This is a genomic window from Mesorhizobium sp. WSM1386, assembly GCF_055901595.1.
This window is the reverse complement of sequence record NZ_CM148373.1, coordinates 2,381,269-2,605,831: the sequence shown is the minus strand read 5'-3', so window position 1 is coordinate 2,605,831 and position 224,563 is coordinate 2,381,269. Positions and strand designations below refer to the sequence as shown.

The following is a 224,563-nucleotide window of genomic DNA, read 5'->3' as shown; positions in this document are numbered from 1 at the left end:
CGAAGCCGATGTCGCGCTGAGCCAGCTTGCCGCGGAGCCAGTGCTGAGCAGGATCGATTGGGAAACGAGCGAGGAGCTGTCGCGCTGCCTGTCGGCAAATGGGCTGACGCCGCGATCCGCGCATGAGGTCGAGACCGACCACGATCTCCTGGCGCTGCTCGAAGCCAATGCCGGAGTTGGTTTCGTCTCGGTGACAGCGCCACGCTCGCCAAACGTCCGTAGGCTCAAGCTCCGCGACTTGGACATTTCGCGAGTCGTTGCCGTCTATGCAGTCGCCGGCCGCCAGCGTTCGCCGGTGGCGACGACGTTGCTAAACCTGTTGCGATCGACCGACTGGTCGACCTTTGGCGTCAGCGAGCCCGCCTGAGCGCCCCAATCAAGTCGTCGATATCCATCCGACGGCGGTAGTCCGGATCCACGAAGCGATCCGTGATCACCCCGTTTTTGCCGACGACGAAGGTCGCAGGGATCGGCAGGAACCAACTGGAGTTGCCTTGAAACTTTGGGATGTCATAGGCAACACCCATCAACTGCTCCATCTCGCCCCCGATCCAGATCGCAAGGTTGAGCGAAAGGGCGTAGCCATTGTCCATGTCTGTCAGGAATGGAAATTGGGCGCCTACGGCGGTCTTCATCGCCTTCGCGAACTTGCGCCGCTCGGGCATGATCGCGACGACCTGACCGCCCAGCGTCGCAATCTCCTGCTGAGCTTCGACGATGCCGATCGCATTCAACCGGCAATATGGACACCAGTGCCCGCGCTGAAAGGTGACCACGGCAGGCCCCTGGAGGAGGATGTCGCTCAGGCCGATCAGTCTGCCCTCGTCGTCAGGCAGCAGGAATCCCGGCATGATGTCGCCTGGGGCCGGCGCCATGGCTCCGGCCTCCTGCTGCTCCAGGCGCTCCACGAGGCGGTCAACCGCATCGGCGAAATCCGCGTTCAGGCGGCGCACTGCGGTCGCAATCACGGCGAGCCGCTCGTTCAGCGGTGCGTCGAGCTCGATGGCAGCCTGGACGGACTGTTCGAATGTCATTGCCTCGTAGTCGATGGCCATTTCTGCGCTTTCATGGGTTGCAGGCAGCCTATCATCAGAGCCCGCCGGCCATGGCCATGCTTTTCTCGCATGGTTTTGATGCCCCGCGTGCATCAAAACAGGAGAGGTTCGTATCCTGTTCGCAGCCTCCCCTCAATTCGTTACATTATTCCTGGTATCCGAGGCGAAGGCCGGCACGCCTCAACTATCGCCACCGACAATCCGGCAACGCGCATGGCCACTGTCACACCCCATCCGGGAGTGCCGCGCCAAGGATCAAGACGTGTTACTTTCCAGATTCAATGCAGTTTGACTCGGGGTTTTGTGCGCCGCGCAAAGATACCGGCGATCGTATCCAGCGTGGTCTTCAAAGACCCATGCACAGCCTTGAGGTGCATCTTGTAAAGTGTGTGATACATCAGCCGGGCAAGCAGGCCTTCGATCTTGAGACCGCCGATGAGACTGCCGAACGAGCCGTAGTCGGCCAGTGAAACAAGAGCGCCGTAGTCGCGGTAACGGAAAGCCGGCGCGGCCCGTCCCACAAGACGCGCTGCTACCACCTTGACGAGGTAATCAGCCTGCTGGTGGGCAGTCTGGGCGCGCGGTGGCAATGGGTTGTCATCGCCGGGCAGAACACAGCTTGCGCAGTCGCCGATCGCAAACACATTTTCGTCGCCTCGGGCCCGCAATGTCTCATCGACCACCAGGCGATTGATGTGGTCCGTCTCGAGACCATCGAGCTTCTTCAGGAAATCCGGCGCCTTGATCCCTGCGGACCAGACGATCAGCTCCGCCGGCACGAATAGCTTCTCGCCAAGCCTGACGCCGTTCTCCGTCACCTCCGTCACCTTGATCCCGCAGCGTATCTGGACACCGAGGTCGCGCAGCAGATGCGCCGAGGCACGTGCCAGATGCTCGGGCAAGGCCGGCAGGATGCGCGGCCCCGCCTCAACGATGGTGATGCGGATCAGCCTTTCGAAATCAATGTTGTCGAGATTGTGCGACGCGATCTCCCGCATCGACTTGTGCAGTTCGGCAGCCAACTCGACGCCGGTGGCCCCGGCACCAACGATGACGCAATGAAGCTGGTCTGGGGACAGCTGCTCATATTGCGCATTGGCGCGCAGGCATGCGTCTATCATGCGCCTATTGAATCGGGCGGCCTGATCGGCGGTATCGAGCGCGATGGCATGGCGTGCCGCTCCAGGCGTCCCGAAATCGTTGCTGACGCTGCCAACAGCCAGCACCAGCGTGTCGTAGCCCAACACACGCGGCGGGATGATCTGCCTGCCATCTTCGTCGAAGCTTGGCGCGACAAAGACCTGGCGCCTGGAGCGATCAATGCCGACGACTTCGCCGATGCGATATCGATAATGGTGGCGGCTGGCATGGGCAATGTATTCCACCGCATCGTTCGACGCACTCAAGGCACCGGACGCCACCTCGTGCAGAAGCGGTTTCCAGATGTGCGTGCGGTTGCGGTCGACAAGCGTGACGGAAAGCCGTCGCTTGCCGAACTTGCGGCCGAGACGCGTCGCGAGTTCCAGTCCGCCCGCGCCGCCGCCAACGATGACCACTCGATGCAGTGACGTGTCCGCATGCGATGGGGTTTCCGGTATCGTGCGGAAAAGCGCGGCGTTGTTGGCGAGCACGGCTTCTGGAACCAGCCGCATCCCCGGGGTGATGATCTGCATCGGTATTCTCCGCCTGTTTCTTCGGCCTCGCCGCGCTCGAACAATTCACTCTTGCGATTCGTGGATGACGATGCCCTGCAGCATGTCGATGTCGCATTCCCAGGGTTTCTCCGTGAGGACGCGCTGCCCATGCTCGTATCCCGCCTGCCAGCGCGTGCGGATGCCGGCGCGGGTGAAGTCGATGTCCTTGGTGTGGTCCTCGCCGTCGAGGCGTGGTGAAAGCAACCGCACAAGGTGCATGACAGACGGGCAACCATAGGACGCGAGTTCCTTGAACATCGGATCCTCGCGCCGCTCGTCCGGGACGAGCTTTCCCATTTCACGCACGACGTGGCGCAGACGATGCAATTGCTCCTGCCGGGCCACGTGGCTTTTGCCGCGGCTTGCGAATTGAAGGTCCTTTTGCCGCCCCATCACCTGCCAGATCGATTTCGGCTCGGTAGCGCGAGGCTGCCACATGTTGACGGCAAAGATCAGCGAGTCGCGCCGCGGACGCGCGTCGAGCACGACCTCGATGGGCGTGTTCGAATAGATGCCGCCATCCCAGTAAGGCTCGCCGTCGATACAGACCGCCGGAAACGCCGGCGGCAAGGCGCCCGACGCCATGATGTGAGCCGCCGACAGGGTCATCTCTCGCGTGTCGAAGTATTTGAGTTCACTGGTGTTGACGTTGACAGCGCCGACCGTCAGGCGGGTATGGCGCCGGTTGAGATAGTCGAAGTCGACCAGGTCATTCAGCGTCCTCTTGAGTGGATCGGTCGTGTAATAGGAGGCATTCTCGACACCCACTTCGCGGTTCACGCCGAACATGGCGCTGGGGTTCGGTTCGAAGAATCCCGGTATGCCGCGCATCACTGTGCCCATATTGGCAAAAATATTGCTTGGAGCCATCATCCGGAAAAACTCGTCGAGCGGACTGATACGGCTGACGCTTTCCCAGAACTCCTGAAGCCTCGCCAGCCGAACCGTTGGCTCGTTACCGGCAATCAACGCCGCGTTGATGGCGCCGATCGAGGTGCCTATGACCCAATCCGGCTCGATCCCGCCTTCGACGAGCGCCTGGTAGACACCGGCCTGATAGGCACCGAGGGCGCCGCCGCCTTGTAGCACCAACACCGTTTGCCGCTGAACGGCAGCATCGGCCACATGGGCGATCTCCGGCAACGGTTCAGCAGTCGGAGGATTTCGGGGGATCTTGTTCATGGTCTTTGCTCCTCGTTGCCGGTTCAGTGTGCGGTCCAGCCGCCTTCAATCGGGATGATGGCTCCGGTGATCGAGGCTGCGTCGTCCGAAGCCAGAAACAGGCAGAGTGCCGCTACCTGGGCGACGGTCACGAATTGTTTGGTTGGTTGGGCCGCCAGGAGGACGTCCTTGATCACCTGCTCCTCGGTAATTCCGCGTGCCTTGGCGGTGTCCGGTATCTGCTTTTCAACCAGCGGGGTCAGCACATAACCTGGACATACCGCGTTGACGGTGATGCCCTGTTCGGCGACTTCCAGCGCGACCGTCTTGGTCAGCCCGGCGACCCCATGCTTGGCGGCGACATAGGCGGATTTGTAGGGCGAGGCGACAAGGGCGTGGGCGGATGCAACGTTGATGATGCGACCCCATTTGCGCTCCTTCATCGCCTGCAGCGCTCGCCGGATCGTGTAGAACGACGACATCAGATCGATCGCCACGACCGCCTCGAATTTCTCGATCGGGAATTCGTCGATCGGTGCGACATGCTGAATGCCGGCATTGTTGACGAGGATGTCGACCGCGCCGAACTCGGCGATCGCCTTGTCCATCATCTCAGTGATCGCGCCACCCTTGCTCATGTCCGCATTGTCGTAACGAACGGTCACCCCGTGGTCAGCGGCAAGCTTTGCCCGCAGCAGTTCAATCTCACCGGTATCGCCGAAACCATTGAGCACAATGTTGCAGCCTTTGGCCGCGAAGGCCTCGGCGATGCCTTTGCCGATGCCGCTGGTCGAGCCGGTGATGAGTGCTGTCTTTCCTCTGAGCATCGTCGTTTCCTTCGGTTGGAGCCGCAGTCGGGATGGCCGGCAACGGCTGCGAGCAACGGGCTTGCGCGCCCAGGTCTCGAGTTCTGGCCCAAGTATGGCGAGCCGCCCGAAGCAGCGGAAATGCCGTTGAGACATGGATTCGATAGCTGAGGGTCAGATCATCAGCTCGGCGCGGGCGACGCCGTGGACCCAACCGCCTTGGCTTGTTTGACGTTGGGGCAGCTAGTAAGGTCTCACTGCAACACGGGCAGTGCCGTATACCAGGCCGCCGGGGGAGCGTGCAGTGGAGATCAGCCAAGTCAGATACTTCTTGGCCGTCGCCAAGGAATTGAACTTCACCAGGGCGGCCGAGCAGTGCAACGTCACGCAGCCGGCGCTTTCACGCGCCATCAAGCTGCTCGAGGACGAATTTGGCGGTGCGCTTTTTCATCGTGAGCGACGCTTCACCCATCTCACGGAACTCGGCCGCATGGTCGAAACCTATCTTGAGGGTGTTTTTGAGAACTCCCGGCAGGCCAAGCAGATAGCCGAGCAGTATGTGCATCTGAAGAAGACGCCACTCAGGGTCGGTATCATGAGCACGATTGCTCCCGACGAGATCATCGAGCTCATCTCGTCCATCCGCGGCCATCACCCGGGTGTGGAGCTTCATCTTTGCGACGCCGACGCGCCGAGTTTACGGCGGCGGCTGCTCGAGGGCGATCTCGAGGCTGCCATTTACGCATTGCCGTCGAACATTCCCGACGAGGAAGTGCACTCCTTGCCACTTTTTCGCGAGCAGATGGTGATGGCGGTCCATCTGACCCATCGCCTCGCCAACCAGCGCAGAGTGCAAGTGAAAGACATGAGCAATGAAAGTTACATCCACCGCAACAACTGTGAATTTGCCGGCTATGCCGACGCCGTTCTCTCCGAGCAGGGCGTCACCGTAAGCCCCGTTTACTGGAGCGATCGCGACGATTGGACACTCGCGATGATCGCCGCCGGCCTTGGTTTCGGTTTCATGCCCGAGCATACCGCCAAGCACGCGGGAGTGGTGGCCCTGCCGATCACCGACCCCGAATTCTGGCGCGAGGTCAATCTTGTCACTGTGCGCGGCCGCCGGCACTCGCCAGCGGTTGGCGCACTGGTGCGCGAGGCTACGCAGAAAAGGTGGTTCGGCGAGCGGGCGAAGGCATTGTCCGCCGCCGAGTAGCCCAGTCGCGGCGAGCATCCGGCCTAGCATATCCGAGCCACGGATCTCCGGTGCATCGTTCGCGTTCAGTCTTTTCTGATCGTCGAGGTGACGGACTGGATGACTTCGGTCGCCATCTTGAACTGCGCCTCGCGGTCGGTAATTCCATGCCGCTTGGCGATCCAGTCGAAATCGCTGTAGGCCGCATAAACCGCGCCATCCGCGGTCTGATAGACCAGAACACGCACCGGCCAATCGAGCCCGGCTTCCGGATTTGATGTGATGAAGGTCGTCCCAAGCGCCGGATTGCCAAACATTACCAGCCGAGACGGCCTGACATCGTTGCCGGCATTCTTGCCAAGTCTTGCCTGGTCGATGACGCCAAAGAACTTGATGCCCTTCTTGAGAACATCCCTCTTGATGCGCGCGACCGTCTCGCCGACGGAATAGTCGCTCTTCACAGTCACAACACCGTCCGAAGGTGCGGCTGGGAGAACGATCGCCATCATCATGGCGCCGCCGGCAATAATGGTTTTCAGGTAGTTGGTCATCTCAGTCTCCTTTGTTGGATAGTCAAGATTCTCGGTCGTTAGGTCTCATTCCTTTGGAGTTTGAAGCACGCGCGCCACTGCGATCGCGCCGGCGAGGACCGCGGCAAGCACGGCCACGCAAATGGTCCAGCCAATCCGGTCGTAGATCTGTCCGATGACGAAGCTGCCGGCGAGCCCGCCCGCATAGTAGGAGGCGAGGTAAATGCCACTTGCGGCGGCGCGGTCGTGCGAGGCGGTGCGGCTGACGTGTCCTGTCGCTATTGCCTGCGCCAGGAAGGTGCCGATTGCGACCAGCGCCATCCCGGCAAGAACGATCGGAAGGCTGGTCGTGAGCAGCAAAAGCAAACCCAGGATCGCCAGCACGAGCGTCGAACCGATGCCGACCCTTGGACCGAGGCCCGCGGCGACACGCCCGGCCAGGGGAGTGGTCAGCATGGAAGGCAGGAAGACGAAATAGACCAGTCCGAGCGCCATCGGCGACAGCGATAGTGGCGCGGCGACGAGCTGGAAATTCACGTAGGTGAAAGTGCCGATAAATACGAAGAGGATCAGGAAGCCTATGGCGAAGCAGCCGCGCAGCTCGGTGTTTTTCAGCGGACCCTTCCAAGCCGCACGGGCGGGCCCGCCCATCGTGTCGGCACGCATCATCGCGGACGTCTTCTGCAGCGTGAACCAGACGAGAGCCGCGCCAATCAGGTTGAGGGCGGCGAATGTCAGAAAGTTGGTGGAAATGCCGAATCTATCGGCGACGGCGGCCGACATCAGCCGTCCGAAGAAGTTGCTGGCGACATTGCCGGTCACATAGGCCGCAAGCGCACTTGTCGTCTGCCGCGCGGAAAAATGCTCGGCCAGGTAGGCCATCGTCAGTGTGAACGCGGTCGACATACACAAGCCCTGGGCAACACGCAGCAGGGCGAAGAGCAAGATACTGTCGGTCTGCGACAAAAGCGTCGTCGGGATCGCCAGCACCGCAAGGCTGATCCAGATGCCGTTGCGGCGATCGAGGTGCCTGCCGAAAAGCGCCACCGCGATCCCGGCCACAGCCATGCCGAACGTGCTGGCGTTAACGGCAAAGCCCATGGTCGCGCGGCTGACGCCGAATTTTATCACCAGCGAAGGCAGGATGGCCTGGGTGGCGAACAGATCGACGAGCGTGAGAAACGCGATCAGGGCAATCAGCCCGAAGCGCCAGCTGTCAGCGGCAACCATGCGCAGCCGCGTCGGTTCAGTCTGTTCACTGGTCGTCATGACAAGGCTCCGTGGCCACACGTCCCCAGGAGATCACCCGAGGACGCGCTTTCAGTTGCTGATGCTGGAATCTGTTCGCCGCGCCGAGCGGCTCACATCATGTGGTCTTCGTGCATTGCCGGCGGCAGGACGTCGGCTGAATAGAGCACCGCGGGCACCTTGCCGTTGTTCTTCCACCAGTGAGCGAGCTGGCCGAACTCGGCGGTCACGTCGCCGGCCGGATGCTCGATGCCGACCTTGCAGGTGCTGCGATATTCGGTGATCGAGCCTTCGACGACGATAATGTTGGCTGGGCGGACATTGTGCTCATGCCACGGCACGACGCCGCCCGGCTGCACGACGAGCTTGCGCAGGCGCAGCATGTTGCCTTTCCAGGCCTCGCCCTTGCTGCTCAGATCGATCGCGGAGAGAACGGTGTCGACGACGCCGACCGGCTTGCTTGGATGTTCCTGGATGTCGGTCGTAGCGGCCTGGCCGGCAGGGCAGTCGCCGGCGAAGGCCGGAGCAGCGGAAAAGGCAGCAGTTGCGGAAAGCAGCCCGACCGCAAACGCGAGGTTGAGTTTCTTGGTAGCCATCTTGTATTTCTCCTTTGTCGGTGCCCAAACGCGGGAGGCGGGGCATGACAGGGAGAATGATCGGAGCCGCGAAGAAAGAGAAATGCTGACTGGCTTTCAATTCGATACCTGAAAACTATCGTGAGCCATCATGGCTGCATGCAGACGCATGGCATCACATGCACGCCGTGCCAGAATTTCTTGGAGTTTGCTTCAGGCTGCGGTCTTGTGGATTGCCTGGGCTATGGCACTTTCCGGCCAGCCATGCGCCTTGACGCTGTTGACGAAGGCCGATGCCGCCGGCGAGAATCTGCGTCCCGCGACGACGACCAGGGACACTTCCCGCCAGACTTCCGGATCGATGACGGGCCGGACCTGCAAGCCCGGGATCACTGCGCTGAACTCCGGGATGAAGCAGATCCCAAGTCCCCCTGAAACCATATTCTGGATCCAGTCCTCGCGCTCGCTGGCGTAGGAGATCCTGAGCTTCACGCCGCGGTCGGTGCACAGTCCGGCGAGGTGATCACGATACTCGCAGTTGAGCCGCCTGAGATAGTTTTCACCGTCGAGTTCGGAGATGGCGACATTGTCGTTGCGAGCCAGCCGATGGCCGTTTGGAAAGGCCAGAACAAAGCGTTCGCGATAAAGTGGCGTGACATCGAATCGGTCCGGAAAGCTGTCGCTCGATGCCATGATAGCGACGTCGATCTCGCCAGACTCAAGCAGCTGAGAGAGCGATGCTGGCACGCCCTCGACCAGCTGCAGCTGGATGCCCTGCTGGCGTCGGTTGAAGTCGGTCAGCAGGCCGGTGAAGCGGCGCGGACCAATGGTGCACATGACGCCAACCTTGAGGTTGGCGTTTTCCAGGCACAAGAATCTCGACGCCTCCTGCCGCACTCCGGTCAGTTCGTCGAGGATCTGTTGGAACCGAGGGCGCAGCAGCACGCCAAGATCGGTGAGGTGCGTGAGGTTTCGCTCGCGGCGAAACAGCAGGCCGCCGACCTCGTCTTCGAGCTGTTGGATCGCGCGAGACAGCGCCGGCTGGGTGACATTGCACTTTTCGCCGGCGCGCGTGAAATTTCGCGTCTCGCACACGGCAAGGAAGTAGCGGATGTGATGAATGTCCATGCCGATTTGTCCCCGTTGCGTAGTCCTTTTTGCTCAACCGAACCTTGCCGCAAACGACATCAACGTTCCAATGCGCCGCTGCTATAGAGTTCATAGCATATCGTCATGGGCTGGCGCGGTTTGGCGCCCTGAAAGGCTTTGGCGGGACATAGGGGACGGCGGCGAGCAACTTGCTCGCCGTCGCGCTCTGGAAAGCCAGGGTGACGTTCAGCTGTTGCCGCCGAGCTGATGAACTTTCACGCAGAATTCGGCATGGGGCTTGCTCATCGCTGCGTCGTTGCATTCTTTCTTCATGGCATCCCGCTTGTCCTTCGACATAGCGCCCCAAGCTGCTTTGAAGTCGGCATCCGATTTCATCGTCTTCATGCCGGCGTCAGTGAAGAAAGGCTGCATGTTGGACGGCTCGTCGAGCACGCCGGCGAAAGCAACGCCGCTCAGGGCGGAAAGCGCGAAGGCGCCGAGGCAGATAGATTTTACATTCATAGTATGATCTTTCTCTGAAGTTTAGCAATCATCCCATCGACGACTGCGGCAATATTCGTCAGCAATTCAAAACTATGTGGTTCCTCCTTGCCAATACGAATTTTGGTGCAATCACTCAGTATTTCGCCAATGCCGTCCGCGTATGAAGTTTATACCGGCTCTGCATCCTGCGGATGCTCGGCGGCGGCCGCTATTTGGCATCATCCAAGGCGAGCACGTTGACGCAAAATTGCGCATGGGGCTTGCCCATCGCGGGATCTTTGCAGGCCTTGGTCATCGTGACCCGGTCATGCTTCGGCATGGCGAGCCAGGCCTTCTTGAAGCCTGCCATCGGCTTCATCGTTTTCATCGAGGCGTCTGTATAGAACGTCGGCAACGCAGCCAGATCGCTGAAGGGATCCGCAGCCGCGGCCCCGGCAAGCAGGCCGAGGGCAATCGCCCCCAGGCAGGCAGTTCGTATTGTCATGGCACGCTCCTTTCTATGTGCTGAAGGCTCGCCGGCGACCTGCGTGTTGCAGGTTCAAAGCAAAATCCTGGGATTTGCCTGCCTTGCAAAACCTTGCGACGCACGAGGCGATGCAGCCAATGCAATCTGCCTATGGAGTTCATGCCACCTTGGCATTTCGCCGACAGGAGAAGATGCGGCAGTCTTTCCATCAAACGCCCAGCTTGGCGCTTTTGGGATGGAGACTGAGACAATGCATATCCAGACCGGAATCGAAACCAACCAACTCATCGCTGCAGGACCTGCAGTGGCAGAGATGCAAGTGGTGGACATTGTTCTGACAAGCGATGCACACGGCGCATTTGTCTGGGGTGTCCTCGACCGCTTGTTGGACGAGCCTGCCCTTTCCTTCGGCAACATCACGGCGTCCGGTTTCGGCGCAACGGAGGCAGCGGTGCTCGCCTATGGCCTGGCCCTGGGCGGTCGGCGTGGCGCCCGGACGGCACTCACGAACTTCTGGCGACGCGTCAGTCATGCGTCGATGTTCAATGCAGCCAATCCGCTAAGATCGATCCTGGAACAGTCAATCGACATTGCGGAGATCTGCAAGACAGGCTGCCCGGTGAGCCTCAGCATTCAGGCTTCGAATTCCCGCACAGACGCCTTGAAGACCTTCCCCAGCGATCAATTGTCGATCGAGGCGATCCTGGCGGCGGCCACGATCCCCTTCCTCTTCCCGGCCGTGGAGATCGACGGCGATACCTATTGGGGCCACGGCGACGCTTCGACTTTGCCGTTGGTGCAGCCGTTTGAGACCGGCCATCGGCTGATCGTCACTGGTAAGGAACCATTGTCCATGACGCCCTGTGCGGATCGCCGTCTCGCCGGCAGTCCTTGCTCGATGATGTGCACGCCAATTCACTTCATCTTCGATGGCCAGCACCGGGCCGCCTCGGCGCTGTTCACGAGACCGTGGACCGACTGGGGTGAACTGACCGACATGCGCGACAGAGGACGGCAGCGAGCAGAGGATTGGCTTCTCGCCGATCATCTCTTTCAAGACGAACGCCCGACCGCCAACAGCAAAAATCGATACGTCTAGGCGCCTCCCTCCCGCCTAGTCGCGCCTGCTTCGATCCGCTCCCGAATGCGGGCGCCAAGCCCTCCGGTTCCCCGCCGGAGGGCTTTTGCTTGGCAGGGGCTTCAACATAGTGACCGCGTATCAAATCCATGCCGAGACAGCATTTCAGCTCGGCCGCCGGATCAGGGACACTGCTTGCAGACAGGCCGCAAGGTCGGTCTTTCCCTCGAAACGCAACCAGGAGACACGTCTGTGATCAACGCCAAAACCCTCATCGGATCGGCCCTAGCGGCCGCCACTTCGCTGGCCGCAACGGCCGCTTATAGCGGCCCGGCTGCCAAGCCCGCCTTCGCCTTCGAAAAGTGCTACGGCGTCGTCAAGGCTGGCCAGAACGACTGCCAGACCGCGACGCATTCCTGCGCCGGCACCTCCACCGCAGACAACCAGCCGGATTCGTGGCTCTACGTGCCCGCCGGCAGCTGCGCGAAGATCGCTGGCGGCAGCGACAAGCCTAAGGCCTGACCGATCAGACTTCGAGCCAACCCCCTTGGAAGGAGCAGACCGATGTCCCGTGCATTTCAGCGCCTCTCGATCCCCGCATCAGCGGGCATCGGTCTTCGCTCACCTCACGTCAGCGAGATGCTGACCCGCAGACCCTCCGCTGGCTGGCTCGAAGTGCATGCCGAGAACTACATGGGACATGGCGCCGGCGTCGAGGCGTTGGATCGGCTGCGCCAAATCTATCCGCTATCGGTTCATGGCGTTGGCCTCTCGCTGGGCAGCGCGCGAGGAGTGGACCGCGATCATCTGGAAAGGCTGCGCAAGGTCTGCGAGCGCTTCCAGCCCGATCTCGTCTCGGAACATCTCGCCTGGAGCGTGGCCGACGGCGCCTACCTGAACGACCTGTTGCCGCTGCGCTATGACGAAGAGGCGCTGGCGATCGTGGCGCGCAATGTCGAGACCGTCCAGGGCGCGCTGGGGCGGCAGGTGCTGATCGAAAATCTGTCTGCCTATGTCGCCTTTGTGGATTCGTCTATGAACGAGGCCGAATTCCTGGCCGAGCTCGTCGCGCGGACCGGCTGTGGCCTGCTGCTGGATGTCAACAACGTCCAGGTTTCGGCGCACAACCTCCAATATGATGCAAAAGCCTTCATCGATACGCTGCCAGTAGAGGCTATCGGTGAGATCCATCTTGCCGGACATGCGATCAATCACGTCGGGACCGACACCGTGCTCATCGACGATCATGGCTCGCGCGTGCCACCGGTTGTCTGGACGCTCTACCAGCATACCATAAGTCGGCTTGGACCGCGCCCTACCCTGATCGAATGGGACACCGATGTTCCTGTTCTCGATGTGCTGCTCGGCGAAGCGATGTGGGCCGACATGCTTTCCGCTTCGATCATGTTCAACCGCAAGCAGGCCGCGAGACAAACGGCGGCCGCAAAACCCCGGCCACAGTCCACCCTCGTTTCCTTCGAAGCCGAGGCAAGGACAGGCATGCCCGTGCTTGCGGCATTTGCCGCCGCCAAGGCCGGACAGGTCATGCCGTCAGCGTTGCCGCAAATAATACAGGGAGGATACCATGCTGCCGCTTGAAGACTTGCAGACCACCATGGCGCGCTCGGTGCTCTCCATCGAGCCGTTGGTCGCCGCAAAAATTTTGACCGCCGGCAAGGCCGATCCTTTGGCGCGCCTGCGTATCTACCAAAACAACACCCGCAGTTCGCTCACTTCGGTGCTGATGGCGGTGTTTCCCGTCACGGTTCGCCTTGTCGATGAACGGTTTTTCCGTTTCGTAGCCAGCGAGTTCATTCGACGGCATCCGCCGGTGGAGTCGCGGCTGGCGCGTTATGGCGCCGGCTTCCCGCGCTTCCTGAAGACGATCGACACACTTTCCGACATGCCGATCGTGGCCGAAACGGCTCGGCTCGAATGGACCATCGCAGAAGCGCTCGACGCCGTTTGCCTGCCGTCGCGAACCCTGTCTGAATATGACAGCACCAATCTGGGACCCTCACCCGATATCCTGTTGCAGCCCTCCCTGCGGCTGATCGTTTCGTACTGGTCGATCCTGTCCGTTTGGACGGCGCACCAGCAAGAGGCGATGATCGACCAGCAGAGTGCCTGGATAAGGCGCCCTCAACGCGTGGCGTTGTGGCGAGCCGGAGATAGCGTCCGGCTGGTCCTTCTCGATCGGGCGAACTTTGCGTTCCGGCATTCGCTGAAGCACGGCCTAGGCCTCGAACACGCCACAAGCCGTGCCCTCGCCCTCGATCCCTCATTCGATCTCGTGTCCGCGCTCGTGCGTCTGTTCGGCGACGGGCTCGTCACGGATGTTCGGATCCCGACGCATCCCCTCTCAAACTGATGGAGACAGTCATGACCGCGATACCCGAATATTCCTCGCCCAATTCTGGCGGCCTTGTCGGCCTCTACAGGCGCGTTATCAAACTACCCGACCGCATTCCGTTTTCGCTGATCCAGCTCGCCGCCCGCCTCGCGATATCGCATGTCTTCTGGCAGTCCGCGCAAACGAAGCTGGCCTCCTGGCCGGTGACGCTGCAGCTGTTTGCCAACGAATACAATCTGCCATTCATCGATCCGTCGATTGCAGCGCCTCTGGCAACGGCTGCCGAAATCACGGGATCGGTGCTGCTCTTCCTGGGGCTGTTCTCCCGCCTTGGCGCACTGATGCTGCTCGGTGTCGTATCGGTAATCCAGATTTTCGTTTTCCCGGAGAACTGGGCCGAGCATCTGTTGTGGGCCTCGCTGCTCCTGCTCGTGCTGACCCGTGGCGCCGGCGTCTTTTCGCTCGACTACGTTGCGGAGCGGTCCTTTTCAGCATCCAGAAAATGAACATCTCGACCAGCTAGGGAAGCGCGGTGCGCATCTTCATCTTTCATGCCCACCCGAACCCAACAGCTTTAACGGCGCACTAACCCGCGCAGCGCAAGGCACGCCGCACACAAAAGGGCATGCCGCCCGTAAGGACCGGCCAAGCAAGAGAGTCTTCGCAATCCAGTGGAGGTAGGCATGACTGCCTACAACGTCGTTCGGTTCCGCACCAAGCCGGGCAAGGAACAGGCATTCATCGATGCACACAAGAAGGCGACCCTCGACGCCACGGGCCTCCAAAAGGCCGCTCTGATCAAGACCGGCGATCGGACCTTCTGCGTCGTCGGTGAATGGAACGACTTGGACAGCCTCGCGGCGGCACGGCCGCAGATGATCGGCCTTTTGGGCACAATGTGAGACATGCTGGAGGATCTCGGCGGCGACCTCGGCATTACCGATCCGGTCTCCGGAACGGTCATCGCCGACATCAGGACCTGAAGGGGCCCAACCGGGGGCTTGGTGCGCACCCGTCTATCAAAATCAACGAGCGACGCACGAACTACTGGAGTCCGCTGAGCCTTCGACGTATAGGCTGTCGTGAGGCAAGGTTGAGGATCCGACGTGACGGTAGTCGACGATCGTCTTCTCGAAAGCAAGATGACCAAGGTGGAGCAGGCGCGAGCCTGGAGCCCACGCGTCATCTCGAAATTCGAGACGCTGATCAAGAGCGCCGACGACCACTCACTCTATCGCGTTAATCCGCGGTCCTTTGCTCGCGACCGCGCAATCGCCGAGCCTGAAGCAATCGACCTCTTCCTTCATGCCACCCGCTGTGGGTTGTTCGACATGAGCTGGGATGTGCTGTGTCCCCAGTCCGGGATGGTGCTCGATAGTTTCGGCGCCCTGCGCACGCTGAAGACCCACTACGTCTGTGGCCTGTGCGACGTCTCGGGCGACACCGACCTCGACGACTTCATCGAGGTCACCTTCTCGGTATCGCCGAAATTGCGGCGCCTGCCTTACCACGATCCCGAGACGCTCCCTGTCGAGGATTTTCACTGGAAGCTACATTTCGGACATGACGGGCGGCTACCGGGCCAAGACGTTCGCTTTCTTGACGTTCTGCGCGGCTTCGTTCGGGGCATGACGTTTCTGCCACCCGGCACCACCACAGTTCTCCGCGGCGACCTGGGACCGGGCGCCCTTTCTGGCGTCAACGTCCAGACGCAGGCCGCGTTCGCTGTGCCAATATCAGGCGATCCGGTGTTCGCACCGACACTTCTGAAAATCGATTACGACGGCAAACGCTTCTTGCCGGCTTTGCCCACTGTGCAACCTGGCCCGATTGTCATCGAGGTAGTGAATAGAGGGACAGTGCGAGGTTCGTTGCTTGTTATCAACTGGCCGCCCGAGCTTGTCGCGCTGACCAACAAGCCAGCGCTCGATTTCGAACCCTATGTTTCCGGTGGAGCGCTGCTTGCGCGGCAAACGTTCCGCCAGCTGTTCCGGTCCGAACGTGTCGACGAGAAGGAGGGGCTCGGCATCCGGCAGATCACCTTCCTGTTCACGGACCTAAGTGGTTCGACCGCCATGTATGAGCGCCTAGGTGACCTCAACGCCTACGCTTTGGTCCGCGAGCATTTCGCTCTGGTCAACGTGGCGGTTCAGCAACATTCCGGAGCGGTGGTCAAGACGATTGGCGACGCGGTGATGGCTGTATTCTCGCGGCCGTCGGATGCGATTTCGGCTGCACTTCACATCTTTGAAGAAATCGATCGCTTCAACAGTGACCATGACGGGCCGGGGATCATTCTCAAGATCGGAGCCCACTGTGGACCGTCGATCGCCGTGACACTCAACGACAACCTCGATTATTTCGGCCAGACCGTGAATGTCGCCGCACGCGTGCAGTCCTTGGCGGAAGCCGGACAGGTCTGCATTTCAGAGGCGCTCTATTCCGCGCCCGGGGTTCGCGAAATGCTTGCCGGCCATCGTGTCGTGGCTTTTGACGCGCCCCTTCGGGGTGTGCAGGGTGACGCAACTGTCTATCGCATTACACGTGGATAGACGCGTGTGGATAGACACGATTGCGTGCCAACGCCATTTCGCACCGCGTAGGAACGGGAACTCAGGGCCTCAGTCACGGTCTTGAGCAGTTCAAAGGGATAGGCTGGTGCTGCGAGAGAGGATTGAACTCTCGACCTCTCCCTTACCAAGGGAGTGCTCTACCACTGAGCTACCGCAGCCGCTGATGGCGGGCTTCTGCCATATCGAACCGGCAAGCGCAAGGCCAAGTGCAACGCTTCTGTTAAAGCCTTTGCCGGATAGCTTTTAATGACATGGCGGCGCCACAATGTTGGCTATCCCTGAATGGGTGTCGGCCGACAGGCAGGCGGGACGGGACGATGAACGACAAGACAAATCAAGCCAAAAAGGGCGGCACGGACCGAAAGGACCGGCTCGCCGAGCAATTGCGGGCCAATCTGCAGAAGCGCAAGGCGCAGTCGCGCTCACGCCGCACTGGCGACGCCGACAAGCGGCGCGCCGGGGAAGCCGACCAGCGGCCGGAGGGGCTCGGCGGAGCCAAGGAAATACAAAAAGATTAACTCAAATCGGCCACTGTTGGACCGGAGTGGGCGAAATCCTATTTCTTGAACCACGCCGGCCAATGGTCTAGACGGGCCGATACTCAAACGATTGAACCGGCCTTTTCTGGCCGAGAGGGACGTTTTCCATGGATCGCATCAGAATTGTCGGCGGCAACAAGCTTGCCGGAAGCATTCCGATTTCGGGCGCGAAAAACGCGGCCCTGCCGCTGATGATCGCCTCGCTGTTGACCGACGACACGCTGACGCTGGAAAACGTGCCGCATCTGGCCGACGTCGAGCAGTTGATCCGGATCCTCGGCAATCACGGCGTCGACTATTCGGTCAATGGCCGCCGCGAGAAGCAGAATGAAGGCTATTCGCGCACCATCAACTTCTCCGCCCGCAACATCGTCGACACGACGGCGCCCTACGAACTGGTGTCCAAGATGCGGGCCTCGTTCTGGGTGATCGGCCCGTTGCTGGCCCGCATGGGCGAGGCGAAAGTGTCGCTGCCGGGCGGCTGCGCCATCGGCACGCGCCCGGTCGACCTGTTCCTCGAAGGCCTGCAGGCGCTGGGCGCCGACATCGATGTCGACACCGGCTATGTGCTTGCCAAGACCCGGAACGGCCGCCTTGTCGGCAACCGTTACGTGTTCCCGAAAGTCTCGGTCGGCGCCACCCATGTGCTGATGATGGCGGCGTCGCTGGCCAAGGGCGAGACGTTGCTGGAGAACGCCGCCTGCGAGCCCGAGATCGTCAACCTCGCCGAATGCCTCAATGCCATGGGCGCCAGGATCTCCGGCGCCGGCACGCCAACCATCACCATTGACGGCGTCGAAGCGCTTTCGGGCGCCCGCGTGCGCGTCATCCCCGACCGCATCGAGACCGGCACCTATGCCATGGCTGTCGCCATGACCGGCGGCGACGTGGTGCTCGAAGGCGCGCGTCCCGAATTGCTGCAGACCGCGCTGGACGTGATCGCCCAGACGGGCGCCGAGATCACGCAGACCAATTCCGGCATCCGCGTGAAGCGCAACGGCGCCGGCATTTCGCCTGTCGACGTGACGACGGCGCCCTTCCCGGCCTTCCCGACCGATCTGCAGGCGCAGTTCATGGGCCTGATGACGATGGCCAAGGGCAAGTCGCGCATCACCGAGACGATCTTCGAGAACCGTTTCATGCATGTGCAGGAATTGGCTCGGCTTGGTGCCCACATCACGCTTTCGGGCCAGACGGCGATCGTCGACGGTGTGGCGAAGCTGAAAGGCGCGCCGGTTATGGCCACCGATCTTCGCGCTTCCGTCTCGCTGGTCATTGCCGGCCTGGCCGCCGAAGGCGAGACCACGGTCAACCGCGTCTACCATCTCGACCGCGGCTTCGAGCGGCTGGAAGAGAAGCTCTCCAACTGCGGCGCGGTGATCGAGCGGATTTCGGCGTAAGGCAACTGCCTTCCAGCGCTGGCGATTGGCGAAAGCCGAAGCCACATCCAATCTCCCCCTTTGCGGGGGAGATCAGCGGTTCCGCCGATGGCGCCGCCAGTTCATTGCTTGGGCCGGATTCCGTGCTGCGGTTGCACCGACCGGAAAGACCGCCTAACAGAGGGCTTAAACCAACTTTCAGGTGCACTTTCAGCATGGCAGCCCTCAAACTCATCGCGCTCGACGATCAGGATCTGAGCATTGTCTCGGCCCATGTCCAGGACGCCGTGATGAAGGTTTCGGACCTCGAATTCCTGCCTTCGGCCAAGCGTTTCGTGCTGACCATGAACCGCTTTGTCTGGGAGGCGAAGTCGGGCCTGTTTCGCCAGCACAATGAGCGGCGGCAGGCCGTACTGCATTTCGACAGGGTGCTCGGCGCCAAGACCAACGGCATAGCCCGCGACAAGCCGGCCGAGATCCTGTCCCTGCTGGCGATCAGCTTCATCGAGATCAGCAAGCCGGGCGGCATCGTCGAGCTGATCTTTTCCGGTGGCGGCACCATCATGCTCGATGTCGAGTGCATCGAGGCCCGCCTTGCCGATGTCGGCGGCGCGTGGGAAGCCACGTCGCGCCCCGTCCACAAGGCTTGAATATCCGATGGCCATCACGCTTCGTCAGTCCGATGCCGATTTCGAGCAGCGTTTCGCCGCTTTCCTGTTGACCAAGCGGGAAGTCTCCGAGGACGTCGACGCCGCCGTGCGGCAGATCATCGCGTGCGTGCGTGCCGACGGCGATGCGGCGCTGATCGACTACACACAAAGGTTCGACCGTGCCGATTTGACCAGCCTCGGCATTGCGGTGTCGAAGGAAGACATTGCGGCCGCCTACGAAACGGCCGACCCGAAGGCGGTCGAAGCGCTTGAATTCGCGCGCGACCGTATCCGATCCCACCATGAGCGGCAGCGGCCCAAGGATGATCGCTACACGGATGCCGCCGGGGTCGAACTCGGCTGGCGCTGGACGGCGATCGAGGCGGTCGGGCTCTACGTGCCGGGCGGCACCGCAAGCTACCCAAGCTCGGTGCTGATGAACGCCGTGCCCGCCCGGGTGGCCGGCGTCGAGCGCATCGTCATGGTCGTGCCGGCGCCGGGCGGCATCATCAATCCGCTGGTGCTGGTGGCGGCCGACATCTCAGGCGTGTCCGAGATCTACCGCGTCGGAGGCGCGCAGGCGATAGCGGCACTTGCCTATGGCACCGAGACCATAAAGCCGGTCGCAAAGATCGTCGGGCCCGGCAATGCCTATGTCGCGGCGGCCAAGCGCCAGGTGTTCGGCACGGTCGGCATCGACATGATCGCCGGCCCCTCGGAAGTGCTCGTCGTGGCCGACGGCAGCAACGATCCGGACTGGATCGCCGCCGACCTGCTCGCCCAGGCCGAGCACGACGCGTCGGCGCAATCGATCCTGATCACCGACGAGCCGGCTTTCGGCAAGGCGGTCGAACAGGCGGTCGAGCGCCAGTTGCAGAGCCTGCCGCGAACCGAGACGGCGTCGGCGAGCTGGCGCGATTTCGGCGCGGTGATCCTGGTGCCAACGATCGACGCGGCATTGCCGCTGGTCGACCGCATCGCCGCCGAGCATGTCGAACTGGCAATAGATGACGCCGAGGGCTTCCTGTCGCGGATGCGCAATGCCGGCGCGGTTTTTCTCGGCCGTCATACGCCGGAAGCCATTGGCGACTATGTCGGCGGCTCCAACCATGTGCTGCCGACGGCGCGCTCGGCGCGCTTCTCGTCGGGCCTGTCGGTCCTCGACTTCGTCAAGCGCACCTCGATCCTCAAGCTCGGACCGGAACAGTTGCGCCTGCTGGCGCCCGCGGCGGTCGCGCTGGCAAAGGCGGAAGGGCTCGACGCGCATGGCCGCTCCGTCACCATCCGGCTGAATATGTAGGCCGATATGACGGGCTCCGATCAAACCCGCGCAAAACTGATCGATGTCGAACTCGATGAATCGATCGGCCGTTCGACGCCCGATGTCGAGCATGAGCGGGCGGTGGCGATCTTCGACCTGATCGAGGAGAACAGTTTTCAGCCCGTCAATGACAGCGGCGCCGGTCCCTACCGGCTGAAACTGTCGCTGGCCGAGCAGCGCCTGGTGTTCGCCGTGGCGCGCGAGGACGGCAGCGCGGTCGTCACCCACATCCTGTCGCTGACGCCTCTGCGGCGCATCGTCAAGGATTACTACATGATCTGCGAAAGCTACTACGACGCCATCCGCTCCTCGACGCCGAGTCATATCGAGGCGATCGACATGGGCCGCCGGGGTTTGCACAATGAAGGCTCGCAGACGCTGATGGACCGGCTTTCGGGCAAGATCGACATCGATTTCGATACGGCGCGCCGGCTGTTCACGCTGGTCTGCGTGCTGCACTGGCGGGGCTAATCCTGGCTATCCTGCCCCGCTCGATCCTGTTCCTGTGCGGCATGAATGCCGTGCGCTCGCCGATGGCAGAGCAGCTGGCACGCCGGATGCTGCCCGCCACCACCTTCGTGGCTTCGGCCGGTGTGCGCGCCGGCGAGCGGGACCCATTCGTCGATGCCGTGCTGGCCGAGGACGGTCTCACGCTGGGCGAGCGCCATCCACGGACGCTGGACGAGCTCGAGGATGACTATTTCGACCTCATCGTGACGCTGGCGCCGGAGGCGCACCATGCCGCGCTGGAGCTCACCCGCTCGCTTGCCGTCGAGGTCGAATACTGGCCGACACCGGACCCGACGGGTGCCGGCGGCACGCGCGAGCAGATCATGGCCAGCTATCGCGACGTGCGCGAGCGGCTGAAAGCCCGGATCGGCGGCAGGTTCATCGCTCCAGACCATCCGGATTAAGCGTGTTCACAAGCGAACGATTATCATATAGGTTCCGCCGAAATTCCAGCCGGGGCGCTGGAATTGCCATCCAAGCAAAGGTATCGAATGCCGAAGGAAGAAGTCCTCGAGTTTCCGGGTGTCGTGACGGAATTGTTGCCCAACGCGATGTTCCGGGTGAAACTCGAAAACGAACACGAGATCATCGCCCATACGGCCGGCCGCATGCGCAAGAACCGCATCCGCGTGCTGACCGGCGACAAGGTTCTGGTCGAGATGACGCCATACGACCTGACCAAGGGCCGCATCACCTACCGCTTCAAGTAAGATCAGGGCTCGGCCGGAACGCGATGAGCATTTTGCAGAAGCTGGTGCTTGCCTCGGGTTCGCCGCGCCGTATCGAACTCCTGCAGCAGGCCGGCATCGAGCCGGACCGCATCCTGCCAGCCGATATCGACGAGACGCCGCTGCGTGCCGAGCATCCGCGTTCGCTGGCCAAGCGGCTGTCGAAGGAAAAGGCCGAGAAGGCGTTCGCGTCGCTGAAGACCGAGACGGACCATGCGCCAAGCTTCGTGCTGGCTGCCGACACGGTGGTCGCGGTCGGGCGGCGCATCCTGCCCAAGGCCGAGACGCTCGATGATGCCGCCAACTGCCTCGGCCTGCTGTCGGGCCGTTCGCACCGGGTCTATTCAGGCATCTGCCTGATCACGCCGGGCGGCAAGTTGCGCCAGCGGCTGGTCGAGACGCGGGTTCGCTTCAAGCGGCTGCCGCGCGAGGAAATCGACGCCTATGTCGCGTCCGGCGAGTGGCGTGGCAAGGCAGGCGGCTACGCCGTCCAGGGTCTCGCCGGCGCCTTCGTCGTGAAGTTGGTCGGCTCGTACACCAACATCGTCGGCTTGCCGCTCTACGAGACGGTGGCGCTGCTGTCGGGCGAGGGCTTCAAGATCCATCAAAACTGGTTGTCCCCACGGCTATGAGCCCCGACGACAAAGTGACCCCGCTGCGCCCCAAGCGCCCCTGCCCCGAATGTGGCAAGCCCTCGGCGCGCGAGACCTACCCATTCTGCTCGACGCGCTGCAAGGACATCGACCTCAACCGCTGGCTGAAGGGCGCCTATGTCATCAAGGCCCGTGACGACGAGGAAGAGCCGGACGCCGACGAGCCGAAATAAAGCGGCCATCGGCGACATGCTCTGATCAGGCCGCTTCCGTCTTGCGCTTCACGCGCGCCCAGGCCGGCAGCCAGTCGCCGTGAGCGGCCAGGAGATCATCGACCAATGACCAGATCTGGTCGAGATCGAGTTCGGCCGATGTGTGCGGGTCCATCATCGCTGCATGATAAATATGCTCGCGGTTCTCGCTCATCAGCGCCCGCACCGTCAGTTCCTGGACGTTGATGTTTGTGCGGATCAGTGCCGTCAGTTGCGGCGGCAGGTCGCCGATGTAGGTCGGCTGGATGCCGGAGGCATCGACAAGGCACGGTACTTCGGCGGCGCAATCGCGGGGCAGCGAGGTGATGCAGCCATTGTTGCGGACATTGCCGTAGATCACCGAGGGTTCGCCGGTCCAGACCGAATTCATGATCGAGGAGGCGTATTCCCGGGACGGCTCCACCTCGATACGGTCGGCCGAGCGATAGGCCTGCGCCTGGTCCTTCCAGTGCTCGATCTGTTCGATGCAGCGCTTGGGGTATTCATCGAGCGGAATGCCGTATTTCTCGATCAAATCGGGGCGACCGTCCTTTATGAAATAGGGCGTGTATTCAGCGAAATGCTCCGAACTCTCGGTGACGAAGAAACCCAGCCTGGTCAGCATCTCGTAGCGCACCTTGTTGGGACAGCGCGGGTTCCAGCCGGGCTTGGGCGCGCGGCCCTCGCGATAGGCGCGAACGAGATCGGGATAGAGGTTGCGATAGGAGCCGTCCGCCTGCCGATGCTCGAACTTCAGGTAGAAGGCCATGTGGTTGATGCCGGCCGAGCGATAGCGGATTTCCTCGTAGGGAAGGTCGAGATCGTGTGCCAATTCCATCGCCGTGCCCTGCACCGAATGGCAGAGGCCGACCTGTTTGATATCAGGGTATTTCTCCGATATTGCCCAGGTGTTGATCGCCATCGGGTTGACGTATTGCAGCATGATCGCTTCGGGGCAGACGGCGAGCATGTCCTCGCAGATCTTCCACAGATGCGGAACGGTCCGCAGGCCGCGCATGATGCCGCCGACGCCGAGCGTGTCGGCGATCGTCTGGCGCAGGCCGTATTTCTTCGGCACTTCGAAGTCGGTGACGGTGCAGGGCTCGTAGCCGCCGATCTGAAAGGCGACGACGACGAAGTCGGCGCCGGCGAGTGCCTTGCGCTGGTCGGAGTAGGTCTCGGCCTTCGCCTTGACGCCGAGCGTCGCGATCAGCTTGTTGACGACGACGGCGCTCTCCTCCAGCCGCTGCGGATTGATGTCCATCAGAGCGATCGTCGCGCCCGACAGCGACGGGCGCTGCAGCACGTCGCCGACGATGTTCTTCATGAACACCGTCGAGCCGGCGCCGATGAATGTGATCCTGGGATTTTCTGCCACGCTAACCTCCGGCTATGTTCAGGCCACGTCGAAAGCGGCCCTGACGAGCCGTTCGGTGTAGGCGGTCTTGGGATTGGAGAGGACCTCGTCGACAGGTCCCTGCTCGACGATCTTGCCGTGCTGCATGACGATGACGCGGTGGCAGAGCGCCCGCACCACCTTCAGGTCGTGCGAAATGAAGAGGTAGCTCAGGCCGCGCTCGTCCTGCAGCTTGCGCAAGAGGTCGATGATCTGGGCCTGGACGGAGAGGTCGAGCGCCGAGGTCGGCTCGTCGAGCAAAATGAATTCGGGTTCGAGCGCAATGGCACGGGCAATGGCGATACGCTGGCGCTGGCCGCCGGAAAATTCGTGGGGAAAGCGCGACAGGATATCGCCGGGCATGCCGGCGCTGACCAGCGCCTCGCGCACCCGCTCGACCCGCTCGCGCCGCGTCGCGCCGATGCTGTTGACGATCAGCCCTTCCTCGATGATCTGGCCGATCGTCATGCGCGGATTGAGCGAGGAAAAGGGATCCTGGAAGACGATCTGCATGCGCGAACGCAGCGGCCGCATTTCGTTGCGGGACAGGCCCTGGATCGGCTGGCCGTCGAAACGGATTTCGCCGCGCTTGGCGTCGATCAATCTCAGCAAGGCCTGGCCGAAGGTGGTCTTGCCGGAACCGGATTCGCCGACCAGCCCCAACGTCTCGTGGCGGCAAAGTTTGAGGCCGAGGTCGTCGACGGCGACCAGTTCGCGCCAGTCCGGTTTCAGGAAGGTGCCGTGGCGCAGCATGAAGCAGACGCGCACGCCATTCGCCTCGAGGATGGTGCCACTGCCCTCCGGCAGCGGTTGCGGCCGTCCGCGCGGCTCGGAAGCCAGCAGCCGCCTGGTGTAGGGATGCTGCGGATCGGCGAACAGCCGTTCCGTGACGTTGTGCTCGCACATTTCGCCATGCTGCATGACATAGACGTAGTCGGAAAATTTGCGCACCACCGTGAGGTCATGGGTGATCAGGATCACCGCCATGCGCAGCTCTTTCTGCAAATTGCGGATCAGGTTGAGGATCTGCGCCTGGACCGTGACGTCGAGCGCCGTCGTCGGCTCGTCGGCGACCAGCACGTCTGGATTGTTGGCGAGCGCCATGGCGATCATCACACGCTGCCGCTGCCCGCCGGAGAGCTGGTGCGGGTATTGCTTGAGCCGCGCTTCCGGCTCGGGGATCTGCACATGCCGCAGCAGCTCGAGCGCCCGCGCCCAGGCTTGCCTGCGGCCCACCTTGCGGTGCACCCTGATCGCCTCGACGATCTGGCTGCCGACCGTGTAGATGGGATTGAGCGAACTCATCGGCTCCTGGAAGATCATCGAGATGCGGTTGCCGCGCAGCTTGCGCCGGTCTCGCTCGGCGAATTTCAGGATGTTCTGGCCCTCGTAACAGACGCTCGATCTTGGCGACACGGTGGCGCGCCGCGACAGCAGCCCCATGACGGTACGCGCCGTCACCGACTTGCCGGAGCCGGATTCGCCGACGATGGCGATCGTCTCGCCGCGATAGAGCTGGAACGAGACGTCCTTGACCGCCTCGACGACACCGTGCTCGACCTTGAAGGCGACCTCGATGTTGCGGGCGTCGATGATGGGCTCGCCCTGGCGCCCGTCATGGTCGTGGCGGACGGCAGGTGCGAAGGTTTCGGCGAGCGCGACGGTCATTCCTGCCACCTCAATAGGGGTCGACGGCGTCGCGGAGGCCATCGCCCAGCGCGTTGAAGGCAAAGACGGTGACGAGTACGAAACCGACCGGCGACAGGATCCAGGGATAGGTGCCTATGACGGAATAGGTCGCGGTGTCCTGCAGCATCAACCCCCACGAGATCAGCGGCGGCTTGACCGCGAAGCCGAGGAACCCGAGGAAGGATTCCAAGAGCACCACCGTCGGGATCGCCAGCGTCACGGCAACGATCACGTGGCTCATCACATTGGGGAAGATGTGCTGCATGATGATGCGCCGGTCGGTGGCGCCAACCGCCATGGCGGCGCGCACATATTCGATCCGCGCCAGCGCCAGCGTCTTGCCGCGCACCTCGCGCGACATCTGCGCCCAACCCAAGGCCGACATGACGATGATGACGAAGGCGAGGAAGACATTGGTGGGCGCGGTGACCGGGATCAACGTCGTCAGCGCCAGATAGAGCGGCAATTGCGGAAAGGCGAGCACCAGTTCGACGAAGCGCTGCATCCAGACATCGAACCGGCCGCCGAAATAGCCGGAGACCATGCCGACCGTGGTGCCGATAACGGTGATGATGAAGACCACCGTCAGCGCGATCATCAGCGAGACGCGCGAGCCGTGGATGGCGCGCGACAGGACATCGCGGCCAAACTTGTCGGTGCCGAGGAAATGCACCGGCAGGCCGTCCATCGAGGCGAAGAAATGCCGGTTGGCCGGAATGAGCCCGAAGAGCCTGTAGGGCGCGCCCTCGACGAAGAAGCCGAGCAGCCTCGGGTGGTCGTAGTCGGGGCCGACGATGGGCTGGAAGGTGACCGGATCGAGATCCGCCGAATCGGCAAGTGCATAGACCCTCGGCCGCATGACGAGATTGCCGTCCCTGTCGTGGAAGGAAGGCACTTGCGGCGGCGCGAAGCCGACATCGGTCGCCTTCGGATCCATCGGCGCCACGAACTCGGCGAACACCGCCATCACCAGCAGCAGCACGACGAGCCAGAGCCCGGCCATGCCGGTCCAGGAGCGCTTCAGCCGGCGCCAGACAAGCGCGATGTAGCTCTCGTTGCCGCGCGCCGGTATTGCTATGATGGGCGCTTCGGCCGGCAGCGGTGGGGGTGACGGATCGCGCGCCAGCATCTAGCCCTCCCCGAACTGGCGCACGCGCGGATCGAGCAGGACGAGCAGCATGTCAGCGATGATGTTGCCGACGATCAGCGTCGCCGACAGCACCATCATGAAGGTCGCGGTGACGTAGACGTCGCCGACCGCCATCGAGCCGACGATCGCCGGGCCGACGGTCGGCAGCGCGAAGATGATCGCCGTCTCGATCTCGCCGGTGAGCATGTAGGGCAGCACCACGCCCTGATACATGACGAGCGGATGCAGTGCGTTGGGCACGGCATGGCGCATGACGACGGCGCTGCCGGTCAGGCCCTTGGCTCTCGCCGTCTCGACATATTGGGCGTTGAGCGTATCCAGCAGATTGCCGCGCATGACGCGCATGTTGTAGGCGAGGCCACCGAAGGTGGCGATCGCGACCACGGGCCAGACATGCTTGACGAGGTCGGCGAACTTGCCCCACGACCATGGCGCGCCGCCATATTGCGGCGAGAAGAACGAGCCTATCTCCGACACGTTGAACTGGAAGACCAGCAGATAGACGATGATCAGCGCCATCAGGAAGCGCGGCACCGTCATGCCGAGGAAGGAGATGGCCGACAGCGTCGAGTCGATCCAGGTGTATTGCCGGGTCGCCGCCCATATGCCGAAGGTGATGCCCAGCACCGAAGCGAGGAGATGGCAGACCAGCGCCAGGATGAGAGTGCGCGGCAGCCGCTCGCCGACGACGTCGGCAACCGGCTTGTTGTAGTAGAGGCTGTAGCCGAAATCGCCGCGGGTGACGATGCCGCCGATCCAGTTGAGATACTGGACGGGCAACGGCTTATCGAGGCCATGTTCGATACGATATGCGTGGGCCTGAGCGTCGGCTTGGGCGAAGGAGGCGCCACCCTGGTTGATCAGCTGCGAGCGGATGTAGTCGGCATAATCGCCCGGCGGCGCCTGGATGATGGCAAAGGTGACGAGACTCAAGATGGCGAGGACCGGTATCGCCGACGCTATGCGCATTGCCAAGAATCGCAGCATGGACGGTCCGCTTCCTCATCTTGCCGGACGCGCCGCTTGGGGCGTTCGGAGGTTGGTTTTTCCCGGCCGCGCCATCAGCGCGGCCGGGTCTCTCTCAGTCAGGGGAGGTAAACCTACATCGGGCCCTTGTCGCCGGGCTTGCCGGGGAGCTCCTCAGGGAAGAGTTCATATTTCGCCTGCTTGTCGGCGGTGACGAAGACACGTTCACGGACGATCGAATCCTCGGCCCAGTTGAACATGAAGATCGGTGTACCCTGCGGGATATTGGAGAAGCGCTTGTTGACGATCAGCGCCCCGGGATACTCCGTCAGGCCGATATTGTAGACGTGTTCCGTCGATATCTTCTGGAACTCCTTCATCAGGCTGGCGCGCTCGTCATTGTCCGACGAGGAGACGAACTTGTTGACGATGTCGACGAGGTCCTTTTCGAAAGGCATCAGGTCGACCTGGCCGCTTTCCGGCGCGCGGTGATCCCAGCTGGTCTTGGGACCGACCGGCGCGAGCTGTTCGGTGTTCTGCACGACCGAGGTCAGTTCCTGGTCGTTACGCCGGATCAGCCAGTCGAAGCGGCCGGAATATTGCGAGGCGTCGCGCTGGGTGCCGTTGAGGCCGTTCAGCACAACCCGAAGCCCGAGCTTCTCCATCTGGGCGACGATGCCTTCGGCGAGGCTCTTGTCAGTGCCGTAATCGTTGTTGACCAGCATCACGATCTCGACGTTCTTGCCGCCGGCGGTGCCGGCCGGGAAGTTCACGAAACCGTCGCCATCCGTGTCCTTGAGGCCGGCCTTGGCGAGTTCGGCCTTGGCGCCCTCGAGGTCGAAGGGATAATAGACGGTCGACTTGCGGTCATAGAAGCTGGTGCCAGACGAGAAGCCGCCGGGATAGATGGCGGTGAACGGCCCTTTGACCAGGGAGTCGCCAAGCGCCTTGCGGTCGAGCGCCATGGTGACGGCCTTGCGGAAATCCTCGTTGCGGTTCAGCTCGCGGATGGCCTGACCGCGCTCGTCCGGGTTGCCCCAGCCATTGGCGGAAAAGTTCAGGCGCAGATTGTAGCCGATGAGGCGCGGGCCGAAGGCCAGACGTGCCGGCGCGTTCGCTTCCGCAGCGCGCTTCAGCGAGGCGACGAAGTTTTCCGGCTGCTCGAGGTTTGAAAAGTCGCCAGAGCCAGCCACCGCCTGGACATCGCGGTCGGCCCAGGTCGACAGCTTGTACTGCAGTTCGTTGAGATAGGGCAGCTGGTTGCCCTTTTCGTCGACCTTCCAATAGTAGGGGTTGCGGCGCATGACGATGATGTCGTCCGGCCGGTATTCGACCGGCACCCAGGCGCCCATCACCGGCATGTTCATATATTCCGGTGGGAAGGCGTTCTTGAACTGGTCGTAGGTGTTCTTCGAATATTTGGGATGCTGCGGCTTCAATATGTGCGCGGGACCGGGGCAGAAAGTGCCGTAGGCCATGGCGTAGAGGTACTGTTTCGGGAAGGCGTCCTTGAAGGTCCACTCGACGGTATGATCGTCGATCTTTTTCAGCGTCGTGCCGACGCCGAAGGTTTCCTGTGTCGCACCATTCAACGGAGAGACGTTCGGGTCGATGACCTCGTCGTCCCAGTAGAACATGACGTCGTCGGCGTTGAAGGCAACGCCATCGGACCATTTGGCGCCCTCGACCAGATGCATGGTCAGCTTATGGCCGTCCTTCGACCACTCCCAGCTTTTGGCCAGGTTCGGCAGCGGCTCGGTGTCCTTGGCCTCGACCTGGAACAGCGGCGCGGTGCGCGTCAGGCATTCGGAGAGGCCGATGTCGATGCCGCCCCAGCCTTGCGTCTGGCCGGCGCCATAGTTCCAGCCTTCCGGCCGCCCGCCGATCACATGGCGCATCGTATCGCCATAGACGCCGACGCCATCGGGCATGTTGGCCGTCTTGAAGACCAGCGGCTCCTTCGGCAGCCTGTCCTTCACCGGCGGCAGCTTGCCGGGCTTGACGTATTTTTCCGTCACCCAGTCCGGCTCGTGATATTCCGGCAGCGCCTTGAACTCCAAGATGGAGTCGCGCGCCACATACTTGATCTTGCCTTCGGCCGGAAACGTCGCCGGCGTCGGCGGGACCGTCGGTTCGGAAGCGAAGGCGTTGAGCGCCGGAACGGAGACGCTCAGCGCCAGTCCGGCGACAATGCCAATGCTGCGTAGGTTCCTCATTATCTCCTCCCTCGTGTTCAGACTTTTTCTGCTGCTGGTCTTCTGCATTGGCGGCTGACTGCGGCGGACCTGCCTCCCGTGGATCCGCGGCCGCTCCCGGGTTCAGCCGGTCTGCTTCAGCGCGGCCTTTTCGGCGCGCAACTCGTCGATCGAGCGCACGTTGCGCCGCGCAGCACCGGCCCATTCGCGGGTCTTGACCACGGATTTCGACAACCGCTCCTTGGCGGCCGGAACTGCATGCGCGTATTGCGGCAACCAGGCGGCCTGGGCGACGACCATTTCGTCGACCATCTGCCAGACCTCCTCCGGGGTCGACACCGCGCCAACCAGCGGATCATGCAGCACGGCGAGCTTCAGGAGATCGATATCGCCCGATATCGCGGCATGGACCGACATGCGCTGGACGTTGATCGAAGACATGCAGGTCGCCGCGCAGGCCTCCGGCAGCGTGATGCCGGCGGCCATGTTGATGCCGAAACGGTCGACGAAGCCGGGCGACTCGATGATGGCGTCCTGCGGCAAATTGGTGATCACGCCGTTGTTCTTGACGTTGAAATGGCCGCGATAGACGCGGTTGGTCTCCAGCGCCTCCAATATGTGGCTGGCATGCTCGTTGGAGCGCTTGGCCACGTCGATCGGCTTCGACGCCGCTTCAAGGAACTGCGGATACTCCGTCTCGAACCAGTTGCGGGTCTCGGTCGAGTAGCGCAGGTAGCCGCCGGTCTCGCCATGGATCCAGTCCGACATGTCGATCCAGCGCATGATCTCGTCCGGGCGCTTCCGATACCAGGGCAGGTATTCGGACAGATGGCCGTTGCTTTCGGTCGAATAGACGCCAAAGCGCTTCAGCACGTCGATGCGCAGCTTCTCCTGCTGCGAGTAGACCGGATGCGCCTCGAAGGCGGCAACCAGTTCATCCTTGCCGATCTTGCGGCCATTCAGGCGCAGATCGATGAACCAGGTCTGATGGTTGATGCCGGAGCAGACATAGTCGAGCTCCCGAGGCGACTTCGCACCCAGCACCTCGCCGATCTGCTCGGCACCGTGTTGGACGCCGTGGCAGAGCCCGACCGTGTCGACCTTGCCGTATTCGATCGCCGCCCAGGTGTTCATGGCCATCGGGTTGGCGTAGTTGAGGAACTTGGCGTTGGTGTCGGCGACCTCGCGGATGTCCTTGCAGAAGTCGAGGATCACCGGAATGTTGCGTTGGCCGTAGAGAATGCCGCCGGCGCAGATCGTGTCGCCGACACACTGGTCGATGCCGTATTTCAAGGGAATGCGGATGTCGTCGGCATAGGCTTCCAGGCCGCCGACCCGAACGCAGCTGATGATATAGCGCGCGCCTTCGAGCGCCTTGCGGCGGTCGGTGGTTGCCGTCACCCTGGTCGGCAATCCGTTCGCCTCGACGATCCTGTCGAGGATCGCCTTGATCATCTGCAGATTGTGCTCGCTGAGATCGGTCAACGCGAATTCGATGTCCTTGAATTCGGGCACACAGAGGATGTCGGTGAACAGTTTCTTGGTGAATCCGACGCTGCCGGCGCCGATAATAGCGATTTTGAAACTCATCACCTTCACCTCGATCCAATCGAATGCTAGGCAAGGAGCAACAAGGGAGGATATAGCCACACGCCAAGGCGTGCCTGCCATTCAGGCCGGAATCCGGCTTTTCTCCTCCCGCCCGCTCCTCGACCGCGGGTCTTTCGCGTTCTTCGAGGCGGGATTATGCGCTTATTCGCGAGCGCGACCAGAGAAGGATTATGCTTTCAGGGGTAATTTTGTGCTGCAGGATTTGATCGCCAACGGACAGTCGATGCGCACGATCTCGCTGCCGCGCGGCCGCCAGCGCCTGCATGCCATGCCGACAAGCACGGGCTATGAAGTGCGCGAAGACGAAATCTACGATTGGGATGGGCGCAAACGCGGCCAGACGCCATTCACCGTGCTCCAGCACACGATCAGCGGAACCGGCCGGCTGCGCTACGAGAACCGCAACTATCGCCTGCAGCGGAACGACACATTGCTGGTGCTGGTGCCGCACAACCACCGCTACTGGCTGGCCAGGGACGAGCGCTGGGAATATTTCTGGATCTCGATGAACGGCGAGGAGGCGCTGCGCATCCACAAGTCGATCCTCAACGTTTCCGGTCCGGTGTTCCGGCTGCAGCCGGCGACGATAGATCATCTTGCCGATTGCAGTTTGCGGCTCGTCAAGGGCGCCGCTTCACCGGGCGCTGCTTCGGCGATCGCCTACGAGGCTGCGATGGCGCTCTATGACGATGTCTTCGGCTCACACGCCTTTGCCGAGAAACAGAGCGCCATGCAGCCGGTCATCGATCACATCAACGCCAACCTCGACAAATCGCTGCCAGTGGCGGAGCTGGTCCAGATCAGCGGCCTCAGCCGGGCCCATTTCTCGCGCTGCTTTGCCGAGAGCGAAGGCCTGCCGCCAGCCGAATTCGTGCTGCAGCAACGCCTGCAGCGCGCGGCGAAGCTTTTGACCAAGGCCGACTTCCTGCCGGTGAAGGAAGTCGCCATCCTGTGCGGCATCGAGGACGCGAACTATTTTTCAAAGGTGTTCCGCCGGCTCTACGGAACCACGCCAAGCCAATTCCGCACCACCGGCATGTATGCCAGCTTGCGGACGCCGCCCCGGGGCCGCATCAGGGTGTCCGATGACGAGACCTGACGCCGCTTTGTCCTTGTTCCATGCGTGTCAGGCGGCGTGCAGCCTGCCACTGTCCAACCATTCGAGATCGGCCGGCGAAAGCTTGATGTCGAGAGCGCGCAGGCTGTCGTCCAGCTCGCCAAGAGTGCGCGGCCCGATCAACGGAATGGACGGGAAAGGCTGGTTGAGCACATAGGCCAGCGCGATGTGAATCGGGCTCTTGCCCAGTCGTGCGGCGAGTTCGATCGCCCGGTCGCGGCGACCAAAATTCCGCTCCGAATACCAGACCCGCACCAGTTCCTCATTGTCGCGCAGGTCGCGCCCGGCGCGGTCGGTGAAGAAGCCGCGGCCCTGGCTCGACCAGGCGAAATTCGGCATCTGCCGCGCTGTCAGCCAGGCCTTCCAGTCATCGGTGGAGGAAGTGATGCATCCCGCCCAGATCGGCTCCAGCATTTCGGCCAGCGAGAAGTTGTTGGACAGCGCGCCGGGCTTCTGTTTGCCGGTACGCTGCGCATAGGCGATGGCCTCGTCCATGCGCTGCATCGTCCAGTTCGAGCCGCCGAACGGACCGCGGATGCGGCCGGCCTTGACCTCGCGGTCCATCGCATCGACGAACTCGCCGACCGGCACATCAGGGTTGTCGCGGTGCATGAAATAGATGTCGACATGATCCGTCTGCAGCCGATCGAGCGACTGGGCGAGCTGCTTGCCGATCACGTCGGGATAGCAGAGCGGCGAATGCGCGCCCTTGGCGATGATCACCGACTGCTCGCGCACGCCACGGTTCTTCAACCATTGGCCGAGCAGCGTCTCGGTGTAGCCGCCGCCATAGACATAGCCGGTGTCGAACAGATTGCCGCCGACTTCGAAGAAAGCGTCGAGCAGGATCGAGCCCGAGGAGAAGGTGCGGAAATCCTCGAAGCCGAGCGCCACTATTGACGCTGGTTTCGCCAAGCCCGGAATGGCGCGCTTGGCGATCGCGGTGCCGCCGGGGCGCAAGGGCCGGCCGGCAATGGTGCTGGTGCGCAGCGGGGCTTTTTCGATCTCATACTCCAGCCCGACGGCGGCGCGCCATCTGTCGAGCACGCGCAAGGTGCCGAGACTGTCGGCCCAGCCCATCCCCGGCCAGGCGAATTCCTGCCGCCCGGCGCGGATCGCCTCGCCAGCGCCGTCGACCTCGAAGGAATAGACATGGCGTTTTTCGTTGACGCTGATCGTCTCTCGCGACCCGTCGGCGCCGATCACGTCGACGTGGCCGAGGCCAACATCGCGGTTGCCGCCGGCGAACCAGAAGTCCGGCACTTCGATGCGGCCCTTGGTACCGAGGATGCGCAGGACATTGTCTTGGTTGAGCGAGATGCTGCAGGAGACCTCGGCGACGATGCCATCAGGGAAATGCAGCAGCGCCGAAGCCCACTCATCGACGCCGGACTGGCCGAGATGGGCGGTGCCCACCACCTTGTCGGGCTCGATGAACGGTTTTCCAGCCGCCGCCCCGGCAATCAGCCGGACCATCGAGACGGGATAGCCGCCGACGTCCAAGATGCCGCCGCCGGCGAGCTCATTGGCATAAAGCCGGTGCTGCGGCATGAAGCCCGGCATGGCGAAGCCGAAGCTCGACTTGATCATCCTGATCTCGCCGATGACGCCGGACTTGATCAATTCCACCAGCTTCAGCGTCTGCGGATGCAGCCGGTACATGAAGGCTTCGCCGAGAAAAGTGCCAGCCTTGCGCGCGGCGTGGATCATGGCGTCGGCCTCGAAGGCGGTCAGCGCCAACGGCTTTTCGCACAGCACATGCTTGCCCGCTTCCGCCGCCCGGATCGCCCATTGCGCATGGCCGGGATGCGGTACCGCGATGTAGACGGCATCGACCTGCGGATCGTCGAGCAAGGCCTCATAGCCGTCGAGGATGCGGGCACCGGGGAAACTCTCCGCAAGGCCCGGCTTGGCGGGATTGCGCGCGCCGATGGCGACCAGTTTTCCGGTGTGCGAAGCGGCCACGCCGCCGGCAAAAGCCTGGGCGATGCCGCCCGGACCGAGAATGCCCCAGCGAATGGGCGTGGTTGCAGTCATTGTCATTCTCCTTGAAGGCTGGAGGGGCGGCCAGTCAGCGCAGCCGCAGCCCCTTTTCGTCGAACAGGTAGGATTTGCGGATGGAAACGGTGACTTCGGACGTGTCGGGAACCTTGGCCGCGTCGCGCTGGATCACCACATCTTCGCCGTGCGCAGTGCGGGCATAAAGAAAGCTCGTGCCGCCAAGGTGTTCGATCACGTCGATGGCGACGACGAGATCGGTGTCGCCTTCTCCGGCGACGCCGAAATTTTCGGGCCGCACGCCGACAATGACCTTCGTCCCGGCCTCCGGCGCGGTGCCGGTCAGCGGCTGGGTGATGCGGGTTTTCTCCTGGCCCGCCAGCTCGACCACGACACCGCGCGCATCGCGCCCGACGATGCGGCCCTTGATGAAGTTCATCTTCGGCGAGCCGACAAACCCCGCCACGAACAAATTGTCGGGATCGTCGTAGAGTTCGAGCGGCCTGCCGATCTGCTCGATATGGCCGGCGCGCAGCACGACGATCCGGTCAGCCAGCGTCATCGCCTCGGTCTGGTCGTGCGTGACATAGACCATGGTGGCGCCGAGTTCCTTGTGCAGGCGCGATATCTCGACCCGCATCTGCACGCGCAGTTCGGCGTCAAGATTGGAGAGCGGCTCGTCGAACAGGAACACCTGCGGCTCGCGCACGATGGCGCGGCCGATGGCGACGCGCTGGCGCTGGCCGCCGGAGAGCTTTTTCGGGCGCCGGTCCATCAGTTCGCTGATGCGCAGGATCTCGGCCGCCCGCTTCACCCGCCGCTCCGTGTCGGCCTTCGGATTGCCGGTCATGCGCAATCCGAACGAGAGGTTCTGCTCGACGCTCATATGCGGATAGAGCGCATAGGACTGGAAGACCATGGCGATGCCGCGGTCGGCCGGCTCGACGTCGTTGACCACCTTGCCGCCGATGGCGATCTCGCCATCACTGATGTCCTCAAGCCCGGCGATCATCCTGAGCAGCGTGGACTTGCCGCAGCCGGAGGGGCCGACGAAGACGACGAACTCGCCGTGCTTGATGTCGATGTTGGCGCCGTGGACGACCTCGAAGGTGCCGAAGCGCTTGACGACATTGTTGAGCGTAACGGTTGCCATGCTGGCCCTTACTTGATCGCGCCAGCGGCGATGCCGGCGATGAAATGGCGCTGCAGCAGCACGAAGACGACAAGCATCGGCACGGTCAGCATTACAGCGCCGGCCATGATGCCGCCCCACGATACCTTGGTGAGGCCGATCAGCGTGCCGAGCGCCACGGGTGCGGTCATCGAGCCCGGCTGGCTGTTGATCAAAAGCGGCCAGAGATAATTATTCCAGGACGCGAGAAACAGGATGATGGCAAGTGCGGCCAACATCGGCCGCGCCAGCGGCAGCGCGACGAACAGGAAGATGCGCCACTCCTTCACACCTTCGACGCGCGCGGCGTCAAAAAGGTCGTCCGGCATCATCGAGAAGCTCTGCCGCATGAACAAGACGCCCAGCGAATTGAACAGCGGCGGCACGATCAGCGCCACCCAGGTGTTGGCGAGTTGGAAGTCGCGCGCCACCATGATGAATTGCGGGATCAGCACCACCGCGTAGGGCAGCGTGATGGTGCCGAGGATGATGGCGACGACCACGCCCTTGCCGAAGAACTGGTAGCGCGCCAGTGCCCAGCCGGCCATCGAGGTCAAGAGCACCGACAGGAAGGTGTAGGTCACCGCCACCGAGACGGAGATGCCGATGGCGCCGACGAAGTTGGTGTCGCGTTGCAGATTGTTGAAATTGTCGACGAAATTGCCGTGCGGCAGCAACTCGATGCCCGGGCTGAATATGCCGTTGTCGGGCATGGTCGAGAACACCACCATCATCCACAACGGAAACAGCCAGATCAGCGCCAGCGGCGTCAGGAAGAGATGCAGCAAGAGGCTGCGTCTCAGGCGGGCCGAGGAGAGCGAGCTCATTGCTTTTCCCTCGTCAGCCACAGTTGCACCAGCGTGATGGCGATCGCCAGCCCCGCCATTGTATAGGCGACGGCCGAGGCGTAGCCGAAATTGAGCGAGCGGAAGCCCTGGCGGTAGAGCAGCAGGCCGAGCGTCTCGGTGCCGCCGCCCGGTCCGCCGCGCTCGGTGATCAGGAACGGCTCGGTGAACAACTGCATGGTGCCGATGATCGACAGCACCGTGCAGAACACGATGACCGGCTTCAACAGCGGCAAGGTTATGTGGAAGAATTGCTTGAGCTTGCTGACGCGATCAAGCGTCGCCGCCTCGTAGACATCCTCGGGAATGGACTGCATGCCGGCCAAAAGGATGATGGCGTTGTAGCCGGCCCAACGCCAGGTGACCGCGATCATGATCAAAGCCATCGCCGGCGTGACGTTGGAGAACCAGTCGATCTTGGGCAGCCCGACGCTGTTCAGGAGCTTGTTGGCGATGCCGAAATCGAGGCTGAACATCAGCCGGAAAACCGCCGAATAGGCGACCTCGCCGACCACGACCGGAGCGAAGAAAGCGAAGCGATAAAGCCCCCTCGCCTTCAACAGCGGCGAATTCAAAAGCACAGCCATCACCATGGCCAGCGTGATCATCACCGGCACCTGGATGACGAGGATGAGCAGCGTGTTCTTCAGCGCGTTGAAGAAGGCCGGATCGCCGATCAGCCGGCCCCAGTTGAAGCCGGGGGCAAAGCGCCAGGGCACCGTGCGCGTCGCCTGGAACGAGATCATGAACGAGGAGATGATCGGCCACAGCCAGAAGACGGAGAAGATCAGGAGATAGGGAGCGAGGAAACGATAGGCCGTGGCGTTACGGTTGCGCATCATCGTCCTCCTTCTACCCGATTGTTGTTTTAGGCCATCGTCTGGGTCTTCCCTTCTCCCCTTGTGGGAGAAGGTGTCGTCGAAGGCGACGGATGAGGGGTGTTCCAGGAAACGCCAACGTCTCACTCCGCTGGGGCACCCCTCATCCGTCTCGGCGCTATCGCGCCGATCCACCTTCTCCCACAAGGGGAGAAGGGAAAGCGGCGCTCACTCCTTGACCGGCAGTCCGGTCGCCGCGGCGATCTGGCTGGCGGCATCGTCGAGCGCTGCCTTGGCGTCGGCATAGCCGCCGGCGAGATACTTGGTCTGCACCGCGCGCATGATGATTTCGGCGTCGCTCTGGAACTGCGTGCCACGGCTGGGGACTACCTTAGGCAACGTGCCGAGGATATCCTTCCACACAGCCTGGCCACCCCAATAGGGCAGGCCTTCCGAGACGTAGGGATCATTCAGCGCCGACACCAGCGATGGGACGAGACCGAATTCCTTCAGCATCGTGATCTGGCCCTCATTGGTTCCGAGCGTGTATTTAAGGTATTCGTAAGCCGCCTCCTTGTTCTTCGACACCGAGGTGATGGCCAGCGAAGAGCCGCCGAGATTTGCGGCGCGCGGGCCGTCGGAGGTCAGGCTCGGCATCAGATAGACGCCCCATTTACCGTTTTCGCCCGCCGATTCGGTACGGATGGTGCCTTCATACCAGCCGCCATAGACCTGGGTGGCGACCGTGCCGGCGGTGTTGTTGGTGATCTTGGTGCCCCAGTCGGCCGAGGACATGATGCCGGCATCCTTCATGTCCTTGATCTTGGCCAGCGTATCGACACATTTCGGCTGGTTGACCGTGATCGACTGGCCGTCCTCGGCGAAATAGGAGCAGCCTTGCTCGTTGGAGATCATACGGAAGAATTCGGTGTCGCCGTTGAAATCGGCATTGGTCATCGAGACGCCCGGATTGGCGGCCTGGATCTTCTTGCCGGCGGCGATGAAATCGTCCCAGGTCTTGATCGACGCCGGATCGACACCGGCCTTTTCGTAGAAGTCCCTGCGATAGAAGGCGGCGACCGGGCCGGAATCCCACGGCATCGCATAGGCCTTGTCGCCGACTTCCAGCTCCGTGCGCTTGAAATCGGGGAATTTCTTCTGGTCTTCGGCGCTGTAGCCCAGCGTGTGCAGGTCGACGAAGCAGTCGGGGAACTGGCTCCAGTAATTCTCGGCCTCGCCGTTCTCTATGGTGACGATGTCGGGCAGGCCGACACCGCCTGCGGCACAGCCGGCGATCGACTTGTCATAGGTCGGCTGGTTGCCGAGATCCTGGACCGTGACCTTGATGTCAGGATGCAGCTTGTTGAAGCCGGCGACCGTCGCCTTCAGTGACGAAGCGGCGACGTTCCAACTCCAGATGGTGATTTCGCCTGATTGCGCCATGGCCGGGGCTGAGCCCAGGGCAAGCGCAAGCGCGGCGCAGGACAGTGTGATGCGCATTGAAATCCTCCCATTTCATTTGCTCTCTCTGCGAGCCTGGCTAGACTATGCAGCGCGGAAGGCTTGTCCCGGACAAAGGGAATAAGGAATTGGCGGAAAGTAAGATGCCGGAACGGCCGTTTTACCAGCCTGGCGCCAGCAGCGTGGAAGGCCTGCCGCTGCTGTTGCAGATGTTTCACACCACTCCCCTGGTGATGCTCAAGCCGCACTGGCATGCCCAGGTCGAGGTGAATTTCATCGTGCGTGGCAGCGTGCACTACCGCATGAACGAGCACGAAATCTCGCTTTCGGCCGGTGAGATGTGCCTGTTCTGGGGCGGCCTGCCGCACCAGATGGACGATTTGAGCGACGACGCCGTCTATGCCGGCGCGCATCTGCCGCTGGTGCATTTCTTCCGGTTGCACCTGCCGGCGGACATTCGCCATCGGCTGATGACGGGCGCCACGCTGGTGACCGGCGCCACCGATCAATCCGACAACGACAACTTCGCCCGCTGGAACCGCTATGCCCGCTCGGGCGACCCGGCTAAGGCCGAGCACGCCGTCAACGAACTTCTGCTGCGGCTGGAGCGGGTGCGGTTCGAGCCTTACCGGCTGGTGCCCGAAACCGCAGCCGGGCACGAGACGGGCAGTCCCTTCGACCAGCAATCGTCGCGCAATGTCGGGCGCATGTGCGATTTCATCGCCGAAAACTTCCTCTACGACATCGATTGCGTGAACATTGCCGGGGCGGCCGACATCCATCCCAAATACGCCATGAGCCTGTTCAAGAAATCGACCGGCATGACGTTGAACGAATATGTCAACCTTCTGCGGTTGAGCTACGCACAGGCGCTGTTGATGCATCAGGACGCCAATGTGCTCCGCGTTGCCATGGATTCGGGCTTCGGTTCGCTCAGCGCCTTCAACAAATCGTTCCGCAAGCTGGCCGGCATGACGCCCTCCGATTTTCGCAAGGGCCTAGCCAGCGCCAGATAGCCCGCAGGCCGGTTGGGGCCTCGCAAGGGATGCGAGCACATTTCGGCATCTCACCCATCGCCGCATCTCACCGCATCTCGCCGCATCTCAATTGTCGGCTAAAAGGCAGGTCGGGCTGCCGGCAAAGGGCAATCGCGGGCTCGGGCAAGGATGCCGAGGCCCGAAACAGTACAGGCCGCGCGCCATTCCGGGGATGAAAGCAGCATGGAAAGGGACCCACCACACTGCACGTCTTTTCCTGTCTGAAATCGCAACCTAGGCGCTGGACAGGCCGAATTCCCGTGCTATAACCCACGCGCTTTCAAAGGGCGCCTCACGGCGCCTTCGTGAAATCCGGTCAACGCAATTTCGGTTGCCGGAACAGGCCCAGATAGCTCAGTTGGTAGAGCAGCGGACTGAAAATCCGCGTGTCGGTGGTTCGAATCCGCCTCTGGGCACCATCCCCCCTTCTCGCGACAGTCTCTTTCGCCGAAGCATCTACGCTTTTGTCTCCGCAACTATCTGAAATCCTTGGTGGTTTTCACACCCAAGGCGCGGTTGGTCGTGTTTTGAGGGATTTCGGCGTAGCTGGTCCAACGAGGCGGAGGGCTGGTATTTTCGATGGTATTGGAGATCCTGATGGTATCGATGCAGCCAAAATGGAGCTCCCGAAAATGGCGCTTTCCGATGTAAAATGCCGAAATGCCCGCCCCGCTTCCAAGCTCGTGAAATTGTCTGACGGTGGCGGGCTGCAGCTTTGGGTTCAGCCTACCGGATCTCGCCTATGGCGCCTCGCCTATCGTTTTGGCGGCAAGCAGAAGCTTCTGGCGTTGGGCAGCTATCCCCTCATCTCTCTCGCTGAGGCACGCGAGGCGCGCGATACCGCCAAACGTCTCCTCCTACGTGGCATCGACCCGGCACAGGACCGCAAGTCTCAAAAGGGCTCGGCAGAGGACACCTTTCGCTCAATCGCAGAGGACTACGTCGACAAGCTGAAGAAGGAGGGTCGTGCCGACCGGACCATCACTAAAGTCAAATGGTTGCTAGACTTTGCCCATCCAACGTTTGGGGACAAAAGCGTTCGGGAGATTGATCCGGCCACAATTCTTGCCGCTCTCCGCAGCGTGGAGGTTCGCGGTCGATATGAGTCGGCCAGGCGATTGCGCTCCACCATCGGCAGCGTGTTTCGATATGCAATCGCAACCGCACGCGCCGATGTAGATCCGACGATCGCCCTGAGGGGCGCACTTGTCGGTCCGACGGTCACGCCGCGTGCCGCCGTTACCGAGCCTAGGGCCTTGGGAGGCTTGCTGAGGGCGATCAATGCATTTGACGGACAGCCTACAAGCCGAGCCGCCCTTAAGCTGATGGCTCTGCTGTTTCCCCGCCCCGGCGAGCTGCGCGCGGCCGGATGGGACGAGTTCGATTTCGAGAGATCCGTGTGGAGCATCCCTGAAGGACGCATGAAGATGCGACGGCCGCACCGCGTACCTCTTTCCAGGCAGGCCGTCAGCGTCCTGACCTCACTTAGAGAAATCTCTGGTGGTGGATCGCTTTTGTTTCCTAGTGTTCGATCCGGTTCGCGTCCGATTTCCGACAACACGCTCAACGCCGCCCTGCGCCGTATGGGCTACGGCAAGGAAGAAGCTACCGCGCACGGTTTTCGGGCAACGGCATCAACTCTGCTAAACGAATGCGGAAAGTGGCATCCGGACGCCATAGAGCGGCAGCTGGCCCATGTTGAGAACAACGACGTTCGTCGCGCCTACGCCCGGGCAGAGCACTGGGAAGAGCGCGTCAAGATGATGCAATGGTGGGCCGATTATCTTGATGAACTCGAGAGCAAAAACGCGCGGTTGAAAATTACCGGCGGTTGAAGACCGTTAAAACTGGGCCACCTATGGTCTGGCGAACCCAGTGACTGCGAGAGGGTGATCCATCCCGCTTTCGGGACATATCACCACTGCCTTCCAAGTGAAGCAGTATTCTGACCGAACTCGGCCCATGGATGGCGGGAAGTGAAGGTGATCTTTGCGCCTCATTGCGGCCCTTAAGGTCAGTATTGCCCCGACCTGGAAGCGGACGCAGCCGGGCGATCGCTATGGGACTGCGGTTGCTGACGGAGGCCTCTCAGTCGGCCTCCTTCGCGCGGACTATGCAGCGGTAACCCCAATGGCAGGAACTCGAGGGAACTGAGTTGCGGCTGGCTGAGATTGCATCGCTTGTTGGGTACCAGTCAGAACTTTCTGTCAAGCGTGGCTCATCAGGTGTCGTTGCAGCGACTTGAATTTACTGCCGTCTTCAAGGCAGGTAACACTTCTATTCTTGGCTTTCGCCGTGTCATGCGAGCGAGCTATAAACGAGCGGGACCTATGGACGACATACTCATGGAACTAACCGCGGACATCGTCAGTGAACATGTCAGCCGCAATCCAGTGCCGGCGGTGGGCGGGGTGTGAGTATGAGGTCGGGCCAGGAAAAGAAGTACGCTATTCTGACGCGGATACTCGACGAGTATGTCCGGGAAGGTCAGGGGTTTCGGCAGCGTCGGTCATACTTCGACACGAGTACCGAAGAACGGCAGAACCAAGCGAGGGCTAGGGCATTTATTCATCTTTATTTAGCCGCCACTTACGGTGTTTTGGATTTCGAGCAACGCGAGAAAACAATAACCGATGGCAGCAATGACGGCGGTATCGACGGCTACTTCATAGACACGGAACACAAGGTCCTCGACGTGATCCAGTCCAAGTTCAGGGTGGGGTCAACAAATTTCGAATCGAAGAACATCACGCCTGAGGAAGTCATGGCAGTAGATCTGGACAGAATCCTTGCGGGGAATCTCAAGGATGCCCATGGCCAAAAATATAACGGGCACATTCATGCTTTCGTCGAGAAGTTGCAGAAGATTCCAGACATCGCCCGCTACAAAACCGAGGTTACAATTCTTGCGAATGTAAAGGCCGAGCAATACCCCTTGGTCGAGCGTCTGTTTCATGGAGACCAGACCAATATCGTGAACTTCGAACGCTGCTATGGAGAATTGGTGTTGCCGACAATCAGGGGCGAACAGCACTACACGTCCAGCCTGCGCCTTCAAATCGACCTCAGCAACAAGTCACGCAGCTCCCGACTTAGTGCGGAGATCAACACGGCACATGGGCCGAGCCAGGTGACGGTCGTTCTTGTGCCCACGCTCGAGATCGCGCAGATCATGTCCCGATTCAAGAATTCGATCCTTCGCTACAATCCCCGCTCCTATCTGGAATTCAAGGAACAACGCACTAACGAAGGCATCCGTGGGAGCATCGTCAACATCGATACGGGCGAGTTCGCGATTCTCAACAATGGCATCACGATCGTTTCCGATGAAACTTTTTTCAGCGAACGAGTGGGGTCGAAAAATACGGCTCAGGTCGAAATCGTAAATCCTCAGATCATCAATGGCGGGCAAACCGCATTTACTCTCGCGCGTATCTACGACGAGAGCAATGATATCGACAGGCAACGCCTGTTCTTTGGGAAAGAGGTTGTGCTTCGAGTGATAACGCTTCCTCAAATAGGCGAGGAGGCAAAAAAAGAATTGATCCTGAGCATATCCTCGGCGACCAACTCGCAGACTGCGGTCTCATCGATCGACCGCACGGCCAGCAATGACCAAAACCGTGAAATCGCCGAGATGGTGTTCAAGAAGACTGGGCTTCTCTATGAGCCGAAGCGCGGCGAATATGCTGACGCGCTGCGATATAAATTTGTAGCTCGAGACGATATAATTGAGCGGGCCTTATTTACGCGCGTCATGAATATCGCCTGTGGCCGCTACGCCTTGGGGGTGGAGCGCAAGATGATGAGAAACACCGGAGGCATCTTGCCAAAGCTTGCGGACGACAGCGTGATCAGCATCTTCGAAGAGCTTTATGAAATCTACAGCGAGATATCAGGAGTGCGCCCACCGCATGCTGCGGCAGACACGATCGTCAACGATCTTATCTTCGTTGTTTTCGTACGGCAGTTGAGGCTCAGGAGGCAGCGCGACGGCGTCACCGATTGGCTTCCGCGCGTCATCGAAGAAGCGCGCGGGCTTTATAGAGATTTCGAAAATTGGGCCAAGGATAACATACCGGGTTTTCACAAATCGCGTTTGGACAAGAAAAGCGGCAAACAAAGAGAAAACTTCGAGACTTCGAAGTGGAAAAAGAGCTCACGCTTTCCTACGGATATCAAAAACTACATCAACTCGCTCGAACTCGTTCACGAAGCGATAGGCTTGGCAACCGGCACTGCGGGTGAAAACGGCCCCGGCTCTGCGGTTGGCGAAACATAACGAATGACAAGTTTCGGGCAACGACCGTAGCACTGCGAACGGCGATAAACGGATCGGCTGCAGAATGCCGGCTTTCGTTCGCCGTTTCCAAAAAGCAGACCTTCCGCTACCGTGAAGAGTTTCGGGCGCCGCCAGGCGTACGAAAGTCCCCGAGGAAGGAACCCGCGGGGCACAGTCGATGGCTATGGGGATTTCGATCTGCGGCCGATGTCGGCGATGGCGTGACCGCTGCTGGGAGGCGTCGGGATGGATGCGGGGAGGCCGCTTCGTTGTGCCTCCGCGCGGTTTAGCCGATCCGGCACGAGGCTCGTTGCGACGCTGTCGGCGGCGATATTGACGATGGACACGCGTGGGTCCGTTGCCGGAGGCGGGGCGCCTGCGGGTGAAGGTTCGACCATGCCATGCCGGGTCATGGAGTTGTCTTCCGGTTCGTCGCGGTTGCATCGGGCGGACCGCGTGGCTGCCTCCAGCGCTCGAACGTCTCGATGATGATCATGCGCCCGCCGCAGCAAGGGCATGGCGGGCGGAAGTCTTCCGGTACGTCGGGATCACCGGGGCTGGGCAGCTCGGTGACATCCAGGAGTTCGCGGGCGAGCGCAAGGCTGGCCTTGCGGGCGGAGCCGGCGAGCAGGCCGTAGTGCCGGATGCGATGGAAGCCGCGCGGCAGGACATGGAGCAGGAAGCGGCGGATGAACTCGTCAGCCGCCAGCGTCATGACCTGCTGCCGATCAACGCCGTCGCGGCGATAGTCCTTGTAACGGAAGGTGACGCCGTCCTGGTCGAACGCGATCAGGCGGCGGTTCGAGATCGCCACCCGGTGGGTGTAGCGCGACAGATAGGCGAGCACCGCCTCCGGTCCGGCGAACGGCGCCTTGGCATAGACCACCCATCGCTTCCCCCGAACGGGAGCAAGGTGGCGCAGGAAGGCGCGTCGCTCGGTGAGGTGCGCCATGGTCCCGAAGAACCCGAGCTGCCCGGCGTCGTGCAGCGCGAGCAGCCGCGTGAGGAAGAGCCGTTGGAACAGCTTGCCAAGCACGCGCACCGGAAGCAGGAAGGCCGGCCGCGAGAAGACCCATCGGCCTCCGCCCAGTGCCATGCCACCGCCCGGCACGATCATGTGTACGTGCGGATGGTGGGTCATCGCCGATCCCCAGGTGTGGAGCACGGCGGTGATGCCGATGCGCGCGCCGAGGTGTCTTGGGTCGGCGGCGATCGTCAGCATCGTCTCCGATGCCGCCTTGAACAAAAGGTCGTAGACGAGCGCCTTGTTGTGGAAGGCGATGTCGCCGACCTCGGCAGGCAGAGTAAACACGACATGGAAGTATCCGACTGGCAGCAGGTCGGCCTCGCGCTCGGTAAGCCATGTCCGCGCCGCCGCGCCCTGGCACTTCGGGCAGTGCCGGTTGCGGCAGGAGTTGTAGGCGATCCGCCATTGGCCGCAGTCCTCGCAAGCCTCGACGTGACCGCCAAGGGCTGCGGTGCGGCAATACTCGATCGCCGACATGACCTTGAGCTGGATGAGGCTCAGGTGACCTGCATGGGCGGCCCGATAGGCGGGTCCGGCAGCACGGAAGATGTCGGCGACCTCGATCGAGGCGCGCACGGCTCAGATGTCGGGCGAGCCCTCTCCTGGCTTGAACAGCCCGAGCTTGTCGAGCGGGCTCGTCACGGCACGCACCGTCCGGGTCGCCACCTTCGCGTAGAGTGCGGTGTTGTTGAGCTTGGCGTGCCCGAGCAGGACCTGGATGATGCGGATGTCGGTGCCGTCCTCCAGCAGATGGGTGGCGAAGCTGTGACGCAGCGTGTGCGGCCCCACCCGCTTGGCGATGTCGGCGGCCTGGGCCGCCTCGACGACGATGCGATAGAGCTGCCTCGTGCTGATCGGCTTCATCGCGTGCTGTCCGGGGAACAGCCAGCCGTCGCGATGCATCACGCCCTGCTGCCGACCGACCTTCCACCACTGGCGCAGCAGGGTAAGCAGATCCTCGGAGAGCATGGCATTGCGATAGCGCCCGCCCTTGCCACGCTCAACACGCAGCAGCATGCGCTCGCTGTCGACGTCGGTGACCTTCAGCATCGACACCTCGGCGACGCGCAGGCCCGCACCATAGGCGACAGAGAGCGCGGCCTGGTGCTTGAGACACGTGGTGGCATTGAGCAGCCTGGCGACCTCGTCGCGACTGAGCACCACGGGCAGGTGGCGCGGATGCGACAGCCGGACGAGCCGGCGCGCCAGGTCTGGGCGGTCGAGCGTGTGGGTGAAGAAGAAGCGCAGCGCCGACACGATGCTGTTCATGGTCGGAACGGGAACACCGTCCTCCTGTTGCTCGATCTGGAACCGGCGCAGGTCGTCGGCGGTAGCTGTGTCTGGTGAACGCCCAAGGAATGTCGCCAGGCGTCCGATGTCGCGGAGATAGTTGCGCTGCGTCTCGCGTGAGAAACGCCGCATGTTCATGTCGTCGATCAGCCGCTGGCGCAGCGGGCTGATAGGGGCAGCGAGAGCGGGATAGGGCATTGGTCAGGCTCCTTGTTGAAGAAGCCCGTCATGCTCTGCCGCTGCCGCGCGACGCTCAATGCAGGCGCGATGCCCGGCCTGTGCCCTCTACCTCACCCCAGGCGCCTTCCCGCGCAGCGGGTTCGTTCTTCGGCCCCGAAGTTGCCGACCGTAATGCGCCTCATCCCAGACACGCGCGCAACCTTTACCTTCACCCGAAAGCCGACGTTCCGGGTCGCTTCGCCTCAGCCATGTCAGGCGATGCTGATGCTGGCGGGCGGCGAACGCTTGCGCAATATTCGTGTCGCGGCCTTGTTATATTCTGGCGTGTTCCAGACCACGCCTCTGTCCGAGGGCGCCGTCAACAAAACCGTGGAGCAGGGCAGACCAGCGGCATCGAATTTGCGCGCGATGAACTCACTCTCGCCACGATCATGGCTCGACATGATCAGCTGATAGCCGTTTAATTCGACCATATTGCGCATCACGTCGACAAAGGCGGCGGTGTGGATAATATCATTATGCTGTAGCGGATCGTCGAGCAGCAGGGCACGCCAGCGGGACCAAGGATAGGCGGTACTCGCCGCGCACAGGATGCTGAAACCATTCGCGGCAAGCTGGCCTTCACTCAGTATGAGCTGAGGCGGCAAGTCCTTCTTCGTCTCGATCGCATTGTCGACCTTCTCGCGGTAGCGCAGCGCCATGCCGAAACTGGTCGCATCGACCCTCGTGTCGGCCTTGAACTGAACGCTTTCACCGGGCGTGCTCAGCATCGCCTCATTAAAATCGTCGATCACCGTATTGAGCGGGTCTAGCACGCGCGCCGAAAAATCGTCGGCCTGCTTTTGAAGGTCTTCCGAGTAGCGCTTTACCGCACTGCGTGCCGTAGTGGTGAGTTTAAGCGCCGCCCGCGCTGCCTCGAGCTTGGTCTTGAGCGCAGCCAGATAGGCCACCGGATCCCGAACACCATCGTCGCCTCCGGTCTCCCGCATCGAAGCGACGATCTCGTCGATCTCGCTCTGGAGAAGCGCATCTTCATTTTCGCGGGCAAGGACGAGTTGGCGTTCGGCCAATGACCGCAAACCCGCCAGCACGGCGTCGATGGCAGCGAGCCCGCGGTCATATTCAGTCTGGCTCGGAATGTCATTGAGACCAGCGCCGGTCCAGCGCTGCTGCATCTGCCGCGCTGCCAGTTCCGAGGTTGTGCGGACTGTCTCGGCTGCGGCAAGGTCGCGCTGTGCTAGGTCAAGCGCGGCCTGCTCGCGCTGGGCGTCCGCAGACGCGCTGGTCGCCGCCTCGCTCAGCTGTGCCAGACGAGCCCGTGCGCCTTCGCCGCGCTCGCTCTCAGCCGTCAATCTCGCCTCAATGTCGCCGATCGTTGCGTTCGACAAATTGCGTGCGGCGATGCGATCGGCGCAGGCCTTATCCTCTGCTTGATACTTTGCCAGCCGGGCACCAAGCTGATTGTCTCGCGCAATCAGTTCGTCGAGATCGGCTGCAACGTTCAGTCGCTGTTCGGTTGCCGCTGCCGCGTTCGCCGACAGCGGTTCCAGCGCTGCCTCCGCCGCCGCAAGTGCTGCATCTGCATCGCGTGCCCGGCTTGCCGCAAGCGCGGCAACGTCGCTATCGGGGGTGGTAGCAAGGGTTTGCGCAATGCTGGCGCGTGCATTTGTCACGGCTTGAGCGGCTGCCCTCGCGACGCGTTCGAGCCCGTCGACCGCAGCCACTAACCCGCGAAGGCGACGGATTTCATCGCTGAGCGCGGGTCGGGTGCTCAGCAACGCCTCCAGCGCGTCATCGGCTTGCGCGAGACGATGGTTGCTACCTGATGCGGCAGCATCGGCCAGGGCCTTGAGTGCGCCCGGTTCGAACGGCGTCTGGCACACCGGGCAGTCGGTATCTTCCTCATGGATATGGCTGGCAAGCTGTGACAAGGCCGCGCTGATTGCTGACGCATGTCGATCGGCCTCGGCGCGTTCGCGTTCGGCATCGGCGATCTTGCTGTCGAGATCGGAAAGTAGCGCTTCGAGCGGCGCCAATTCGGTCGCTGCGCGCGCGGCGGCTTCGCGTCCCTGCGCCAGTGCGGCGTGGGCGGCCCCGGACTCGCCTTCGAGATCGAGACAATCCGCCATCGACTCGTTGAGCGCGCGCGCGGATGCGGCAAGGCTTCGCAGCCGCGCGACCATGGCGCTGGACTCGCCATGCTGGCTGATCGCCGCGTCGGCTTCCGCGATCGTCGTGCGATTCGCCGCGATCGCCTCGATCAGCGCCTTCCGATCCTGCTGCTCGGTCGAGATCGATACGGCTAGCTGGTCACGGTGGGCGAGGTCGATACGCGCGGCGTTAAGTACAGCGACATTCTGGTCGATTGCGGCGATCGCGGCGTTCTGAGCGGTCACCGCGTCGATGGTCGAGCTTACCAGCGGAGAGGCCCGATCTAATCGCGCCTGCGCATCGCTCACCACACTGCGCAGCCGCATGAGACTCGGGTGATCTAGCCGACCTTCGGCCTGACTGACCAAGAACTGCACCGGCAGCGCCGAAAGCCCCCCCAGCTTTGCCTTGCGTTCGCCGGTGGTACGCAGCGCCTCGCCGATCAGATCGCCAAGCGCCGCGAGACGCTGCCCGACGCCTTCACTGGTGACCACAAGCGGCTGGCCCGCTGCGAGCTGCTGAAGTTCATTCTCGAGCTGGTCGATCCGCGCAGCGACTTCGTCAGCCGTCAGCACTCCGGTGGCACGGGCAGCCGCGCGAAGCCGCTCAAGGCGCGTCATCCATCCTTGCCAGTCCGCGATCTGTCGATCGAGCGTGGCGACGACGCCTTGTTCGGCGTCGAGCCTGCGCGTGAATGCAGCGATGGTCGGTCGCCCGCGCAGTCCAGCGCGAATACGCTCGAGGCGATCGATGCCGCTCGGCCCCTTGAGCGCCTGCCACTGATCCTGCGGGTCGCGGCTGGTGAACCGCTGCTGCGCTGCCTGACCAAGGAAATGAGTGAGGGCGAGATAAGTCCCAAGATCGTTAATCGTGCGGCGGTCGGGCCGTGCAAGTTGCGCGACGATGTTCGCCATCGTCGTACCGCCGGTGGCGCTGCGCTTGACGGCGTTGCCATCCGAGAAGGTCAGCGCGACGCAATGCGAATCCGGCTCAGCGCCTCGGCGCGTGAGATAATCCTTCTCGACCAGTCTTCTGCGGCCGTTGCTGATATATGGTTCGAATCGCCGAATCTTACTGGTCAGTCCCCACTCTATCGCATCGAAGAAGCTGCTTTTTCCCAAGCCGTTGGTGCCGGTGAGCAGAACAAGACCGGGCGCCGCCGGAATGTCGATAGCAAAGTCGCCGAAGGTCCGGAAATCATGGATCGCGATGCGGGAGAGGAAAATATCGCTCATGCCTGACCCCTCCGCCCCCAGGACTTGACCAACGCCGCAACAATATCATCCGGCGTCTTCTTCTCGTCCAGCGCGATATGCTCCCATTCGTCCGCCGTCGTCCGCGGTAGACCCGGCGCCGTCGCACCGGTTCCGCTCAGCTCATCGAGCGCCACGTCCTCAAACTGGCCTTCAGCATGAACCCATGGTCGGGCGAGGAAAGTGCGTTTGAGAAAGTCGGCAAAACTCTCGTCGTCTTTCAACGGATCTTCGGGTCTCAGCCACGCCAGCTTCCGAGCGACACGGTCATCGCGCTCGACCATCAACGCCAGCGCGCGCCAAGCTTCCTGCCGCTCGCTCGCACGTGGTCCCAACAGCATCAGCTGGAGATCCAGCGTTTCGTTGGTCCCAAGGAACGAGCGCGCGACGACGCATTGGTTGCGGTAGCGCCTCAGCGTCTCGATCACCGCTTCCATGGCCGCGACGTCGGGGAGGATTCCCAGCACGATGTTGAAGCGATCGATCCGGATCGCATGGCTCTCCGCCGGCAGATCGGTCGGACTGAGCGTCGTCGACTTGGTCGATCCGCCGTTGAAGGTTGCGCTCGCCAGTTCGGGCCGATCCTCAACCTCGAGCTTGAGTGCAAGCGCCGCCTTGCGCAGCCTGTCAGAGAAATCGGCAAGCCTAGGTGACAGAGTTGCACTATCAATCATGCTGCGCCTTTCATGATAGTCTTTTCGAGCGCCTCAAAGTGCCGCGCCTCCACCGTTGCTAGCAAAACACGTAGCTCGGCAAGGCCCGCTGCCGCCGCGTCGATGAAATCGCGACTGATTGACATGATCACCGGACCAGAGCCATCCGTATTGCTGAGCCCCGGCTGGTCAGTGTCAATCTGCGCGAACGGCCGCTCCGCGATTCGGCTGACCTCAATGGCATTTTTGACGACGAGAATGACGAATTGGGTTTGCCACATGAACGATGCGGCACACAGTGACATCTCGTCCCCGTTGATCATATCGGCCGCGCAGCCATGACCGGCCCATTCGCTGTCACCGTCGCGCAGACGAACCAGATTGCCCGGCCTCGCGCCTTTCGGGGATGTAGCCTCCCAAGCTGCAGCGATGGCTAGCGCGACTGCGGTGCCGCGCAAGATCATTGGCCATTTGCTAGGTCCCACGAGGATCTGAGCCGCATCGAGATGATCTTCCTCGTCGACTGCACAGATCATCAGGCGTAGGAAATGGTTTAACAGCGCCGGGTCGTCGGTGAACGACGCATGCCATACCGCCCAGGTCGCGGCCATGGCCGCCCGAAGATCCTGCGCGATCTTCACGTTGATTGGCCGGCCGGGATCGGCATTGCTGGCGAAGAACGGCTGGAGATGCGCGTCCAAACGTTCGAGCAGCCAGCTATCGAGCGACCGGTGAATTCGACGCGCAAGAATATCGGGCGGCAGCGGAACCGGATTCTGGGCTGCGCCGCCGGGATCGCCAGCGACGATCGCCGGCATCGCCATGCCTTCGGCATGCGGCGATTCGAGGCTGAGCTCGCGGACAAGCTGACTCCACAGGCCAGGCGCGGCGTGGAGCCGGCAATTGCTACTGTGGCATGCAACCCGCAGCACAGCACCCGCGACGGTGCCAAGCGCCTCGGGACCATCCGGCAGAATGATCTCAAAAGGCTTTTGCTCGCTCCAAGATCGTATAAGCTGGTCCGGCGGGATCGCGCCGGACCAGCGAATATTGGCGGCTTCGCGTAATAGCTGTACCGATATGGGAAGTTGGTTGGCCGCCAGTCGCTGCAGCCGCGGCGCGAGAACATTCGCGCTACGCGCCGCCTCTCGGTACAGAGCGCGCGCCGGTCCTGACAATTTCGGGACAAATGTCGCCTCGCCGTGTCGAGCGAGCCATTCCTTATGCGTCACATCGAAGCTGGCCAAGTGCGGCGCAAAGGGTGCCCGCACCACATCCCGCTGGGGACCGCGCCGAACGATCACCGCATCCGCCGCTACCGTCTCCCCGGCGCAATCGAGCCAGAAGGGGGCGACGACCGGTGCTGGATCTGGCGCGTCAATCCGGGCGACGACACCGCAACGCAGATGCCGGAAGGAGCGCTGGGCGTCGCCCGCGCAAGCTTTGATAGTCAGATAGGCGGCGAGCCTGTTTAGCGTTGCTGTGGAGACGTCGAACAGCTCTGCATGTTGGGTCTGAAACGTCAGCTGCACGCCGGGGCGGAGTTGCTGCGCGACCGCCGCGATAAGGCCGATGTCGGTGAGGGGCTGTAGAAGCTCGGCGTCATAGGCCGCCATGAAATCGTAGCGGGCGCCCTTGGCATCCTCGGCGCGGGCGCGCATATCAATCGCGGCAAGGGCCGGCTTCAACGCCGTGATGCCGGGATGTTCGGAGATCAGCCGGATCATGCCGGCATGATCGAAATCGCGGGCTCCGGCGGCCACGAAATCGATCAGTCCGCCATCGCCCGCACCGCTGACGAAGAACCGCGGGGTCGGTCGACCTGCGAACTCGGCAACTGGAACCCCGGCATCGGTCCAATAGCTTGCGCTCTGTATCGCCGGAACCGGTTCGCCCGGCTCAAGCCCGAACCCGACGGCGAGAAACACCATGTGGAATTGTTCCCGCAGCTCTGTGCCTGGCGGTGGAGCATTGAGATTAGTGATGTCGAGCTGGTAACCGTCCGCCGTCCGTGTCAGCGCGGTAACCTGATGGCGCAGTCGTCGCTCTAACCGTGGCGCGAGCCTGACAACGATGTCTTCGAATCCGAGCAGGACATCGTCGCGAACGACGCGGCACGTCCCGGATTCCCAGTCAAGGATCGGCAAATCTGCGATGGGATCGGTAGTGTAGTGCGCCGGCCAATCGTAGATATGCGGGTCGAGCCGCCGACGATCCGTCGTCGACTGAAGGGGTAAGAGCGCAGCAGCAGATTCGAACAAGACGACCTGCGACCCGGTGACCAGCGCAGCAGCTGCGGCTGCAGTGACGCCGGCCGCCCCGCCGCCGACGATCGCGATCCTCGGATTGGCATGGAGATAGCCGAGTTCCTTGAGCGCGTGGATCAGCGACAGTGCCCTGACCTGCTGGGAATAGAAGGTGATGCGCCGGTCGAAACTACCGATGACAAACAGGTTCGGCCGATCGTGAACAGCCGCTCCATCAACGATGTCCTGGGCAAGCAAAGCATCAGCCAACGACACATACCCCCGCGGTAGCTGGCGTCTGCCGCACTGGCACCATAGCTGTGGCGTGTGCTCCCGCACGCATGTTCGACAATCCGCTCCCCCTTCGGCCGCGTCGCCGGGCGATAGCCGACGCATTGCTTATGGGCAAGAATAGAAGATGCAGCAAGCTTCTTAAAAGGTCTTGCGAAGGCACTTTAAGCCGGTTGCCGGTTCGCTGCTCAACTCATTCGATCGCCCTTCCGCGCAGCATCTCGATCTAGGCCGACCGGGCGTCGATCAGCGACAGCTCATAATGTCGACGTTGCCATTTTTATGAGCGTCTGAAGTTAGACGGAGCGGGAACGGTTCGGGGATGAGCGTCTTTGGGACATTTGCTATCCCGGAAGTTAAACTAGCGTAGTCTTTTGTGCTTGGCAGCCAGTTAGCTGCCAGTCCGCATCCGGCCCCCGAGCGGTAGTGCCGGAATGCCGTTTCTCGTTTGGCCAATCAAGGCCGAGGAGAACTCACATGGGTCATTCTCATTTCGATGATGCTAGCCGTGAGCGCGCCGCTTGGAACGCTGGAAAAAAGGCGGCACCAAGCGTCCGCTCACACAGAAACAGATCTGGGCCGTTCGATTCTTCCTGGATCGGGAAAGGCGCATTCGGGACCGTGCCCTGTTCGATCTGGCAATCGACAGCAAGCTTCGCGGCTGCGACTTGGTCAAAACAAGGATTCGTGATCTGGTTGCGGGGCCAGAAGTTAGGACCCGCGCGATCGTCGTTCAGCAAAAGACGGGGCGGCCGGTCCAGTTCGAGATCACCAGCGACGTGAGAGCCAGCCTTCTGGCCTGGCTTGAAAGGCGTGGCGGCACGGTCGACGACTATGCATTCCCGAGCCGGATCAATCACGCCCACCACATGAGCACGAGGCAGTACGCCCGCTGGTCGACGAATGGGTGACTGCGATTGGTCTGCGTCCGGAGGACTATGGCACTCATTCGCTTCGTCGCACGAAGGCATCGATGATCTACAAGGCGACAGGGAATCTCCGGGCCATCCAATCCTGCTTGGCCATTCCAAGATCGAGAACACCGTTCGATACCTTGGTGTCGATGTTGAAGACGCGCTGCTCTTAGCAGAGCGAACGGAAATCTGACATCTGGGCGGTCACCCGATGCACCACGGATGACCGCTTCAGCCTCCGGGATACATTGCCATACTGGCTATCCTTGGGTGGGAAGCTGACCGGCAGGTTTCGGGTCACTACGCCGGGAAAGCTGCCCTTCCTTTGGTCGACGGGATTCAGCGGCAGCGCGCCCCACGAAGATACTCGTAGGCGAGCGCCTCGGCTGCCGTGGCAGTGCGGCAAGCGCGGTGCGCACGGATTTCGGCGACGAGCGCCTGGATTTCAGCGGAGCCCCACACGAGGCGAGCGCAGGACATCTTGCGTGTTGGAGAAGAAATTAGATGAAGGAATGCAAGACCGTCTCAAGCCACGGGCCGATTGTTCCGAGCGCGTGAACCAGTGGCTCATAAAGCCCGGTAACAAGAACAGTCACACCGCCGACTGCAGCTATCCCTAGACCGGTCCCGAAGGATTTTGCCATCGCATCCACCGCCATATCAGCCTTCCGGCCAACGTATTTTGCGATGCGAACCAGGATTCCGCTTGCTTTCGAAACAGCGACGATGTCCGGCTCGTCTTTCTTGAGTTCAACGAGCACAGTTTCGGCGGCTTCTCGGGTCTCGTCCAACTCCTCCTGCGTAAAGCGTTCGTCCGGCGGCGGGTTGTTGTCACCTATGCCACCTCGAACCCTTTCCCGTGGGGGAAGGCGCGCTGCGAATTCGACAAACGCCGATCGCATGTTGGAGCGAGCCTCACGCTCCTCTGACGTGCCGAACTGGGGGACCTCGCCGGCTTCCACCGCTCTGATCGACCGCCGAAGATCAATATCCAATTTATCGAGCGGTGAAAGGGGCTCGTAGTCCGAGCCCTCATCTCGTCGATCGGGGTGCGCCGAGGTTGGCGCCCAGTCGTAAATGCCGTCCGCTTGAATTTCCTCGACGGCAAGTTCGATAGCCTCATCAGATGCGAAGCCGCCGAACTCGGTGGCTAGCTCATCATCGGCGTTATACGGCCCACCGTGAACGTATAGATAGCCACCCTCACGGCCGTTGTATGGGGTCTCGTGCGCCGGATCCTCGTGATAGCCCAAGAACCAAAACGTCAGGTACGGCACCTGCCTGTCGGCTGTCAGGTTGGCGAGTTCGGCAGCGGTGATCCCAAAGTCATCGTCTTCGGCATAATATCGTTGACTGCTGCCAGGTGGGCCGTCCGTTTCTGGTGGAGGTGTGAGTTCGAAAGGCTCTTCCGCATCCTCTGGATCCAGGATCACAGCTATGTCGAAATCTTCGAGAAGCTCATGGCCGCCGAAGTTGTGTGTGACGTGGTTCGTTACGCCGACCGGATATTCGGACAATTCCCATCGAAGGTCGCCGAGATCAGGGTGAGCGATTTCGGCCGTGTAGATCGTCTCCGGCCCCATTTGACGATCGCCGTCACCGCCGGTTGCCTCCCACTCAAGTTCGTCACGCTCAATTTCGAATTCTTCACCCGTATCCCGATGGCGAATACGAGCAACACCCGTGGTCTCGACGTGCATCAGCGACCACCTTCGGGTCGAGCAAGTGTCTCGATGTCGATGCCAGCGTCTTCCAGACGCCGCCTGGCAGCCGCAGTGACTTCCGGTTCGAATTCGCTCTGATGGCGCAGGACGATCGCTTCGCCGGTCAACTCCGGCATGCCCCATTCGAGCAGTTGCTCGAACCCGGCCGTTGGTTTCCGGTCCGTCGCGAAATCGGCGAGCGTCTGATGAATACCGACCCGAGCGACTTTATCCCGCGTACGATGCATCGGCGACTTCTTACCCCGATCGAGGCGTCGGTGCTCTTCGAACGCGGTCACCATTGACCAGAAATCGTGCTCTAGCGTGCCAGGAGTCTCGGAGGGCACTATCTCGATTAGGCGTCGGAAGGCGGCGTCGGCAACCTCATCGACACCGTTCTTCTGTGCGTTTTCCCGGAACTGCCGAAGGCGATCGGCGTCATCGGTGGCGGCGATGGCAGAGAGTATCTTCGTATGGTTTGGCACAACTGGCTCCGGCAACCCGACGTTGCGATCTGCAGGAGCCTACCGTGTTAGTGATCTAGTTCAAGCGCAGACATGACCGTCCATGCACTCAAACCCGACAGACCACGATTTCCGCTGTATGGCCTGCTGCCAATCAGGCAATTGCTTGGGAACAGCAACAATAGGGTCGGCAGCTGCCAATGACCGAGTCGAAACCAAAGAACGGCTCGGTTGGGGGTGGGAAGGGGACTGGCAGCTTTAATGGGCCAGAAGAGGTAAGCGGACATTCCCTCGATCAAGTCGCTCCCCCGATCAAGTCACTCTGCAACTTTGCGATGAATTTGATTCATTCGAAATCAGATCCGCAGGACACGGTGCTCGACACTTCGGCTAGAATGCAGGTCGCGATTGGCGTTGGCCTTCCAGAACTCAAACAAGTTCAAGTCGGCATTCAGGGGCTCAATATGAGCAATGCCCCGAATGCCGGCCTCACGCATCGGGTCTACTAAACCATCCTGACCTGACGCATCGCCCTCGACCACGTAGCCGAACCGCTTCAAGCTTTCGTTCGCCACGAAAATTGCACCTTCCACGATATTTCCCGCAACACCCGGCTGCACCGCGACCCGCACGATTTCCTGACCGACTACCTCATAGTAGGACGGCTCCGCCCGAGTCAGGGGATGATGAAGAACGTGAGCCGGAGCCACAATTCCGAGCGGTACCATAAAATGCAGCGACGAACCGCGCGCATCCAACCGACCCTCATATACAGGTAGTGTGACCGCGACCTCTCTCGGCCGATCTGATGTTGTCTGATAGTGGATCACAGAAGTCGAGCTCATCGCCACGCGCCGCAGGTCATCCTCACTCTCGATGGAAGGCAGCGTTGTAAAGTAGAGGTGCGATACATTCGCCAAATCGGCGGTACCTGCTAGATTGCGGGCGCTAGACCAGAGTTCGCCGCTTGAGGCGATTTTGGCGGCGTTCACCGCAGTCGTGTGATGATACAAACCCATGGCGAAATCCCCGTTGCCGAGTGATCGACAGTTGCCGGCAATTTGATCAGACAGCCGCGATGCGAGCGGCGCACGATAAGTGCAGCGATAGAGCTGTGCGCCGTCATCGTATGAGTGCACGAGACCGTCCGACCGAAAATGGACGATCACCCGCGTCGCCATGGTGGCACGGGGCCCTGCGACGTCCAGGTCCATGGTCAACTCATGGTGACGTGGACTGAACGGAATGCCGATCGAGGGAACGTCGAACACCAGTTTCGGCGGGCCGAAGAAGCTAGGCAAGAAAAAGCGCTTCTCGTTGAAACCAATCAGTACATCTGGAAGCAGATAGGATCGGCCGCGGGCATGGCACAGCCTAACTTTGATCAGGCCGTGGTGCAGGCCACTCCACGAAGAACCTGGAGCGGGAGAAGTCCTAACAGGCCGCCCTAGTAGCCGCGTCATCGTCTAAACGTCCAATTATTGGGTTAATATCTAGCCGTGGCGCGAGCTCAATAATTCTGCCAGAAGAGACGGACGGCGGTTCGGAAGCTTTCGTAATTTGCGGTGGACCAGCAAACGTCCTGATGGTCCCGCACCAGCCAATGGCGCTCGTTGGCGCACGTAAGTTCGTCGCGGTTGGCGTTCTGGATGTAGCCGAGACAGTTGGTGACCGACATCAGGTGGCTGTAGCCATAGAGATTATTCGGGACGTTGTAGAGCAGGCCCTCGATGAAATACGAAGGCGCGATGCCGGCCTCCAGATAGCGTTCCTCGATCATTCGGTTGCGCATGTTCTTGAACATCCGCACCGTGCGTTTGACCCATGAGCCCGTCGCCTGGTTCTTGGCCGACAGGTTATCCCTGTGCTGCTCGGGGTAATTGATGATCCGCCGACCGTTCGCGGTTTCGAAGACGATGCCCTTATGAAATTGCGGCACGAATCCCGAGTAGGACGCGTAGTGCCGGTGCTCGGCGGCAACGAGCACGTCGGCGTCCCGGCGACTGCCGTTTCCAGGGATGAAGATGGCCCTTGTTCCCAACGGTCACGCCCGGATAGTGCCGGCTAAGCCATGCCGCTACGTCCCGCTTGAACTCGGAAAGCTCGTAGGTGGCCGGGATGCGATCGCGCTCATACGCCGCCTGCTCAGCCGGCTGCAGGTCATCGGTGTTGCGGTAGTAGGTCGAGGTGAGGCGAATGACGATATCGACGTCGCTGTCCGCATAGATGTTGGTGTCGTTTGCGTAGGAACCCTGGAGAAAGTCATCGAACCCCCTGACGTGATACGCGGACTGCGGGTCATTGAGGACGCGTCGAATTGCCTCGTGTGTGGCTTTGGACTGCGTCACCGATCCCTGCTGAGCCCACGTCTGGAGCTGCTGGTCTGAAACTGGCATGACGTCTCCGCTACTGCAGAAGGGATCGGATGGCGGCTTCCTGCTTGCCGTAGGACTCACGGCCGCGCCGGTGGATTAGGTTGAGCTTGCTGAGATTGTGCTCGAACATATCGGTGGCCATCGTCGGCTCGGTGAAGCCGTCGCTGACGCGGATGGTCGCGATACCGGGGAAAAGTATCGCCCGGAGCTGCGCCATCGAATGGGTATTCACGTTGAACGCCTTGTGAGCGACAGGCGTGGAGGGGCAAAGGGCCAGCAGCGACGACACGCTCAGCAAAGGGACTTTTGGAGCCGGGTAATCGCCAACGCCGACATTGAGCACACGAAGCTCCGCGGCCGCCACCTTGAAACCGTGAACGGCATCCGCCAGTGCGTAAAGGGTGGGGTTGTTCGCGCAATAGCCCCCGTCCAACGCTTCGACTTTGTCGCCATCCGGAAGCGTACCTGTTTCCGATGGAAGTAGGGATATGCCGAGCAGGACGCCTGTACGGCCTCACCGAGTGTCGCGCCGAAGCCCGGCACGAACGATTCCGCCCGTCCCATGGCCTGCCGCGGGTCGCTCTTGAAGATAAGTGGCGTTTCCTCGATCCACTTTGTCGCAACGATGCCGGTTGGCGTCTTGAGGGCATCAAATCCGGTCTGGCCGAATATCTCGTCAGACAGCTCGGCGAGCTTTGCAGATTTTTGTGATGGCCAGGACAGTTTCATGATGTCCGGGACGTACTTCCGGTAAAGGCCATGGATATCGGCAACATCCATGCCCAGCGCGAGCATGGTCCCGATGATCGAACCCGTACTGGTCCCGTAGATGAGGTTAAAGGTCTCGCTCAGCGGGCGGCGGAGCATGGCCTCCACTTCATGCAGCACTCCCAGCGTGTAGAAGCCTTTCGCTCCTCCACCGTCCAAGCTCAATATCCGGAATTTTCCGTCGCCCAGCTTTGACACGCCACTTCCCCCTCATGAAGGTAGCAGAAAATGCCCCAGAAGGCGCGTTATCGAGCGCACCTTTCCGTTTTCCCTCAGGAATCTGCTAGTTCGCATGGTGACGCGCCGACTAAGTCCGCAGACCGTTGGGTCGAATGGCTGCTTATTTACCACCTTGTCTTCCAAGCCGACCCTCTACTTCCGGCCCCGGTTCTGCCATTTGTAGGAACCGGACGAACGGCAAGTTTCGGGTGGCCACGGCAGCGCGCCGAAATGACCGACATGGGGTCGCTTGCTGAACGACAGTTATCCTCCGAGCACACCCAGAACCGGACTGTCCGGATACGGCCCCGAAATGGACATAGGGCAGATAAATATGCAGCGGCGGTTATCAGAGGGGATTGCCCCCCAGCGTCGTCAGGGCGAAACGCCTAAGCTCGAAGGCGGTCCTATGGCTCGTGCTGAAGGTTGCTTCGAAGCTTCATGCTAAGGCCGCAATCTGATCTGAAGTTCATCGAACTCGCTGGCATCGAAGCCATTGCCGACCAGCCGGACAAGGTGGGCCAGGAGATCGTCCTGTCTTGGCTGCCCAAACGCCAGCCGGTAGACCGTCAGGCTTCGTTTCAGCCATTGGAGCCGCTTCTCCTCTCGGCTCAATGGTATCAGCGGCACGCGCCGCTCCACCTTAGTCGAGCCCTCAAAAATCCAATATGGAATGAGCCCGTCGCGGCTTTTGGTAGCGCGTCGTGCTGCGGCGAACATGGCGGCCCAGGGGTCTGCAGGTGGCTTTCGGCCTTGTCGCACTGCGTCAGCGTGTGCCTCGGCGACGTTCAGGCGAATGGCGTGGCCCTTGAAACGGTGGACCCGCCCTTCGCGCTGCTCCAGATCGACCGGGTTGCCTGGCAAGTTCCAGTGATAGACCCGGTGGCAATACGGATGGAAGTCCAAACCCTCCTGGCCGATCGAGGTCGTGGCAAGGACGAATGGCCTGAAGGGCGAGTTAAAGGCTTCGCGGACCGTTGACAGCCGAACGGCACCACCGTCCTCATCCTTGAGCTCGGCCAGGCGCATCGCAAACCGACCGCGCATCTTGATTGGCTTTCTGAAGACAATGCGCCCGTTCTCGGCCCTGACGTCGTCGACCTCGATCTGAGATGGGCGAATGGACAGCGCCCTGACCATGGCCTCTGCCACGCCTTTGGCGCGCTCGGTCGGTGACTTGGCGACCAACCCTTCGCCTTCGACGAGGTAATGGGCGTATTCGTCGAGAACGGATTGGAGATTGTGTGCTGCGGAATGGGCGAGAACGCTGCGCCAATAATGCTCATCGCTCTCCTGGCGTAGCAGCGCCACGGTCTCGTGCTGGTTGAACAGGGTCCTGAAACCCCAGGCCACGTGGGCCGCGGCCTCCAGAAGCTCTGGGGCATCCCAGGCAAGTTCGGGCGCAATGCGTCGAATGGCGCGGACCGCGCATACCGCGGGGCTTCCCAGCGCAACATCCACGAGCAATTCCAATGCAGTTTCGCTGCCGTCTTCTCCGATGCCTTTTGCGGAGATCAGCTCGGCGACGTGGTCTCGGAAACCTGCTTCATTGCCGGTCGAGGCGAAGGCTCCGCTCCGCAGCCATTCCGATGCCCTATTGCCAGCCGCGACGTCCAGCAACGCTGCCGTCGACCATTCCCAGTCTCGCGCGCTCAAGGTTTCGCCATCCTTGGCCTTGGGAAGCCCAGCAAGACGTTCGGCGAGCTTGTGGCGCAATGCGGTCCGCATCTCCTCGAGGGAGGGCCGTTTGGCAGCGGCCGCAAAAACAGCAAATGGGTCGCCCAGTTCGGCCAGCAGAGGGGAGGGATAGATGAGGTTGAGCGTGCGCAGCGTGGCCGGCCGATTGTTGGCATCCAGCCGAAACTGCAAAGGCCGGCGTTTCGCTGCGTCGGAATAGGCCAGCTTTGTTTCCGCAGCGCCCATACGTCGTTCGGCTTCGTAGGAGATGAGGGCTGCGAGCGCGTCCGGGACCATCTGCCAAGCGGAGAAGACCAACGCCTTGGTCAGCGGCGGCGCCTTGGCCGCTTCCCCATAGTAGGGGAGCGACGGGGTGATCCAGAGGTGCTGATCAAGCTTGGCGTCGAACAGGTCCGACATCAGTGCTCTCAGCCGGGCATTACCCGGCTCCACTGGCTGGTACTTCTCGATGTCGTCCATCCGCAGTGCCAACGCTTCCGCCTCGGCGACTGCTGCGACAAGAGCGGGGTTGGGCTTCGCCACCGCGTCCTTAAGCAACTTCTTAAGCTTGTAGTCGCGCATGAAGTTCAGCAGGTAGGGCGCGGACTTCCAGTATTCGATGATCACCGGCGCCCCAGCGCTTCGCGCGACCTGAGCCGCCACCATCGCTTGACGAAGATCCTCCGCGGCTACCTTCGCTTCCATCTGTGGCTCGCTCAGCATCGAGTCCCTCTCGATGGTGCTGTCGACCCTTTCGGTGCGGCTCATCACCTTCTTGAGGCGAGCTTCGATGCCCTTACGAGCCTTCTTCGCTTGCTTGGTCGCCGCCGGCAACTGCTGGAGGAAGCGTCGAAACTGGCGCATCTCCAGGTCGAGTTCATCAGCGACCGCGGAGGCGCGATCACGACCGTGCAGGAAGCCGATCGTCTTAAGGAAGTCCTTGTAATGGTCGCCGTCATCGGGCGAGTCCTCGGACAGCGTCAGCATCTTGTATGGGGTGGCCGAGAGCAGCAGGGTGCGGGCACCCGTTTCCTGATCGCCATACTCGAAGAGGGCGCGCGCCAGCTCGGCGGCATCGTCCTCGCCCGATAGCAGCTCGCGGAAACGTTGAAATTCGTCGAGGATGATCAAGTCTGGTTGTAACGCCACTACGCAAGCGTGCGAGAGCGTCTTTCTCAGTTTGGCGACCAGGGACGTGCGCGCCCAATTGGATGGCTTCGGGTATTTCTTCCGGTACGCGCCGAAGAGCTCGCACACCTCGCCCAATTCGGCCATGAGCACTTTGTTCTTCGAGACGGCGGACTGGAAGCGATGGACGATCGTCTTGTCGATGCCGTCCAGGGTCATCTGGCTGACCTGCCAGTTCCAATTCTTTCGGCTAGCGCCCACCTGCAAAGCGTTCTTTAGCGAGGCCAGTGGCGCCAACGGTTCGAGTAATCGCAGCAGCAGCGCGCGCTCTTCCATCACGCCGTTCGACGAATGCAGGTTGAAGGTCGTGCCGGGCGTGAGGCTGATGAAGTTAACGCCGTTCGCGTTGATTGTGTTCTTCTCGCGCATCCGCAGCGGCATCAACGTGATGCGCGTGGGCAGGGCCATCGCTTCCTTGCCCATCACGTTCAGCCGGTTGAGGTTCTGTGCCGCAATCGACTGATTGGAGCAGATGTAGACGATGTCGATGCGCTTCGCTTTGGGCCAGAGCATCTCGATGGTCTTGGCGACGATACCGCGGGCGACCATCGTCTTGCCAAGGCCGACCTCGTCGGCAACGAGGAATTGGCGCACTTGGTCGGACCCGTGCAAACGGTCGAAGACGTAGTCAACCGTTCTGCGTTGGAAGTGCTTGAGCTGTGCCAGCGACAACGACGCATCGAAAGGCTCACCGCGCATCTTGAGTCTCCAAGACCGTGCGGAACACCCGCCAGAGTTCCTTGAAGTGCGGTGGGAGGCGGTCGTCAGTGCCGTCCTTGGCGCTGGCTTCCATCCGGGTCACGAGCCGATCGACGGCGCTGAGGCGCCCGTCACCAGCGCAAAGGGCACGCATGAGATCTTCAAGGATTGGCTCGTCATCTGCGCCGGATTCCCAATCCCCCTTGGCGTTGCCGTTCGTCTTGTTGGGCGGCGGCAGTGGATGTTCGATGAAGGACGCCAGAAGGAGCCGAAGATAAGCCATGAACTTTTGTCGGCTGTCGACGACCCAATTGAGGATGGCAAGATCGCGCTCCTCCGGCATGCCCTCGACGTCGAGACCCGTGCTGAAGATCTCGCTGCGACCCGTTGCGAGATCAGTGATCTCCATCGCGATGAAGCGGGTGAGGTCAACCAGCGGGACCGAACCGAGATCGATGGGAGAGTCGGTTCGGATGCCGTCAAGCACGTCCTTGGCGTGACCTTCTCCAAGAGTGATCGGCCACGCGCGAATCCGACCGAGCTCTTTAAGCTGCAAACCGTCACTCGGGATCAGCCACAGCCGCCAACGCTTGGTATCGTCCTGCAGCGCTTCGCAGCGAAGCGACAGTACTCCGCGTGCCAGAGTTCTTCGTGCATCGAGAAGGCGCTGCTCGGCAGCGACCTCTTGGGCTGCAGTCGCATCGACCTCGTCCGGCTCGAATGCCCTCAACATCCTACCGAAGCCCTGGTCGCCCAGGATGTCGTCGATGGAGCCGAGCTTGGACTTCTGACCATGGAGACTCGCGAAAACCTCCACGTTCCGAGTCGACTGTCCCCGCTTGTTGAGAAGCGCGGTACGGGTGGCGTTGCCCGACCCCAGAGTGAGCGTCGTGCGACGGCCTTCTTCCTGAACGAAGATTTTGGCATGAAGGCCCTGCTGCTCATTGGGCAGAGGCTCCTCGCCATCGTCGCCTTCTGCCATTTCGTCGAGCACCAGGACCTGCTCGAATTTGCCCAACGTCGCCGCAGGGATGCAGGCGAGCTGGTCGGGCCTGCTGATCAGTTTCTTGGCTGCGCGCGGTGCCAAGGCAGCCAGATGCTCCAGGGCCTCTTCGTCAACGAACGGGGACATCACGGCGATGCTCCTGCTCTTGGCTGGCTTCCAGCCCCCAGCTCCAATGCCATTGACGTGGAAATCTAAGGCGTCGCAGCCCGGGGGCATGTCCCATTCGACGTATCTGAGTTCGTCGGCCATCGCCAAGGTCATGCGTCGCGGCGCGTCGTCCATCGATCCGACGGCCATGCTTGGCAATTGTTTGAGCAGATCGTGCAGTGGCCTGTTGCCAGCGGAGGGCCTCGATAGGACCGTCCCATCGAGCGACAGCGCAGCGTCCCAGGATCTATCGCGCGTCAGGTTGCGCGACAGGATCAGCAAGCGCATTTTGATTAGGTCGTCGTGGTCGAGCGGCTTGAAGCGCAGTGCCCACAACTTGGGATGGAAGCTGCCATCGCCCGGCGACTTCACTTCGACGACCGTCTTCTCAAGGAGTGAGGTGAGGCGTGATCCCTCGCCCCTGTCGGCATGGATCTGCCCGGCATCGGCGTAGACGACAAGCCTTTTAGCGGTGCGTTCAACGGCTTCAAGCAGTGCGACGTGGTCGCTCAGGACATCGTCTCGGTTCTTAGACACCAAGAAGGCGATGCTGACCGAGATCGCCAAGGCCGTCTCGAAATCCATCGAAAAGGTGGTGGCCACCCCGCAATCGAACTCGTAGCCCGGGGGAGCCTTCAGGCTATCGCCGTAGAGAAGGCGCGTTTCCGGATCCAACGTCGATCTAGCCACGGGCAAGGTCCTGCAGATGACGGCTCGCTTGCGACCAGCGGAACTGGAGGCGGTAGGCGCCGGACGCCCCCTTCCAGCGGCTCAGTGCTGCTCGGTTGGTGAAGCGCGACAGTCCCTTCTTGAGGCGCCGCTCTCGCTCCTTCACCAATGCCAGGCCCTTGGCCTTGTTTCGCGTGAGGCCGCCGCTCATCTTGAGCAGGTCGGTCCAATCGGTCACGAACCGTCGCGCCGGTTCGAGAACCCGATGCGCGGGGTGGCGGATCTCGTCCCAGAAGTCTTCCAGCGACCAGTGCTTCAACCGGGCAAGATCAAGGTCCTGCTGCCACTTCGCGACGCCCGACTTGTAGTCCTCGACCCAATCCTCCTTGCCGCGGAGCTGGCTGAGCTGGAGATTGTAGTGAAGGGCAGCACCGTACATGGCCTCCGAGAAGATCGAGGCGTGCTCGACGAGCCGGCGCATGCGGGCCGGGAATTCAGAGACGTGCGGATGTGCCCAGATGTAGCCGGCCCGAGCATTGCCGCCCTTCCGAGCGAGGAATGTCAGCAAGCTGTCGGGATTGCTGGCGTTGAGGCGGTCCACGATGAATTCGGCTTCCTCATCGCTCAGTGCAAAGCTCGTGTTTTCGAAGAAGCCTTTCGGCGCCGCGGGAAGCTGCGGATGCCACAGCGCTAGCCTGGAACGGTTCGCATCATAGTCGTCCTCGTCGTGGTCCCTGCTGGACTCTTTCGGCCAGGAAGGCAGCGAGGCGGCATAGGAGTCGATGGATCCCGGGAACAACCGGATGCCCCAATTCTCCAATCCAGCCCAATAAACGCTGGCCGGCAGCCTCTTCAATTCGCGGCCGGCATTCACCCCGATGACGCCGTTGCTCTCCTTGCCTGCGACCAGGGCGTTACGAAGCTTGAGCTGATCGGACCGCATCTGATCCAGCACCTCGATGGAGCTGCGATGGCGAGGAAGCCGGGAGAAGATCCAAGGCACGAACAGCATGTAACGGAGGCGAGTTTGAACGGTGCTGGTGCCGGGGAAGAGGTGATCGGCAATTGAATCCCGGATCGCGCCCAGCCCCAGTTCGTCCCTTGCCTCCTGCTCGGTGAAGAGCTGCATCAGGGCGTTCGCCCGGTCGCGCTCCTTCTCGTCGAAATCAATCCATCCGATTGAAGACAAGAGTATCCCCACATGTGGGGTGCTCACGAAAAACTAAATGTATGAAGCGCTTGGTGCGCCCCCTTCACCAGCCAGAGCAACGTGCACGAATAATTAGATTCGAGCAACTAGGGGGTAGAGGTTATTCGCCAGGGTTTTGGCTGCTTTGACGCCCATGCAAGAATGCGTCGGGTTATGACTGGTAATCGATAGAAAAGGGCCTCGCATGGATAAGCTGCGTGGATCGCCGTGAGCTCCAAGCAGCGGGGATGATGGCGCAGGATTGGCTCTAATGAAGAGGGGGGCGCAGCAAGAGTTAGGGGTCAGCGTCGATGCTTCCCAACCGGACCCTTCGCTTCACGGAAGCGGGCAACTTAACGCCAATCGCTTACCAAGCGGACAGTCCGGATACGGCCCCGAACGCGACGTCTGAGTAGTGGCTCACCGATCGCCAGCTCAGCGAAGCCGCCCGCAGACTGGCTCCACGGATTGCTACCCTGCCGGAATGGCCCCATTCACACGTTGCTGCCAGTTCACGCCGCACGGACTAGTCAGGCCGCTTTCGCTTAACGAGACTCTTCTTATTTTAGCCAACACGATCTCCTCGCTACGAAATGGTAACTAGGATGTGGCTTTGTGCTTCGATACCACCATCCCCGGAATATCAGGACCGAGACAGCGTCCATGAAGGGTGACGCAATCTCGTATGCCCCGCGAGGGCTATCTCGTGAGGAAGCAGCGCGTTACATCGGTGTCGGATCGACGCTTTTTGACGAGATGGTCGCCGATGGGCGCATGCCAAAGCCCAAGCGCATCAACAGCCGCGCTATCTGGGATCGTGTAGCCCTGGATATCGCTTTTACCTCGTTACCGGACAAAGATAGCGGCCTTCAAGAGCTGTTGCAACGAAGCAAACGGGACCTAAAATAAAGATAGCAACTACGCTGGTTGCGTATGCGCTGCAGGCGTAGTATGATGATGGCCGGCACGGAAGGGATGACGTGAACGAGAATGAGAAACTTGCGCAAGAAGTCAAAGCCTGGCGGGCCAAGGGCGGGGTCACTGCCGAAGCCGCGGCCAAGGCGCTGGGAGTACCGAAGCGCACCTTTGAAGGCATAGAGCAAGGCAGAGGGTTCCCCTACCCGGTGCTCCTGCGCGCTGCCATCGAAAGCAAAACCCTTTCGCTACAAGCGATGCTGGAGAACTCCCCGCGAGCTGATCACCGGCGGAAGAAGTCTGGAAGGAACGTTGATGGCTAGGCCGTTCAAGGATGCGCGCTACCCTGGGGTCTCTTCGCGTCTCAAGAATGGCAAGCTAGCTTATCGCTACCGCGCAAAAGGCATGCCTGAAATCCACCTTCCCGGTAAGCCAGGAGATCCCGAGTTCGAGGTGGCTTACGAGAAGGCCACGCAGGGCCAACATAAGAATGCAGTTATTATCGATTTGCCCGGTCGGGCACTGCCAAAAACGTTTGGCCATGCCGCGCGTCGACTTGAGACCACGATGGAGTGGCTGGATTTTGATGAAGCAACGCAGCGGAAGAATGCGCGGCTGATCGAGCGCTTTCTCAGCCTGAAGGTCGATCCTGCCTATCCGCTGACGTGGCGCGAAACGCCAGTCGAACACCTCGACGCGGATCGGCTTCGCGCCATAATTGAAGGCATCTTCAGAACAAACCGTACGGTCGCCAAACACATGTTGGTGGCCATAAAGAAGCTTGTATGGGTCGCGACCGACATTGAAAAATGGATAAAGCCGCAGGACGATCCCTCGTTGTCCATCCGCGTGCGAGTGCCCAAGTCGACCAAGAACCCGGCCTGGCCGATCGCGATGCGCGAAAGGTTCGAGGAGCGACACCCCATCGGGACAGCCGCACGCACCTGCTATGCACTCGGCTTCTGGCTTGGAAATCGTCGCGGCGATATCGCTGCTCTTGCGTGGGATGACCTTCTAACTGAAGAGATCGAGCTGTTCGACGGCTCGCTGGTGCTAATCGAGGCCTTTGATTTCCGACAGAAGAAGAACCGCAACCGCCACGGCGGGCGCGAGATGTTCATCCCAGTCGTAGACAAGCTAGCAGCGGCCTTGGAGCCGCTTGATCGATCGCAAGGCGGCACCGTCTTGAAAAACGCGTATAGCAGGTCATTTTCGGAAAAAAGCCTGACGGGCATGATGCAGCACTGGACGCGGCAGGCGGGAATTCCTAGCGGCTACACGCTCCATGGCCTGCGCCGTACCTTCGGCACTTACCTCGCTGAATGCAATATCCAAGCGCGGGCCATCATGGAGGCTATGGGCCATTCCTCCATGGCGGTAACGGATGACTACGTGCGCGAGGCTAACAAGAAGCGGATGGCAGTTGATATTGCCCGTGCCATCAACGACCGCGAGGCCAAACGCGACGCCATCAAGCGGCGGGCAAACCTCCGCATCGTCAGATAATCAAATCGAGTCGGAACAAACGGGGACCGCGGCCTTTGCTTTGGGCCCATTATGGGCCCAAAACGTTTTGGGCCGAGGCCACTTTTCGTCAATGAAAACAATGGTCATGGTGGGCCCGGAGGGACTCGAACCCCCAACCAAGCGGTTATGAGCCGCCGGCTCTAACCATTGAGCTACAGGCCCCACGCGCGCTGGATTAATGTTTTTCGCATCGCGGCACAAGGCTTTCCCGACAGGCTTCCGCAGATCGCCCAAATCAACCCATAATCGCGCTCTACGCGACGCTTGCGACCTGATCGCAGACCAAGGAGATTTTCATGACCAGACATTTTTTGCCCCTCGCGCTCGCCGCTGCAGTCGCTTTCCCGGCGACGGCTGGAGCCACCGATTTGCCGACGCCGCCCCGTATCATCGTGTCGGGTGAAGGCGAAGCAACCATTGCTCCCGACCTGGCCCTTTTGACGCTGAGCGTCATGCGCGAGGCCAAGACCGCGCGCGCGGCACTCGACGCCAACAACGACGCCATGGCCGCCGTGATCGCCGCGATGAAGGCGGCCGGCGTCAAGGACCGCGATCTGCAGACCGCGGGCATCCAGATCAATCCGCGCTACAACTACACCAACAAGCCGGACGGCAGCCAGGAGGCCGAACTCGTCGCCTACCAGGTGACGAACACGCTGTCGGTGCGCGTGCGCGACGTCGACAAGACCGGCGAGATCCTCGACAAGGCGGTGTCGCTCGGCGTCAACCAGGGCGGCGGCATCGCCTTCACCAACGACAATCCGGCGGCCACCGTCACCGAAGCACGCAAGAAGGCGGTCGCCGACGCCATGGCCAAGGCCAAGACGCTCGCCGAGGCGGCCGGCGTCAGCCTCGGCCGGGTGCTCGAGATCACGGATCAGAACATCAGGCCGGCGCCAATGCCGATCAATGCCAAAGCCTTCGATGCCGCGGCCGGCGCGGCTCCGGTACAGGCTGGCGAAAACGCCTACAACGTCCAGGTCACCGTTACGTTCGAACTGAAGTAGCCGGTTCCGGTGATTCCATTGGCCGAGCCCACGCCGGCCGTGGGATTATCCGCCGGCGCATGAAAAACCCCGCGGGATCGCTCCCGCGGGGTTTTCTTCGAGCCGCACCCGTCCGATGGGGAAAGGGGCTCCGCTAGTCCCGGCTGATCCTCACGGAGGATCATGCCGCTACGACCAGACCTCCCGCTCAGCGGTTGATGATCGGGCATCCGCGCTCGTTGGCGAACACGATGACGACGCGGTCCCCATACTGGCGTCCCATGACCTTGACGACACGGCGGTTGGCGTCGACGATGCGGGCGCGATGCAGTCCCATACGCTCGGCCTTGTCGAGGGCCCGGTCCGGCGAACAGCCACGGCGCCAGCCGTCGCCGCGCCAGTCGTCGCGGCGCTCGTCACGGCGATGGCGGTAGCCGTCGTCGCCGGCGTAGACGCCAAAGCGCGGGTCGTTGTTGTTGCCGAAGCCGAGATAGAGGCTGTCGGCATGGGCGGGAATGGCCGCCAGCGTGCCGAGGCCGACCAGGGCCGAAAGGGCCGCCGTCTTGATCGTGGTGTACATGGTTCTCTCCTTGTTGCGGGCTTGCGCCCGTCCTCGTGAAACCGATGGTGGGAGAATGCACTAGCCTGTCTGAACTATTTACGAACCCGCCGTTCATCTGCGGTTCATGTGGCGGGAAAGGGAAAGCTTCGCTGATTCTCCACCACTATGCCTCCCAAACGCCCTGCCCCGGTTCATGCTTCCGGCGCGCCTTGCGGTTATGAGCCTCAAGGCTCCTCGTCGAGCATATAGTCAAAATAATCCTCGGGCTCGGCGAGCTCGGTCTCGCTCGCCTTGACGCGGCCGCGCATCGAGATGCCGGCCTCGTGCACGGTCCCGGCACTGCCCGACACCAGCCGGTGCCACCAATAGAGGTCACGGCCCTCTGCCACCAGCCGGTAGGCGCAGGTGCTGGGCAGCCAGCTGATGGTGCCCACGTTCTGCGGCGTCAGGCCGACGCAATCGGGAACGCGCGCCAGCCGGTTGGCATAGTCGGCGCAGCGGCAAGTCTGCGCGTCGAACAGCCGGCAGCCGACGCTGGTCCAGTAAATCTCACCGGTATCCTCGTCCTCGAGCTTCGACAGGCAGCATTTGCCGCAGCCGTCGCAGAGCGATTCCCACTCGGCCGGGCTCATCTCTTCCAGCGTCTTTGTTTTCCAGAACGGCGTTTCCATTTTGGGGATGTGGCCCCGGCGGAGGCCGAGGTCAAGCACTGCAATCGCCGCCAAAGCCGCTCCACCATAGGAAAAACATGAAGTTGCCTTCAAAACGCCGGTCAATCGTCCTTCGTTGCCGGTAATGCCCGCAAACCGGAACCAATATGGATGATGAAGGTTTGGGCAGGGATGGGACCCCACAAGGAGAAATTTCGATGAAACGCCAACCACGGATTCTGGCAGGCACAGCACTTGGCCTGTTGATGGCATCCGCGCCGTTGGGCGCATCCCCGCTTCAGGGAAGTGCCGCGTTCGGCTCCATGCAACGCGGCACCGTACCGTTGATCCTGGCCCAGGCGGCTTGCGCCGAGGGCGAATCGGCCGAAGCCTGCGCACAGCAAGGGGAACAGAAGCCTGAGCGCAAGAAGCGCGAGCAGCAGCAGACCGAACAGGCACCCGCCGGCGAGGCCGCTCCCGCCACCGACGAGCAGCAGCCGCGCAGGAAAAAGCGCGACCAGCAGCAGCAGGCCGAACAGGCACCCGCCGGCGAAGCCGCTCCCGCCACGGACGAGCAGCAGCCTCGCAGGAAAAAGCGCGACCAGCAGCAACAGGCCGAACAGGCACCCGCCGGCGAAGCCGCTCCCGCCACCGACGAGCAGCAGCCGCGCAGGAAAAAGCGCGACCAGCAGCAACAGGTCGAACAGGCACCCGCCGGCGAAGCCGCTCCCGCCACCGACGAGCAGCAGCCGCGCAGGAAGAAGCGCGACCAGCAGCAACAGGTCGAACAGGCACCCGCCGGCGAAGCCGCTCCCGCCACGGACGAGCAGCAGCCGCGCAGGAAAAAGCGCGACCAGCAGCAACAGCAGACCGAGCAAGCGCCGGCCGGCGAAGCCGCTCCCGCCACGGACGAGCAGCAGCCACGCAGGAAAAAGCGCGATCAGCAGCAACAGCAGACCGAGCAGGCGCCGGCCGGCGAGGCAGCCCCCGCCAACGACAACCAGCCAGGCGAGAACCCGCGCAAGAAGCACAAGCAGGGCCAGCAAGAGGCCGCGCCCGTGCCCACCCCAAAGGAAGCTCCGGCTGAACAGCCGACACCCAAGGCAGAGCAGGCCCCTGCCGGCGAACAGGCTCCCGCCCAGGGCGAACAGCCCCAGGACAAGACGAAGAAGCACGGCAGGAAGCCGGCCGGCGAGCAGCCTGCAAACGGCGAGCAGCCCGCAAACGGGCAACAGCAGCAGACTGGCGAGCAGCCGGCGACGGGTGAGCAGCCTGCCACCGGCGGCAAGGCCGCGCCTGTCCAGGGCGAAACCCCCGTGCAGGGCGAGGCACCCGCTGATAAGAACGCCGCCCCTATTCTCGACAGCCAGAAGGATGCCCGGCGCAAGGGTCGCGGCGAGAACGGCCAGGGCGGCAGGAAGCCGGCCAACCAGAATGGCGAGCAGCAGAACGGTGACCAGCAGAATGGTGGCCAAAACGCTCAGCAAGGCACCGATCAGGGCCGCAAGCCCGTGGTCGCTCCTGTCGACCAGGGTCCGCCACCCACCGACGACAAGTCGGCCCAGCAGGCAATCCAGCCTGAAAAAATCGCCCCGGTGACGGAGGAAAAGGGCAAGCGCGTAGAGCGAGCACCCGATGAGAACGTCCGCGACCGCCAGCGTCCAAAAGGCGTCAATGTCGTCAGGGAACTCGGCGATCGCGTCATCCTGCAGTTCAACAACCAGACATTCGTCCAAAGCAATGATGCCCCGCGCATGACCCGCGGCGCCAGGAACGTGTACTATGAGGATCTGTCGGGCGATCGCACCCGGGAAGTCGTCGAACGTGACAACGGTGTCCGGATCGTCACCATCCGCAACCGTTATGGCGACGTCATCCAGCGTTCGCGCATTGCGCCGGATGGACGCGAATATGTGCTGAGCTATGTCGACGAGCGGCACTATGAGGATGAAAACGACTGGCGCGATCCCGGCGACGACCTGCCGCCGATGCGGCTGACCATTCCGCGCCGGGACTACATCCTGGATTCCGAGGATGTCGAAAGCGACGACGACTACTACACCTTCCTCGAACAGCCGCCGGTAGAGCGGGTCCAGCGTCTCTATTCGATCAACGAGGTCAAGCGTTCGGCGCGCGTGCGTGACATTGCGCGGCGCATCGACCTTGACACGCTGAACTTCGAATTCGGCTCGTCCTCGATCTCCGATACCGAGGTGCAGAAGCTGCAGGGCGTCGCCGACGCCATGGAGAAGCTTTTGAAGAAGAACCCGGCCGAAACCTTCCTGATCGAAGGCCACACCGACGCCGTCGGCACGCCGGAGGCAAACCTGGCCTTGTCGGACCGCCGCGCCGAGGCGGTTGCCGAAGCGCTGACCAACGCCTTCGGCATCCCGGCGGAGAACCTGACGACGCAGGGCTATGGCGAGGAGTATCTGAAGGTCGACACCTCGGCGCCCAACCGGGAGAACCGGCGTGTCGCGATCCGCCGCATCACCCCGCTGGTGGCGCCGGTGGCCAGCAACAACTGACCCTGATCCGGAAAGATCATGGTCCATTAAACCTGTATTTCCAGGAGCTTGAGCCGGCTTCTGGAATCAGATCGGCAACAAGGCCCCATCCCGGAGAGCCGGGATGGGCGGGAATGCGGACGACAGCCCGGGTTCAACAAGAATTGTCCGGCCATCAGGTCCGGCTCATTGAAACGTGAGGTGGCCTACCCCAGATTCAGGACTGGGCGTTCCCTGCCCCGTCCCGACTCCAGCGGGACGCACTGAGCCCCGCCGGCCCTCTCCGGCGGGGTTTTTTGCTTCCGCAATTTGCCTTGCAAACCGCGGCGAGCTGACCGAAATACGGGTCCAGCATCGACGCGAGAAATCACCGCAACCAGCCCATGAAGCAGCAAGAAGGACGTGGCGTGAAGCCTCGCTCATTCGAGCGCTTGCTGGCATTCGGGTAAGTTGATACCATCTATTGGTATTGGAGACCCACCATGCCCAAGAACACCTCCGTTACCCTAGGCGACCAGTACGATGCCTTTATCCAGCGGCAGATAGCGAATGGCCGTTTTGGGTCGGCAAGCGAAACCGTTCGAGCTGGCCTTCGTCTTTTGGAAGAGCAAGAGCTAAAGCTGGAGCAACTCCGCTCCGCCATAGATGAAGGGGATATGTCAGGCGGTCCAGAGCCATTCGACTTCGACGCTTTTCTAGAGTCGAAGAAGCGTGGATGAAGCGAACCGTCAGGTTCTCGCCGAAAGCGAAAGCAGATCTCGACCAGATTTGGGATCACTCCCTGAAAGAATGGGGGGCCGAGCGGGCGGAGGCCTATATCCGCACCATTCGCTCAATCATAAATTTGATAGACCAATTTCCGGCGATGGCAAAAAACGCGGAGAATATTCGGCCTGGTCTGTTGAAGTATGCCGTTGGCTCTCACGTACTTTTTTTGCGAATTGCCGATCGATCAATCGACGTTGTACGCATTTTGCATCAGCGAATGGACTACCCAAGGCATCTTTAGAACTTCGTCCTGATCTTCGTATTGGAATTCGCAAACACCTCGTCCGGCACAAAAAAGTCGCCGGCCAGCGGCCCGGTCGCGCCGGGCGCGTAAACCGAAAAGTCGCTGATCCCCTCGGCGCGCAGCACCTCTTCGTCGATATAGAAATTGCCTGACGTCTCGCGTGACGACCGCATGAAGATGGCATGCGCGGCATCGGCCATGATGTCTGGCGAACGGCTCATTGCCGCCACCGTCGCGCCGCCCAAAAGATTGCGCACCGCCGCCGTGTCGATGGTCGAGATCGGCCACAGCGAATTGACCGCGATGCCGTCTTTGGCGAATTCAGCGCTCATGCCCAGCGTGCACATCGACATGCCGAACTTGGCCATGGTGTAGGCGACGTGGTTCTTGAACCATTTGGCCTTCATGTCGAGCGGCGGCGCCAGATTCAGGATGTGAGGATTGCTGGCTAACTTCAGGTGTGGAATGCACATTTTAGACACCAGGAAGGTGCCGCGCGTGTTGATCTGATGCATCAGGTCGTAGCGCTTCATATCGGTCTCCAGCGTGCCGGTGAGCTGGATGGCGCTAGCATTGTTGACGCAGATATCGATGCCGCCGAATTTCTCCACGGTCTTCGCGACGGCTTCGGCGACTTGCGCCTCCTCGCGGATGTCGCACAGCATTGGCAGCGCCTTGCCGCCGGCCTGCTCGATCTCTTCAGCCGCGGTGTAGATCGTGCCCGGCAGCTTCGGATGCGGCTCGGCGGTCTTGGCGGCGATCGTCACATTGGCGCCATCGCGCGCGGCGCGCAGCGCGATCGCCAGCCCGATGCCACGCGACCCGCCGGAGATGAACAGCGTCTTTCCCTTGAGCGACATTTTTCCTCCGCCTGAACTGGTTCTTTGCGCGATCCTTGCCTGTGGCGCGGCGGGATACAAGTGCTTGCCACGGAAGGCGATGATGACGCTGCGGAGGGTCCCATGCCCTGTTGGCTGCAAACGGTGGCGCTACAACAAATTTGGCATATTATTTCCCACCGAATGGCAGATCATCAAATGGCTTTGTTGATTGAGAATAGCGAAGTGGAGCAACTGGCGCGAGAGCTTGCCAGCAGCCGCGGCGTGTCCGTGACGGAGGCGATCCGGCAGAGCCTCGAAAACGAAATTACTCGTGAAAGCCCGATGTTCCGGCCAAAGGAGTCTGAGTTGATGAGGCTTTTGGAAATTTCAGAACAAGCAAGTCGGATACCAAAGCGCGATCACCCAATGACGGAAGATGAGATACTCGGTTACGACGAACTCGGAATTCCGACCAGATGATGAACACCTCGTTCGCGGCGTCGCGCTGCCCCTCACCTGCAGGCACTTTGTCCCCGTATAGTGCAAGGGGCAGTACTGACGCTTCCGATGATCGCCAAATCCGCCGGATACATCGCTCCTAGACCAGCACCAGCCCCTGCCGCATCGCAATGGCGATGGCGTCAGTGCGGTTGGCCGCACCGAGTTTGATCAGGATCGCGGCGACATGGAACTTCGCCGTGTGCACGGAAATGTTGAGCCGGCGTGCGATCACCTTGTTGGGCGCGCCTTCGGCAAGCAGCGCCAGCACTTCCGCCTCGCGGGGAGACAGTGCCGGGCGGGCGGCGTGCTCGTCCGCTTCATCCTCGAACGGCTCGCCGTCGCCGGCATGGAAATCCTCATGGCGTCCGCCCCTGCCATCGCCCGAGACGCGATAACCGGCCGCCGCCAGCCGTGCCGCCGCGGCGATCAGCAAATCGTCCGCGTCCATTGGCATGACGGCAAACACCTCGCCGGCGGGCCGTTCGCCGCCGGCGCGCCCCGACAGCAGCACGCGCGGCATGGAGGCCGGCACGGCATCTCCGCTGCTCTCGTCGACGATGGCGACACCGGCCGTGTCGCCGCCAGCCACCGCCGGCAACAGGTCATCGGAGGCGGCAAGCGAGGCGGCCAGATGCTCGGCACGCGCGGCATCGGCAAGCGCGACCAGCACCACCAGCCGCCGCGAGGCGGCGCCGTCAGCCATGATCCGGTCGCCGGCGAACGTTTCCATCAATCCTCTCAGCTCAGCGGTTTTTCGCCGATGGTCAATGTCACATCGCGCTGTTCGCCGCCACGCACCACGCCAAGGGTTACAGAAACCCCGGCGCTGTCGGGCCCGAGCCTGCGGATCAGGTCGCGCGGGCCGTGCACGGCCTCGCCGTTCCATGCCACGATGATGTCGCCCAGGGACAGGCCTGCGGCCTTGGCGGGGCCACTGTCGTCGAGGCTCATCACCATCGCGCCCTTGGCATCGCGGTCACGCACCGGATGCAGGCCGGCGCCGAGATAGCCGCGCGCGACATGCCCCTTTTCGCGCAAGGTGGCAACGGCTCGCTCGATCGTCTCGTAAGGCATGACCAGCGCGCGGCCGCGCGGCCCGAACAACAGCATGCCGATCAGCGCGCCCTTGGCGTCCAGCACCGGGCCACCCTCGAAGCGGCCGCCGGCGCCGATGGCCAGATTGATGCGCCGGTCGATCGTGCCGCCGCGCATCGAGCGCCAGGCCGGACCGACTTCGCCGACCGAGCCCGATACGGCGAGCGCCGAGCCCTGGCTACGGCCGATGGCCATGGCGATGTTCCCAGGCCGAACGGCATCGGCCTTGGCAAGTAAAGGCGTCGTGGCGGTATCCGCGGGCCTCAGCAGCGCAACGCCCGTCGAAGGATCGCGGCCAACCAGCTCGGCCTTCACCGTCCCGCCAGAGGCCAGCGTCAACTCGATCTCCTCGCCCGCCTCGACGGCCTCCTCGGCGGTGACGAAATAGCCGTCGCCCCAATGGAAGGCGCTTGCCGTGCGGTGATGGTGCGTGGCGAAGCTCGCCATTGCCGGCGCCGCCTTGGCGGCGAGATCGGCAATGGCTTGGGAAAACGCACTCAGATTGAAATCGCTCATAGGGGTCTCCTGGGTTTCTCGCATGTCCCAGATATCGCGCGGCAGCACGCTGGAAGGTACTCGCCTGACGGCTAGTTGCCGGTTTGACTGGCCATCTGGTCAGGTCGCGGCGCTTCCAGCCGCTCCGCACATATAGTGCGTGTCGCCCAAAAGTGCTCAGCGGTTTCGGGAGAACGGCACCTACAGGAAAAAGGCATCGCCACGCCTGAAAACACGGAGCCCTTGCATGGCCCTCGCCGCCGCCAAATTCGAATCCGACGATACATTGCTCGACGCCTATTCGACGACGGTGGCGGACGCCGTCGACCGCATCGGTCCTGCCGTCTGCCGCATCGAGCGGGTGGGCGGCCAGGGCGGCCACGGCTCCGGCTTCGTCATTGCGCCGGATGGGCTGGTCGTCACCAACTTCCACGTCGTCGGCGACGCCAGAACGGTGCGCGTCTCGATGCCCGACGGCGCCTCCAGCGAAGGCCGCGTGCTTGGCCGCGACCCCGACACCGACATCGCGCTGGTGCGTGCCGACGGCAGCTTCGTCGATGTCGCGCCGCTTGGCGATTCCAAGCGGCTGCGGCGCGGCCAGATCGCCATTGCCATCGGCAACCCGCTCGGCTTCGAATGGACCGTCACCTCGGGCGTCGTCTCCGCGCTCGGCCGCTCGATGCGGGCCTCGACCGGCCGGCTGATCGACGATGTCATCCAGACCGACGCGGCACTCAATCCGGGCAATTCCGGCGGGCCGCTGGTGTCGTCGGCCGGTGAGGTCATCGGCGTCAACACCGCCATGATCCACGGTGCGCAAGGCATCGCCTTCGCGGTCGCCTCCAACACCGCCAGGTTCGTCATTTCGGAGATCATCCGCTTCGGCCGCGTGCGCCGCGCCTTCATCGGCATCTCGGCCGACACCGTCAACCTGCCGCGCCGCGCGGCACTGCTGTCGCAAGTGTCGAGCAAGACGGCGGTGCGCCTGCGCAGCATCGAGAAGGACGGCCCGGCGGCCAAGGCAGGCCTCAAGGAAGGCGACATCATCGCCGCCATCGACGGCCGCCCGGTCACCGGTGTCGATGATCTCGTGCGCATGCTCGACGCCGAGCGCATCGGCCGCGAGACGCTATGCACCGTGGTGCGCCGCACCGGCGTCAGCCAGCTGACGGTGACGCCGGTGGCGCGGGCTGGCTAGCGACGCGGGCCGCTGGAGCATTAACGGAAACGACCCCGAAACTGCCCACCGGTCGCTATTTGATTTCCTCCCCCTGATTGCCCAGACGGGCCTTCAGCAGGGTGACCAGACCTGCCTGCATGCTGTCGAGGCTCTTGATGAAAGCGGTTTGCGGCCGTTCGCGAAGGGCCACGCGCATGGCGTGGAATCCAAGCGCGCGGTAAGCTTCCATCTGCTCTTCCGAAAAGAACTGATCGCTCGTCGGCTCATTCGGGAAAAGCGGATAACGGCGCTCGTAGTCGAGAACATAGTCGGGTTCGTCGCCGGTCACCGACGCCTTGACATAGAGAAGGATCCCTTCGACAGGATCATTCTCGTAGAGGATCTTGCCGACCGCGAAATGCCTGAGATGCAGCTCCGATTCCGGCGGGATGATCTTGTTGCGGTTGGCGTCGCGCATCAGCGCCGCATCCCTGACTGGCCGCCAGTCGAGCGAGATGCGCACGCCGAGATCGATCCTGGCGAAGCGTTGGACATCGGTGAACGCACCAAAATTCATGCCGGCATCGGCTTCGGCATCGACCACGATGATCAGCTTGCACTTGCGCTTGAGCAGTTGGTACAGGCCGATATTGTCGATATGGCCGCCATCGGTGATGTAGACGCGCGAACTGTCCGACCTCAGCTGCCCCGTCGCCTCGGCGAGAAGATACAGCCGCAATATGTCCTCCCAGCTTCGCCGGGAAGTATCCTCCTCGGTCGCACGCCAGACCGGTCTTTCGCACTCGTCCTCAAACGCGGTCCCACTCGGATTAGGAAGCCAGAACCCCAGCCGCAGGTTGAACAGGGCCAGGGTTGGTCCGAGCAGGCCGAGACTGATGCGACCCATGCTCGAGGAGATGGCGGCGCCCGAAATCGCTGCCGCCGCCGCGAGATCCAGTTGCCCCTCTTCCCTGGCCATCGCGACGGAGGTCGCATAGCCGGTCGATTCACTGCCGACGAAATGTTTTGAGAACAGAAAGAACTCGGCATTGCGTCCTCGCTTGCTCGGGTCGACTGCTGTCGGGCTGACAGTGGCCGGTGCTGGAGGACGCCGGCCTGCTAGGACGATGTCCGGGCCGCCCCACCAAGCTCGCAGCCTTATGGCAGCAGCGATCTTTCTTCCCACCCAGCGGATCGCGCTGGCGACAAAAGACTTTCTCGGCGGATCGGCGGCCTGCCTGGCGCGGCGGACATTCAACGTACCGTTTATCAGCAGATAGGGCGCCTTCACACCGAGGTCCTTCAACGCGATGTCAGCCTGACCTTCACTGCCGCCAAGGCGAAACGCCCAGCGGAGCCGGTCGCGGTAGAGGCGGTGCAGGCCGTTGGCGTTCTCGGTGAAATTGAAGGCCACCATTATGACGATAACGGTGATGGCCAGATAGTTGAGCAGCACCGTGAATTCGTCCGCCTGCCAGACATCTTTAACCATTCTCGCGGCCACCGCGAAAACGACGGAACCCACCACGACCGCCAATATTTTGGCGACCATCGACCCGCTATAGTCATGAACCATCGCGGCAAAGAAGCTGCTGAGCCGGCCAGGCTCCAGGTCGTCGACGAGATAGCGAACCGCAAAGGTTCGCCCCGCAAGAAACAGCGCCATGCAAAGGGCAAGCACGGTAAACAAGATATGGTTGTTGGCCGTTAGCCAGTCGGGGCCATAGGCATAGCCGGTGGCACGGCCAAATATCCACGATACATGGAACCCATGAAATGTGATCGGAGATATCTTGATGCCCCAAAGGGTAATGAGCAGAAAGAAACCATAGATGAGCAAAGGCAAGGCAAGGCCGAGCGCCAGGAATGCCGCGCGCGCCAGATAGCCACGGATCTGGTGGCCGATCTTCGGCGAGTTGAGGGCTTTCTGCACCCAGGAAATCAGCATACCCCTGAAGGCCGCCGTGGCTGTGACCACCGCCGCGGCAGCCGTGATCAGAGCCTTGAGCGTTTCCAATGTCGTCTGCCGATGGCCGAATTTCGGTGAGGTCACCTCGATCAGCCAGAGGATGATTTTGGGTTGAACTTCGATCAGGAAGAGACCGCCTGTTACCAGCAGCAGAGTACGGCCATCCTTGGCCCAGAGGCTGTCCTGTTCGAGATGCTCGCCTTTGCGCGCGGCGGCGTAGCTATCGGAGTAGGAGCGCCGCAGCCCCCAGGCAACCAGCCAGACGGCAAAAACGACCAGGCCCGAGCGCGACAGCACGAAAGGATTGGCCACGATGGATCGCAGGCTGGCGGTCCATCCCGTCTCGCCCCAATCGTCTCCGAACATCCAGTTGGCGACATCGAGAACGATGCTGTGCCCGAGGTGGTCGGTGGTCGGGTTCGTCAGGATGACGAACGTCGCCAGGGGCAGGACCAGTGTCAGAAGCAGGAGGAAATTCACTATCCAGCCGCGCATCAGGATGCCGATCGACAGCGTGATGTCGCGAAAGCCGCGCGGCGCCAGGAAACGGCTGTTGTCGCGGATATGGCCGACGAGCGGATTGTCGTGCACATCGTCGCCCGACGCGAAGGGAAAATCGAGCGGCTCGTCCTTGCCCGTTTTCGCCTGCTCGATCTCCTGACGTGTCATATCGGCGACCATTGCCGATCCGATATAGCCACCCCCCGAGACCGTCGACAGATAGTCGATCCGGGGCGTGAGCTTGTATTGGTCGAGTGCTTGAAGTGCGCCGAGGCAGAACGAAGCCGATCTTATCCCGCCACCCGAAAGTGCGACACCGAACAGCCACGCCGGATTCCCCTTGGCGACGGAATCAGGCTTGCCCCCGGTTACATCTCTTGGAACGACATTTACACCAAGCGCCTTGCGGCGACGGATGATCGAACGATGCTCCAACTGCAGAACCGTCTCGAAGTCCTTGGCCATGGCCTCCCCCGACGCAGCCATTATTGGAACAATACAACAGGCAAAGAAGGTTCTCTGCAAGGATTATTGCCGCTGGAGAAGTCGAGGCAGCGGCAACATCATCCGTGACTTGAAAATCACAAACGATCTCATGGCATCCGGCGCTTTGCTTCGCGGATGGCCACGGCTCCTGCGTCCCGCCTCCCGAGAAGTACTGCTAGGCAGCGCTATGCTCCCGCCGCGCCCTGCGCGTACTGTGCCAGGAATTCTTCGCTGGGCGGGATCGGCTTGATCACGTCGATCAGCACGCCATTGGGGTCTTTGGTGATGAAATGGCGCTGGCCGAAAGGTTCGTCGCGGAGCGTTCGCAGGATCGGCAGCCTGGCGGCAAGAATCCGTTCGTAGACCGCATCGGGATCGCGCACTTCGAAATTGATCAGCAGGCCCGATGTGCGTCCGCGTCCCCCTTCCGGGATCGTCTCATGGTCGCCCCGGACGATGCCGAGATTGACCCTGCTGCTTTCCACCGATTGGAGGTGCACGTACCAGTCGCTTTTAAACAGCGGCTTGAAGCTGAAATGCTCGACATAGAAGCCCGCCGTGCCGGCGACATCGCCGGTCATCAGCACCGGATAATAGCTCGTGGTCTTCATCTTTCCTTCTCCCGTCAACCAACATACAGTCTGCATGTAAATTGAATTAACATACAGGCTGTATGTATGCAACGAGAATCCGCGCGCCGCTCCAACCGCGACCGTACCGAGGCCACGCGCGCCGACCTGATCGCGGCGTCGCGAAAACTGTTCACGGAAAAATCCTATGCCGAGACGGGCACGCCGGAAATCGCAGCCGCCGCCGGCGTGACGCGTGGCGCGCTCTATCACCACTTCGCCGACAAGCAGGCGCTGTTTGCCGCCGTGGTCGAGCAGGAGGCGCAGGCAGTGGCCGACGAGATCGATCGCGCCTCCCCTTCCTCGCTCGAAGCCCGCGATGCGTTGATCGCCGGCTCGGACGCCTATCTCGCCGCCATGCGCGCGCCCGGCCGCACACGGTTGCTGCTGCTTGATGGTCCTGCCGTCCTCGGCCGCGCCGCCATGGACGCGATCGACAACCGCCACGGCAACCGCGCGCTGCGCGAGGGCCTGGTCGCGGCGATGCGCGCCAACATGATGACACGACTGCCGGCGGAAGCACTGACCGCGCTGCTTGCTGCTGCGTTCGACCGCGCGGCACTTGCCATCGAGGCAGGCGCCTCGGCCGAGGACTATCGCGCAGTTCTCATGGCGCTGATCGACGGACTGTCCCGCGCCTGACGCGATTCATCGTTTCCCCCCAAACAGCGGTAAACCAACACCCGTCTCAGACCGGCAGCCCGAGTTGTCTTCGCAGGCTTTTGTCGAATGCGGATGCGGGGACGAAGCGGCGCAGCAAACTGACCTGGCGCGCCATCTTTCCCGCCGCATAGCGCTTCTTCGGAGCGGGATCGATCGCAGCGGCCAGAACCGTCGCCGCTACCATTTCGGGCGCATCGCCTTTTTCCATCGATTTCCGCACGGCCATGGTCATGCCGGAGCGCGCGGAGTCATAGATATCGAGCAACTGATCGGGGGCGGCGAGATTGTCCTCGAATGAAGTACGGGTGTAGGCCGGCTCCACCAACGAAACGCGAATGCCGAACGGGCGCAATTCGTGATCGAGCGATTCGGAATACCCCTCGATGGCATGTTTGGTCGACGCGTAGAGCGCGAAATAGGGGGCGGGGATGAACCCCTGTACCGAACTCAAATTGACGATTCTGCCCTTCCCCTGGCGCCGCATTGCCGGCAACACCGCGTTGGTCACGCGGAAGACGCCGAAGACGTTCACGTCGAACAGCGCCTGGGCCTGGGCGGTCGAGGACTCCTCCGCACCGCCAAACAGACCCATGCCGGCATTGTTGACGAGCAGGTCGATGCGTCCGGCCTTGGCCAGGACGTCATCGACGAGTTTCGCGACAGACGCATCATCGGTCACGTCGCAGGTTAGCATGGTAACGCCGTCGGATTGCTTGGAGGCCGTGCGACGGCTGGTTCCGAATACGCGATAGCCCGCGCTTAGCAAGGCATCAGCCGTAGCGCGGCCAATGCCGGAAGATGCGCCTGTCACGAGGGCGACGCCGGGATTGATCTTGTTCATGGAATTCGCTTCTTTCTCTGAGCCGGATTTGTGTTCTTGAAATGCGGCATGCGCGGGCGCGGTCAGGGGCAATCTCAGCCGGAGGATCCTTCCGCGCTCGCGCTCGATGACGTGTCCGTCCAGCGCCGGAACAACGCACTGGCATTGACCCCTCCAAAGCCGAAGCCATTGGAGATCGCGTAGTCCATCTCCAATGGCCGGGCCTGGTTTGCGACGAAATCGATCCCGTCGCCGGCCGGATCGGGGGCCGTCAGGTTGAGTGTCGGCGGCGCGACCTGATCCCTGAGCGCAAGGATCGTGAAGATGGCGCCAAGCCCGCCGGCCGCTCCCAGCAGATGTCCGGTCGCCGCCTTTGTCCCGCTGACAGCTATGCTGAAATCCGTGCCAAAGACCCTTTTGATCGCCTCGATCTCCCCGGAATCGCCGACCGGCGTGGAGGTTGCGTGCGCATTGAGATGGCGGACGTCCCGTGCCGAAATGCCGGCTTGGCTGATCGCGATCTCCATGGCTCGGCGGGCACCGTCGCCATCCTCGGGACCCGATGTGATGTGATAAGCGTCCGCCGTCGTGCCGTAACCGACGAGCTCGGCGAGCGGCTTGGCGCCACGCGCGAGCGCGTGGCTCAATGCCTCGACGACCAGGACACCGGCCCCCTCACCCATGACGAAGCCGTCACGCAACATGTCGAACGGACGCGAGGCCTGATCGGGACGGTGATTGAAGGACGTCGAGAGGGAGCGTGCCGCGGCGAAACCGCCGAGACTGACCGCGTTAATGCAGGCTTCGGTTCCGCCGCACACCGCGATATCGGCTTCATTGGCGCGGATAAGACGCGCCGCGTCGCCGATCGCCTGAATGCCGGCCGCGCACGCCGTCACCGGAGCGCCAAGCGGTCCCTTGAAGCCGTATCGGATGGAAATCTGTCCCGCTGCCATGTTCACCAGGAACGATGGCACAGTGAATGGCGACAGACGCCGAACACCGCGCTGATCGACGGTTCTCACAGCTTCGGTTATCGCCGGAAATCCTCCGACACCCGAAGCGATGATCGTCGCGGTACGGGCCTTGTCATCGTTCGAGACTGGTTTCCACTTCGCCTGGGACATCGCCTCTTCCGCCGCCGCCAGTGCGAAGAGGATGAAGCGGTCTGCCCTGCGCTGTTCCTTCGGGGCCAGGACGGTGTCTGGATCGAAGCCGGCTTCGGGGTCTTCCTGCAGGGAAGGAACCGTTGCGCCGATCTTTGCCGGCAAGTCTCCCACGACATCATCCGCAAGCCTCCGGATGCCCGAGCGGCCAGCCAAGAGGCGGGACCAGGAAGTCGGCACGTTGGCTCCGAGCGGGCTAACTGCTCCCATGCCTGTGATAACGATACGACGCATGCGTACTCCGGTTGTCATTCTGTTGGATTCGTTCGCGCGACAGCGTCGTGGCGACATCTCGATCACCGCATGTTCGGCAAATGGCATGCCGCGAGGTGGTCAAAGATGCGCAGTGCGTATCGGAGCTATTCCCGCGAAGCCGCTATTTGCCTGACCTCGCCAGCGGCAGCGCTGAGAAAACGCCGCGACATCTCCTCGTCTTTCAGGATGCGGGAGATCGTTACGGCACCCACCATGAGCGACAGCATCGCCATCGCTTTGCGATGGTCTCCCGCTCCTTCGGCCCCAGGCATCAATTGGTCGAGAATCTCGAGGTGAGCTGCGATCCCATCCTGGAATGGCTCTCTCACCTCCTCGCTTTGACGCGCCGCGTCCGAGCCAAGCGCCACCAATGGACAACCCTCGCCCTTCGTTTCGCGATGTCCGGGTGAAAGGTAGAAACCGATCACGGCCTCGAGCGGGTCAGGGCTTGCGGCGATTGCGGCCGACCATCTCCGGGTCGCGTGCTCCATCGCCCGCCTCGATGCTCGTGCGGCCAGATCGTCCTTGGATTCGAACTGCTTGTAGAATCCACCCTGAGTAAGACCGGCGCCCTTCATCAGGTCCTTCAGCCCGATGCCATCGAAGCCATGCTCTCGAAAAAGCCGGCTCGCGGCGTCGATCACCGCTTCGCGATTTGCTTCCGCCTGCGCACGGCTCACTCTCATGTCGACCTCTAATTTAGATTTCGTTCGTCATCTATATCAGAGATAGAGTTCGACCGCAATCTATTTGAGGCGCCGGGTGCCAAGCCGGCTGCCAACAAGGGAACGGCAATGCCTTGTTGTGGCCTGACGTCCTCGTTCGGCCATCGCCGAGCTCACCCTTGCGCGTTGGACGTTTCCGGCCCTTCCGCGGGCACCTCACCCGGCTCGAACTCGTTGAAGCAGCCGAGCCCGCGCTTGAACCGCTCGATCAGCCAGGCTGCCGCCGGCTTCGGGCTGGTGTCGTTGCGATGCATGGCAAACAGCGGCGAGCGCACCTCGCTGAAGGGTTCAAGGTCGAGTTCCACCAGCCGGCCGCTTGCCAGATCGTCTGATATCAGCCAGCGCGGCAGGCCGCCCCAGCCGAGGCCCTCGCGCATCAGCATGTGTTTGGTGCGCATATCCGTGAGACGCCAGGTCCGGTAGGCGAAGACACCGAAGTCGCGTCCCTTGGTGCGCTCGGACTGATCGGTCACGACAAGCTGGGTGTGTTCGCGCACATCCTCGAGTGCCAGCGGTTTCGGCAGCAGCGCCAGCGGGTGGCTGGGGGCCGCGGCCAGCACGATCGACATGAAGCCGATGCGCACGAGATGCACGTCGACATCGCCCAGCAAGCCGCCAATGCCGAGATCGGCCTGTCCGCTGACCACATGATCGGGGATCAGGCCGAGCGTGCCGATATGCAGGCGCAGCATCACGGTTGGAAACTGCGTCTCGAACGCCTTCAGCACCCGCACCAGTACCGATGAGGGCAACGACGCATCGACCGAGAGCGCCACCTCGGCTTCCAGCCCGTGATGATGGCCGTCGGCGCGCGAACGCATACGCTGCAGCACGCCGATCATGCGCCTTGCATCCTCCAGCATCGCCCGGCCGATCTCGGTCAGTTGCGGCTCGCGCGTGCCCTCGCGCTCGAACAGCTTGAGCCCAAGCTGCGCCTCGAGATTGGCGATGCCATAGCTGATGACGGATTGAGCCCGGTTGAGCTTGCGGCCGGCGGCCGAGAAACTCCCGGTGTCGGCCACGGCGACAAGGATCTGCAGCTGGTCGAGTGTCGGATTGGGTTGCATCTCTATATCTATTTTGTGGATGGATCGTATAGAAAATATACCAGTTTATCCGATGGATCGATAGCTCCATATCTGGCGGGACAATTCATTCCACTGGAGAGACCCGCTATGTCCATTCTTCTCGTCACTTCGAGCCCGCGTGGCGCTGCCTCGCACTCGACCCGCATCGCCACCGAATTCGCTGAAAAGCTCGTCGCCGCCGATCCGTCGAACACGCTCGTCGTGCGCGACCTCGTCGCCAACCCGCTGCCGCACATCGATGCGGACTACGCGACCGGCATCTACACGCCCGTTGAAGCCCGCACCCAGCGCCAGGCCGAGGTCGTCGGCGTCTCCGACGTCGTGCTCGATGAGCTGTTCGCCGCCGACACGGTGATCCTGGCCACCGGCTTCATCAACTTCAACATCTCCTCGACGTTGAAGTCCTGGGTCGACCATATTTCCCGCTCCGGCAGGAGCTTTGCCTATGGCGAGAATGGCCCCAAGGGCCTCGTCACCGGCAAGAAGGTCTATGTCGTATTGGCTTCGGGCGGCGTCTATTCCGAAGGTGCGGCCGTGCAGTTCGATCACGCGATTCCCTATCTGCGCGGCGTGCTCGGCTTCCTCGGCATGACCGATGTCGATGTCATCCGCATCGAAGGCGTCAGCATGGGTCCCGACGCGGTCGCGGCCGCTTTGGCCAAGGCGACCGCCAAGGTCGATGCCGTGGTGGCGGCAAGCCGGGATGTCGCGACAGCCGCCTAAGGGAAGGCTCGAATTGAAGGGCAGACGCTTTTGGCGCCTGCCCTTTCTCGCTGTCCAATGGCAGCCCTTCTCGCTCGCTTTTCGGATTTAGACAGGGCGGAGCGCCCGATCCTTGGCGCGCGGCTTGACGAACCGCCTTGGTTCGCTCACAATCAATGTGAACCAAGGTGGATCGTTGTCATGACAGCTTTTACCGTACGCCTCCCCGATGACACGGCAGATAGGCTGGACCAGCTCGCCGAAAAGCTCGATCGCTCGCGCTCTTATATGGCAGCCCAGGCCATCGAAGACTTTGTAGCCCGACAGGAGTGGCAGCTCGCGGAGATAGAGGCCGGATTGGCCGAGGCCGAGCGCGGTGAATTCGCTAATGATCAAGAACTCGCGGCCGTGATTGGAAAATATATCAAGCCCGCGCGCTGATTATGAGCGGCAAGACAATCCGTTGGACCAAGCGGGCGCTGCGTCGGCTTGACGAAATCGGCGCGCACATCGAGAAAGACAACCCCGAAGCCGCTGCTCGTGTAATTGCGCGCATCTTGTCCGCGGCGGAGTTGCTCATCGAACAGCCGGCCATGGGTCGCGTTGGGCGGATCAAGGCGACGCGAGAACTCGTTTTGGTCGATATTCCCTATATCGTCCCCTATCGCGTAAGCCGAGATGCCGTCGAAATACTGACCGTCATACACGCCGCCCAACAGTGGCCGCGAACCCTGTGAGCCCGCCGCTTTTCCTAGCCAATGAAATGCCTGAGCAGACCCGCCGCGGCGACCCCGATCAACACTGTCGGCAGCATGGACAGTCGTGTCGCGGCGACAAAGGTGATGGCCAGCGCCAGGAGATCGGCCGGATTCCGCGACACGAAGGCCGGCGCGATGACCGAGATCAGCACGCAACCGGGTGCCGCCTCCATCACCGCCGTGGCACGCGCGCCAATCGTGCGGTTGCGCAGCACGAAATAGCCGCCGATCCGCGTCAGATAGGTGACGCCGGCCATCAGCACGATGGTGAAAAGGCTCGCCGCATCGATCATGCGTCACCTGCCATCAGCCAGGCCGCGACCAGTCCCGACACCGCACCCGCCGCGACGTACCAGGCGCCGGGAACGAAGAGATAGACGAGTGCGGCGACAACGAGGCTGACCAGCCAGGGCCGTGCCGCCGCCACTCCTTTCCACATGCCGCGCATCAGCACCAGGAAGACCGCCGGAAACGCCATGTCGAAACCGTAGGTCTCGATATGGCCGAGCATCGGGCCGAGCAAGGCGCCCAGCGTGGTGAAGGCCACCCAGGTCAGATACATCGCCAGTGCCGCGCCCATATAATAGCGCGGGCTGAAGGCCGGCGTGATGCCCGCCCCTGCACGCTGCTTGGCGTCTGAAAGCCCCAGCGCCCAGCTTTCATCGCATAGGAAGAACAGCGCCGGAAACACCTTGCGCCGCGGCAGGTCGCGCAGGAACGGCGCCAGCGCCGCTCCCATCAGCAGATGACGGCTGTTGACCAGGAAGGTGATGGCGACGATGAGCAGGATATGCGGCGGCGACGTCCACAACTGGATCGCCGCGAATTCCGAGCCGCCGGCGAAGTTCAGCCCCGTCATCATGGACAATTCGACCGCACTCAGCCCTTTCTGCGTGGCCTGCGCGCCGAGCACCAGCGCATAGGGAATGGTGCCGAGCAGCACCGGCGCGCAGGACGCCACGCCCCGGCGGAACTCCGATCCCGAACCGTCGCCCGCCGCCTCGACTGCCTGTGAAATGGTCATGCCCCGGAAATGCCCATGCCTTACCGTCGGCCGGCCTCGCGGCCGCCGCTTCCCTGCCTTCGAACTCTCGTGATGTCGGCCGCAAACATACCCACACCTTCCCGCAATTTGCTTGCGAAGATGGTTGCTTTTGGTCGATTTTTGGCATTTGATATCACAGACCATCAGAAAAATGGAATCCAAAGCCATGCGGCTCGATGACATCGACAAGCGCATCCTGCGGGCTTTGCAGCGCGACGGCCGCATGGCCAACAACGATCTGGCCAATCAGGTCGGCCTGTCGCCCTCGCCTTGCCTCCGGCGCGTGAAGCTCCTGGAGGAGGCCGGAGTCATCGACCGCTATGTCGCCGTGCTCAACCCGGCCAGCATCGGCAAGGGCCTCACCTTCTTCACCCGCATCTGGCTGAAGGCGCAGGACGAGGACACGATCGAGCATTTCGCCACCGAAGTGGCCAAGCTGCCCCATGTCATGGAATGCTACCTGATGCTCGGCGACTGCGATGCCATGGTGCGCATCGTGGCGGACAGCATCGACGACTATCGCCGCTTCCAGTCGGAGCATCTGAGCCGCATCAAGGGCGTCCAGAACGTCAAGACCGACGTCCCCAGCCAGACCATCAAATACACGTTGGAACTGCCGATCTGAGGTGCCCCGCAAGGCGGCAGGGCTGCCAGAAACGGCGCCATTCCCAGACTGGATAAAAAATGCAACCAGATTGTAGGACCGGCCCCGGCGGAAGCGTCCTTCGGACGCAAGCAGCGCACGGCGCTGCCCTCTGGCATGGGAGATTTGAATGAGCCTTTCCTATCGTTGGGTCATCGTCGCGGCTGGCGCGCTGATGTCCTGTGTCGCCATCGGTACGATGTTTTCGCTGGCGATCTTCCTCGAGCCGATGGCGATCGACACGCAGTGGTCGCGTGCCGGCATTTCGAGTGCGATGACGCTGAACTTTCTCGTGATGGGTCTGGGTGGTTTCGCCTGGGGCGCCATGTCGGACCGCTTCGGCGCCCGCATCGTCGTGGCGATCGGCGCCGTGCTGCTCGGACTGGCGCTGGTGCTTGCCAGCCGCGCCGGGTCGCTGCTGGCCTTTCAGATCACCTATGGCGTGCTCGTCGGTCTCGCGGCGAGCGCCTTCTTCGCGCCGATGATCGCGCTGACCACAGGCTGGTTCGAGACCAATCGCGGCCTTGCGGTTTCGCTGGTCTCGGCCGGCATGGGCGTCGCACCGATGACGATCTCGCCCTTCGCCCGCTGGCTGATCTCGGCGTATGAATGGCGCACCGCCATGTTCGACATCGGCATCATGGCCTGGGTGCTGCTGTTGCCGGCGGTGCTTTTGGTGCGCCAGCCGCCAAAACCCGCCCCGGCCGCTGCCAGCTCCACGCCGGTTGCCGAAGGCGCCGGCCTGACGGTCGGCCAGGCGCTGCGCTCACCGCAATTCATCGTGCTGGGGCTGACCTTCTTTGCCTGCTGTGCCGCCCACTCCGGCCCGATCTTCCACATGGTGAGCTATGCCATGTTGTGCGGCGTCGCTCCGATGGCGGCGGTCTCGATCTACAGCGTCGAGGGCCTCGCGGGGCTTGGCGGCCGGCTTCTCTACGGCGTGCTGGCCGACAGGCTCGGCGTCAAGCCGGTGCTGATCGCGGGCCTCGTGATCCAGGCGATCGTCATTGCCGCCTATCTCTCGATCAGCCAACTCGACCAGTTCTACATGCTGGCGGTCATCTTCGGCGCCACCTATGGCGGGGTCATGCCGCTCTACGCCGTGCTGGCGCGCGAATATTTCGGCCAGCGCATCCTCGGCACCGTGTTCGGCGCCGCTACCATGCTGTCCAGCCTCGGCATGGCGCTCGGGCCGCTCGCCGGCGGCATGGTGTTCGACGCCTATGCCAACTACCACTGGCTGTTCATCGGCTCGGCCCTTATCGGCCTCGGTGCCGCGGGCATAGCGATCGCCTTCCCGCCGCTGCCGCAAAGGCAGCTCCGGACAGCATAGACATCAACCGTTTGGGGGCGCTTGGCGAAGCCGGTCTTCGCCAAGGCCTATGGCATTGTTATGCCGACTTGAGGACCGTGAATGGCCGTCTTTGGACGGCCCGCTTTGCCTGGAGATTCGCTGCGGGGACGGGGCGGCCGACATGGAAGCCCTGGACCTTGTCTATGCCGAATTCACGCATGAGGGCCATCTGCTCCTCGGTTTCCACGCCCTCGACCAGGATCTTGTGGCCACGATTTCGCACCAGGGCGATAATGTCCTGCAGCATCGCCCTGCCGTTCGGCGTGGCGCAGTCGTGAAGGAACGAGCGGTCGATCTTCACAGTGTCGAAATCGATCAGGCGAAGCCACGAAAGGCCGGCGAAGCCGGTGCCGAAGTCATCGAGCCAGATCTTGATCCCCAGCAGCTTCAGGTCGCTGATGCAGCGAAGGATATCCGAGTGCATCTCCATCTCCAGCCCTTCGGTGATTTCGAAGGCCAGCCTGTTTCCGGTCACGCCGGTCTCGCCCAGAATGGTCGCAACGGACGCGGCGAAGCCAGGTGTCTTGAGCTGGATCGGAGAGACGTTGACACTGACGAGACGGACGTGATCGCCCGCCAGGAGCTCGGCGCATACCGTCCTTATGGCCCAGCGTCCGAGTTCCAGGATCGACCCGGTCCGTTCCGCGACGGGAATGAACAGGCTCGGCGGAACCAATGTGCCGTCGAGCATCTTGAGGCGCATCAGCGCCTCGACGGCTTCAAGCCGGCCCGAGGCGACGTCCTTGATCGGTTGATAGACGAGTGAAACGAGATCCTGCCCGATCGCGATCTTCAGCAAGGCCGCAAGGTTCTCGCTCTCGTCGCTGCTCTGGGGGTCCGTTGGATCGAACAGCCGGGCACAATTTCGACCGCCGGCCTTTGCCAGATAGAGCGCGCGGTCGGCCTCGTGGATGATCTTCTCCAGCTTGGCGCCGGTCTGCTTCCTGGTGAAGGCGGCGCCAACGCTCGCGGTCACGATCGAGATGCCGTCTCGCCGCAACTCGTGGGCAATCGCCAGGTTCTCAACCGTGCGGCAGATGGCTTCCGCAAGATCCGCGACCTGGTCTTTCTTCTCCATGCGGGCAAGCACGATGAATTCTTCGCCGCCATAGCGGCCGATCGAACCATTGTATTGCTTGATCATGTCGCTGAGGGCGTTGGCGACCTGGATCAGGCAGCGGTCGCCCTCCTGATGGCCGTAGCAGTCATTGAATTTCTTGAAGAAGTCCACATCGATCAGGATCGCCACAAAACCGGCGCCAAGCTTTTGCCAGTCGTTCCAGTAGTCGCGCAGCTTCTCGTCGATCGCCCGCCGGTTCTCCAGGCCTGTAAGCGGATCGGTCCGCGACAGTCTCAGCAGGGCCTTGCCGCGTTCGGTGGCTTCCTTGTGCTGAATTCTGGCTTCCAACGCGTTCAGGAAGACGTTGTAGCGCTCCTCATTCAGTTTCCAGTTCACATATGACGTGAAGGTGAAACACGAGATGTAGAAAGTCGCGAATACCATTTTGTAAACAGGTGTAGTGGGCATGTAATAGTTTACAATATACAATATACATAGAATTATAGTGGAGGTTATGATGGAGATCTTGAATCTGAACGTAAAAAATAGATTGGCACTCATCATGAATATGGTGCCGAAGACCATGTAATAAGAGACGCTTTCTTTGTCTGCGCTCATGACCGCCGGGCACAACCAGCCAACATAGCCAAAGATGATGGCCGCGGCGCAAGTCACGTCCAGCCATCCCGTCGCTGCTCGCCGGCGAAGTTGTCCTTCCAGGATCAAGAGCGCCGTCAAGCCAACCGCGAAGCGAGCCGCGATCGTACGGGCAGCCACATCCGGGATCAGCAGCAGATCCGATACGGAGAACAGGACGTAGATGGCAACAGCGATCCAAAGCCCCGGTCTGGCTTCCTTTCTTCGCTTCGCCTGGGCTTCGGTGCGGTAGAGGGTTCGGAGTTCGTAGGGTCCCAGTTCGTAGCGCGGTTCGAACGGCTCCGCATGCGCTATGTCGGCCAATCCAGGCGACACGCGTTCGTTCGCGATGCCCCCCAGGGAAAGGGGATCAAGCGTTCCGGCCTCTCTTCTCGTTTCTGCCCCCACGCGGGCCGGCTCCTCAAGACGCGACAGCGATTGCGATGCACAAAATCATGCAATCGTGCAGCACAAGTTTCGGTTAACTCAAACCCGAAATTCGACTTGGACGGCACCTAACGACCCAAGATGGTTAGCGGGAAATTAATCATAACGATAAAATGCCCGCGAGCCGACATTGGCAAACCAAGCATTCTACGCAATAAGTTAACTGACTGTTAACTATGGAGTCTTGGTGTGCAAACTGTGTTTGACGGCAAAAGCCTGATTACGGCCGAAATGATCGCTGGGAGCCTGCGCCGCGGAAGGCCCGAGCAGCATGGCGAAGCGTTCGAAACCGCTCGCGTCGAGCTGGCGCTCGTTCTCCACACGGCGCATCAGCAGATCGAACAGGGAAAAAATCCTGCCGAGATCATTCGCCGTCTGATGTCGCTTCTCGAAGCGATGCGTTCCAGGCTCCATCCCGACGTCTGGCAAGCTTTGATTCCGGTGGCGCAGAACCATCCGATCCTGGAATATTTTCTCGAAGACCCGCTGACGCGGTGGTCCTTCAACAAGCCCAGGGGCTATGCCGGCGACGCGCAGTTGCTCGACTACATCTATTGTGATCCGCACGTGGCCGAGAGCGTGGCCAACGCCTCGGAGATCGGCAAGGCGCTCTACACCCATACCCAGGACGTGCCGTCATGCGTCGCGGCACGGGAACGGCGCGATCTTTTGACCCGCTATGTCGACGAGATTGCAGCCAAGAGCGGACCGCAAACCGAGGTCCTGGCAATCGCGGCCGGTCATTTGCGTGAAGCCAATCGCTCCGTCGCGCTGGCAGAGGGCCGCCTCAAGCGCTGGGTTGCGCTCGATCAGGATCCCCAGAGCGTCGGGTTGATAGCACGCGACTTCCAGGGCACCGCGATCGAAGCCGTCGACGGCTCGGTGCGGACCGTGCTCACCAGGGGCCACAAGATGGGCAAATTCGACTTCATCTACGCCTCCGGCCTTTACGACTACCTCCAGCACAACGTCGCCGTGAAACTCACCAAGACCTGCCTTCAGATGCTGAAGCCGAACGGGACGTTCCTGTTCGCCAACTACGCGGAAGGCAACCCCGATGCCGGGTACCGGGAAATGTTCATGGACTGGGTGCTGCTGCTGCGTTCGGAGGTCGACATGTGGAACATCGTCAACGCCAGCGTCGATCGCAACACGGTCGAGGCGCGGGTGTTCTTCGGCGAGAACCGCAACGTGCTCTACGCGGTCATCGAAAAGCACGGATAGCAACCGTCTGGACTGCGCACCGGCCGGGATGAGACCTCGGCCGGTGTATTTGTGGCTGGGCGTGATGATGTTCGACGCTCACGCCGACTGGCCGTCATCGACCCTCATCGTCCGTGGCGGTCGCCCCTGCCCGAGCGCGGCTACTCCGAAAACCTCACGCTCACGCCGCGCTGCCTGAAATAGGCTTGCATCAGCTTGCGGCCCGAGCGGTTGCTCTGCGCCAACTTGGTCGGATCGAACACCGCCTCTTTTATCCCCTCTCGCATCAGCGCTGCCTTGAGCGTCGCGATATGCGCGTCGATTTCGGCATTGTCCGCCCGCAGCGAGGCATAGATATTTTCGGTCGCCTCGGCCACGGTCAGTTCGCTCACGGGTGTCGTCCTCTGGTTGGTTTGGCGGCGGCTTAGCACAGATTCGCGGCTCCGCCGATACCGATGGAACCGTCAGCGCACAGCGCCCGGGTTTTGATAGGTCCGCCCTGATTGGCCAGACATTGGCTCGACGGCAACGCCGCAGTTCTCCACCCTACCCGAAAATCCGCTCGCCCTGTTCATCGACCAGTTGGATGCCCTTCTTGATCGAGATGTCGACGGCGTCGTCCAGCCCGGCAAAGCGGTCGGCGCGGATGAACTTGTGTTCCTTGACCACGCCGTCGACCTCCTTGGAGACGACGCCGCAGGTCTGGTATTGGCCCTCGGCCTTGTAGGGCGTGGCGCTGATCAGGAAACCCTTGTGCTCGACCTGCTTGGCCGGTGCCGCATTCGCGGGCTCGGCCACCTCGCCGCCGCCGCCGAAAAGACGTTTCAGAAAAGACATCGCTCAAATCTCCTTGTTCGCCCTGCAAACCGCAGCTTGTTCACGATTCACGGCGCTGTTGTCCCAGCATGCGCGAATGTGCCGCCGCGTTCCAGCCCCCTGATGAAGACGGAGACCAGGAGCTCGATCTGCCGGTCGATCTCGTCGGCCTGCCCTCGCACGGATCTCGCCGCATAGCCGCTGGTGACGATGCCATGCACGCTTGACCATAGCGTGCGCGCGGCAATCCGGCGCGTATCGTCGTCGAGGTCGAAGTCGCCGCCGGCGAGCACGCCGGCGATGATCTCGAACAGCTGGTCGAGCCGCGCTTCATAGGCATCCGGCTCGCTCAGCGTCGGACGGCGCCTGTTGAAAGCGAGCAGTGCAGGCCAACTGCCGGGATGCGCCTCGACAAAGCGCACATAGGCGCTGGCCAGCGCCAGCAGGCGTTGCCGCACATCGGTGATGCCGCGCTTGCCGAGATCGGCCATCGCCGCCGCCCCGGCGGCGCCCAGCCGGTCGAGCAGCCGCATGTTGACGGCACGGTGCACACCGTCGAGATCGGAAAACAGATTGTAGACCGAGCCGACCGAGATGCCCGCCTGCTCGGCGATGGTCCTCGCCTTCAGATTGTCCATGCCACCTTCGTTGAGCAGCGCCTCGGCAATGGCCAGCACCCGCTCGCCCGTCTCTTCCTTGTCCAGTGCCATTTCAGTCCTTGTGAATGCGCTTGCCTTGCGGAAGCGGCATGTTGTTTCGAACCCCCGACCTTCCCTCTGTTTACCATATTCGGGATTTTGTGAACAGCGTTCAAAAGTATCTTGAACAATGTTCATTTCCTGCTATGTTGGCTTAGTGAACAATGTTCACGCCACAATTCGAAGGGAGAAGTATCATGCTTAGCCTGATCAGGACATTGCTCGACGGCGCCAGCGTCCGGGCCGAGGACGGCCTCAAGGATCGCTTCGCCATCGACCTTCTGGCGCAGCGCATCCGCGACGCCGAGGCGGGACTTGCCGCCGCCAAGCAGACACTCGCCACGCTGATCGTGCGCCAGCGTGCCGAACAGGCCGGTCTCGACCAGATCGACCGCCGTCATGCCGATCTCGAAACACGCACTGTCAGCGCGCTCGCCGCCGGCAACAACGGGCTGGCCGAAAGCGGTGCCGCGGCCGTCGCCGAGTTGGAGAACGAACGCGAGGTCCGTCGCGCCACCGTGCAGAGCCTTGGCGAAAGGATCTTGCGGATGCGCGTTTCGGTGGAGCGGGCGCATCGCCGCATCATCGACCTCAACCAGGGCATGATCTCGGCCCGAGCCATCGATGCCGAGCGCAAGGCGCAGTCGCGCCTCGTCAGGTCGATCGGTCAGTCGGCGAGCCTCAACGACGCCGAGGAGGTTCTGGCCCGCATCAAGGCCGGCAGCGATCCGTTCGAGGAGGCCGGCATCCTCGACGAGATCGACGGCGAGCTGCGCCACGAAGCGATCCGCGACCGCCTTGCCGACGCCGGCCACGGCCCGGCGGTGAAGGTGCGTGCCAAGGAGGTGCTCGAGCGCCTGAAGACCATCAACTGAAAACCAGCCTTCCAGACCTTGCTTCCATCGACATCACCAACCAATGGAGAATTCCAGTGAACGCCAATCAGACCTACATCATGTTCAACACCGCTTCGGTCGGTGCCGCCTACTTCATGCTCGGCCTGTCGCTGTGGCTGGCGCCGGTCGACCTGGCGACCAAGGGCTACTGGGCCATGGGCATCCTGCTGCTCACCGGCAGCCTGGTGAACCTGGTCAAGTACCGCACCGACGAACGCCTGTCGGCCGAGATGACCGCCAAGATCGAAAAGGCGCGCAACGAAAAGCTGATCAGCGAATATGTCGGCAAGGAATGATGCCGGCACACCTGACGAAAAAAGCCCGGTCACCCGGGCTTTCTTGGGGCTTTGCAGAACTTGGTTTCCTCGCCCCCATGTAATGGGGGAGAGGAATCCAATCCTCGCCCGGTCGGCGCCCGATGCCGCCCGATTACGTCACTTGTGCGACAGCGCCTCCAGCGCTTCCGCGGCGGCTTCGAGAATGGCGATCGCCTCGGCCTGCTTTTCAGCCGGGGCATCGACGATCTCACCGAGCGCCGCGCGCAGGCGGTGACGGATGGCACGGAATTCATCGCGCGTTTCCGAGCGTTCGCCACGGCCGCCCCGGCCGCCGCGACGGTCCTCGCTGTCATCGTTCCAGCCAAACCAGTCGCGCGCCTTGGCCATCTTGCGGCCGAAGCGCTCGAGATGGTCGAGCACGCCGTCGATCATCTCGCGGTTATCGGCAAGATGCGTCTGCCCGGCCTCGGTGATGGAAAAGACCTTCTTGTTGCCTTCGCTCGACGAGATGGCATAGCCGGCCTCTTCCAGGAAGGTCAGGGTCGGATAGACCACGCCCGGGCTCGGGCTGTAGATGCCGCTGGTGCGCTCTTCCAGCGCCTTGATGATGTCGTAGCCGTGGCGCGGCGCCTCGGCCAGCAGCGACAGCGTGATCAGCTTAAGGTCGCCGTCGGCCAGCATGCGCCCGGCGCGGAACATGTCGCCCGGGCCGCCGCGCCCGCCACCGCGACCGCCATGGCCGAACGGGCCAAAGCCGCCGCCCCCTCTGCCACCAAATTTGCCGGCCACGTGCATGAACATGCGTTCGCCGAAATGACCGCGCCCGAAATGATTGTCTTTGTGCATTGATTGCTCCTTGAGTTCTATCTTACGATATATCTTAATTAGGCTCATGCCCTCGTGGAGTCAAGATATATCTTACGATGTATCTGATCGCACGCCAAGCGCATGGGTTTGCCGATCCGGGCCTGTCATCTCAGACCAATGCGATGGATAAATTTGACTACCAGCGGCCGTTGTGCCGGTTCCAGGCATAGAGCAGGCCGGCGAAGCGGTCGTAGGCAAACCGCGTCAGCGGCAAGATCAACCGGTTGCCGAATAGGCCCGCCAGCCAGCCCTCGCCCGGCGTCACCTGCCACACGGCAATCGCCACATCGGCGCCGACCAGCAAGCGGCCATCAGCATCGGTGGCGTGCAGCCGCCGGCGGATATCCTCGAGCGAGGCCCCAAATCCGCTGAGCGCCGCCGGTTCCAGGTTGATGTCGCGAAATTCGACCCGCCCGGCCTTGACCGCTTCGATCAGCCGGCGCTTCTGCCTGACGATGCCCGCATCGCAGACCGGGCAGCGCGTATTGTACCAGACGGTCAGCAAGGGTGTGGTTCTATCATGGTCATTTGCCGCGTATGGCCGCCTTCGGCCCGACGCATTTGTTGTCGCGAAACAGCGCCCACTCCTCGCACAGGCGGCCGTTGGGCAAGCGGCAGAATCCATATTCGTTGCCGGCCTTGTCCTTCCTGATTGTCAGGCGCCCGCCAACCTCCCCGCAATGGGCGGATGCTGGATTGGCCATGCCGACCGGTTCTTGTGCGGCGGCGCTGGCTTGGATCGCCACCAAGGACAATGCGGCAAGGCCGATAGCCAACATCGAAGAATTGCTCATCGCGATCTCCCTCGCCGCATTCTATCACGGCGAGGCGTCCCGTCCTGTGGCAAAGCGCCGTCAAGCCGGCACCCGGTCGACTTCCGGAAACCCCGCCGGCCGCTTCATCCAAGCGAAGTGATGATCTCGCGATAAGCGAATTCAGGGAAGGCCTTGAGCGTTCGCGTCCGGATATTGCCACTCGCCGCCAACATCAGCGCGAAACGCGCCAGCACCGCATCGTCGGGCGCTTCGACCACCGCCACCATGTCGTATTCGCCCATGGTCAGGTAGAACGATTTGAACGATCCGCCCATCTCGCCAAGCTGCTTCCTGGCCGCGTCGAGCCGCTTGGGCGAGTCGCGAACGTTTTTCGCGCCCTGCTCGGTCCAGGTCATCAGCATGATGTAGGTCGTCATGGCACACCTCCCTCCGGGGCCACGGAGCACGGCGGCTTCGCCGGGGCGGGCATCCGGGTTGTCGCCCAGAAATTGCATCCGACGCGAAATTATCCTCCCGCAACGACCGTCCCGCAAGCACGTATTCATGCCATCATTTGCAGGCTTGAGGCGACAGTCGGCGGCGACCACGGAAAGCCGGTTCAAAACCCGCCCGATTGCGGCATTCTCCTTCGCGGCCATGGCGGAAATCCCAATCTGACATCCGAGACCGGTCCACCGCCGGAGGGCTTCATGCGCGGGAAAACAGACCTGCCGCCGACCGGGGAGCGTCATCGTCAAGGGAGCGCGGCTGAACGTGCCGTTGAAGAAGCAATTTCCAGCCGGAAACGAAAAAGGGCGCCAGTCGGCGCCCTCAATTCTTCGCGGAGATGAATCCCCGACTCAGCTGTCGAGGAAGCTGCGCAGCTTGCGCGACCTGCTCGGATGCTTGAGCTTGCGCAGCGCCTTGGCTTCGATCTGGCGGATACGCTCGCGGGTGACCGAAAATTGCTGGCCGACTTCTTCCAGCGTATGGTCGGTGTTCATGCCGATGCCGAAGCGCATTCTGAGCACACGCTCCTCGCGGGGCGTCAGCGAGGCGAGCACCCGCGTGGTGGTCTCGCGCAGATTGGCCTGGATCGCCGCGTCGATCGGCAGGATCGCCATCTTGTCCTCGATGAAATCGCCCAGATGCGAATCCTCCTCGTCGCCCACAGGCGTTTCGAGCGAGATCGGCTCCTTGGCGATCTTCAGCACCTTGCGCACTTTTTCGAGCGGCATGGCGAGCTTTTCGGCCAGTTCCTCCGGCGTCGGCTCGCGGCCGATCTCGTGCAGCATCTGGCGCGAGGTGCGCACGATCTTGTTGATCGTCTCGATCATGTGCACCGGGATGCGGATGGTGCGCGCCTGGTCGGCGATCGAACGGGTGATCGCCTGCCGGATCCACCATGTCGCGTAGGTCGAGAACTTGTAACCGCGGCGGTATTCGAATTTGTCGACCGCCTTCATCAGGCCGATATTGCCTTCCTGGATCAGGTCGAGGAATTGCAGGCCGCGATTGGTGTATTTCTTGGCGATGGAGATGACGAGGCGCAGATTGGCCTCGACCATTTCCTTCTTGGCGATCGCGGCCTCGCGCTCACCCTTCTGCACCTGGTTGACGATCTTGCGGAATTCCAGGATCGAGATCGCCGTTTCGGTGGCCAGGTGCTGGATCTCGGCGCGCAGCTCCTTGATCGCATCCTTCTCGTTCTTGGTGAATTCCTTCCAGCCGCGCGAGGTCAGATTGCCGATCGCGCGCGTCCAATTCGGGTCGAGCTCGGAACCCTGATATTCCTTCAGGAACTCCTCGCGGCGCACGCCGTAGCTTTCGGCGAGCCGCAACAGCTTGCCTTCGTTCTGCACCAGCCGCTTGTTGATGTCGTAGAGCTGCTCGACCAGCGCCTCGATGCGCGCGGTGTTGAGCGACAGCGACTTCACCGCCTTGATCAGCTGGTCCTTCAGCTCCTTCAGCCGGCGGTCCTGGCTGGGCGACAGCGTGCCGGCCGCGGCCAGACGGTTCTCGACCTGCTGGTCCTGCAGCTTGCGCAACTTCTTGTAGGTGTCGGCGATGACGTCGAGCGTCTCCATCACCTGCGGGCGGAGTTCCGCTTCCATCGCCGCCAGCGACAGGCTCGCCTCGTCCTCGTCTTCCTCGTCGTCATCCGTCAGGCCGCGCGTATCGGCGCCGACATTGGTGATATCTTCTTCCTCGTCGCGGCCGCGGCGCGGCTTTTCCTCGGCCTTGGGGGCCTCCTCGATGCGTTCGACCACCGGCGCCTGCTTGGCTTCGGGGCCGGCATAAGTGGCTTCCAGGTCGATGATCTCGCGCAGCAGGATCTTGGATTCGTTGAGTTCGTCACGCCAGATGATGATGGCCTGGAAGGTCAGCGGGCTTTCGCACAGGCCGGCGATCATCGTCTCGCGGCCAGCTTCGATGCGCTTGGCTATGGCGATTTCGCCCTCGCGCGACAGAAGCTCGACCGAGCCCATCTCGCGCAGGTACATGCGCACCGGATCGTCGGTGCGGTCAGTCGGCTCTTTCTTGGTGGTGGTGGCGGCGACCGCCGTGCCGGTCTGCTCGGCCAGCTCGTTGGCGTCTTCCTCGGCATCGGCCGCGGTGTCGCCTGCCTCGGCCTCCTCGCCCTGCTCGTCGTCCTCGACGACGTTGATGCCCATGTCGGACAGCATCGCCATCGTGTCCTCGATCTGCTCGGAGGTCACTTCCTCGGAAGGCAGCACCGAATTCAGCTCGTCCATGGTGACATAGCCGCGCTTCTTGGCGGCCTTGATCATCTTCTTGACAGCATCATCGGAAAGGTCGAGCAGAGGGCCATCGGTGGCGCCTTCGCGTTCGGTCTCGACCTCTTCCTTTTCCTTAGTCGCCATAGTTTTTATCTTCTCCTAGCGGCCGGACATCGGGGCCGCGTAAGCTGTCGGACCAGTCAAATCGGGTACGCTCGTTTTTCTAAACGCGCTTCACCGGGCCACGAACCGCATCAACTCTATTGTTTGGTGCATGCCGTTGTCCCAAAACCGGTTTCCATTCTTGGGCGACCACTCTTGGGCGACATGCATTAAGTCCAGATTAACCCTGATATCTGTGGCAGGCGGCCTGCCTGTCCAGTGACCAGTACCTCACATCGCTGCATTCCCGTCGATGCGGGTGCGGGTTAACGTTTCGAATCGTCCTGATTCCGCCATTCTGTCCGAAGGTCAAGCGCCTGTCGCATGATTCGCATGAAAAAAGCGAATCAATTACCCGACTTAGCGCGCCCCGCCCCCTAAGAAGGCACGGCCGCGCTCTCATTCCCGCACTCAGATGCACTTAGGCTCGACCAGCCCTGCCCGAAGAGACGCCAAATCCTTCGATCAGCGCTTCCGTCGCTTGTACATCCCTGAATTGCGCCTGAATTTCGATCAGATGGCGGAAGTTTTCGTCCGAGGGATCCGCTTCGAGCGCCGCTTCCGCCTGTTTCAGCTCCTTATGTAAGGTGCGCGCGCTGCGCTGCAAGTGCAACGCCTGGTTCAGAGCGTCGCGGGCATCGTCGAGTGCCGCCGTCTCCAGCGCCGGCCATTGCCGCGCCCGCCGGATCAGGCCGACGGCACGCTCCCAGATCTCGGCGCAGCCGGCACGCTCGATCGTCGCCACCACGGCTTGGCGGTCATTGGCCATGTCGTGCGCCATGGCGTCGAGGATGGCACCATGCAGCCGCTGCAGATCGGCATTGGCGAGGTCGAGGAACTCGACATGGGCGAAATTCTCGTCGATCAGCGGCGGATGGTTGACCAGCGCGACGATGATCGTCGCCTCGCGTACCGACATCCCCTCGCCGCGCTTGACCAGCGCCGACTGGCCGAGACTTTCGGTGATCGCCATGCGGCCGCTGCCAGCCTTGGCGAACTGCCCGCCGGGTGCGGCCGCCTTGCCCTGCCCGGGTTTCCAGTCCTGACGGTTTTGCCGGGCACCGCGCTGGGAGCCAAAGAAACTCAGCACCCGCTCACGCATCTCTTGGCTGTAGTGATAGCGCAGGCTTTCGTCGCGGATGCGGCTGGTCAGTTCGCGCAGCGTCTTCTCGAGTTCGGCCCGCCGCTCCGGCGTGTCGAAGACGCCGCCTGCCGTCTCGCGCATCCACAAAAGGTCGACCAGCGGCCGCGCGTCGGCCAGCACCGCGCGGAATGCATCCGGCCCCTCGGCCTTGACCAGATCATCGGGATCCTTGCCCTCCGGCAGCAGAGCGAAGCGCGCCGAGCGCCCGGCCTGCACCGATGGTAGCGCGAGATCGGCGGCCCGCCATGCCGCCTTCAGCCCGGCCTTGTCGCCGTCGAAGCACAGCATTGGTTCCGGCGCCATGCGCCACAACAGTTCGAGCTGGTTTTCGGTGAGCGCGGTGCCGAGCGGCGCCACGACATTCTCGAAGCCGGCCTGCGCCAACGCGATCACGTCCATATAGCCTTCGACGGCGATGACCGTGCCGCCCTTGGCGAGCGCCCCCTTTGCCATCGCTTGGCGGGCGCGGGCGAAATTGTAGAGCACATTGCCCTTGTGGAAGAGTTCGGTGTCGGGCGAGTTCATGTATTTGGCCACCGCATCGGCGGCCAGCGCGCGGCCGCCAAAGGCGATGATCTTGCCGCGCGAATCCGGGATCGGGAACATGATGCGGTCGCGGAACCAGTCATAGGAGACCGGGATGTCGTCGCCGTGGCGGACCAGCCCGCAGGCCTCGATGTCCGCCTTCGGCACGCCTTTTGCGGCGAGATGCTCCTTCAGCGCATTGCGGCTGTCAGGGGCGAAGCCGAGCCGGAACGAATGTTGCGTCGCCGGCGTCAGCCCGCGGTCACGCAGATAGGCGCGGGCTTTTGCGCCTTCTGGTCCCTGCAGCCGCTCCTGGAAGAAAGCTGTCGCCATCTCCATGACGTCGGTCAGGCTGGCGCGTTCCTTCTCGCGCTGTTCTTCCCGTTCGTCGCGGACCGGCATCGGCACGCCGGCCATGTCGGCGATCTTCTCGACCGCTTCGGGAAAGCTCAGTCCCTCGAGTTCGGTGAGGAACTTGAAATGGTCGCCCGAGACCGAGCAGCCGAAACAGTGGTAGCGCCCCTTCTTGTCCTCGCAGTGGAAGGATGGGCTCTTCTCGCCATGGAACGGGCAGCAGGCCCAATAGTCGCCGCGCGACGTATTGGTTTTCTTGCGATCCCACGCGACGCGCTGGCCGACGACCTGTGAAATCGGCACGCGGTCGCGGATCTCATCGAGAAAGGCGGGCGGAAAGCGCATTTAGGGAACTCGTTTCGCCACCATATAATCATGCCGGCGAAATCCGACGACCCCCAATACCGGCCATACCCGGTTTTCACAGGGCAAAAAGAAAGGCGGCCGTTGCGGGCCGCCTTCCTTCAAGTCCAGCACTGGGTGCTTTAGTGTGCGGCAAGCGCGCCGAAGATGACGCCGGAGAGGATGCCGACCAGCACGTAGTCGTTGCCGACGCGAATCCATTCCTGGCCGGGGCCCGGGCGGCGCAGGCCGTAGCGGCCGTAGTCGCGAACCGGCCGGTGCTGCCTCCAGCCGGAATATCGCTGGCCGTTGCGCCAGTTGTTCCGCTTCACGATGACTTTCTTCTGAAAGACGCGCTTCTGGATGACGCGCTTCCTAACATTCCGGTGAGTCGGCTTCTGCCAGTCGACCTTGGTGTAATTCGACTGCGGCGCGACCGGCGCGTCGATCGGTGCGGCGTGGCCGGTGAGCGAGGTGGCGGCCAACATCGAGAAAGCAAGCGCGGAAAGGACGATGCGTTTCATGGGAAGTCTCCTTGGGTTGTCGATGTCCCGAGGAGTAGCGGTCAATGGATGAACTGAAACTGAAAACCAGCATTACAATTATGTAATGAATTCCCTAGTTTAGCGCAATGAGCTAAACAGTCACGCAAAGACAGGCACCAAAAGCGCGGCAGAGCTGGCCGAACTGCCGTCCCGCCCGTGGCCCCGAAATGCAACCAATTTCGCCTCCGTCCATTTTCCGACACGGCCCGTCGCGCCCCCGTGGGCCCTTGAAATCGACAAATTTTATTATCCGGCTAAAATATTCCAGCTATTATCCCTGCTACCATCGATGACTGCCATGACCATGATTCGCACCCCAGCTTTCCGCCCTGCCCATCGCGCTGTCCGCGTCGCGGCCCGTTCCTGCGTGCAGGTGCCCCGATGAGCGGTTCCGTCGTCCTTCTGCATCTGGCCGGCGCCGTGGCGCTGATGCTGTTTGCCACCCGCATGGTCAAGACCGGCGTCGAACGCGCCTATGGCGATGTGCTGCGCCACAAATTGCGCGCCACCATGCGCAATCCGATCATGGCGGTGCTGGCCGGCACTGGCCTTGCGATCGCCTTGCAAAGCTCGACCGCGGTCACCCTGCTGGTCGGTTCCTTTGCTGGTTCCGGCATCGTCTCCGGTGCCGCGGGCCAATTGGCGGTGCGCGGCGCCGAGATCGGCTCGGCGCTCGTGGTCAAGCTTTTGACCTTCGATCTGACGCTGCTGGTGCCACTCTGCCTGATCACCGGCACGGTGATGTTCATGGCCACCGAGCGGCGCGACTGGCGCCAGACCGGGCGCATCCTGGTCGGCATCGGCCTTTTGATCCTGTCGCTGGAAATGATCGGCCAGGCGTCGGAGCCGCTGCGCAACAGCCAACTCATGCCGGTCATCATCAACTACTTCTCCAGCGATTCCATCACCGCCTATCTGCTGGCGGCGCTGATCACCTGGCTGTTCCAGTCCAGCATCGCGGCGGTGCTGCTGATGGCAACGCTCGCCGGGCGTGGCCTGATCAGTCCAGAACTCGGCGTCGTCCTCATCCTTGGCGTCAATCTCGGTTCCTCGATCATCGCACCGATGCTGACCCGCTCGGCCGGGCCCGGCGTGCGCGTCGTGCCGATCGGCAATCTCCTGATGCGCGGGCTGGGCTCACTGGTCATGCTGGTCCTGTTCATGATCTTCAGGCCGCATGTCGGCTTCCTCGGCGCGACGGCGTCGGACCAGATCGTCAACGCTCACATCCTGTTCAACGTGATCATCCTGCTCGCCGGCCTGCCGCTGGCCGGTTTCGTCTACCGCGTTTCCGAGAAGATCGTGGCGCTCGGCACCAAAGCCGCGCCGGCCGCCTCCCTCGACATCGTCGAGCTTTCCGCGCTCAACGAAAGCGCGCTCGACGTGCCCAGCCAGGCGCTGGCCAACGCCACGCGCGAGGTGGTGCGGGTGTGCGAGACGGTCGAGATCATGCTGAAGCGCATCATCGAACTCTATGAGAGTGCCGACACCGACAAGATCAAGGCGCTGGCCGCGCTCGACGACCGCGTTGACCGCAAGCACGCGGCCATAAAGCTCTATCTTGCCAAGGTCACCAAGAACCCGCTGACCGAGGACGAGGCGTTGCGCTGCCAGGAACTGATCGGCGCCTGCGTCAAGCTGGAGCAGGTCGGCGACATCATCGTGCGCAACATGCTGGTGCATGTGAAGAAGAAGTTCGACCGCGGCCTGGAATTCACCGACGAAGGCTGGAGCGAATTGTGCGCCTTCCACGGCTCGGTGCTGGCCAACGCCCGGCTTGCCTTCAACGTGCTGGTGTCGCGCGATCCCGAAACCGCCCGTCAGTTGGTGCTGGAAAAGGACCAGTTGCGTGACCGCGAGAAGGAAACCAGCGCCAGCCATTTCCTGCGGCTGCGCGAGGGTACGGCCAAGAGCGTCGAAACCAGCTCGATCCACCTCGACACCATCCGCGACCTGAAGCAGATCAACTCGCTGCTGGCGTCGATGGCCTATCCCGTCCTGGAAGAGCGCGGCCTGCTGACAGGATCGAGGTTGAAGGCCAGTTAAAGCGTTGAAGCTGCCAATCTCCTCCCAAGTGGGGGAGATGTCCGGCAGGACAGAGGGGGCGCCGTAGAGCGCGGCCTTTGATCGCCTTTTGGTTTTTTAATCTGCCGCAGGCGTCAGTCCCCGGGGCAGAAAATTGATAGGGTGGCGGGACAGCGCCCCTCTCTGGCCTGCCGGCAATCTCCCCCACTTGGGAGGAGATTGGCAGCTTCACTGCCTTGCACCCTCACTGAAGAAAACCTAAACCGACGCCCACAATTTCTGGATTGCCCGCAAGGCCCATCCGTGGTTTGAGGCCGTTCCAGCCAAGGCTTTTCCCATGTCGCTTCCACTCATCGCCCTGTTCATCGCCGCTTTCGCCTTCGGCACCACCGAGTTCGTCATCGCCGGCGTGCTGCCGCAGGTGGCACAGGGGCTCGGCGTCTCGGTTCCCACATCGGGTTATCTCGTCTCGGGCTACGCCTGCGGCATCGCCATTGGCGGACCGCTGCTGGCGCTCGCCACCAAATCGATCTCGCGCAAGACCTTGCTGCTCGGTCTCGCCATCGCCTTCACCATCGGCCAGGCGGCCTGCGCACTGGCGCCGGACTTCACCTCGATGCTCTTGTTGCGCATTGCCGTCGCGGTCGCGCATGGCGCCTATTTCGGCGTCGCCATGGTGGTGGCGGTCGGCCTGGTGCGCGAGGACCAGCGTGGCATGGCGGTCGCCGTCATCCTGTCCGGCCTGACCGTCTCCAACGTCATCGGCGTGCCGGCGGGTACCGCGATCGGCAACATCTGGGGCTGGCGCGCGACCTTCTGGGTGATGTGCGCGCTGGGCGTCGCGGCAACTTTTGCCATGGCGGCCCTTCTGCCGCGCACCACGGGGTATCAAGCGAAGCATGCCGGCCTTGCCCGCGAGGTCCGCGTGCTGGCGCGCCAGCAGGTCTGGACCTCGCTGATCCTGATGCTGATGCTGATGATCGGCCAGTTCGGCCTGTTCACCTACATCACCCCGACATTGCTTGAGATCACCGGGCTCGACGAGGACCTGGTGCCCTGGGTGCTGCTGCTCAATGGCGTCGGCGCCACGCTCGGCGTCTTCCTCGGCGGCAAGCTCTCCGACTGGAAACTGATGCCCTCGCTGATCACCATGCTTGGCCTGCAGACGGTGACGCTGGCGGTGATCTATGCCGTCAGCCCCTATCCCCTGCCGATGACCGTTGCGATCGTCATCTGGGGCGGCCTCAACTTCGCCATCGGCACGCCGATCCAGACCCGCATCCTGGCCTGGACCGCGGACGCATCGAACCTCGCCTCATCGCTGATCCCGTCCGGCTTCAATGTCGGCATCGCGCTGGCGGCGTCGCTGGGTGCCGCCATGCTGAACAGCGGCTTCGGCTATCGCAGCCTGCCGCTGCTTGGCGCTTTCGCGATGCTGGTCGCCGTGCTCGTGGCACTCGCCTCGTATTTCTGGGAAGCGCGCAGCAACGCCACGCCGCCGCTGACGGCCGCCGCCGAGTAGCGCCTCAAGCTACCCGTCGGCGCCCTGTCCGACCACGCGCTGTGTGCCGACGAGCACGGGTGAGGATGGCGCCGGCTACAGCCCGATCCGGAACCGCAAACTCTCCGCCCCGCCATAGGCGGCATCCTCGAAGAAGCGCTCGACCAGCCTGCCGCCATTGGCCAGGATCACCTTGTGCGACGCCGGGTTGCCCGGCTTGGCGGTGATCTCGACGTGAGCCAGGCCAACCGCCCTCGCCTCGTCCAGCATCAGCCGCAGCGCCTCGGTCGCGTAGCCGCGCCGCCGCTTCCACGGCACCACCGCATAGCCTATATGGCCAAGCACATGCGGCGGCAGTTCCGCCGTGCCCTTCTGCCAACGCAAGCCGATCGAGCCCGATGCCTCGCCGTCCCAAATCCAGCGACGGAAACCCGGCAGGCGTGGCACTTTCGTCCCGTCGGGCAAGGTGATCGGGCCACCTTTCGCCTCGGGATCATCGAGGCTGGCCAGGAACGCCACTGGATCCTTCTCTATCGCCGCAAGTTGTTCGCGCGTCGCCTGCAGGAGCCGCACATTGTCCGGCGACCAGCCGCGCTCTAGCGCCGCCTTGTAGGACGGCAGATGTTCAAGCGTGGGTCTGACGATCTCGACCATGATCCATGCTCTCCTCAGAAAGCATGCATAATCGCAGCCGGGAGAGCGCTCAACCCATTGTCGCAAGCCTTGGACCAGCATCCCGGTCTAAGGGCGGCTTGCACGCCGACCTCGGTTCGTTTGAACTTGCGTGCCCGCTAAACAAGATGTGTTTCGCCGATTGCCACGAGACATTTTATGATTGAGTCGCGTGCGGCAAACACCGCAAGGATTCGCATGGCTTCGGCGGGAGAATTGAACCGGTGCGGTTGAGATCTGTCCCTTTGGGTATCGTCGCCGGCTTGTTGCTTGTCGTCATCGCCTTGACGGCCGTCCGGTCGTTCGCCGCACCATCCGATATTCCGGCCTGGCTGCAGGCTCATGTCGGCGACGGCGATGGCCAGATCTCGCAAGTGGTGCTGGAGCGGGCGCGAGCGCTTTACCGTGAGAAGGTCGCGCAAGGCGCGGTCAGGAACCCCTGCTATTTTGCCATGGATGCCACGCGTCCCGGCGATCTGGGCAACGGCGTGCTGGGGCGCCGGTATTACGTCGTGTGCGAAGCCAGCCAGTCGTTTCGCGCCATCTCGTCGGGGCATGGCGGCGGCCGCAACCTGAAAGGCACGGTCGATTTCTCAAATGGCAGGCGCTGTTCGAAGAACTTCGGCAATGCCATGGATTCGGAGCTGACGGCCGGCGGCGCCTACATGACCCGCGAGGCGAAAACCTCGTTCAAGGGCTACTACCGCACCGGCGCGAAGCAGGACGTGGCCTTCCAGCGCACCTTCATACAGTTCGACGGCGAAGGCGAAGCGGCCAACGCCAGGCAGCGCGTGATCGGCGGCCATGCCGCGCAGGTGCTGCGCGGCATGTGCATGCGCAAAAGCCCGAACAGCTCCTATGCCGACCACGATGGTCTGGTGCCGTTCGGCAAGCTGGTGGACTATGCCGGCGGCCGCAGCAATGGCTGCACCAGCTGGTTGCCGGCGGATGCGCGGCAGATCATCGCGATGGTCAAGGATAACCCGACGACGCTCTACATCTACCCCGAATCGCGCGACATCGCCGCCGTCGCGCAAGCATCGGCCAAAAGCCATTCGCTGTCCGGCACCGATCTCTACTGGAACGCATCATGCCTGAAGGAAATCGGCACGCCGAAATTCTGGCCGCGAAAAACTCTCGAGCCGATCATCGTGCAATACAAGAAAGACCATCCAGCGGCACCGTCGCAACCAGTGCCGATCTGCAAGGAGCCGTGAGGACCGGTCGCGAACCGCCTGTGGGACCATATCCAGCAGGAGGCGCCGGCATTGCGCCGCGCCTTGGAGTCTCGGAGGCCCGACGGAGAGATACCGACCAACCAGTCGCGAAAGGCGCAAGCGGAAACCGGTCGTTGATGACGGGCAGTGTAGTGCCAGAACCTCTCGGGTCCCGTCCAGCGATCACTTCTTGACATACGCTCCCGGCTGGCGGCCGCTCTTCGGAGCTTTGGCGTCCTTGGAACGCTCCGCGACAGCGGGGCCGGCACCGGACGTCTTTTCGGTTGCCGGGCTCGGCGTGACTAGCCTTGGCGGGTTTTGTCCCTCCGACTGGCGGGTGCGGTCTTCTACTTCATCCTTCCCGCGGGTGAGCCCCATCCCCCCGGCAGGCTGCTTGTTGCCGGCCGCGTCCTGGGAGAATTCATCAGACGCGTCGGCACCGGTCTTCGCCGGATACTTCCTCGCACCGGTTTCATAGCGGGTTTCGTTCTCAGTCATGACATCTCTCCAGTTGCATGACTGATAAACATCCCGGAGGTATCCAAGTTCCACTCCCGACCTGGATTCGGCGGCGCCAGGTCAGCTGAAATCGCTACGGAACTGAATGACTGTAGCGTATCGCAAGATACTGACTCGGCTCCCTTCCGCGTCCGGCAAGGATCCGGTGTTCCCGAAAAGTCAATCTAGGTCGATTCTGACTCCGGATAGCGGAGAAAAATGACTCTATCTCCAAGTTTTACGGCGAAAGCCTGACTCACCACTTCTAGACAGCCAAGTCCCTAGAAAATGGCCGATTCTCGCCTCTATAGAAGCCGCCAGGTGGGTCGAGAGTCTCGTAGGCCGCGGACCCAATCGGCATCTTTGACGTCTCTCATTCTCCGGGCATTTGCGACCGACCGGGTCTTCAGGGAAAGGAGCATCGAACGGCCAAAGAACGCTGGACGGTCGGATCATCCATATTGAGCATAGCGCCCCGAGCGTTTTCTATCGCATCTACCCATGCGTCCCGCATTCGCTGGAAGGCGTCGAGGGTCCTCGTGATCTGCTCCAAAGGCGCCTTCGGTGAAGATGTCGCTCTCGACGATGAAGTCCAGGCTGGCTAGCTGTCCGCTTTCGACCGCACTGAAGGCCACTCCTACCCTCGAAGACCGGCCGCTCAGAATACCGCTCAAGCAAGCCTTGGCGGACGGTGTATCGTTTTGCCAGCACGTCGTCGAATGGCCAAGGCGACTGTGCCGGCAGGTCGGCAAGAATCGCAGCGTAGGGCTATGTCCGCCATGGATGATGGGTTTCTCCCTCTTGCGAGAGACAGAAAAACGATCAGGCCATGGTCGCCAGCTTCTGGACGATGGCCTTGAAGCCGTCTGACAGCATCGGTTCAATGAAGCGCCAAGGGACACGGACTTCATGGGAACCGAAGACGTAGGGCAGCACATCGTAGGGTGAGAAGTTGAAGGTCATACCCTGTCGGTCGAAATTGAACTGCCCCAGCAGCTTCCAGACCTGCTCGTCGGTTTCCTTGTAGCCTTCGAAGAACGCATCTTGTTCGATCTCGCCGGCGAATTCGGCGAGGATGACCTTCTCACAATAGGCGAGGACCTTGTTGGCGTCGTCCACCGAGTGCCCGAGCATCTGCTCGATGGAAGCGGCTCCCGGTCCCTCCCCGAAGAAGTTCAGGGTGGTGATGTAGTGGTTCGGGTGTGCTGCGCGAGCGAAGCCGAGATAGGTGTAGAAGCGCACGGAGAGCATGTCGCCGTTCCGAAATACCTCTTCCGCGTTGATCGACCATTCGTGTTTCAGCCCTTCCCCGCTCGGTGGGCCGTCTTCCGCGAACAGTGTCTTGAAGTCGCTGCGCGCGTCATAGAAGCCCCGCAGGGACTCGGCGGCCAGCGAGCCGTTGACGAAGGTCCAGTAGAGGCCTTCCTCTTCATAGCGGAGGTATTCTCCCCGGCATTCGTAGGCGTCGGTGACGTCCTCGAATTCGATCTTCTGTAGTCCTGGCAGCGGCTTCTCCTCGGTGATTGTCGGCATCTGCGGCGCGGTGATTTCTCCGGATAGCTGTGCCCGGCGTTTCTCGACGCCTTCCGAAAGGCGGTCCCGCCATCCGTTGCCAAAATCAAAGTACTGAAATCGGGTGAGTTCGACGGGCATCTTGATCGGTTCGAGCCGGATCGGGATCACGTAGAGCGATCCGAGCGGCTGATCCTCGACGAGCCTCAGCGTCTGCCGTATCTCACGATTGACGACCCCGGCTCGCTTGAGGATAGCTTCAGAGCACAGATGGACAACGAGTTCCGCCTCGCGCTGACCTTTCTCCCGCTCCTGATCCCAGTCGGTTCCGGCGACGAGCGAAACCTTGTCGAACCAGACAGCGTCGCCTTTCGACTTGAGAAAGTTATAGACTTCCCGCGCGGTCTTTTCGTGCTCGGAAGGATATCCCAGAAATATCTTCAATCGGTTCCTCTCTTGTCGATCATCGGCACCCTACCATGCTGTCTCTTGGTGATAGGCGCCACGTGCTATCCCGCTGCGACCGCGCAATTCCCGGCTACAAAGTCTCCAGGTCCGGCATGCCTCTGTTCGCTTCCGCCCACTCTGCAAGTCCGGTGCTCAGGAACAGCCGCGCATATTCGCGTTCCTGGTCCTTCGTCGATCGCCTCGACAGGATGACGGCGGTGCCGTCGTTCCGGGCCTGCCTGTCGACTTCAAAAGGATTCGGGTGGAGCCGATCCCGGCCCCACTTGCGCAGGTCCTCGACGTGCCCCTCGGCGAAGAAGAAGCAGGCTGCCGACATTTCATACCGGAGCCACCCGAGCTTCCTTCCGGCCGTACCGATGTACTGGACGGCCTTAGCGGCCTCCTTGCGCTCCAGCAGCCCAATGATCATGTCGATAGCCGCCGTTTCGTCCTCGCAGCCTGCAAAAGACAGAAGCCATTGCTCGTACTTCCGAAGCTCGGTGAGGAACTTACAGCTTGCCCGGATGAGGGCGTCGCCGCGCAGGTTGCCGAAGTGGCTATCCCGCGCGACCTTCTTCGGCAGCCGGTCATCGTATCGAGCTGCCTCGTTGTCGATCATCTCAGTGAGGATGTATTCGCCACCGGTCTTCCTGACCAGTCGCAGCGCCTTCTGGATCGACGGCGCCCCCTGCTTGAAGTCGTGAAAGATCCCTTCAATCTCGTTCGCGACGGGCTTGAGCGCTTCCATCTCCCGCAGCATACCAGGAACGTGGGTCAGCCGCGCCATGAGGAAATCCTCCTGGTGCCGCCGCGCATCGTCGGCCTTCTTCTTTGAAAGGGCGGCATGCTTGACTTCAGCGGCTGCGCAATCGTGACCGATGATGGCAACGCACTTTCTGCCGAACAGGAAGACGAGCGACCCTTCAAGGAATTTCTCGCGCTTCCGGCACATCGGGCAGGGTATATAGTCGTCCTCAGGACGTTTCTTTCGGTCAACCGCGAACTGGTGAAGGATTTCGAACGGTTCGTTCGTGCTGAGTCGGCCCCAATACAACCCAGAAACGTCTCGGGCGTGTAGGTTTCTTTTACGTGGGCCTTGAAGTCTTCGATGATATGGAAGGGAGCCTCACGATAGCTCGCGTGGCCAGTGTACTCTTCGGGAAACGTGTACTCTACCGCATCACGAGCAGTGACTTCCATGGTGGTGTCTCTTCCCTGTTGTTTGCCATTCGCTCCTCCCTGGCGGTTAAGTCTCGACTCGGTTTCTCCGAGAATAGGTCGAGGACTAGCAGATTCGGGTCTTTGAAGAGAGTCCGAAAGATGGGTTGTTGTCAGCAGACGATGGGGTCTGGGGATAAGTGGAAATTAATGTAACTCAACCTCCCGAAGGACTAGGCGTTAGTCAATGCTAAATGACCAAAGTTGGTGGGAAGCCGAGTGGCCCTGTTTGGAAACAGCGCGAAAAGCCGTCGCTGCTGAAACAGAGCTGGCAATTTTGTTTCAGGTCTCTGGTTGCCCCGATCACATCCTGACGGCAATCTCGATGGCGTCGGCATCAACGCCCAACTCGGCGGCAAGAGAAGTTTTGGCGCGATCAATAGTGTTCTTCCAGCTTTGGACACCCATCCCGGATGGCGGCAAAGTGGGAACCAAGGGCTTCGTCAAAACTCCGGATTGTTCCCGCGCTTCATCGAGTATTTCAGAAAGCGGCTTAAAGTCATAATCCGAAGGATTGATTCCAAGGGTGTCCAAATCTTCATAGTGCGTGGGCCACCGGCCCCACTGCCAGAAGTTTGGCTTGTCCCTAATGATTGCCGCTTCAGACATGCGAATGAGAAAGCGCGGCTTATTGGGATCGTTATGTTCTGTCGATGGCACTATGTCTCGCACTTTTCCTATGAGAAAGGCAGAGCCGTGCTCCTCTGGCCCTTCAACGCCAGCGCGGCGGCGGTTCCGGGCGCAGATCACATAATCGAAGGTTCCGAAGTGGCTCTGATGCATGCGCCACGACTGGGTTCCTCCGACAGAACATATGGTTTCGATGCTTTTGAACGTGAATACAACGGCGGCGAGATTGCGTCGGGGCATTTTCCGAAATCCTCCGGTAAGAGTCCGCCAAATATGCATCATAGTCGGGAGGTTTGCAAGAGGTTTGGTTTAGGTTTTTGATTAGTTCTTAGCTGGCCCGATTCGCGTGGCCCCATGGCAGCCGTCCGCTAGGTGTGACCTCCTTTTGCGTGTCCGCGCTTACCAACCGATACCATGCGGTATGTGGGCAGCTCCCAAGGGTAGCAATGTCGTTAGGGTCGGCCCGAGGTGGGCTTGATGTAGGCCGTATCGGAGGTGATAAAGGCGGACGCCGTTACCTCCTACCGAGAATTGTTCATGGCCGCCATTTTCCTCAGTCACGCCGTTGCCGACAAGATGCTTGCCAAGTTGCTGACCAACTTCTTGAAGGAGGCAATCGGTGTCCCCCACGACGAGATTTTTTGTTCCAGCGTCGAAGGCCATGGCGTGCCGATGACGAAGGATTTCAATGCCTACATGAAGAACAAAATCCAGGAGCCGAAATTAGTCCTTCTGTTGATGACGCCATCATACATGGAAAGACCATTCTGCTTGATGGAGTTGGGCGCTGCGTGGTCGCAATCGCACACAACCCTCCCAATTGTTGTGCCGCCTCTGTCGTTCGACTACGTGAAGAACACTCTGGGACTCGTTCAGGCATGGGATATCACCAAGCATCCCGGCCTCGTCGATTTCAGGAGAATTGTGACCGAGACCGGCATCAAGCTTGAGAAGCGGAACGAGCACGTCTGGGATGCGAAGCGGACTGAATGGAGGTCGGCCAGCAAAAAGGCGATCGCAAAGCTGCCTGGGGCAACGAAGGTCCCTGCTGAGGACTACCAGGCAGCGCTGAACACGATCTCGGAGCAGAAGGAGGAGATAGAGGGACTGGAGCGGCTGGTCGAAGATAAGGACGGGCTGATCGAGAAACTTCAGGTGACCACAGATCCGGTTGCCGTCAAGGCCATCATGAAAGAAGCTTCGGGGGGCGACGACCCTGAAGAGGTCTTCGACGGGCTGATCGCCGACGTGATGGCTGCACTCCCATCGGTTGCACGTGTTGTCCAGAAACACGTGATCATGGACCACTATGACAAGGCATCGAAAATCGACTGGCTCCATGAGCGCGAGGAATTCGAGAATGCGATCCAACGGAATGTGATTAATAACGACGAAGAGAATTCCGTGGCTTGGGGCAAGCAGAAGCTTTCGAAACTCCGGAAGGCGTTGTTGGCCTTGGACCATTTTCTAGACAGTGAAGAAGGCCGCGCCTTGATGGACTCACGGCCGAGCGGCACCCCCACGGAATCCGACGACCGAGATTTTTGGGATCAGTATCTCTAGCCTGAATGAATGCTTTGAACGTCAGAAGCGGCCATTCCGCAGACATCGGCAAACCTCCGCTTCTGGATCAGTGCCAGGTGTTGTGGCGGCCCATACGGCACTCGTCATCCCTCGCTGCGCATACGCTACGCTGCTAGCGCGTGGACCAAGCATTCCACTGGAACCCGTTCGTAGAAATCCGTCCCGACCTTCTCTTTCCCAATGACCGGACGGATTCCGTGCTCTGCGAGCATGTTTGCGACGAACCGCGCGTGGGTTCTCATCATCCGACCGGCGAAGAACGCGCTGATGTGGGAGTCCTTGAATGCCAGAACTGCCTCGAGCTTCTTCTGCGTCCCTTGCCCGTCGGCAACCGTTGGCCCTAGGTATCCAAGTTGGTCGAGAGCCTTGGTGATTGCCCAACTCGTCCCGAGGATGCGATCGGCTTGGTTGAGACAGACAGTTTCGCGGAAATTCGTGCTCAATGCCTGGCGCACGTCATCCTTTCGGATCACCACCGCACCAAGCCCAGTCCGACCCTTTGCGAGGCCGGCGCAGCGAAGCCTGCCATCAAGTAACATCCGGAGCAGTTCAGGATACGAAGTCGAGAACCCTTGCACTGCTTCGAACAGCGTGACCATTCCCGTGGCGCGCGGATCGTGGACGACGGAGCAGTCCGATGTGATCCGCCGCACCAGCACATCTAGGTCGTCAGGATGGAAGACGTGGGCATGAATCCCTTGAGTGCCTGATCGGATGCGAGGCTCGACCACGCGGGCGTCGACCAGGTTCCGCATGGTGCTTGCGGTAAGCTCAAGCCTGGCAGCGGCCTGCGGGAGCGTGAGTCTTCTGAGCAGGAAGGCGACGATCTCCTTTCGCTCCTTGCCCGTGAAGCGAAGCACCTCCTCGTCCCCTGCGATGAACCCTCCGGCAGCCAGCAGCTTTCGGGCTTTTGCATAATGCACCTGCGTTTTGTCGTAGATTTCCGGCAAACCACTGATGCGGTCTCTGCCCGCTGGATGGCCGAAAACCTTTTCGCGTGGCCCGAACTCGAGGTTCGCCAAGGCATGATCCCTGACGATTCTGCGGATGGGATCAAGTTCCGACCCGCCGTATCGCCCGGTGAGAATATGATAGACAAGGCCGTAGGTCTCCGCGATTCCTGGCCTTCGGCCTGTCCTCTTCTTGCGGAGAGCCTTCTGCAACAGGCAGTCCAGAAGTTCGATCAAGCCATGGGATTCACCATGCAGGAGCCGATAGCCATCGTTCAGCCCGACCTGCCTGGAGGGGGTTCCCTCAGCTTCCACGCGACGGGCCATGTATCCGACAGCCGGCAGGACTCTAGCGAGGCTAGCCACCGGCATTTGGTCGAGCAGCGGCGACGCCGTCGGGGGTGCCATCCCCATCCGGCCAAGGAGATAGGATTCCGCGGCGACGTCCCGTACTGGCTCGGCCACCATCGATCCGGGTTCGATCGGCCCCGCAGGATCGACTTGCCGGAGAACATCCGCGGGATGTGGCCAAAAATGATCTCCCCTGACGATACCACTGCACGCCTTGTCGATTGCCTCCCCCGATTTCCGACCTTAAGAAAGTCATGTTCTCCGCCATGATCGGGAGTGATCGCAGCTTCCGAACCGATGCCGTCTCCAGCAATCTGGGCCGAAGAAAGTTCAATCTCCCAATCGACATCCGTTTCGGTTGAATCTGTCGGTGAGCCGGTCACCAGTGCGACGAAGGTGCCCGAAGCTGAATCACCGGCCGATCGATCGAAATAGTGCTCTGCATCCTCTTCCGGTTCGAAGTTTAGCCGATCATCTAGCGCAATCTGATCTTCGTCTGGCTCGAACGGTGCAGACTCGACGCCGGGCGATGGCGCCGCATGTTCATCTGCAAACTCAACATCTCCCCGCAGTACCTCGGTAAGCACCACGCGAGAAGTATCGACGTGAGGACCACCAACGAGCGAGAAGAGAAGTTGTGCTGCGATTAGATGGCCCTCGGCAGAGGCAACATCTGCTGGTGACTGACGATCATGATTCCTCGCTCTAGGATCAGCACCCGAACGAATGAACAGATCGCACAGGGCAAGGTTGCCCATCCGTGCCGCGATATGCAGCGGCGTGTCGCCCTTGCGATCCACTGCATGCAAGCGCGGCGAACTGGCGAATCCGGCGAGTTGTTCTGTCCGGTTATCCGCAATCAAACGGATTTCGGCCAAGTCGAGCGGATCAAGCTCCATCAAGTCGCTTCGGTTCGCGTGTCCATACCAAAACAAGGCGGAACTCAATGAACTCGAGGTGCTTCTCGACTCCCCAACGAAGCGGCTGCTGCCCCCATCCCACCCATGCCCCCTGTCCAGCCAAACCCACTCGAAAGCTAAGGTGGGCCCAATTTCTGGATTCGTCAGGAACTTATCGGCGCAAGCTGGCGTCGGCAAGATCTGAGCTGTGAGTTGACCCAACTAATCTGCCAAGGACCGCTCCATCAGCTGGACGCGTGCGTGCAGGAAAAAAGCCTTTCGAGTAGAGGGCATCCAGAACGAAATCTTCCAGCCTGTTCTCCACTTGCGTGCGAAGTAACTGATCCGGATTCGACTTATTCCAATACGGTGTTTGGATCGCACGAAACCTCGGAATTGGCATAGGCGGTATTCGATGCCCGTGACGTGCTAAGATCTGGGGGCGTCACTGAGATCGCACCGGGCAAGGTTTCATGGCGCGCCCAAGCTGCAGTAAAAACAGAAATTACCACGCGATTTCCGATAGAATTCGCCGAATCGAAACGAGCAAAATAGGTGGCTCGTGCTTAACACGTTGAATTCAAGACCGACTGAATATTCCTCGCGGCGCGATCGAGAAGATGTCTCTCGTAATTGGTCGTCGTCATAGCATTCCTTTCCGAATTCACAATCGGTTGAGTCTCGGTCAGAAGCTGAGTGAGCTTTGAAATGTGATGATCTGATCGGCTTCTGCCTGAACAATTGCCAAGCGGCCAGTACGCATGAAATTCAGATTTAAATGTTTGCAGAATGGTGCATACTCATCTTAAAGTGGGGATGGGGGAACTCAATGATTCAGATGGTGTTTGTCCATGGCGTCAGTGTTCGCCAAGACGCCAAATATGAGCCGGCGCTCCAAGCCCGCGACCGGCGCTTCACGACAGCTTTCGGCGGGGCGGTTACGATCCAGAACCCCTATTGGGGTAAATTTGGCGCAGGAGATCTGACCTGTATTCCAAGCTTTGGGTCGAACTTCGAAGCACTGGGCGGCGATCTGATTGTTAGCGACTTCATAACTGAAGAGGCCAAGCTGGATTTCCCCGCCTTGGTCGCGGCGCTCTCGGTTTCGGCCTTGCAGGCGGCGGAGGATACTGGGGACGCCGCTGCCCTGATGGAGGCAGAGGACTTCTGGGCTGGCGCGGCGGCCTACGCCGAGAGCCAGCCACTACCCGGCTGGCTCGCCACGACTAGCACCAACCAGGAGTTTTACGACAAGCTCCGGGAGGAAGCGTCCGCGATGGCGAAAGTCGATCTTGGCCTCTTCGATCCAATCAAAGCCGCTGCCGACAAACTCGTTGGCGGATTGTCAAATCTGGTGAACAGCCCCTTCGGCAAAATTGGCCGCGAGGTGCTCAGTCCGAAGGTGGCGATCTTTATCGGAGACGTCTTCCGGTATCTGAAGTCTGGTCAGTCTCGTAATGACATTCGAAATGTCGTGACAGACGCAGTCGACCTCGCCGCCAAGACCGCGAAGGAGAAGAACGAGCCTTTGATCTTGGCTGCCCATAGCATGGGGGGTGTGATCCTTTACGACATCCTATCTGACCTAACCTGGATGGCTGCATTCGAGGCGCGTCTTGGGTTTCCGCTGCGGGTCGAACTGCTAGTAACAATCGGCTCGCAGGTCGCCGTCTTCGAGGAGATGCGGGTGTACGCCGCCAGCAATCCTCAACAGAAGGGCAAGACTGGCAAGCCCCCATGCGTAGAGCGCTGGTGGAACGTGTTCGACAAGATGGACGTGCTCTCATTTCTCACCGAGCCGGTTTTCGACGACGTCAAGGATTTCGCAGTGGACACGACCGCGGGCGTCATGGATGCTCACGGGGCTTATTTTCTGAACGCCCTTTTCTATGAGCGGCTGCGCAGGCGGTCCGCCGCGGCCGGGCTTATTTCATGACCCTGGTTTATCCGGCCCAGGATCCAGGTTATCCGGCAGAGCCCGGCCTTCCGGAAACGCCCGTCACCCACGCTTTTGTCATTGGGTGCGGACGTTTCCCGCACCTCAGCACCACAAGAAGCATGGATCGCAGGGCAACGGTGGCAGGCGCTCGAGAGATGCTGACCTTCTTAACTAAGAGCGGCAGTTCATTCCTTGCGCCGCTGGCCACTATCGAATGCTTGATCTCCGATCCATCCGTCGTTCTTGGGCGCGATGGGGTGGATATCGTCCAGCAAACGGGCGCCGCCGCGTTATCCGTAACGGTCGATCCGGTCCTGAAAAGCAATGTCGAGGCTGCAGGCACCACTTGGCTTGCGCGCTGTCGGCCAGGCGACCACATGTTCTTCTACATGTCGAGCCATGGCGTTGCGGATGACGTTGCTGCCTTGGGACTGTGTGAAGACGTTCTGTCTTTGCAGACGCGCAAGTGGTCGCAGTCGCTGAACGTGACCACACTCGCTCAGGGGCTGCTTGTACAGGGCGCTGACCGCGCTTGGGTTTTCCTGGACGCCTGCCAGGAGGTCGTTCCCGAAATGCTTGGGATGCCGACCGGCACACCCGGCATAAACCTAGTTGAGTATACAGTAGCTGACCTAGTCCGGCTCAAACGAAAGCCTGTGGCCCTGGCGGGGTCGAAGCTTGGCGGGCGCGCGTGGGCCCCAACCGACGGTCGACCGCCCTATTTCACCCAGGCCCTCATCGAAGGCTTGAGCAATGCTTGTGTGGAGCCCCTTCCGGGACTCGGTTGGGTGGTGACCGGCCAACAATTGCTGTTCGGCCTAAAGGACGTAGCCGACGCTGTGTTTGACTGGACCGGCCTACAGACTGAGCCCTTGCACCCCTTCAATGAGCGCGGACTTGGGCTCATGGCCATCCCTGCACCAAAGGTGCCGATCAAGGTGAGCACCAGCACTGAAGCGCACTTTGCCAGTGTCGTTGGCGGATCTGCGGTCAGCGACGACGCCGCGCCGCTGAAAGTGGATTGGACGGCCGATCCAGAGCGGCAGGAACTGGCTTGGCGATTTACCGTTGATGCCGACCGACGCCGCCAATTCACCGCCAGTCTTAATTTCAAGGGTGGCGTGCCGCAGTATAAGACCCAGGCGTTCAATGCGATGCCGCCTGCACAGGTCGTGGTGCTGAAGCCATGAGCGACGACGAAATACTCAAGGATCCCGGCTCGGTCACAAACGCCTATCGGGTCAAGTCGCCGGGTGATGGCGTTTATCAGGTTCGCCTAGTCGGAGAAGACGCGGCGAATACCGCCAACCTCAGCTTCACCAGCAGCAGAAACGTCAGAACCGTCAACCTCAAGCCGGGCGTCTACACCGCCTGGATCGAACCACTCGGTGGCGGGGCGATCCAGCAGGAAGTCATGTTGGACGCCGCAGGGACGGTGCAACTGCGAGATGAAGTGAGCTGGGGCCTGACGTCTCCGACCCGCGTAGGCCCTGCTCGACCGAGCTGGACCGGTACGACCGAGGCAAAATTGAAGGCGCGGGAAACCGTCAAGTCGACCCAGTCGTTTGCAGTGGCAATTTCTGTCGATGACCGGCCAGGCGAGATTGGGGGCTGGCGGGGGGCTACCCCGCAGGTGGTGCAGAACTACGCGGATGGGAACAGGCTGGTCTTCCAGCTCAAACGGCCGACCGATTGGCGCAACCGGCATCGCTGGCGTATGACCATCGCCATCGCCGGGCGTGGTCCGTGGCGTGCGCCCTTGCCGCTTTTCCGTGGCGGGCTGCAGGTGACGCTAGCGCCTTCGGTAACCCCGACGGGTCCTGACATTGCACTCAACCTCGCGCCAATAGACCCAGTGAAGGCAGCTCTTGTCGCCAGCCTTCACCAAATGTTCGGCGGGTCGGCGTCTGACGTCGTACGAGCCGCCGCCTCGTCCGGGATCAGCGGGACCGCCCCGCTGTCCAACGCCATTGATCTCCTGTCCGATCGACTCGACGACCCCTGGGCGGCCGCGGCCGCGGCGCTTTTGATGGCGCGCAGCGGCGAGATAGACAAGGTCGAAGCCGGCGCCCGGCGCCTGCTAGAACGGTTTCAATGGCTGCCAGACGCCGCGGTGGCTGTCGCCTGGGCGGATGCGGGTGCCAAGGGGCCGCGGCATGAAGCCGAGGCCCGGTGCTTTGAAGGCATCAAGAAGGCGCGCCTGGCCGGCGCCACCTATTTCATCGCGGCCGACGCCCTTGCCGTGGACATGCTGACGGCGCTTTCGCTCTCAGGAACCGATGCCGCCATGAAGAGGGCGGCCCGAAAGGAACTCGCCGTTTGGACTCGACGGAGCCGGCGGCGAATGCCTTCCGGCCCCTTCCTGAGCTGGGAGGATACTCCGACCGGCAAAGGCGATCTCCAGCTATCCGGGAAGGAATACCATATCGTCGCGCGCGGTCGGCTCGCCGGAGACAAGGTCGTCGTCGAGCGAAAAGCATCGCCGCCTTCGAAGGGAAAAGGGCAAACCGCACCTGCCCTCAGTCGGAATGTTATTGCGCCGGAGGATCGCAATAAGGGTCGATTTGGGGGAAAAAGCCGTGTCGACGGCTATACGCTGGGGGCTACCTTCGGACGAGGGACTTCGGATTGGGTGCGGATCAACCTGGTCGTGCGCGCGCCGCAGAAGGGCGGTGCGAACGAGGTTGAACTCTTCTTGCACGACACGTTTAGTCCCGACCACTTGATGGTTCCATTCAGAGACGGTGTGGCATCGCTCACGACTCTGGCCTACGGAGGATTCACTGTGGGTGCCTGGATTGCTCAGGCGAAAGTAGAACTTGAGCTCGATCTCGCCCGTGTCAAGGGCGCGCCGCGGACGATCTTAGAGAACTGAAGCAGCGGTCACCGTCCCCAGATCGCCGGCAGGCCGAGTTTCTTGAACTCGGGATGCAGCGAGCGTCGGCCCCGCCCCACTCTGTCGGTCTCGACAATGGCGGAGTGCGCTCGCAGCGTCTCGGCCTCTCGCGCCCTCATATGTGCTGTGTCGAGCGCATGGGCACTCTTCTTAGTCGCTACCTTTCAACGGCGAAAGACGCGCCCCCGCTTTGGGAACACGGGCGAGCCTGTGGCGGAAGACAGATCAAGCCTTCTGTTGGAGAAGGACCGGCGTTGCTCTAGTATGGGGACCATCCGGACCTGTTTGGTCTTACTGGGGCCTTGGGAGATCTGATGGCGTCGCTGGACTACGAGATTGAGAAGGTGGCTTTTCATGAGTTCTATGACTCATCGTGGGACGCGATGGATGCAGCCGCCAGCGCCTTTCATACTTTGACACGATCCCTGCTCGCTACGGACGCGGTGATCGCCGGAGCCAAGGTCGAACGCCGGATCAAGGATCGTGACGAATGCCTGAACAAGTTCCGCTTGAAATATCTAACGGCGCTTGAGAGTTCCCAAACGCCCTATGCCATCCGCGACCACATCTCAGACCTTATCGGCCTGCGCGTGATCTGTTTCTACGAGGACGACGTCGAGCGCGTGAAGGCGCTTATTGAGGAAGAGTTTGAGGTACTCGGGGTTACCGACAAGACAGCCCAGATAGAGGAGACGTCCGATGCTTTTGGTTACAAGGGCCTGCATCTCGACTTGCGCCTTAGCCAAGGGCGAAGAACTCTTAAGGAATATGCGGGATACGCGCAGTATCCGTTCGAGCTACAGATCCGAACCGTGGTGCAGGACTCTTGGAGCGTTCTGGACCACAAGATCAAGTACAAGAAGTCGATTCCGAATGGACTGAAGCGGCGTATCAACACGCTCGCGGCCCTGTTCGAACTCGCGGATCGCGAGTTTCGCGTCATTCGCGATGAAACGGCCAAGGAGATCGAACGCGCCGATACTCCTTATGCGGAAATTGAGGAAGAATCAGCGAGTCCGCGAATCAAGGTCGAAACCGCGGCGGCGCCGCCACGCAAATACGCCCTGTTGAACGCCTTCAGCCTACTGCGCATCGCGAGCCACTTCTTTCCCGGGGTCGATTTCGAGGCGCATAAGGTCGACGGCTTCACGCAGCAGGTCATCAAGCTGAAGCCCGAGATCAGTCGTGGCGAGTTCAACTTCTATTTGCGCGAGACCATCGGCGAGGTTCGCCGCTACAAAGCCGATTTCGAGGAACAGGGGGATGGTGAGACGCTCAATCCCTTTACGGTCATGCGGCATTGCCTCTACGCGGGCGACAACGATTTATTCGCTTCGCTCCTCACCGATAGGGCGAAGGTTAACTTCGAAAGGTGGCGCGCCAAAAACAAAGCCGACAGGGCAACCAGCCTAGGAGGAGACGAAATCGCGGCACCTGGGAGATCGAACGGGCGGCGGCCGAAAGGCGGGGCAAGGGCCGCGTAGCGCCTCCGAACACTTTCGTTGGCAATGCGCGGTGGCGCCGGACGGCCGCGTATCGGCATAACTCGTCGCGCCGGATGCTCCAAAATTTCATGGATACTTGACGAACTGCCCGCGTCGGTTGCCGCGGTTGCGGCACACGAACCATTTGCCACGATCCGTGCTGAGTAGCAGCGACGCCTTTGAGTTCTGTGGCTGCATAATCAAGATCAGAATCGATTTGAACTTGGACCAAGTCATGTTTGCCGGTCTGTAGACGGCGACGGTGGTCAAGTGCGGCACGACAACAACCGTAAGATCAGCAGCCTCTAGCTGTTCTGTCCAAATCCGGCGACTGCCGCGGGTTCCCCGGTTCACCTCAAGCAAGTAGCCTCTAGTCCTTGGGATAGCTCTTGCCATCGGCTCGCCTCTTATAGTGCTTTTCAAATCATGGCTGCGTTTGTCTGAGCGCCATGTCAGCCGCGTAGAACAGAATCGTTGATGCCGCAATCGTTCACCACCCGGCACACCTGCAACTTTTCCAGGAAGCGCGGCCAGTTGAAGCTCGGGCGCAAGACGCTGCCGGCAAGTGCGCCACGAACACGAAGCGCGCGTCCGGATGAAATATCGGAACGGCTCGACGATCATTTCCGGTTCCCGCTTGCGGATCAGCTCGCGCAGCCGGTCCTGCCACTGGCCGAACGTGCGAATACCGTGGACCGTGACGACGACCCGGTGTGGGCTTCCTGCCGCTCCGCTAAACGCTTCCATTTCCATCGTCCCCGAAATAGGCCGACTGTTCGCGAGACCTTAAAGCGAGATCATCGGCAGAATTCGTTTCATAGTTTCGAGAACTCCGGCGTCGTCTGGTAGCGAGACGGCATCCTGGCCGGTTACAAAACGCGCAGCGACATGTTCCCCAAGAGCGCGGTAAACTTCGAACTGTTCCTCACTGAACAATTGATCTGCTGTCGTCTCATGCGGGAACTGCCTATGCGCGGCAGCATAGGAACGGATATAGTCATTCTCGTCTCCGCTGAGCGAAGCTTTCAGATAGATAAGCACACCCGTTTCGGGCTTGGCCCCAGGTACAAGCGATGGATAGTGAATGATCCCGATCGCCACATGCGGACCGCCGGTTTGTGTCCGCGAAGCATCGGGCGCGTATTTTGCTATGCTGCCCCATCCCAAATCTATCCTCACATTCAGGTCAATTCGCGCAAATCGCTCCAGCTGGACGAGTGAGGGGAAGGTCATCGTGGGGTCCGCCTCCGCATCGATGGCTATGATGAGTTTGCAGCGGCGGCGTAGCAGGCCGTAGACACCCAAGTTCTCGATATGACCGCCGTCGGTCAGGAACACGAAGCCGGTTTCTCTTGATGTCACATCGCGCTTCGTCATGCGCAGACCGGACTTCGAAAATGCTTCGGATAGAAGGAAAACAGGCCCCGGGTAGCTCTTTAATATCCGAGCACCGTGAGCGATCTGGCGTGGATGGCGTAGCCAGTAGCCCAGCCGCACGTTCAACAATGCAATCGACAATGAAAGGGGGCGAACCGACGCCATACCCATATTGGGGGCCGCCGCTGCTCCTGAGACGGCCGTGGCGGTTCCTAAAGTGAGCTCTTTCATAGCCTCTTCAATCTTGCTGGTCTCAGCATAGCCAGTCGCCTCGCTCCCGACGTAGCGCGGACTGAAAAGGAAGAAGTCGGCATTTCGGCCCCGTCGATTGGCAAACTTGGAGCCAGGAACATTGAGCGCCGCATTGATCAGATGATATGGCGCATTGTCCGTCATGACGTCGGAAAGCTTGAACGCGTCCGCTGGGCGGACCTCCTGGCCGTTCGGATCTTTCTGGCCGACGAAGAAGGCGCTGCCGAGACGGTCGCGATAGAGCTGATGCAGGGAGTTGGCGTTGACATTGATGAACGGCCACAAAAGCAGGAACGCCGCGGCGAGCAATGCATAGCGAAGCGGCACATGCCATCGCGAATAGGCCGTCAACGTGCCGTGGTCACCCGCGCCAAGCAACCATTGAAAGACATAGGGCGCATGGGCAAACGACGCACTTGTGCCAGCCTGCTGGCCACCCGGAACCAATTCGGTTCCCCAGAATGCGAGTTGCAGGACAGTGATCCACAGGATGAGTGGCACAAGCGAAGCGATCGCTAACAACAGCACCCTGCTGAACACGCGTTTCAGAAGGTCCGTCCACCCTCCGGCGTCGCCGCTGGTCGCTTTGGCCGCAATGCTGTTTACATAGGGCAGCAGCACCGCCGCGACAGGCGAGAGCCATAAGAGGATGGCCTTCAAATGCGTGAGCAGCCAGCCGCTAAGCGACCGATCGGACGTGGCCGAGCCCACGTCCTGCGCCAGAAGTTGGAAACGGAAACCGGTCAAGGCCGCATGGAGGTCGAGGACAATTAGGACGGAGGCAACCGCCAGGATGGTTCCAGCCACCGCCGCCCCCTTTTTTCGCCACTTCAGGGCCGCGTGTGGAATGATCGACACCAGCACCGCGTAAACCACCAGAACTGCCGCGCACACGCATAGGACCGCCAAGGATACGTGAAGCGTGCCCGTGCCGAGCATGCCAGTGAGATCGACCAGTAAGACGCGGGTCCTGACCAGTTCGCCGGTGTCGGCGTTGAGCGCGACGAGCAGTGCGCCGAAGAACATCAAAATTGGGATCACCACCACGACATTCGACGCAAGTCCTCGGGCATAGACGCCCAAGGCCGTAAAAAGCGAGGGTAAGCCGTTCTGAACCAGGTAGCGCGAGTTGTCGCGAAGGTGTTTGACGATCGGGGACTCGCTGCTGTCCTGATCTGCCCTTCCAAACGGGAAAGCGTCGGGGTCGCCTGAAAGTCCGATTGTCAGCGTGGACCCGACATAGCCGCCGCCAGAGACGGTGGAGAGATAGTCCATCGAGTTGATGATCTGTCTCGACTGGAGGCCTTGCAGTGCGCCTAGGCAAAATGCCGCCGACCGCACGCCACCGCCGGACAGGGCCAGTCCAGTCAGGTCGTTGTCGGCGGTCGCTTTGAAACCGTGCGCCTCGACAGAGATTTTAGGCCTGTGATTTTTACTGCGATTTTTCTCTCGCCGCCCGTTTATCGCGCGCATCTCACTTTTGAGGACATCCTCAAACGCAATATCACTTGATGCACCATCACTACCGACACCCGAAAATGCCATCTTCCCCCCCATTTTTAAGAAGAAAACAGACTCTAAATCATGCAAATTGTCGAGTTAATTAATGACGCCAAACTGATACTTCTGAGCGAAAAGAACTGGCACCGAGGAGCGCACAGAGTGTGTCATTCGCTGAGGTGCTGATCGGAACAAGACATGCTACGGTTTTCGTCGCGATCGACCGCACGTCGAAGTCTGCCTTCATTGGGCTTCACGAGAAGACCCGGCGCCTCGGTCATCGTGCGAGCGGGTCGCCGAAAACTCCGCTAGCCAGTCCTTGTGTCGCCAAAATGGAGTTCTGCGCGAAGCGCTAGGCGATCGAAAGGTGGCTATTCTGAAAAAAATGAGCGGATTCGCAAAAAATACTTCTGTCAATACGTCTATTCCAAGACATGGTTCTTTCAACAGAATAAATATATTCTGTGCACAACTCCTGTTGATATAGTGGAAAAGTTTTTTTTGGCCATTAGGGCGACTGGCGGGCCAAATTCGTTTGTCCAGCATGATTGAGCTCCAAGTGAGGCAATCATGTTCCATTCGATATGCAATTCGATACGGCTCCTGCTTCGGATTCAACCGCCGGTTTTACCACCCGCAGCCGCGTGGCGTCGCTTGCTTTGTATCGGCGTGCTTTGCACGGCTGTTGTGGGGTGTATGCCTGAAGACGGCTTTCGCCATTATTCTGGTGCTGTCGGCCCCGATCTCTATTCAAGGCAGACCATCGCCAACACCAGCCTGCTCAATGCTTACACCGGCAGCATCTGCACTCAGGCGGGACTGGTATCCGGCGGGCAATGCGTCATCGAGACGCCGACCGACTGGAAAAATTTCGTCGACATGGGCCTTTACGATATAGATCAGCGCTGCGACTCCTTTTTGGACGGCCTCTACTACAAAGCCAAGACCAGCGATTCGATCCTCGCCCAGATTTCGGACACCGACAGTTTCACCGCAGCGGTGCTTGATGTGGCCTCGGCATCGGAACCTTCGATAAAGATCGTTGCAGCTGCTTTCGGCTTGGCCGAGAACACTTTTCGCAATACCAACAAGACCTTGCTGGAAGCTCTCGACGCGACCACGGTGAAATCGCTGGTTTTCCGCCGTCAGCACGACGTCAAGCAAGAAATCTACGGTACGACGATCTGGAACAAGCCGCAGGCGCTACACGCCCTGCGCACCTATCTGCGCGTCTGCATGCCGTTTGCCATCGAGATGGAAGCCAATGCGGTGCTGACCACCGCGCAGCGGACGGATGAGCCTGGCAAGTCATACATCACATTCGACTCGAGCAACGCTCCGCTGGGTGGCGGCGCCAAGGTGGATGAGGGTCGCATTCGCCCACGCCCAACCGTGAAATCATGGGCAGCCGTCAACACCAGTGGCATTCCGATCGATCCGCGCACAGCCAAGGCCATCCAGAAGGCGCTGTGCTTCCCCGACACCGCGCCGGCCGGCAAGCCACAGGCTGATGGCGAATATGGCGGCCAGACGGAAGCCGCACTGAAAATCTTCAAAGCCTCAAGAGCGCACAACTACGACATGAAAGACTGGCGAGCCATAAAGGTCGTTCTTGATACCTCCGACATAAATACATTGCGGGAAAATACCAGCTGCGGAGTCGGCCCCCGGAATTATTTGGAGAGGCACCTTTACGCTGACAGCAAATTTAACACTCGACTTATTGCTTTCCTCAAGAAGAAATACGGCGACTCCATCAAGGACAGTTTGTCTATCGATGATCTGAGAATATACATCCAAAAATACAAGACTGAACCAGACACCAAGCCAAACATTTCGTCGGATCCTGGCGGGATGTTTGTCGACCAGATAACTCCCGACTTTTACAATCTGATGGGCGACTTCAGCAGCTAGTACACAGGCTTTCCCGAAGGAACATGTTTATGTATTATAAGTTTAACCAGCCAACTCGCTTAAAGGTGGCCGCTGATCTTGCATCCGACAATGGCGCCGAGGTCCTTGGAGATGAAGTTGGCTTTGCAGATACGGAGAACGGGAATTGGGCACATCTGACCATCTACAACCCGCTGGACGAACCAGCCATCGGCTGGGCTCGTAAGATCGGTGACGCCGGCGAGGCTCGATTGGTCGAGGTCACGGCCCCGCCGCGAATCGAGTTCGGTATCTGGTCGTTCATCAAAGGCTGCGTCGACGCCGAATTCTGGATCAATGGCCAGGACAAGAAAAGTCCGTTCTTCGTGACGGCGGACTATTTGATCGCCTGGGCGCTGATCGAGACCAGCAACCTCACCGACACAAAGAACAAGCTTGGCAATATCGGCCTCAAGACCCCGCCTGGCGACGGAAGCGGCCCGTTCCAGCTGACGACGGCGGAATGGAAAAACTTCCTGGACGACCCACTTGGCGCGGACTATTCCGCCGCCAACCGGGAAATCGGTCTCGACCAGATCGCCGGCGCCGCTTTCCTCGCCCGCAAGGCAATGCTGGACATTTCGGCCGCCATCACTAGGAACGACGTGGCGGCGGGACTAAGCGACACGCAAGGCGTGGCCGGCCCCTACGTTCCTGCATATATTGACATTCTTCTGGCACACATGTTCGGTGTTGAAACGGCGATCAAGTTCCGCACCATGAAACTCGCCGGCCAGGGCGGCACTGCAGTGGATGTGGTGCTTACGGCACCATCGGGACCATTCAGCGCCGATGACGTGAAGACCCTTCTCGATACCCGCAAGAATGTCCTGAAGGACTGGGATTCCGGCGTCGTCGAAACCGTCGACGGGGCGATCGTGAATGTCGAGAAACTCTTGCAAGCCGCCTTTGCCAAGGCCTTTGCCCTGATTAAGGAACAGGCACCGGAAGATCTGCCCAATTCCGACGGCACGGCGGCATGGATGCCGGACGCGGAGGCCGAGCAAACGGCGTGGGCGCCGCTGGGCGACGAGACCACCGTTCCAGCGCAGGCTCGCATTCGAGATTACTTCAAGTCGATCGGCCAGGAACTCCCCGCCGGGGCGGAGATACCGGCCTGGTGCGGTGCCTTCGCCGGTTTTTGCGTCAACAAGACCAATCCGGCACTGTTCAAGTCCATCACCGGAAATCCGCTGAGTTCGGGCAGTTGGCAATCCTTCGGCAACGAGAGCGTTCCGCTCGGCGATCCGAGCCCGCCCAAGGGCGCGGTCGTGGTCATGTCGCCGGACAAGAATTCGTCCAGCGCCAGTCACGTCGGCTTCTTCTCGCGCTATCTCGGCTCCGACAACGAACAGGTCGAATTGCTCGGCGGCAACCAGAGCGATCGCGTGACCCTGACCAAGTTCGACCGCGCGAAGATTCTCGCCATCCGTTGGCAGAGCGCGGAGAAGGTCGCTGACGACAATGCCGGCGACGCCGCGATCGGTGGCGCCGCCGCTGCCGGGCAGTTCGGCACATTGCTCGATTTCATCGGCCAGTTCGAGAGCAGGAACAATTACAACGCGTATTTCGGCCATGCCGGCAACACCAACGATCCTGCCGTGGCAACCTTGAGCGTAGGCGAGATCCTCGCTTTCCAAAATCAGATGGTCGCCAAGAACAAGACTTCGTCGGCATGCGGCAAATACCAGATCGTCAGAGGTACCCTGAAGGGGCTGATCAGCAATGGCTTCATCAAGACGACCGATGAGTTCAGCCGTGTGAAGCAGGACATATTGGCCATTGCCCTGATGAAGGGAAGAGGGCTGGGCACCTTCCTGGCCAATCCGCTTTCGGACGATCGGCTCAATCGGTTCATGCTTAGCCTGGCCAAGGAATGGGCATCCATGCCTGTGCCGCAAGACACCAGGGGAAGGTTCAGGAAGGTCAAGGCAGGCGAGAGCTATTATGCCGGCGACAGCATCAACAGTTCGCTGACCACGGTCGAAAAGTTCAGGGATGCCGTCATGAGCATCCACACCTGAACAGACGGGCTTGCAAATTTTATGTATTAATAACCCGGGGGGGGATCATCGATTGACAATAATCAGGGACTATATCACGTCGCGGCTTGCAGCCAAACGATTTGCGATCACCGGGATCGTGCTGTTGCTCGCATGCCTCGGACGATCCTCATACCTAGAGTATACTGTTGCTCCCGACGTTGCCAGTTGTGACAACAACGTGTTCACGCCCCGGGCCGACGGGCAAGATGCGCTGATCGCAGACGGCAAGCTGCAGCTACTAACCGTCTTGCCACCCCAGACTGCAATAAATCATGCTGTCTGCATCGTCGTGGCCGGTGTCGTCCCGCAAACTGCGGAGGTCCATCTTGCGGACGAAATCATCCGTGCGCGCAAAACACGCGATACAGCGCAGGTCAGTTATGAAACAGCGGCCGCGTCGGCGCGTGACGCCGCGTGGAACACGCTGCAGGCAGCCGACACAGCACTGCAAAAGGCGCTCACCGCTGCCGCCGCCCAGCCGCAGCCTGTCACGCTGTCGGTGTTCCTGAACGGCAAGACCGCTCCGGGCCTGACAGTCCAGGCCCAGGCCAAATCAGGCCAGCAGGCCCTGCTGTTTCGATTGGAGGTACCCAACGATGCCGGAAAAAACGGCGCGATCTTCTGGCGCGAACTGCTGAGTGCCCAATCCCAGGGCAGGGACTGGGCCCAAATTGGTCAGAAGATCGTTGCCATTGGTCTGTCGCGAAGCGCGACCACCCTGCCGGATACGAGAACCGCGCCGATTACGGTCATAGTATATGATCTCTGGACGCTGGGGATCGGCATCGCCTCCCTTCTGTCCTTTGCCGCCAGTTTCTGGGGCCTGGCCAGGCAGACGACGATGTTGCGCGACAACAAGCGCACCCGGAACGACTTACCCATCGCAACCGACGCATTGACGACGGCAAAAGCAGCCGCCGATAAGGCAAAAGCAGACGCCTCGGCAGCAACGGACGCTGCGGCAAAGGTAAGAGTCCACGCGGCCGCGGACAGCGATGACGTCAAGGCCGCCGATCAGACTGTCAAGGAAACCGCGGCGGCCGCCGCTGCTATGACAAAGGCTGCGGAAACTGCTCAAGAAGCGCTTAGCGAGCCAATAGGCCCCTACAGCCTAGCCCGTACGCAGATGGCCTTCTGGATGTTCCTGACGATAGCTGGTTTCATCTTCATCTGGCTGACCATGGGCATCTATCTCGGTCTGATCACCGGCGGCATTCTGGTGCTGCTGGGCATCAATGCGACATCTGGACTGGCAGCCATCAGCCTAAACGATGACAGCGACAAGACCAGCACGTCAAATTCGTTCTTCCTAGATATTCTTAACGACGGCAACGGACCAGCGTTGCATCGGATCCAGGCGGTGGCTTGGACCTGTATCCTGGGAATTCTGTTCGTTTGGAACGTCGTCTGGAACTTTACCTTCGTCAACTTCGATACCAATCTGCTGCTGTTGATCGGTGTCGCACAGAGCATGTATGTCGGTTTCAAATGGAAGGAGGCGCCCGGCTGATCGGAAGCGATCTGTCGGGCACGCAGGGGCGAGGACTTACGGCAGTCGGCAACTTTGCGTGCACCCCTGTTCCGTACTGGCGGTACTGATTGGGAAGTGAGGGAAATTTCCTTCCCACGGATCGGCAGCGTCATACGCAGCCTGTCCAATGATCCGGGCCAAGCTTGCCCTTACAATATTGACGAGTGACGCGGGATTGTAACGAGGTAACGGAGTTGCCTGATTGGCGGAATGGGTAGATCACGAAATCCAATGCGTCCGCTAAGCCACGAGGAAAACGGCATGACCACTTCTCCCGAGCAGGACCGCATGGGTGCAGCCGCCGCTCGAGAGCGACGCCCACGCATTGTGGCTTGACGATGTCTTCGCCGCCGTTGGACTGACGCACGCCGCCCTTGTGGGCACGTCCCTGGGCGGCTGGCTTGCACTCGACTACGCCTCCAGGTGGCCGAACGCGGTTGACGCCTTGGCTCTGTTCTGCCCAGCAGACACAGGTCGGCAGAGGAACTTCCTACTCAAGGCGCTGCCGCTACTTCTGCTGGGTGGTTGGGGGGCAAGAAAGGTGTGCGAATTGATCTTCGGTCCCGCGCCAAACGAAATGACGGATGACTTCCTTCGGCGCATTGATGGATGCTATAAGCCGCGCCATCAAGCCGAGGGTGTTGCTCATTCCGCGACTCAGCGACGCACAGTTACGCGACTTCAGCATGACGGTGCTGGCTATCGTCGGTGGGCGAGATGCCGTGTTCGATTTGCGCGAGACCCGGGACCGGCTCAGGCAAAACGTCCCCCAAGCCGAGGTAGACTTCATCGAACAAGGCTACCACCACCTTCCAGCGCACGGCTTGCGGATCATGGGCTTTCTGCAGCGTAGCTCCGCGGCGCCCTCGGTTGTGCCCCACGCCTGATGGACCGCGTGGCACTGTCGCAGCGGTTAGACATACCAACCGGGATTGCAGTCAGTCGAAGCGGCCACTCCTTGTCGTCAAATGATAGTTGAGAGATACTCGAGCCTTGAAGTGCGGCGTCTGAAGCGAGGCCGGCCCCGATGAAAACGCCGGGTGGTCTGACGCAAACATACCACTTGGGCGCAGTTCGATCGGGTGTCTGTTTTTCCCATGCAGCAAGACCTGATCAACCGCTGAGATGTGCACCGAAAGCGGACATGACAGCGTCCGCTGATCACGGGGTTTGCTATTTAGGAACCACGGGACAGGGTTCGGTCGTCGCCAGCCACCACAATGCTTGTACTTGCTCCGATCCCGATTTATCGGTGAAGGCCTGATACCAGGTTCTGGTGAACCCAAGCGGCCGCAGCTTCTCGTTTTCCTGATCCACCTTCTCTCGCGGTACGGCTCGCTGCGTCGACCAACAACCGTCGCCGATAGCCAGAACCCAGTCCGCCTTGTACTCGTCGTCGTTCCCAAATCCGAACCACGAAACGCGACCATCGAGCGTTACCGGCCTGTAATGCTTGCGCAAGAACTCGAAGCACTTCGTGTAGTCGCCATCGCTAAGCCATTTGTTGTCGCATACCTCAACCGAAGGGCCAGGAAAAGGCTGGGGGCCAACGAACCTGAGGAAACCAGCGAGCGCTATGGCAATGACGAGTAGCAGAGCGGCGACCAATTGAGCAGGACGAGCTAGGAGGAGCTTTCTCCACCACGGAATGTAAGCTCGTTCGAGTGCGTTTGCAGCCAGCGTCTCTGCCTTCTTGGCCTGCGTCAGATACTTCAGTCTCGCTTGCAGTGTGGGACTGTGATCGGTTTGCTCACGAGCTGCGGTGGCGGCAATATCCTGATCCAATGCATCGCCGCTGAGTACCCACAATTCTTGCGGTTTAAAGAGTAGCGGCGCGTTCCCGTCGGCGTACGCAACCTTAGTCGCAAGCTCGGTGATCAATTGCACCCGGATGTCGTTTTCGTCGTTGCCAGGTAGCTGGGCCTCGTTGTGGTGACTGTCTACACCGTGCGACGAGACGTCGAGGATAGCGGGATCAGAGGAGCTCTCGTCGACTACAAAGACACCAGGTGGTGTGGGCCGGGTTTCGTGAAAGACCACGACTTTCCAGTTGCGCCGCACGACATTGTTTCGGAACCATGGCGAGAGCTCGGTGAGGGCCTCGCTGTTTCTCGTGAGGTTGCCGATCGCTTTGCTCGTACGCCCGATCGCCGCTAGCTTCTCCGCAAAATCAGCGAGATTGGCGCCGGAATTTGGAACGGCGAAAAGTCCTATGCCCTTTACCTTGTCGACAAAGGCCTCGTACTCGGGCGTTTCCGCGCCGGTTTTGAGCATTTGCTTGATAAGGCAGCCACCGTAGCTGTGCCCGAGCAAGATGACGGGAAGTTCATCATCAAGGCGGCGACGAATTGTTCCCAACACGTTCAGGGCCCGCTGGTAGAGGCTCATGGAGCCTCCCCCGTATTCAGACCAGTGTACCTGATAGTCGACGCTCCAGAGGTTAGCTTCCGGACACGCCTCGCGCAGGTAGTCTTTCCACGATCGGGGTTCATTGAAACCCCAACTCTTAAACCAATCCTCGTTGAGGCCGTGGAGAAATACGACGTTCACCAGCGGCGCGGGAATCCCCGGCTGTACGATGTTCAGCGACGTTAGTTTGGCAGCCCTCTCAAGCACTGTTCGCTCCCCTCAAACATGAACCCTTCTTAGACGCTTTCTCTTTGTAGCGACATTAATCCGTCGAGTCGCTGGGCGTTTTGAGCACAAGCTTGGCGAGTACAAATTGAACGTAACGCAAAGAGACTCGGCGATCAGAAAACGGGCTCGTGACCGCGTTGGCAGGCAATCTGAGGTAGGCGCCGCTTTTGTTTACGGCAGACTTGCAGTTTAGGTCCCTGATCTACAATAAGCCAGCATCTACAGTAACCGGGCCTGCCGCACCGCAACAAATGTCTTTGTTACCATGGAACGTCACACCGTCGTCGTCGAGGGCGCCGGACATGACGAACGTAGTCCTGCTGCGTATGCGGTCCCAGACCCGCATCAGCATGTCTTGCTGCATACGCTGGCGAAGCGGCGTGGTCGGAGCATCGGTCGACAGGGTAGCCATGGCAAGTTCTCTGGTTGAAGGGAACTCCATGGTCGGATTGCGGGCTCTACCCGCTCAAGGCCTATGAATGCCGCGCCATCTCAGAACTAGGCGACCCTCCCGCGAAGCGGGTTCGTGCATGCGGCGCATTCCAGACATTTAGTAGCTTATCGGCCACGCAGCGGCGGGCCTCATCCCTTCCACATCGACGAACTGAGAATAGCCTGCACTTGCTCTGCCAGGTCGAGTTCGCCGCGCGCCTCGATCTGTAAAAGATATCGGGCCTTTGCGAGGCGATCTCCTTCCTCGGACGCAGGATAGGCGCAGATGGCCAGTAGCGCCCTCTCCTCCTCCCGGCTAGCCTTGACGCGGTCGCGGCTACTGCCGCCCATTTCGTGCAGTGCTTCGCCAAAGGACGCATATGCTGTCTTGTGCGCCTTAATCAGCGCTCGCAGGTCGTTGGATGGTTCCCGGTCCCCGCCCTGCCGCTCTGCCCCGAGAGCATTTGCCGCGACCGTCGACGCGATGGCTGCGCTGCCGGGGTGGAAGAGCAAGGCGCGGCGGTTGATCCTGGACGTGGCAAACTCTCCCATTGCTTGATGGTTATCAGATCAGTTTTGTCTCACCATCAGATCTTAACACGACGGTTCGCGCATTCGTGTCAGGACGGATCGCCCCACGGCAGCCGACGGCCAACTCGGCCCGGGCCATGGGTCCCTTCGGCGATCAGGCGGGCGACATTGTTGAAATTGTTCTGACTCCACGTGCTCCTGAGGCCCGGCGGGTATTACCGTTGCAGGAAGCTCTTGTCGTCGAAACCCTTCCAGACGGCGTCGATCCAACCCTAGCGGAGCGCAACGTCGAGGGCCTCCACGGGACGTGTGGATCTAAGCCCTGACTTGACCTTGTGGACCGGATCGAAACCTCTCAACTCAGGAGTATGCCATGCCATCGCGCCGACGAGCAGGCCGAGCGAACTGCCGATGCCGGCGCCGACCGCCAGCGAAGGCGCGAAGATGCCGCCGACAGCAGTCCCGCCAAAAACTTTTCGGCAGAGGAGATTGAGGGCAGCGTCGTACCTTCGACAGCGCTGCGTGCCTGCACGTAGCCGATGCCGAAGGTCAGCCCGCCCGACGCGATACCGATCACCGCTAGCGCAAGCCCAGCAGACGAACGCCACGATCAGGGGGCGCTCCGCAGCGGCAGCGGCCCTTTCAGCATCCTAATTCGGGTCGTCGGCGTCTCGCGCGGATCAATCCTGTGAAGCCTGGAGCGGCGCGGGCTCTCAAGGATTCGAATCCCGGTCAACAGTCGGAATGCTGCAGGGTTTGACATTCTTATGTAGAATGCCCAGGAGAAAGCACATTGTTGACAATGGCTTAGCTCCGCCCGCCGGCTTGACGTCGCGGTTGCGGCGCCATAGCCATGGCGCACGGCAACTGGCCGGCCGCGGCATGCGGGGGTGTGATCGCAAGCTAGCCATTGGGGTGCTCCACGAAGCCCGAAGGTTCAACGATGAAGAAAGCGCAGCGAAAGAACGCACCGACATTCGACCATTCCGAACTCGGCCTGGGACCTGCCGAGCTCAAGGCCATAAGAAAATGCGAGGCCGAGATCATGCAGCTGGGCCGAAGAACGACGGAAGAAACCTTCGATCTCGGCGATCAACTGAACATAGCCGCAGCGCTCATCCCCGACCGAATGTTCGGAAAATGGGCCGTCTCGGTATCTCGATATAGTCGCCAGCATCTTTTCAGCCTGATGAAGATAGCGACCGTTCTCAAGGATCATAAGACGCGGCTTGTGGAAGCGCGCATGTCCGCCACCGCCATGGGCCACCTGGCCAGTGCCCCAGAGCACGTGGACGAGGTTCTCGCCGAATTCGAAGCCGGACGCTCCCTAACGGCAAAACAGATCCAGGCAATTGTCGGTAGCGATAATGAAAAACTTGACATTGACCTGCCAAACCTCGGCGGCGTCGCCGGTCTAAAAGCGAACGCACAGGCGAAGTTGAAGCTCGGCATTTCCGAGTTCACCAGAAATATCTCCTCGATCATCGCCGATGTTGATGCCGCGCTCGTTCCGGCATGGAACGGAAATCGGGTGTTGAAGGGCCAACTGGCAGACAAGATCGAGCGTCGGGCGAGGCTCGCCCGTTTTCAGTTGGAAAACATCGCCCTTTTCGTTGAACTCAACCCGAACAACTCGGCGGCATCCCAGGCGATCGGTTTTCCCGACGGCGGCAAATGGCGGGAGGTAACCGAGTTGCTGTGGGTGCTGGGCGGACGCGACAGCTGGCCGCGTGAGTATCTGGCCACTTGGCTGAATACAGGCGTGCTTCCGCTGCTTGCCTGGTCAGTCGGTGATGGGAAGGATTTTTCGACGGCTCCGGAGTCTGAAATCAGCAATCGGTAAAATGATTTTACAAACCGCCGGCCCGGGAACTCTCGCGCTGCCATTTTAATACGATCTGCTGATGAGTGGGCCGCTGCAAATGCCCTCAATGATCCTCGGGCGGTCGACACGTGGCGCTTCCGCAGGCTTATAGCTATTTGGGACAATGGGTAGGTCGACCCGGCAGTAGGGCATCTTTAGCTTGCTTCCCGATCCAGTTGTCCATTCCTCGTCGCTGCAGCTCGTATGAGACTTGATCATGTCGGGGAAGAGAATGGGTGATCGTGGCTGCGCGATCAGTAGTCCTGCCGCTGGCGCTCTGCATAGGATGATCGATACGCACAAAGCGTCCGACGAAGACACTGTCGGCGCGCGCTCGTTCCTCCGCAGTCAAGGAACCAGGTGTCTTGCACGCAGTGCTGGTTTCGGTCAGCAGCGTCGCGATAACGATTGCAAGGAGACCTGCTCTCATTTTTGCACCCTCTCAGACCCCACACGCATTGCACCTAGTGGTAGCTCAACTGAGAGGATGACCATGCGCGATTGCGATTACGGTTGGCTAACCACCCCCAAAGGCGACCTTCGTCTATCAATCCTCAATGACGGCTTTGCGCCTCCAAAGCGGACGCCAAAGCCGGCGCTTGGAATGTCGATTAGACTAGCTAAGGGACAAACATCGAACGGCACGGTATGTCAGCAACGCATCAAGTAAAGTCCAATCTCATCCGAGCTCATGGATCGCTACGCCCGGCACAACAGTCTTGGCGATCTCGCACAGGTGCTGATGATGCGTGAGGTAGATTACCTGACCGGCACTCGCCATCTCTCCAAACAACCGGAAAACCTCCTCTGACCTGAAATGGTCGAAGGTTTCCATGATGTCGTCGGCAATGAAGGGCACGGAGGGCCGGAACAGTGCGAACTCGTAATATCCTGCAAGCCGCAGGGCCAGATAAAGCTGAAAACGCGCGCCCTTCGACAGCGCGTCCGCGACCTTGGACTGCCCGTCGCGCTGCAATGCGATGAGCACTTCGCCACCCTTGACCGGTTGGGTTGTCAGGCCTGAGTACTGGCCACGCGTCATAAGCGCGAAAGCGTCGGACGCCCGCGCCATCATTCCGGAGCGATGGCGCTCCCGATAGACGCGCAGAGCGTTCCCGGCGGCCATGACGCCCAGTTTCAGCTCGATGTAGCGGATGGCCCTTTCTTCGATCTCCAGAAGGACGGTGCGCCGTTCGGCATCTATCCGGGCAACAGCGCTGTCGCCGCCAATGGCGTCCAGCTTGTCGGTCGCGCGCGTCTGTCGAATGAGCTGCTGCTGTATCGCCTCGTCAGAAGCGCGAAGCCTTTGTTCGGCCTCGGCCTTCTCGATTGCAAGACTGTCGAGATCGACAGCATCCAATATCGAACGCGCCTGCTCGAACCCTTCCATCGCGAGTTCGGACGACACCTGCTCCTCAAGTTCGGCCACGGCTGTGCGCAGGCGGTCCCTGTCGCGCAGCAGTTCGTCGCGTTGCACGACTTCGGATAGCGTGGCCACGTCAAAGACGCTCAGGACCTCGTTCTTGCTGCGCTCATGTGCCGAAATTTCAGCATCGAGTATTTCACGCGCTTCCTGCAGGCGCTGCAGGTCATTGATGTGATTTGCCTTCGCCTCGCGCGTGCGTTCGGCGCGCTCCAGGCGCTCGGCAAGCCGGATCGCCAGCTGTTCCGGTTCGTCGTCGTTGGGCGCCTCGCCCGCTTCTGCTGCAACGGCGGTAACCTCGACCAGGAAATTGTCTCTGTCCGCCTCCATCTTCTCGATGCGGAGCTGCATGGCGTCCCGGTCTTGAAGACTCTTGGACAGTTCAGCCAATTGATCGAGGACGCTGCCGACGCCGGCCGCCGATATGCCGCTCTCGAGCCAAGTGCCCTTGAGCGCTTCGGCAACGTCGGCCAGCCATTCGTCCTCACGTCGCTCTGCCACGTCGAGGGCTCGCCGCCTAGCGGCCAGATCCTCTTGCCGTGTGCTAGCCGTTTTGAGCGTCTCGGTCCGCTCGGCGTCAACCTTGAATTGCCTGTCAAGGAACAACTCTGCCACGGCCATGACCGTCTCAAGGCTGTCGGCGGGATCTGAACCGACGCCGACACTCGTCAGAGCCCCGCTCAGCTCCAGGCGTATTTGGTCTCTCTCATCAACCGCGCGCTCGGCTTTCTTGCGGGCAAGCTCGATCTCATCCCAGGCCGCGAGCGCTTCGATCCGGGCAGCAATGCGATTCTCGATCAGCTCAATCAGCCGTTCGGAGGAAATTTCCAGGCACTCTCCGAATAGCTCGCTTGCCGCTGCGCGAATTTCCGAGAGTACGGCCTCCCGGTCCGAGCTGTTGCGTGCAAGTTGGTCGCGCGCATGCGCGATGGTGGCAGCGGTTTCAGCGAGGCTGCGGCTTGCCGTGCGAATCTCAACGAGCTCCCGCGCGTTGGCCAGACGGCCTTCTCGGACACTGTCATCTCGAGCCAGTGTTGCCGCGAAATCGTCCGCCGTGTCCCCAGTGAGGTCATCGCGATGCCGTGCCCAAGCCTCGTCCCGGGCTCGACGAATGACGGCGGCGGCTTCATCGTCGGTGACATCGACCGAGGCGCGAAGGGCATCCAGCCGCACCGAAAGCAAGTCGTGATTGCCCTGGTGCTCGGCAAGACGTTCGGAAACGACGCCCCTGCTCTTCCCGAGCTCTGCTGCAAGCGCCTTCCATGCGCCAAGCTGTCCAGCATTCGGAATGGCGATCCTGGCCAATGCCTGCGCATCTCCCGACCAGGGATGCAAGCGCGCGATCGCGGCCTCCCATCGAATTTCACCAGCATCTGCGGCCTCGCGTGCCGCCTTGGCCTCTCCCATGCACCCGCTGGTCTTTGCCGTAGACAAAGCCGAGACCAGCCTTGCCCTGGCGGGCTCGGGCACGGCCCTCTCTTCGCCGACCCGCTCGCGTGCCATCTGGAGCGCATCAGCAGCAGCCGCGGCCTCCTCGCGCGCAACACGCACGCTGGTTATGATCCCGGATCGCTGCTCGACCATGGTGCGCACAGCGCCAATAGTTGCAGCGGGCAAGAGCAGCTTGGCAGGGTGTGGCTCGGAGGACCTTCCCAGTGCGGCCAAGCAGGTCGCCACGGCATTGTCGAGGATTTGCAGCTCCGTCCTGCGACTTGGCAGGTCCAGACCGGCCGAGACGTGGCGCACCTTGCGGTCAGTCAAGCCGCGAACCCGTTCGGAGATCGCAAGGATCACCGCGTCCACATCGACCGAGGCGATTTTCGTCGTCACCCGCTCGAGCTCGTCCACACTCGCGGATAGCCGCGTTCTCAGACTGGCGTCGGTCTCGATCATGTCGGCGACGCTGCCGGTCCAGGTCCGTGACGGTGAAGCGATCTCTGGCAACTGGGCTAGTTGGGCTTCCTTACGTCGGATATCGGCAAGGATCGGGATCGCGCGAAGGTATTTCGCGATGGTATCGAGCCTGGCCGATAGCACCGACCGTTCGGCGATGCTGCGGTCGTACTTTTCTGTCGCGTCGAGACGCTCGGCTTCAAGGCTCTCGTAAGTCGACGCCAAGGTGTCGACCGCGTCCTTACTGGTCTTCAGTTCCGCAAGCCGCTTCTTGAGCAGCGCAAGCTCGGTTCCATGTGCCTGCTTGCGATAGAGCCTGTCGGCCTCGGCCTCGAGCACGCTCAATGTATCGCTTGCGTGCCCGAGGCCGGCGCTGGCCGTAAACAGCAGCTTGCCCAGGTCGCCGCGCGATTCCAGGATTGATTTTCCACCTGCTTCCAGCGTTTCGTCGTCCAACGAGAACATGGTCTCGTATGCGTCGCGAGACAGGCCGGCCAGATGTGCCGATATCGCCATTTCGCTGACCGGTTGGCCAGTCTCGTTCAATAGTGAGTTAGTGCGCTGTTTCGTGCGTGTGAACGTGTGCTCCGCGCCGCCGAGTTCGAGCACCCCGCCAATGCGCATTGCGCTGTACTCGTGCAGGAAATTGTAGCGGCTGCGTTCCTCGATGCCGAACAGCAGGTCGAGATAGCCGGAAAGCGCGGTCGACTTGCCGGCTTCGTTCAGGCCGAAGACGATATGCAGGTCGGGACCGGATTCCGGTTTCGGCCCAAAGTCGATCGTCCTGTCGGTGAACTTGCCATAGCGAATGAGATCAAGTCGCCGGAGCCTCATTGTGATCCACCGGCCTTGAGCCGGGCGGTGACCAGGTCGGCGCCGTTGGCAAGCACCCGGTCGAGGAACAACTCCAGCTCAGCCTCGTCTTTGCCGGCGAAATCGCGCCCGTCCGGCGGAAGATCCGCGATCATCTTCTGGACAAGCGCCCTCGCCTCGGCACGGAAGGCTTCCGAGCCGGCATCGGCACGCATGGATTGAGCGAGTTCGAAAATCGGATCAGCTCCGCCCTCGGATGTTTCGGCTGCGGATGGAGAGACGTTAAGCTCGAGCTTCTCCACCCAGGTTTCACCAACCTGTTCCGCGACCTGCTCAGCTTCTGCGAGCAGCAGGTCGCGGTCACGGATCAGCGCCCAGGATAAAGGTGACGCCCCGGTCAGTCCGAGACGGATCACAGCATGGCGTGACCTGACTGAGGCGCGCAAACCTTCGAGCGCGGAACGGACTCGTCCGACGACTTCGGACCATTCCACCGTTCCGGCCAGGTCAACGTTCACTCGCTCGAATTGCGCAATACTGGTCGGCCTCTCTTCGATCTCGATGGTGCGGTCGTCTCGTATCGTCACCAAGGTGACGGATTTCTCGCCGGCCTCGTTGATGTCCCTGCCCTGCGGAATTCCCGGCATCACCACGGTGCTCGCCCCAGGGTGGACTTGGCGGACATGGATGTGCCCAAGCGCCCAATAATCGAAGCCATGGCCGTGCAGGTCAGCGACGCTGCACGGGGCATAGACGTCGTGGCCCGGCGATCCGGCCAGGCTCGTATGCATGATGCCGACATTGACCGCTCCTTCACGCGGAGCTGAATACTTGGAAAGCAGGCTGTCCGGCGCCTTTGGGTTCGCAAAGCTCAAGCCATGGAACATGACGTCGAGCCCGCCGGCTGTCTGCAGCACTGACTGGGGACGGCCACCGAAGATCGTGACCGTGTCCGGGAACACCAACTGTTTCGATATCCGCGACATCGCGTCATGATTGCCGCTGATCTTGAACACCTTGATGCCGGCCTGGTGAAGTCGTGTCATCTGTGACGCCAGAAACCGCGCCGTTTTCATCGACGTCTGGTCGCCATCGTAGAGATCGCCGGCAATGACCAAGGCATCGACACGTTCCGCAAGGCATAGATCCACGATCGAGATGAACGTCTGACGGCTGGCGTCTCCGACCAGTTCGGCAAGGTCGGGGTTTCGCAATGCCAGCGAACGCAATGGCGAGTCGAGGTGGATGTCAGCGGTGTGGACGAATCGAAATGCCATTGAGCGGTCTCCGGCCACAAACATACCGGGGTTTGACTGCGGCTCGATAGGAACAATATCATGATAGCCGATGCTGACGCCCGAGGTGATTGCAATCGAGCAAACTGAGTGCTCGCGTCTTAGATCAGCTGACCCAAGAGAACCATCAGATCGTACGCGCACTCCTTTGTCAGGCCGAACGCAGATTCCCGTTGTCTTCCGCAGGTTCCCCCGTCCCAATCAGCCCAATTGCCCCAGGGTTGCTCGACCAGTTCGTAGCGCATAATGGGTCGAACCTTTTTGCGAAAAACCGTATCCTCTTACCTATGCGCCCAGAGACCCAAATTCCCCGTGTCCCCTAAGGATGTTAGAAGCGTTTTGACAAAACTCTCCGACCTTGAATCGCCGATAACAGCCACCACCACGCTGGAGAAGTCACGACGCTGCCTCGCGCTTTTCCGGACGGTAATCCTTGCTTTGACCCACCCCGAGATGGACATGAATCGATGCTCGTTATGAGAACCGCAATTGCTCTGCTCTCCTGCCTGGCCATTTCGGGCTGCGGGATGGCCAAAGCTGCGAGGGAAACCGGGCAGATGTTCGACAAGTATGGGTGCCTTGCTCGTGACTTCAAAGGTCAACCGCCTTGCGAACCTGACAATGCAGCAGCGCCCTGACGAGGGAGGCAAGCACGGGCCACCGTGGTGGTGTCCCCGGTAATGTTTGCAGCACGATCCGCGGTCTCCTCGGCGCGCCAGCAGCATCAGTTAAGCGTACGGCGCCACCGCGAAATAAATTGACATGCTCTCAACAGGGACGATCTAAGAAAGTCAAATGCACCTGCCCAGTTCAGACCGCCCCCTCTCCAATCCTGACGATGACAAGTATGGGTTTGTAGAGCTTTCCAGTCGTCTGGCGGGTCCGATTGTCCACGCGACAACCGGAGAAGGATTGGTCGTCGGAATTGAAGGGCAGTGGGGAGTTGGTAAGACGACCCTTCTCGAGTTTCTCGATCATACTCTTCGTCATGCGAATATCGAGGGTTTACGCACGATCACGCTTGCCCCTTGGCTACAAGGAGACCGAGTCGGACTGTCAACCGAGTTGTTGGCCAAACTCGGCGAGGCACTTGATGCTGAGAACAAGGAAACCCAGAAGAAGGCAAAGCAGAAGGAATTTAAGGAGACGATCGGGAGGTACGCTATTCTTGCTGGGCGGGGGAGTGCCGCAGTGCTCGATGTTACTGGCGATCTCCTTCCCGGCGGCAACATGGCCAAAAGGGCAACGAAGCTCGCGACTGACGCGCTTGAAAGCGTTATTGGCGGGGGGACCCTTCTAGAGTTGAAGGCCGCAATCCGGAAACGCATTGCCGATAGCGGACTGCGGTTTGTCGTTGTCATTGATGACCTCGACCGATTGGAGCCGTCGCAGGCAGCGGAGGTTGTGAGGGTTGTCCGGTCTGTGGCCGACTTTCCTCGCGTCGTGTACGTCCTCAGCTACGATAGGGATGTCCTCGCCCATGCCCTTGAGCAAAGTCTCGGCGTTAAGGACGGCGCGCGGTACCTACAAAAAGTCGTTCAACTTTCCCTACCAATGCCTGCCTTCGAGCCGTTCGATCTTCGCCTTCAGCTCCGCGAGGAGTTGCTCTCCCTTTATGGCGAGTTCGAAGGAGCTTCCTCCAATAAGGTGGTTCAGGAAGACCTTGAACGCGCGATCGACAGCGCGGGAGCGTTTCTCAACACCCCGCGGGAGGTCACACTCGTCACCAACGCAGTACGCTTCGCTTGGCACGCCTCGCGGCTCGATACTTACTACCCAGATGTCTGTCGGGTCCAAATCTACAAGATCGTACGTCGCGATCTGTATGATTGGCTCGAGGGGTATCTTGGTGTTCGTTCGATACTTGTAACGAATGCGGGTCGGATCAGCACAGTGGAGCGTGCGCGGTTCGGCACGAAGCTATACGAGGTTCTTCCAGACGACGACACTTCCTCAAACTCAATCTACACGCTTAGTGGTATCGTGCCCGGATTATCGAGGGACGAGAACGCTGAGAAACGCGTCTTCGGGGGTTCGACTGCACGCGAAGTGAACGCGATGATAGACCGCAAGCGGCTCGGGAGTCCTATCCACTCACGCGCGTACTTTGCCTTCGCTATCCCCAAAACCGTCATGAGCGACAGGGACTGGAACACATTTCTCCATGCAGCTGGCTCCGACCGCAACGAGTTGGAGCGATTGATCCTATACTATGCGGAGACGCAACGGCCTGTAGGGGGCAGTTGGCTCCGTCATGTTCTTGATCGAATGGACGACAGCGCAATTGAGCGCATGAGCTTTGCTCAACTTAAAGGGGTTCTCTTAGCGTTCGCAAACGTAATGGACGACATTCTGCGTCTTGGGCGTCCATGGATACCGTTCCTCGGTTCAGACGAACAGCGAGCAGCTTCGATTGCGTGGGCGATCTTTCGGCGCCTAAGAAGTGTCGACCCCGAAGGGGTGGGTGTCGTGCTCTCGGAAGCACTCGAAAATGGGCGAGCAATCAATTGGCTCGTGGGGGAGTTATTCGCACCGAGCTCTTCGCGCGGGGTGAGGCAGGGGACGGTGGACACATTTCCAGTGACCCAGTGCTGGCAAATGACGAAATCAATCGTGCGCGATCCACACTGGGGATTCGCATCGAGGAAGTCGCTTCCGATGGGAATGTTCTCGACCTTCCGAAGCCATCACGTTTCCTATGGGGGTGGCGTGACTTGAAAGGAGAGGAGGCTGTACGCGCATGGGTAGCTACTGTCATCCAGGAAGATCTGGCTTTCGTGCGTTTGCTTTCAGAGCTCCGTGGGGCGGTATTCAGCGATCGTGAATACCGTGTTCTAAAAGAAGATAACGTCTCAGCATTTATGAATTTCGAAGAAGCTGCGGAACGCATCAGAGCATTGGTAAGTGTGGAGGATACGGCGATCTCTCTGCAGGCTCGCGAGGTGCAGGACGCAATTGAACTCGCACGCTCGTTCTAGTCAGTGAACCGACCGAGTAATCATTCTGGGTATAGATTCCGCACGCTGACGAAGCAGCTACCGGTCTCTGCCGCTCGGCGAACTTTTTGCTCGATCACGCTGCTCACGGGAATCTGCCGCCGGAACGCCTCGCCGAGATCGAAGCCGTCCATGCACACGATGCGCTTTCCCCGCCCGAACGCGTAGAGCCCATCTTCCGAGAATCCCGAATAGCTGATGAACAGCCCACGCGCCCAAGCCGCCTTCTGTTCGATCTTGCCGTGAAAGGTATGGAGGTCACCGACACTGACGGGCGCATTAAGCCATTTAGCTTCGAGCAGATAGACCTCGTTGGCGAGTTCGAAACTGCCATCTATCTGCTCGCCGCGGTTGCGGAATGGATCGCGGGCCCGCATGCCGAAGAGGTTGAATATCGACTTTAGCAATGCCTCGAACAGGAAACCCCGCTCATGCGGCGCGTGCTTCGCGAGATCGAGGAGCTGCTGGTGCATCTGCGCAATGGCCGGCCAGTTGTAGGCCGGCTTCGTCATGGTCGCCACATTGGCGGACGCGGCCCCGGAGAGCCTTTCGATGATGTCGAGAACCGACCTTGGGCGTTCATGACCGTCTCGCCACCGCCCCGCGGCTGCCGGCGTGCTTCACGATACTCCCAGAGGGCCCGGAGCGTCCTAGCGGCGAGGTTGATGTCGGCCAGTTTAAGGAAATAGCGAAGACGTTTGGCCTTGGAATTCCCCTCAGCGGAGTACGCATCATCGTTGATGTCGATATTGAGCTCGCCAGCGAAGAATTCGGCGAAGGTTCGGTCGCTGAAGTCCAGGACATAACCGCTTTCCATACCGAAGATCTGATCGATCGTGCTCATATCGATCGGTCGGATCGTCGCCATCTGAAAAACACTCCCCTTATGCGGAATTGCAGGCAAGAAATTGAAAGGCTAAGTACGGCAGTATCAGTCGGAGACTAGAATCCGGCACATGGAGCGGTCAACGATCCTAGGCGAATTCTTTGAGAGTCGCCAGGTGGAACCAAACTCTGGCTAGCCAAGACGACGCAAGAAGTACTACTAGCAGGAAGTCATCGACAGTCTTCCTTTGCGAATGACGGCCCGATTAGCGCTTCCTAGGTTTCCCAATGTTCGAAATCACTGGCGACGACATAGCCGCTCTTGGCGACGCAGATTTGCGTACCCTGGTCGGGCTTCTCTGCGAAGCAGAGACACGACGACGGGGGCTACCTGCATCAGCCGTCACCTACGGTGGAAATCAAGACGCGAAGGACGGCGGTCTCGATGTTCGCGTGGGGCTTCCAGCCGGGACCGCAATCGACGGCTTCGTGCCGAAGCCGGCAACTGGCTTGCAGGTCAAGAAGCCGGACATGCCACGGTCGGAGATTCTGAAAGAGATGAAGCCTAAGGGTGTCGTGCGGCCCGTCATCAACGAGCTCGCGGTTGCCGGCGGCGCCTATATTATCGTGAGTTCTACGGGCTCTACATCGGACTCGGCGCTGGCGGACCGCTGCAAAGCGATGGCCGAAGCTATCAAGGGCACGCCTGCCGAGGGCAAGCTCACCCTTGATTTTTATGACCGTAACCGGATCGCGACATGGGTTCGGGATCATCCCGGATTGATTCCGTGGGTGCGCGCGCGGATCGGCAAAGCGATGCCGGGATGGCAGTCTTACGGTTCATGGTCGCTTGCGCCTGCGGGCATTGACGCAAGCTACATCGCCGATGATACCAGGCGCGCATTCTGACGGGCGAGAAGGATGAAGGCGACGGGGTCTCCGCCATCGAGGGTATCAATCTTATCCGGAAAGTGCTTGCCACGCCGGGGCATGTAATTCGGCTTGTCGGGCTGTCTGGTGTCGGCAAGACGCGGCTTGCCGAGGCACTGTTTGACGCGAGTGTTGGCGAAGGCGCGCTCGATCCGTCGCTTGCGTTTTACACCAATGAAGCCGACGAGCCCAACCCACCGCCCCCCGGACTCGCCTCGGACCTGATCGCCGGGCGGACTCGCGCCATCTTGGTGGTCGATAATTGCACGCCCGAACTGCATCGGCGGATTTCGGAGGTCGCACGGTCGAGTGGTTCGACAATCAGCGCGATCACCATCGAGTACGACATCCGGGAGGACCAGCCGGAAGGCACTGACGTCTTCGTGTTGGAAACGTCTTCCGTTCCGCTGATCGAGAAGCTGGTGGAGCGGCGGTACCCCCACCTTTCGCAGATCGATGCGCACACCATTGCCCAGTTCTCTGGCGGCAATGCCCGGGTTGCCCTGGCGCTAGCCTCGCGGATCGAGAAGACCGAAACTGTCGCGGGCTTGAACGAGGAAGAGCTGTTCAAGCGTCTCTTTCAACAGCGCCACGATCCAGACCCCTCGCTCCTTGTGGTCGCGCAAGGCTGCTCGCTGGTCTATTCGTTCGACGGCGAGACACTCGAAGGCGGTGAGGCGGAGCTTCCCCTTCTCGGCAGCCTCGTCGGCAAATCGGCCGACGAGATGTACGCCGGAGTGGCAGAGCTCAAGCAACGGGACCTCGTGCAGGCGCGTGCAAGATGGCGCGCGGTACTGCCGCATGCCATTGCTAATCGCCTCGCCAAGAAGGCGCTTCAGGCCATTGCGCCGGCCAAGCTGAAGTTGGTGCTTGTCGACAATGCTTCCGAACGTCTTCTCCGCTCCTTCTCGCGGCGTCTCGGATATCTTGATGACAGCAAGGAAGCACAAGTCATCGTGGAGGGCTGGTTGGCGCAGGATGGTCTGCTCAGCGACTTGCCGAATTTAAGTGAGCTTGGCCGTACGATGCTTGCCAACATCGCGCCGGTTGCGCCAGCAACCGTTTTGGCCGTGCTGGAGAATGCATTGTCCAGCGCCGATGAAGACACGCTCCGTCGCTGCACGCATTTCATTCGGCTCTTGCGTTTGCTCGCTTACGAACCTGTTTTTTTCGAGGGCGCCCTCGCCTTGCTGGTGAAATTTGCGGCGCTTCCAAATGGCAGTACCACCGACAACGAAGCGGCGGAGGTCGTGGAATCGCTCTTTCACATTGCACTGTCCGGCACGCATGCGCCGATCGAAATGCGTGTGAAGGCCGCCGAAGCGCTGCTAGCCTCTCCTGAAGAGGCCGAGCGCCGACTCGGCGTCAGGGCACTCGAAGCGCTGATGAAGACAGGCCACTTCTCCTCACACTATGAATTCGACTTCGGCGCGCGCTCGCGGGACTATGGCTACTACCCGCCAACCGGTGCGGACGTGCGAGCATGGTTCGGCAACGTGCTAATACTCGCAGGCAAGTTTGCCCTGTCGGACAGCCAAGTAGCCGGGGAGGTGCAGAAAGCCATCGCGCGGGAGTTTCGGGGCCTCTGGAGCGACGCGGGTCGGGCGGAGGAGTTAGACCAACTCGCCCGCGCCATTGCCGCCACGTCGTTCTGGCGCGACGGCTGGATCGCGGCAGGGCAAACACGCACCTTTGACGGCAAAGATATGGGCCGTAAGCTTCGTGACCGCTTGATGGCCCTGGAGGAATTCCTTCGGCCCAAGGATCTCGTCAGTAAGGTGCGCGGGCTTGTCATCGGGGGGCGCGCGGGAAGCCTCGACCTCGATGACTTCGATAATGACGAGGATGACGAGAATGAAGGCGGGAGCGATCCGACCGCGCGCTACGCTGAACGTGCCACGCGCTTCGCGGCGGCGATACGTGATCTCGGCCATGACGTCGCGGCGGACGAGGACACGTTCAAAACAGTACTTCCCGAGCTGATCGGCGGGAACGCAACAAAGGTGGCTCCCTTCGGTGAGGCATTGGCGGAGGCCGCTGAAAGCCCGCGCGCGATGTGGGACACGATCGTTGCACATTTTGCAGGAACCGAGAACGCGAGCCTGCAGCTCTTAAGCGGCTTCTTACGTGGGCTGAAAAAGCGCGATGCGGCACTTGCCGACACTTTCCTTGATGAAGCACTAGAGCACCCGGCCATTGCCGCGTGGTTCCCGGTCCTGCAGGCATACGTGGAGATTGACGCCCGCGCACTTAGGCGACTGCATCGCGCGATTGAGCTCGGCAAGGCACACATCACGACTTACTTCAATCTTGCGTATGGCCGTGTCGCCGACAACGTACCTGGACCGGAGTTCCGTGATCTGGTGCTCGCCATCGCGCGTAAGCCCGGCGGGTGCATAGTTGGACTTCAGATAGTCTCGATGCGCCTGTATGCGGACCGCACCGCGACGCGCCAGCCACTGCCTGAGGTTCGCGAGGCCGGACGCTTCGTACTCGCTAAGTTTGAATTCCGCGCAAAGGATAACCGCACGCCGCGCGAGGACCACGAGCTAGGGATTGTCGTCACGGCCTCTTTAGCTGGAGAAGAAGGCACTCCTATCGCGAAAGCGCTTTGCCGCAAGCTCATGGTTGCGGCCCAGAGCTATCATATCAGCACGCACGACTACGACGACCTTATGCAAGGCTTGCTGAAGGTCCAGCCCCTCGCCACACTTGATGAATTGTTTTCCGGCAATCCGAAGTCGCAACGGGCAAGCGTGCGCCTCCTTAACGATCTCCTGCACTTCCACAAAAACGTTTTGGATGTGGTTCCAGACGAAACCATAATCACTTGGTGCGACCGCGATCCCACGATGCGCTATCCCCTCGCCGCTTCCGTGGTCTTGCTCTTCAACCGACCGAAGAAGGGCAAACCGCACGAATGGACACCACTGGCCAAGAAGCTGCTAGAGAATTCACCGGAACCACTCCTCGTTCTGAACGAAATCGTTCATCGCCTCTATCCGTTGAAGTGGAGCGGCTCACTTGCGTCCAAGCTCGAGGGCCGTCTAAAGCTCCTGAACAGCTTGGCTGTGGCCGGTAGCCCCGCTCTTGCCGGACCGCTAGAGCGTTTCACGTTTTGACGGAAGCGTAGCCGGCGTTTACGAAGTAGTTCTTGCATTCGGCTGCCTCGATGGTTTCGACGAGGTGGCCGATGTGGCGCCAAGTGTCCTCGACGGTGCGCTTCTGGGCTTGGCGCATCCAATGTTTGATCTTGGCGAAGGCCTGCTCGATCGGATTGAGGTCGGGAGAGTAGGGCGGCAGGTACCAAAGCCTGGCGCCGGCAGCCTTGATCATCTGCCTGATGGCCGCCGACTTATGACTTCCCAGATTGTCCATGACGACGATGTCGCCAGGCTTCAGCACGGTGACGAGCTGCTGTTCGACATAGGCGCGGAAGCATTGGCCGTTGATCGGTCCGTCGAAGACACAAGGTGCTGCGAGCCGATCCCATCGCAGCGCGCCAAGGAAGGTCAGCGTGCGCCAGTGGCCGTGCGGAGCCAGGCCGCGCAGCCGCTTGCCCTTCGGTCCCCAACCTCGCAGCGGAGCCATGTTGGTCTTGATCCAGGTCTCATCAATGAAGACCAGGCACTGCGGATCGAGGCCCGCCTGCCAGGACCGCCATCGCTGACGCCTGCGGGCAACATCAGCCCGCGCCTGCTCAAGGGCGAATAGCGTTTTTTTTGAAGCTCAGGCCCTCGCGGCGCAGGAACAGCCACACCGTATTGTGCGAGACCTTGATCCCGCGCACATCCAATTCATCCTTCAGCCGATGCAGCGTCAAATCAGAGGCCTGATTGATCCGCTCCACAATGAAAGCCCGATGCGGCTCAAGAACGCGCTTGCGATGTCCGCCCATCTTGCCCGGGACTACCGAGCCGGTGGCACGGTAACGCTGCGACCACTTCACCACCGAGGAAACCGCAACGCCAAAGCGCGATGCCACTGCACGGCAGTTCTCACCCGCTCCAACTGCCTCAACAACACGCTCACGAAGATCATTTGAAAGGGCTCGCGTCATCAGATGCTGGCCTCCATCCAGCCAGCATCTTGAATCACAAACACCCCTCTTTGGGAATCCTACGATTCTCTCAAAACAGGAAACGCTCTAGACGAGGCAAGAAAGAGGTTTCAAGCGAAAATCGACGCTGAACGGCGGAGCGAGCAAGAAGAAGACCGAGCACGCAACAATCGATTCGAATGAGGCCAATCCGAACGGGCCGATGTAAGGTACTGGCGATCGGGGTGTCCGCTTCTGGCTAAACCACAACCAACTGTGTGGTCGTTTCCGGCGTCTTCTTTCAGGTAGCTGCAAGGTGATGTCTATGGCCGTCCTGTATTGGGAGCAGCGCCAGACGCCGAAACGATCCTTGAGTCAGATTTCTACGGGAATCGAGTCAGGCTCCTTCCGGAAATGAGTCAGACTTCTGAGCATCGCTACATCGACGGACAGCGCCCCTACTGCAGCAGCCCCTTGACGATGCCACTTGCCTTGCCGAAATCCATCTGGCCGGCATATTTCTGCTTCAGCGCGGCGATCACCTTGCCCATGTCCTTCTGGCTGGCGGCACCCGTCGCCGCGATCGCCTCGCGCGCCGCGGCCGCGATCGCCGCATCGTCGAGCTGCGTCGGCAGGAAGCCGCGGATGATCTCCATCTCGCCACGCTCCTGCGCCGCCAGTTCCGGCCGCTTGCCGTCCTCGAAGGCCTTGGCCGATTCCTCGCGCTGCTTCACCATCTTGGCCAGGATCTGCAGGATCTCCTCGTCGCTGGCCGGGTCCTTGCCAGCGCCGCGATTGGCGATGTCGCGATCGTGTATGGCGGCCTGGATCAGCCGCAATGTCGGCAGCCGGTGCTTGTCCTGCGCCTTCATCGCGCTCTTCAGAGATTCGGCGATTTTTCCGCGCATCGTGCTTTCTCCTTCGGCCGGCGCGGACAATAGCGCCGGGGACAAGCCAAGGCAAACCCTCATATCACGCGGCAAGCCTCTGATATTGCTTGATGAAATAAATCGCCGCCGCATTTCGCATGATCATTGACCACCCTGCTCCCTTCCCCTATGTACTGGGCCTTGCATGAACTGAAGCCTGACTGCGTGGGAGCCGCGAAATCGCCGCTTCGCGCCGTTTGCCGCGCGGATGGCCCACCGGGCCGGTTGCAAGCGCGCGGTCTGATAGGAGTGCCGACATGGCCGAGATGACGCCCGCGTTGACCCCCACGTCGACCCCCGCCTGGGCGACCGAAAAGCCGACCGCCCTGCTGGTGCTGGCCGATGGTACTGTCATCGAGGGTCGCGGCCTTGGCGCCACCGGCTCGGCAGTCGCCGAAGTCTGCTTCAACACGGCACTCACCGGCTACCAGGAAATCCTCACCGACCCGTCCTATGCCGGCCAGATCGTCACCTTCACCTTCCCGCATATCGGCAACATCGGCACCAACGGCGAAGACATCGAGGACCTCAACCCGGTCGCACGCGCCGGCGCCGTGGGCGCGGTGTTCAAGGCCGACGTCACCAATCCGTCCAACTACCGCGCCGCCGGTCACCTCGACCAGTGGCTGAAGAAGCGCGGCATCGTCGCGCTTTCGGGCATCGACACCCGCGCGCTGACCGCGCTGATCCGTGAAAAGGGCATGCCCAACGCCGTCATCGCGCACGCGCCCGACGGCGTTTTCGACCTCGAAGACCTGAAGCGCCGCGCCGCCGCCTGGTCGGGCCTGATCGGGCTCGACCTTGCCAAGGAAGTCACTTCGGGCCAGTCCTCGGTCTGGCGCGAGACGCCCTGGGTGTGGAACGAAGGCTTTGGCGAACAGGCCGAGCCCTCCATGCACGTCGTCGCCATCGACTACGGCGTCAAGCGCAACATCCTTCGCCTGCTTTCCGGCCTCGGCGCCAAGGTCACCGTGGTTCCGGCCAGCACCGGCTCGGAAGAGATCCTGGCCATGCAGCCCGACGGCATCTTCCTCTCCAACGGCCCCGGCGATCCGGAAGCCACCGGCGACTATGCCGTGCCGGTCATCCAGGATCTGCTCAAGACCGACATTCCGGTGTTCGGCATCTGTCTCGGCCACCAGATGCTGGCGCTGGCGCTGGGCGGCAGGACCGCCAAGATGCACCAGGGCCACCACGGCGCCAATCATCCGGTCAAGGACCACACCACCGGCAAGGTCGAGATCGTCTCGATGAACCATGGCTTTGCCGTCGACGCCGACTCGCTGCCATCGGGCGTCGAGGAAACCCATGTCTCGCTGTTCGACGGTTCGAACTGCGGCATAGCGCTGACCGGCCGCCCGGTGTTCTCGGTCCAGCATCATCCCGAGGCCTCGCCCGGCCCGCAGGACTCGCACTATCTGTTCCGTCGCTTCGTCAACCTGATCCGCGAAAAGCGCGGGGAGGAATTGCTGGCCGAGCGGGCTTGAGAGGCGTCGCGCTGCCCCTCATTGCCCTGCCGGGCATTTCTCCCCGTATAGTGACGGGGAGAAAGACGCCGTCGCCAAGATTTCGCCAATTGTCGACGTTGCAAAAGAGGGCGGCGAGGTCACGGCGGATCTTCTCCCCGTCACTATACGGGGAGAAGGTGCCGGCAGGCGGATGAGGGGCAGCGCAAACATCTCGCAGCCTCGCTCCCCAAACACCCGATCCTAAGCCACCGGCCGGCCTTCGCTGGCCTCCAGTATGGCGAACCATTGCTGGCGGTTGAGCACGATATCCAATGCCTTGACCATCGCAGCCAAACGTTCCGGCTTCATCGAGCCCAGCACCGGCACCAACCGTGCCGGATGGCGTAGCAGCCAGGCGATGGCGACAGCGGCGAGATCGCCGGCGCCAATCTCGGCTGCTACCGCCGCCAATGCCGCCCGCACCCGCGCCTCGCGTGCTTCCTTGCCGGTGAACAGCGAGCCGCCGCCGAGCGGCGACCAAACCATCGGTGCGTAGCCGAGACGCTGCGCGTGATCGAGGCTGCCGTCGGTCAGAACAGACGTCTTTAGCACCGACATCTCGATTTGGTTGGTGGCCAAGGGAAACGGCAGCCGCGATGCCAGCAGGTCGAACTGCGACGGCGTGAAATTGGACACGCCGACCGCCCTCGCCTTGCCTGATTTGACCAGCGCGGCAAGTGCCGCCGCCGTCTCGTCGGCATCCATCAGCGGATCCGGCCGGTGCAGCAGCAACAGGTCGAGATAATCGGTGCCGAGATTGGCGAGCGAACGGTCGACCGAGGCGGCGATATGCGTGGCACTGGTGTCGTAGTGCTTCAGCCGGTTTTGCGGCCTGTTGGCGGACGCCAGCATGATGTCGCACTTCGAGATCAGCTCGATCTGCTCGCGCTTCCCTTTCCAGCGCGCCAGCCCGGCGCCGAACGCCGCCTCGACCTCGTAGTGCCCATAGATATCCGCATGGTCGAAACTGGTCAGGCCGAGATCGACGGCGCTGCCGATCAGCCTTGCGACTTGATCGGCATCCGGGCGCACGGCTCCGTTGAGCAGGCGCCAGGCACCGAAGACCAGCCGCGACAGCGACACGTCCTTTGTCAGCGCAATGCGGCTGTCGTGGCTCATACCTGTGCCCCGTCTTCGGCGACGCCGGTGGTGACATTTGCACGCGTCGCCGGCCGCGCCACCTTGGTGACAAAGACGATGACCGCCAGCGTCAGGAAGCACGCACCGACCAGATAGGGCGCACCACCGAAAGTCACCGGCGCGCTTGGCCCGGTGAACCAGGAAAAGATCGCCGTATAAAGCAGCGGCGTGATGATCGAGGTGATCGAGAAGATCGAGGTCATCGCGCCCTGCAGTTCGCCCTGTGCCGACGGCGGCACCTTGGCGGCGGCGAGGCTCCGGAGCGGCGGATCGGCCAGCGCTTCCAGGCAGCCGACGACGATCACCGCATAGATCATCCATCCCTGCGAGGCGAAGGCGTAGCCGAACGCGCTGGCCGCCGTGAATGTCAGCCCGATGACCGCCGTTCTCCACTCGCCGAGCCTGGGGATGACGCGCGGCAGAACCGTGCCCATGATGGTCGCGCCGCACAGGCCGAAGGCGCCGAGCGAGAAGCCGATCTGCTGTTCGCTCCAGCCATAGCGGTAATTGGAGACGAACGACCAGACCGCCGGGTACATCATGTGCCCGAGCGTCATCAGGAAGAAGACGAGCCCGATCCAGCCGATGCCATGATACTGGCGCATCTGCAGCAGCGTGCCGACCGGGTTGGCGCGTTTCCACTCGAAGCGGCGCCGATGCTTTTCATCCAGCGTTTCGGGCAGGAAGAACATCGCGATCAGGAAGTTCACGAAGGCAAGCCCGGCGGCGAAATAGAACGGCACCCGCGGTCCGAACGCGCCGAGCAATCCGCCCAGCACCGGCCCGATGACGAAACCGACGCCGAAGGCGATGCCCAACAGGCCGAAATTCTTCGCCCGGTTCTCATCGTTCGATATGTCGGCGATGAAGGCCGATGTTGTCGAATAGCTGGCGCCCGAAATGCCGGCCAGCACGCGCCCGATGAACAGCATTGGGTAGGACCACGCGACCGCGCAGATCAGGTTGTCGATCGAGAAGGTCAGCACCGAGGCGAGCAGGATCGGCCGCCGTCCGAACCGATCGCTCAAGCCGCCCATGATCGGCGCGAAGAAGAACTGCATCGCCGCATAGACGAAGAACAGCCAGCCGCCTTCGATCGCCGCGCCGCTGATGCTGACACCGGTCAATTCCCTGAGATAGGCCGGCAGCACCGGCATGATCATGCCGAAGCCGATGATGTCGAGCAGCAGCGTGGTGAAAACGAGCGCCAGGCCCCGCCTGGCGGTTTTGGGATCGATCATGGCGGGTCAAGCTCCTCGGTCCGCCCCGGGGGCCTGGGCGAACGCACCTTATAGGCGAGGCCGCAATAAGGAACAATGCGGGAACAGGCAGGAATGTTTGATCCTGACATCCCCTGACGGCGTGTTCGCCGTCAGGCTACCGGCGTGAATCGAGTGCTCAGATTGCACCGCTCATCGTGTTGCAATCCGAAAGCTTGCCGCTCTTGTAGCCGCGCGCCAGCCAGGTCTGCCGCTGCTGCGAGGTGCCGTGGTTGAAGCTTTCCGGCACGACATAGCCCTGCATCTTCTTCTGCAGCGTGTCGTCGCCGATCTGCTTGGCGGCGTTGAGCGCGCTTTCGAAATCGCCCTGCTCCAATATGCCCTTCTGCCCGGTGTAGTGCGCCCAGACACCGGCGAAGCAGTCGGCCTGCAACTCGATACGCACCGACAGCTGGTTGGCATCGGCTTCGCTCATGCCTTGCCGCATCTGGTTGAACTTGCCCATGATGCCGGTGAGATTCTGCACGTGGTGACCGACCTCATGCGCGATCACATAGGCACGGGCGAACTCGCCGGAAGCGCCGAACTGCTGGTCGAGCTGCTGGAAGAAGGTCATGTCGAGATAGACCTTGTGATCGCCCGGACAATAGAACGGTCCGGCAGCCGCGGAGGCAAAGCCGCAGGCGGAGCGGACCTGGCCGGAAAACAGCACCAGCTTCGGGTCTTCATAGGTCAACCCCTGCGACTTGAAGATGCCGGTCCAGGTATCCTCGGTCTCGGCGAGCACGGTCGCCACGAACTGCTTCATCTCGTCATTGGCGGGGGCGGTCCCGCTGTCCTGGCCGCCGCTGTTGTCGGTGATCTGGCCACCACCGCCGGGCAGCAGGCCACCGTCGCCGCCGCCCAGGATCGCTGAGGGATCGAAGCCGAAATACCATCCGGCCAGCACCACCAGGATGACGAGGATGATGCTACCGCCGCCGCCGGTGCGACCGCCGATCGGCAGGCGGAATTGGCCGCCGCCTCCTATCCCGCCGCCGCCGCCCTCGCTGCGGTCGTCCTCGATATTGTCACTCTGACGACGGCCTTTCCAGAGCATGGCAACTCCCCGTGATGTAAACGTCCCCGTTGCTCCGGCAGGCCGGCTCAACCCAACAAACAATTATCCCAATGGTTGCACCAAGTCACAGTATTTTTCAGCGCCCGCGTGACTGCTTCAGAGCACTGGCCGTGACCGGCGAACGCCTGTAGCATCGCCGCAACGGGAGGGGCGCGTGAGACTGAAGACGATCGGTCGATTCCTGTCGCTGCTCGCGACCCTGCTCTGTCTTGGCGTCATGGACGCCGACGCGGTGACGCTCGATTCCAGCGTTGCCGTCACCGATCCCGCCACCTTGCAGGCGCTGGAGCGTGACGGTCTTTCGATCAGCCGCCTGCTCGGGCCGGCACTCGGCCTTACCCGCGAGGTCGACAATCGCGGCCTGTTTTCGGTGCCGGCGCTGGCCACGGTGCGCGACACGGTCAAGCTCAAGATCGCCGAGGAGCCGAAGACCAGCCCCGATCCCTATGTCGCCGCCATGGCGAAATCGAAGGACACCAGCCAGAAATTCAATCCGAGATACATCGACGACGACGGCTCTACGCTCGACCTGACTGGCATCGTCAACCGCATGGACCGTGGCTATCTCGGCCACACCGAATGCGGTGAGATCAGGCTGATCTACCGCTTCCACTATTCGGTCGCGGAAAAGTCGGCCAAGGGCAAGCCAATCGGGGGGAAGACTGCGCAGCGCATTTCCTCACGCCTGCCGTTGACCATGAGCCTGGTGTTCAACGCCAAGCCAAGGCAGGCGCAGGCCCGCGCCTCGAAGGATCTGCCTGATACCACCGATGTGTCCTGCGCCGACGTCGCCAACCGCTGGCTGGCCGCCGGTCAAAAGGATCTGCCGCCCGACCAGCTCGCCGCCTGGCTGCGCTCCGACGAAGGCCCGCTGTCGGGCGCCATGCTGAACTCCTCGCAGATCATGCGGCTCGAACTCAACATGCAGGTGCTCAGACTGTCGGCCTCGACGCGGCGCGATTTCGGCGGCCACGCCGAGTACCTCCTGAAGATCTTCAAATGGAATCCGGCGACCTCGAGCTTCTACGAATCGAGGATGGAGAACCAGATCGATCGGGCGACGGTGCTGGCCGACAAGCCGGCCTTCGCCAAATGGCTGCTCACCGACCGCAACATCTATGACCTCGACCATGGCCGGCTGGTCATCGACGAAAGATTCCTGGCCAAAAGCGCCGTTTCGGTCGCGCCTGGAGGCCTCAGCCGCTCGCAGAATAACATCGCCTATGGGCTGGTCGACGATGCCGATATCGACAAGGCGCTGAAGGACTATGTCGCCCGGGGCAATACGCTCGCCACCATCAAGTCCGTGGCCGGCTTCGACCTGCGGCTGAACGAGATGAGCTGCACCGGCTGCCACCAGACGCATGGCATCGCCGGCTTCCACTACACCGGCGCCGACCCGGCCAGCGAGCCGCGCCGCAACGCCGTCTTCGTGCCTGGCTCGGCCGTCTTCTTCGCCGACCTGCCGCGCCGCCGCGCCATTGTCGAGCAGTTCGCCGCCGGCGGTCATCCGGATTTCACCAGAGGTTTCGCCGCCCGTCCCGACCAGAAATATGCCGAGGCGCTGAAGGGCACCGACCTCTACAATGGCTGGGGCTCGATCTGCTATAGCGGTAAGGACGCAAGCTTCGAGGACTGGACCTGCGGCGCCGGCCTGCGCTGCGCCGGCGTCCATGAAAGCGCCATCCACCCGGGTTTCGGCACCTGTGTCAGCGAGAAGGGCAGCGCGGTCGGCGACCCCGTCGAGTTCGGCGAGATCAAGATGTCGACATGGGGCAGCGACCAGTATTGCCGTCTGTCGCCGGCCACCGCCAAGGCATGCGCCATCGACCCCGCACGCGACAAGAAACCGGTGGTGAAGCTCGCCGGTTATGGCGCGGCGCGTCAGCGCTACGACAATCCCGACCAGAAGACTGGCGGCTTTCCCGGCGGCATGCTGCGCAAGGCGACCTGCGACAAGCTTCCCGACGAGGCCACCTGCGGCCGGCTGGCCAAGACCGGCTTCAACGACTGCATCGCCTCGGGCAAGGATCACAAATTCTGCACTAGGGAATTCACCAAGACCGCCGGCCTGCGCGCCTGCGACAAGGCGCATCCCTGCCGCGAGGACTATATCTGCACCGCCGGCTATGACGATCTGGCCGAAGCCAAACCTGGCGAAGGCACCTGCATTCCGCCCTATTTCATCTTCCAGTTCCGCGTCGACGGCCATCCCAGAAGCTGGGTGCAGGATGTTCGCGAGTGAACCAACCCTGCATCGCGCAACGGACTTACCCCTTCTGCTTAGCGCCGGCGCTCTTGCCGTCCGAGCTTTTCGAACGCTCCTCGAAACGCGCCGCGCCCTTCTTCAGGGGGTGACCGATCTCGGCCTCGGTCTTGCGCTCGTCCTTCGCAGCCGCCTGCTTCAATCCGCTGGCCGCCTGCTTGCCCTTCGCCGTCGGTGCCTGTTCAATGCCCATCGCTTCCTCCCTTGGCGCGCGACATCGCGCGCTCCCAGGAGCAACGTGCATGACATCGGACGGTTCCGGCGGCTCGGGGAGCGGCTGGCGCGGCTCAGCGCGCCGTCATCGCCTTGCGGAACGCTTCCAACGTCTCGGCGCTGACATGGTGCTCGATGCCCTCGGCATCGATGCGCGCCGTCTCCGCGCTGACGCCGAGCGAGCGCAGGAAAGCTTCCACAGTCTGGTGGCGGATGCGGCTTTCCTCGGCGACCTTGCGGCCGGCCTCTGTCAGGAACACGCCGCGATAGGGTTTTCTCGACACCAGCCCGTCGGCGCACAACCGCGTCAGCATCTTGGCCACGGTCGGCTGGGCGACGCCGAGCCGTGCGGCGATATCGACCTGGCGCGCCTCGTTGCCGTCCTCGATCAGATCGGCGATCAGCTCGACATAGTCCTCGACCAGCGCGCTGCGGCGCGCTTGGCGCTGCTGCCGGAATCCTTCCGAATGGACGTCGGCGTCAGGCAGTGGCTCGCGCGGGACCGGTCTGTTCTTCAGCGCCAATGCGCGCTCCTCCTCGGGAGTTTAGCCGTTGCTGCTTTATAGCACGGGCTCTGATTCTTCAGGCCGTTTATTTGCATTCCCCCATAGGCGCAACCGGCGTTCCCAATTGCCTCTGTCACCAGCGCTTCGAGGTATCGGATAAAAAGCACATACAATGAAATATAGCATATTGCATAATGTTGAGCCATGGCATAGGTTATGGACATTCCCCGGACGTGTCGGAAAGCCTTTCCATGTCAGAAGCAGAAGCCACAGCCTCCCGTTCCGCATGGCGCTTCGCCAGGCGCGACGAGGACGACCAGCCCAGCCTGCGCGAGGTCAATTCTTCGATCGCCGTGCCGAGTTCGGGCGTTTGGCTCCGCCGCCTGTTCGCCTTCATGGGCCCCGGCTACATGGTTTCGGTCGGCTATATGGACCCCGGCAACTGGGCCACCGACCTCGCCGGCGGCGCGCAGTTCGGCTACACGCTTCTGTTCATCATCATGCTGTCCAACCTGATGGCGATCCTGCTGCAGGCGCTGGCCGCGCGGCTCGGCATCGCCACCGGCCGCGACCTCGCCCAGGCCTGCCGCGCCTACTACCCGCGCCCGGTCAATTTCGTGCTCTGGATCGCCTGCGAGCTCGCCATCATCGCCTGCGATCTCGCCGAAGTCATCGGCACCGCGATCGCGCTGCAGCTGCTGTTTGGCATTCCGCTGATTGGCGGCGCTATGCTGACGGCGCTCGACGCCTTCCTGGTGCTGCTTTTGATGAACAAGGGCTTCCGTTATCTCGAAGCCTTCGTCATTGCACTGCTGATCATCATCTTCAGCTGCTTCGCCATCCAGATCTTCGTCGCCGCGCCGCCGGCCGGCACGATCCTGCATGCGATGTTCGTGCCGTCCTCCGAAATCGTCACCAACCCTGCGATGCTCTACATCGCCATCGGCATCATCGGCGCCACGGTGATGCCGCACAACCTCTATTTGCACTCCTCTATCGTGCAGACACGTGCCTATGAGCGCACCGAAAAGGGCAAGCGCGACGCCATCAAATGGGCGACGACCGACTCCACCATCGCCCTGATGCTGGCGCTGTTCGTCAATGCCGCGATCCTGATCGTCTCGGCGGTCGCCTTCCACGAGACCGGCCATCACGACGTCGCGGAGATCGGCCAGGCCTTCGAACTGCTGTCGCCGCTGCTCGGCCTCGGCATCGCCTCCATCCTGTTTGCCGTGGCGCTGCTGGCGTCGGGCCTGAACTCGACGGTGACGGCGACGCTCGCCGGCCAGATCATCATGGAAGGGTTCCTGCGCCTGCGCATCCCCAACTGGGCGCGCCGGCTTTTGACCCGCGGCCTCGCCATCATCCCGGTGGTGGTCGTCACCGCGCTCTACGGCGAAAAGGGCACCGGCCAGTTGCTGGTGTTCAGCCAGGTGATCCTGTCGATGCAGTTGCCCTTCGCGGTGGTGCCGCTGGTGCAGTTCGTCTCCGACAAGAAGAAGATGGGCAATCTCGCCATTCCGCGCGCTGTCGCGGCCCTTGCCTGGGTGGTCGCGGCGATCATCCTGGTGCTGAACTTCAAGCTGCTCTACGACACGATGTTCGGCGGCGGCTGAGGTCTCACCGGCAGTTCGCACGTTCCTGAGCATGATCCGCGAAAGATCGCCGGCCCGTGCTATCTTCCGTATTGGCATGAGCAATATCGAGGATATCAGGAAATTCTACGCGCGGCTGATGGCGGCCAATGCCGCCTCGCCAGACCCGCGCCTGGAAGAGGTGTTCGCCGAGGTGCCGCGCGAAGCCTTTCTTGGCCCAGGGCCGTGGACGATCATCGCCGGCAACGGCAAGGTCACGACGCCGAGCGCCGACCCGGCGCACCTCTACCAGAACGTGCTGGTGGTGCTCGATGCCGACAAGGGCATCAACAATGGCGAGCCGTTCCTGCACGCCATGTGGATCGGAAAGCTGGCGCCGAAGCCGGGCGAGGCCGTTTCTCATATCGGCGCTGGTACCGGCTACTACACCGCCTTGCTGGCCAGGCTGGTTTCACCTGGCGGCACCGTCACCGCTTTCGAACTCGACGGGAGGCTGGCCGACCTGGCACGCAAAAATCTCGAAGCCTGTGGCAACGCGACGGTCGTCCATGGCGATGCCGTGACCGCGCCCTTGCCGCCATCCGATATCATCTATGTCAACGCCGGCGTCGTCGCCCCTCCGGCCGGATGGCTGGAGGCGTTGCGCCCAGGCGGCCGCATGATCTTTCCCTGGCGCCCGGCCGAGCGCGTGCCGCTGGCCGTGATGGTGACCCGTACCGAAAAGGGCTTCGCCTGCGATCCCTTTATGCGCTCCTGGTTCATCCCATGCTTCGGTGCCTCGGTTGCGGAGCTTGCCGCAAAAATTCCGACCCGTGACGAGGCGACGCGCAGCCGCTCGATCTGGCTGACCAGCGACAGGACACCGGACCGCACCGCCACCGCGATCTTCAGCGACGTCTGGTTCTCGTCGAAAGGTCTCGATGCGGCACCGCGCGCCAGACCCCGGAAATGACGGAGCGCCGCCAGGAATTTCGCTTGCCCTGTCGGATTGGCCGCCGATCGCCCGTCCTTGGGGCTGGAATCCGGCCACGACGGCATGGATTGGAGAAACGGGAGCATTCGAATGAGAAAGATCATCGCAGCCACCTTCGTCAGCCTCGACGGTGTCATGCAGGCGCCCGGCGGTCCGCAAGAAGATCCGGTCGGAGGCTTCAAGTTCGGCGGCTGGACCTTCCACTACTTTGACGAGGTGGGGGGCGCGGCGATGGATGAACTCTTCTCCAAGCCCTTCGCCCTGCTGCTCGGCCGCAGAACCTACGACATCTTCGCCGCGTACTGGCCGTATCAGAAGGATCCGATCGCGGACGCCTTCAACCCCGCAACCAAATATGTGGCGACCCACCGGCCGGACACTTTGACCTGGCAGAACACGCAATGGCTTGGGGAAGATATCGTCGCGGCGTTGCGCCGCCTCAGCCAGGAGGATGGACCGGACCTGCTCATCCAGGGATCTGGCAATCTGATCCAGACGCTACTCGCCAACGGGCTGATCGACGAGATCCGGCTGATGACCTTCCCGCTGTTGCTGGGCAAGGGCAAGCGCCTGTTCGGCGATGACGCGATCCCGGCCGCCTTCAAGCTCGCCAAATCGCAGACCACCAGCACCGGCGTCATCATCGCCACCTACGAGCGCGCGGGCGAGATCGAGGTCGGCTCGTTTGTCACGGGAGAGCCATCCGAAGCGGAGATCGAGCGGCGGAAGAACTGGAGGTAAAATGTCTGACATGGCGCCAAGCTGGAACACCCCTCATCCGACCGAGCTCCGCTCGGCCACCTTCTCCCACAAGGGGAGAAGGTGGAGCCTGGCACATGCGGCTCAGCCAATCACCAGCGTCGGCGATTGGCACGGACATTCACGCCATCTTTCCTTCTCCCCTTGTGGGAGAAGGTGGATCGGCGCGCAGCGCCGAGACGGATGAGGGGTGCTCCAGCGAAGTGAGGCGTTCAAGCCGCAACCTGCCGCCGCGCCAACCCATCGCGGATGTACCGTGCAAAATCCTGCGCCGCCGGGCCGACGCCATGCCTTGGCAGATGCAGGTTGATGGCAAAATTGGGCAGCGGCGGCAGGCCCGACTCGAACGGCAGGATGTCGAGGTCCGGAGGCACGGTCGAGGCGAGCCAGGCGGTGACGGCAAGGTCGGAGCGCACCGTCGCCGTCGTCGCGTCGATATTGCCGTTCTCGAACACGGTGCGCCATTCCAGTCCATGTTCGTTGAGCGCCGAAAGCACCGCCGGGCGGAAGGCGCAGGTGTCGGCGACGATCGAAACCGGCAGCGGCCGCTTGGCGCGGGCAACGCCACCCCTCGCGCCGACCCAGACCAGCCGGTCGACGGCGAGGCATTCGCCCGCCGTGGGTCCGACCCGCTCCTCGATCACCGCAAGGTCGATGGTTCCTCCGGCAAGGGCCGTGGCCAGTTCCGGCGACGAGGCGCAGACAAGCGAGATCTCGACCTGCGGATAGGTCTCGGCATAGGCCTTCAGCACCGGCGCCAGCAAGGTGCCGACGAGATCGTAGGGCACGCCGAGCCGCACCTGGCCGGCGACAGCACTTCCCGCCATCTCGGCCCAGATCTCGTCGTTGAGGTTGAGCAGGCGCTTGGCCTTGTCGAACAGCCGCTCGCCGGAGCGCGTCAGGCGCAGGCCGCGCCGGTCGCGCTCGAAAAGGCTGCAGCCGAGCGTGTCCTCCAGCCGCTTGACCTGCTGGCTGACGGCGCCCTGCGTCAGATGCAGCGCGTTGGCGGCCGCCGTCATGCTCGCCTTGTCGGCCACGGTGACGAAGGTGCGCACCAGCGCGGTATCGAGATTGCGGATCATCCCAGCATTATAAACGCTAATGTCATGCATCGCAAACATTGCATTTACTGATATTGGCTCAAGTTTACCATGGAGCCTCCGACGAAGGACGCCCCATGCTCCAGCCCATACTGCCGCTCATCCTGTTTGCCTTCGTGGCCACCGCCACGCCGGGCATCGCCACGACCTTGTCGACCGCCTCGGGTGCGCAGTTCGGCTTTCGCCGGTCGGTTCCGCTGATGATCGGCAGCGCCGCCGGCCTCGCCACGGTGACCGCGGCCGCGGCCGCCGGCCTTGCCGGTCTGCTGCTTGCGGTGCCCTCGCTGCAATTGGCGATGAAGGTGATCGGCTCGCTCTATCTCCTGTGGCTGGCGCTCAAGATAGGCCGCGCCGGGCCACCCAATCTCGATGTGACGATGGCCAGGCCGAACAGCTTTCTTGGCGGCGCCGGCATCCAGTGGATGAACCCAAAGGGCTGGGCGATGGGACTGGGCGCGGCGGCCTCCTTTGCAGCCCTTGCCGATGGGCCTGGACAACTCGCCTTGCTGCTCGGCTCGACCTTCGGCCTCGCCGCCGCCATCTCGCTGTCCGTCTGGTGCGTCGCCGGCATGGTATTGGCCCGGCTGCTCAAGACCGAATGGCAATGGCGCGCGCTCAACATCGCGCTGGCCCTGGTGCTGGCCACCTCGATCGTTCCGATGTGGCGGTCGGCTTAAAGCTGCGATTGGGTCGGGAAGGTCGGCGCCAGTCCCCCACCCGGACCTTTGGTCCGACCTCCCCACAAGGGGGAGGTAGGGAGCGCAGCTCTTCCGCCCCCACAACACCGCTGTTGTATGGGCAAACAAGGCGCGGTCCTCACCCTCCCCCTTGTGGGGGTCCGAAGGACGGGCGAGACCAGTGGCTTGCCCCGGCAAGTCGCTGCGAAGCAGCGGGGTGGGGGTCCTGGTTTGCAAAGCAAACCAGCTTCTCCAACCAGCCCTCAAACCCCGTAGCGCGCTGCCGGCTTGTCGGCGTGCAGGCTGCCGTAGAAGGCTTGCCGGGCGCCGAGGAACGTGTCGAGCTTGGCGGTATCGGCAAGTGCGGGCACGGTGACGGCTTCGCCCCTGGCCAGGCCGACAAGGGCGGCATCGACCATGTCGTCGGCGGTCATGATGATCTCCTTCGGAACGTTAGCGATATCGGTGCCGGCAAGTTCCCAGAAATCGGTCCGGGTCGCGCCCGGCAGCACCGCCTGCACCTTCACATTGGTGCCCGCGACCTCACGGTGCAGGGCCTCGGTGAAGTTGACGACATAGGCCTTGGTGCCACTGTAGATGCCGCCGAAGGAGGTGTCGAAGGCGAGCACCGAGGCGATGTTGACGATGCCGCCGCGGTTGCGTGCCAAAAGCCCCGGCAGCACGGCGCGGGTTAGGCGCGTCAAGGCGATGGTGTTGACCTTGATCATGCGCTCGGCCGCGTCGACGTCGGCGGTGGCCACGACGGCCTGACCGCCGATGCCTGCATTGTTGACCAGCAGCGTGATGCTTTCGTCGGCTGTTACAGCTTGCTCGACGCGGCGCACATCATCGTCGTTTGCAAGATCGGCGCTGATCACGCTGACCTTGCGATCGTAGGCATGGCGCAACTTTTCAGCCAATTCTTCCAGCCGGTCGGCGCGTCGCGCCACCAGCACAAGATCGTAGCCCTGGCCGGCGAGCCGGTCGGCATAGACGGCGCCGATGCCGGACGAGGCGCCGGTGACGACCGCCGTGCCCTTGTTGTTTTCTGCACTCATTATCCTGCTCCTTGTTTCGACCAATGGTTCGTTTCGACCCGTGTTGCCGGGCTCCGTGGGCAATCGCCCTCGCCTTCACCAAAGTCGCTCAACTCAATAGTGGCATATGCCACTATCAACGAAGTAGGCATATGCCACTATCTTGTCAATGATCTCAACGGGGATTATTTGTCAGGCTGCGACGGACATCATGTCTCTGCCGCGAGGACCTATCATGCCGAAAGACGCCCTGCCCGGCCTTAATCTTTGCAACAACGCCATGCTGCGGCGTGCGACGCGCAAGCTCGGCCAATTCTATGATGATGTACTGGCCCCTTCGGGGCTCAAGGCAACACAGCAGGGCCTGCTCTACCAGATCCATGTCGGCAACGAGCCGGCAATGGGCGCCCTTGCCGCTGCCCTTGTCATGGATCTGTCGGCGCTCGGCCATACGCTGAAGCCGCTGATCCGCGACGGCTACCTCGAAACCTTCGCCGACAAGGATGACCGCCGCATCAAGCGCGTCCGGCTGACGCCGTTGGGCCTTGTCAAGCTCGATGAGGCCGTGAAGCTTTGGGAAGTCGCCCAGCGGCGATTCGAGGATCTGGTCGGCAAGGAACAGGCGGCGAAGCTGCGCGCGGTGCTGGATGACATCGCCGCGCTGGATTTCGATCTGCCGTCGGCCACCTGAGGCAGCCGACGGCTTTTCGCAGACCTTATTCCGCGGGCATCGCCACTGGCTTGGCCAACATCCGGCCGGCCAGCACGATGCCGAGCCCGACAATCGGGAAGGCAGCCGCCACCAGGCCGAGGTCGGCCGGCGCGCCATAGCGCAGCACGGCGCCGCCGACCACGGCGCCCAGCGCCACGCCGAGATAGAGCGCCGAGGCATTGAGCGACAACACGATCGGGGCGGCATCTGGCGCCAGCTTGATGATGCGGCTGGCCTGCGCCGGCGGGAACGCCCAGCCGACGATGCCCCACGGCACCATCATGCCCATCAGCGCCGGTCCGGCAATGTTGTGCGGCAGGAAGGTCGGAATCAGCGAGAAGGTGACCAGCATCGCCGCGCTCAGGGCCAGCGACCAGGCAACGGTGCGCGTCGCGCCGAAGCGGTCGGCGGCCTGGCCGCCGGCGACATTGCCGATGACGGCGCCGACGCCAAAGGCGAGCAGCATGCCGGGCAACGCCAGTGGGCTGAGCCCACCACCTTCGATAGCCAGGGGCGCGATGAAGGCGAAGACGGTGAAGGCGCCGATCAGGGCGAAGACCGTCGTCAACAGGATCGGCATGACGCCGGGACGCAGTGCCGCCGCCAGTCGCCGTTTCAGCGGCAGCTTGGTGCCGACGATCCCGCGCGGCAGCCGATACCACAGGATGGCGCCGGCCAGCGCGCCGAGCCCGGCGATGGCAAAGAAAGTGCCCCGCCAGCCCGCGACCGTGGCAACGAGCGCACCGAGCGGCGCGCCGAGCGCAACGGCCACCGTGGTGCCGCCGACGACGACGGCGATGGCGCGGGCGCGGTGGTGGTCATCGACCAGCGCCACCGCCGTACCCTGCGCGGTCGCCGCGAACAGGCCCGACGACAGCGCCATGATGATGCGCGCGATGAGCAGCACTTCGAAGGACGAACTCAAGGCGGCGGTGATGTTGCCGACGACGAAGAACACCAGCGTCCACAGAATGACGCGGCGCCGGTCCCATTCGCCGGTCAGCGTCGCCAGGATCGGCGTGCCGATCGCATAGGCGAGCGCGAAGGCAGTGATCAGCGTGCCCGCCAGCGGGATGGAAATGCCTGCATCCCCAGCGATGTCGGGCAGAAGGCTGGAAATGACGAAGCCCTCGGTCGAGATCGTGAACGATCCGAGCGCGAGCCAGAAGAGACGCTTATCCATGGGGAAGTGTCCTTAGTTCAAAAGTTATTGAACAATTGGACATAACGGAGCATGATGTCAATGAAGCCAGCGGAAAATAGCTGAACCATCCTGACAGCCTGTGTCAGCACAAAAGGTCAGCACGGGTCGAAAAGGGAGAAACAGTGTGTACGGGCAGGCGAGGACGGATGCGTTGAAATCGGCCCGAACTGCGCTTAGGTTTCCAGCCATGACGCTGCCCCACCCCAATACGGACCAGATCAGCCTGCCCATCGTGCTCGGCGTGCTCGGCGACCCGACGCGGCTTGCCATCGTGCGCTATCTCGCCAGCAAGGAAGGCGTACCGCTGAACTGCAGCCGGTTCCTCGATCTCGGTTCGAAGACGAATTTGAGCTATCACCTCGCCAAATTGCGCGAGGCCGGCGTCACCCGCACCGAAGTGGTCGGCACCAACCGGATGATCACGCTGCGCCGCGCCGACCTCGACGCCCGCTTCCCCGGCCTGCTCGACAGTGTCATCGCCGCGGCTGGCAACTCTGCCCTTCCAGCGGTCGGCGGCCCCGACATCGAAGTGCCGGCGTAGCCTCAAGACTCGATCAGATGGCTGACCAATGGCCAAGTTGGGTGGAAAGTCCACGTCGCTCGATGAGCACATTCTCGGGAATCGGACTTTCGAGCCAGGAGTGATCGATGCGTAGCTCTCAAATGGAAAAATACGTCTGGGCGTCGATCCTATATTACGCTGTGGCCGTGGTGGCGTCTGTGCTTCTTGTAGCCGCTTGTATGAGCGGCCTTGGCGTCGCGTGGACCCTGATTGCAATATTCGGATATTTTGCGCTGATTGCATCTCTTAATATCTGGCGACGCAGAAGGCACCCACGAAGCCTGTACCAGATAGAATTGACCAAATGGCGGTTGGACAGCTAGTCGCCAGTGCAACCTGCCACGCAGCCAGATACTTTTGAAGGGCCTACCGCGTCTTTCGGCCCGACGCCTCTACTGCTATTTCGCGAAATAGCTCGCCACTCGTAGTCTAAGGTTCTGGCGCCCCTAGCGCTGCCAAAAGCCGATATGCGGCGCGAGAAGCTCCTCCTCCATCTCTGGGAAAGGGCCGTGGACCTCGACCGGTTTCTGCCCGGAGCCAAGGACCGTGCGCGACGCGAGGTTCATCGTCGGGTTCTCGGCATGGTCGCCAGTCAGCGCCAGAAGCTTGGTCTCCTCGAAGCCGTAGACCAGCCGGCCGATATTCGCCCAGTAAAGCGTTCCGGTGCACATCGCGCAGGGCTCGCCGGTCGAGACCAGCGTGCAGGACCAGAGGAATTCCGGCGGATAGGCGTCCGCGGCACGCCGGGCGAGTTCGGTTTCGGCGTGGCGCACGGTGCTGATGTTGCCTTGCCGCATGAGGATGCGATCGTCGGGACCGACGAGCACACAACCGAAAGGATGGTGCCCGTGCGCGGCGGCGTCGCGCGCGACATCATTGGCAGCGCGCAGGTGGGCGAACATCCGGTCGCGGGTCATCGCCTGGTGCCTTTCGAGGCTGTCTAAGCGGATATTCCCATCTTAACTTCGGGACGACGTGGACGCTAGCAGATGGCGTGCTTCCGCGATAGCCACGGGTGGGCTGCCCAGTGGTCCCAGCCCTAACGATCTCAAGAGCCTGATAGCAACAACCGGGGCTTGATAGTTAAGGCGGGGGCTTGATAACGAAGACGGGCCGGAAAGGCCTCCAACGGGGCCGCGCCAAGGGAGCCCGCCGCATGCGCATAGCCGTCCTCGCCGATATCCACGGCAACATACTGGCGCTGGATGCCGTGCTGGAGGATTTGGCGCGGCGTGGCGGCGCCGATCTCACCGTCAATCTCGGCGACAGCGTTTCCGGCCCACTCTGGCCGCGCGAGACGTTTGCAAGGCTGCAGGCGCTGAACCTGCCGACGGTGCGCGGCAACCACGACCGCCGCGTCGCGGCCGACCCTCCCAATGACGAGATGTGGCCCTCGGACGTCTACGCGCAGGAGCGGCTGACGCAGCCGCAGCGCGAGGCACTCTTCGCGCAACCCCTCACCCTCGATATCGCACCCGGCGTCGTCGCCTTCCACGCCCGCCCCGATCATGACGAGAAATATCTCACCGACGTGATCGTCGATGGCCAGTTGGTGCGCGCGCCGCTGGCGGCGATCCGGCGCCGGCTGACGGCGCTCGACCCGGCCTGCCGTATTGCGCTGTGCGGCCACAGCCACCGCGCCGAGCTGGTCCGTGTTCCCGATGGCCCAGTCATCTTCAATCCCGGCAGCATCGGCTGTCCCGCCTATGACGATTCAACGCCGCCGGCGCATGTCTCCGAGCAGGGCTCGCCGCACGCCCGCTACGGCATCGTCACCTTGGGCGGCGCCGGCCTGCCCGACCGTTTCGAGACCATCGCCGTGGACTACGACCACGAAGCGGCCGCACGGCAGGCCGAGCAGGCGGGACGGCCGGAATGGGCCCACGGCTTGCGCACCGGCTTCATGCCGTAAACCACGCCAGCCATCAACCGGCACCAGCTTCGCCACAATTTTCGGACTTACATGGCGGCCGATCGTCCCTTATAAAACCGGCCGGGCATGCGGCGGGACTGTCGCGGCATGATGTTTCGAATATCGGCGCACGGCCAAATGATGAGGCGCACAGTTACGCTCCGAACAAGTTTGCAGGCGCTGATTGCCGTTCCGCTGCTGATCGCGGCGTGGCCGGCCGTTGTCCCTGCCCATGCCGAAGACTTCATTTCGGTCGTCACCGGGCTTGCCCCCGACGACCTGCTCAATATTCGCGCCAAGCCATCGGCGATCGGCAAGACCGAGGCCCGCCTGGCCGGCGGCGCAAGCGTACGCAACCTCGGCTGCAACGACATTGACGGGCATCCCTGGTGCAAGGTCGAGTCCGAAAATCCCAAGGCCACCGGCTGGGCTCCCGCGCGCTATCTCGTTCCTCTCAATCCGGCAACCGTGTCCGATCTGGACCAGGCGGCGGACGCGCCTGCCGGCGATGCCGCCGCCCCTCCGCCAACGCCTGATCTGACGGCACGGCTGGGCGAGGCGGCTCACGCCGCCGAACTGCCGGTGAAATCCGTTGCCGAGACCGCCATGCAGGATGCCTATGGCCTGGCTCTGGTGGCTGCGACCCCGCCGGCCGGGGCGGTTGCCGACCCCGCCGCGGCTGCACCCGTCGATAAGCAGACCGTCGCGGAACTCCCGCCCCAGCCCGACGCTCTTGCCTCTGGCGGCGGCATCGGTATTCCCTGCGCCCGCAAGGTCGGCCAGCCGATGACGCGGTGCGCGGCAACCGTCCTGCACAAGGGCACCGACAAGGCCGAAGTGACCGTGACCTGGCCCGATGGCGGCAGGCGCGTCATCGCCTTCGACGCCGGCCGGCCGGCTGGCTCGGACGCGGACGGCAATTTCCGCTTCACCCGCGAGGGCAGCCTCAACATGATCCGCATCGGCGAGGCCGAGCGTTTCGAGATCACGGATGCGGTGGCGTTCGGAACAAAGGGAATAGGGCAGTAAGGCAGTAAGGCAGTATGTGAAGTTGCATTGACTGCTCCCCCTACTGCCCTACTGCCCTACTGCCCTACTGCCCTACTGCCCTACTGCCCTACTGCCCTACTCCCCTACTGCTCATTTTCGGGGTTACATCCGACAAAACTCTTCCCTATAAGGCCCTCCTAGCCTGATACCAGAATCGCAAGCACAACCGGCCGGGTCTTCCCGTCCCGGTTTTTCGTGTAAGCCGCTCGCCGAACGGAATCCGAACCCATGCCAAGACGCACTGACATCAAGTCGATCCTGATCATCGGGGCCGGCCCCATCGTCATCGGCCAGGCCTGCGAGTTCGATTATTCCGGCACCCAGGCCTGCAAGGCGCTCAAGGAAGAAGGCTTCCGCGTCATCCTGGTCAATTCCAACCCGGCCACCATCATGACCGACCCGGAACTGGCCGACGCCACCTATATCGAGCCGATCACGCCTGAAGTGGTCGCCAAGATCATCGCCAAGGAGCGGCCCGACGCGCTGCTGCCGACCATGGGCGGCCAGACCGCTCTCAACACCGCTCTGTCGCTGCGCCGCATGGGCGTGCTCGAGCGTTACAATGTCGAGATGATCGGCGCCGACGCCACGGCGATCGACAAGGCCGAGGACCGCGCGCTGTTTCGCGAGGCGATGAGCAAGATCGGCCTGGAAACGCCGAAGTCGATGCTGGCCAACGCCACCGACGTCAAGAACGCCGACCGCAAGACCCATGAGGCCGAGCGCGCCGCGCTCAAGGCCGAGAAGCCGGCCGATCTCGATACCGCGCTCGATGCGCTGGAGACACGCTGGAACCTCGGCGAAGGCGACCGCAAGCAGCGCTATATCAGCCATGCAATGGCGATCGCCGCCCAGGCGCTCGACCATGTCGGCCTGCCCGCCATCATCCGCCCCTCCTTCACCATGGGCGGCACCGGCGGCGGCATCGCCTACAACCGCGCCGAATTCTACGACATCGTACAGTCCGGCCTCGACGCCTCGCCGACCACCGAAGTGCTGATCGAGGAAAGCGTGCTCGGCTGGAAGGAGTATGAGATGGAGGTTGTCCGCGACAAAGCGGATAACTGCATCATCGTCTGCTCAATCGAGAACATCGACCCGATGGGCGTGCACACGGGCGATTCGATCACCGTCGCCCCGGCGCTGACCTTGACCGACAAGGAATACCAGATGATGCGCAACGCCTCGCTCGCGGTGCTGCGCGAGATCGGTGTCGAGACCGGCGGCTCCAACGTGCAGTTCGCCGTCAACCCGGCCGATGGCCGCCTGGTGGTGATCGAGATGAACCCGCGCGTCTCGCGCTCCTCGGCGCTCGCCTCCAAGGCGACTGGTTTCCCGATCGCCAAGATCGCCGCCAAACTCGCCGTCGGCTACACGCTGGACGAGCTGGAGAACGACATCACCGGCGGCGCCACGCCCGCCTCGTTCGAGCCGTCGATCGATTACGTGGTGACCAAGATCCCGCGCTTTGCCTTCGAGAAATTCCCCGGCGCCGAGCCGGTGCTGACCACCGCCATGAAGTCGGTCGGCGAAGTGATGGCCATCGGCCGCACCTTCCAGGAATCGCTGCAGAAGGCGCTGCGTGGACTGGAGACCGGCCTCACCGGTCTCGACGAGATCGAGATCCCCGGTCTCGGCCACGGGGCGGCAGTTGCCAGCCATGTCGACGACCGCAACGCCATCCGCGCCGCCTTGGGCACCCCAACGCCGGACCGGCTGCGCATGGTGGCGCAGGCGATCCGCATGGGCACCTCGCTGGAAGATGTGCACGCCATGTGCAAGATCGACCCGTGGTTCCTCGAACAGATCGCTGGCATCCTGGCCATGGAAGCCCGCATCCGCGAGCACGGCATCCCGCAGGACGCCGTCAATCTGCGCATGCTGAAGGCGATGGGCTTCTCCGACGCACGCCTCGCGTCGCTGACGAAGACCGACGCCGAAGTGATTCAGAAGATTCGCGAAAAGCTCGACGTTCATCCAGTTTATAAACGCATCGACACCTGCGCCGCCGAGTTCGCCTCGCCGACCGCCTACATGTACTCAACCTATGAAGTGCCGTTCGCAGGCAGCCTCGCCAACGAGGCCCAGGTGTCGTCGCGCAAGAAGGTCGTCATCCTCGGCGGCGGGCCGAACCGCATCGGCCAAGGCATCGAGTTCGACTATTGCTGCTGCCACGCGGCCTTTGCACTGCGCGACGCCGGCTATGAAGCGATCATGATCAACTGCAACCCCGAGACCGTGTCGACCGACTACGACACCTCGGACCGGCTCTATTTCGAGCCGCTGACGGCCGAGGACGTGCTGGAGATCCTGCGCGCCGAACAGGCCTCGGGAGAGCTGGTCGGCGTCATCGTCCAGTTCGGCGGCCAGACACCGCTGAAGCTCGCGGATGCGCTGGAGAAGGCCGGCATCCCGATCCTCGGCACCTCGCCCGACATGATCGATCTGGCGGAGGACCGCGACCGCTTCCAGAAGCTGCTGCACAAGCTCAACCTCAGCCAGCCGAAGAACGGCATCGCCTATTCGGTCGAGCAGGCCCGCCTCGTCGCCGGCGAGCTCGGCTTCCCGCTGGTGGTGCGCCCGTCCTATGTGCTGGGCGGCCGCGCCATGCAGATCATCCATGACGAGAGCATGCTGCAATCCTATTTGCTCGACACCGTGCCCGGCCTGGTGCCGGAGGACATCAAGCAGAAATACCCCAACGACAAGACCGGCCAGATCAACACGCTCCTGGGCAAGAACCCGCTGCTGTTCGACACCTATCTCAGTGGCGCCATCGAGGTCGATGTCGACTGCCTCTGCGATGGCAAAGCGACCTTCGTCTCCGGCATTCTCGAACACATCGAGGAGGCCGGCATCCATTCGGGCGACAGTGCCTGTTCGCTGCCAGTCCATTCGCTGCCTTCCGAACTGGTCGACGAGCTGGAGCGCCAGACGGCCGCACTTGCCCGCGCGCTCAATGTCGGCGGGCTGATGAACGTGCAGTACGCGATCAAGGACGGCACGGTCTATGTGCTGGAGGTCAACCCGCGCGCGTCACGCACCGTGCCCTTCGTTGCCAAGACCATCGGCCGTCCGATCGCCAAAATCGCCGCCCGCATCATGGCCGGCGAGAACCTGGAAGACGCCTTCGCCCATTACGGCGCCATGCCCGACCCCAGGAACCCCGGCCACATCGCGGTCAAGGAAGCCGTCTTCCCCTTCGCCCGCTTCCCCGGCGTCGACATATTGCTCGGCCCGGAAATGCGCTCGACCGGCGAGGTCATGGGCCTAGACCGCGACTTCGCGCTGGCCTTCGCCAAGAGCCAATTAGGGGCCGGCGTCGACCTCCCCCGCTCCGGCACGCTGTTCGTCTCGGTGCGCGACGAGGACAAGAAAGGCATCTTGCCGGCAGTGAAACGCCTCGCCGGCCTCGGCTTCAAGGTGCTGGCGACCTCCGGCACCCAGCGCTTCCTCGCCGAAAACGGCGTCGTCGCCGAAAAGATCAACAAGGTGCTGGAAGGCCGCCCCCACATCGAAGACGCCATCCGCAACCGCCAGGTCCAGATCGTCTTCAACACCACGGATGGCCAGAAGGCGGTGTCGGACTCGAAGTCGCTGCGGCGAGCCACGCTGATGCAGAAGGTGCCGTATTACACGACGCTGTCAGGTGCGGCGGCGGTGGCGGAGGCAATTGCGGCGCTGAAGGCGGGGAGCCTGGAGGTTCGGCCGCTGCAGGAGTATTTTGCTTGAGGACTGGAGATGCCAATCACGAACCCTGTTTTCGATTGGGGAGTTAACAACATTCTCGCGAAGCGGGCGGTATCTGTCTGTGCTATTTTAACCGAATCACCCGAGTATAAGGTTGACAGCTAAACGAGAACAAAGTAGGAACAACGGGTGGGATCGCACTAGATGACCAACCAACGGGTGCGAGATCCTTTGCATGATTTGGTTCCCTTCTCCAATTCTGAGCTTGAGAAAACCTTATGGAGTGTCATTCAAACTAGACCGTTTCAGCGCCTTCGGCGTGTAAAGCAGCTTGGCTTTTCCGATCTGGTATATCCTGGCGCGAGTCATTCGCGCTTCGCCCATAGTGTTGGCGTGTTCCATACCGCTCGCCAGTTGATGGAGATCATAAAGTCTTCAAAGGCGGAACAAGATAGCAAACAGCAACGAGCGCTTGCGGCGGCACTCGTTCATGACCTCGGACACGGCCCTTTCAGCCATGCTTTCGAAAAGGTGGGGAAAAGGCTCGGGTTAAAACTGTCCGACCATGAGAATATGAGTGATACGCTTGTTCGAGATAGCGAGGTTTCCGCAAAGCTCAATGAGCTCGGGAGCGGCTTTGCAAATGACGTAGCAGACATACTGAAAAAGGACGGCGTTAAGACCGTCGACCATGCGATCGTCTCAAGTCAGTTTGATGCTGATCGCCTTGATTATATGAGGCGCGACCGCCTCATGACCGGTACACAGCATTCTGCCATCGATTTTCCTTGGCTGTTAGCGAATTTGGAAATCGGCTCTGTGCCGTTTGGCGTTGACGAGACAAAACTCGGAGAAATTGAGACATTCGTTTTGGGTCCAAAAGCTATATATGCTGCGGAGCAGTTTGTATTAGGACTTTTCCAACTATATCCAACTGTTTACTTTCATAAGACAACAAGAGGCGCGGAAAAGATTTTCACTGAGCTCCTAGTTCGGATTGTCGAGCTGGTTAGAGATAATAAGATTAAGTCTACCGGCCTCCCTAGAAATCATCCATTGGTCGAATTTTCTCGGCATCCAGAAAGCATTTCAGCCGCCCTCAATTTGGATGATACTGTAGTGTGGGGAGCATTCTCACAGCTGTCAGAATCGACCGACGAACTTATCGCTGAGTTCTCAAAGCGACTCCGCGATAGAAACCTTTATAAGTGCTGTGACGTCAGAATTGAAGTCGCGCACTCCATTGACCCAAAGGTCGACGGAGGAGACGACGCTATTGAAGCAATCGATAGATGCTGTGCCTCCATTAACGAGAGATTGACCGAGTGGTCAGAGAAAAACAGCAAGCTTCGGCCCAGATTGCTATTCGATGATGAAAAAAGATCTCCCTACAAGCCGGTAAGTCAATCGAAGGGCCCGCTAGACCGTATAAACATCCGCACTGCGGGTGGCTCTCTCGTGGATTTGGCAGAGCGTTCCAGTGTTGTAGCAGCCTTAAAGACGTTTAAGCTATACAGAGTATACGCAGATCGGGAAGACGCGGAAGCAAAAGATGCCATTGAGAAAATCAAGGCAGAGGAGATGGAAAAATGTCACGCGCTGAAGCTCAGAGAGCACAGGAAGTTATTAGAGACGCAGGAGGCAGAGTAGTTGGTCGCACTCGTCTGCAGAAGATCGCCTATATACTGACAGCCTCCGGCTTAGATAACACATTTAGTTTTTCTTATAAGCATTACGGTCCGTTTAGCGAAGAACTGGCTACAGCTGCCCGAGAGGCTCAGTTGCTTGGGCTCGTGAACGAGACAGAGCACGTAGCCGGCTGGGGTGGAAGCTATTCAGTTTTTCAAGTTAATCAGGCAGCTGCCCCAGAGGGGGTATCAGAAGCACGGCTTAGTTTGGCCAGACTTGCTGCTCAAGCGGATGCAGCGGCATTGGAACTGGCGGCCACAGCTCTTTTCCTTTCAAAAGAAGGGGTCGCTCATCCGTGGGAAGAAACAGAACGGCGCAAGCCGGAAAAGGCAACTCAAGGCCGTTTGCAGGCAGCAAAAGCTTTGTACCAACAGTTTCGTCAGATTGTTGCACCGGAGCCTTGGCCAAACATTCCGTGAGCCTGACGTTGGGGTTTCGGCGACCATGTCTCCGCGCCGATGCGCCGCGTTCTCATGATTGAGCGGTGCCCTCAAGCCACCGCCACACACTCAATCTCGATATCAAACTCCATCGGCCAAGACGCCACCGGCACAAAACTCCTCGCCGGTGGGTTCACGCTGAAATACCGGGCATAGACCCGGTTAATCGCGTTGTAGAAGCCGGAGTTGACGGCGTAGATGCGCACTATCACCACATTGTCCAGCGAGGTGCCCGCCGCTTCCAGGCAGTGTTTCAGCGCCTTCAGCGACGCCTCGGTCTGCACCTCGATGTCGCCGCGCACCATCTCGCCGGTCACCATGTCCACCGGGGGCGTCGCCGAGATGAACACGAAGCCGTTGGCCTTCACCGCTGTCGAACAGGGCAGGCCGAGTGAGCGCACCTTGTCCGACATGACAGGCACTTCGATGACTTCTTTTTTCATGGTGGTGCTCCCTGGGGTTGGCAGGAGCTTATCGCGCTGCCGGCCGAACACCAGCGCAGTTCTTCCTTCTCCCCCTGTGGGAGAAGGAAGGAAGAAGCCCTCACCCCTGCCCCGGATACGGCGTGCCGTCCTTGTGCAGAAACCGTCCGTCGGAACTCGGGCTCATCATGTCGATGTCGGAGCAGGTGATGACGTCGTCCGGATTGCGCGAGCCGACCTCGAGGTAAACAGCCGTCGTCGCCGAGCGGTTGATCATATGGTGGCCGTTGCCGCTGTTCTTGGCGAAGGCAGCACTATCGCCGGCCCTGAGCAGCGTCTCGCCGCCATCCTCGACCAGCGTCAGTTCCCCTTCCAGCACGTAGACGAGTTCGTCCTCATGGTTGTGCCAGTGGCGCTGGCTCGACCAGCCGCCGGGCGGGAGCGTCATCAGGTTGACGCCGAAATCGGTGAGCCCGCCGGCGTCACCCAGGCGGCGCCGCGTGCGGGTGGCGCAGGGGGCATCGAAGGGCGCGGGGTAGCCGGAGCCTTTGCGGACGGGCACGGTGGCGAGGTCGATCTTGGGCATGGGTGCTTCCTCGGGGATTGATGGCGGCTAGTCTAATGCGCCGCTGGCGCAGGCACAGAGCCATCTCCGCGGCGCTTGGTTGCCAAGGACTAGAGCACATCCTGTTTAATCTGGGTCATATCCTGCGGCCTTGAAGTAGTTTGCGCATTCGGCTGGTGTGAACTGGTCGAGGATCGAACCGACGGCGTCCCACAGGGCGTTGATGGTTCTCTCGGCTTTGGCGCGCATGAGAGCCTTGAGTTTTGAGAAGGCGTTTTCGATCGGATTGAAGTCGGGCGAGTATGGCGGCAGGAACAATAGCTTGGCGCCGACCTGTTCGATTGCCTCTCGCACGCCTGCCGCCTTGTGCGCCGGCAGGTTGTCCATCACGACGACGTCGCCCGGCGCCAGGGTCGGGACCAGGACCTGATCGACATAGGCAAGGAACACACTGCCGTTCATGGCACCGTCGTAGACGAATGGTGCGGTCATACCCGTCAACCTCAGCGCGCCGGTGAAGGTGGTCGTCTTCCAATGGCCGTGCGGCACGCCGGCCCGGCAGCGCTCACCGCATGGCGCACGTCCCCGCAGACGGGCCATCTTGGTCGACAGCCCGGTCTCGTCAATGAAGACGAGCTTCGCCGGATCGAGATCGAGTTGGCCGTCGAACCAGGCGCGGCGGCGCTTCAGGATGTCGGGGCGGTCCTGCTCCAGTGCGTGTGCGGACTTTTTTTGAACGTCCACCCGTGGCCGCGAAGCCATGCGCTCAAGGCGCTGCGGCTGATCCGCACCGACCGCTCGCCTTCCAGCCGCTCTACCATCTCGTTCAACGTGATGTCCTTGCGCTCATCGATCAGCCCGACGATGAAGGCTTCATGCGCATCGAGGCTGGACGCGCGGCGGCGGCCTTGCGGCCGCGGCGCCAGTTCGCCGATCTTCGCCCGCGCGATCCAGCGGATCGCACTCGATATCCCGACCCCAAACCGCGCCGCAGCCTGCCGGGCCGACATGCCCGCGTCAGACGCCTTCAGGACCCGCAGCCGGAGATCCTCGCTCAGTGATCTTCCCATCATCCACCTCACCAAAGTGGATGTTGAATCATCTGCCAAGGCCGCCGTCACATCACAATCGATTCATCGATCACAGGACGTGCTCTAGCATCCGCCGTCGCGCTCTACGGCGCCTCCCTCTGTCCTGCCGGACATCTCCCCCTCAAGTGGGGAGATGGCAGCTTTGCCGACGCGCCATTCTTTTAAACGTCGAAGACTGGCGAAACCCGGGATGATGGCCGATCTCCCCACTTGAGGGGGAGATGTCCGGCAGGACAGAGGGGGGCCTCGTAGGGGACCGACCATGGACCGTTCGCGGAATCCATGCACCGCCGCAAAGCCGCTCCTAATGACAACACCCATACTGCAGCTGCTCATCCCAGTTCGGCCTTCCCTCCGGGGTAAAATCCATCAGGTTCCACAGGATCTCGCAGGTGCCGATGGCGCGCGGGTCCTGGCCGGGGTCGGTCGGCGCGAAGCCGAGTTCGGACGACCAGAAATGGCGGATAGCGTCACCATCGCGGTGGAACACCGAGAGCAGCGGGAGTTGCGCGCCGTCGGCCGTCTCCGCATTGTAGTCGCGCTTGAAGCTGTTGTTGGCCGACGACAGCAGCCGCATGTTCTTCCAGGCGCGATCACGGCCGAGCGTCACCAGGTTTTCCAGCGCGGTCTTGGCCACCACGGCGAAGTTGAAACCGGCGGCCTCGAGATGCCCGACGGCGCCGTCGAACTGGTCGAGCAGCGCTGTGCAGGACGGGCATGGCTGGTCCGGCCGGGCGAGCTTGGCCGTGCCGCCGCTGGTGGCGACATCGCGCGTTTCCTGCGGATGGCGGGGAAACATCATTTGATAGAGGATGAGGGTGTCCTTCCCAGGCGCGAACAGCTCCGACAGTTTGACCTTGGCCGGCTTGCCATCGGCGCCCAGCGCATCGAAGACATAGTCCTGGCGGATCAGCCCGCCCGGCGGCAGCGCGCGGCGTGCCTCGGCCACGGCTTCCATGGCGCGGCGCAGCTCGATTTCCTTTTTCAACAGCTTTTCGCGGGCGGTACGGTATCTGGCGGATTCGTTGGGAAAGGTGATCATGGTGGGCTCCTTGCGTCGTAGCGCCGGCGTCCCGGCGCGGTTGCTCTGCGACCCAAGGACGTTTTGCGACGACCGGGCCCGACAATTTGTACGGGGCGGCATACCATTGTATCTGTTCGCCACCGCGCTCCGGGGACATCCATGCAAGAAGACGACGAGATCGACCTGCGCTGCCCGCAAGTGGTGGCCGACAATGCCGCCAAGGGCCTCCGGCTGCGCCAGCAGTTCGGCCGTGGCGGCACCGAGATCGGTGTCGCGCGGGCGACAGAACTGAAGAACCGCGAGAAGCTCGCCCCTTCCACCATCCGGCGCATGGTCAGCTACTTCGCCCGCCACGAGGTCGACAAGCGCTGCAAGAACTACGGCAACGAGCAAAACCCCTCGGCAGGCCACATCGCCTGGCTGCTGTGGGGCGGCGACGAAGGCCGCGCCTGGGCGCTGGAGCTCAAGAAGAAGATCGGCAACGCGCCCGATATTTGACCGACAACCGGGCCGTCACCCCCCGACAGGCAAGGCCGTCATCCCTGATGCGCGGCGGCTAGTTCCTTCACATGCTTTTCGTGCATCTTCAGCACCGGCAGCGTCTTCTTGGCGAACTCCTTCATCGTCGGGTCGTCGCCCGACTTGGCGTAGGTGCTGAACAACGCGACCGCCTGCTTGTGCGCTTCGGTCTGCATCATGATGTATTTTGTGTCGAAATCCTTGCCGCTCGCGCCCTTCAGTTCGTCGAGCATCCGCTGCTCCTTGGGCTGCAGCGCCGGTCCGGCCGGCTTGATCGAAGCCGTGGTCTGGCCCTGGCTCAGCGCCGTTTTGAAATCCTCGCCGGCCTTGGTGTGGTCCTTGATCATCTGGCCTGCGAAGGCCTTGACGCCGGCCGATGCGGATTTCTGCTCGGCCAGCTTGCTCGACTGGATTTCGAACGCGTTGGCGTTGGGCACGGTGGTGACGAAGGTCTGGGTGTCGACCTTGCTGTCGGCCACCAGCGGCGCGACTTCGGTGGATTTGGTGCCGTTCGTTTGCGCAAGGGCTGCCGGCGCGCAGGCCAGCAAGGCTGCGGCGGTCGCGGTCAGAAGCTTTTTCATCTGAAATCTCCGATCCGGAATGGTCCCTCTGCCAAGTCAACGCCGCACGAGCCGTGCGGTTCGCCTCGATCGACAAATCGTTGTCGATTGATCGGCCCCCTCACCCCTTCACCCCGCCGGCGGTCAGGCCGGAGACGATCTTGCGCTGGAAGATCAGCACCAGCACCACCAGCGGCACGGTGACGATCACCGACGCGGCCATGATGTTGCCCCACGGGATCTCGAACTGCGAATTGCCGGACAGCAGCGCGATCGCCACCGGCACGGTGCGCTGCGCGTTGTTGGAGGTGAAGGTCAGCGCAAACAGGAACTCGTTCCACGCGCCGATGAAGGCGAGCAGCCCGGTGGTCGCCAGCGCCGGCCACATCAGCGGCAGGAAGATCCGGGTGATGATGATCCAGGGCGTCGCGCCGTCGAGGATCGCCGCCTCCTCGACCTCGACCGGCAGGTCGCGCACGAAGGCGGTCAGCACCCAGACGGTGAACGGCAGCGTGAAGATCATGTAGGAAAAGATCAGCGCGAACAGCGAATTGTAGAGGCCGAACAGGCGCACCAGTTCGAACAGCCCGGCCAGCACCGCCACCTGCGGAAACATCGACACCGACAAGATGGCGAACAGCAGGGCCGAGCGGCCACGGAAGCGGATACGCGCCAGCGCGTAGGCCGCGGTGACGCCCAGGAACAGGGAGAGTGCCACGACCGAGCCCGAAACGAACAGCGAGTTCAGAAGGTTGCGCACGAAGCTGCCCTCGGTCAGCACGTTGCGGTAGTTGGCCAGGCTGAACGTCTTTGGCCAGAGGTCGGCCTGGAACAGCTCGGTGCCTGACTTCAGGCTGGTGACGATGGCGTAATAGAACGGGAACACCGCGACGAAGACGATCCCCGCGACCAGCAGGTAAAAAGCCCCGCGCTTGAGGAGCCACATTTCAGCGGCCTCCATCCAGGCTGATGCGGCCGACCCGGATGGTGGCGATGGTGAGCAGGGCCAGGATCAGGAAGAGCAGCGTCGAGGCGGCCGAGCCATAGGCGAACTTGTCGAACTCGAACAGGTTCTCGCGGGCGAACACCGACATCGACTTGGTGTGCACATTATTGGGCGTCAGCACATAGATCAGGTCGAAGATGCGCAGCGCATCGAGCGCGCGGAAAATGACGGCCACCATCACCGCTGGGCGGATCAGCGGCAAGGTCACCCGCCAGAAGATCTGCCATGGATTGGCGCCGTCGAGCTTGGCGACCTCGATGATCTCGCGCGGCAGCATCTGCAATGCGGCCAGGATCAGCAGCGTCATGAACGGCGTCGACTTCCAGATGTCGACGATCAATACCGCCGCCATTGCGGTTTCAGCACTGGCCGTCCAGGCGATCTTGCCGTCGATCAGGCCGAAATTGATCAGCACGACATTGATGATGCCGAACTGGTCGTTCAGCATCCACTGCCACATCTTGGCCGAGACGATGGTCGGGATCGCCCAGGGTATCAGGATCGCCGCCCTGACGATGCCGCGGCCCGGGAATTCGGCATTGAGCACCAGCGCCACGATCATGCCGAGGATCGTCTCGCAGCTCACCGAAATCGCCGCGAAGCGCACCGTGTTCCAGACGGCGCGCCACCACACCGGATCGACCAGCAGGCCGTCATGGAGGACGCGGCCGCTCGGCATGCTGAACACCGAGAAATAATTGGCGAAGCCGACCCACTGGCGCGCGTCGAGATCGGCCAGCGAGGCGTCGGTGAAGCTGAAATAGACCGTGCGGGCAAGCGGCCAGCCGGCCGCGGCGGCCAGCACCAGAAGCATCGGCGCCAGGAACAGCCACGCCGAGCGAACGCGCTGTGCCCTCAGCCGCGAGCGCGGACGCCCGGCTTGGCTGGCGCCTGCCGGCTCCGCGCTCACCAGCCGCGGCCCTTCAGCCTGGTCAACGTCGCTTCGAGATCCGCCAGATTGTCAGCGGCGGCGCCGTCGCCCGACAGCGTGTTGTGAGCGGCATTCCAGAACTGGCTCGACGCCTCGTTGTACTTGATCCCTGTCGCGGACGAGGGACGCGGCACCGCATTGAGAAATATCTGCTTCCAGTGCGGAACGATCGGCTGTTGCCTGGCGATGTCGGCATCGTCATAGAGCGCCTGGATGGTCGGCAGGTTCGATGTCTTCAGCGTGCGGTATTTCTGCATCGCCGGCGAGGCGATGAACTTGACCAGCTCGATCGCCGCGTCCGGATGCTTCGAATATTTGGAGACGGCAAGGTTCCAGCCTCCCAGGGTCGCGACCGGTCGGGCGCCTTCGCCCGTGCCGGCCGGCAGCGGCGCCACATCGAATTTGCCTTTGATCGGCGACCCCTGGCCGTTGCCGAGCGCATAGGCATAGGGCCAGTTGCGCATGAAGACCGCGTTGCCTGTCTGCCAGACGCCGCGCGATTCCTCTTCCTGATAGGCGAGCACGCCGGGCGGCGCGATGGTTCCGATCCAGCCCCTGGCCATGTCGAGCGCCGCCGCCGCTTTGGGATTGTTGATGGAGACGGTGCCGTCGGGCTCGATGATCTGGCCGCCGCCATTCGACATCACCCATTCGAGCGCGTTGCAGGTCAGCCCCTCATAGGCATTGCCCTGGAAAACGAAGCCCCAGATATCGCGATTGCCGGCGGCACGTTCCTTGTCCATCACCAGCTTCGCGGTATCGCCCAGGTCCTTCCAGGTGACCGGCACCTTGGCGCCGTATTTGTCGAGGAGATCCTTGCGGTAGTAGAGCGCCGGGGCATCGGTGAAGATCGGCAGGGCGACGAGCTTGCCGTTGACGGTCTGCGACTGGATGATCGATGGGAAATGCCCGCCCACGACATCCCGCGTCGCCGCGGTCAAATCCACGAGCTGGCTGGCGAGTTGCGGTGCCCAGATGACATCGGTCTGGTAGATGTCGATGTCGCTGTTTCCAGCCGCAAGCCACAGCCGGTACTGGCCGAACTGGTCGGTTCCGGACGACGGCATGACGACGATCGAGACCTTGTTGCCGCTTTCTTTCTCATAGCGGTCGAGAATCTCACGCAGCACCTTGATGCCGTTGCCGGTGTCGCCCGACACGATCGACAATTCGACGGCACGCACCGGGACCGTTCCCAGCATGACGGTGACCGCCAACGCCAGAAATGCATGGAAAGGCTTCACGATGGCAGATCTCCATGCTGAGCTGGCGACGCGGACACGCCGGCAGTTCGTCAGGCCCCACCGTTCAATGAATGCAAAGCGACGCTTTGGGTTCCCGAGTCATCGCGGCCAACCAGCGATCGGGCCGATCGGAAGCTAGCCCTCCCAGGCGACAGGCATCATCCCCAGCCGCTCATAGAGCCGCACGGCGGCGGCGTTCTCGACCGTGTTGGTCTTGAGGTCGACTTGGTCGGCGCCGCGCGCGCGAAAGGCGGAGAAGACGTGCCACATCAGTGCTTCCGCTATGCCCCGGCCGCGCGCCTCGGGATGGACGGCGAGATCCTTGACGAAAGCGCGCGTCCAGCAAAGCGCCGCCGCCGCCAGCCGGCCCTTGGCGTCGATGACGAGGAAACAAAGCGCGGGGTCGAATTCGGGATCACCGGATATGCGCGGCCACCATTCGTCGAACGGGCCGTCGGCGCCGTCGTCGAACACTTCGCCGAGCAGCGCATGCAGGGGAAGCGCGTCACCGGGCTCAAACGAGCGCATGGTAAAACCATCCGGCCAGTGCGGCGCAACGAGTGTCTCGTCGAGGATCTTGCGCAGCCGGATGTCGTTCGGGGCCGGCGGGCGCGGTTCAGGCATGACGCTCAGGCGTCGGGCTGCAGGCGCTGCCGCTTGCGGTCGGTGCCGAGGCCGGTCGCCTCGAGCAGGCCCTTGCGCTTGGCGTCGAAATAATAGCCGGTCTGGTAGAGCCAGTCGGCCTTCTTGGCGTTGCCGTCCGACACCAGCCAGGCGCCACGCAGATATTTGACCGCGTATTTGAGGTTGGTCTCGGCATCGAACAGGCCCTTGGCCGGTCCGTCATAGCCCATGCCGCGCGCCGTCGCGTGCTTGATCTGCATCAGACCCCAATGGCCGTTGTTGTAGGCCTTGGGATTGAAGGTGCTTTCCCGGTTGACGACATGGCGAACCAGATCCACCGGCACCTGGTAAAGGGCGGCGTATTTGATGATCAGCCGGTCGACGTCACCGCGCATGCCTGTGTGCTCTTCCTGCGCCGGAGCGGCCGGATCGACCGGCGCGGACGGGAACTGCACCAGGGCAGCCGGATTCTGCGGCACGACATAGGCCACCTGCTGCACGCCGGGCATGGTTTTCAGGCCACCCTTGGCGACTGCGGGCACGACGAGCCCCGCGGTCGTGTATGTCTCTGCCGCCTTGGCCGGTTGGCCGGCCTTGGACTCCTGACCTGCCTTGGACGGGGGCGGCGCCTGCCAGGCATTGGCGGTCATCACCGCGGGCACGGCCGGCGCGGTTGGCGTCGCTCCGGCAAAGGCAGCGGTCGCCGCGGCAGCGGGATCGAGACCCGGCGCGGCCACGCCAGGCGTCAGTTCGGCGGCCTGGACGGGCGTGATGCCAGAGGATTGCGGCAGCACCGAAACCGTGTCCGGCAACGGCACCGTGAAACCTGCATCGCTGCCGGCAACTTCAGCGGTTTCGGTCAGGGATGGCGCCGCCTTCATCTGCGAGGTCGACGTGCAGCCGCTAAGGCCGGCAGCGGCGACGATCACGCCGATCGCGATAAGGTTCAGTTTTGCTGGCAAGCCGCGCTCGGGTCCGGTTCGTCGGGTGTTAAGAAATCCCTTACACCAGCGATTCAGCACCGGCAATCGGGGCGATCAGGTGGTTTTCGGGTGGCGAGACGCGGGCGGTGATGCCATATTGTTCCTGATATGTACCGGCAGGAATCCCGGATTTCGCCGGTTTGCGGAAAGGAGCGCATAATGGAAACATCATCTTCGATCACAGCCGGCCACGCAGTGTTAGAAACAGTGATCGGTTTCATGGGCATCGCCTGGAGCGAAAAGGGCCTGATCCGGCTCTGCCTGCCCGAACGCAGCCGCGAAGCGGTGGAGCGGCGGCTGATGCGCCATGCCGGCGTTTCCGCCTCCACGGCCCAGCCGCCATGGGTGGTCGACCTGATCGCTTCGATCAAGGCATATGCCGCAGGCGAGGACGTCGATTTCACCGGCGTACCGGTCGATCTCGACGGCGTCGACGATTTCCGCCTCGCCATTTACGACGCGGCGCGAAAGCTCAGCTATGGGCAAACCACCACCTATGGCGAACTCGCCAAGCGCGCCGGCCATGCCGGCCTGCCGCGCGAAACGGGTGCCGCCCTTGGCGCCAATCCGGTGCCGCTGGTCATCCCCTGCCACCGCATCCTGGCCGCCGGCGGCAAGATCGGCGGCTTCTCGGCACCCGGCGGCTCGGTCACCAAGGAAAAGATGCTGGCCATGGAAGGCGTGCGCGTCGGCCCGCCGCCGCCGACGCAGGTCTCGTTCGGCTTCTGAACCGGCGGTCAAGGCAGCCCGCAAAGGGCTAGATCAGTACATGGGTCGCTTGTTCGCCGGATTGGCCGGCATCGGCTGCATCACGTCCCAATGCTCGGCGATCTTGCCATTCTCGACGCGGAAAATATCCACGATGACGGTCTCCGGCGTGTCGCCCATCTTCGGCTGAACGACCTCCGTCATGACAAGGTCGCCTTCGGCGATCACCCGCTTGAAATCCACCTTCTGTTTTGGCCATTGGGCGCTGCCGTTCTCCTCGGAGATTCCTCGACAGTCCGGCGGATCAGATCGAGGGTCGGTGCCACGTCAGCCCCACTTCATCTCGCCCTTGGCGACCTTGGATCCGATATCGAGGGCAACGCCCATGCCGAGACCTGGAAAGCGGGCCTCCATTGCTGCCTTTAGCGCTGCGCTGTCGGCCGCCTTGTTCAGTTCGTCCTCGAAAGCGAGGAGATAGGATTTGGTGAATTCCACCGCCGAAGGACCGGTCTTGGCATCGGGGGTCATATGGCCAGGCACCACGACGGCGGGGTGGCGCGCTGCAACCGCATCCAGCGTCTTGATCCAGGCGGCACGGCTTTCCTTGGTCTGCGTGTCGGCGGTCCAGACATGAACACCCGCGAAGATCATCACGCCGCCGAACACGGCATTGAGCGACGGCACGAACAGGTACCGGCGATTGGCTAGTCCTTCTTCGGCATTGACGATCTCGATCGTCTCGCCGTCGATCGTGAGCGTTGGGCCGTCGAAAGCCTCAGGCAAGACGATGTCGGTCAGCGCCTGAGGGCCATTTTCCTTCAATTGCGGGCCCCAGACGGCGAGCTTCTTCTCCACGCTGTCCTTGATGGCTTCGAGCGTGGCTGAAGCAGCGATCACCTTTGCCTCCGGGAAGGCTTCCCGCACCGGCTTCAGGCTGAAGTAATAATCGGGATCGGACTGGCTGACATAGATGGTGGTCAGCTTCTTGCCGGTCGCCTTGATGGCCTCGGCGAGCGCCTTGCCGTCCGGATAGGTGAAGCCGCCATCGATCAACAAGGCCTCGCTGGGCCCGGACAGCAGCACCGGCGCGCGGAAGAAGCCGTTCGGACCCGCCGGGAAATGTTTCCAGTCGAGCTGGCTGCCGGCGGCCTGGCCACGCTCGGCGGATGCGAAAACGGCGGCTGCGCCGAGGGCCAATGACGTCTTCATGATCTGTCTCCTTGTGAACATCGAATAGCTCCTTTGAATGGAATGGGATCGGGAGGCGTTGGCATCCGCGCTCCGCCGCTGATTGAGAGAACAGCTCGGAACGTAGCCCCGTTGGATTAATTGATAAATTCTCTATAATAATACAGACTGTATGCCATAGGATTACAATAAAACCGAAGGCGTTCCCGTGGAACCGATCAACCTCAACCGCCTCGCCTATTTTGCCACCGTCATCGACGCGGGCTCGTTTACCCGGGCAGCCGAGCGGCTTGGGATCACGAAGGCCGTCGTCAGCCAACAGGTCGCCCGCCTTGAAGCCGAACTGCAGGCCACGCTTCTCGTGCGCACGACGCGGAGGCTCGAGCCGACCGAAGCAGGCCGCCTTCTGCATGCACGTTGCGTCATGATCCTGCGGGACGTTGAAGAGGCAGTCGCCGAGGTCGGAGAGGGCAACACCGAGGTGGCCGGCGTGCTGCGCGTTTCCGCGTCCAATGATTATGGCGCGATCGTGCTGGCCCCGATCGCCGCCCGCTTTCGGCAGGAATTTCCAGCCTGCGGCGTCGAATTGTTCATTTCCGATGCCATAATTGATCTGATCGGCAGCAAGATGGACCTGTCCATCCGGGTCGGCTGGCTGGAAGATTCCAGCCAGCAGGCGCGCCGCATCGGCACCTTTCGGCAGATCCTGGTCGCTTCGCGGGATTTTGCCACCAAGGTCACGGTGGACGAACCGGAAGATCTTGCTTCCTTGCCGCTCGTTGCCAATTCCGTCCTTCGCAAGCCGTTCACCTGGAGCTTCACCCGAGGCGATGTCGAGCGGCGGACCGTCACCATGCGCGAGACGTTCTCCATCAACTCGACACCGGCCGTCCTGGAAGCAACCCTCGCCGGCGGCGGACTGGCGGTTCTGCCGGACTATCTGATCGCCGACTATCTATCGCAGGGTCGCCTCGTCCATATGCTGCCCGATTGGGCGCTGCCTTCCGGCGGCATTCACGTGGTCTACCCGGCCGCGCGCTTTCGCCCGCAAAAGGTGACGCGGTTCGTGTCGATGCTCATGGAACAGATCCGCGAATGAAAGCGCATGCCGCCGAGAGGCGCAGTTGAACAACTGAGCGAAGGCCTCCACTGCAGTCGATGAGCGGCCTAGTCGTTGTGGAAGAATCGCCGCCGGAAATGCCTTTCATTATCCGGCCGCTTGCAGTTGTAGACCGGACAGGACTTGGTGTCGGCGCTCGGCACATAGGCACGCGTCCTCACCTCGCCCATGGTGCAGAACTGCTGGCTTTGTACATAGCGGTCGTAGAGCGGCAGCCCCGGCACGCGTGTCGACTTGTAGCGCAGGATGACGGCGCCCTGCCGCGCGATCGTCGACTGCACCTTGCCGCAGCTCATATGCGTCGGGTCGTAGCGCGAGATCGCCTGCGCCTCGGCGGCCACCAGCGTCAGGCAGGCGGCAAGCAGAATGGTTTTCATGGTCCTCTCCCCCGATCCGCGATCCTGCGACAGCGCGATCTTCCGCAACGGTTTCACCAGATTGGGGCGGCCGTTGGGCGGCCCCTCGATCACGGCTTTTTCACGCAGTCTTGTTTTTCGTCGGAAAGCAGCCTATATCAGGCCCATTGATATTTCGGCCGATCGATCCGGGCCTCGCGATCTTCGCGTTTGCTGACGTCTATCTCCAAAATCTCGATGCACACCGGCTGGACCTCGGTCCGGTCAAACCAAAGCAAATGCAAGGACTATTTTTATGGCAACTGGAACGGTCAAGTGGTTCAACGCCACCAAGGGCTTCGGCTTCATCCAGCCTGACGCGGGCGGCGCGGACGTTTTCGTCCACATCTCCGCAGTCGAGCGTGCTGGCCTGTCGACCCTGGTCGAAGGCCAGAAGATCAACTTCGAGATCGAGCAGGACCGCCGCACTGGCAAGTCGTCCGCTGGATCTCTGAGCAAGGCAGCCTGATTTTGCGAATGGTGCGCGCCGGGCGACAGCTCGGGGCGCGCGGCAAGTCACGGATGTACTGACGGTCGCGCGAGAAGCGCGCCGGAGCGGAAAGACCCGACAGACTGGATCAGCAGATAGCTGCCAGCCCGGACCGGACGCTCCCAATCAGGCTACCAAGCACGGAAGGCGGGATTTATCCCGCCTTTTTGCTGTCTGGGGTTGGGTGCGGCAACCGGCGCAATAGGCCCACCGGTGGTACTTTTGGCCCATTGGTGGTATCATTCGGCCATGACCAAACTTGAGCAGATCGAAAAATCAGTCGCCGAACTGAGCCCCGAGGAACTGAAGGCGTTTGGCGCCTGGTTCGAGGCGCTCCAGGCGGATATGTGGGACCGGCAGATGGAAGCCGACGCGAAGGCGGGCCGTTTGGACAGGCTTGCCGAACAGGCGCTGTCCGACCATCGCGCTGGTCGGACGCGGCCTCTGTGAACCACGTCGCCTCTCCATCGTTCTGGGAGGCTTATGAAAACTGCCATCGTCAATCAGAGCAAAGGCGGACAGGCGTTTTGCCCGACTGCGTTCCGATCCTTTTCATCCCTCACTGCATTTCAAACAGGTCGGTCGCTATTGGTCGGCGCGAGTCGACGAAAACTACCGGGCTGTTGCCATACGCAACAATGAAGATGTGATCTGGTTCTGGGTCGGCACTCACGCCGACTATGACCATCTGTTGAAATAGCCCCTCCTTCAGGAGGAGAAGCCTACCCCACCCACCCGATCGGCACGTGCCCCGGATCCGCTTCCACCCGCCTCAGCCAGGCCGCCACGGCCGGATAGGCGTCGAGCTGGAAGCCGCCCTGCTCCGCCGTGTGCGTGTAGGCATAGAGCGCGATGTCGGCCACGCTGAAGGCGCTGCCGGCGAAGAAGGCGTTGTTTTCCAGATGTCTGTTCATCACGCCAAGCGCCTTGTTGCCGCGCTCCAATGTCACCGCCAGCCGTTCGGGCGTAGCATCCGCGGCCCTTTCGGGAAAGGTCAACAGCGCCTTGCGCACGGCGATGTAGGGTTCGTGGCTGTACTGCTCGAAGAACAGCCACTGATAGGCGAGCCCGCGCTCATACTTGTCCGCCGGAAGGAAGCGCGTGCCCTCGGCGAGGTAGAGCAGGATGGCGTTGGACTCGGCCAGCCGCCGGCCGTCGTCGAGTTCAAGCAGCGGCACCATGGCGTTCGGATTCTTGGCGACGAAATCGGCTTTTCGCGTGTCACCCGTATGCGAACTCACCTCGACCGTGGTGAAGCCGAGGCCGAGCTTGGCCATCATCAGGCGCGGCTTGTAGCAGTTGCCGCTGTCGATCATGCTGTAAAGTATCATTGCCGTTCCCCGAGCGCTGCCTTGCAGAGGCGATTATCCCAAGGGCGGCGTTCTCAACCAATGATTTGTTTTGGCGCGACCATCAGCGCCGCTGATGCAAGGTCCTGGCAAACAGCGGCACGACCTTGTTGTCGAGGCCCAGCAGCGCGTCGACGACGAGCGGCTCTTCCTCGAAGACGGTGCCGGCCAGCGCCGGTCGGGCCAGAAGGAAGCCCTGCAGCAGATCGACGCCGGCTTCGAGCGCGACGCGCAGATGGATGGATTGCTCGATGCCTTCGACCAGGACCTTGGCGCCGCGGTCGTGCAGGCTGGATACCAGCGGGCGGAAGAAGCGTTCGGCTGCGGCATGGCGGCAGAACTGCGCGAACCAGCCGCCGTCGATCTTGACGATGTCGGGCTTGAGCAGGCTCACCCGCTCCTCGGTCGAATGGCCCGTGCCGAAATCGTCGATGGCGATGCGGATGCCGTCGCGCCGCATCTCGCGCGCCAGCCGGGCAAGCAGCGCATCGTCCGCCGCCTGTTCGGTGATTTCGCAGACCAGCATGCGAGGTGCGAGGCCGAGTTCGCCCAGATGCCTGCTCATGAGCCGGATCTCGGCCAGCGCCCGCCCGGCATGGTCGTTGACCAGCGGATTGTAATTGAAGAACAGATCGAGCCCGTCGACGCCGATATTGTGGAAATTCCGAAGATGCAGCACCCGGCACATGGTCTCGACAAACAGCCGGTCCGGTGCGGCAACGCCTTCAAAGAACGCCCGTGGCGACCCTGGCCGGCCGGCGCGGTGCGGCTCGATCAGGCCTTCGACCGCCACCGGGTGCAAGGTGTCGCCGCGCGGGGCGAAAATCGGCTGATAGGCGCTGCGCAGACGGAAATCGCCATAAACGCCGAATTCGATGCCGACCTCGTCGACGAAGATCGCATCGCCGACATTGCGCCGCCGTTCGGGCCTCATGGCGCGACCTTGCGCCCGAAGGCTTTCACCGCTCGCGCCGTTTGCCGAACGGGCGTCGCGACAGGCACGGTCTCGGCGGCGGAGACGGGTTCCGGCGTGACTTTGGCGAAGCCGCGAAAGCTGGTCGGCGCCAGCTCGGGCCATGCCAGCACATAGCCCTGGATCATCGACGCTCCCGACTTCTCGGCAAGCTCCAGCTGCCATCCTTCCTCGATGCCCTCGAACACGGTGCGGATGCCTTGCTCCTCGAAGCTTTTCACCATCGTGGTCAGCAGCGCGAAGCCGGCACCGGACTCCATCAGCTGCGTGATCCACTGCGCATCGAACTTGACGATGTCGGGCTTCAATTCCTTGATCCGGCCGATGTCGGACTCATCAGCGCCATAGTCGTCCACGGCAATGCGAAAGCCGTTGCCCTTGAGCGCCGCCACGAAGCTGTGCAGGGTCTCCTGCGACGCCGACCTCTGTTCCGTCACCTCGCAAACGACGCGGCCCGGGTCGATGCCGGCCTCGTGCAGCACCAGCCGCATTTCGCGCAAGGCATTGTCGGCGATCGCCCGCTCGGTGAACACCGACGGGTCGAAATTGATGAAGATCGATGCCTCCTGCGGCAGGCAGGCGCCGGCATTCAGGAGATGCAGCGTCCTGGTCAGCGCTTCGACATGCAGGCGGTCGGCGGCCGGACAAATCGAAAAGAAGCTCGTCGGCGATTGCGGCTCGCCATCGCGAAACGGCCGGATCAGCCCCTCGAAGGCGGTGACCGACAGCTTGCCCTCCTTGAAGGCGAAGATCGGCTGGAAGGCACTTTGCAGCGTATAAATGCCCCAGACACCGGTAGAGGTGCCGTCATCATGACGGATGATATGGGCAAGCCCGACGCTGCGCGACACGGTTCCTCGCTCCGCAATTGGATTGCGATCCTGTCACGCAAGCCTCTACCGCCCGTTAATGAATTTATTGTTGCCAATCACGGGCCCCGATCATGGCTCCCAATCACAGCTCCCAGTCACAGCTCATTGACCGCGCGCCCCACCTGGCCCAGCCAAGAAGGCTTGCACTGCGCGGAATGATGCGACATGAGAAGCGCCGCGGCCGCTCCTGGCCGCGCTGATCCTCTCAGGAGAGACAAAAGGTCATGGCCTTTCTTGCCGACACCCTTTCCCGCGTGAAGCCTTCCGCCACCATCGCAGTGACGCAGAAAGCCCGCGAGCTGAAAAATGCCGGCCGTGACATCATCGGCCTCGGCGCCGGCGAACCGGATTTCGACACGCCCGACAACATCAAGAATGCGGCGATCGAGGCGATCCGGCGTGGCGAGACCAAATATCCGCCGGTTTCGGGCATCGTGCCGCTGCGCGAGGCGATCGCGAAAAAGTTCAAGCGCGAGAACAATCTCGACTACAAGCCCGAGCAGACCATCGTCGGCACCGGCGGCAAGCAGATCCTGTTCAACGCGTTCATGGCGACGCTGAACCCCGGCGACGAAGTCATCATCCCGCGCCCCTACTGGGTCAGCTACCCGGAAATGGTGGCGATCTGCGGCGGCACGTCGGTGTTTGCCGACACCTCGATCGAAAACGGCTTCAAGCTGACCCCGCAGGTGCTGGACAAAGCGATCACGCCGAAGACCAAGTGGCTGCTGATGAACTCGCCGTCGAACCCGTCGGGCGCGGCCTATACCGAAGCTGAACTGCGCGCGCTGGCCGACGTGCTGCTCGAGCATCCGCATGTCTGGACGCTGACCGACGACATGTACGAGCACCTGACCTATGGCGACTTCGTCTTCAAGACCCTCGCCGAGGTCGAGCCGAAGCTCTATGAGCGCACGCTGACCATGAACGGCGTATCGAAAGCCTATGCCATGACCGGTTGGCGCATCGGCTACGCGGCCGGCCCGGTCCAGCTGATCAAGGCTATGGACATGATCCAGGGCCAGCAGACATCGGGCGCCTGCACCATCGCGCAGTGGGCCTCGGTCGAAGCGCTCAACGGCCCGCAGGACTTCATCGCCAAGAACAAGGCGATCTTCCAGGGCAGGCGCGACCTCGTCGTCTCGATGCTCAACCAGGCACGCGGCATTTCTTGCCCGTCGCCGGAAGGCGCTTTCTACGTCTATCCGTCCTGCGCCCAGTTGATCGGCAAGAAGACCAAGGCGGGCAAGGTGATCGACACCGACGAAGCCTTCTGCTCGGAACTGCTCGAGGCCGAGGGTGTGGCGGTGGTGTTCGGCTCGGCCTTCGGCCTCGGCCCGAACTTCCGCATTTCCTACGCCACCTCGGATGCCCTTCTGGAGGAAGCCTGCACGCGCATCCAGCGCTTCACGGCATCGCTGACCTGATCGGACGCATCATCGCGGCCAACGGAAACCCGGCTCCACGCCGGGTTTTTTGTGAGCCCGGCTCGGCCTCAGCCGCCATACTGCTCGTTGGTCACCGCTTCCAGCCAGTCGGCGTGGACGCCATCGAGCGCTTCCTGCATGGCGATATGCGTCATTGCCGATTTCGGCGCCGCGCCATGCCAGTGCTTCTCGCCGGGCGCGAACGAGATGACGTCGCCTGCCCTGAACTCCTGGACCGGCCCGCCCCAAGTCTGGGCAAGGCCGGCACCCGAGGTGACGTAGAGCGTCTGGCCGAGCGGATGTGTGTGCCAGTATGTGCGAGCCCCCGGCTCGAAACTGACCAGTGTCGCCCTCAGCCGCGCCGGTTCCTCCTTCTCGATGATCGGCGTCTGCAGAACGCGGCCGGTGAAGTATTTTTCCGGTGCGATGATGGTGGGCACGCTGCCGCAAGCAATGATTTTCATCGTCTAATCCCAAGACCGGTCAGGACCGGTGGTGAAGCGACCGACGGCAAACGCCGTATCTCATTCGAGGCGGGTGCATTCTCGGCTGATATCTTCCGAGGCGCAACAGGCCGTTTGCCGCGCCGCCGCAAGATCCGGTTCTCTCTCCTTAACCATGACCGTTTCCCGCATCGCACCGCGGGACGAAAAGACGGTGAATTCAATGTCTTCTTAACGGCTGCCCTCTAGCCCTGAGCCTGCATTTCAGGGGGCGGTGAGATGAGCATACTGGCTACGATCAAGGACCAAAGCGGCCGCATCTACCGCGGCATCCAGTCATTGCTTTTGATCAGCATCGGCGCCGCGTTGCTTGGCACCGTCGAGATGTCGGAAAACCTCCCCTCCAGCGGCGCTTTCGTGGTCTCGATCCTCGCCACCGGGCTGGCCTTGATGGCGCTGATGTACATGCGCAGCAGCGTCGTTCATAGCCTGAGATCCGCAGCCGCCGCCGAGGCGGAAAAGCATCATTTCCTGACCAGGGACGCGATGACCGGGGCAATGACCCGCCGCTATTTCCTCGAAGCGCTGGGTAACAGCCTGGGCACCATGCGCGACCGGCGCGATGCGGCCTTGCTGCTGATCGACCTCGACCATTTCAAGCAGCTCAACGACACGTTCGGGCATCAGTTCGGCGACCGCACCCTGGCGCATCTGGTGAAGACGGCCGAGCGCATTTTCGCCGGCTGCATGGTCGGTCGGCTCGGCGGCGATGAATTCGGTGTCATCATTCCGCATGGCGATCTCGCCGCCATCAACAAGCATGCCAGGCAATTGCTGGATGCCATGCGGGCCGGCAAGTCACACGAAGGCAAGACCATTCCGCTCTCCATTTCGGTCGGCGTGGCGCTGGCGCCCGCCCATGCCTCGAACACGACGGAATTGATGCTGGTTGCCGACCTCGCGCTCTACGAAAGCAAGGCGGCGGGCCGTGGCCGCGTCACCGTGTTCGACGAGGAGATGCTGTCCGACAAGCGCTACCGGCGTCTGGTCGAAAGGGAACTGCGCGCGGCTGTCTATCTCGGCGAGCTCGAACTGCATTATCAGCCGATCGTCAATCCGGATGGCTCCACCCATGCGTTCGAGGGGCTGATCCGCTGGCGCCATCCGGTTCGCGGCCTGATCCCGCCGGTCGAGTTCATCGCTATCGCCGAGCGCTCGACCCTGATCGACATGCTCGGCGAATGGGTGTTCAAGCGCGCTTGCGCCGACATCGGCCATTTCGCCGGCCGCCGCATCTCGATCAACGTCTCCGGCGAGCAACTCAACCGCGACGAGATCGTCACCATGTGCGACCGCGTGCTGAAGGAAACCGGCCGCTCGGCGGCGCAATTCATTATCGAGATCACCGAAACCGTGGCTACCGCCGCCACGCCGGAAGTCCTGCGGCGTCTCGAAGCGTTGCGCGGCCTCGGCTTCCACATCGCGCTCGACGATTTCGGCACCGGCCATTGCGGCTTCAACTATCTGAAGACGTTGCCGATCGACACCATCAAGATCGATCGCTCCTATATCCGCAGCCTTGCCCATGACCAGGTGGCGCAGATCTTCGTTTCGGCGCTGGCGCAGATTGCGCGCATCCAGGACGTCACCATCGTGGCCGAGGGCGTCGAGACGCAGGAAGAGTTCGCACTGGCCAGGGCGGCCGGCTGCAACCGCTTCCAGGGTTATTTCTTCGGCAGGCCGGCGCCACGCGACAAGGCTCTACCGTCACGCCTGGCAAATATCGAGCCGCTGGCGCTGAGCGCCTGACGCAGCGGCGGATTCCTATTTTTCTTGCCCTGCCGGCAAACAAGTGGGACGATGCTTTCGGGCAGGTGGTGAAACCAAAAGAACCCCGCCCGCGACGGTCGAACAGGCCGGCCGCCGCTCAGGACCGATTGACCACGCCTGAACCATGCATGCCAGTCGGTCCTACGGGAAACGCCTGAGTGGAGGTCAGTCATGGGTACTCGCGCCGGAGGACGACGCACGGGACCGAAATGCATTGCCATAGTCGGTCCCTTCGCAAGCGGTAAGACGACACTTCTCGAAGCCATATTGGCCCGTACGGGCGCCATTCCCCGACAAAATCCCGTTTCTTCCGGCAACACCGTTTCCGACCATTCGCCGGAGGCGCGTGCCCACGCCATGAGCGTCGAGGCGACGATCGCCACCACCGAATTCATGGGCGAACAGATCACCTTCGTCGACTGCCCCGGCTCGATCGAATTCTCCTTCGAGGCCGAACCGGTGCTGGCCGCCTGCGACCTCGCCGTGGTCGTGGCCGAGGCCGATGAAAAGAAGATACCCGCCCTGCAATTGATCATGCGCAAGCTCGACGATCTCGGCGTGCCGCGCCTCCTGTTCCTCAACAAGGTCGACAAGGCGATATCGGGCGTGCGCGACACGCTGAAGATGTTGCAGCCGGCCAGCTCGGTACCGCTCCTGCTGCGCCAGATCCCGCTGCGCAAGGACGGCGTCGTCATCGGCTCGATCGACCTGGCGCTGGAGCGCGCCTATATCTACCGCGAATATGCCGAGAGCGAGGTGGCCGAGATACCGGGCGACGACAAGGCGCGCGAATTGGAAGCGCGCTTCTCCATGCTGGAGACGCTCGCCGACCATGACGACCAGTTGATGGAACAGCTGCTCGAGGAGATCGAGCCGCCGAAGGATGCGATCTTCGACGACCTGTCGGCCGATCTGCGCGACGGCGCGGTGACGCCGGTGCTGATCGGCACCGCCGAGAAGGGCAATGGCGTGCTGCGCCTGCTGAAGACGATCCGCCACGATGCGCCCGACATCGAGGCGACCCGCAAGCGGCTCGGCGCACCGGATGGCAACGCCATCGTGGCCCAGGTGATGAAGACCATTCACACGCCGCACGGCGGCAAGCTGTCGGTGTCGCGCATCCTGTCAGGCCAGGTTGCCGACGGCTCCGAACTCTGGCTGCCCGGCGGCGGCACCGCCAAGGTCTCCGGTATCTACCGGATGCTCGGCAAGGACCAATTCAAGCTCACCGCCGCCAGGGCCGGCGACACGGTCGCGCTCGGCAAGCTGGACGAGGTCAAGACCGGCCAGACGCTGACCTCGGCCAAGGGCGGCATCAAACAGCTGTTCGATGTCGAACCGCCGCAACCAGTCTTCGCCTTCGCGCTGCGCCCCAAGGAGCGCAAGGACGAGGTGAAGATGTCGGCGGCCATCCAGCGCCTGGCCGAGGAGGATCCCTCGCTCAACCTGCGCCACAACCAGGACTCGGCCGAGACCGTACTGTCGGGCCATGGCGAGATGCATCTGCGCGTCGTGCGCGAGCGGCTCGAGGGCAAGAACCAGATTCCGGTGGAAGGCCACGCGCCGGCGGTGCCCTATCGCGAGACCATCCGCAAATCGGTGCAGCAGCGCGGCCGCCACAAGAAGCAGTCGGGCGGCCACGGCCAGTTCGGCGATGTGGTGATCGAGATCAAGCCGCTGCCGCGCGGCTCGGGCTTCCAGTTCACCGACACCATCACCGGCGGCGTGGTGCCGAAGACCTACATCCAATCGGTGGAGACCGGTGTACGCGACTACCTGAAGTCCGGCCCGCTCGGCTTCCCCGTGGTCGATGTCGCCGTCAACCTCTCGGACGGCTCCTACCATGCGGTCGATTCCTCCGACATGGCCTTCCAGATGGCGGCGAAGCTGGCGATGAAGGAAGGCATGGCCGCCTGCTCGCCGGTGCTTCTGGAACCGGTGATGAAAGTCGAGATCGTCACGCCGTCCGACGCGACATCGAAGATCATCGCGCTAATCCCGCAACGCCGCGGCCAGATCCTCGGTTATGACGCGCGGCCCGACTGGCCGGGATGGGATGTCGTCGAGGCGACCATGCCGCAGGCCGAGATCGGCGACCTGATCATCGAGTTGCGCTCGGCAACCGCGGGCGTTGCCAGCTATCGCGCCGTCTTCGACCACATGGCCGACCTCACCGGCCGCCTCGCGGACGAGGCGATGAATGCCAACGGCAAGGCCGCGTGATTTCCATCCTAATATAACGCCCCCTCGAAATTCGAGGGGGCAGAAATAAAAACGACGCCCGGGAGCCGGACGCCGTTTTGTTTTGCGGACCGTTTTCTTGGGAGGAGAAACGGCAGGTCCGCCGCATATGCAGTCGCCGAGCTTCGGCAAAAAGGTTCGGACGCGGTAGCCGCCTGAGCCCGGGTCGTTCGAGTGATGCCCCCATCTCCCGTCCGAACCACACCGCGTCCTATGATCTACATAGCAGATGGAGGATGCCCTTGTCATGTTACCAGAGGTTACATGACACTGTTACGCGGCAATTCAGGTGAAATTCTCAGCCGCCCTGGGGGGCATGCGGGCAACAAAAAAGCCGGATCAATGAAGATCCGGCTGAGTTTGATGGAAGTGCCTGTTAAGGCTAACCTCCAGAGGGGAACACTCGAGGGCGCTAATGGGAGGAGAACGCGCCCAGGAGATGATCTATATATGTGCTCATCATGCCCAAGAAACAAGCATCTATTTTGCAACACACGCATGCAAAAAGACGCAGGCTGTGGTCTAACCCGCTCCCGACGCCAATAGGACCAGTGGAATCGTCGAATTGCAGCGCGCGATCGGGCCATTGTCACACCGGAATCGCGAAGAGCGATCGGTTTTCGCCGCGAAATGCCAAAACCGCGCAATGACGTGGAAGTGAGCAGCAGGCGTTCATTTCTAAGGCAATCGGAAGGAGCCAGCCAATGCGTACGTTCACGGCGATTGCCGGCAGCGCTATTTTCCTGATTGCGGCACCTGGCGTGGTCGCCGGTCTGATTCCGTGGCTGCTCAGCGATCGCTGGGGCCTGCCTTGGTCGGCGATGCCGGGCTTTGTGCTTGCCGGCTGGTCCTGATCCTCGCCGCCGCCGCCGTGCTGCTGCATGCCTTCGGGCGCTTTGCGCTGGAGGGGCTGGGGACACCAGCACCGGTCGCGCCGACCGAGAAGCTGGTGATCGGCGGCATCTACCGCCATGTCCGCAACCCGATGTATGTCGCGGTGCTGTCGATCATCCTCGGCCAGGCGCTGCTGTTCTCGAGCTGGACGCTTGTCGCCTATGCCGCCGTCGGCGCGCTCGCCATGGGAGCCTTCGTCAGGCTCTACGAGGAGCCGACGCTCAGCCGTCGTTATGGCGCAGAATACGAGACCTACCGCCGCAACGTGCCCGGCTGGCTGCCGCGCCTGACGCCCTGGCGGGGATCCCGGCCATAAGCGAGCGCGGACATGCCCGAGTGTGAGGAAATCGCTCCGGTGGGCCCGCACCACTGGCGGGGCGATGCGGGCCCGGCCAAGGCTTGGTAGCCTCGACCGGCAGCGAGGGGTCGCCGCCGTAACTGAAACCAGCGGTGAAATATCAGGTTCCGCTAATGTTAAAAAAGCCGCCACCGGCAGCCTGTTTCACAGCACCATTTGCTGACCGGCGTCAGCGACATGGCTCTCAGAACGACCAGCTGCGGGCCTTGGCGATGATGAAATCCCGGAACACATGCAGCTTGGCCTGGTTCTTCATCGCGTCGGGATAGGCGAAATAGGTGTCGAAGGACGGCACCTCGGTCTCCGGCAGCAATTGCACCAGGCCCGAATCCTTGGAGATCACATAGTCCGGCAGCATGGCGATGCCAGCACCGCCCTGCACGGCCCGCTTGATCGACAGGATGTCGTTGATCTGCAGCGAAGGTACACGCTGGCCGCCCTCGAAATCGCCCACCGTCTCCAGCCAGTTCAGCTCCGACAGATGCGAAGGCACCGGCAGGCCGAAGGTGACGATGCGATGGGTCCTGAGCTCCGCGACCGAGGCCGGCTTGCCATGCTTGGCGACATAGGAAGGCGCGGCGTAGAGGTGGAAATGCACGGTGAACAGGCGGCGCTGGATCAGATCCGGCTGCTGCGGCTGGCGCAGCCGGATGGCGCAATCGGCCTGGCGCATGGTGAGGTCGAGCTCCTCGTTGGCGAGGATCAGCTGCAGGCTGATTTCGGGATAGAGCTCGATGAATTCCTGCACCCGCTCGGTCAGCCAGCCGGCGCCGAGGCCAACGGTCGTCGTCACCCTGAGCACGCCGGAGGGTCGGTCCTTGGTCTCGGTCAGCCGCGACTTGATGGTCTCGAGCTTCATCAGCACGTCATGCGCCGTGCGGAACAGCATTTCGCCTTGCTCGGTCAGCACCAGGCCGCGTGCATGGCGGTTGAACAGCGGCACGCCGACATCATGCTCGAGCGCGCTGACCTGCCGCGAGATCGCCGATTGCGACAGATGCAATGTCTCGGCCGCGTGCGTAAACGACCCCGCTTCCGCCGCTGCGTGAAACACGCGTAGCTTGTCCCAGTCCAACGCCATGATACCCCTCGTTCTGTTTGGCGTCTGAATGAAAAATCAGGCTTTTGCACGGCGTTTCCAAGCCGCATTTTTAACAGTTTTACAGCGACCCCTATTCCGCTGCTTCGCGATGCACCTCGATACCGGCCAGATACTTTTCCGCCTCGAGCGCCGCCATGCAACCGAGGCCCGCCGCCGTCACCGCCTGGCGATAGACATCGTCGGTCACGTCGCCGGCCGCGAACACGCCGGGCACGTCGGTGCGAGTCGAATCCGGCGCGGTCCACAGATAACCGTTCGGCTTCTGCTTCAGCTTGCCGGCGAACAGTTCGACCGCCGGTGCGTGGCCGATCGCCACGAACACGCCGTCGACCTTGAGGTGCGTTTCGGCACCGGTCACCGCATGCTTGAGCTTCAGCCCTTCGACCGACGGCGGCAGCGGCGTCTTGCCCGGGCGGCCGGTGATCTCGTCGACGATCGTGTCCCAGATGACGCGGACATTGTCCTTCTTCAGCAGCCGCTCGCGCAGGATGCGTTCGGCGCGGAAGTCGCTGCGCCTGTGGATGACCGTCACGCTCTTGGCGAGGTTCGACAGATAGAGCGCCTCCTCCACCGCCGAATTGCCGCCGCCGACCACGGCGACATCCTTGCCGCGATAGAAGAAGCCGTCGCAGGTGGCGCAGGCCGAGACGCCGAAGCCCATGAAATCCTGCTCGCTCGGAATGCCCAGCCACTTGGCTTGCGCACCGGTGGCGATGATCAGCGCGTCGGCCGTGTAGGTCGTGCCGGAATCGCCCTTGGCGCGGAACGGCCGCACGTTGAGGTCGACCTCGGTGATGATGTCGTTGATGATGTCGGTGCCGACATGCTCGGCCTGCTTGAGCATCTGCTCCATCAGCCATGGCCCCTGGATGGGATCGGCGAAGCCGGGATAGTTCTCGACATCGGTGGTGATCATCAGCTGGCCGCCCTGCTGCAGGCCGGCGACAAGCATCGGCTTCAGCATGGCGCGTGCGGCATAGACCGCCGCCGTATAGCCGGCCGGGCCGGAACCGATGATGAGAACGGGCGCATGCTTGGTGGTCATTTGAAGCCTCTGCGGGGCAGACAATGGAGGTGTTGCCTTGGAAAAAGACGTGGAATGTTGCGCTTAATGTAAGGGTTGCCAACCACGCCAGCAAGGCGAACGGGCCGTCGTCCCCGGAAAGCTTCGGCCCATGTGGATATTCGCACGATGACCGCTTTTCGTTGCCGTTCCAAAATCGCGTTGATGAGGGCTGGCGTCGACACAAAAGTCGTTTAATTACAAAATCGCGAAAGATTCTTGCGCCACTCTGATCATCGAGACCTCCAATGCCGCTCAAGGCCGACCTCGACGCCATCGACTGGAAGATCCTGCGCGAATTGCAGGGCGACGGCCGCATGACCAACGTCGAACTGTCGAACCGGGTCGGCATTTCGGCGCCGCCCTGCCTGCGCCGGGTCAAGCGGCTGGAGGAAGCCGGCATCATCCGAGGCTACCGCGCTCTGCTCAACGCCCCGGCGCTCGGCCTCGACGTGGTCGCCTTCTGCCTGGTCGGGCTGCATCACCAGGCCGATGCCGAACTGCGCATCTTTGCCGAGCGCACGCGCGGCTGGCCGATCGTGCGCGACGCCTGGATGGTCTCGGGCGAATCCGACTTCCTGCTGCATTGCGTGGCAAGCGACCTCGGCGCCTTCCAGACTTTCGTCATCGAGGATCTGACCTCGACGCCGAATGTCGACACGGTGCGCACCGCCCTCACCATCCGCCGGGTCAAGGATGAGGGCTTGGTCTCGTTCGAGCGCCCCTGAGGCCGGGCGAAGGCCTGTCCGCCGGCAAATTCCTTGCCTTCGCCACACCGGCGCCCCGTTGGTATCAGACAGACGCTGATGTACAAGGCTGGACGGCCTGCCGGAACAGATTGCGTAGGCAACGTGAATTCCGGGGACGGCCCGCCATGGGAAGGGGACCATGACTCGATTTGCAAGCCCGGTCTCGGCGCTTATCATCTGCGTGAACGAGGCCGATATGATCGGCCCGTGCCTGGAAAGCATCGACTTCTGCGCCGAGATCATCGTCGTCGATTCCGGTTCGACCGATGGCACCGTCGAATGCGTGGAAGGCTATATCGCCAAAGGTTACCCGATAACGCTGTTGCACAACGACTGGCCGGGCTTTCCCCGTCAGCGGCAATTCGCGCTCGACCATGCCAACCAGCCTTGGTGTCTTTCGATCGACCCGGACGAACGCGTCGACGACCGGCTGCGGCAGTCGATCGTGGCCGCCACGCAGGCTGCCGACGCCAAGATCGGCGGCTGGTACATCCGCCGCCGCGATTGGCTGAAGGGCTACGGCTATGCGCATCGCTGGGTGCTGCACAACAGGCTGCTGCGGCTCTTCCGGCGCGAGGGCGCCACCATGGACCTCACCGCGCGCGTGCATGAATCCTTCCGTGTGCCCGGCGAAACCGGCACCATCGAAAACGGCGTGCTGCTGCATCGCCGCGAGATCTCGGTCGAGGAAGATCTTGCCCGGGCCAACAGCTACTCCGGCCTCAAGGCCAAGACGCTGGTCGAGAAGGGCAAGAAGCCCGGCCTGGTGCGGCTGGTGCTGTCGCCGTTCGGCAACTTCCTGAAATTCTATCTCGCCAAGCGCTACTTCCTGTGCGGCCGGCACGGCTTCGTCTACTCGATGTCGGTGATGATCTATTCCTTCGCCACCGAGGCCAAGCTCTACGAAGCCTCGGAGCGCAACGACCAGGCATGAGCGGTCAGGCCTGGATCAGGACCCGTTGTCCCGGCCGAGCGTTTCAATGGCAGCGAGCAGACCGCCAAGGTCATCGGCGTCATGCAAGCGCCTGATGGCGAAGCCGGGCAAAGCCGCCGCCTCGCCGTCCACCAGCCATCCCTGCGCCAGGCCGGCGCGCCGTCCGGCCTGCATGTCGCCCAGTCTGTCGCCGACGATCAGGGAGCGCTGGAGATCGAGATCGAGGCGTTTGCCCGCCTCGACCAGCATGCCCGGATTGGGCTTGCGCATCGGATGGTCCGACACGGCGAGCGGCCCGACGCCGGCCTCGTGATAGGCGCAGGCAAGCACCATGTCGACGAACACGCCCCGCTCGCGCAACAGGTCGAGCACACGGCCGTTCACCGCCGCAAAGACGTTCCAGTCGAAATAGCCGCGCGCGATGCCGGACTGGTTGGTGACCACGACGACCGGGGTCCCGTTGCGGTTGGCGGCCGCGATCGCCGGCACGATATCGTCGCGCAGCACGATCTCCGCCGGATCGCTGGGGTAATCGGTATCGACGTTGATGGTGCCGTCGCGGTCGAGGAACAGCGCCGGCGGGTGTCCCGGGAAAACCCGGTCGCCGATCCGCTCGACCCACAGGCCCGGTTCGGTCAGCGGGTACGCTACCGCTTCAGCCATTGTGCAGGCGTGCTTCCACCACCTCGCACAGATGGTGGTAGAGGCACAGGTGTCCCTGCTGGATGATCGGCGTCGAGGTCGAGGGCACGTTGAGCAGGATGTCGCACAGCGGCTTCAACTTGCCGCCGGTGTCGCCGGTCAGGCCGATCACCGTCATGTCCATCATCCGCGCCTGTTCTGCGGCGGCGAGGATGCTCGGCGAATTGCCGCTGGTCGAGATCGCCAGCAGCACGCCGCCGGCCGCGCCATGCGCCTCGACCTGGCGCGAAAACACTGTGTCGAAACCGTAGTCGTTGCCCCAGGCGGTCAGCACCGCGGCGTTGGCCGGCAACGCGATGACATTGTAGGCCTTGCGCTCCTTGAGGAAACGGCCGACCAATTCGCCGGCGATGTGGATGGCATCGCTGGCCGAGCCGCCATTGCCGGCGATCAGGAAGGCCTTGCCTGCTGAAAGCGCGGTCACCACGGCGCTCGCCGCGCGCTCCATCTCGCCGGTCAGGTCGCGCTCGACCATCGCCGTGATCGCGGCCGCCGAGCGGACCAGGTAATCGTTCAGTTCAGACATGGAACCCTCAGTTCGTGGTGGCGCCCGCACGCAACTTGCCGATCGTGCCGGTGGTGCTCTTGCCGGCGACGAGATCGACCAGCACCACGCGTCCGCCGGCCTTTTGCACCACATCGGCGCCGACCACGGTGTCGATCGTATAATCCGCGCCCTTGACCAGGATGTCGGGCAGAAGCGCCTCGATCAGCGCCAGCGGCGTGTCCTCCTCGAAGACCACGACGGCATCGACCGAGGCAAGGGCCGCGAGCACGCAGGCGCGGTCATGCTGATCGTTGACCGGGCGCCCCGGTCCTTTCAGCCGCCGCACCGAGGCATCGCTGTTGAGGCCGAGCACCAACCGATCGCACTGGCTGCGCGCCGCGTGCAGCAGGCTGACATGGCCGGCATGCAGGATGTCGAAGCAGCCATTGGTGAAGCCGACGCTCAGTCCCTCCGCCTTCCAGGCCGCGACCATGCGCGACGCCGATGCGGCATCGAGGATAGCGTCCTTGTGGGCGGTCGGTCCATGCGAGCGGAACAGCGCGCCGGTCAGTTCCTCGACCGTCAGCCGCGCGGTACCGCGCTTGCCCACCACGACGCCGCCGGCGGCATTGGCGATCGAGGCCGCCGCGACGGGATCGGCACCGGCGGCCAGCGCCAGCGCGAAGGTCGCGATCACGGTATCGCCGGCGCCCGAGACGTCGAACACTTCGCGCGCCTGGGTGGCGATGTGGCGCGCCTCGTCGGGGCCGACCACGCTCATGCCCTTTTCGCTGCGGGTGGCGACGACGAAGTCGAAGCCATGCGCGGAAATCAGTTCACGTGCGGCCGCGACGATCTCGTCATCGGCGAACACCGCATGGCCGACGGCCTCGCCAAGCTCCTTGCGGTTGGGGGTGATGGCGGTCGCGCCGGCATAGCGGGCATAGTCGCGGCCCTTCGGGTCGACCAGCACCGGCTTTCCCGCCTCACGGCAGATGGCGATCAGTTCTCCGGCGACGCCGTCGAGCAGAATGCCCTTGCCGTAGTCGGACAAGATAACGATATCGGCCTGCTTGAGTGCATCCCGGAAATGACCGACCAGACCAGCCCGCTCGTCGTCGTCGAGCGGCTTGATCTCTTCCTCGTCGAAACGCAGCACCTGCTGGTTGAGTGCGCTGAAGCGGCTCTTCGACGAGGTCATGCGGCCGCGCTGCTGCGAAAGCCCCATTGTTTCGGCGCCAAGCTCGCCGAGCATCCGCACCAGGCTGTCGCCGGCCGCATCGGTGCCGATCACCGAAACCGGGATGGCGCGCGCGCCGAGCGAGACGATGTTGGCCACGACATTGCCGGCGCCGCCCATGGCCAAGGCCTCGCCGCGCCCATGCAGCACCGGGATCGGCGCCTCCGGCGAAATCCGCTCGATGACGCCGTTGACGAAGCGGTCGAGGATGAGGTCGCCGACCACCAGAACGGTCACGCCGCCGAAACGTGCGATCGCGCGGTGCAAGAGTTCGGGAGAAGAGGGTTCGGGAGAAAACGGATTGTGCTTGATCATGTCACTGGCAATGTGTGGGAAAGCCTGATCTCTGTCGTGCTGAAAATTGTCAATTTACGGGCCGGATCGTCATGGCGAAGCCGATATACCGCAAATCCATGCAGCGCAACGGCAGGACATGACCGGCACGGTCGGGGCGCTCAGCTCTTCTGCAAGGCAACGTGAACGCCAAGCCCGACCAGCACGGCCCCGCCTGCGCGCTGCATCAGCCGCTGAGCACGGCTTGAACGCCGCAGTCGGCCGATGACGAGACCGGCCAGGAAGACGCAGACGATGTCGGCCGAGGAGAACATCAGGTTGACGATGGTGCCGAGTACGACGAATTGCAGCCAGACCGGGAACGCCGCCGAGGCATCGATGAACTGCGGCAGGAAGGCCATGAAGAAGATCGCGGTCTTCGGGTTGAGCACCTCGACGGTGATGCTTTCGAAAAAGGCACGCCGCGCCGATTTCCGCTCGATGACGGGCAGCGTCGTGTCACCGTCCCCGCGCTTGCGGAACAGCGAAATGCCGAGCCAGATCAGATAGAGCGCGCCGACAAGCTTGACCGCCATGTAGAGCGGCGGCACCGCGTGGAACAGCACCGACAGGCCGGCGGCGGCGGCGAAGACATGCACATAGCCGCCGAGATGGATGCCGAGTGCCGCCGTCAGCCCAGACCAGCGCCCACGCGCCATCGTCTGGGCCGCGGCATAAAGCATGGCCGGACCAGGGATGTAGGCGAAGATCGCCGTGGTGGCGAAAAACGCAATGAGCAGTTCCGTCGACGGCATTCTCTTGTTCCTTCGTGATCCAGTCCGGCAGGCGAACCAACAGAAGCGGCGGCTTTGCGGCCCCACCGTGACGTCAACCCGCCTCGCCTGCCGTCGCCCTGCACCTGCTTTGTCGACAGCCCGGCTGGCCTCCCTTATAAGGACCGGAATCGCAAGCAACCAGAGGCCTTCATGATCATCGTCACGGGCGGCGCCGGCATGATCGGCTCCAACATCGTCGCCGCGCTCAATGCCGAGGGCCATGACGACATCCTTGTCGTCGACGACCTCACCGACGGCCACAAGATCTCCAACCTCGCCGATCTTGGCATTGCCGACTATCTCGACAAGGACGATTTCCTGCCCCGCATCGAGGCCGGCTCGCTCGGCCGTATCGAGGCCGTGTTCCACCAGGGCGCCTGCTCGACCACCACAGAGTGGAACGGCAAGTTCATGATGGAGGTGAATTTTGCTTATTCGAAGCGGCTGCTGCATGCCTGCCAGGCGCTACGCGTGCCCTTCCTCTATGCCTCCTCTGCGTCCGTTTATGGCGGCGGCGCCGAGTTCCGCGAAGAGCCGGCGCTCGAACGGCCGCTCAATGTCTACGCCTATTCCAAGAAACTCTTCGACGACTATGTCAGGCGCACCATCTTTGACAGTGACCACTCGCAGGTCGCGGGCCTGCGCTACTTCAACGTCTACGGGCCGCGCGAGGCGCACAAGGGCGCCATGGCCTCGGTCGCCTTCCATCTCTTCAACCAGGTCGAGCAAGGCCAGAACCCGAAACTCTTCGGCGCCTATGGCGGTTTCGGCCCTGGCGAACAGAGCCGCGACTTCATCCATGTCGGCGACGTCGCCGACGTCAATCTGTGGCTGTGGAAGCGCGGCGCGAGCGGCATCTTCAACTGCGGCACCGGCCGCGCCCAGCCGTTCCGCGCCATCGCCGAAACGGTGATCGATACACTGGGCGAAGGCGAGATCGAGTTCATCGAATTTCCCGACCATCTCAAGGGCAGCTACCAGAGCTTCACGCAAGCTGATATGTCCCGTTTGCGCGCGGCCGGTTACAATGGCCAGTTCCGGAGCGTCGAAACTGGCGTCAGAGACTATGTCGAATGGCTGAAAGCCCAACGATCCTCGTGATCGGCCCACGCTGGGTGGGCGATATGGTGATGGCGCAGTGCCTGTTCTCGGCGCTGAAGGAGCTGCACCCCAACGCCGCGATCGACGTGCTGGCGCCGGCCTGGGCCGCCCCGCTGGTCAAGCGCATGCCCGAAATCCGCCAGCAGATCGACTTTCCGCTGAAGCCCGGCGCGCTCGAATTCACCCATCGCCGCCGCTTCGGCCGCCTGCTGCGCGGCCGCTACGACATGGCCTATATCCTGCCGGGCAGCTGGAAATCGGCGCTGATTCCCTTCTTTGCCCGGATTCCACGCCGGTTCGGCAATCTCAGGGAAATGCGCTATGGCCTTTTGACCGACATCGTGCCGCTACCCGAGGCCGTGAAACGGCGCACCGCGCAGGCCTATTTCGGCCTCGCCCAAGGTGGCACCTTCCGCGCCCCTCACCTGACCGTCGACGCCAACAACCAGGCCGCCCTACTCGATCGTTTCGGGCTCGCGCCACAGCAATTCGTGGCCCTGATGCCCGGCGCCGAGTTCGGACCGGCAAAGCGCTGGCCGAGCGAAAGCTATGCCGGCCTGGCCCGCGACTTGATGGGCAAGGGTCTCAAGGTCGCCTTGTTCGGCTCGAAGAACGACCGCGACGTGACGGCGGAGATCGCAAGCCTCGCCCCCGGCGTCGTCGACCTCGCCGGCCAGACGCGGCTGGAAGACGCCATCGACCTGATCGCGGCGGCAAGGCTCGCGGTGTCCAACGACAGCGGGCTGATGCATGTCGCGGCGGGGGTCGGCACGCCGATCGTCGCAGTCTATGGCTCGACCTCGCCGCAAAATACGCCGCCGCTGGCGGAGCGCCGCGAACTGGTCTGGCTCGGCCTGTCCTGCTCGCCTTGCCACCAGAAGATCTGCCCCCTCGGCCACCTCAACTGCCTGAAGACGTTGGAAGTCGGGCAGGTCGCGGCAGCGGCGCAACGCCTGCTGGAAGTTCCGGCGGCGGCATGAAGGTGCTGATCGTCAAGACATCGTCGATGGGCGATGTCATTCACACCTTCCCGGCTGTCGAGGACGCCAGCCTCGCCAGGCCGGACGTATCCTTCGACTGGTGCGTCGAAGAGGCGTTCGCCGGCATCGTGGCGCTGCACCCGGCGATCGGCAGGATCCACACGGTCGCCATCCGGCGCTGGCGCAAGGCGCTGCTCGACGGCGCCACCTGGCGCGAGGCGGCCGCGCTGCGCCGCACCTTGCGCGAATGCCGCTACGACCTCGTCATCGATGCGCAGGGCTTGCTGAAGTCGGCACTGGTGGCACGGCAGGCGGGAGCACCGATTGCCGGCTTCGACCGGTCGAGCGCGCGCGAACCCTCGGCAACGCTGTTCTATGACGTCACTTACGGCGTGCCGCGCAACCTGCACGCGATAGAGCGGACGCGGCGGCTGTTCGGGCAGGCGCTCGGCTATCAGCCCGATCTGTCGACGCTCAACTCCGGCATCGTTCCACCGCCGGTCACTCCAGCCAGCATCGGCGCAAACATTGCCTTCCTGCTGCACGGTACCAGCCGTGAGGACAAGAAATGGCCCGTCGAAGACTGGATCGGGACGGCCCGCCTGCTCGTCGAACGGGGTATGGCGCCGGTCACCACCTGGTCGAACGAGCGTGAGAAAGCCGTGGCCGAAGCGATCGCCAGGGCGGTGCCCTCCACGGTCGTGGTACCGAAATCGCCGCTCGCCGACATCGCCGCCATCCTCGGCCGCTCGACGCTGGTCATCGGCGCCGACACCGGCCTGACCCATCTCGCCAGCGCCTTCGGCCTGCCGACGGTCGCGGTTTTTTTGGCCACCGAGCCGGGTTTGACAGGTCCTCGCGGGCCATGTGCGTCTACGCTATTGGCGCCGCCAGGTGGGCGTTTGACGCCGGCCGAGGTGGTGGCGGAGGCGGAGAGGCTACTGGCGCGTAGAGGCGCAGCTCTGGCTGGTAAGACTTGATTTTTTCAAATCAATTCAATTGGGAAGGTCAGCGCCGCCCCTCATTGCCCTGCCGGGCATTTCTCCCCGTAAACGGGGCGAAAGAAGCTGGCCGCAACGCTGGCGCCCATCTTGCAACTTGAAAAGGCGAAACCATCGATGAGGGCGTCCTTCTCCCCGTTCACGGGGAGAAGATGGCGGCAGCCAGATGAGGGGCGGCGCCAACGCCGGTTTGAAACGCGCCAACCCGCGCGATGCCGCGCCCAATCCCCTAGATGAACTGCACCTGGACGATCTCGTAACCCCTGGCACCGCCAGGCGCATTGACCTCGATGGCGTCGCCGACTTCCTTGCCGATCAGCGCGCGCGCGATCGGCGAGGAGATTGAGATGCGGCCGGACTTCACGTCGGCTTCCTGGTCGCCGACGATCTGATAAGTCTTCTTTTCCTCGGTGTCCTCGTCGACCAGCACGACGGTAGCGCCGAACTTGACCTTTTCGCCGCTGAGCTTGCTGACGTCGATCACCTCGGCCCGCGCGATATAATCCTCGAGCTCGTTGACGCGGCCCTCATTGAGGCTCTGTGCCTCTTTTGCGGCATGATATTCGGCATTTTCGGACAGGTCGCCATGCGAGCGCGCTTCGGAGATCGCCTCGATGATGCGCGGCCGCTCTTCCTGCTGGCGCCAACGCAGTTCTTCCTTCAATGACGCGAACCCCTCGCCTGTCATCGGGACCTTGTTCATCATGCCTCACCTTTCCTGCCGCCACCCCCGCGTTTCGGGGGAAGCCTTGTCGTTGGGTACAAAAAGAAAACGGTCCGGCAGCCTCGGGCTAACGGAACCGTCTCACCGCAATTTGCCCTAATATAGCAATGTCAGCGGGTTTTTCACGCCCAAAAAATGGGTTTTTCAAAAATCGTCGCGGCTTTCATCCAACCGAGGCGGCCGAGGCAATTCCAGGAACTGTGCTAACGAGACAGGGTGAACAAAAAAGCGGCCGCGATGGTTCGCAGCCGCTTCGAGGATAGCCTGGAGCGTGGTCAGCTCCGCATGAAATGGTCGATCTGCTCGGCCAGCATGCCGTATTCGCGCGAGCCCTTGCCGGTGCGTTTCTCGATCTCCGCCAGCTGCTGCTGAGCGCCGGCCAGGTCGCCGATCTGCAGATGTGCCTCGCCGAGATATTCGCGCACCAGCGTGTAGTTCGGGTCGATGCGCAGCGCTTCCTCGTAATAGCCGAGGCCGACGGTGACGCGTCCGGAATGGCGGTGCGAATAGCCGAGATAGTTGAGGATGCGCGGATCCTGTTTGTTGGCGGCAAGAGTGAGCACCGAGATCGCTTCGTCATAGCGCCCGGCCATAGCCAGCGCATGGCCCGCATCATAAATGCTGTCGTCGTCCAGCATGCCTTCCTGGGGGGCGACACACTTTTTCTTTTTCTTGTCCCAGACTTCGCCCTTCTTGCACTTGGTAACTGTCTGGTCGGTATTCGTGGTGTCGCTGCCGGCGGCGAACACCGGAACGGCCATGAACTGCAGGGCGAGAAGCGCGCCCGCCGCCTGGATCAGCACTCTTTTATGCATCGAAGCCTCCTGGAGGGGTGAGAATACAACACTAACGCCAAGCTCTCCGCGTTTCATCCCGGAAAAGCATGCGTGGAGAACATGAGGTGACGGATGCAGCAAATCCGCTATCATCCGGGCAAACGACCGACGGAGACGGCCCGTGCAGCGGCGGCTTGAAAAGGACTGGGACCTTACGATCGGCCCCGACACCGTGCGCCTGTTCATCCTCAAGGCCAAGGCGCTGAGCGCGGCCGTCAACGAGGATTATGCCGACGGCGCCGAGCACGAGATCGAGTTCGACGGCGGCACCCACGACAATCATCATCATGATGGCCTCGCCGAGGAAAGTTCGGAAAACCTGACCGAAGAGGAATTTCGCGAGCTGATCAACGACCTCAATGTCGACGAGGCGGCCGAACTGATCGCGCTGGCCTGGGTCGGCCGCGGCGACTATGACGCGGCGGAATGGTCCGATGCCGTGACGGCGGCGCGCGAACGCGCCAACAGGCGCACGGCGAAATACCTGCTCGGCATGCCGCTGCTCGCCGATTGGCTGGAGGAAGGCCTCGAAGCAATTGGCGCGTAACGGCGCGGTTACCGATTGTGATCGGGGGAAAGCGCCTTCCAGGCAACTTCGGCATGCCGGCGCCGTTTCGAAGCGATGGCAACGCTGAGCTTTTCCCTGTTTCGCAGACTGGCGTTGCCGTTGATGGCCGTCGCCTTGCTGGTGACCCCGGCCGACGCCAAGCATCGTCACAGGCATCACGGACGACCGGCACCACGGGTGGAACAGCCGCTGACACCGCGTGCCGACCAGCCGCTGGCACCCCGGGCAAGGCAGCGCCTGAAATCACGTGGCAAGCGGCACATCACCCCGGACCATATCACTCCGGAAAGGGCACCACAGAAGATGCAGGACCGGGAGACCTCGCCTGCCGATGTTCCGGTGCCTGAACCGCGTCCCGCGGACGCGCCGAAGACCGATGCCGCAACGAGGAAGGAACAAAAGGCGGACGTGCCAAAGGCCTCCGGAGCGGCGGATCGGTTCAATGAAGAAAAATCCTATCGGGAGAAGCAGGCGCACCCCGGACCGCCAGCCTCAGAGCCATCCGCCGATACGCAAAACGAGCCGGCGCCGCCGGCCGAGGTCCCGGTCCCGACACCAAGGCCCGACACCGCCGAACCAGGGGCTCAGCCGCCTGATGTCGCGCCGACGCCGCCTGAAAAACCAGCGGATGCCGGCGACGAGAAGATGCTCCCCGACCCGCGCTCTGCCGATCTGCCCGACGCGAAAATGCCGGCGGAGGAAGTCGCTTGCCGCGAGCGATTGAAGGCGCTCGGCGTCGAATTCGAGGAGCACAAAGCGGAAAGCAATCCCGAAATCGGCTGCTCGATCCCCTATCCCCTGATGCTGAAGAGCCTGGGCAAGTCGATTGCGATTGCCCCCGGCACCGAGCTCAACTGCCCGATGGCCGAGGCGGCCGCACGGTTTGCCGCGGACGTCGTCCAGCCGGCTGCGAAGGCCGAATTTGGCGCCGACTTGAAATCGATCAGCCAGGCGTCGGCCTTTGTCTGCCGTCCCCGCAACGGCACCAGGAAACTCTCGGAGCACGCTTTCGGCAATGCGATCGATATCGCCAGCTTCACCTTGTCGGACGGCAAGAAGATCGAGGTCGGGCCGGCGCCGCCGGAAAAGGATGCAAAATTCCTCGACACCGTGCGCAAGGCCGCCTGCGGTCCGTTCAAGACCGTGCTCGGACCCGGCGCCGATGCCGACCACGCCTTGCATTTCCATCTCGATCTCGAACCGCGCCGCCATGGCGGCACGTTCTGCCAGTAAACGCGGCTGTTGCAGGATCGCCGCCGCAATTCGGCCGCAGACATGAACGCGGTCGCTGAGTTTTCCTTTACCCTTGATCGTTAAAATGCCGGATATCCAGAAGTGGGATCCTGCAAATGGCCGGCAAATTTCGCGCCGTGTTTTTCGCCACCGCGCGCCGATCGAAACCCGTGATGCTGCTGGCCGCCGGCCTCACCCTCGCGGCCGTTTCGGCCTGCAACACCGGCAGTGTGCTGTCGCTGCAGCCGGCCGTCGATGTCGGCTCGCAGACAGCGGCCGTACCGCAATACATAGGCATGCAGACGCTTGTCCCGTCCAATCCCTACATGACGCAGGCCGCCTATCCGCGCATGGACGAGCCGATGTCGCCGGTCGAGCAAGTCCCGGCCAGCGAGATCGACTGCCGCCAGCAGCTGAAGCGCCTCGATGTCGCCTACACCGACCTTGCACCGATCCATGAAGGCCAGTGCGGCATCGATTACCCGGTCAAGGTCACGGCCATCGGCAACATTCAGATGAAACCCGCCGCGACCCTGACCTGCGACATGGCCGCCACCTTTGCCGCCTGGACGAAGAACGAACTCGTTCCTTCCGCGCGCTGGCGCTACTTCTCCGGCGTCAGGACCATCCACCAGGGCTCCAGCTATTCCTGCCGCAACATCGCCGGCGAAGGCGTGCTGTCCGAGCACGGCAAGGGCAACGCGCTCGACGTCATGAGCATCGAACTCAACAATGGCGACGACATCGACGTGCGAAAGCCCGGCCTGTTCGCCTTCCGCACCCGCGGCTTCCTCAACAATGTGCGCGCCGACGGCTGCCAGTATTTCACTACCGTGCTCGGCCCCGGCTACAATTACGACCACCGCAACCATTTCCATTTCGACATCAAGAACCGCAGGAACGGTTATCGCGCCTGCCGCTAATGCACGTCCTAGAAGTGACCTCGGTTTGGGGAACGACATGCATAGAAACAAAGACCTAAAGCGCGTCGCATGAATCCGTTTCAGCGGAACGCGCTTTAGGAAAAGGTCAAGCGTCACCGGTGGATGCGATAATTTGCCGTGCGACCAGCTCCTGGATGCGCCAGAGATTCCTGTCGCGAATACCGCTTTCCTCCAGCTTGCTGACAGTCCGGAACAGATACTGCGCCGACGAGCCCCAATGTCCGGCGGCTCGCGCCAGCGTGTCGGCAACCTGCTCCAACGGCAACCGTCCGGCATAGGCCTTGCCATCCGGCGCGGCGACGAAAGCCAGAGCGCGCAGCGGACCCTCCTTGGTCTTGACCTTGATCCAGCAAGGCAGGTTGGTTGGCGGATTGGCATCGATCTCGCGGCGCATAAGCTGGCCGAGTTGCCCGAAATGATCTTCCGCGGGCAGTCGATAGACAATGCCATTGCAGCTGCCGCCCCGATCGAGCGCCAACATCAGGGCCGGCAATTGGCGCGTTCCGCGCCAGCGGGTTAACTTCAGGCAGAACGAGCGGTGCCATCCAGGCGCTATCGCCGGGCGCTGCTCGACAGGAACGAATTCGGGATTCCAGATCAACGAACCATAGGCAAAGACCCACAGCGTTTCCGGTCGATATTCGGCAAGCAGTCGCTCGACCAACCCGTCGAACTCCGCATCGGTGTGCTCGGTTGTTCCAGGCTCAGGGCCGGGATCCGGTTCGATACGCTCGACCCTGACGACAAGATCGGCGGTCAACGCCATCGATCTCCGGCGCGTTGGCTTCCGCTTCATTCCAGCCCCCTGAAAAATGATGGCTGACGATAGACCGGCTGCTCATCTGTGGCCATTGATTTCCAAAAGACCGTCAGGCAACAGATACCCCCCACGGATCGAGCCTCCTTCATGAGCCAACGAAGCCTCCAGCGACGCATTGCGATCTGGGTAGCGGCCCTGCTGGCCGCCTGGCTGGCGCTCGCCTATGTCGCCGCACCGGAATTCTGGACATTTCGGGATCGCGGTTTTCGCAACCAGCGCTTCGAAATGGTGACGCACACGCCGCAAGGCATTCCCGGCGATCCGATCAATATCGGCCTTGTCGGTACTGAAAAAGAGGTCGTCCACGCCTTCGCCCTCGCCGGCTGGGACACCGCCGATGCCGTCACCCTGAGAACCGCCATCGACATCGGCGAAAGTGTCCTGTTTTCCCGCCCCTATCCCGATGCGCCGATGAGCCGGCTGCTGTTCGAAGGCCGCGCCCAGGATCTTGCCTTCGAAAAACCGGTCGGAGACAGCGCCGACCGGCGCCACCATGTCCGCTTCTGGCAGACGGATACGGTCGGCGACGATGGCCGTCCGCTTTGGCTGGGCTCCGCCAGCTTCGATCGCGGCGTGGGGTTCAGCCACGACACCGGCGCCATCACCCACCATATCGGCCCCGACATTGACGCCGAGCGCGATTTTCTCATCGGCGACCTGAGCGCCGCCGGCGAGTTGATCTCGACCAGCGAGCTGGCAGGCATCGGCGCCACCAAAACCGGCCGCAATGGCGGCGGCGACCCCTATTTCACCGACGGCAAGGCGCTCGTCGGCGTGCTGAAGCAACTGCCTTGAAACCATGCATACCTAGACCGGTCGGCCTGGGATCGGATTGAAAATCGCGGCGTGTCTTCGATGTCGCTGCGGGACCGCCGCCCAAGAGCCGTGACCGTCATCTTCCAAAAATCATGAAGGACTATTTTCGAGCGGCCCGCCGCAATGCTATTGAGCCCTCATGCTATACGTTGAAATTGCTATCGTGGTCGTCCTCATCTGCGTGAACGGCCTTTTGTCGATGTCCGAACTCGCCATCGTTTCATCCCGCCCCGCCCGGCTGAAGACGATGATCGACCGTGAGGTCAAAGGCGCCGGCCGCGCCCTGGCGCTCGGCTCCAATCCCGGCAAGTTCCTGTCCTCGGTGCAGATCGGCATCACCTTGGTCGGCGTGCTGTCGGGCGCGTTTTCCGGCGCCACGCTGGGCGAACGGCTGGCGCAGTTCCTGGCCTCGACCGGCATGAGGGAGAACGTCGCCGATCCGCTCGGCGTCGGCATCGTCGTTGCCATCATCACCTATTTCTCGCTGATCGTCGGCGAACTGGTGCCCAAGCAGATCGCATTGCGCGATCCCGAGCGGGTTGCCGCCAAGGTGGCGCCGGCGATGACCATTCTTGCCACCGTGTCGGCGCCGCTGGTCTTCCTGCTCGACATTTCCGGCCGCGCCATCTTGTGGCTGCTCGGCCAGCGTGGCGAAAGCGAGGAGAAGGTCACCGACGAGGAGATCAAGATGCTGGTCGCCGAGGCCGAGCACCACGGCACCATCGAATCCGACGAGCGGCGCATGATCGCTGGCGTCATGCGGCTTGGCGACCGCGCCGTGCGCGCGGTGATGACGCCGCGCACCGAGGTCGACTGGATCAATCTGCAATCCGATGAGGCAGCCATCCGCAAGCTGCTGGTCGAGACCCAGCATTCGCGCCTGCCGGCGGGCGACGGCGGCGTCGATGTCATGGTCGGCGTCGTCCAGACGCGTGACGTGCTCGCCGCGATCCTGGCCGGCCGCACGCTCGACCCGCGCAAGCATGTGCGCGCCGCGCCCATCGTCTACGATCAGGCCGATGCGCTTGACGTGCTGCAGAAGCTGAAGGAATCCGACGTGCCGATGGCGCTTGTGCATGACGAATACGGCCATTTCGAAGGCATCGTCACCCCTGCCGATATCCTGGAGGCGATCACCGGCGTGTTCCGCGCGGACCTCGATGCCGGCGACGAGGAAAACGCCGTCAAGCGCGAGGACGGCTCATGGCTGCTCGCCGGCTATATGCAGGCCGACGAGATGGCCGAGGTTCTCGGCATCGACCTGCCCGAAAACCGCGACTACGAGACCGTCGCCGGCTATGTCCTGTCGCACATGCACCATTTGCCGGCGACCGGCGAATGCGTCGATGCTCAGGGATGGCGCTTCGAAGTGGTCGATCTCGACGGCCGCCGCATCGACAAGCTGATCGCCACCCGCCTGCCCGGCGGCAACCGCGAAGCGGTGCGCTGACAGTTCGATGTCGGCTTTCGGCCTGGCGGGACATTGAAGACGGCCGGGCCGGTCGATTGCACTGTCCCGATGTCTACCGCTCCGCGAAGGCGCGAGCAAAGGAATCGAGCATCGGTCGCGCCAGATACTCCAGGAATGTCCGGTCGCCCGTGTTGATGAACGCCTCGACCGGCGTCCCTGGATAAAGCTGCTCGGGCTTGACGCCGGACGGCAGCTCGGCGGCAATCTTCAGCCTGGCGCGGAAATAGGGCTCGTGCGTAGCCTGATCGATGAGCCGGTCCGCGGAAATTTGTGTCACGGTGGCTGAAACCTCCGGGGTAAGCCGCGTGTTCAAGGCGGACAATCGCAGCTTCGCCGGCTGGCCGACACGGACCTGATCGATGTCGTTCGGCCGCAGCCTTGCATCGACGATCAGGCCCGGTGCCGTGGGCAGAATCTCCATGATCTTTTCGCCGGGGCCAATCACGCTGCCCTTTGAATTATAGGTTGACGACACCACGATGCCCGCCGCCGGTGCCTTGATCGTCGTTCGCCGCAGCACCGCCTCGGCCGCCCTGATCTGTTCCTTGATGTCGGCCAGGTTGGAGCGAACGTCGTCCAGCTTCGTCAGCGCCTCCTCGACGCGCTGCGTGGCGAGGTGCTCGGTCTGTTCCTGGGCCTCGACGATCTGGGTGTTGGCCGTCGCAAGATAGGCTTCCAGCGCCCCGGCTTGCCCGACAAGGTCGGCTTCACTGCGCAAAAGCTGGGAGTATTCGCTACGATTGGTGAGGCCTCTGTCCAGCAGGCCGGTCTTGATGCCGAGTTCCTTCTTCACCACGTCGGCCTGTTGCTGAATGGCCTGTTTCTGGGCCTGCAATCCAACGACCGACTGGCGATGCATGGCCACCCGTTGGACGAGGATCGATTGTTCGGATCGAAACCGGGCGAGCCTGGCGTCGAATTCCTTCTGCTGTTCTTCAACCAGCGTCTCGAAATCGTGCTGGAACGGTGCTGGCGCCGTTTCGGTGATTGGCGCCAGCCGGTCCAACCCGTCGCGTTCCGCCTCCAGCCGCGCCGCGCTCGCCCTGAGCGCGATCGACTGTCGCGTCAACCGGTTGAGCTCGGCCCGCGCGGCTGTTGGATCCAGCACGATCAGATCCTGGGCCTGTTGCACGCGATCGCCTTCATGGACCAGCAATTCCTGGATGATGCCGCCCTCGGGATGCTGGATCAGGATGTTTCCGCCCGTCGCCGAGATCGTTCCTCGCGTGATCACCGCCCCCGACAAGGGCGCCGTGATGGCCCAATAGCCGAAGCAACCCACCAACAGCGCTATTGCCGCGTAACCGGCGGATGCCACGCGCCTTATGTCGGTGCGCGGGCTGCCTTCCCGGGCGAGGCTCTGCACCGCCATGGCTATGATCCAAAACGGGTGTTATGCATGCGGATCGTCGTGGCGAACGAGCCCGTCACCACGGGATTCTGCCGGGGAATGCCCTTGCCGGCGCCTGTGCTGGCAACCGGGCTGGCGCCTGGGTTGGCCACAGACTGCCGCAACACCTCGCCACTGGGGCCGAAGGCTTCGATCACGCCGCCGCGCAAAAGCATCACGCGGTCGCAGGACGCGGCGATCGAAGGACGATGCGTGATCACGATCGTCGTGACGCCGGCCGCTTTCGCGGCGGCAAGCACCGCTTCGAGTGCGGCTTCGCCGGCGCCGTCGAGATGAGCGCTGGGCTCGTCCAACACCAGGATCCTGGGCGTGCCGTAAAAGGCGCGCGCGAGCCCGATCCGCTGGCGCTCGCCACCCGACAGCCTCCTGTCCGACGGACCTATCAATGTCTGGTAGCCGTCCCGCTGCGCCAGGATCAGTTCATGCGCCTCGGCCCGCCTTGCTGCCTCGATGATCGAGGCGTCATCCGCATGGGGGTCGAAGCGGGCGACGTTTTGCGCGATCGATCCTGGAAAGAGCTCCACCTCTTGCGCCAGGTAGCCGAGATGCTTTCCGAGCAGGCTTTCGTCCCAGGTCCTGAGGTCGGCGCCGTCGATCCTGACCGCGCCGCCGGTCGGCTGGACAGCGCCCACAAGCAACCGCGCCAGCGTCGATTTGCCGGCGCCGCTCGGGCCGACGATGGCCAGCGCTTCGCCGGCGCCGATCTGGAAGTTCAACCGCTTGAGGATGGGTTCGGTGCCGGGCTGGGCATTCGGCGCCATGAAGAAAACGTCCTGCACGGAAATCGCGCCGGTCGGATCGGGCAGGATCAGCTTCCGCGCTTCAGCCGGACGCGCCGCAAGCGCCGTCTCCAGCCGTTTCCACGCTCGCCGGGCATCGGCGATCTGCCGCCAGGCGCCAATCAACTGGTCGAGCGGCTGCAGCGCCCGCGACGACACCAGCGAGGACGCGAAGATCATGCCTGCCGTCATCTGCCCCTTGAGCACCAGCCAGGCGCCGGTGCCGAGGATCGCCAGCTGCAGCATCATGCGCAGCGCCCGCGAGGCACCGCTGAAGATTGCATTGGCACTCGAGGAACGGTCATGGAAGGTGAGTGCAGCCGAGACGTACCCTCCCCAGACCCGCGCGGCGTTCTCCACCATGCCCATGGCGCGCAGCGTCTCGGCATTGCGGGCAAAAGCCTGTTCCGCCTGGCTGGCCAAAGCCGAACGCTCCGCCGAGAAAGCGTCGTTCCTGCCGATGGCAAGCTGATTGGCCACGACCAGGAAAAGCAGAAGCGCCGCGCCGGCGACCGTCACCCAGAACAGCACCGGATGGATGAGATAGAGCAGGGCGAAGAAGACAGGGGCGAAGGGCAGGTCGAACACCACCGCCACGCCGCGCGACCTGATGAAGGCGCAGACCGAGGCAAGGTCGCGCAGCGGCGACAGGCCGCCGGCATATCTTGCGCCAAGAGAAACGGCGAATGTGCGGGCGCCCAGCTTCCGGTCGACGGTCGCCGCGACACGCTGCGTGTAAACGGCACGGATCGCGTCCAGAAGCCCAAGGAAAGCGAGCGCAAGAACCGCGATGGCCGAAAGATAGACAAGCGTCTCGACGCTCGAGGACGGCAGCACGCGATCATAGATCTGCAGCAAGTAGAGCGGGATCACCAACAGCAGGATGTTGATCAACAAAGAGAAGACGCCGACATCGGCGATGGCGCGCATGAAAACCGGACGCAGGCCGGACGGTCCAGTCATTTCGGCATTCCCCGCGGCTGCATGATCCCGAGACCTCAGGCGTGGCCTCCAAACTCGGAACCGCCATGCAGTGTGCTGCTGGCGATGCTGTGCGTGGCGGTGCTGCTGTTCAGGGCATTTACCGGCGCATTGTCCAGCGTATAGGCGCGGATGTAGTCGATCTTCATCTCGGCCGGCGTGGCCAGGTGATCCGGAGGGGTGCCGGCAAAGCCACCGACCGCGAGATCGGCCAGCATATACATTGGCTTGTTCATGTCCGACGGTGTCGCGGCTTCGGCGACCTGCACACCGTCATAGGTCCAGACGAGCTTGTCCGGCGTCCACAGCAGGCCATAGGTGTGGAAGCCGGCGGTATCCGAGACACTCACCGTCGAGGAGACCTTGACGTGCGTACCGGTTTCATTCGTGTGCGCCGTCATGATCAACGAGTTCGGGGCTTGGCCGGCAGTCTCCACGACATCGAGTTCCGGCGGCCACGAACCGTCTTCCGGCAGCAGCCAGAAGGCCGGCCAGGCGCCGGCGTGCTCGGGCAGGTCGGCCCGCATTTCGAAATAGCCATAGGTCTGAGAGAAGGAATCGTGGGTCGTCAGAATGCCGGAGGTGTATTCGTAATTGTTGATCAGCGGCTTGATGTCCGCCGGCGCCTGAGCCGCGGTGATGGTGAGCACGCCGTTGTTCACGCTGAACGGGTGGACGGAACTTGTCGGTGCATAATTGGCGTCGATGTACCACTGCAGTTCGCCATTGCTGGTCAAGGTGCTGCCGTTGGGCGCTCCCCACGAGAAGTTGGTGTCCCAGGTGCCGCCCTGGCTATTGTGAAGGTTCAGCGTGTTGAAATCGTCGCTGAAGGACAGGCTCATTCCGGACTTGTCGATCGGCAATTCGAACTGGCTGGGCTGCAGCTTGTCGATGGTCGTGTCCTTGAACTCGAGGATCTCGCCGGATCCGAGGTTCAACAGCACGTTGGATCCCGCCTGGATCATGTTTGAGTGGATGGCGTCGAACGACGTGAACCCGTAGCCGTTAAGGCGGACGGTGTCGGTGGCGGCGAAATTCGCGATCAGGTCGCTTCCATTGCCTTTGGAGACGATGAAAGTGTCGTAGCCGCCGCCGCCGTCGATCAGCACATCGTTTCCCGCGCCGCCGTCCAGCGTCTGGTGTCCGGCCGTGGCGGTGATGATGTTGTC

At 61.9% G+C, this 224,563-nt stretch carries 206 protein-coding genes, 3 tRNA genes and 5 pseudogenes (2 of these 214 running past the window's edge); 94 read left to right on the top strand and 120 right to left on the bottom strand.

Annotated elements, in window-relative coordinates:
- On the top strand, window positions 1-367 hold the 3' portion of the coding sequence (locus tag AC0NIH_RS12765) for a LysR family transcriptional regulator (RefSeq protein WP_287388617.1). Its footprint begins 635 nt before the window's first position; only the last 367 of its 1,002 coding nucleotides appear in the window; its start codon lies beyond the left edge, outside the window; its stop codon occupies window positions 365-367.
- On the opposite strand, the gene AC0NIH_RS12760 is transcribed toward AC0NIH_RS12765, so the two are convergent.
- The 4 genes from AC0NIH_RS12760 to AC0NIH_RS12745 form a co-directional block, all read right to left on the bottom strand.
- Window positions 351-1,055 carry a peroxiredoxin-like family protein gene (locus AC0NIH_RS12760; RefSeq protein WP_287388620.1) on the bottom strand — a complete coding sequence of 235 codons (705 nt, stop codon included), beginning with the start codon at window positions 1,053-1,055 and terminating at the stop codon, window positions 351-353. The two genes, AC0NIH_RS12765 and AC0NIH_RS12760, sit on opposite strands and share 17 nt — an antisense overlap.
- A gap of 278 nt (window positions 1,056-1,333) precedes the next feature.
- Window positions 1,334-2,728: an NAD(P)/FAD-dependent oxidoreductase gene (locus AC0NIH_RS12755; RefSeq protein WP_473461419.1), complete on the bottom strand. Its 1,395-nt coding sequence runs from the start codon at window positions 2,726-2,728 to the stop codon at window positions 1,334-1,336.
- Between the two features lie 45 nt (window positions 2,729-2,773).
- Window positions 2,774-3,931 carry a patatin-like phospholipase family protein gene (locus tag AC0NIH_RS12750; RefSeq protein WP_473461416.1) on the bottom strand — a complete coding sequence of 386 codons (1,158 nt, stop codon included), beginning with the start codon at window positions 3,929-3,931 and terminating at the stop codon, window positions 2,774-2,776.
- Window positions 3,932-3,954: 23 nt separating this feature from the next.
- A complete protein-coding gene (locus AC0NIH_RS12745; RefSeq protein WP_473461414.1) occupies window positions 3,955-4,737 on the bottom strand; it encodes a 3-hydroxybutyrate dehydrogenase in 783 nt (260 codons plus the stop codon).
- Window positions 4,738-5,020: 283 nt separating this feature from the next.
- Here AC0NIH_RS12745 and AC0NIH_RS12740 point away from each other — a divergent pair, with 283 nt between their 5' ends.
- Window positions 5,021-5,932, top strand: coding sequence for a LysR family transcriptional regulator (locus tag AC0NIH_RS12740; protein ID WP_287388631.1), 912 nt, complete (start codon window positions 5,021-5,023; stop codon window positions 5,930-5,932).
- A gap of 65 nt (window positions 5,933-5,997) precedes the next feature.
- Here the strand turns inward: AC0NIH_RS12740 and AC0NIH_RS12735 are convergent, their stop codons facing one another.
- The 6 genes from AC0NIH_RS12735 to AC0NIH_RS12710 form a co-directional block, all read right to left on the bottom strand.
- A complete protein-coding gene (locus tag AC0NIH_RS12735; protein ID WP_473461411.1) occupies window positions 5,998-6,462 on the bottom strand; it encodes a DUF302 domain-containing protein in 465 nt (154 codons plus the stop codon).
- A 45-nt stretch (window positions 6,463-6,507) separates the two neighbouring features.
- On the bottom strand, window positions 6,508-7,710 hold the full coding sequence (locus AC0NIH_RS12730; RefSeq protein ID WP_473461408.1) for an MFS transporter: 1,203 nt from the start codon (window positions 7,708-7,710) through the stop codon (window positions 6,508-6,510).
- 92 nt (window positions 7,711-7,802) lie between these two features.
- Window positions 7,803-8,285, bottom strand: coding sequence for a cupin domain-containing protein (locus AC0NIH_RS12725; RefSeq protein ID WP_023766719.1), 483 nt, complete (start codon window positions 8,283-8,285; stop codon window positions 7,803-7,805).
- A 192-nt stretch (window positions 8,286-8,477) separates the two neighbouring features.
- Window positions 8,478-9,392, bottom strand: a complete 915-nt coding sequence (locus tag AC0NIH_RS12720; RefSeq protein WP_023766718.1) for a LysR family transcriptional regulator — start codon at window positions 9,390-9,392, stop codon at window positions 8,478-8,480.
- A 207-nt stretch (window positions 9,393-9,599) separates the two neighbouring features.
- Window positions 9,600-9,875 carry a hypothetical protein gene (locus AC0NIH_RS12715; RefSeq protein ID WP_023766717.1) on the bottom strand — a complete coding sequence of 92 codons (276 nt, stop codon included), beginning with the start codon at window positions 9,873-9,875 and terminating at the stop codon, window positions 9,600-9,602.
- Window positions 9,876-10,065: 190 nt separating this feature from the next.
- Window positions 10,066-10,341, bottom strand: coding sequence for a hypothetical protein (locus tag AC0NIH_RS12710; protein WP_473461405.1), 276 nt, complete (start codon window positions 10,339-10,341; stop codon window positions 10,066-10,068).
- A 232-nt stretch (window positions 10,342-10,573) separates the two neighbouring features.
- On the opposite strand from AC0NIH_RS12710, the gene AC0NIH_RS12705 reads away from it, so the two are divergent.
- The 7 genes from AC0NIH_RS12705 (at window position 10,574) to AC0NIH_RS12675 (ending at window position 16,306) form a co-directional block, all read left to right on the top strand.
- Window positions 10,574-11,422: a patatin-like phospholipase family protein gene (locus AC0NIH_RS12705; RefSeq protein ID WP_473461402.1), complete on the top strand. Its 849-nt coding sequence runs from the start codon at window positions 10,574-10,576 to the stop codon at window positions 11,420-11,422.
- Between the two features lie 231 nt (window positions 11,423-11,653).
- Window positions 11,654-11,923, top strand: coding sequence for a BufA1 family periplasmic bufferin-type metallophore (locus AC0NIH_RS12700; protein ID WP_023766714.1), 270 nt, complete (start codon window positions 11,654-11,656; stop codon window positions 11,921-11,923).
- Window positions 11,924-11,965: 42 nt separating this feature from the next.
- Window positions 11,966-13,000: an MNIO family bufferin maturase gene (bufB, locus tag AC0NIH_RS12695; RefSeq protein ID WP_473461399.1), complete on the top strand. Its 1,035-nt coding sequence runs from the start codon at window positions 11,966-11,968 to the stop codon at window positions 12,998-13,000.
- On the top strand, window positions 12,987-13,772 hold the full coding sequence (locus AC0NIH_RS12690; protein ID WP_473461397.1) for an HvfC/BufC family peptide modification chaperone: 786 nt from the start codon (window positions 12,987-12,989) through the stop codon (window positions 13,770-13,772). The genes bufB and AC0NIH_RS12690 overlap by 14 nt, the downstream gene beginning before the upstream one ends.
- Before the next feature lie 11 nt (window positions 13,773-13,783).
- Window positions 13,784-14,260, top strand: a complete 477-nt coding sequence (locus AC0NIH_RS12685) for a DoxX family protein (protein WP_224690435.1) — start codon at window positions 13,784-13,786, stop codon at window positions 14,258-14,260.
- A 177-nt stretch (window positions 14,261-14,437) separates the two neighbouring features.
- Entirely contained in the window at window positions 14,438-14,656 is a 219-nt protein-coding gene (locus tag AC0NIH_RS12680) for an antibiotic biosynthesis monooxygenase (protein WP_473461394.1), read from the top strand.
- Between the two features lie 204 nt (window positions 14,657-14,860).
- On the top strand, window positions 14,861-16,306 hold the full coding sequence (locus tag AC0NIH_RS12675) for a DUF5939 domain-containing protein (RefSeq protein WP_473461392.1): 1,446 nt from the start codon (window positions 14,861-14,863) through the stop codon (window positions 16,304-16,306).
- Between the two features lie 104 nt (window positions 16,307-16,410).
- On the opposite strand, the gene AC0NIH_RS12670 is transcribed toward AC0NIH_RS12675, so the two are convergent.
- Window positions 16,411-16,485, bottom strand: a tRNA-Thr gene (locus tag AC0NIH_RS12670).
- 159 nt (window positions 16,486-16,644) lie between these two features.
- Between AC0NIH_RS12670 and AC0NIH_RS12665 the strand changes: the two genes are divergently transcribed.
- The 9 genes from AC0NIH_RS12665 to yacG all read left to right on the top strand — a co-directional run bounded on the left by AC0NIH_RS12665 (window position 16,645) and on the right by yacG (window position 22,280).
- Window positions 16,645-16,845: a hypothetical protein gene (locus tag AC0NIH_RS12665; RefSeq protein ID WP_023766684.1), complete on the top strand. Its 201-nt coding sequence runs from the start codon at window positions 16,645-16,647 to the stop codon at window positions 16,843-16,845.
- 128 nt (window positions 16,846-16,973) lie between these two features.
- Window positions 16,974-18,266, top strand: coding sequence for a UDP-N-acetylglucosamine 1-carboxyvinyltransferase (gene murA / locus AC0NIH_RS12660; RefSeq protein ID WP_023766683.1), 1,293 nt, complete (start codon window positions 16,974-16,976; stop codon window positions 18,264-18,266).
- 194 nt (window positions 18,267-18,460) lie between these two features.
- A complete protein-coding gene (locus AC0NIH_RS12655) occupies window positions 18,461-18,895 on the top strand; it encodes a DUF2948 family protein (RefSeq protein WP_023776486.1) in 435 nt (144 codons plus the stop codon).
- A gap of 7 nt (window positions 18,896-18,902) precedes the next feature.
- Window positions 18,903-20,195: a histidinol dehydrogenase gene (gene hisD, locus AC0NIH_RS12650; RefSeq protein ID WP_287275384.1), complete on the top strand. Its 1,293-nt coding sequence runs from the start codon at window positions 18,903-18,905 to the stop codon at window positions 20,193-20,195.
- Window positions 20,196-20,201: 6 nt separating this feature from the next.
- Window positions 20,202-20,687, top strand: a complete 486-nt coding sequence (locus tag AC0NIH_RS12645; protein ID WP_023766680.1) for a UPF0262 family protein — start codon at window positions 20,202-20,204, stop codon at window positions 20,685-20,687.
- 41 nt (window positions 20,688-20,728) lie between these two features.
- Window positions 20,729-21,130 (top strand): arsenate-mycothiol transferase ArsC, encoded by a 402-nt coding sequence (locus AC0NIH_RS12640; RefSeq protein WP_474025227.1) that lies wholly within the window; start codon window positions 20,729-20,731, stop codon window positions 21,128-21,130.
- Between the two features lie 87 nt (window positions 21,131-21,217).
- On the top strand, window positions 21,218-21,436 hold the full coding sequence (gene infA, locus AC0NIH_RS12635) for a translation initiation factor IF-1 (RefSeq protein ID WP_006200926.1): 219 nt from the start codon (window positions 21,218-21,220) through the stop codon (window positions 21,434-21,436).
- 23 nt (window positions 21,437-21,459) lie between these two features.
- Complete coding sequence (locus AC0NIH_RS12630; RefSeq protein WP_013893693.1) at window positions 21,460-22,086, top strand: Maf-like protein; 627 nt, start codon at window positions 21,460-21,462, stop codon at window positions 22,084-22,086.
- Window positions 22,083-22,280, top strand: coding sequence for a DNA gyrase inhibitor YacG (gene yacG / locus AC0NIH_RS12625; protein WP_023766678.1), 198 nt, complete (start codon window positions 22,083-22,085; stop codon window positions 22,278-22,280). Before AC0NIH_RS12630 ends, yacG begins: the two co-directional genes overlap by 4 nt.
- Before the next feature lie 25 nt (window positions 22,281-22,305).
- Here the strand turns inward: yacG and melA (AC0NIH_RS12620) are convergent, their stop codons facing one another.
- From melA (AC0NIH_RS12620) to melA (AC0NIH_RS12595), 6 genes are all read right to left on the bottom strand, one after another.
- Window positions 22,306-23,676 (bottom strand): alpha-galactosidase, encoded by a 1,371-nt coding sequence (gene melA / locus AC0NIH_RS12620; protein ID WP_473461388.1) that lies wholly within the window; start codon window positions 23,674-23,676, stop codon window positions 22,306-22,308.
- Between the two features lie 18 nt (window positions 23,677-23,694).
- Window positions 23,695-25,362 carry an ABC transporter ATP-binding protein gene (locus tag AC0NIH_RS12615; protein WP_473461385.1) on the bottom strand — a complete coding sequence of 556 codons (1,668 nt, stop codon included), beginning with the start codon at window positions 25,360-25,362 and terminating at the stop codon, window positions 23,695-23,697.
- Window positions 25,363-25,372: 10 nt separating this feature from the next.
- Window positions 25,373-26,512 carry an ABC transporter permease gene (locus AC0NIH_RS12610; RefSeq protein WP_473461382.1) on the bottom strand — a complete coding sequence of 380 codons (1,140 nt, stop codon included), beginning with the start codon at window positions 26,510-26,512 and terminating at the stop codon, window positions 25,373-25,375.
- Entirely contained in the window at window positions 26,513-27,520 is a 1,008-nt protein-coding gene (locus tag AC0NIH_RS12605) for an ABC transporter permease (RefSeq protein ID WP_473461379.1), read from the bottom strand.
- 113 nt (window positions 27,521-27,633) lie between these two features.
- Complete coding sequence (locus AC0NIH_RS12600; protein ID WP_473461376.1) at window positions 27,634-29,715, bottom strand: ABC transporter substrate-binding protein; 2,082 nt, start codon at window positions 29,713-29,715, stop codon at window positions 27,634-27,636.
- A 102-nt stretch (window positions 29,716-29,817) separates the two neighbouring features.
- A complete protein-coding gene (melA, locus tag AC0NIH_RS12595) occupies window positions 29,818-31,284 on the bottom strand; it encodes an alpha-galactosidase (protein WP_473461373.1) in 1,467 nt (488 codons plus the stop codon).
- A gap of 244 nt (window positions 31,285-31,528) precedes the next feature.
- Here melA (AC0NIH_RS12595) and AC0NIH_RS12590 point away from each other — a divergent pair, with 244 nt between their 5' ends.
- Window positions 31,529-32,404 (top strand): helix-turn-helix domain-containing protein, encoded by an 876-nt coding sequence (locus tag AC0NIH_RS12590; RefSeq protein ID WP_473461722.1) that lies wholly within the window; start codon window positions 31,529-31,531, stop codon window positions 32,402-32,404.
- Between the two features lie 27 nt (window positions 32,405-32,431).
- Here AC0NIH_RS12590 and AC0NIH_RS12585 read toward each other — a convergent pair whose 3' ends face one another.
- The 5 genes from AC0NIH_RS12585 to AC0NIH_RS12565 form a co-directional block, all read right to left on the bottom strand.
- The gene (locus tag AC0NIH_RS12585) at window positions 32,432-34,459 is read right to left on the bottom strand and encodes an aldo/keto reductase (RefSeq protein WP_473461370.1); all 2,028 of its coding nucleotides are present in this window, start codon (window positions 34,457-34,459) and stop codon (window positions 32,432-32,434) included.
- Between the two features lie 34 nt (window positions 34,460-34,493).
- Window positions 34,494-35,573, bottom strand: coding sequence for an ABC transporter ATP-binding protein (locus AC0NIH_RS12580; RefSeq protein ID WP_473461368.1), 1,080 nt, complete (start codon window positions 35,571-35,573; stop codon window positions 34,494-34,496).
- 8 nt (window positions 35,574-35,581) lie between these two features.
- Entirely contained in the window at window positions 35,582-36,418 is an 837-nt protein-coding gene (locus AC0NIH_RS12575; RefSeq protein ID WP_023776474.1) for a carbohydrate ABC transporter permease, read from the bottom strand.
- Window positions 36,415-37,275 (bottom strand): carbohydrate ABC transporter permease, encoded by an 861-nt coding sequence (locus tag AC0NIH_RS12570; protein WP_473461365.1) that lies wholly within the window; start codon window positions 37,273-37,275, stop codon window positions 36,415-36,417. The genes AC0NIH_RS12575 and AC0NIH_RS12570 overlap by 4 nt, the downstream gene beginning before the upstream one ends.
- 207 nt (window positions 37,276-37,482) lie before the next feature.
- Window positions 37,483-38,754: an extracellular solute-binding protein gene (locus AC0NIH_RS12565; protein WP_473461363.1), complete on the bottom strand. Its 1,272-nt coding sequence runs from the start codon at window positions 38,752-38,754 to the stop codon at window positions 37,483-37,485.
- A gap of 104 nt (window positions 38,755-38,858) precedes the next feature.
- On the opposite strand from AC0NIH_RS12565, the gene AC0NIH_RS12560 reads away from it, so the two are divergent.
- From AC0NIH_RS12560 to AC0NIH_RS12550, 3 genes are all read left to right on the top strand, one after another.
- Window positions 38,859-39,731, top strand: coding sequence for a helix-turn-helix domain-containing protein (locus AC0NIH_RS12560; protein ID WP_023766665.1), 873 nt, complete (start codon window positions 38,859-38,861; stop codon window positions 39,729-39,731).
- A gap of 364 nt (window positions 39,732-40,095) precedes the next feature.
- Window positions 40,096-40,171: transfer RNA gene (locus AC0NIH_RS12555), tRNA-Phe, on the top strand.
- 213 nt (window positions 40,172-40,384) lie between these two features.
- Complete coding sequence (locus AC0NIH_RS12550; protein ID WP_473461361.1) at window positions 40,385-41,587, top strand: tyrosine-type recombinase/integrase; 1,203 nt, start codon at window positions 40,385-40,387, stop codon at window positions 41,585-41,587.
- Between the two features lie 372 nt (window positions 41,588-41,959).
- Here the strand turns inward: AC0NIH_RS12550 and AC0NIH_RS12545 are convergent, their stop codons facing one another.
- Window positions 41,960-42,067, bottom strand: coding sequence for a MucR family transcriptional regulator (locus AC0NIH_RS12545; protein WP_473461720.1), 108 nt, complete (start codon window positions 42,065-42,067; stop codon window positions 41,960-41,962).
- 104 nt (window positions 42,068-42,171) lie between these two features.
- On the opposite strand from AC0NIH_RS12545, the gene AC0NIH_RS12540 reads away from it, so the two are divergent.
- Window positions 42,172-44,034 (top strand): AIPR family protein, encoded by a 1,863-nt coding sequence (locus AC0NIH_RS12540; RefSeq protein WP_473461358.1) that lies wholly within the window; start codon window positions 42,172-42,174, stop codon window positions 44,032-44,034.
- Between the two features lie 409 nt (window positions 44,035-44,443).
- Here the strand turns inward: AC0NIH_RS12540 and AC0NIH_RS12535 are convergent, their stop codons facing one another.
- From AC0NIH_RS12535 to AC0NIH_RS12515, 5 genes are all read right to left on the bottom strand, one after another.
- Window positions 44,444-45,637, bottom strand: a complete 1,194-nt coding sequence (locus tag AC0NIH_RS12535; RefSeq protein ID WP_023769369.1) for an IS91 family transposase — start codon at window positions 45,635-45,637, stop codon at window positions 44,444-44,446.
- A 3-nt stretch (window positions 45,638-45,640) separates the two neighbouring features.
- On the bottom strand, window positions 45,641-46,549 hold the full coding sequence (locus AC0NIH_RS12530; RefSeq protein WP_023769370.1) for a tyrosine-type recombinase/integrase: 909 nt from the start codon (window positions 46,547-46,549) through the stop codon (window positions 45,641-45,643).
- Window positions 46,550-46,782: 233 nt separating this feature from the next.
- On the bottom strand, window positions 46,783-49,917 hold the full coding sequence (locus AC0NIH_RS12525) for an AAA family ATPase (RefSeq protein ID WP_473461356.1): 3,135 nt from the start codon (window positions 49,915-49,917) through the stop codon (window positions 46,783-46,785).
- The gene (locus AC0NIH_RS12520; RefSeq protein WP_473461353.1) at window positions 49,914-50,609 is read right to left on the bottom strand and encodes an ABC-three component system middle component 1; all 696 of its coding nucleotides are present in this window, start codon (window positions 50,607-50,609) and stop codon (window positions 49,914-49,916) included. The genes AC0NIH_RS12525 and AC0NIH_RS12520 overlap by 4 nt, the downstream gene beginning before the upstream one ends.
- Window positions 50,606-53,104 carry an ABC-three component system protein gene (locus AC0NIH_RS12515; protein WP_473461351.1) on the bottom strand — a complete coding sequence of 833 codons (2,499 nt, stop codon included), beginning with the start codon at window positions 53,102-53,104 and terminating at the stop codon, window positions 50,606-50,608. The genes AC0NIH_RS12520 and AC0NIH_RS12515 overlap by 4 nt, the downstream gene beginning before the upstream one ends.
- Window positions 53,105-53,602: 498 nt before the next feature.
- On the opposite strand from AC0NIH_RS12515, the pseudogene AC0NIH_RS12510 reads away from it, so the two are divergent.
- Window positions 53,603-54,232: pseudogene (locus AC0NIH_RS12510) on the top strand (tyrosine-type recombinase/integrase).
- 307 nt (window positions 54,233-54,539) lie between these two features.
- Here the strand turns inward: AC0NIH_RS12510 and AC0NIH_RS12505 are convergent.
- From AC0NIH_RS12505 to AC0NIH_RS12460, 10 genes are all read right to left on the bottom strand, one after another.
- Window positions 54,540-55,739, bottom strand: coding sequence for a hypothetical protein (locus AC0NIH_RS12505; protein WP_473461349.1), 1,200 nt, complete (start codon window positions 55,737-55,739; stop codon window positions 54,540-54,542).
- Window positions 55,739-56,227, bottom strand: coding sequence for a YdbL family probable chaperone protein (locus AC0NIH_RS12500; RefSeq protein WP_473461347.1), 489 nt, complete (start codon window positions 56,225-56,227; stop codon window positions 55,739-55,741). The genes AC0NIH_RS12505 and AC0NIH_RS12500 overlap by 1 nt, the downstream gene beginning before the upstream one ends.
- Before the next feature lie 335 nt (window positions 56,228-56,562).
- Entirely contained in the window at window positions 56,563-57,669 is a 1,107-nt protein-coding gene (locus tag AC0NIH_RS12495) for a hypothetical protein (RefSeq protein WP_473461345.1), read from the bottom strand.
- Between the two features lie 47 nt (window positions 57,670-57,716).
- The gene (locus tag AC0NIH_RS12490; RefSeq protein WP_473461342.1) at window positions 57,717-58,193 is read right to left on the bottom strand and encodes a nucleotidyltransferase-like protein; all 477 of its coding nucleotides are present in this window, start codon (window positions 58,191-58,193) and stop codon (window positions 57,717-57,719) included.
- Window positions 58,129-58,602 (bottom strand): nucleotidyltransferase domain-containing protein, encoded by a 474-nt coding sequence (locus AC0NIH_RS12485; protein ID WP_473461340.1) that lies wholly within the window; start codon window positions 58,600-58,602, stop codon window positions 58,129-58,131. The genes AC0NIH_RS12490 and AC0NIH_RS12485 overlap by 65 nt, the downstream gene beginning before the upstream one ends.
- A 10-nt stretch (window positions 58,603-58,612) precedes the next feature.
- On the bottom strand, window positions 58,613-58,813 hold the full coding sequence (locus AC0NIH_RS12480; RefSeq protein WP_473461337.1) for a hypothetical protein: 201 nt from the start codon (window positions 58,811-58,813) through the stop codon (window positions 58,613-58,615).
- Window positions 58,814-58,872: 59 nt separating this feature from the next.
- Window positions 58,873-59,547 carry a patatin-like phospholipase family protein gene (locus AC0NIH_RS12475; protein WP_473461335.1) on the bottom strand — a complete coding sequence of 225 codons (675 nt, stop codon included), beginning with the start codon at window positions 59,545-59,547 and terminating at the stop codon, window positions 58,873-58,875.
- Window positions 59,548-60,012: 465 nt separating this feature from the next.
- Window positions 60,013-63,132, bottom strand: a complete 3,120-nt coding sequence (locus AC0NIH_RS12470) for a helicase-related protein (protein WP_473461333.1) — start codon at window positions 63,130-63,132, stop codon at window positions 60,013-60,015.
- A complete protein-coding gene (locus AC0NIH_RS12465; protein ID WP_473461330.1) occupies window positions 63,122-64,975 on the bottom strand; it encodes a phospholipase D family protein in 1,854 nt (617 codons plus the stop codon). The genes AC0NIH_RS12470 and AC0NIH_RS12465 overlap by 11 nt, the downstream gene beginning before the upstream one ends.
- Window positions 64,968-66,083 (bottom strand): DUF6361 family protein, encoded by a 1,116-nt coding sequence (locus tag AC0NIH_RS12460; RefSeq protein ID WP_474025222.1) that lies wholly within the window; start codon window positions 66,081-66,083, stop codon window positions 64,968-64,970. The genes AC0NIH_RS12465 and AC0NIH_RS12460 overlap by 8 nt, the downstream gene beginning before the upstream one ends.
- 723 nt (window positions 66,084-66,806) lie before the next feature.
- On the opposite strand from AC0NIH_RS12460, the gene AC0NIH_RS12455 reads away from it, so the two are divergent.
- The 3 genes from AC0NIH_RS12455 to AC0NIH_RS12445 all read left to right on the top strand — a co-directional run bounded on the left by AC0NIH_RS12455 (window position 66,807) and on the right by AC0NIH_RS12445 (window position 68,564).
- Window positions 66,807-67,052, top strand: a complete 246-nt coding sequence (locus AC0NIH_RS12455; RefSeq protein WP_473461325.1) for a hypothetical protein — start codon at window positions 66,807-66,809, stop codon at window positions 67,050-67,052.
- Between the two features lie 71 nt (window positions 67,053-67,123).
- Complete coding sequence (locus AC0NIH_RS12450; protein WP_404925147.1) at window positions 67,124-67,381, top strand: helix-turn-helix domain-containing protein; 258 nt, start codon at window positions 67,124-67,126, stop codon at window positions 67,379-67,381.
- Window positions 67,374-68,564, top strand: a complete 1,191-nt coding sequence (locus AC0NIH_RS12445) for a site-specific integrase (RefSeq protein ID WP_473461322.1) — start codon at window positions 67,374-67,376, stop codon at window positions 68,562-68,564. Before AC0NIH_RS12450 ends, AC0NIH_RS12445 begins: the two co-directional genes overlap by 8 nt.
- 107 nt (window positions 68,565-68,671) lie before the next feature.
- Here AC0NIH_RS12445 and AC0NIH_RS12440 read toward each other — a convergent pair.
- A tRNA-Ile gene (locus AC0NIH_RS12440) sits at window positions 68,672-68,747 on the bottom strand.
- Window positions 68,748-68,881: 134 nt separating this feature from the next.
- Between AC0NIH_RS12440 and AC0NIH_RS12435 the strand changes: the two genes are divergently transcribed.
- Window positions 68,882-69,592: an SIMPL domain-containing protein gene (locus tag AC0NIH_RS12435; protein ID WP_473461319.1), complete on the top strand. Its 711-nt coding sequence runs from the start codon at window positions 68,882-68,884 to the stop codon at window positions 69,590-69,592.
- 187 nt (window positions 69,593-69,779) lie between these two features.
- Here the strand turns inward: AC0NIH_RS12435 and AC0NIH_RS12430 are convergent, their stop codons facing one another.
- Window positions 69,780-70,151, bottom strand: a complete 372-nt coding sequence (locus AC0NIH_RS12430; protein ID WP_023767079.1) for a hypothetical protein — start codon at window positions 70,149-70,151, stop codon at window positions 69,780-69,782.
- A gap of 206 nt (window positions 70,152-70,357) precedes the next feature.
- Window positions 70,358-70,804, bottom strand: a complete 447-nt coding sequence (locus AC0NIH_RS12425; protein ID WP_473461717.1) for a YcgN family cysteine cluster protein — start codon at window positions 70,802-70,804, stop codon at window positions 70,358-70,360.
- A 197-nt stretch (window positions 70,805-71,001) separates the two neighbouring features.
- On the opposite strand from AC0NIH_RS12425, the gene AC0NIH_RS12420 reads away from it, so the two are divergent.
- The 3 genes from AC0NIH_RS12420 (at window position 71,002) to AC0NIH_RS12410 (ending at window position 74,299) form a co-directional block, all read left to right on the top strand.
- Entirely contained in the window at window positions 71,002-73,311 is a 2,310-nt protein-coding gene (locus tag AC0NIH_RS12420) for an OmpA family protein (RefSeq protein WP_473461317.1), read from the top strand.
- Window positions 73,312-73,772: 461 nt separating this feature from the next.
- Window positions 73,773-74,009: a type II toxin-antitoxin system ParD family antitoxin gene (locus AC0NIH_RS12415; protein WP_224688184.1), complete on the top strand. Its 237-nt coding sequence runs from the start codon at window positions 73,773-73,775 to the stop codon at window positions 74,007-74,009.
- Complete coding sequence (locus AC0NIH_RS12410; RefSeq protein WP_013893673.1) at window positions 74,006-74,299, top strand: type II toxin-antitoxin system RelE/ParE family toxin; 294 nt, start codon at window positions 74,006-74,008, stop codon at window positions 74,297-74,299. Before AC0NIH_RS12415 ends, AC0NIH_RS12410 begins: the two co-directional genes overlap by 4 nt.
- Here the strand turns inward: AC0NIH_RS12410 and AC0NIH_RS12405 are convergent.
- Window positions 74,296-75,162: an SDR family oxidoreductase gene (locus tag AC0NIH_RS12405; RefSeq protein ID WP_473461313.1), complete on the bottom strand. Its 867-nt coding sequence runs from the start codon at window positions 75,160-75,162 to the stop codon at window positions 74,296-74,298. The genes AC0NIH_RS12410 and AC0NIH_RS12405 overlap by 4 nt on opposite strands.
- Window positions 75,163-75,264: 102 nt before the next feature.
- Here AC0NIH_RS12405 and AC0NIH_RS12400 point away from each other — a divergent pair, with 102 nt between their 5' ends.
- Window positions 75,265-75,603: a type II toxin-antitoxin system VapB family antitoxin gene (locus AC0NIH_RS12400; protein ID WP_473461311.1), complete on the top strand. Its 339-nt coding sequence runs from the start codon at window positions 75,265-75,267 to the stop codon at window positions 75,601-75,603.
- Between the two features lie 118 nt (window positions 75,604-75,721).
- Here the strand turns inward: AC0NIH_RS12400 and AC0NIH_RS12395 are convergent, their stop codons facing one another.
- Both AC0NIH_RS12395 and AC0NIH_RS12390 read right to left on the bottom strand, forming a co-directional pair.
- Entirely contained in the window at window positions 75,722-76,354 is a 633-nt protein-coding gene (locus AC0NIH_RS12395) for a helix-turn-helix transcriptional regulator (protein WP_473461308.1), read from the bottom strand.
- Window positions 76,355-76,362: 8 nt separating this feature from the next.
- On the bottom strand, window positions 76,363-77,235 hold the full coding sequence (locus AC0NIH_RS12390) for a S1C family serine protease (RefSeq protein ID WP_473461306.1): 873 nt from the start codon (window positions 77,233-77,235) through the stop codon (window positions 76,363-76,365).
- Window positions 77,236-77,461: 226 nt separating this feature from the next.
- On the opposite strand from AC0NIH_RS12390, the gene AC0NIH_RS12385 reads away from it, so the two are divergent.
- Window positions 77,462-78,412 (top strand): S1C family serine protease, encoded by a 951-nt coding sequence (locus AC0NIH_RS12385; RefSeq protein WP_473461304.1) that lies wholly within the window; start codon window positions 77,462-77,464, stop codon window positions 78,410-78,412.
- A 55-nt stretch (window positions 78,413-78,467) separates the two neighbouring features.
- Here AC0NIH_RS12385 and AC0NIH_RS12380 read toward each other — a convergent pair whose 3' ends face one another.
- Window positions 78,468-81,308, bottom strand: a complete 2,841-nt coding sequence (locus tag AC0NIH_RS12380) for a patatin-like phospholipase family protein (RefSeq protein WP_473461301.1) — start codon at window positions 81,306-81,308, stop codon at window positions 78,468-78,470.
- A gap of 206 nt (window positions 81,309-81,514) precedes the next feature.
- Complete coding sequence (locus AC0NIH_RS12375; RefSeq protein ID WP_473461299.1) at window positions 81,515-81,940, bottom strand: VOC family protein; 426 nt, start codon at window positions 81,938-81,940, stop codon at window positions 81,515-81,517.
- Between the two features lie 66 nt (window positions 81,941-82,006).
- Between AC0NIH_RS12375 and AC0NIH_RS12370 the strand changes: the two genes are divergently transcribed.
- Window positions 82,007-82,600 carry a TetR/AcrR family transcriptional regulator gene (locus AC0NIH_RS12370; RefSeq protein WP_023779095.1) on the top strand — a complete coding sequence of 198 codons (594 nt, stop codon included), beginning with the start codon at window positions 82,007-82,009 and terminating at the stop codon, window positions 82,598-82,600.
- 46 nt (window positions 82,601-82,646) lie between these two features.
- Here AC0NIH_RS12370 and AC0NIH_RS12365 read toward each other — a convergent pair whose 3' ends face one another.
- The 4 genes from AC0NIH_RS12365 to AC0NIH_RS12350 form a co-directional block, all read right to left on the bottom strand.
- A complete protein-coding gene (locus AC0NIH_RS12365) occupies window positions 82,647-83,462 on the bottom strand; it encodes an oxidoreductase (protein ID WP_023779096.1) in 816 nt (271 codons plus the stop codon).
- 74 nt (window positions 83,463-83,536) lie between these two features.
- Window positions 83,537-84,841, bottom strand: a complete 1,305-nt coding sequence (gene fabF, locus AC0NIH_RS12360) for a beta-ketoacyl-ACP synthase II (protein ID WP_473461715.1) — start codon at window positions 84,839-84,841, stop codon at window positions 83,537-83,539.
- A 125-nt stretch (window positions 84,842-84,966) separates the two neighbouring features.
- Window positions 84,967-85,548, bottom strand: a complete 582-nt coding sequence (locus AC0NIH_RS12355; protein ID WP_023779098.1) for a TetR/AcrR family transcriptional regulator — start codon at window positions 85,546-85,548, stop codon at window positions 84,967-84,969.
- A 152-nt stretch (window positions 85,549-85,700) separates the two neighbouring features.
- Window positions 85,701-86,654, bottom strand: a complete 954-nt coding sequence (locus tag AC0NIH_RS12350; RefSeq protein WP_224688173.1) for a LysR family transcriptional regulator — start codon at window positions 86,652-86,654, stop codon at window positions 85,701-85,703.
- A gap of 108 nt (window positions 86,655-86,762) precedes the next feature.
- Here AC0NIH_RS12350 and AC0NIH_RS12345 point away from each other — a divergent pair, with 108 nt between their 5' ends.
- The 3 genes from AC0NIH_RS12345 (at window position 86,763) to AC0NIH_RS12335 (ending at window position 88,114) form a co-directional block, all read left to right on the top strand.
- Window positions 86,763-87,398: an FMN-dependent NADH-azoreductase gene (locus AC0NIH_RS12345; RefSeq protein ID WP_013893660.1), complete on the top strand. Its 636-nt coding sequence runs from the start codon at window positions 86,763-86,765 to the stop codon at window positions 87,396-87,398.
- A gap of 180 nt (window positions 87,399-87,578) precedes the next feature.
- Window positions 87,579-87,818, top strand: coding sequence for a CopG family ribbon-helix-helix protein (locus tag AC0NIH_RS12340; protein ID WP_473461294.1), 240 nt, complete (start codon window positions 87,579-87,581; stop codon window positions 87,816-87,818).
- Between the two features lie 2 nt (window positions 87,819-87,820).
- The gene (locus AC0NIH_RS12335) at window positions 87,821-88,114 is read left to right on the top strand and encodes a type II toxin-antitoxin system RelE/ParE family toxin (RefSeq protein WP_352713010.1); all 294 of its coding nucleotides are present in this window, start codon (window positions 87,821-87,823) and stop codon (window positions 88,112-88,114) included.
- A 14-nt stretch (window positions 88,115-88,128) separates the two neighbouring features.
- Here the strand turns inward: AC0NIH_RS12335 and AC0NIH_RS12330 are convergent, their stop codons facing one another.
- On the bottom strand, window positions 88,129-88,428 hold the full coding sequence (locus AC0NIH_RS12330; RefSeq protein WP_473461290.1) for an AzlD family protein: 300 nt from the start codon (window positions 88,426-88,428) through the stop codon (window positions 88,129-88,131).
- The gene (locus tag AC0NIH_RS12325; RefSeq protein ID WP_473461288.1) at window positions 88,425-89,159 is read right to left on the bottom strand and encodes an AzlC family ABC transporter permease; all 735 of its coding nucleotides are present in this window, start codon (window positions 89,157-89,159) and stop codon (window positions 88,425-88,427) included. The genes AC0NIH_RS12330 and AC0NIH_RS12325 overlap by 4 nt, the downstream gene beginning before the upstream one ends.
- A 187-nt stretch (window positions 89,160-89,346) precedes the next feature.
- On the opposite strand from AC0NIH_RS12325, the gene AC0NIH_RS12320 reads away from it, so the two are divergent.
- Window positions 89,347-89,805 (top strand): Lrp/AsnC family transcriptional regulator, encoded by a 459-nt coding sequence (locus AC0NIH_RS12320; protein ID WP_473461285.1) that lies wholly within the window; start codon window positions 89,347-89,349, stop codon window positions 89,803-89,805.
- Window positions 89,806-89,953: 148 nt separating this feature from the next.
- The gene (locus AC0NIH_RS12315; protein ID WP_473461283.1) at window positions 89,954-91,156 is read left to right on the top strand and encodes an MFS transporter; all 1,203 of its coding nucleotides are present in this window, start codon (window positions 89,954-89,956) and stop codon (window positions 91,154-91,156) included.
- A 58-nt stretch (window positions 91,157-91,214) separates the two neighbouring features.
- Here the strand turns inward: AC0NIH_RS12315 and AC0NIH_RS12310 are convergent, their stop codons facing one another.
- Window positions 91,215-93,281, bottom strand: a complete 2,067-nt coding sequence (locus tag AC0NIH_RS12310; RefSeq protein WP_473562660.1) for a putative bifunctional diguanylate cyclase/phosphodiesterase — start codon at window positions 93,279-93,281, stop codon at window positions 91,215-91,217.
- Between the two features lie 228 nt (window positions 93,282-93,509).
- On the opposite strand from AC0NIH_RS12310, the gene AC0NIH_RS12305 reads away from it, so the two are divergent.
- The gene (locus AC0NIH_RS12305; RefSeq protein ID WP_023779108.1) at window positions 93,510-94,544 is read left to right on the top strand and encodes a class I SAM-dependent methyltransferase; all 1,035 of its coding nucleotides are present in this window, start codon (window positions 93,510-93,512) and stop codon (window positions 94,542-94,544) included.
- Window positions 94,545-94,684: 140 nt separating this feature from the next.
- Here the strand turns inward: AC0NIH_RS12305 and AC0NIH_RS12300 are convergent, their stop codons facing one another.
- The 3 genes from AC0NIH_RS12300 to AC0NIH_RS12290 all read right to left on the bottom strand — a co-directional run bounded on the left by AC0NIH_RS12300 (window position 94,685) and on the right by AC0NIH_RS12290 (window position 96,049).
- Window positions 94,685-94,915 carry a hypothetical protein gene (locus tag AC0NIH_RS12300; RefSeq protein WP_287277314.1) on the bottom strand — a complete coding sequence of 77 codons (231 nt, stop codon included), beginning with the start codon at window positions 94,913-94,915 and terminating at the stop codon, window positions 94,685-94,687.
- A 154-nt stretch (window positions 94,916-95,069) separates the two neighbouring features.
- A complete protein-coding gene (locus AC0NIH_RS12295) occupies window positions 95,070-95,360 on the bottom strand; it encodes an HlyU family transcriptional regulator (RefSeq protein ID WP_473461279.1) in 291 nt (96 codons plus the stop codon).
- Window positions 95,361-95,407: 47 nt separating this feature from the next.
- On the bottom strand, window positions 95,408-96,049 hold the full coding sequence (locus AC0NIH_RS12290) for a TetR/AcrR family transcriptional regulator (RefSeq protein WP_023779110.1): 642 nt from the start codon (window positions 96,047-96,049) through the stop codon (window positions 95,408-95,410).
- A 185-nt stretch (window positions 96,050-96,234) separates the two neighbouring features.
- Here AC0NIH_RS12290 and AC0NIH_RS12285 point away from each other — a divergent pair, with 185 nt between their 5' ends.
- On the top strand, window positions 96,235-96,912 hold the full coding sequence (locus tag AC0NIH_RS12285) for a PspA/IM30 family protein (RefSeq protein WP_473461276.1): 678 nt from the start codon (window positions 96,235-96,237) through the stop codon (window positions 96,910-96,912).
- A 56-nt stretch (window positions 96,913-96,968) separates the two neighbouring features.
- Entirely contained in the window at window positions 96,969-97,229 is a 261-nt protein-coding gene (locus tag AC0NIH_RS12280) for a YiaA/YiaB family inner membrane protein (RefSeq protein ID WP_023779112.1), read from the top strand.
- Window positions 97,230-97,367: 138 nt separating this feature from the next.
- On the opposite strand, the gene AC0NIH_RS12275 is transcribed toward AC0NIH_RS12280, so the two are convergent.
- The 7 genes from AC0NIH_RS12275 to AC0NIH_RS12245 all read right to left on the bottom strand — a co-directional run bounded on the left by AC0NIH_RS12275 (window position 97,368) and on the right by AC0NIH_RS12245 (window position 104,625).
- Window positions 97,368-98,057 carry a PadR family transcriptional regulator gene (locus tag AC0NIH_RS12275; protein ID WP_473461274.1) on the bottom strand — a complete coding sequence of 230 codons (690 nt, stop codon included), beginning with the start codon at window positions 98,055-98,057 and terminating at the stop codon, window positions 97,368-97,370.
- Between the two features lie 157 nt (window positions 98,058-98,214).
- A complete protein-coding gene (locus AC0NIH_RS12270; protein WP_473461271.1) occupies window positions 98,215-98,583 on the bottom strand; it encodes a thiol-disulfide oxidoreductase DCC family protein in 369 nt (122 codons plus the stop codon).
- A gap of 19 nt (window positions 98,584-98,602) precedes the next feature.
- Entirely contained in the window at window positions 98,603-98,872 is a 270-nt protein-coding gene (locus AC0NIH_RS12265; protein WP_473461268.1) for a putative hemolysin, read from the bottom strand.
- 104 nt (window positions 98,873-98,976) lie between these two features.
- Window positions 98,977-99,270 carry a GYD domain-containing protein gene (locus AC0NIH_RS12260; RefSeq protein WP_013893642.1) on the bottom strand — a complete coding sequence of 98 codons (294 nt, stop codon included), beginning with the start codon at window positions 99,268-99,270 and terminating at the stop codon, window positions 98,977-98,979.
- 423 nt (window positions 99,271-99,693) lie between these two features.
- On the bottom strand, window positions 99,694-101,718 hold the full coding sequence (gene rpoD, locus AC0NIH_RS12255; RefSeq protein WP_013893641.1) for an RNA polymerase sigma factor RpoD: 2,025 nt from the start codon (window positions 101,716-101,718) through the stop codon (window positions 99,694-99,696).
- Window positions 101,719-102,157: 439 nt separating this feature from the next.
- Window positions 102,158-104,104, bottom strand: a complete 1,947-nt coding sequence (gene dnaG, locus AC0NIH_RS12250; protein ID WP_473461265.1) for a DNA primase — start codon at window positions 104,102-104,104, stop codon at window positions 102,158-102,160.
- 140 nt (window positions 104,105-104,244) lie between these two features.
- Window positions 104,245-104,625: an RcnB family protein gene (locus AC0NIH_RS12245; protein ID WP_473461262.1), complete on the bottom strand. Its 381-nt coding sequence runs from the start codon at window positions 104,623-104,625 to the stop codon at window positions 104,245-104,247.
- Window positions 104,626-105,027: 402 nt separating this feature from the next.
- On the opposite strand from AC0NIH_RS12245, the gene AC0NIH_RS12240 reads away from it, so the two are divergent.
- Together AC0NIH_RS12240 and AC0NIH_RS12235 are read left to right on the top strand one after the other, a co-directional pair.
- Window positions 105,028-106,692 carry a Na/Pi cotransporter family protein gene (locus AC0NIH_RS12240; RefSeq protein ID WP_473461260.1) on the top strand — a complete coding sequence of 555 codons (1,665 nt, stop codon included), beginning with the start codon at window positions 105,028-105,030 and terminating at the stop codon, window positions 106,690-106,692.
- A gap of 316 nt (window positions 106,693-107,008) precedes the next feature.
- Window positions 107,009-108,193 (top strand): MFS transporter, encoded by a 1,185-nt coding sequence (locus AC0NIH_RS12235; RefSeq protein WP_473461257.1) that lies wholly within the window; start codon window positions 107,009-107,011, stop codon window positions 108,191-108,193.
- Between the two features lie 75 nt (window positions 108,194-108,268).
- Here AC0NIH_RS12235 and AC0NIH_RS12230 read toward each other — a convergent pair whose 3' ends face one another.
- The gene (locus AC0NIH_RS12230; RefSeq protein WP_473461254.1) at window positions 108,269-108,826 is read right to left on the bottom strand and encodes a GNAT family N-acetyltransferase; all 558 of its coding nucleotides are present in this window, start codon (window positions 108,824-108,826) and stop codon (window positions 108,269-108,271) included.
- A 242-nt stretch (window positions 108,827-109,068) separates the two neighbouring features.
- Between AC0NIH_RS12230 and AC0NIH_RS12225 the strand changes: the two genes are divergently transcribed.
- Window positions 109,069-110,061, top strand: coding sequence for a hypothetical protein (locus tag AC0NIH_RS12225; RefSeq protein WP_473461252.1), 993 nt, complete (start codon window positions 109,069-109,071; stop codon window positions 110,059-110,061).
- Window positions 110,062-110,244: 183 nt separating this feature from the next.
- On the opposite strand, the gene AC0NIH_RS12220 is transcribed toward AC0NIH_RS12225, so the two are convergent.
- The 3 genes from AC0NIH_RS12220 to AC0NIH_RS12210 all read right to left on the bottom strand — a co-directional run bounded on the left by AC0NIH_RS12220 (window position 110,245) and on the right by AC0NIH_RS12210 (window position 113,305).
- A complete protein-coding gene (locus AC0NIH_RS12220; protein ID WP_023767121.1) occupies window positions 110,245-110,559 on the bottom strand; it encodes a hypothetical protein in 315 nt (104 codons plus the stop codon).
- Between the two features lie 822 nt (window positions 110,560-111,381).
- Window positions 111,382-112,515 (bottom strand): TIR domain-containing protein, encoded by a 1,134-nt coding sequence (locus tag AC0NIH_RS12215; RefSeq protein ID WP_473461249.1) that lies wholly within the window; start codon window positions 112,513-112,515, stop codon window positions 111,382-111,384.
- A gap of 94 nt (window positions 112,516-112,609) precedes the next feature.
- Complete coding sequence (locus tag AC0NIH_RS12210) at window positions 112,610-113,305, bottom strand: hypothetical protein (RefSeq protein ID WP_473461247.1); 696 nt, start codon at window positions 113,303-113,305, stop codon at window positions 112,610-112,612.
- A gap of 57 nt (window positions 113,306-113,362) precedes the next feature.
- Between AC0NIH_RS12210 and AC0NIH_RS12205 the strand changes: the two genes are divergently transcribed.
- A complete protein-coding gene (locus AC0NIH_RS12205; protein ID WP_473461244.1) occupies window positions 113,363-113,596 on the top strand; it encodes a hypothetical protein in 234 nt (77 codons plus the stop codon).
- A 443-nt stretch (window positions 113,597-114,039) separates the two neighbouring features.
- Here AC0NIH_RS12205 and AC0NIH_RS12200 read toward each other — a convergent pair whose 3' ends face one another.
- Window positions 114,040-114,606 carry a hypothetical protein gene (locus AC0NIH_RS12200; protein ID WP_473461242.1) on the bottom strand — a complete coding sequence of 189 codons (567 nt, stop codon included), beginning with the start codon at window positions 114,604-114,606 and terminating at the stop codon, window positions 114,040-114,042.
- A gap of 297 nt (window positions 114,607-114,903) precedes the next feature.
- On the opposite strand from AC0NIH_RS12200, the gene AC0NIH_RS12195 reads away from it, so the two are divergent.
- The gene (locus AC0NIH_RS12195) at window positions 114,904-115,929 is read left to right on the top strand and encodes a toll/interleukin-1 receptor domain-containing protein (protein ID WP_473461240.1); all 1,026 of its coding nucleotides are present in this window, start codon (window positions 114,904-114,906) and stop codon (window positions 115,927-115,929) included.
- 125 nt (window positions 115,930-116,054) lie between these two features.
- On the opposite strand, the gene AC0NIH_RS12190 is transcribed toward AC0NIH_RS12195, so the two are convergent.
- Both AC0NIH_RS12190 and AC0NIH_RS12185 read right to left on the bottom strand, forming a co-directional pair.
- Complete coding sequence (locus AC0NIH_RS12190) at window positions 116,055-117,137, bottom strand: hypothetical protein (RefSeq protein ID WP_473461238.1); 1,083 nt, start codon at window positions 117,135-117,137, stop codon at window positions 116,055-116,057.
- A gap of 38 nt (window positions 117,138-117,175) precedes the next feature.
- A complete protein-coding gene (locus AC0NIH_RS12185; protein WP_473461235.1) occupies window positions 117,176-118,150 on the bottom strand; it encodes an ankyrin repeat domain-containing protein in 975 nt (324 codons plus the stop codon).
- Between the two features lie 829 nt (window positions 118,151-118,979).
- On the opposite strand from AC0NIH_RS12185, the gene AC0NIH_RS12180 reads away from it, so the two are divergent.
- The 4 genes from AC0NIH_RS12180 (at window position 118,980) to AC0NIH_RS12165 (ending at window position 124,469) form a co-directional block, all read left to right on the top strand.
- Complete coding sequence (locus AC0NIH_RS12180) at window positions 118,980-120,086, top strand: hypothetical protein (protein WP_473461233.1); 1,107 nt, start codon at window positions 118,980-118,982, stop codon at window positions 120,084-120,086.
- Window positions 120,083-121,279: a caspase family protein gene (locus tag AC0NIH_RS12175; protein WP_473461230.1), complete on the top strand. Its 1,197-nt coding sequence runs from the start codon at window positions 120,083-120,085 to the stop codon at window positions 121,277-121,279. The genes AC0NIH_RS12180 and AC0NIH_RS12175 overlap by 4 nt, the downstream gene beginning before the upstream one ends.
- A complete protein-coding gene (locus AC0NIH_RS12170) occupies window positions 121,276-122,964 on the top strand; it encodes a pYEATS domain-containing protein (RefSeq protein ID WP_473461228.1) in 1,689 nt (562 codons plus the stop codon). Before AC0NIH_RS12175 ends, AC0NIH_RS12170 begins: the two co-directional genes overlap by 4 nt.
- A gap of 335 nt (window positions 122,965-123,299) precedes the next feature.
- Window positions 123,300-124,469 carry a GTP pyrophosphokinase gene (locus tag AC0NIH_RS12165; RefSeq protein ID WP_473461225.1) on the top strand — a complete coding sequence of 390 codons (1,170 nt, stop codon included), beginning with the start codon at window positions 123,300-123,302 and terminating at the stop codon, window positions 124,467-124,469.
- A gap of 87 nt (window positions 124,470-124,556) precedes the next feature.
- Here AC0NIH_RS12165 and AC0NIH_RS12160 read toward each other — a convergent pair whose 3' ends face one another.
- The gene (locus tag AC0NIH_RS12160) at window positions 124,557-125,216 is read right to left on the bottom strand and encodes a hypothetical protein (protein WP_473461223.1); all 660 of its coding nucleotides are present in this window, start codon (window positions 125,214-125,216) and stop codon (window positions 124,557-124,559) included.
- 39 nt (window positions 125,217-125,255) lie between these two features.
- On the bottom strand, window positions 125,256-127,643 hold the full coding sequence (locus AC0NIH_RS12155; RefSeq protein ID WP_473461220.1) for a patatin-like phospholipase domain-containing protein: 2,388 nt from the start codon (window positions 127,641-127,643) through the stop codon (window positions 125,256-125,258).
- A 525-nt stretch (window positions 127,644-128,168) separates the two neighbouring features.
- Between AC0NIH_RS12155 and AC0NIH_RS12150 the strand changes: the two genes are divergently transcribed.
- The 5 genes and pseudogenes from AC0NIH_RS12150 (at window position 128,169) to AC0NIH_RS12130 (ending at window position 133,993) form a co-directional block, all read left to right on the top strand.
- The gene (locus tag AC0NIH_RS12150; RefSeq protein WP_473461218.1) at window positions 128,169-129,512 is read left to right on the top strand and encodes a hypothetical protein; all 1,344 of its coding nucleotides are present in this window, start codon (window positions 128,169-128,171) and stop codon (window positions 129,510-129,512) included.
- 29 nt (window positions 129,513-129,541) lie between these two features.
- On the top strand, window positions 129,542-131,554 hold the full coding sequence (locus AC0NIH_RS12145) for a hypothetical protein (RefSeq protein ID WP_473461214.1): 2,013 nt from the start codon (window positions 129,542-129,544) through the stop codon (window positions 131,552-131,554).
- Window positions 131,555-131,606: 52 nt separating this feature from the next.
- A complete protein-coding gene (locus AC0NIH_RS12140; protein ID WP_473461211.1) occupies window positions 131,607-133,085 on the top strand; it encodes a hypothetical protein in 1,479 nt (492 codons plus the stop codon).
- A 313-nt stretch (window positions 133,086-133,398) separates the two neighbouring features.
- Window positions 133,399-133,554: pseudogene (locus tag AC0NIH_RS12135) on the top strand (alpha/beta fold hydrolase); the annotation flags it as partial.
- A 136-nt stretch (window positions 133,555-133,690) separates the two neighbouring features.
- Complete coding sequence (locus tag AC0NIH_RS12130) at window positions 133,691-133,993, top strand: hypothetical protein (protein WP_473461738.1); 303 nt, start codon at window positions 133,691-133,693, stop codon at window positions 133,991-133,993.
- Between the two features lie 286 nt (window positions 133,994-134,279).
- Here AC0NIH_RS12130 and AC0NIH_RS12125 read toward each other — a convergent pair whose 3' ends face one another.
- The 4 genes and pseudogenes from AC0NIH_RS12125 to AC0NIH_RS12110 form a co-directional block, all read right to left on the bottom strand.
- Window positions 134,280-135,722 carry an alpha/beta fold hydrolase gene (locus tag AC0NIH_RS12125; RefSeq protein ID WP_473461208.1) on the bottom strand — a complete coding sequence of 481 codons (1,443 nt, stop codon included), beginning with the start codon at window positions 135,720-135,722 and terminating at the stop codon, window positions 134,280-134,282.
- Between the two features lie 223 nt (window positions 135,723-135,945).
- Complete coding sequence (locus AC0NIH_RS12120; RefSeq protein ID WP_473461206.1) at window positions 135,946-136,155, bottom strand: hypothetical protein; 210 nt, start codon at window positions 136,153-136,155, stop codon at window positions 135,946-135,948.
- A gap of 170 nt (window positions 136,156-136,325) precedes the next feature.
- Entirely contained in the window at window positions 136,326-136,727 is a 402-nt protein-coding gene (locus AC0NIH_RS12115) for a hypothetical protein (RefSeq protein WP_473461204.1), read from the bottom strand.
- A 353-nt stretch (window positions 136,728-137,080) separates the two neighbouring features.
- A pseudogene (locus AC0NIH_RS12110) lies at window positions 137,081-137,298 on the bottom strand (chloride channel protein); the annotation flags it as partial.
- 351 nt (window positions 137,299-137,649) lie between these two features.
- Between AC0NIH_RS12110 and AC0NIH_RS12105 the strand changes: the two are divergent.
- Window positions 137,650-138,549, top strand: coding sequence for a hypothetical protein (locus AC0NIH_RS12105; protein WP_473461201.1), 900 nt, complete (start codon window positions 137,650-137,652; stop codon window positions 138,547-138,549).
- A 700-nt stretch (window positions 138,550-139,249) separates the two neighbouring features.
- Here AC0NIH_RS12105 and AC0NIH_RS12100 read toward each other — a convergent pair.
- Both AC0NIH_RS12100 and AC0NIH_RS12095 read right to left on the bottom strand, forming a co-directional pair.
- A complete protein-coding gene (locus AC0NIH_RS12100; protein WP_473461199.1) occupies window positions 139,250-142,720 on the bottom strand; it encodes an AAA family ATPase in 3,471 nt (1,156 codons plus the stop codon).
- Window positions 142,717-143,976: a metallophosphoesterase family protein gene (locus AC0NIH_RS12095; protein WP_473461709.1), complete on the bottom strand. Its 1,260-nt coding sequence runs from the start codon at window positions 143,974-143,976 to the stop codon at window positions 142,717-142,719. Before AC0NIH_RS12095 ends, AC0NIH_RS12100 begins: the two co-directional genes overlap by 4 nt.
- Window positions 143,977-144,789: 813 nt before the next feature.
- Between AC0NIH_RS12095 and AC0NIH_RS12090 the strand changes: the two genes are divergently transcribed.
- A complete protein-coding gene (locus tag AC0NIH_RS12090) occupies window positions 144,790-146,712 on the top strand; it encodes a KAP family P-loop NTPase fold protein (RefSeq protein WP_473461197.1) in 1,923 nt (640 codons plus the stop codon).
- Entirely contained in the window at window positions 146,709-146,972 is a 264-nt protein-coding gene (locus AC0NIH_RS12085) for a hypothetical protein (RefSeq protein WP_473461195.1), read from the top strand. Before AC0NIH_RS12090 ends, AC0NIH_RS12085 begins: the two co-directional genes overlap by 4 nt.
- 20 nt (window positions 146,973-146,992) lie before the next feature.
- Here AC0NIH_RS12085 and AC0NIH_RS12080 read toward each other — a convergent pair whose 3' ends face one another.
- Both AC0NIH_RS12080 and AC0NIH_RS12075 read right to left on the bottom strand, forming a co-directional pair.
- The gene (locus tag AC0NIH_RS12080; RefSeq protein WP_473461192.1) at window positions 146,993-147,502 is read right to left on the bottom strand and encodes a restriction endonuclease; all 510 of its coding nucleotides are present in this window, start codon (window positions 147,500-147,502) and stop codon (window positions 146,993-146,995) included.
- Entirely contained in the window at window positions 147,499-147,858 is a 360-nt protein-coding gene (locus AC0NIH_RS12075; protein WP_473461190.1) for a hypothetical protein, read from the bottom strand. The genes AC0NIH_RS12080 and AC0NIH_RS12075 overlap by 4 nt, the downstream gene beginning before the upstream one ends.
- A 245-nt stretch (window positions 147,859-148,103) precedes the next feature.
- Here AC0NIH_RS12075 and AC0NIH_RS12070 point away from each other — a divergent pair, with 245 nt between their 5' ends.
- Entirely contained in the window at window positions 148,104-148,724 is a 621-nt protein-coding gene (locus tag AC0NIH_RS12070; RefSeq protein WP_473461187.1) for a hypothetical protein, read from the top strand.
- 62 nt (window positions 148,725-148,786) lie between these two features.
- Window positions 148,787-151,867, top strand: a complete 3,081-nt coding sequence (locus AC0NIH_RS12065) for a hypothetical protein (protein WP_473461185.1) — start codon at window positions 148,787-148,789, stop codon at window positions 151,865-151,867.
- On the opposite strand, the gene AC0NIH_RS12060 is transcribed toward AC0NIH_RS12065, so the two are convergent.
- Together AC0NIH_RS12060 and AC0NIH_RS12055 are read right to left on the bottom strand one after the other, a co-directional pair.
- Window positions 151,857-152,805, bottom strand: a protein-coding gene (locus AC0NIH_RS12060) for an IS630 family transposase (protein WP_352571196.1) whose coding sequence is annotated in 2 segments (ribosomal slippage) — window positions 151,857-152,468 and window positions 152,470-152,805 — 948 coding nt in all. Because the reading frame shifts where the segments join, the coding sequence is not laid out codon by codon here. The two genes, AC0NIH_RS12065 and AC0NIH_RS12060, sit on opposite strands and share 11 nt — an antisense overlap.
- A 437-nt stretch (window positions 152,806-153,242) precedes the next feature.
- Window positions 153,243-153,692 (bottom strand): GatB/YqeY domain-containing protein, encoded by a 450-nt coding sequence (locus AC0NIH_RS12055; protein WP_287277350.1) that lies wholly within the window; start codon window positions 153,690-153,692, stop codon window positions 153,243-153,245.
- Window positions 153,693-153,970: 278 nt separating this feature from the next.
- Between AC0NIH_RS12055 and carA the strand changes: the two genes are divergently transcribed.
- Window positions 153,971-155,200 (top strand): glutamine-hydrolyzing carbamoyl-phosphate synthase small subunit, encoded by a 1,230-nt coding sequence (carA, locus tag AC0NIH_RS12050; protein ID WP_023780876.1) that lies wholly within the window; start codon window positions 153,971-153,973, stop codon window positions 155,198-155,200.
- A gap of 222 nt (window positions 155,201-155,422) precedes the next feature.
- Here the strand turns inward: carA and AC0NIH_RS12045 are convergent, their stop codons facing one another.
- The 3 genes from AC0NIH_RS12045 to ypfJ all read right to left on the bottom strand — a co-directional run bounded on the left by AC0NIH_RS12045 (window position 155,423) and on the right by ypfJ (window position 158,680).
- Window positions 155,423-156,340: an aldo/keto reductase gene (locus AC0NIH_RS12045; protein WP_473469344.1), complete on the bottom strand. Its 918-nt coding sequence runs from the start codon at window positions 156,338-156,340 to the stop codon at window positions 155,423-155,425.
- A complete protein-coding gene (locus AC0NIH_RS12040) occupies window positions 156,337-157,602 on the bottom strand; it encodes a TCR/Tet family MFS transporter (RefSeq protein ID WP_473469346.1) in 1,266 nt (421 codons plus the stop codon). Before AC0NIH_RS12040 ends, AC0NIH_RS12045 begins: the two co-directional genes overlap by 4 nt.
- 157 nt (window positions 157,603-157,759) lie before the next feature.
- The gene (gene ypfJ, locus AC0NIH_RS12035) at window positions 157,760-158,680 is read right to left on the bottom strand and encodes a KPN_02809 family neutral zinc metallopeptidase (protein WP_473469348.1); all 921 of its coding nucleotides are present in this window, start codon (window positions 158,678-158,680) and stop codon (window positions 157,760-157,762) included.
- A gap of 175 nt (window positions 158,681-158,855) precedes the next feature.
- On the opposite strand from ypfJ, the gene AC0NIH_RS12030 reads away from it, so the two are divergent.
- A complete protein-coding gene (locus tag AC0NIH_RS12030; protein ID WP_473469350.1) occupies window positions 158,856-160,946 on the top strand; it encodes a hypothetical protein in 2,091 nt (696 codons plus the stop codon).
- Window positions 160,947-160,971: 25 nt separating this feature from the next.
- Here the strand turns inward: AC0NIH_RS12030 and AC0NIH_RS12025 are convergent, their stop codons facing one another.
- Both AC0NIH_RS12025 and mntR read right to left on the bottom strand, forming a co-directional pair.
- The gene (locus AC0NIH_RS12025) at window positions 160,972-161,160 is read right to left on the bottom strand and encodes a hypothetical protein (protein ID WP_013893618.1); all 189 of its coding nucleotides are present in this window, start codon (window positions 161,158-161,160) and stop codon (window positions 160,972-160,974) included.
- A gap of 94 nt (window positions 161,161-161,254) precedes the next feature.
- The gene (mntR, locus tag AC0NIH_RS12020) at window positions 161,255-161,704 is read right to left on the bottom strand and encodes a manganese-binding transcriptional regulator MntR (RefSeq protein ID WP_013893617.1); all 450 of its coding nucleotides are present in this window, start codon (window positions 161,702-161,704) and stop codon (window positions 161,255-161,257) included.
- A 233-nt stretch (window positions 161,705-161,937) separates the two neighbouring features.
- Here mntR and AC0NIH_RS12015 point away from each other — a divergent pair, with 233 nt between their 5' ends.
- The 3 genes from AC0NIH_RS12015 to AC0NIH_RS12005 all read left to right on the top strand — a co-directional run bounded on the left by AC0NIH_RS12015 (window position 161,938) and on the right by AC0NIH_RS12005 (window position 164,995).
- Window positions 161,938-163,302, top strand: coding sequence for an Nramp family divalent metal transporter (locus AC0NIH_RS12015; RefSeq protein WP_473469354.1), 1,365 nt, complete (start codon window positions 161,938-161,940; stop codon window positions 163,300-163,302).
- Between the two features lie 76 nt (window positions 163,303-163,378).
- Window positions 163,379-164,233: a protein-L-isoaspartate O-methyltransferase family protein gene (locus AC0NIH_RS12010; RefSeq protein WP_473469396.1), complete on the top strand. Its 855-nt coding sequence runs from the start codon at window positions 163,379-163,381 to the stop codon at window positions 164,231-164,233.
- 111 nt (window positions 164,234-164,344) lie between these two features.
- Window positions 164,345-164,995, top strand: coding sequence for a dihydrofolate reductase family protein (locus tag AC0NIH_RS12005; RefSeq protein ID WP_473469356.1), 651 nt, complete (start codon window positions 164,345-164,347; stop codon window positions 164,993-164,995).
- Window positions 164,996-165,225: 230 nt separating this feature from the next.
- Here AC0NIH_RS12005 and AC0NIH_RS12000 read toward each other — a convergent pair whose 3' ends face one another.
- The gene (locus tag AC0NIH_RS12000; RefSeq protein ID WP_473469359.1) at window positions 165,226-166,095 is read right to left on the bottom strand and encodes a LysR substrate-binding domain-containing protein; all 870 of its coding nucleotides are present in this window, start codon (window positions 166,093-166,095) and stop codon (window positions 165,226-165,228) included.
- A 95-nt stretch (window positions 166,096-166,190) separates the two neighbouring features.
- Between AC0NIH_RS12000 and AC0NIH_RS11995 the strand changes: the two genes are divergently transcribed.
- Window positions 166,191-166,790, top strand: a complete 600-nt coding sequence (locus AC0NIH_RS11995; RefSeq protein ID WP_473469362.1) for a LysE family translocator — start codon at window positions 166,191-166,193, stop codon at window positions 166,788-166,790.
- Window positions 166,791-167,053: 263 nt separating this feature from the next.
- On the opposite strand, the gene AC0NIH_RS11990 is transcribed toward AC0NIH_RS11995, so the two are convergent.
- A complete protein-coding gene (locus tag AC0NIH_RS11990) occupies window positions 167,054-167,848 on the bottom strand; it encodes an SDR family NAD(P)-dependent oxidoreductase (protein ID WP_473469365.1) in 795 nt (264 codons plus the stop codon).
- A 214-nt stretch (window positions 167,849-168,062) separates the two neighbouring features.
- Here AC0NIH_RS11990 and AC0NIH_RS11985 point away from each other — a divergent pair, with 214 nt between their 5' ends.
- A complete protein-coding gene (locus AC0NIH_RS11985) occupies window positions 168,063-168,518 on the top strand; it encodes a MarR family winged helix-turn-helix transcriptional regulator (RefSeq protein ID WP_473469368.1) in 456 nt (151 codons plus the stop codon).
- Between the two features lie 25 nt (window positions 168,519-168,543).
- Here the strand turns inward: AC0NIH_RS11985 and AC0NIH_RS11980 are convergent, their stop codons facing one another.
- A complete protein-coding gene (locus AC0NIH_RS11980; RefSeq protein ID WP_352712957.1) occupies window positions 168,544-169,722 on the bottom strand; it encodes an MFS transporter in 1,179 nt (392 codons plus the stop codon).
- Window positions 169,723-169,930: 208 nt separating this feature from the next.
- On the opposite strand from AC0NIH_RS11980, the gene AC0NIH_RS11975 reads away from it, so the two are divergent.
- Window positions 169,931-170,284: an ArsR/SmtB family transcription factor gene (locus AC0NIH_RS11975; RefSeq protein ID WP_224690502.1), complete on the top strand. Its 354-nt coding sequence runs from the start codon at window positions 169,931-169,933 to the stop codon at window positions 170,282-170,284.
- A 467-nt stretch (window positions 170,285-170,751) separates the two neighbouring features.
- On the opposite strand, the gene AC0NIH_RS11970 is transcribed toward AC0NIH_RS11975, so the two are convergent.
- Window positions 170,752-171,222, bottom strand: coding sequence for a nucleoside deaminase (locus AC0NIH_RS11970; protein ID WP_473469371.1), 471 nt, complete (start codon window positions 171,220-171,222; stop codon window positions 170,752-170,754).
- Window positions 171,223-171,461: 239 nt separating this feature from the next.
- On the opposite strand from AC0NIH_RS11970, the gene AC0NIH_RS11965 reads away from it, so the two are divergent.
- The 5 genes from AC0NIH_RS11965 (at window position 171,462) to AC0NIH_RS11945 (ending at window position 179,065) form a co-directional block, all read left to right on the top strand.
- On the top strand, window positions 171,462-172,217 hold the full coding sequence (locus AC0NIH_RS11965; RefSeq protein ID WP_473469374.1) for a metallophosphoesterase family protein: 756 nt from the start codon (window positions 171,462-171,464) through the stop codon (window positions 172,215-172,217).
- 138 nt (window positions 172,218-172,355) lie between these two features.
- Complete coding sequence (locus AC0NIH_RS11960; RefSeq protein ID WP_473469377.1) at window positions 172,356-173,246, top strand: SH3 domain-containing protein; 891 nt, start codon at window positions 172,356-172,358, stop codon at window positions 173,244-173,246.
- A gap of 249 nt (window positions 173,247-173,495) precedes the next feature.
- Complete coding sequence (gene carB / locus AC0NIH_RS11955; protein WP_473469380.1) at window positions 173,496-176,999, top strand: carbamoyl-phosphate synthase large subunit; 3,504 nt, start codon at window positions 173,496-173,498, stop codon at window positions 176,997-176,999.
- A gap of 162 nt (window positions 177,000-177,161) precedes the next feature.
- Window positions 177,162-178,607 carry an HD domain-containing protein gene (locus AC0NIH_RS11950; protein ID WP_473469383.1) on the top strand — a complete coding sequence of 482 codons (1,446 nt, stop codon included), beginning with the start codon at window positions 177,162-177,164 and terminating at the stop codon, window positions 178,605-178,607.
- A complete protein-coding gene (locus AC0NIH_RS11945) occupies window positions 178,547-179,065 on the top strand; it encodes a hypothetical protein (protein ID WP_473469385.1) in 519 nt (172 codons plus the stop codon). The genes AC0NIH_RS11950 and AC0NIH_RS11945 overlap by 61 nt, the downstream gene beginning before the upstream one ends.
- A 71-nt stretch (window positions 179,066-179,136) precedes the next feature.
- Here the strand turns inward: AC0NIH_RS11945 and AC0NIH_RS11940 are convergent, their stop codons facing one another.
- The 4 genes from AC0NIH_RS11940 to AC0NIH_RS11925 all read right to left on the bottom strand — a co-directional run bounded on the left by AC0NIH_RS11940 (window position 179,137) and on the right by AC0NIH_RS11925 (window position 182,206).
- The gene (locus AC0NIH_RS11940) at window positions 179,137-179,529 is read right to left on the bottom strand and encodes a Rid family hydrolase (protein ID WP_473469388.1); all 393 of its coding nucleotides are present in this window, start codon (window positions 179,527-179,529) and stop codon (window positions 179,137-179,139) included.
- 100 nt (window positions 179,530-179,629) lie between these two features.
- Complete coding sequence (locus tag AC0NIH_RS11935) at window positions 179,630-180,094, bottom strand: cupin domain-containing protein (RefSeq protein WP_473469390.1); 465 nt, start codon at window positions 180,092-180,094, stop codon at window positions 179,630-179,632.
- 105 nt (window positions 180,095-180,199) lie between these two features.
- A protein-coding gene (locus AC0NIH_RS11930) for an IS630 family transposase (RefSeq protein ID WP_474025262.1) occupies window positions 180,200-181,143 on the bottom strand; the annotation gives its coding sequence in 2 pieces (ribosomal slippage) (window positions 180,200-180,807 and window positions 180,807-181,143; 945 coding nt in all).
- Window positions 181,144-181,468: 325 nt separating this feature from the next.
- Entirely contained in the window at window positions 181,469-182,206 is a 738-nt protein-coding gene (locus AC0NIH_RS11925) for a DUF899 family protein (RefSeq protein ID WP_473468652.1), read from the bottom strand.
- A gap of 141 nt (window positions 182,207-182,347) precedes the next feature.
- On the opposite strand from AC0NIH_RS11925, the gene AC0NIH_RS11920 reads away from it, so the two are divergent.
- Entirely contained in the window at window positions 182,348-182,686 is a 339-nt protein-coding gene (locus tag AC0NIH_RS11920) for a hypothetical protein (protein ID WP_473468654.1), read from the top strand.
- A gap of 38 nt (window positions 182,687-182,724) precedes the next feature.
- On the opposite strand, the gene AC0NIH_RS11915 is transcribed toward AC0NIH_RS11920, so the two are convergent.
- The 6 genes from AC0NIH_RS11915 to AC0NIH_RS11890 form a co-directional block, all read right to left on the bottom strand.
- Window positions 182,725-183,288 carry a DUF4142 domain-containing protein gene (locus AC0NIH_RS11915; RefSeq protein ID WP_473468656.1) on the bottom strand — a complete coding sequence of 188 codons (564 nt, stop codon included), beginning with the start codon at window positions 183,286-183,288 and terminating at the stop codon, window positions 182,725-182,727.
- A 100-nt stretch (window positions 183,289-183,388) separates the two neighbouring features.
- Window positions 183,389-184,213 carry a carbohydrate ABC transporter permease gene (locus AC0NIH_RS11910; protein ID WP_473468658.1) on the bottom strand — a complete coding sequence of 275 codons (825 nt, stop codon included), beginning with the start codon at window positions 184,211-184,213 and terminating at the stop codon, window positions 183,389-183,391.
- Window position 184,214: 1 nt separating this feature from the next.
- Window positions 184,215-185,183 carry a carbohydrate ABC transporter permease gene (locus tag AC0NIH_RS11905; protein WP_473468660.1) on the bottom strand — a complete coding sequence of 323 codons (969 nt, stop codon included), beginning with the start codon at window positions 185,181-185,183 and terminating at the stop codon, window positions 184,215-184,217.
- The gene (locus tag AC0NIH_RS11900) at window positions 185,180-186,448 is read right to left on the bottom strand and encodes an ABC transporter substrate-binding protein (protein ID WP_473468663.1); all 1,269 of its coding nucleotides are present in this window, start codon (window positions 186,446-186,448) and stop codon (window positions 185,180-185,182) included. Before AC0NIH_RS11900 ends, AC0NIH_RS11905 begins: the two co-directional genes overlap by 4 nt.
- A gap of 135 nt (window positions 186,449-186,583) precedes the next feature.
- Window positions 186,584-187,072 carry a GNAT family N-acetyltransferase gene (locus tag AC0NIH_RS11895; protein WP_473468665.1) on the bottom strand — a complete coding sequence of 163 codons (489 nt, stop codon included), beginning with the start codon at window positions 187,070-187,072 and terminating at the stop codon, window positions 186,584-186,586.
- Between the two features lie 5 nt (window positions 187,073-187,077).
- On the bottom strand, window positions 187,078-188,034 hold the full coding sequence (locus tag AC0NIH_RS11890; protein ID WP_473468667.1) for a transglycosylase SLT domain-containing protein: 957 nt from the start codon (window positions 188,032-188,034) through the stop codon (window positions 187,078-187,080).
- A 180-nt stretch (window positions 188,035-188,214) separates the two neighbouring features.
- Here AC0NIH_RS11890 and AC0NIH_RS11885 point away from each other — a divergent pair, with 180 nt between their 5' ends.
- Window positions 188,215-188,784, top strand: coding sequence for a methylated-DNA--[protein]-cysteine S-methyltransferase (locus AC0NIH_RS11885; RefSeq protein ID WP_031258132.1), 570 nt, complete (start codon window positions 188,215-188,217; stop codon window positions 188,782-188,784).
- A 33-nt stretch (window positions 188,785-188,817) separates the two neighbouring features.
- On the opposite strand, the gene AC0NIH_RS11880 is transcribed toward AC0NIH_RS11885, so the two are convergent.
- Both AC0NIH_RS11880 and AC0NIH_RS11875 read right to left on the bottom strand, forming a co-directional pair.
- A complete protein-coding gene (locus AC0NIH_RS11880) occupies window positions 188,818-188,967 on the bottom strand; it encodes a nuclear transport factor 2 family protein (protein ID WP_245264285.1) in 150 nt (49 codons plus the stop codon).
- A gap of 123 nt (window positions 188,968-189,090) precedes the next feature.
- The gene (locus AC0NIH_RS11875) at window positions 189,091-189,993 is read right to left on the bottom strand and encodes an MBL fold metallo-hydrolase (RefSeq protein ID WP_473468668.1); all 903 of its coding nucleotides are present in this window, start codon (window positions 189,991-189,993) and stop codon (window positions 189,091-189,093) included.
- A 166-nt stretch (window positions 189,994-190,159) separates the two neighbouring features.
- Between AC0NIH_RS11875 and AC0NIH_RS11870 the strand changes: the two genes are divergently transcribed.
- Window positions 190,160-191,050 carry a LysR family transcriptional regulator gene (locus tag AC0NIH_RS11870; RefSeq protein ID WP_023779896.1) on the top strand — a complete coding sequence of 297 codons (891 nt, stop codon included), beginning with the start codon at window positions 190,160-190,162 and terminating at the stop codon, window positions 191,048-191,050.
- 68 nt (window positions 191,051-191,118) lie between these two features.
- Here the strand turns inward: AC0NIH_RS11870 and AC0NIH_RS11865 are convergent, their stop codons facing one another.
- On the bottom strand, window positions 191,119-191,448 hold the full coding sequence (locus tag AC0NIH_RS11865) for a hypothetical protein (protein ID WP_023779895.1): 330 nt from the start codon (window positions 191,446-191,448) through the stop codon (window positions 191,119-191,121).
- Window positions 191,449-191,722: 274 nt separating this feature from the next.
- Between AC0NIH_RS11865 and AC0NIH_RS11860 the strand changes: the two genes are divergently transcribed.
- The 3 genes and pseudogenes from AC0NIH_RS11860 (at window position 191,723) to AC0NIH_RS11850 (ending at window position 192,656) form a co-directional block, all read left to right on the top strand.
- Entirely contained in the window at window positions 191,723-191,935 is a 213-nt protein-coding gene (locus AC0NIH_RS11860; protein ID WP_010910991.1) for a cold-shock protein, read from the top strand.
- A 270-nt stretch (window positions 191,936-192,205) separates the two neighbouring features.
- Entirely contained in the window at window positions 192,206-192,406 is a 201-nt protein-coding gene (locus tag AC0NIH_RS11855; protein ID WP_352712826.1) for a hypothetical protein, read from the top strand.
- Window positions 192,403-192,656, top strand: a pseudogene (locus AC0NIH_RS11850) (type II toxin-antitoxin system RelE family toxin). Before AC0NIH_RS11855 ends, AC0NIH_RS11850 begins: the two are co-directional and overlap by 4 nt.
- 22 nt (window positions 192,657-192,678) lie before the next feature.
- Here AC0NIH_RS11850 and AC0NIH_RS11845 read toward each other — a convergent pair.
- The 3 genes from AC0NIH_RS11845 to AC0NIH_RS11835 form a co-directional block, all read right to left on the bottom strand.
- The gene (locus AC0NIH_RS11845; protein WP_473468672.1) at window positions 192,679-193,287 is read right to left on the bottom strand and encodes a glutathione S-transferase family protein; all 609 of its coding nucleotides are present in this window, start codon (window positions 193,285-193,287) and stop codon (window positions 192,679-192,681) included.
- 82 nt (window positions 193,288-193,369) lie between these two features.
- Window positions 193,370-194,239, bottom strand: coding sequence for an EAL domain-containing protein (locus AC0NIH_RS11840; protein WP_473468674.1), 870 nt, complete (start codon window positions 194,237-194,239; stop codon window positions 193,370-193,372).
- The gene (locus AC0NIH_RS11835; RefSeq protein ID WP_473468676.1) at window positions 194,236-195,129 is read right to left on the bottom strand and encodes an EAL domain-containing protein; all 894 of its coding nucleotides are present in this window, start codon (window positions 195,127-195,129) and stop codon (window positions 194,236-194,238) included. The genes AC0NIH_RS11840 and AC0NIH_RS11835 overlap by 4 nt, the downstream gene beginning before the upstream one ends.
- Before the next feature lie 245 nt (window positions 195,130-195,374).
- Between AC0NIH_RS11835 and AC0NIH_RS11830 the strand changes: the two genes are divergently transcribed.
- Window positions 195,375-196,577, top strand: a complete 1,203-nt coding sequence (locus AC0NIH_RS11830) for a pyridoxal phosphate-dependent aminotransferase (protein WP_023767603.1) — start codon at window positions 195,375-195,377, stop codon at window positions 196,575-196,577.
- Between the two features lie 68 nt (window positions 196,578-196,645).
- Here AC0NIH_RS11830 and AC0NIH_RS11825 read toward each other — a convergent pair whose 3' ends face one another.
- Window positions 196,646-197,041 carry a (R)-mandelonitrile lyase gene (locus AC0NIH_RS11825; RefSeq protein ID WP_023779891.1) on the bottom strand — a complete coding sequence of 132 codons (396 nt, stop codon included), beginning with the start codon at window positions 197,039-197,041 and terminating at the stop codon, window positions 196,646-196,648.
- 258 nt (window positions 197,042-197,299) lie between these two features.
- Here AC0NIH_RS11825 and AC0NIH_RS11820 point away from each other — a divergent pair, with 258 nt between their 5' ends.
- From AC0NIH_RS11820 to AC0NIH_RS11810, 3 genes and pseudogenes are all read left to right on the top strand, one after another.
- Window positions 197,300-198,829, top strand: a complete 1,530-nt coding sequence (locus tag AC0NIH_RS11820; protein ID WP_023767601.1) for a putative bifunctional diguanylate cyclase/phosphodiesterase — start codon at window positions 197,300-197,302, stop codon at window positions 198,827-198,829.
- Window positions 198,830-199,021: 192 nt separating this feature from the next.
- Window positions 199,022-201,073 carry an elongation factor G gene (locus tag AC0NIH_RS11815; protein ID WP_224690117.1) on the top strand — a complete coding sequence of 684 codons (2,052 nt, stop codon included), beginning with the start codon at window positions 199,022-199,024 and terminating at the stop codon, window positions 201,071-201,073.
- A 722-nt stretch (window positions 201,074-201,795) separates the two neighbouring features.
- Window positions 201,796-202,301 (top strand): annotated as a pseudogene (locus AC0NIH_RS11810) (methyltransferase family protein).
- Between the two features lie 226 nt (window positions 202,302-202,527).
- Here the strand turns inward: AC0NIH_RS11810 and AC0NIH_RS11805 are convergent.
- Both AC0NIH_RS11805 and trxB read right to left on the bottom strand, forming a co-directional pair.
- Window positions 202,528-203,424, bottom strand: coding sequence for a LysR family transcriptional regulator (locus AC0NIH_RS11805; protein ID WP_013893578.1), 897 nt, complete (start codon window positions 203,422-203,424; stop codon window positions 202,528-202,530).
- 91 nt (window positions 203,425-203,515) lie between these two features.
- A complete protein-coding gene (trxB, locus tag AC0NIH_RS11800; protein ID WP_023767598.1) occupies window positions 203,516-204,490 on the bottom strand; it encodes a thioredoxin-disulfide reductase in 975 nt (324 codons plus the stop codon).
- Window positions 204,491-204,756: 266 nt separating this feature from the next.
- On the opposite strand from trxB, the gene AC0NIH_RS11795 reads away from it, so the two are divergent.
- Both AC0NIH_RS11795 and AC0NIH_RS11790 read left to right on the top strand, forming a co-directional pair.
- The gene (locus AC0NIH_RS11795; protein WP_023767597.1) at window positions 204,757-205,236 is read left to right on the top strand and encodes an Lrp/AsnC family transcriptional regulator; all 480 of its coding nucleotides are present in this window, start codon (window positions 204,757-204,759) and stop codon (window positions 205,234-205,236) included.
- A gap of 160 nt (window positions 205,237-205,396) precedes the next feature.
- On the top strand, window positions 205,397-206,191 hold the full coding sequence (locus AC0NIH_RS11790; protein WP_473468680.1) for a glycosyltransferase family 2 protein: 795 nt from the start codon (window positions 205,397-205,399) through the stop codon (window positions 206,189-206,191).
- Window positions 206,192-206,206: 15 nt separating this feature from the next.
- Here AC0NIH_RS11790 and gmhB read toward each other — a convergent pair whose 3' ends face one another.
- The 4 genes from gmhB to AC0NIH_RS11770 all read right to left on the bottom strand — a co-directional run bounded on the left by gmhB (window position 206,207) and on the right by AC0NIH_RS11770 (window position 209,708).
- Window positions 206,207-206,854 carry a D-glycero-beta-D-manno-heptose 1,7-bisphosphate 7-phosphatase gene (gene gmhB / locus AC0NIH_RS11785; RefSeq protein ID WP_473468682.1) on the bottom strand — a complete coding sequence of 216 codons (648 nt, stop codon included), beginning with the start codon at window positions 206,852-206,854 and terminating at the stop codon, window positions 206,207-206,209.
- Entirely contained in the window at window positions 206,847-207,419 is a 573-nt protein-coding gene (locus AC0NIH_RS11780; protein WP_013893573.1) for a D-sedoheptulose-7-phosphate isomerase, read from the bottom strand. The genes gmhB and AC0NIH_RS11780 overlap by 8 nt, the downstream gene beginning before the upstream one ends.
- Before the next feature lie 7 nt (window positions 207,420-207,426).
- Entirely contained in the window at window positions 207,427-208,935 is a 1,509-nt protein-coding gene (gene rfaE1 / locus AC0NIH_RS11775) for a D-glycero-beta-D-manno-heptose-7-phosphate kinase (protein WP_473468684.1), read from the bottom strand.
- 140 nt (window positions 208,936-209,075) lie between these two features.
- Complete coding sequence (locus AC0NIH_RS11770) at window positions 209,076-209,708, bottom strand: LysE family translocator (RefSeq protein ID WP_286437963.1); 633 nt, start codon at window positions 209,706-209,708, stop codon at window positions 209,076-209,078.
- Window positions 209,709-209,879: 171 nt separating this feature from the next.
- On the opposite strand from AC0NIH_RS11770, the gene rfaD reads away from it, so the two are divergent.
- From rfaD to waaC, 3 genes are read left to right on the top strand one after another with little or no spacing between them, the layout of a single operon-like run.
- Window positions 209,880-210,830 carry an ADP-glyceromanno-heptose 6-epimerase gene (rfaD, locus tag AC0NIH_RS11765; protein ID WP_473468686.1) on the top strand — a complete coding sequence of 317 codons (951 nt, stop codon included), beginning with the start codon at window positions 209,880-209,882 and terminating at the stop codon, window positions 210,828-210,830.
- A complete protein-coding gene (gene waaF, locus AC0NIH_RS11760) occupies window positions 210,803-211,810 on the top strand; it encodes a lipopolysaccharide heptosyltransferase II (RefSeq protein ID WP_473468688.1) in 1,008 nt (335 codons plus the stop codon). Before rfaD ends, waaF begins: the two co-directional genes overlap by 28 nt.
- On the top strand, window positions 211,807-212,790 hold the full coding sequence (gene waaC, locus AC0NIH_RS11755; RefSeq protein WP_473468690.1) for a lipopolysaccharide heptosyltransferase I: 984 nt from the start codon (window positions 211,807-211,809) through the stop codon (window positions 212,788-212,790). The genes waaF and waaC overlap by 4 nt, the downstream gene beginning before the upstream one ends.
- Before the next feature lie 250 nt (window positions 212,791-213,040).
- Here the strand turns inward: waaC and greA are convergent, their stop codons facing one another.
- Both greA and AC0NIH_RS11745 read right to left on the bottom strand, forming a co-directional pair.
- Window positions 213,041-213,514 carry a transcription elongation factor GreA gene (greA, locus tag AC0NIH_RS11750; protein ID WP_224690130.1) on the bottom strand — a complete coding sequence of 158 codons (474 nt, stop codon included), beginning with the start codon at window positions 213,512-213,514 and terminating at the stop codon, window positions 213,041-213,043.
- 296 nt (window positions 213,515-213,810) lie between these two features.
- Entirely contained in the window at window positions 213,811-214,350 is a 540-nt protein-coding gene (locus tag AC0NIH_RS11745) for a tetratricopeptide repeat protein (protein ID WP_473468692.1), read from the bottom strand.
- Between the two features lie 142 nt (window positions 214,351-214,492).
- On the opposite strand from AC0NIH_RS11745, the gene AC0NIH_RS11740 reads away from it, so the two are divergent.
- The 3 genes from AC0NIH_RS11740 (at window position 214,493) to AC0NIH_RS11730 (ending at window position 217,095) form a co-directional block, all read left to right on the top strand.
- On the top strand, window positions 214,493-214,918 hold the full coding sequence (locus AC0NIH_RS11740; protein WP_023779878.1) for a DUF3775 domain-containing protein: 426 nt from the start codon (window positions 214,493-214,495) through the stop codon (window positions 214,916-214,918).
- 198 nt (window positions 214,919-215,116) lie between these two features.
- Window positions 215,117-216,172: an extensin-like domain-containing protein gene (locus AC0NIH_RS11735; RefSeq protein ID WP_473468723.1), complete on the top strand. Its 1,056-nt coding sequence runs from the start codon at window positions 215,117-215,119 to the stop codon at window positions 216,170-216,172.
- Between the two features lie 116 nt (window positions 216,173-216,288).
- Window positions 216,289-217,095 (top strand): extensin-like domain-containing protein, encoded by an 807-nt coding sequence (locus AC0NIH_RS11730; RefSeq protein WP_473468694.1) that lies wholly within the window; start codon window positions 216,289-216,291, stop codon window positions 217,093-217,095.
- 106 nt (window positions 217,096-217,201) lie between these two features.
- Here AC0NIH_RS11730 and AC0NIH_RS11725 read toward each other — a convergent pair whose 3' ends face one another.
- Window positions 217,202-217,912 carry a gamma-glutamylcyclotransferase gene (locus AC0NIH_RS11725; protein ID WP_473468696.1) on the bottom strand — a complete coding sequence of 237 codons (711 nt, stop codon included), beginning with the start codon at window positions 217,910-217,912 and terminating at the stop codon, window positions 217,202-217,204.
- A 111-nt stretch (window positions 217,913-218,023) separates the two neighbouring features.
- Here AC0NIH_RS11725 and AC0NIH_RS11720 point away from each other — a divergent pair, with 111 nt between their 5' ends.
- Together AC0NIH_RS11720 and AC0NIH_RS11715 are read left to right on the top strand one after the other, a co-directional pair.
- Window positions 218,024-218,731: an LssY C-terminal domain-containing protein gene (locus AC0NIH_RS11720; protein WP_473468698.1), complete on the top strand. Its 708-nt coding sequence runs from the start codon at window positions 218,024-218,026 to the stop codon at window positions 218,729-218,731.
- Between the two features lie 160 nt (window positions 218,732-218,891).
- Window positions 218,892-220,202 carry a hemolysin family protein gene (locus AC0NIH_RS11715; RefSeq protein ID WP_473468699.1) on the top strand — a complete coding sequence of 437 codons (1,311 nt, stop codon included), beginning with the start codon at window positions 218,892-218,894 and terminating at the stop codon, window positions 220,200-220,202.
- 73 nt (window positions 220,203-220,275) lie between these two features.
- On the opposite strand, the gene AC0NIH_RS11710 is transcribed toward AC0NIH_RS11715, so the two are convergent.
- The 3 genes in view from AC0NIH_RS11710 to eglC are tightly spaced (at most 35 nt apart) and all read right to left on the bottom strand, a layout consistent with a single transcriptional unit that may run on beyond the window.
- Window positions 220,276-221,595, bottom strand: a complete 1,320-nt coding sequence (locus tag AC0NIH_RS11710) for an HlyD family type I secretion periplasmic adaptor subunit (RefSeq protein WP_473468701.1) — start codon at window positions 221,593-221,595, stop codon at window positions 220,276-220,278.
- Window positions 221,596-221,597: 2 nt separating this feature from the next.
- The gene (locus AC0NIH_RS11705) at window positions 221,598-223,376 is read right to left on the bottom strand and encodes a type I secretion system permease/ATPase (RefSeq protein WP_473468702.1); all 1,779 of its coding nucleotides are present in this window, start codon (window positions 223,374-223,376) and stop codon (window positions 221,598-221,600) included.
- 35 nt (window positions 223,377-223,411) lie between these two features.
- Window positions 223,412-224,563 carry the 3' portion of an endo-1,3-1,4-beta-glycanase EglC gene (gene eglC, locus AC0NIH_RS11700; RefSeq protein ID WP_473468704.1) on the bottom strand. It continues 324 nt past the right edge of the window, so only the last 1,152 of its 1,476 coding nucleotides appear in the window; its start codon lies beyond the right edge, outside the window; the stop codon is at window positions 223,412-223,414.

What these genes read in the sequence shown, in the direction of transcription:
- AC0NIH_RS12760 (WP_287388620.1), bottom strand. Translation starts at nt 1,055, where the DNA reads ATGGCCATCGACTACGAGGCAATGACATTCGAACAGTCCGTCCAGGCT.
- AC0NIH_RS12755 (WP_473461419.1), bottom strand. Translation starts at nt 2,728, where the DNA reads ATGCAGATCATCACCCCGGGGATGCGGCTGGTTCCAGAAGCCGTGCTC.
- AC0NIH_RS12750 (WP_473461416.1), bottom strand. Translation starts at nt 3,931, where the DNA reads ATGAACAAGATCCCCCGAAATCCTCCGACTGCTGAACCGTTGCCGGAG.
- AC0NIH_RS12745 (WP_473461414.1), bottom strand. Translation starts at nt 4,737, where the DNA reads ATGCTCAGAGGAAAGACAGCACTCATCACCGGCTCGACCAGCGGCATC.
- AC0NIH_RS12735 (WP_473461411.1), bottom strand. Translation starts at nt 6,462, where the DNA reads ATGACCAACTACCTGAAAACCATTATTGCCGGCGGCGCCATGATGATG.
- AC0NIH_RS12730 (WP_473461408.1), bottom strand. Translation starts at nt 7,710, where the DNA reads ATGACGACCAGTGAACAGACTGAACCGACGCGGCTGCGCATGGTTGCC.
- AC0NIH_RS12725 (WP_023766719.1), bottom strand. Translation starts at nt 8,285, where the DNA reads ATGGCTACCAAGAAACTCAACCTCGCGTTTGCGGTCGGGCTGCTTTCC.
- AC0NIH_RS12720 (WP_023766718.1), bottom strand. Translation starts at nt 9,392, where the DNA reads ATGGACATTCATCACATCCGCTACTTCCTTGCCGTGTGCGAGACGCGA.
- AC0NIH_RS12715 (WP_023766717.1), bottom strand. Translation starts at nt 9,875, where the DNA reads ATGAATGTAAAATCTATCTGCCTCGGCGCCTTCGCGCTTTCCGCCCTG.
- AC0NIH_RS12710 (WP_473461405.1), bottom strand. Translation starts at nt 10,341, where the DNA reads ATGACAATACGAACTGCCTGCCTGGGGGCGATTGCCCTCGGCCTGCTT.
- AC0NIH_RS12705 (WP_473461402.1), top strand. Translation starts at nt 10,574, where the DNA reads ATGCATATCCAGACCGGAATCGAAACCAACCAACTCATCGCTGCAGGA.
- bufB (WP_473461399.1), top strand. Translation starts at nt 11,966, where the DNA reads ATGTCCCGTGCATTTCAGCGCCTCTCGATCCCCGCATCAGCGGGCATC.
- AC0NIH_RS12690 (WP_473461397.1), top strand. Translation starts at nt 12,987, where the DNA reads ATGCTGCCGCTTGAAGACTTGCAGACCACCATGGCGCGCTCGGTGCTC.
- AC0NIH_RS12685 (WP_224690435.1), top strand. Translation starts at nt 13,784, where the DNA reads ATGACCGCGATACCCGAATATTCCTCGCCCAATTCTGGCGGCCTTGTC.
- AC0NIH_RS12680 (WP_473461394.1), top strand. Translation starts at nt 14,438, where the DNA reads ATGACTGCCTACAACGTCGTTCGGTTCCGCACCAAGCCGGGCAAGGAA.
- AC0NIH_RS12665 (WP_023766684.1), top strand. Translation starts at nt 16,645, where the DNA reads ATGAACGACAAGACAAATCAAGCCAAAAAGGGCGGCACGGACCGAAAG.
- murA (WP_023766683.1), top strand. Translation starts at nt 16,974, where the DNA reads ATGGATCGCATCAGAATTGTCGGCGGCAACAAGCTTGCCGGAAGCATT.
- AC0NIH_RS12655 (WP_023776486.1), top strand. Translation starts at nt 18,461, where the DNA reads ATGGCAGCCCTCAAACTCATCGCGCTCGACGATCAGGATCTGAGCATT.
- hisD (WP_287275384.1), top strand. Translation starts at nt 18,903, where the DNA reads ATGGCCATCACGCTTCGTCAGTCCGATGCCGATTTCGAGCAGCGTTTC.
- AC0NIH_RS12645 (WP_023766680.1), top strand. Translation starts at nt 20,202, where the DNA reads ATGACGGGCTCCGATCAAACCCGCGCAAAACTGATCGATGTCGAACTC.
- AC0NIH_RS12640 (WP_474025227.1), top strand. Translation starts at nt 20,729, where the DNA reads ATGAATGCCGTGCGCTCGCCGATGGCAGAGCAGCTGGCACGCCGGATG.
- infA (WP_006200926.1), top strand. Translation starts at nt 21,218, where the DNA reads ATGCCGAAGGAAGAAGTCCTCGAGTTTCCGGGTGTCGTGACGGAATTG.
- AC0NIH_RS12630 (WP_013893693.1), top strand. Translation starts at nt 21,460, where the DNA reads ATGAGCATTTTGCAGAAGCTGGTGCTTGCCTCGGGTTCGCCGCGCCGT.
- yacG (WP_023766678.1), top strand. Translation starts at nt 22,083, where the DNA reads ATGAGCCCCGACGACAAAGTGACCCCGCTGCGCCCCAAGCGCCCCTGC.
- AC0NIH_RS12615 (WP_473461385.1), bottom strand. Translation starts at nt 25,362, where the DNA reads ATGACCGTCGCGCTCGCCGAAACCTTCGCACCTGCCGTCCGCCACGAC.
- AC0NIH_RS12610 (WP_473461382.1), bottom strand. Translation starts at nt 26,512, where the DNA reads ATGCTGGCGCGCGATCCGTCACCCCCACCGCTGCCGGCCGAAGCGCCC.
- AC0NIH_RS12605 (WP_473461379.1), bottom strand. Translation starts at nt 27,520, where the DNA reads ATGCTGCGATTCTTGGCAATGCGCATAGCGTCGGCGATACCGGTCCTC.
- AC0NIH_RS12600 (WP_473461376.1), bottom strand. Translation starts at nt 29,715, where the DNA reads ATGAGGAACCTACGCAGCATTGGCATTGTCGCCGGACTGGCGCTGAGC.
- melA (WP_473461373.1), bottom strand. Translation starts at nt 31,284, where the DNA reads ATGAGTTTCAAAATCGCTATTATCGGCGCCGGCAGCGTCGGATTCACC.
- AC0NIH_RS12590 (WP_473461722.1), top strand. Translation starts at nt 31,529, where the DNA reads ATGCGCACGATCTCGCTGCCGCGCGGCCGCCAGCGCCTGCATGCCATG.
- AC0NIH_RS12585 (WP_473461370.1), bottom strand. Translation starts at nt 34,459, where the DNA reads ATGACTGCAACCACGCCCATTCGCTGGGGCATTCTCGGTCCGGGCGGC.
- AC0NIH_RS12580 (WP_473461368.1), bottom strand. Translation starts at nt 35,573, where the DNA reads ATGGCAACCGTTACGCTCAACAATGTCGTCAAGCGCTTCGGCACCTTC.
- AC0NIH_RS12575 (WP_023776474.1), bottom strand. Translation starts at nt 36,418, where the DNA reads ATGAGCTCGCTCTCCTCGGCCCGCCTGAGACGCAGCCTCTTGCTGCAT.
- AC0NIH_RS12570 (WP_473461365.1), bottom strand. Translation starts at nt 37,275, where the DNA reads ATGCGCAACCGTAACGCCACGGCCTATCGTTTCCTCGCTCCCTATCTC.
- AC0NIH_RS12565 (WP_473461363.1), bottom strand. Translation starts at nt 38,754, where the DNA reads ATGCGCATCACACTGTCCTGCGCCGCGCTTGCGCTTGCCCTGGGCTCA.
- AC0NIH_RS12560 (WP_023766665.1), top strand. Translation starts at nt 38,859, where the DNA reads ATGCCGGAACGGCCGTTTTACCAGCCTGGCGCCAGCAGCGTGGAAGGC.
- AC0NIH_RS12550 (WP_473461361.1), top strand. Translation starts at nt 40,385, where the DNA reads ATGGCGCTTTCCGATGTAAAATGCCGAAATGCCCGCCCCGCTTCCAAG.
- AC0NIH_RS12540 (WP_473461358.1), top strand. Translation starts at nt 42,172, where the DNA reads ATGAGGTCGGGCCAGGAAAAGAAGTACGCTATTCTGACGCGGATACTC.
- AC0NIH_RS12530 (WP_023769370.1), bottom strand. Translation starts at nt 46,549, where the DNA reads ATGCCCTATCCCGCTCTCGCTGCCCCTATCAGCCCGCTGCGCCAGCGG.
- AC0NIH_RS12525 (WP_473461356.1), bottom strand. Translation starts at nt 49,917, where the DNA reads ATGAGCGATATTTTCCTCTCCCGCATCGCGATCCATGATTTCCGGACC.
- AC0NIH_RS12520 (WP_473461353.1), bottom strand. Translation starts at nt 50,609, where the DNA reads ATGATTGATAGTGCAACTCTGTCACCTAGGCTTGCCGATTTCTCTGAC.
- AC0NIH_RS12505 (WP_473461349.1), bottom strand. Translation starts at nt 55,739, where the DNA reads ATGCACGTCGAGACCACGGGTGTTGCTCGTATTCGCCATCGGGATACG.
- AC0NIH_RS12495 (WP_473461345.1), bottom strand. Translation starts at nt 57,669, where the DNA reads ATGACGCGGCTACTAGGGCGGCCTGTTAGGACTTCTCCCGCTCCAGGT.
- AC0NIH_RS12485 (WP_473461340.1), bottom strand. Translation starts at nt 58,602, where the DNA reads ATGCCAGTTTCAGACCAGCAGCTCCAGACGTGGGCTCAGCAGGGATCG.
- AC0NIH_RS12470 (WP_473461333.1), bottom strand. Translation starts at nt 63,132, where the DNA reads ATGCGCGGTGAGCCTTTCGATGCGTCGTTGTCGCTGGCACAGCTCAAG.
- AC0NIH_RS12460 (WP_474025222.1), bottom strand. Translation starts at nt 66,083, where the DNA reads ATGCAGCTCTTCACCGAGCAGGAGGCAAGGGACGAACTGGGGCTGGGC.
- AC0NIH_RS12455 (WP_473461325.1), top strand. Translation starts at nt 66,807, where the DNA reads ATGAAGGGTGACGCAATCTCGTATGCCCCGCGAGGGCTATCTCGTGAG.
- AC0NIH_RS12445 (WP_473461322.1), top strand. Translation starts at nt 67,374, where the DNA reads ATGGCTAGGCCGTTCAAGGATGCGCGCTACCCTGGGGTCTCTTCGCGT.
- AC0NIH_RS12435 (WP_473461319.1), top strand. Translation starts at nt 68,882, where the DNA reads ATGACCAGACATTTTTTGCCCCTCGCGCTCGCCGCTGCAGTCGCTTTC.
- AC0NIH_RS12430 (WP_023767079.1), bottom strand. Translation starts at nt 70,151, where the DNA reads ATGTACACCACGATCAAGACGGCGGCCCTTTCGGCCCTGGTCGGCCTC.
- AC0NIH_RS12425 (WP_473461717.1), bottom strand. Translation starts at nt 70,804, where the DNA reads ATGGAAACGCCGTTCTGGAAAACAAAGACGCTGGAAGAGATGAGCCCG.
- AC0NIH_RS12420 (WP_473461317.1), top strand. Translation starts at nt 71,002, where the DNA reads ATGAAACGCCAACCACGGATTCTGGCAGGCACAGCACTTGGCCTGTTG.
- AC0NIH_RS12415 (WP_224688184.1), top strand. Translation starts at nt 73,773, where the DNA reads ATGCCCAAGAACACCTCCGTTACCCTAGGCGACCAGTACGATGCCTTT.
- AC0NIH_RS12410 (WP_013893673.1), top strand. Translation starts at nt 74,006, where the DNA reads ATGAAGCGAACCGTCAGGTTCTCGCCGAAAGCGAAAGCAGATCTCGAC.
- AC0NIH_RS12405 (WP_473461313.1), bottom strand. Translation starts at nt 75,162, where the DNA reads ATGTCGCTCAAGGGAAAGACGCTGTTCATCTCCGGCGGGTCGCGTGGC.
- AC0NIH_RS12400 (WP_473461311.1), top strand. Translation starts at nt 75,265, where the DNA reads ATGCCCTGTTGGCTGCAAACGGTGGCGCTACAACAAATTTGGCATATT.
- AC0NIH_RS12395 (WP_473461308.1), bottom strand. Translation starts at nt 76,354, where the DNA reads ATGGAAACGTTCGCCGGCGACCGGATCATGGCTGACGGCGCCGCCTCG.
- AC0NIH_RS12390 (WP_473461306.1), bottom strand. Translation starts at nt 77,235, where the DNA reads ATGAGCGATTTCAATCTGAGTGCGTTTTCCCAAGCCATTGCCGATCTC.
- AC0NIH_RS12385 (WP_473461304.1), top strand. Translation starts at nt 77,462, where the DNA reads ATGGCCCTCGCCGCCGCCAAATTCGAATCCGACGATACATTGCTCGAC.
- AC0NIH_RS12380 (WP_473461301.1), bottom strand. Translation starts at nt 81,308, where the DNA reads ATGGCCAAGGACTTCGAGACGGTTCTGCAGTTGGAGCATCGTTCGATC.
- AC0NIH_RS12375 (WP_473461299.1), bottom strand. Translation starts at nt 81,940, where the DNA reads ATGAAGACCACGAGCTATTATCCGGTGCTGATGACCGGCGATGTCGCC.
- AC0NIH_RS12370 (WP_023779095.1), top strand. Translation starts at nt 82,007, where the DNA reads ATGCAACGAGAATCCGCGCGCCGCTCCAACCGCGACCGTACCGAGGCC.
- AC0NIH_RS12365 (WP_023779096.1), bottom strand. Translation starts at nt 83,462, where the DNA reads ATGAACAAGATCAATCCCGGCGTCGCCCTCGTGACAGGCGCATCTTCC.
- fabF (WP_473461715.1), bottom strand. Translation starts at nt 84,841, where the DNA reads ATGCGTCGTATCGTTATCACAGGCATGGGAGCAGTTAGCCCGCTCGGA.
- AC0NIH_RS12355 (WP_023779098.1), bottom strand. Translation starts at nt 85,548, where the DNA reads ATGAGAGTGAGCCGTGCGCAGGCGGAAGCAAATCGCGAAGCGGTGATC.
- AC0NIH_RS12350 (WP_224688173.1), bottom strand. Translation starts at nt 86,654, where the DNA reads ATGCAACCCAATCCGACACTCGACCAGCTGCAGATCCTTGTCGCCGTG.
- AC0NIH_RS12345 (WP_013893660.1), top strand. Translation starts at nt 86,763, where the DNA reads ATGTCCATTCTTCTCGTCACTTCGAGCCCGCGTGGCGCTGCCTCGCAC.
- AC0NIH_RS12340 (WP_473461294.1), top strand. Translation starts at nt 87,579, where the DNA reads ATGACAGCTTTTACCGTACGCCTCCCCGATGACACGGCAGATAGGCTG.
- AC0NIH_RS12335 (WP_352713010.1), top strand. Translation starts at nt 87,821, where the DNA reads ATGAGCGGCAAGACAATCCGTTGGACCAAGCGGGCGCTGCGTCGGCTT.
- AC0NIH_RS12330 (WP_473461290.1), bottom strand. Translation starts at nt 88,428, where the DNA reads ATGATCGATGCGGCGAGCCTTTTCACCATCGTGCTGATGGCCGGCGTC.
- AC0NIH_RS12325 (WP_473461288.1), bottom strand. Translation starts at nt 89,159, where the DNA reads ATGACCATTTCACAGGCAGTCGAGGCGGCGGGCGACGGTTCGGGATCG.
- AC0NIH_RS12320 (WP_473461285.1), top strand. Translation starts at nt 89,347, where the DNA reads ATGCGGCTCGATGACATCGACAAGCGCATCCTGCGGGCTTTGCAGCGC.
- AC0NIH_RS12315 (WP_473461283.1), top strand. Translation starts at nt 89,954, where the DNA reads ATGAGCCTTTCCTATCGTTGGGTCATCGTCGCGGCTGGCGCGCTGATG.
- AC0NIH_RS12295 (WP_473461279.1), bottom strand. Translation starts at nt 95,360, where the DNA reads ATGTCTTTTCTGAAACGTCTTTTCGGCGGCGGCGGCGAGGTGGCCGAG.
- AC0NIH_RS12290 (WP_023779110.1), bottom strand. Translation starts at nt 96,049, where the DNA reads ATGGCACTGGACAAGGAAGAGACGGGCGAGCGGGTGCTGGCCATTGCC.
- AC0NIH_RS12285 (WP_473461276.1), top strand. Translation starts at nt 96,235, where the DNA reads ATGCTTAGCCTGATCAGGACATTGCTCGACGGCGCCAGCGTCCGGGCC.
- AC0NIH_RS12275 (WP_473461274.1), bottom strand. Translation starts at nt 98,057, where the DNA reads ATGCACAAAGACAATCATTTCGGGCGCGGTCATTTCGGCGAACGCATG.
- AC0NIH_RS12265 (WP_473461268.1), bottom strand. Translation starts at nt 98,872, where the DNA reads ATGAGCAATTCTTCGATGTTGGCTATCGGCCTTGCCGCATTGTCCTTG.
- AC0NIH_RS12260 (WP_013893642.1), bottom strand. Translation starts at nt 99,270, where the DNA reads ATGACGACCTACATCATGCTGATGACCTGGACCGAGCAGGGCGCGAAA.
- rpoD (WP_013893641.1), bottom strand. Translation starts at nt 101,718, where the DNA reads ATGGCGACTAAGGAAAAGGAAGAGGTCGAGACCGAACGCGAAGGCGCC.
- dnaG (WP_473461265.1), bottom strand. Translation starts at nt 104,104, where the DNA reads ATGCGCTTTCCGCCCGCCTTTCTCGATGAGATCCGCGACCGCGTGCCG.
- AC0NIH_RS12245 (WP_473461262.1), bottom strand. Translation starts at nt 104,625, where the DNA reads ATGAAACGCATCGTCCTTTCCGCGCTTGCTTTCTCGATGTTGGCCGCC.
- AC0NIH_RS12240 (WP_473461260.1), top strand. Translation starts at nt 105,028, where the DNA reads ATGAGCGGTTCCGTCGTCCTTCTGCATCTGGCCGGCGCCGTGGCGCTG.
- AC0NIH_RS12235 (WP_473461257.1), top strand. Translation starts at nt 107,009, where the DNA reads ATGTCGCTTCCACTCATCGCCCTGTTCATCGCCGCTTTCGCCTTCGGC.
- AC0NIH_RS12230 (WP_473461254.1), bottom strand. Translation starts at nt 108,826, where the DNA reads ATGGTCGAGATCGTCAGACCCACGCTTGAACATCTGCCGTCCTACAAG.
- AC0NIH_RS12220 (WP_023767121.1), bottom strand. Translation starts at nt 110,559, where the DNA reads ATGACTGAGAACGAAACCCGCTATGAAACCGGTGCGAGGAAGTATCCG.
- AC0NIH_RS12210 (WP_473461247.1), bottom strand. Translation starts at nt 113,305, where the DNA reads ATGGCGCGGCTGACCCACGTTCCTGGTATGCTGCGGGAGATGGAAGCG.
- AC0NIH_RS12205 (WP_473461244.1), top strand. Translation starts at nt 113,363, where the DNA reads ATGCTTGACTTCAGCGGCTGCGCAATCGTGACCGATGATGGCAACGCA.
- AC0NIH_RS12200 (WP_473461242.1), bottom strand. Translation starts at nt 114,606, where the DNA reads ATGCCCCGACGCAATCTCGCCGCCGTTGTATTCACGTTCAAAAGCATC.
- AC0NIH_RS12195 (WP_473461240.1), top strand. Translation starts at nt 114,904, where the DNA reads ATGGCCGCCATTTTCCTCAGTCACGCCGTTGCCGACAAGATGCTTGCC.
- AC0NIH_RS12185 (WP_473461235.1), bottom strand. Translation starts at nt 118,150, where the DNA reads ATGGAGCTTGATCCGCTCGACTTGGCCGAAATCCGTTTGATTGCGGAT.
- AC0NIH_RS12180 (WP_473461233.1), top strand. Translation starts at nt 118,980, where the DNA reads ATGATTCAGATGGTGTTTGTCCATGGCGTCAGTGTTCGCCAAGACGCC.
- AC0NIH_RS12175 (WP_473461230.1), top strand. Translation starts at nt 120,083, where the DNA reads ATGACCCTGGTTTATCCGGCCCAGGATCCAGGTTATCCGGCAGAGCCC.
- AC0NIH_RS12170 (WP_473461228.1), top strand. Translation starts at nt 121,276, where the DNA reads ATGAGCGACGACGAAATACTCAAGGATCCCGGCTCGGTCACAAACGCC.
- AC0NIH_RS12165 (WP_473461225.1), top strand. Translation starts at nt 123,300, where the DNA reads ATGGCGTCGCTGGACTACGAGATTGAGAAGGTGGCTTTTCATGAGTTC.
- AC0NIH_RS12160 (WP_473461223.1), bottom strand. Translation starts at nt 125,216, where the DNA reads ATGGAAGCGTTTAGCGGAGCGGCAGGAAGCCCACACCGGGTCGTCGTC.
- AC0NIH_RS12155 (WP_473461220.1), bottom strand. Translation starts at nt 127,643, where the DNA reads ATGGCATTTTCGGGTGTCGGTAGTGATGGTGCATCAAGTGATATTGCG.
- AC0NIH_RS12150 (WP_473461218.1), top strand. Translation starts at nt 128,169, where the DNA reads ATGTTCCATTCGATATGCAATTCGATACGGCTCCTGCTTCGGATTCAA.
- AC0NIH_RS12145 (WP_473461214.1), top strand. Translation starts at nt 129,542, where the DNA reads ATGTATTATAAGTTTAACCAGCCAACTCGCTTAAAGGTGGCCGCTGAT.
- AC0NIH_RS12130 (WP_473461738.1), top strand. Translation starts at nt 133,691, where the DNA reads ATGACTTCCTTCGGCGCATTGATGGATGCTATAAGCCGCGCCATCAAG.
- AC0NIH_RS12120 (WP_473461206.1), bottom strand. Translation starts at nt 136,155, where the DNA reads ATGGCTACCCTGTCGACCGATGCTCCGACCACGCCGCTTCGCCAGCGT.
- AC0NIH_RS12115 (WP_473461204.1), bottom strand. Translation starts at nt 136,727, where the DNA reads ATGGGAGAGTTTGCCACGTCCAGGATCAACCGCCGCGCCTTGCTCTTC.
- AC0NIH_RS12105 (WP_473461201.1), top strand. Translation starts at nt 137,650, where the DNA reads ATGAAGAAAGCGCAGCGAAAGAACGCACCGACATTCGACCATTCCGAA.
- AC0NIH_RS12100 (WP_473461199.1), bottom strand. Translation starts at nt 142,720, where the DNA reads ATGAGGCTCCGGCGACTTGATCTCATTCGCTATGGCAAGTTCACCGAC.
- AC0NIH_RS12095 (WP_473461709.1), bottom strand. Translation starts at nt 143,976, where the DNA reads ATGGCATTTCGATTCGTCCACACCGCTGACATCCACCTCGACTCGCCA.
- AC0NIH_RS12090 (WP_473461197.1), top strand. Translation starts at nt 144,790, where the DNA reads ATGCACCTGCCCAGTTCAGACCGCCCCCTCTCCAATCCTGACGATGAC.
- AC0NIH_RS12080 (WP_473461192.1), bottom strand. Translation starts at nt 147,502, where the DNA reads ATGACGAAGCCGGCCTACAACTGGCCGGCCATTGCGCAGATGCACCAG.
- AC0NIH_RS12075 (WP_473461190.1), bottom strand. Translation starts at nt 147,858, where the DNA reads ATGGCGACGATCCGACCGATCGATATGAGCACGATCGATCAGATCTTC.
- AC0NIH_RS12070 (WP_473461187.1), top strand. Translation starts at nt 148,104, where the DNA reads ATGTTCGAAATCACTGGCGACGACATAGCCGCTCTTGGCGACGCAGAT.
- AC0NIH_RS12055 (WP_287277350.1), bottom strand. Translation starts at nt 153,692, where the DNA reads ATGCGCGGAAAAATCGCCGAATCTCTGAAGAGCGCGATGAAGGCGCAG.
- carA (WP_023780876.1), top strand. Translation starts at nt 153,971, where the DNA reads ATGGCCGAGATGACGCCCGCGTTGACCCCCACGTCGACCCCCGCCTGG.
- AC0NIH_RS12045 (WP_473469344.1), bottom strand. Translation starts at nt 156,340, where the DNA reads ATGAGCCACGACAGCCGCATTGCGCTGACAAAGGACGTGTCGCTGTCG.
- AC0NIH_RS12040 (WP_473469346.1), bottom strand. Translation starts at nt 157,602, where the DNA reads ATGATCGATCCCAAAACCGCCAGGCGGGGCCTGGCGCTCGTTTTCACC.
- ypfJ (WP_473469348.1), bottom strand. Translation starts at nt 158,680, where the DNA reads ATGCTCTGGAAAGGCCGTCGTCAGAGTGACAATATCGAGGACGACCGC.
- AC0NIH_RS12025 (WP_013893618.1), bottom strand. Translation starts at nt 161,160, where the DNA reads ATGGGCATTGAACAGGCACCGACGGCGAAGGGCAAGCAGGCGGCCAGC.
- AC0NIH_RS12015 (WP_473469354.1), top strand. Translation starts at nt 161,938, where the DNA reads ATGTCAGAAGCAGAAGCCACAGCCTCCCGTTCCGCATGGCGCTTCGCC.
- AC0NIH_RS12010 (WP_473469396.1), top strand. Translation starts at nt 163,379, where the DNA reads ATGAGCAATATCGAGGATATCAGGAAATTCTACGCGCGGCTGATGGCG.
- AC0NIH_RS12005 (WP_473469356.1), top strand. Translation starts at nt 164,345, where the DNA reads ATGAGAAAGATCATCGCAGCCACCTTCGTCAGCCTCGACGGTGTCATG.
- AC0NIH_RS12000 (WP_473469359.1), bottom strand. Translation starts at nt 166,095, where the DNA reads ATGATCCGCAATCTCGATACCGCGCTGGTGCGCACCTTCGTCACCGTG.
- AC0NIH_RS11995 (WP_473469362.1), top strand. Translation starts at nt 166,191, where the DNA reads ATGCTCCAGCCCATACTGCCGCTCATCCTGTTTGCCTTCGTGGCCACC.
- AC0NIH_RS11990 (WP_473469365.1), bottom strand. Translation starts at nt 167,848, where the DNA reads ATGAGTGCAGAAAACAACAAGGGCACGGCGGTCGTCACCGGCGCCTCG.
- AC0NIH_RS11985 (WP_473469368.1), top strand. Translation starts at nt 168,063, where the DNA reads ATGCCGAAAGACGCCCTGCCCGGCCTTAATCTTTGCAACAACGCCATG.
- AC0NIH_RS11980 (WP_352712957.1), bottom strand. Translation starts at nt 169,722, where the DNA reads ATGGATAAGCGTCTCTTCTGGCTCGCGCTCGGATCGTTCACGATCTCG.
- AC0NIH_RS11975 (WP_224690502.1), top strand. Translation starts at nt 169,931, where the DNA reads ATGACGCTGCCCCACCCCAATACGGACCAGATCAGCCTGCCCATCGTG.
- AC0NIH_RS11970 (WP_473469371.1), bottom strand. Translation starts at nt 171,222, where the DNA reads ATGACCCGCGACCGGATGTTCGCCCACCTGCGCGCTGCCAATGATGTC.
- AC0NIH_RS11965 (WP_473469374.1), top strand. Translation starts at nt 171,462, where the DNA reads ATGCGCATAGCCGTCCTCGCCGATATCCACGGCAACATACTGGCGCTG.
- AC0NIH_RS11960 (WP_473469377.1), top strand. Translation starts at nt 172,356, where the DNA reads ATGATGAGGCGCACAGTTACGCTCCGAACAAGTTTGCAGGCGCTGATT.
- carB (WP_473469380.1), top strand. Translation starts at nt 173,496, where the DNA reads ATGCCAAGACGCACTGACATCAAGTCGATCCTGATCATCGGGGCCGGC.
- AC0NIH_RS11950 (WP_473469383.1), top strand. Translation starts at nt 177,162, where the DNA reads ATGACCAACCAACGGGTGCGAGATCCTTTGCATGATTTGGTTCCCTTC.
- AC0NIH_RS11945 (WP_473469385.1), top strand. Translation starts at nt 178,547, where the DNA reads ATGTCACGCGCTGAAGCTCAGAGAGCACAGGAAGTTATTAGAGACGCA.
- AC0NIH_RS11940 (WP_473469388.1), bottom strand. Translation starts at nt 179,529, where the DNA reads ATGAAAAAAGAAGTCATCGAAGTGCCTGTCATGTCGGACAAGGTGCGC.
- AC0NIH_RS11935 (WP_473469390.1), bottom strand. Translation starts at nt 180,094, where the DNA reads ATGCCCAAGATCGACCTCGCCACCGTGCCCGTCCGCAAAGGCTCCGGC.
- AC0NIH_RS11925 (WP_473468652.1), bottom strand. Translation starts at nt 182,206, where the DNA reads ATGATCACCTTTCCCAACGAATCCGCCAGATACCGTACCGCCCGCGAA.
- AC0NIH_RS11920 (WP_473468654.1), top strand. Translation starts at nt 182,348, where the DNA reads ATGCAAGAAGACGACGAGATCGACCTGCGCTGCCCGCAAGTGGTGGCC.
- AC0NIH_RS11915 (WP_473468656.1), bottom strand. Translation starts at nt 183,288, where the DNA reads ATGAAAAAGCTTCTGACCGCGACCGCCGCAGCCTTGCTGGCCTGCGCG.
- AC0NIH_RS11910 (WP_473468658.1), bottom strand. Translation starts at nt 184,213, where the DNA reads ATGTGGCTCCTCAAGCGCGGGGCTTTTTACCTGCTGGTCGCGGGGATC.
- AC0NIH_RS11895 (WP_473468665.1), bottom strand. Translation starts at nt 187,072, where the DNA reads ATGCCTGAACCGCGCCCGCCGGCCCCGAACGACATCCGGCTGCGCAAG.
- AC0NIH_RS11885 (WP_031258132.1), top strand. Translation starts at nt 188,215, where the DNA reads ATGGAAACATCATCTTCGATCACAGCCGGCCACGCAGTGTTAGAAACA.
- AC0NIH_RS11880 (WP_245264285.1), bottom strand. Translation starts at nt 188,967, where the DNA reads ATGACGGAGGTCGTTCAGCCGAAGATGGGCGACACGCCGGAGACCGTC.
- AC0NIH_RS11875 (WP_473468668.1), bottom strand. Translation starts at nt 189,993, where the DNA reads ATGTTCACAAGGAGACAGATCATGAAGACGTCATTGGCCCTCGGCGCA.
- AC0NIH_RS11865 (WP_023779895.1), bottom strand. Translation starts at nt 191,448, where the DNA reads ATGAAAACCATTCTGCTTGCCGCCTGCCTGACGCTGGTGGCCGCCGAG.
- AC0NIH_RS11860 (WP_010910991.1), top strand. Translation starts at nt 191,723, where the DNA reads ATGGCAACTGGAACGGTCAAGTGGTTCAACGCCACCAAGGGCTTCGGC.
- AC0NIH_RS11855 (WP_352712826.1), top strand. Translation starts at nt 192,206, where the DNA reads ATGACCAAACTTGAGCAGATCGAAAAATCAGTCGCCGAACTGAGCCCC.
- AC0NIH_RS11845 (WP_473468672.1), bottom strand. Translation starts at nt 193,287, where the DNA reads ATGATACTTTACAGCATGATCGACAGCGGCAACTGCTACAAGCCGCGC.
- AC0NIH_RS11840 (WP_473468674.1), bottom strand. Translation starts at nt 194,239, where the DNA reads ATGAGGCCCGAACGGCGGCGCAATGTCGGCGATGCGATCTTCGTCGAC.
- AC0NIH_RS11830 (WP_023767603.1), top strand. Translation starts at nt 195,375, where the DNA reads ATGGCCTTTCTTGCCGACACCCTTTCCCGCGTGAAGCCTTCCGCCACC.
- AC0NIH_RS11825 (WP_023779891.1), bottom strand. Translation starts at nt 197,041, where the DNA reads ATGAAAATCATTGCTTGCGGCAGCGTGCCCACCATCATCGCACCGGAA.
- AC0NIH_RS11820 (WP_023767601.1), top strand. Translation starts at nt 197,300, where the DNA reads ATGAGCATACTGGCTACGATCAAGGACCAAAGCGGCCGCATCTACCGC.
- AC0NIH_RS11815 (WP_224690117.1), top strand. Translation starts at nt 199,022, where the DNA reads ATGGGTACTCGCGCCGGAGGACGACGCACGGGACCGAAATGCATTGCC.
- AC0NIH_RS11805 (WP_013893578.1), bottom strand. Translation starts at nt 203,424, where the DNA reads ATGGCGTTGGACTGGGACAAGCTACGCGTGTTTCACGCAGCGGCGGAA.
- trxB (WP_023767598.1), bottom strand. Translation starts at nt 204,490, where the DNA reads ATGACCACCAAGCATGCGCCCGTTCTCATCATCGGTTCCGGCCCGGCC.
- AC0NIH_RS11795 (WP_023767597.1), top strand. Translation starts at nt 204,757, where the DNA reads ATGCCGCTCAAGGCCGACCTCGACGCCATCGACTGGAAGATCCTGCGC.
- AC0NIH_RS11790 (WP_473468680.1), top strand. Translation starts at nt 205,397, where the DNA reads ATGACTCGATTTGCAAGCCCGGTCTCGGCGCTTATCATCTGCGTGAAC.
- gmhB (WP_473468682.1), bottom strand. Translation starts at nt 206,854, where the DNA reads ATGGCTGAAGCGGTAGCGTACCCGCTGACCGAACCGGGCCTGTGGGTC.
- AC0NIH_RS11780 (WP_013893573.1), bottom strand. Translation starts at nt 207,419, where the DNA reads ATGTCTGAACTGAACGATTACCTGGTCCGCTCGGCGGCCGCGATCACG.
- rfaE1 (WP_473468684.1), bottom strand. Translation starts at nt 208,935, where the DNA reads ATGATCAAGCACAATCCGTTTTCTCCCGAACCCTCTTCTCCCGAACTC.
- AC0NIH_RS11770 (WP_286437963.1), bottom strand. Translation starts at nt 209,708, where the DNA reads ATGCCGTCGACGGAACTGCTCATTGCGTTTTTCGCCACCACGGCGATC.
- rfaD (WP_473468686.1), top strand. Translation starts at nt 209,880, where the DNA reads ATGATCATCGTCACGGGCGGCGCCGGCATGATCGGCTCCAACATCGTC.
- waaF (WP_473468688.1), top strand. Translation starts at nt 210,803, where the DNA reads ATGGCTGAAAGCCCAACGATCCTCGTGATCGGCCCACGCTGGGTGGGC.
- waaC (WP_473468690.1), top strand. Translation starts at nt 211,807, where the DNA reads ATGAAGGTGCTGATCGTCAAGACATCGTCGATGGGCGATGTCATTCAC.
- greA (WP_224690130.1), bottom strand. Translation starts at nt 213,514, where the DNA reads ATGAACAAGGTCCCGATGACAGGCGAGGGGTTCGCGTCATTGAAGGAA.
- AC0NIH_RS11745 (WP_473468692.1), bottom strand. Translation starts at nt 214,350, where the DNA reads ATGCATAAAAGAGTGCTGATCCAGGCGGCGGGCGCGCTTCTCGCCCTG.
- AC0NIH_RS11730 (WP_473468694.1), top strand. Translation starts at nt 216,289, where the DNA reads ATGGCCGGCAAATTTCGCGCCGTGTTTTTCGCCACCGCGCGCCGATCG.
- AC0NIH_RS11725 (WP_473468696.1), bottom strand. Translation starts at nt 217,912, where the DNA reads ATGAAGCGGAAGCCAACGCGCCGGAGATCGATGGCGTTGACCGCCGAT.
- AC0NIH_RS11720 (WP_473468698.1), top strand. Translation starts at nt 218,024, where the DNA reads ATGAGCCAACGAAGCCTCCAGCGACGCATTGCGATCTGGGTAGCGGCC.
- AC0NIH_RS11715 (WP_473468699.1), top strand. Translation starts at nt 218,892, where the DNA reads ATGCTATACGTTGAAATTGCTATCGTGGTCGTCCTCATCTGCGTGAAC.
- AC0NIH_RS11710 (WP_473468701.1), bottom strand. Translation starts at nt 221,595, where the DNA reads ATGGCGGTGCAGAGCCTCGCCCGGGAAGGCAGCCCGCGCACCGACATA.
- AC0NIH_RS11705 (WP_473468702.1), bottom strand. Translation starts at nt 223,376, where the DNA reads ATGACTGGACCGTCCGGCCTGCGTCCGGTTTTCATGCGCGCCATCGCC.